Below are 226,895 nucleotides of genomic sequence, written 5' to 3'. Positions count from 1 at the left end.
TGCTCGCCGCGCACCCCGCGGGCATGGTCCTGGGCGCCGCCCTCCTCGGCCGGGCGGGCTTCGACGCCGAGCGCCGCCGCCGGCTGCTCGGGCCGCTGGCGGTGGGCGCGAACCTTCCGCTGGTCGTCTACTGGGCGGGCCCCGGCGTGGGCGTGGCCCTGGTGGTGCTGCTGGTCTCCGGCATCTGCTCCGTGTACCAGATCACCGCGGGGGCGACCTTCGTCCTGCTCACCCCGGCCGACCAGCGCGGTCAGGCCCTGGGGCTGGCCAGGTCCGGGCTGACCGCCATGCAGGGCATCGGAGTCGCGGCGGGCGGCCTGGCGGCGGAACTGTCCGGGTCCTCGGCCCAGACCATCGGCGGGGCGGGCCTCGTCGGAACGCTGTGCGCCGTCCTGGTCGGGGTTTCCTGGTCGCGTGCCAGGGGAACGAGCGCCGGGACGATTCCCCTCAGCGCGTAGAAGCGGGGGCAGGACTACTGGCCGTCATCGCGGCTAGGGTCGGAGCCAGGAAACCACGTGCGATCCACAGGAGTACCCAGCGATGTCTATCGACCCGTCCTCGATCCCCAACTTCGGGGGACAGCCCGAACCGCAGGCGGCAGGACCCGAGGGCCCCGTGGTCCCTGACCAGGACCTCGTCAAGCAGCTTCTCGAGCAGATGGAGCTGAAGTACGTCGTCGACGACGAGGGCGACCTCGCCGCACCGTGGGAAGAGTTCCGCACGTACTTCATGTTCCGCGGCGAGGACGAGCAGCAGGTCTTCTCGGTCCGGACGTTCTACGACCGCCCCCACGCCCTGGACCAGCGCGCCGTGCTCCTCGACGCGATCGACGACTGGAACCGCCGCACCCTGTGGCCCAAGGTCTACACGCACTCCCACGAGGGCGAGGAGGGCGCCGCGGCGTCCGTGCGGCTGATCGGTGAGGCGCAGATGCTCATCGGCACCGGCGTCAGCCTGGAGCACTTCGTCTCCTCGACGGTCAGCTGGGTGCGGGCCTCGATCGAGTTCGACAAGTGGCTCGTGGAGCGCCTGGGCCTGGAGCCGGCGGACAAGAAGCCCGAGGGCGAGGCCGCGGGCGAGGAGTCCACGGAGGCCTGATCCGGCTCACGGGCGAAGGCCCGGCCCGGGGCGTGGTCCATGCGGCCACCGCCCCGGGCCGGGCCTTCGTCGTGCCGCGGGTCAGGACGCCTGGAGGCTCTTCAGCCGGGTGACCGCGTCGGCGAGCACGTCGGTGCGCTTGCAGAACGCGAAGCGGACGAAGTGCGCGCCCTGCTCGCGGTGGTCGTAGAAGACGGCGTTCGGGATGGCCACGACCCCGCACCGCTCGGGCAGCGCCCGGCAGAAGGCGAAGCCGTCGCCGGACCCCAGCGGGCGGATGTCGGTGGTGACGAAATAGGTGCCCGCCGGCTTGTAGACGTCGAAGCCCGCCTCGGCCAGGCCCGTGCTCAGCAGGTCGCGCTTGGCGCGCAGATCCGCGCGCAGCTCGTCGAAGTAGCTGTCGGGCAGCCGCAGGGCCTCCGCTACGGCGTACTGGAAGGGGCCCCCGGAGACGTACGTCAGGAACTGCTTCGCGGAGCGCACCGCCGCGACCAGTTCGGGGCTCGCGGTGATCCAGCCGATCTTCCAGCCCGTCACCGAGAACGTCTTCCCCGCACTGCTGATCGTGACCGTGCGCCCGCGCATGCCGGGGAAGGACGCGAGGGGGATGTGCTCGCCCTCGAAGACGAGGTGCTCGTAGACCTCGTCGGTGATGACGAGGAGGTCCCGCTCGCACGCCAGCTCGGCGATCGCGGAGAGCTCGTCGCGGGTCAGGACGGTGCCGGTCGGGTTGTGCGGGGTGTTGAGCAGGATGAGCCGGGTGCGGGGGGTGACGGCGGCGCGCAGCTCGTCGAGATCGAGCCGGTAGGCGCCGTCGTGGGGGCGGAGCGTCACGGGGACCCGGGTGCCGCCCGCCATGGCGATGCAGGCGGCGTACGAGTCGTAGTAGGGCTCCAGGGCGATGACCTCGTCGCCGGGCTCCAGGAGTGCCAGCAGGGAGGCGGCGATGGCCTCGGTCGCGCCCGTGGTGACGAGGACCTCGGCGTCGGGGTCGTACTCCAGCCCGTAGCGCCGGCGCTGGTGCTCCGTGATCGCGGTGCGCAGTTCGGGGACCCCGGGGCCGGGCGGGTACTGGTTGCCGTGGCCGGCGCGCACGGCGCGGACCGCGGCCTCGCGGATCGCCTCGGGCCCGTCGGAGTCGGGGAAACCCTGGCCGAGGTTGATCGATCCGGTCCGCACGGCCAGCGCCGACATCTCCGCGAAGATGGTCGTCCCGAACTCGGCGAGGCGGCGGTTGAGCAGCGGTCGTTCCTGTGTCATGACGCCATCCTGGGCCGAAGCTCTGGAGTTGCTCAAGTCTGCTTTCGCCGCGGAGGGGCGCGGGAATCCAAGGGGCACGTGAGAAGCGGGGACCTCGCTTCGGGGGAAGAGAAGGATGTGAGGTCGATGGAGTTGTTCGTCTTCATCGTGTTCCTGGTGATCGTGGTGGTCGGGATCGCCGCGCTCGCCTCGGGTTCGGGCGGCAGGAAGAGGTCGCTCGCGGGTCGCTCCGGTCGCCGGGGCTCGGGGGACAGCGGCGGTGGTGGTGCCGCCGACACGGGGAGCTGGTGGTCCGGTGACAGCGGCGGCCACTCGGACGGCGGTGGGCACTCCGGCGGGCACTCCTGCGGTGGCGGGGGTGGCTGCGGGGGCGGCGGGGGCGACTGACCCGGCGCGGCCGGCCGTGCGCCGCGGACGGGGAAGGGCGCGAGGTGTCCGGCGGGAGGTGAACTCCCGCCGGACATCTTTTGGTTGGAGGCGCCTGGAACACGTGAACCGTGCTGCCCCCTGACGGATGGAAACCACGGCAAGTTGGGTAAAAACGCTGTGAGTGCCGCGTACTTCGTGATTGCATCGATGTAGAGAACATTCAGCCCTCGGAGCCCAGTTGGGCCGGATCGGGCTTGCCTGCCCCCGACGTGCGCCGCGCGGGGGCACCTCCTGTCCATGTGTCCCTGTGTGTCCTGCGGAGCCGATCCATGCTCACGACCCTCCAGACCTCCTATTCCGATACCCGCGCCGCCGATCTGGCCTGGGCGCTCGGGTGTGAACCCCTGCCCGCGCTCGCCGTCCTCGACCTCGAACTGGACGGCGCCAAGGTGCAGATGCGGCTGCTCGGCGCCTCCCACCAGGTGCTGATGGAGGAGGAGCGGCGGTCGTGCTCGGAGACCGTCGCCTGTCTTCCGGGCAGCAGCACCCCACTGCCCCTCGGAGTCGCCGAACGTGTGGGCGACTGGGAGTACGAGTTCGCGGCGCGCGTCGAGACGCTCTCCGAGGGGTCCTTCGCCGGACGGGCGCAGGAGTTGCTCGCACTGGTGACCGACCACCCCCACGGGCTCGCCGGGACGTTCCCCGGCAGCCCCTACGCCTTCACCGCGATGCTGGCGCAGCGGACGGAGGGCCAGGTGCGCTGGCGCACCTGGCACGCGTACCCGCAGGAGGGCCAGCTCGTCGTGACCCGGACACGGGTGGGGACGCGTATCCGGGCGGGGGTCTCCTGAGCGGGGCGGGCGGGCCGGTCCGGGGTGGCGCGAAGGGGGCGGGGCGCATGCCCGATGCGCCTCACTTGCACCCGTGTGGGTGACAAGGGGCAACGGGTTCGTCACGTAGCGTTCGCCTCATGATCGACCAGCAGATGCCGCTGCGAGGGGGCGCGGCGCGACTTCCCGTGCGGCCGAGGACCGGAAGGTTCCTGGTGCTGGCCGCGGTGTTCATCTGCGCCGCGTGCGGTCTGGTGTACGAGCTGGAACTGGTGGCGCTGGCCTCGTATCTGATCGGCGACTCGGTCACCCAGGCCTCCGTGGTGCTCTCCGTGATGGTGTTCGCGATGGGCATCGGCTCGCTCCTCGCGAAACGTTTACGCGGCCGCGCGGCCGTCGGCTTCGGGCTGCTCGAGGCGGCGCTCGCGCTGATCGGGGGCACCTCGGCACTCGTCCTCTACGCCTCCTTCGCCTGGCTGGGCGAGTCCCGCCACGCCCTGGTGGGCTTCTCGCTCGCGATCGGCGTCCTGATCGGCGCGGAGATCCCGCTGCTGATGACGCTGATCCAGCGGGTCGACCGGCAGGACGCGGGCGGGGCCGTCGCGGACCTCTTCGCCGCCGACTACGTGGGCGCGCTGGTCGGCGGGCTCGCCTTCCCCTTCCTGCTGCTGCCGATGATGGGCCAGCTCACCGGGGCGCTGTTCACCGGCGCGGTCAACGCGGCGGCGGGCGGGGCGCTGGTGCTGTGGGTGTTCCGCCGGGACCTCGGCACCCGGGAGCGCTGGCTGCTGATCACCGTCAACGCCGCCGTCATCGCCCTGCTGGCGACGGCCACGGTCCTGGTCGACGACTTCGAGCGGGCGGCGCGGCGCGCGGTGTACGGGCCGCAGGTGCGGGTCGCCGTGCAGACGGGGGTGCAGGAGGTCGTCCTCACCGGGCCGGGGCGCGGCGGCCTCGACCTCTATCTGGACGGGCGGCTGCGGGTCAGCTCCCGCGACGAGTACCGCTTCCACGAGGCGCTCGTGCACCCGGCGATGAGGGGGACCCACCGGCGGGTGCTGATCCTGGGCGGCGGCGACGGACTGGCCGCCAGGGAGGTGCTGCGCTATCCGGACGTCGAGTCCGTGGTGGTGGTCGAGCTCGATCCGGGCGTCACCCGGTTGGCCCGTACGGACCCGGCGCTCTCCCGGCTGAACGGGCACGCGTTCGACGACCGGCGGCTGACGACGGTCTCGGCGGACGCCTTCAACTGGCTGCGGGCCACCCCCGGCCGGTACGACGTGGTGGTCGCGGACCTCCCCGACCCCGGGATCACGGCCAGCACGAAGCTCTACGCCGCCGAGTTCTACGGGCTGGTCGCCGAGGCGCTGGAACCGGGCGGCCGGCTGGTGGTGCACGCGGGGCCGGTGAGCGGCAGACCGGCGGTGTTCTGGACGGTGGACGCCTCGGTGCGGGCCGGCGGCCTCACGACCGTGCCGTACCGCGTCGACGGGCGCCTCACGGGCTTCGCGGCGGGTCCGGACCGGGCCACGGGCGGTTCGGGGGCGCCACGGGACTGGGGATTCGTGCTGGCCTCGCGGCACGCGACCGGCGCGCTCGGCCTCGACCCCGGGGCGCCCGAGCTGCGGACCCTGGACGCCCGGGAGCTGCGGGCGGCGCGGGACGCCGCGGAGCGGACGCGGCAGCCGGGGGTGGAGCCGTCGACCCTGGTGCACCCGCGCTACCGGGAGGACCGGTGAGCGGGTGCGGTACGCACGGTGTGCGGGGTGTGGAAGCGCTGACGGGACGGCCGGGGCTGAGTAGGCTCGGGCGGTATGGAGCATGAGGTGTTCGTTCCGGTTCCGGCCGCGTCCCTTCGGCGGACGCTGGGTGATCCCGCCCGTGTCGCGCGCTGTGTGCCCGGCCTCCAGCAGGACGCCGACGCGTCGGCGGGTCCGCTGGCCGGCCGGCTGAAATTCCGGGCCGACGGCCACACGATCACGTATCGCGGGGCCCTGACGCTGCGGCCCTCCGACGGAGGCGGCCCCGATTCCTTCTCGGTGACCGGGGAGGGTGTGGAGGCCAGAGGCACCGGCTCGGCGAAGCTGTCCCTGACCGTCGTGCTCACGGAGACGGACGGCGGCACGACGATCGCCTTCAGCGGGACGGCGGGCGGCGACGGCCGCATCGTGGACCTGGAGGCGAAGACGGCGCTCGGCGCCGCGCAACGGCTGCTGGACCGCTTCACGCAGCAGCTGGTGACGGAGACCCTGGCGGAACGGGACGGGGCGTCGGCGCCGGAGGCTTCCGCACCGCCGTCCGCCCCCGGTGCCGCCGGGGCGGCGGGGGCCTCCGATTCCGGCCCCGGGGAGCTGTCCGGAGAGTCGCCCGTGGAGCCGCCCTCGGCCGAGCAGCCGTCCACCGAGCCGTCGTCCTCCGGCGAGTCGTCCTCCGGCGGGACGTCCCACGAGGCGTCCGGCGGGCCGGCCTCCCCGGACCAGGAGTCCCTGTTCGACGCACCCGTACCGCCGTCCTCGCTCGACCCTTCCGCGGAGCTGGAGTTCACCGTGCCCGACGAGCCGCCCGCCGAGGCAGCCCACGCCCGCCGCACCATGATCGGCCGCAGCACGGAGGAGGTCGACCACGCCCCGCCGCGCGGCCGGTACGCCCCCGTCCCGTCGCCCGAGGCCGGTGCCGCAGGCCTCACCCTGCGCTGGGCCGCCCCTGCCGCCGCCCTCGCGATCGCCTCGGCCGTGGTGGTCGGCAGGGCTCTGCGGCGCCGGAGGCCATGAGAGGCGCCCCGCGCCAGTAGTGTCATGGCGTGAGCGATGTTGGGAAGAACGTCCGGCTGACCGCCGGCGATGCCGAGTTGACCGTTGACCCCGTCCATGGCTGCCGGATCAGCAGCCTGCGGATCGGAGGCACCGAACTGCTGCGCCAGGGCGAGCGGTACGGCAGCTTCCCGATGGTGCCGTGGTGCGGGCGCACCGAGAACGGCCTGTTCCGCAACGGCGGCGAGCCGCACCAGCTGCCGCTGAACTCCCCGCCGCACGCCATCCACGGCACCGGCCGCGACACCGCCTGGAAGCTCGCCCGGCAGGAGAAGGCGGAGGCGGCCTTCTACTACGACCTGGCCGACCCGTGGCCGTACGAGGGCCGGGTGACGCAGTCCTTCGAGCTGACCGAGGACTCTCTCACGCTGAGCCTCGGTGTCGAGACGTACGGGGACTCCTTCCCGGCGCAGGCCGGCTGGCACCCCTGGTTCCGGCGGAACCTCGGCGGGCAGGACGTGGGCATCGCCTTCGACGCCGCCTGGCAGGAGGAGCGGGGCGACAACCACCTGCCGACCGGCCGGCGGATCGATCCCCTGCCCGGCCCCTGGGACGACTGCTTCGGGATGCCCGACGGCGTCGACGTGAAGCTCACCTGGCCCGAGCAGCTGGAGCTGACGGTCAAGAGCCGGGACGCCTGGGTGGTGATCTACGACGAGCAGGCCGAGGCGGTCTGCGTGGAGCCGCAGTCCGGGCCGCCGAACGGGCTGAACACGGACCCCCGGCTCGTCACCCCGATCGACCCCCTGGAGATCGTGACGACCTGGAACTGGGTGCGGCTCTGAGCCCCGGCGGCAGCGCTTACCCTCGTTGACATGACTGACGTACGCGCTGAGCTGCTCCAGCAGATCAAGGACAAGGCCGTGGTGCACGGCAAGGTGACCCTCTCCTCGGGTCTGGAAGCCGACTGGTACATCGACCTGCGCCGGATCACGCTGGACGGCAAGGCCGCGCCGCTGGTCGGCCAGGTCATGCTCGACGCCACCGCCGAGCTGGACTACGACTGCGTCGGCGGTCTGACGCTGGGCGCCGACCCGGTGGCCACGTCGATGCTGCACGCCTCGGCGGCGCGCGGGACGAGCCTGGACGCGTTCGTTGTCCGCAAGGCGCAGAAGGCCCACGGGATGCAGCGCCGCATCGAGGGCACGGACGTCAAGGGCCGCCGCTGCCTGGTCGTCGAGGACACCTCGACGACCGGCGGTTCGCCGCTGACGGCGGTCGAGGCGGTGCGCGAGGCCGGCGGCGAGGTCGTCGCCGTGGCCGTGATCGTCGAGCGCGGCGCGGCTCCGGCCATCGCCGAGGCCGGTCTGCCGTACGTTCACGTCTACTCCGTGGCCGACCTAGACCTGGCCTGACCTGCGGCTTCATCGGGGCGCTCCCTGTTTCACGTGAAACAGGGAGCGTTACTGCGACGGGCAGCGTGGAGCCGGGACGAGAGTCTGGGAAGATAAGGGCGACGATGACGTCGCCCCCAGGTCAGGGACCAAGCACTGCACACCCGCACATCCCAAGGAGCGGACAGATGCCCATCGCAACCCCCGAGGTCTACGCCGAGATGCTCGACCGGGCGAAGGCAGGCAAGTTCGCCTACCCGGCCATCAATGTGACGTCGACCCAGACCCTGCACGCTGCACTGCGCGGCTTCGCGGAGGCGGAGAGCGACGGCATCGTCCAGATCTCCACCGGTGGTGCCGAATTCCTGGGCGGCCAGCACAACAAGGACATGGTGACGGGCGCCGTTGCCCTGGCCGAGTTCGCGCACATCGTCGCCGCCAAGTACGACATCACGGTCGCGCTGCACACCGACCACTGCCCCAAGGACAAGCTGGACGCCTACGTGCGCCCGCTGCTCGACGTGTCCGCGGAGCGTGTCGCCAAGGGTCTGAACCCGCTGTTCCAGTCGCACATGTGGGACGGCTCGGCCGAGACCCTCGCCGACAACCTGTCCATCGGCCAGGAGCTGCTGGCCAAGGCCGCCGCCGCCAAGATCATCCTCGAGGTCGAGATCACCCCGACCGGTGGCGAGGAGGACGGCGTCACGCACGAGATCAACGACGAGCTGTACACGACCGTCGACGACGCGCTGCGTACGGCCGAGGCGCTGGGTCTGGGCGAGAAGGGCCGCTACCTGCTGGCAGCGTCCTTCGGCAACGTCCACGGCGTCTACAAGCCGGGCAACGTCGTCCTGCGTCCCGAGCTCCTCAAGGACCTCCAGCAGGGCGTCTCCGAGAAGTACGGCAAGCCGGCCGGCAGCCAGCCGTTCGACTTCGTCTTCCACGGCGGCTCGGGCTCCACCGCCGAGGAGATCGCCACCGCGCTGGAGAACGGTGTCGTGAAGATGAACCTCGACACCGACACCCAGTACGCCTTCACCCGCCCGGTCGCGGACCACATGTTCCGCAACTACGACGGTGTCCTGAAGGTCGACGGCGAGGTCGGCAACAAGAAGACCTACGACCCGCGCACGTGGGGCAAGGCCGCCGAGGCGGGCATGGCCGTGCGTGTCACCGAGGCGTGCGCCAACCTGCGCTCCTCGGGCACCAAGCTGAAGTAAGTACGTCACGGACGTACGGGCGGGCCCGGTCACCCTTCGGGGGGCCGGGCCCGCTCCATGTCCGAGAACCCGAGGGATCCGCATTGAGCACGTCTGCGCGCTACGACTTCGACACCGTCATCGACCGCCGGGGGACCTGGTGTGTCCAGTGGGACGGGGTCGCCGAGCGCTTCGGGGTGGACGGGCTGCTGCCGTTCACCATCTCCGACATGGACTTCGAGACCGCGCCCGAGGTGCTGAGCGCACTGCGCGCACGCCTGGACCACGGTGTCCTCGGCTACACCACGTGGCAGCACGACGACTTCCTCTCGGCGATCGGGCACTGGTACGCGACGCGCTACGGCACCGGGATCGACACCGGGCGGGTGGTCTACGGGCCGTCCGTGCTCAGCCAGCTCTCCCAGCTGCTCCAGATGTGGACGGCAGAGGGCGAGGGCGTGGTCGCCCACACCCCTGTGTACGACGGTTTCCGCAAGGCGGTCACCGGGCTCGGGCGGGAGCTGCGGGGCGTACCGCTGGGGGACACGGCGGCCCTGGAACGGGAGCTGGCGCGGGACGACGCCAAGGTGCTGGTGCTCTGCTCGCCACACAATCCGACGGGGCGGGTGTGGACGGAGGCCGAGCTGCGGGAGATGGCCTCGCTCGCACGGCGGTACGGGGTGGCGGTGGTCTGCGACGAGATCCACGCGGACTTCGTGCACGACGGGTACACGCATGTTCCGTATGTCCGGGTGGCCGGTGACGGGCGGTGGGCCGTCATCACGTCCGCGTCGAAGTCCTTCAACTTTCCGGCGCTGACCGGGTCCTACGGAATCATCGGGGACCCGGCGGACCGGGCGGAGTATCTGCGCCGCATGGAGACGGCGGAAGGGCTCGCCTCGCCGGCGGTGCTGTCGCTGACCGCGCACATCGCGGCGTACCGGTCGGGCGGGGAGTGGCTGGACGCGGTGCGCGCGTACATCGCGGAGAACCTGGCGCTGGTGGCGGAGCGGCTGAACGGGGCGTTCCCCGCGCTGGCGTGGGAGCCGCCGCAGGCCGGGTATCTGGCGTGGATCGACCTGCGTCCCCTGGGGGTGGACGACGAGGCGCTGCAGCGGGTGCTGATCGAGCGGGAGAAGGTCGCGATCATGCCGGGCGAGGTGTACGGGGCGCCGGGGTTCGTACGGCTGAACGTCGGGTGCCCGCGGAGCAAGGTGCTGGCGGGGGTCTCCGCGCTGGTACGGGCACTGGAGGGGCAGGACGGGGGCGCGGGGCGGGCACTGGAGGGGTAGCGGGGCGCGCGGCGGGGTGCCGCTCCGCCGCGCGCGCCGGGCGGGCATGCGCGTGGCGTGAATGGCCTCTCCGGGCGGCAGCGGTGATGCTGCTCGTATGAGTGATGTGGACGGGGACGGGATCAGGGTCGCCTCGCCCGTCGGGCGGTGGGTCGTCCTGACCACCGTGCTCGGGTCGAGCATGGCCCTGCTCGACTCCACCGTCATCAACGTGGCCCTTCCCCGCATCGGCCAGGACCTCGGCACCGATCTCGCCGCCCTGCAGTGGACCGTCAACGCCTACATGCTCACCCTGGCGGGGCTGATCCTGCTCGGGGGCGCGCTCGGCGACCGGTTCGGGCGGCGGCGGGTGTTCGTGCTGGGGGTCGTCTGGTTCGCCGTGGCCTCGCTGCTGTGCGGGATCGCACCGAACGCCGAGGTGCTGATCGCCGCGCGGGCCCTCCAGGGGGTCGGGGGCGCGCTGCTCACGCCCGGCTCGCTGGCGATCATCCAGGCGAGCTTCCACCCCGACGACCGGGCCCGTGCCGTGGGGCTCTGGTCCGGGCTCGGCGGGGTCGGGGCGGCCGTCGGGCCGTTCCTCGGGGGCTGGCTGGTGGACGGGCCGGGCTGGCGGTGGGTGTTCCTGCTCAATCTGCCGCTCGCCGCCGTCTGTGTGCCCGTGGCCCTGCGCCACGTACCGGAGTCGCGGGACCCCGGCGCCCATGGCCGCTTCGACGTGCTCGGGGCCGCGCTCGCCGCGCTCGCGCTCGCCCTGGTCACCTATGCGCTGATCGAGGTGCCGGAGCAGGGCGCGTCCGTCCTGGTCGTCGGCGCGGCGCTCCTCGGCGTGGTGCTCGGGGTGGCGTTCGTCCAGGTGGAGCGGCGCAGGGCCGAGCCCATGGTGCCGCCCTCGATCTTCGCGTCCCGGCAGTTCACGTCCGTCAACATCGTCACCTTCTGCGTGTACGCCGCCCTCGGCGGGTTCTTCTTCCTGTCCGCGATCCAGCTCCAGGTGGTCGCCGGCTACTCCGCGCTCGGTGCGGGCACCGCGCTCCTGCCCACGACGGTGCTGATGCTGCTGTTCTCCGCGTCCGCAGGCGATCTCGGCCGGCGGATCGGGCCCCGTATCCCGCTGACCGTCGGCCCTCTGCTGGCGGCGGCCGGAATGCTCCTGATGCTGCGGGTCGGCCCGGACGCCTCGTACGTGGCCGACGTCCTGCCCGCCGTGCTGGTGCTGGGCCTCGGCATGGTCACCCTGGTGGCACCCCTCACCGCGACCGTCCTGGCGGCCGTGGACACCGGCCGGGCCGGGCTGGCCAGCGGCATCAACAACGCCGCCGCGCGGGCCGCGGGGCTGCTCGCGGTGGCCGCGTTGCCACTGCTGGCCGGGATGGGCCCGGAGGCGTACCGGGACGCGGGGGAGTTCGCCTCGACGTTCCGGCGGGCGATGCCGATGTGCGCCGGGCTGCTGGTGGCCGGATCGGTGATCGCCTGGTGGACCGTGCGGGGGCCCGAGGCGGCCAGGGAGGAGCCGCAGCCCGCGTGCACCATGCACTGCGGTGTCTCGGCCCCGCCCTTGGAGCCGGAGCCCGGACCCAGGCACACTTGAACCATGTCCATCCACGAGAACCTGCTCGGGGGCCCCGCCCCGACCCATCTGCCCGACGACCCGGAGCCGCGTGAGCTGCTCGCCGCAGGCACGGCGCCCGCCGATGTCGCGGCGAAGTACCCCACCTCCTCGCTGGCCTGGGCGCAGCTCGCCGACGAGGCGTACGAGGGCGGCCGGGTCATCGAGTCGTACGCGTACGCGCGCACCGGCTACCACCGGGGCCTGGACGCCCTGCGCCGCGCGGGCTGGAAGGGCCACGGCCCCGTCCCGTTCGAGCACGAGCCGAACCGCGGCTTCCTGCGTGCGCTGCACGCCCTCGCGCGCGCCGCGCAGGCCATCGGTGAGCAGGAGGAGTACGAGCGCTGCTCGACCTTCCTGCGCGACTCCTCGCAGACCGCCGCCGACACCCTGGGCTGAGAGACGCCCCCCGGCTTCCGGGCCCCGCGGGCAGCAGCCCCGCGGGGCCCGACGCGTTCCCGGGAAGGCCGTTAGGATGCCGATCAGGGGACCGGAGCTCCACCACCTCAGAGGAAGGGGCGGACCGCTACCCGGAAGCTCGTGTCGAGGAGACAGAAATGTCGGCCATCCACCCCGACCCCGAAGCCACCGGTGCGGACACTCCGCATCTGGACTTCGCGGGAACCACTCCGTACGAGGACTACGTCCAGGCGGACGTCCTGACCCATCTCCAGCACCTGCGCTCCGACGATCCCGGCGAGATGGTCTTCCTGGTCACCACCCAGGTCATGGAGCTGTGGTTCACGGTCATCGTCCATGAGTGGGAGACGGCGGCGCACGCCCTGCGCGAGGACCGCATCCCGGTCGCCCGCGACGCGCTGAAGCGCTCGCTGCGGGAGCTGGAGGCGCTCAACGCCTCCTGGAAGCCGCTCGCCGGCCTCACCCCCGCCCAGTTCAACTCCTACCGGGGCTCGCTCGGCGAGGGGTCCGGCTTCCAGTCCGCGATGTACCGGCGGATGGAGTTCCTGCTGGGCGACAAGTCCGCGTCCATGCTCGTGCCGCACCGGGGCGCGCCCCGTGTCCACGCCGAGCTGGAGAAGGCGCTGTACGAGCCCGGCCTGTACGACGAGACGCTGGCGTTGCTCGCCCGGCGCGGGTACGCCGTGCCGCAGTCGGTGCTGGAGCGGGACCTCTCGCGGAAGTACGAGCCGTCCCCCGCGGTCGAGGCCGTCTGGGCGGAGATATACGCGGCCCCGGACCAGAACGACGAGCTCGTGCGGCTCGGCGAGGTGCTCACCGATGTCGGCGAGCTGGTGTGGCGCTGGCGCAACGACCATCTGACCGCCACCCGGCGGGCGATGGGCTCGAAGACCGGGACCGGCGGATCGGCCGGGGTCGCCTGGCTGGAGAAGCGGGCCACCAAGAGCGTGTTCCCCGAGCTGTGGACGGCGCGTAGCCATGTCTGACTTCCGTGAGCGCGCGGAGGCGCTCGACTCCGCCGACGGACTGGCCGCCCTGCGCGAGCTGTTCCTCCTCGACGACACCGTCTACCTCGACGGCAACTCGCTGGGCGCGCTGCCCGCCCATGTCCCCGCGCGCATGCAGGACGTCCTCACCCGGGAGTGGGGCTCGCTGCGCATCCGCTCGTGGGACGAGAGCGGCTGGTGGACGGCGCCCGAGCGGATCGGCGACCGGATCGCCCCGCTGGTCGGCGCCGCCGAGGGGCAGATCGTGGTGGGCGACTCCACCAGCGTGAACGTCTTCAAGGCCGTCGTCGCCGCGACCCGGCTCGCCGGTGAGGGCCGGGACGAGATCCTCGTCGACGCGACGACGTTCCCCACCGACGGGTACATCGCCTCGTCGGCGGCCCGGATGACGGGCCACCGCGTCGTGCCGGTCGCCCCGTCCGACGTGCCGGACGCGCTCGGGCCGCGCACGGCGGCGGTCCTCCTGAACCACGTCGACTACCGCACGGGCAGGCTGCACGACCTGCCCGGTCTCACCGCCGCGGTCCACGACGCGGGCGCGCTCGCCGTCTGGGACCTGTGCCACAGCGCGGGCGCCCTGCCGGTCGGCCTCGACGCCCACGGTGTGGACCTGGCCGTCGGCTGCACGTACAAGTACCTCAACGGCGGCCCCGGTTCGCCCGCCTACCTGTACGTCGCCGAGCGCCACCAGGCGGCCTTCGACTCGCCCCTGCCCGGGTGGACCTCGCACGCGGACCCGTTCGGGATGACTCCCGGCTACGTCCCGGCGGACGGTTCCGTACGGGGCCGGGTCGGCACCCCCGACATCCTGTCCATGCTGGCGCTGGAGGCGTCGCTCGACGTCTGGGACGGCGTACCGGTCGAAGCCGTGCGGGCCAAGTCCCTCGCCCTGACGGACTTCTTCCTTGAGTGCGTCGCCGCCTACGTCCCCGAGGGCAGGGTCACCCCGGTCACCCCGGTCCCGCACGGGGAGCGCGGCAGCCAGGTCTCCCTGCGCTGCGAGGTGCCCGGGGAGACCGAGGCGGTGATGCGCGCGCTCGTCGAGCGCGGAGTGGTCGGCGACCTGCGGCGCCCGGACATCCTGAGGTTCGGTTTCACCCCGCTGTACGTGGGCTTCGCGGACGCGGAGCGCGCGGCGCGGATCCTGGCGGAGGTGCTGGGGGTCTGAGCCGCCCGCCGCCGTACGCGTCCGCTCCCCGGGCCCGTACGGCGGCGGTCCGCCGTACTGGTACCGTCCCCGCAGGTCAGTCCAGTTGGGCACAGGCGTAGGACGGTTGGAGCAGCATGTCGGATTCTGCCGCGCGTGATCGGGACGCCGCCGAGACCGAGTCGGCGTTCGCGCATCCGGTGGTCGCCCCCGACGGGTCCGCGGCCTACGGAAGCCACCCCGACCAGGTGATCGACTTCTTCGCGCCCCGGGACGGCCGTGAGGGCGCCCCGCTCGTGGTGCTGCTGCACGGCGGGGCCTGGCGCGCCCCGTACGACCGTCAGCACGTGTCGCCCTTCGCGGACTTCCTGGCGCGGCGCGGCTTTGCCGTGGCCAGTGTCGAGTACCGGCGCGGCGGCGAGATCCCGCGGCAGGGAGGGGAGGGACCGGTCGCCGGGCGGTGGCCCGAGACCTTCGACGACGTGGCCGCGGCGATGGACGCCCTGCCGGCGCTGGCCGCCAGGGAGCTCCCCGGCGCCGATCCGCGCAAGACCGTGGTCACCGGGCACTCGGCCGGCGGGCAGCTCGCCCTGTGGGCCGCGGCCCGGCACGTACTCCCCGAGGGCTCGCCGTGGCGGCTGCCCGCTCCACCGCCGCTGCGCGGGGTCGTCGCGCTGGCGCCGATCGGGGACTTCGCGAGCGCGGTGGAGCTGGACGTCTGCTCCGGTGCGCTGCACCAGCTGCTCGGCGGCGCCGACGACTTCGAGGCGCGCAGCGCGCACGTCGATCCGGCCCTGCTGCTGCCGACCGGGATCGCGACGGCCGTCGTCCAGGGGGTGGAGGACACCACCGTGCCGCAGGCCGTGACCGAGGCGTTCGTGGACGCCGCGGCGAAGGCCGGGGAGATGGTGGGGCTGACCCTGCTGGACGGTGTCGGGCACTTCCCGCTGATCGACCCGTCGGCGGACGCCTGCGCGGTGGTGGCCGAGGAGATCGCCCAGCTGGCCTGGTAGTACTTGCGATGGACGGCTGGGAATCCGCTTCACTGCTGACGACCGGGGCCCCGGTCGGCACCTACCGTGTCAACGTGACCGAGACCAAGACCAGAAGCCCGGAATTCCGGCTGGCCGCAGGGGCGATAGGCGGCCTGCGGCAGGACCTCCTCCACGACGTGTTCGCCTACCGCCCGCTCGGCCCGCTCGGCACGGACGGACCGGTGATCCGCCGGCTGCCGAGGGCCGTGAGGGCCCGGGCCGTCTGGTTCCCGCACGCGGTGGTCGGCGCGGTCGCGCTGATCGCGCTGCTGGACGGTGTCTTCACGGCGAACGACTACTCGCCGTTCGGCATCGCCACCCTCATCACCGCGTTCCTGCCGGTCGCCACGCTGCTGATGACACTGATCCGCCCCGTCCTCGCGTTCTGGGTCTCGCTCGTGTCGACCCCGGTGGTGGCCGTGGTGGGCAGTGGCGACTGGCCCTGGCAGGTGAGCGCCTTCATCTGCCACCTGGGGGTGCTGGTCGTCGTCGCGGCGAGGACCCGGCCGCGTACCGCCGCCTGGATGTGGCTGGGCACTCTCGTTGTCGGGAGCCTCCTCGGGAACATCGGCCCCGGCTTCTCCAACACCGCGCCGATGGCCGTCACCTCCGCTTTCGCCCTGCTCGTCGTCGCCATGGTGCAGGTGCGCCGGGAGGCCGAGCGGGAGGTGACCGTGCAGCGCACCGTCACCGCCGTCGAACGCGACCGGCGCACGCTCCTGGAGGAGCGCACCACCATCGCCCGGGAGCTGCACGACGTCGTCGCGCACCACATGTCCGTCGTCGCCATCCAGGCCGAGGCCGCCCCGTACCGGGTGGAGAACCCGCCGCCCGAGCTGGAGCAGGCGTTCGCCACGATCCGGGAGAACGCCGTGGCCGCCCTCACCGAGCTGCGCCGGGTGCTCGGCGTCGTACGGGCGGAGGACTACGAGGCGCCGGACGCCCCGCAGCCCACCCTCGCCGAGCTCGACCGGCTGCTGGACAACGTCCGGGAGACGGGCCTGCAGACCGAGAAGACCGTCACGGGCGCGGTGCGGGAGCTTCCGCAGGGCGTCGAGCTGTCCGCCTACCGGATCGTCCAGGAGGCGCTGAGCAACACGCTCCGGCACGCGCCGGGAGCCTCGGCGCGGGTGGAGATCGGCTATGTGCTCGGCGGGCTGGGCGTACGTGTCGTCAACGGCCCCGCGCGGGGGCTGGTCAAGCCGTCGCCGGGGGCCGGCCACGGGATCACGGGGATGCGGGAGCGGATCGCGATGCTGAACGGGGAGATGACCGCGGGCGGGACCGAGGACGGCGGATACGAGGTCGCCGTGTTCATTCCCGTGCAGGCCGACCGTGAGCGCACCGAGGACGGTGGGGGCGCATGAGCGAGTCGCCCATCCGGGTACTGATCGTCGACGACCAGATGATGGTCCGCGAGGGCTTCTCCGTCCTGCTCAACGCGATGCCCGGCATCGAGGTCGTCGGCGAGGCCGTCGACGGGCGCCAGGCCGTGTCACAGGTCGCCGCCCTGCGGCCCGACGTGGTGCTGATGGACATCCGGATGCCGGAACTCAACGGCATCGAGGCCACCCGCGAGATCGTCGCGGCCGACGCCGACGCCAAGGTGCTGGTCCTGACCACGTTCGATCTCGACGAGTACGTGTACCAGGCGCTGCGGGCCGGTGCCTCCGGCTTCCTGCTCAAGGACGCCTCCGCCCGGCAGCTCGCCGACGGCGTGCGGGTGGTGGCCTCCGGCGAGGCGCTGCTCGCGCCGACGGTGACCCGGCGGCTGATCACCGAGTTCTCGAGGATCGCCGAGGCGCCCCGGCCGCCCGCCATGGCCAGGATCGGCGACCTCACCGAGCGGGAGACGGAGGTGCTCGTGCTGATCGCCCAGGGGCTGTCGAACCTGGAGATCGCCTCGCACCTCGTGGTCGCCGAATCGACGATCAAGACGCACGTCAGCCGCGTCCTGGTGAAGCTGGGACTGCGGGACCGCACCCAGGCGGCCGTGTTCGCCTACGAGGCACGGCTGGTCACGCCCGGATAGCGTCGGCCCATGCACGTCTCCTTCGACCCCTGGTCCCCGGCGTTCGTGGCCGACCCGTACCCCGCCTACGCCGCGCTGCGCGCCACCGGCCGGGCGCACTACTTCGAGCCGACGCGGCAGTGGCTCGTCCCGCACTACTCCGACGTGTCCGGTCTGCTGCGCGACCGGCGGCTCGGGCGGACGTATCTGCACCGCTTCAGCCACGACGAGTTCGGGGTCGCGGCCCCGCCCGAGGCGCACGAGCCGTTCCACACGCTCAACGGGAACGGGATCCTCGATCTGGAGGCCCCCGACCACACCCGTATCCGGCGGCTCGTCGCCAAGGCGTTCACACCCCGCAGGGTCGAGGCGCTCGCCCCGACCGTGGAGCGGCTGGCCGCCGCCCTCGTCGACGACTTCGTCGGCGCGGGCGGCGGCGACCTGCTGAGCGCGGTCGCCGAGCCGCTGCCGGTGGCCGTCATCGGCGAGATGCTCGGTGTGCCGGAGGCCGACCGGGGGCTGCTGCGGCCCTGGTCGGCGGCGATCTGCGGGATGTTCGAGCTGAACCCGCCGGAGGAGACCGCGCGGGCCGCCGTGCAGGCGTCGGTCGAGTTCTCCGCCTATCTGCGGGAACTGATCACCGCGCGGCGCGCGGACCCGGGGACCGACCTGATCTCCGGGCTCATCGCCGCCCATGACGACGAGGACCGGCTGAGCGAGCAGGAGATCATCTCCACCTGTGTGCTGCTGCTCAACGCGGGCCACGAGGCGACGGTCAACGCCACCGTCAACGGCTGGTGGATGCTCTTCAGACACCCCGAGCAGCTGGCCTCGCTGCGCGCCGACCACGGCATGCTGCCGACGGCAGTCGAGGAACTCCTGCGCTACGACACCCCGGTGCCCATGTTCGCCCGGTGGGTCCTGGACGACATCGAGATCGACGGCACCGTCATCCCGCGCGGTGCGCAGGTCGCTCTGCTCTTCGCGTCGGCCAACCGGGACCCGGAGCGCTTCGCCGACGCGGAGACGCTGGACCTGACCCGGCAGGACAACCCGCACATCTCGTTCGGCGCGGGCATCCACTACTGCCTGGGCGCGCCGCTCGCTCGACTCGAACTCGGCGCCTCGTTCGGTGAACTGCTGCGCAGGGCGCCCGGGATGAGGCTGGTGGCGGAGCCCGAGTGGAATCCTGGCTATGTGATCCGGGGGCTGCGGGAGCTACTGGTCGAGATCTGAGACGAGGGCGCCGGACAGCCGTATGTGGTCCGGGTTGTGCGGGTTCGCCCAGGTGTGCAGTCCCCATGTGGACGCGGCGAACACGCCCGCCGTGCACACGGCCGCGATCAGGACCCGGGACCGCAGGGCGCCGCGCCCGCGCAGCAGACGGAAGGTGAGCACCCAGACGGCCGGTGGGATCAGGATCCCGGCGAGGAGGATGAGGGGCAGCTCCGTCCACAGGACGGAGAGGTCCCTGCCGTGCCCCTCGAAGCCGGCACCCAGGTGCCGCTGGGTGCGGCCCGACGCGCCCCAGACGTACAGGGCGGTCGCCGCCCCGAGCGCCGCCGCCGCACATCCGCCGTACCCTGCCGCGTCACGTTGCTCCATGATCCTCAGGACGTGCGTACCCCCTGGCCGGTTCCCTACTTCGTCAGGAGGTCCCGGCGCCGGAAGCCCTCCAGGCCGAGCCACAGCAGGGCGGCGGCGACCAGGGTGAGGACCACCAGGGGCGTCCACTCCATGGGCGCCGCGGGCAGCTGCGGGACATGGCCGAAGGGGGACAGGCCGTTCATCCAGTCCGGGAACCGCAGCAGTTGGCCCAGATAGCCGGTCACGAACGCGTACACCGGGACCGCCCAGGCCGCCTGAGCCGCCCTGGGCAGCCAGCCGAACAGGACGGCGGCGACCGCGGTGGTGACCCAGAGCGCCGGCGCGTAGGCGAGCGCCGCGCCCGTCAGGGAGAGCACGAGCCCCGGGTCGCCGGCCGAGGCCGCTCCCGCGAGCCCGATGCCGAGTCCGGCCGCCAGCAGCATCGCCGTACCGCCGGCGAGAGCGACCGCGAGATGGCTGCCCGCCCAGCGGGCGCGGGACAGGCCTGTGGCCAGCAGGGGTTCGGCACGGCCCGCGTTCTCCTCGGCGCGGGGCCGCAGGGCCGCCATCACGACGTGGACGGAGGCGACGACGGCCAGGATCACCATGATCATCGAGGCGAACGACTCGGCCATGGTCGCGCCGCCGATCCTGCGGAGCGCCTCCTGGACCTGGTCGATGTTCTTCAGCATGTCGTCGGCCTGGCCGAGGACCGACCCGTACATCGCTCCCATCAGGAACAGCCCGGCGCCGAATCCGGCCAGCACGGAGCGGTGCAGCCGCAGCGCGAACCCCAGCGGCCGGAGCAGCGCGCCGGAGGCCTCGGGGCTGCCCGGCCGGGTGGCGCGGAGCCCCGCGCCCACGTCACGCCGGGTCGACAGGACGAAGCCCGCACCGGCGCAGAGGGCGGCGAACACCAGGCAGAGCAGCAGCGGCCACCCGTTGTCGTCGACGTACGGGTAGGTGCGCTGGACCCAGCCGATCGGGGAGAGCCAGGAGAGCGCGTCGTCGCCGCCCGCGTCACCGGCGGCCCGCAGGGCGTAGGCGAGGCCGATCACGGCCAGCGCCATGCCGGACGCGCCCCGGGTGTGGGCGGTGATCTGCGTGGTGACCGCGGCGACGCAGGCGAAGACGATGCCGACGGCCGCGTGGGCGAGGCCGTAGAGCAGCGGGCCGGTGGCGCCGCCGGGGGCCAGGTCCATGGCCCCGAGCGTGACGGCGAGCAGGGCGGCGAGGGCGAGGTTGGCGATCACCGCGGTCCAGAGCGCGGCGGCCAGGTGCGCGTGACGGCCCACGACGGTGGAGCGGACCAGCTCGGCGCGGTTGGTCTCCTCCTCGTCGCGGGTGTGGCGGGTGACGACCAGGACGCTCATGAGGCCCGTCAGGACGGCCGTGAAGCCGAGCATCTGATGGCCCAGCATCGCGCCGAAGGTGTAGTCGTCCAGATAGTGCCGGGGCCCTGACATGGCGAGTCCGGCCGGTCCGCCCATGGTCTTCATGACGGAGGCACGGGCCTCCGGGTCGGCGTACAGCGTCGTGAACTTGTCCGCGGTGGAGAGCGTGCCGAGGTACAGGGCGAGGATCCACACGGGGAGCCGGACGCGGTCCCTGCGCAGGTCGAACCGGAGCAGGGTGCGGGTTCCCGTCAGCGCTCCGGGGCCCGCGAGGGGCCGGGCCTGCGCCGGTGTCCTGGTGGCGGTGGCGGTGTTCATCGCGCGCTCCGCCGGGCCTCGGCGGTGCCCTGGCCCACGGGAGTGCCCCGGCCGTCGTGGCCGTTGGCGGCGAGCTCGTCGCCGTAGTGGCGGAGCATCAGCTCCTCCAGGGTCGGCGGGTGGCTGATCAGGCTGCGTACGCCGAAGGAGGCGAGCCTGCTCACGGCGCCGTCGAGATGGCCGCCGTCCACGGTGAACCGCACCCGGCCCCCGCCCCCGGACCCGTCGTCCACGACCTCCACGGAGTGCACGCCGGGCAGCCGGTCGAGCCCTTCGGCGGGCCGGTCGGTCTCCGCCTCGATCGTCGTGCGCGTCAGATGCCGCATCTCGCTCAGCGACCCGGACTGCACGGTCCTGCCGAGCCGGATGATGCTGACCCGGTCGGCCAGCTTCTCGACCTGGGCCAGGACGTGGCTGGAGAGCAGCACGGTCCTGCCCGCCTCCTTGGCCTGGAGGATCACGTCCTGGAAGACGACCTCCATGAGGGGGTCGAGTCCGGCGGTCGGCTCGTCCAGGAGCAGCAGCTCCGCGTCCGAGGCCAGGGCCGCGACGATGGCCACCTTCTGGCGGTTGCCCTTGGAGTAGGCCCGGCCCTTCTTCGTCGGATCGAGGCCGAAGCGCTCGATCAGCTCGTCGCGCCGCCGCTTGTCGGCCCCGCCGCGCAGCCGCGCGAGCAGATCGATGGCCTCGCCGCCCGTGAGCCCCGGCCAGAGCTCCACATCGCCGGGCACATAGGCCAGGCGGCGGTGCAGCTCGACCGCGTCGTGCCAGGGGTCCTTGCCGAGGAGCCGCGCCGCTCCCGAATCGGCGCGCAACAGCCCCAGCAGGACGCGGATGGTGGTCGACTTCCCGGCGCCGTTGGGACCCAGGAAGCCGTGCACCTCACCGGTCTCGACGGTGAGGTCGAGGCCGTCCAGCGCGTGTGTCCGCCCGAACGACTTGTGCAGTCCGGCCACGGTGATTGCCTTCGTCATGATTTTGAACGTACGCGGATTTCACAATCTTGTGAAGTTAAGGAACCGTATAAAGTTGGCGCCATGGACAGGGCAGGGGAGACGGTGGAGGTCATGACCAGCCGAACCGAGGACACCGGCACGGGCAGCGGCGTCGAGACCGGCACCGCCGCCGGCTCCGGCGTGGACGCCGCCGGCTCCGGCGGACGTGACGAGGACGCGGTGTCGCGGTTCGTCGAGCGCTTCGCGGCCGACATGACGGAGGCGGGGATGCAGCGGATGGCCTCGCGCGTCTTCGCGGCGCTCCTCGCGGACGACGACGGCTCCATGACCTCGGCGGAGCTGGGCGAGCGGCTGCGGATCAGCCCGGCCGCCGTCTCCGGCGCGATCAACTACCTCACCCAGGTCAGCATGGTCGGCCGCGAACGCGACCCGGGCTCCCGCCGTGACCGGTACCGGCTGCACGACGAGGTCTGGTACGACAGCTTCGCCAACCGCGACCAGGTGCTGACCCGCTGGGAGCGCACGTTGAGGGACGGCGCGCGCACCCTCGGCGAGGACACCCCGGCGGGCGCGCGGCTCCTGGAGACGGCGGAGTTCTTCGCGTTCGTGCAGAGCGAGCTGGTCGGCGTCCTGGCCAGGTGGCGCGAGAGCCGCAAGGCCACCGGCTGAGGTCACGGGGAGGGGGCCGGGGGCGGGCGGGGGCTGCTCCTCCCGCCGCACCGCCGCTCCCCGTCCCCGCGCCCGGTCATCCCCCGGTTTCCGCCGGGAGCACCAGGCCCCAGGCCCCCGCCCGGACCGTCCACGTCCGGGTTCTGACCGGTCCCGCCACGTGTATGTCCGCGCGGTAGCGGAAGTCCGGGCCCGCGACCGTGACCGCCTTGGCCTCCGCGGCGAGGGTGTCGCCCGCGGTCGTGTGGATCACCACGTCCGCGAGGCCGCCGTCGCCCTGGGCGGTCACCGACACGTCTTCGACCGGGCGGTCCAGGTCGTTCAGCAGGACCCCGTCCGCCTCGACCCGCAGCCGGTGGGCGCGGGCGGGGCCGGACGGCGAGGGAGGGGCGGGGCGGACCAGGGCGGCCATCAGGGAGCGGCAGGCGTCCCAGACCGTGTGGGGCTGGTCGGTCCGGCTGCTCATGGCCGGGATGCGCAGATCGCCGAGCACGACCCCGTCGCTGTCGTCGACGAGCAGGTCCAGCCGGCGCGCGGTCCCGTCGAGCGCCGTGCGGGCGGCCGCCACCGCGCCCCGGGGCACGCCGAGCGCGTGCGCCAGTTCCAGCGAGTGCGCGGCGCCGACCGGGATCAGGGAGAGCGCGCCGTAGGAGAGCTCCCGCTCCCGGTGGAGCTGGGACACCGCGCGCAGCAGCGCGTGGTCGTCGCCGACGACCACCGGCCGTCTGGCACCCCGCCGCGACAGGGCCCTGGCGAACTCGTCGGGGCCGTCGGGAAGGCAGATCTTGGCGTGCGAACCGGCGCTCAGCACGTCCTTCGCGATGCGCACGGACTCGCCGTCGTAGCGACGGGCAAGGGGGTCGATGAGCACGAGTAGCTGGTGGTCGCCGTCGCCGGGGGGCTCTGCAGCCGACACCTCGGTCCTTCCTCGGGTAGCATCTTGGTGCAAGAGCCCCTTGCGCTATTGCGCCAGGGGCTTCGTCTATTCCGGGGCACCCGGTTCGACGGCTCAGGCTTTGCCGTACATCGTCGTACGGCAGGTACGACCTTTACGTACGCCCCCTGACCTTGGACATGCCCCGCCCGGAAGGGGTGTACGCCTGTGCCCGCACTTGTGCTGCTCGGTGCTCAGTGGGGTGACGAGGGCAAGGGGAAGGCCACCGACCTGCTCGGTGGATCCGTTGACTATGTGGTGCGCTACCAGGGCGGCAACAACGCCGGCCACACGGTTGTCGTAGGCGACCAGAAGTACGCACTGCATCTCCTCCCCTCCGGAATCCTGTCGCCGGGGTGTACTCCGGTCATCGGTAACGGTGTCGTCGTCGACCCGGCGGTCCTGCTCTCCGAGCTGAGCGGTCTGAACGAGCGAGGCGTCGACACGTCCAAGCTCCTGATCAGCGGCAACGCTCATTTGATCACTCCGTACAACGTCACCGTCGACAAGGTGACCGAACGCTTCCTCGGCAAGCGGAAGATCGGCACGACCGGGCGCGGTATCGGCCCGACCTACGCCGACAAGATCAACCGCGTGGGCATCCGCGTCCAGGACCTCTACGACGAGTCGATCCTGGAGCAGAAGGTCGAAGCGGCGCTGGAGCAGAAGAACCAGCTCCTGGCGAAGGTCTTCAACCGGCGCGCGATCGACGCCGGGAAGATCGTCGAGGAGATGCTCCAGTACGCGGAGCAGATCAAGCCGTTCGTCGCCGACACGACGCTGATCCTGAACAACGCCATCGACGAGGGCAAGGTCGTCCTCTTCGAGGGCGGCCAGGGCACGCTGCTGGACGTCGACCACGGCACGTACCCCTTCGTCACCTCGTCGAACCCGACCGCGGGCGGCGCCTGCACCGGGGCCGGCGTGGGCCCGACGAAGATCAGCCGGGTCATCGGCATCCTCAAGGCCTACACCACGCGCGTCGGTGCCGGCCCCTTCCCGACCGAACTTCTCGACGAGGACGGCGAGGCGCTGCGCAGGATCGGTGGCGAGCGCGGTGTCACCACCGGCCGTGACCGCCGCTGCGGCTGGTTCGACGCCCCGATCGCGCGGTACGCGACCCGGGTCAACGGCCTCACCGACTTCTTCCTCACCAAGCTGGACGTGCTGACCGGCTGGGAGCAGATCCCGGTGTGCGTGGCGTACGAGATCGACGGCAAGCGCGTCGAGGAGCTCCCGTACAGCCAGACCGACTTCCACCACGCGAAGCCGGTCTACGAGATGCTGCCGGGCTGGTCCGAGGACATCACGAAGGCCAAGACCTTCTCCGACCTGCCGAAGAACGCGCAGGGTTACGTGAAGGCGCTGGAGGAGATGTCCGGCGCCCCGATCTCCGCGATCGGTGTCGGCCCCGGCCGTACCGAGACGATCGAGATCAACTCCTTCCTCTAGGAGACGTGTGACGGCGGCCGGTCCCTCCTCGCGGAGGGGCCGGCCGCCGTCGTGCTGTGCGTCGGGTTCCGGGGTGTCGCCGTCAGGGCAGCTGCCGGACGAACGCCCATGCGAACAGGGCCCCGGCCAGGCAGCAGAGCAGCGCCGTCGGCAGCACCCAGCCGGGCCTGCGCCGCCCGAGCAACGGCGCGAGGAGCCGGTCGTGCAGCCCGACCAGGCCGTACAGCGCGGTCAGTGCCGCGAGGCAGCAGGGGACGGAGACGGCGAAGTGGGCGAGCCAGGCCCCCGCCTTGCCGGGTCCGCCCCAGGAGTCGTCGTACGGGCCCCGGTCGACGAATCCGTAGAACGGGCCCCGGGCCAGCGCGAGCAGGGTCACGCCCGCGAGGGCGAGGGAGAGCGCGCCCAGGAGCACGGACGCGACGGCGTGGCCCGCCACCCGGACCGGCGCGGGGCGCGGGGCGCCGGAGGGCGGGGCGGCCCGCAGCAGGGAGCAGGCGGAGCGGGCGCGGCCCGTGACGGTCAGGGCGAGAGCGGCGGCGCCCCGGGGGAGCAGGGTGACCGCGTCCATCGCGCGCAGCACGGGGCGCAGGGCCGCGCGAGACCGGGTGCGGAGCGGCGGCGTCAGGGGAACCGGTGGGGTGTCCATGGCGGGACCGTAGGTGCGGGGCCGCGCCCCGGACGGCATACCGGAGTGCTGTCCCGACCCCCTACCCAGGTAGGGGGCGGCTCAGTACGCGCCGCAGATCCGCATGCCCTCCGGAGTCGCGCAGGGCAGGTGGCCGTTGGTCCGCATGATCTCCTCGCCGTAGTTGTCCAGGTAGTTCAGGAAGCTGGACACCAGGGAGTTCGCGGGCGGCGAGCCGTAGGTGTACGCGTACTCGATCTCCTGGTACGGGTAGTCGCTGGTGTCGATCGTCTCGACGGACGGGGTGGTGCCGTCGATGGACAGCTGGTGCACGCCCTCGGGTACGGCTCCGGTGCGCAGCTCGGTGTAGCCGATCGCGCCGGGGAGCTCGGCGACCTTGGGCAGGACCTGGTCCGTGCCGTCGAGTTCGCAGCGGATGACCGGGGCCCGGCGGTCGTCCTTGGTGGTGCAGTCGCGCGAGGACGCGGCGAGCTCGTTGCTGTCGAGGACGCGGCGCTGGAAGACTTCGCGGGTGCCGGAGTTGGCGTCCCGGCTCACCAGCAGGATCTCCAGGTCGGGACCGCCCCCGATCTGCTTCCAGTTGCGGATCTCGCCGCTGTAGATCCGCCTGATCTGGTCGAGGGTGAGGTCGCGCACGGGGACGGTGTCGTTGACGACGAGCGAGAAGAGCGAGACGGCGACCCGCTTCTCCCGCAGCTTGGCGAGACCGGCCGGTTTCGGGCCGTCGGACAGGGCGATCAGCGAGGGGGAGCCGGAGGAACCGGCCTTCGCGCCCCGCGCGTCGAGCTCCCGCACCCCGGCGTTGCTGCCGTGCGTGTCCACGACGATCGTGGAGCCCTCGCACTCCTTCTCGTACTTCTTCTTGAGCTCCTCCACGACCGGGCGGAACGCGGTGGAGCCCGTGACGGTCAGGGTTCCCGTGGCGCAGTCCAGTGGGGGCGGGGTGTCGTCCCGTACGACGATGATGCCGGCCAGCGTGAGCACGCAGACGGTGAGCGCCACGGTGATGATCCTGGCCGCACGGCCGAACATCGGCGGCTTCTCGTCGGGGCGGGCGGCCTTGTTCGGGGCGACCACGCCGTCACGGATGCCGCCGGTGACCTTGATCGGGGCGCCCACGTGCGAACCGGTCAGCAGGACCAGCAGCTTGAAGTGCTCGTTGCGGTTGAGCGGGACGCGCGGCAGCTGGATGAGGGAGCCGTTGTGGCGCACGGCAGACGAGGTGAAGTGGTCCATCAGATGGTCGGCGCCCGGTGAGTGGGTCACGGCGATCCCGCGGACGGTGCGGTCGGTGAACTCGGCTGTGAGGCCGTGGAGTTCGCCGCGCCCTGTGTAGTCCTCGTCGGCGATCGACTGCGAGCCGTCGTTCTCGATGCGGAGCAGGACGAGGGTGGCGTCGGCCATGTCCGGGGTCTCGCTGAAGAGTCCGAGCCGCACGTTGGCCCGGCCCTGGCTGACTTCGCTGCCGATCGGGGTGTCCATCTGGACGCGGTAGCCGATGCGCTTGCGGCGCGGCACCCGGCGTTCGTACCAGAGCACGCCCGCCGAGGTCAGGACGCCCAGCACGGCGGTGAGGACGGCGATGACGTTCTCGGGGCTGAACCACTCCATGGTCCGGGGGCTCCCTCATGGCTCCGGTGTGCCGGTGGGTCGGCGTCACCGTACGGTCTGGATACCCGGGGGAGGCGACTGGCCGGAATCCTTCCGGTGAAGTTCGTCTTTCGTTCAACAAGCCTGTGGAGGGGACGAGTTGGGGCCGTCCGCGCGCGTGGTCACTTCTGGTCTAGACCTTGACAGGTCCAGACCATCGACGCTTGAGTGGATGCAACCCCCCCATGGCGGCGCACGCTCGGCGCGGGCGCCGCGCCGAAGGAGTGATCGCGTGATCAAACGTGTCATGAGCCTGATCGCCGCGCTGGGCGCGGTCGTCGCGACGTTCGTCATCCTCCCCGCCTCCACGGCCTCGGCCGCCGCCTGCGCCCCGGCCTGGAGCGCCTCCGCCGTCTACTGGGGCGGCGGCTCCGCCTCGTACAACGGGCACAACTGGTCCGCGAAGTGGTGGACCCAGAACGAGCGGCCCGGCACGGCCGACGTCTGGGCCGACCAGGGCACCTGCGGCGGCGGCACGGACCCGGGCCAGCCGAACCCCTCGGGCTTCGTGGTCAGCGAGGCCCAGTTCAACCAGATGTTCCCGAGCCGGAACTCGTTCTACACGTACAGCGGTCTCACGGCGGCCCTGAGCGCCTACCCCGGCTTCGCCAACACCGGCAGCGACACGGTCAAGAAGCAGGAGGCGGCGGCCTTCCTCGCCAACGTCAGCCACGAGACCGGCGGCCTGGTGCACATCGTGGAGCAGAACACCGCCAACTACCCGCACTACTGCGACACCAGCCAGTCCTACGGCTGCCCGGCCGGCCAGGCCGCCTACTACGGGCGCGGCCCGATCCAGCTCAGCTGGAACTTCAACTACAAGGCCGCCGGTGACGCGCTCGGCATCGACCTGCTCGGCAACCCCTGGCAGGTGGAGCAGAACGCGTCCGTGGCGTGGAAGACCGGGCTCTGGTACTGGAACACCCAGTCCGGCCCCGGCACCATGACGCCCCACAACGCCATGGTGAACGGCGCGGGCTTCGGCGAGACCATCCGGTCCATCAACGGCAGCCTGGAGTGCAACGGCGGCAACCCCGGCCAGGTCCAGAGCCGCATCGCCAAGTACCAGGCGTTCGTGCAGATCCTCGGCACCACGCCCGGCTCGAACCTGAGCTGCTGAGCCCGGCCCCACCCCGGGGAAGGGGCGCGCCCGGCAGCCGCCGGGTGCGCCCCGATTCGCGTGCCGGGCCAGGTGGTTGGCAGGATCACGCACCATGGACACGGACAGCGACAGCACCCCGCCCGCGACGACCGAGGCCCGCCTCGCCCTGATCGACTCCGTCCTCGCCCTGCCCTTCCCCGCAGGTGACGAGAGCGAGGACAGCGGCGCGCACAGCAGCGGCCCCGGGCACCATCTGCTGATCCTGCGGGCCAGCCAGGACTTCTGGGACGACCGGTCGCCCGAGGTCGTCGAGCCGGCCGAGCAGGAGATCGAGGCCGAGTTCAGCGTCCTGGCGACCGCGTTGAGCGAGCGGTGGGGCGAGCCGGAGACCATCGACCTCTGGCCCTACCTGGAGGGCGACGAGGGGGACGAGGCACCTCCGGAGCCCATGGGCCAGCTCTGCAACCTGGCGGGCAGCATGCAGGCCTGGCGCGTCCCCGGGAGCACGCGGTGGCTCGGTCTCGCCGTGGGCCAGGCCGATCCGGAGTTCCCCATCTGGCTGCTGGCGGCAGTCGGCGAGACGGCGGCACTGCCGGAGTGAGACCCGGCCGCCGCCCGACCACCCCGCCGCGCCCCCGGACCGGCCGCCCCGGCTCTCAGAGAAGCGCCGGTTTCACGGACATCAGCAGATGCTGGTGGCCCGGAGCCTCCGTGTCCTCCCCGCCGGTGATCATCGCGCGCTGTCCCGGGCCCAGCAGCCTCATCCGGACCGAGGCGTCCTCGAAAGAGGAGAGGGCGTCCATGAGATAGGACGGGTTGAAGGCCACCGTCATCCCGTCGGCGCCCTCCAGGGCGGCGGGCAGCCGCTGCGAGGCCACGTCGTCCTCGAATCCCGCCTGCAGCAGCACGGAACCCTCCGGCCCGGCGGAGAAGGTCATCTGCAGCGGGCTTCCGCCGTCCGCGACCACCGAGACCCGTCTGACCGCCTCCACCAGCCCGGCCCGGTCCAGCACGGCGACGGCGGGGTCCGCCATCGCGAACAGCTTCTCGTGGCGCGGCAGTCGGCCGTCCAGGAGGCGCACCGTCGTGCGCGTACCGGCGTGCTCGAAGCCGACCGAACCGCTGTCCACGGCGACGTCGACCAGCCCGGACCTGCCCAGCGACCGGGCGATCTCGGTCAGCCGCCGGGCCGACACCAGGACATCGGCGGGCACCGCACCGGCCGCGCCTTCGGCCGCCGCCTTGAACGGCAGGGTGCGCACCGCGAAGCGGTACCGGTCGGTCGCCGCCAGCGTCATCGTGGAACCGTCGAGCGCGAGGCGTATCCCCGTGAGTGTCGGCAGGGAGTCGTCCCGGCCCGCGGCCGGCGCCACCTGCGCGACCGCCGTGGCGAACTCCCCGGCGTCCACCGCCCCTCGGACCTCCGGCAGCGGCGGCAGCGCGGGGTAGTCGTCGAGCGGCAGGACCGACAGGCCGAAGCGGGAGCCGCCACCCGAGACCGTGAAGCGCGAGCCCTCCACCGCGCACTCCACGGGCCCCTCGGGCAGCACCTTGCAGATGTCGAGCAGCCGGCGCCCCATCACCAGCACCTTCCCGGCCCGCACCGTCAGCGCCTCGGTCTCGACGCGGGCGGATGCCTCGAAGTCCAGCGCGGACACCCGGAGCAGTCCGGCGTCCACGTCGAGGAGGAGCCCGCCGAGGACGGGGACGGGCGAACGGGCCGGCAGCACCCGGGCCGCTCCGGACACGGCGTCGGTCAGTGCGCCTCGCTCGATGCGGAACTCCACGGCAGGGGCCTCTCGTCCGGAATGCGGCACGGTCGAGATCCACGCTAGGCGGCGCCACTGACAATCACCGGCGGCCGACGACAGCGACCACCCCCGTGAGTCGCTGCCGTCGTGCCGGAGGGCGCCCCCCGGCGCCCTCGTCCTGCTACGCATCCGGGACGTTGCCGACGTCCCCCGACGTCCCCCGGACGTCCCGGAACACTCTGCGGACTCTAGGGGGGCGGGGCGGTGGACGGGGAGATTCAATTCGCACTGTGTGGCGTGCGACGGGTATCAAACCGCACAGCCGTACCGGTACTCTGCACTCCGGTTTTCAGGGAGGACGGGGGACACGTGCGCGCGCGGGAACGGGCCGACGACGTACTGCTCATGTACCGGCTGGCACGGACCGGCGGATCGCCGGAGCTGCTGCGCAGACTGGCCCGGCGTGCGACGGGGTGGGCCGGGATCCTCGACGGCGACGGCACGGTGCTCCAGGCCGTCGCCGGGAACACCCGGTGGCCGGGGCACGAGGCGGCGGCGCTCGCCGCGCGTGCCGCACGGGAACTGACGGCCCGTGGGACCGGCTCGTACTCCCTGGACACCGATGACTGCGCCGCTCTGCTGCTTCCCCTCGACCGGGCCTCCGACGACCGGGGCCAGGTCCTCGCCCTCGTCGCGCCCAAGCCGCTGCCCGACGGGCTGGCCACGCTGATGGCCGACGCGGTGATGCCGCTGGCCCTGTCCTGGGCCACGGAGAGCGTCGAACGCAAACGCCGCCGGGTGGACCTCGCGGAGTCCCGGGGCCGCGAGGCCGTGCTGCACCTGCTGATGACCGGTCAGCTCTCCATAGCCCACCAGGTCGCGGGCGCCCTGCGGCCCAAGCTCCCCGATCCCCTGCGCGTCTGCGTCGTGGAGTGCTCCGGCGGACAGCGGGACGAGGTGGCCCGGATCTGCGCGGACGCCTCGGGCGGCCGGACCTGGATCGTCCGCTGCCCCGTCTACGCCCGCCATCTGATCCTGATCACGCCGGCCGGCGAGGAAGCGGACCCGGAGGGCCAGGACGGCGGCCGTACGCTCGACCGGACCGTCGCCGGGCTCGTGGACGACTGCGTGGTGGGCGTCAGCGAGGAGGTGCGGCTGCCCGACACCGCGACCGCCTACCAGCAGGCCTTCCACGCCCTGGCCGTCGCCCGTGGACTCCCCGGTCGCCACTCCCGGTTCGGTGCCGCCCCGGAACCCGCGCTGCTCGTCGGGGCAGCCGGAGCCCGCTGGGCCGACGGACTGCTCGCCCCGCTCCTCGCCTACCGGCCGCGCCGCTCGCAGGACCCCGGCAGCCAGGAGCTGGCGGCGACCGTCGCGTCCTGGCTGGCCTTCTCCTCGCACGCCACCCAGCACCTGAAGATCCACCGGAACACCCTGGCCGCCCGTATCAAGCTCGTCGGCGACCTCCTCGGCCTCGACCTCAACCGGGTCGCCGACCAGGCCGCCGTCGATCTGGCCCTGCGCGTCAGGGCCACCCCCGCGCTGCACCGCACCGGGGCACCGGGGCCCGGGTCCGAGGACCTCGACGCGGTCCTGCGCACCTCCGGGGTCCAGGACTGGGCCGTCCAGCAACTGCGCCTGCTCGCCCGGGCGGGCCCCATGGGAGAGGAGACGCTGCGGACCTGGCTGCGCTGCGAGGCCCAGCTCAGCCCGGCGGCGGCCGAACTGGGCATCTCCGTACCGGGTGCGCGCAAGCGGCTGACCCGGCTGGAGGCCCTGCTGTGCCGGTCGCTGCTCCAGACGCCGAGCGCGCGGTACGACCTGTGGCTCGCGTTCCGGGCGGTGGACCTCGCGTCGTGAGCCGCTCAGCCGGTCCTGGTGTACGTCAGGCTGTCGCCGGTGGCCGTGGTCTCCCGGCGGAGTTCGTCGTCGGACAGCAGCGTGAGGACGGTCGGCCGGCCCGGCGTGCAGGAGGACATCGGTTCGCCCGAGGTGACCCGGGAGGGCCCGATGGAGACGGACTCGCCGGATGCCGGGGCCGTCACCAGATCGGCCTCGAACTCGCAGTGGTAGGTGGCGCCGTTGTCGAGGGGGCCCTCGACGGTGAGGGACAGGACGGGGTCGCCGGTGCCGCCCTGCCGGATGACGAGTTGACGGGTCGACGCTCCCGCACCGTCGCCGACGCTCCCGGACCAGGTGCCCAGATAGCCGGAGGGGACCGAGCCCTTCGCGCTCTTCCCGTCCTGGCCGGTGCCGTCGGCCTCCGTCCCGTCGGCCGACGAGGCGGTACCGGTGGGAACCGCCGTGCGGTCGGAGGCCGTTCCGCCCTTGTCCCCGCCCACCATGAGGGCGTAGACGCCCCAGGCCGCCCCCACCGCCACGAGCACCGCGACGGCGAACAGCAGCAGGACGGCGCCCGCGCCCCGGTTGCGCTCGGGAGCGGGCACGGGCGCGGGTGCCGCCGTGGGGAAGCCGCCCGGCGGAGCGCCGTACGGCGGGGTGGGCCCGTAGCCGTATCCGTAGGCAGGGACGGGCTGGTGCGGATAGCCGTACGAGGGCGGCGGGGTCCCCTGCGGTCCGACCAGCGTCGGGCCCCCCTGAGCGGCGCCGGGCGGTCCCACGGGCGCGTACGGGACGGGCTGCACGGGGGCGGCGGGCGCGGTCTGGACGGGCGGCGCGTGGGGTGCGGACCGGGGCGGCGTGTGCGGAGCGGGAGGCGCCGGCTGTACGGCCGCTGCCCCGGCGGGTGGCGCCTGGCCGGGCGGGATGCCCTCCTCCGGGTCCTCGGAGTCCAGCAGTTCCACCGCGTGCCGCCCCAGCTGGGCGAGCAGTGCCCCGGGCAGCCACGGCTCCGCCGAGTCCGTGTCGCCGAGCCGCTCCAGGACGGCGTCGGTGGTGGGCCGCGCGGCCGGATCCTTCGTCAGGCAGTCCTGGATCAGCTCCACGAGGTCCACCGGTACGCCCGTGAGGTCCGGGTCCTCCTGCGCGATCCGGAAGAGCATCGCGTGGACCTGACTGTCCGCCATGCCGAAGGGCTGCCGGCCGGTCGCGGCGTACGCGAGCACGGAGCCGAGGCAGAAGACGTCGCAGGCGGGCGTCACGCGCTCGCCCCGCACCTGCTCGGGCGACATGAATCCGGGGGAGCCGACCATCGCCCCCGTGCGGGTGAGGCCGCCGTCGGAGACGGTGTCCAGGACGCGTGCGATGCCGAAGTCGATGACCCGGGGGCCGTCGATCGTCAGCAGGATGTTGGACGGCTTCAGGTCACGGTGGATCAGCCCGGCACGGTGGATGTCCTGCAGCGCCCCCGCGAGCCCCGCGCCCAGGGCACGGACCGAGCGTTCGGGAAGCGGGCCGTACGCCCCCGACTCGGCCGCGGGCACGCCCCGGAGCCCCGACACGACGCGCTGCAGCGAAGGCCCTGCGACGTAACCCGTGGCCACCCAGGGCACTCTGTCGTCCACGTCGGCGTCGAGCACCGGCGCGGTCCAGGCGCCGCCGACCTTCCGGGCGGCCTGCACCTCCGCGCGGAAGCGGTCGCGGAAGTGCTGCTGTTCGGCGAGATCGGGGCGGATCAGCTTGATGGCGACGGTGCGGCCCCGCTCCGAGCGGGCCAGGAAGACCTGGCCCATCCCGCCCGCGCCGAGACGCCCCAGCAACCGGTAGGTGCCGATGCGTTGCGGGTCGCCGGAGCTGAGCTTCTCCATGTGCGCTTCCTCCCCCGTTCGGTCATGGAAGACCGTGGTCGAGAATAGCGGCGCCCGGCGCGGCTGCCCCCCTCAGTCCCCGGTGCCTTCCGGCGTCCGCCCGGCCGCCGAGGTGACGGTGTCCATCGCCTCCGCCAGCCGCTCCAGCACCCGGACGGTCCGCGCGAACTCCTCCTCGCCCAGCTCCTCGGCCAGCCGCTCCGCGAAGTCCGCGTGCGCGGGGCCTATCCGGCTCACCGCCGCCCGGCCCTCCCCGGTGGGGCGGAGCAGTTTGGCCCGCCGGTGGGCCGGGTTCGCGACGTACTCGGCGAGCCCCTGGGCCACCAGCAGATCGGCGATCCGCTGGACGCTCTGGCGGGTGATCCCCATCGCGCGGGCGATCCCCGACACCGGGAGCGGCTCGGTCAGCACAGCGCCGAGCACCTGCCACCGGGCCGCCGTGAGCCCGGCGGGACCGGCCAGTTCCTCGGCGACGGACAGGAAGCGGCCGTTGAGCCGGAACACCCCGATCGCGGTACGGCTGAAGTGGTCCTGGTTCCCGGAGCTCATCCCTGGAGCACCTCGTAGGCGCTCGGGTCCGAGTCGTGGAAGAGGCGGTACCAGGCGTCCAGCTTCTTCGGCTCGTACACCCCGAGCAGTCCGAGGATCTCGCGGGCGAAGGCGACCGGCTCGGTCGGCCCCGCCGTGACGAGGGCGCCGCGGGACACCCCGCCGGTGTCCGTCACCGCGTCGGCCTCGATGTAGTGCGCGCCGCCCGTGTACCCCGTGGCCGCGAGGTAGAAGGACACCGCGCTCGTGTGGCGCCGGTCGTCGAGCAGCCCTTCGCGGGCCAGCCCAGCCGTCGCCCCGCAGATGGCCGCGACCGGCACACCCGCGTCCAGGAAGGTCCGCGCGGCGCGGGCGAAGGGGGCGAGGTCGTCGCCGTTGTCCCAGAGGGAGGCACCGGTGAGGAGGAGCAGCGAACTCCCGCGGGGGTCCAGCTCGTCCAGCGCGAGGTCGGGCTGGACGCGGAGCCCGCCCATGGTGGTGACCGGCGCGGTGGTGGGGCCGACGGTCCGCACCGTGTGGCCGTGCTGGGTGAGATGCGCCGTGGCGAAGCCCGGCTCCCAGTCGGCGAAGGTGTCGTAGACGGCCAGGTGAACGGTCGTGCTGGTCATGGTGACCTCCGGTGAACGGAACGCTGACCTCGTTGGAAGGCTTATGACAGAAGGCTGTCATGATGGCAGCATGCTGTCAATGGGGGAGTCCCCGGCACCGTGCGGAGGGCCGCCGGCCCGGACCCGACACCCTGCCGAGCCGAGCGGCCCACGCCATACACAGTGGTCATGGAAGGCGGGCCGCCCCGCCGCCTACGCTCGCCGCATGACCCTCGATGCCTCTCGCGCCCCGTACGCCGACTCCGCGGCCGGCGCGGCCGTGAAAGCGGCCGACCGCGCGCACGTGTTCCACTCCTGGTCCGCCCAGGGCCTGATCGACCCGCTCGCCGTCGCCGGCGCCGAGGGGGCGTACTTCTGGGACTACGACGGCAACCGCTACCTGGACTTCACCAGCGGTCTCGTCTTCACCAACATCGGCTACCAGCACCCCGCGGTCGTCGCCGCGATCCAGGAACAGGCGGGCAGGCTGGCCACGTTCGCACCCGCCTTCGCCGTCGAGGCTCGCTCCGAGGCCGCACGCCTCATCGCCGAACGGACCCCCGGCGACCTGGACAAGATCTTCTTCACCAACGGCGGCGCCGAGGCCGTCGAGAACGCCGTCCGCATGGCCCGGCTGCACACCGGACGCCCGAAGGCGCTCTCCGCCTACCGCTCGTACCACGGTGCCACCGCCGCGGCGATCAACCTCACCGGCGACCCGCGCCGCTGGGCGTCGGACAGCGGCTCGGCGGGTGTCGTCCGTTTCTGGGCGCCGTTCCTCTACCGCTCCCCGTTCTACGCGCAGACCGAGGCCGAGGAGTGCGCCCGCGCCCTCCAGCACCTTGAGGACACGATCGCCTTCGAAGGTCCGGCGACCGTCGCGGCCGTCGTCCTGGAGTCCATCCCCGGCACGGCGGGCATCATGACACCGCCGCCCGGCTATCTCGCGGGCGTCCGCGAGATCTGCGACCGGTACGGGATCGTCCTCGTGCTGGACGAGGTGATGGCCGGCTTCGGGCGCACCGGGAAGTGGTTCGCCGCCGACCACGACGGGGTCGTACCGGACCTGCTGACGTTCGCGAAGGGCGTCAACTCCGGTTACGTGCCGCTCGGTGGCGTCGCCATCAGCGCCGAGATCGCCGCCACCTTCGAGACCCGCCCGTACCCCGGCGGACTCACCTACTCCGGGCACCCGCTCGCCTGCGCCGCCGCCGTCGCCACGATCAAGGTCATGGAGGAGGAGCGGATCGTCGAGAGCGCCGCACACCTCGGGGAGCACGTGCTCGGCCCCGGTCTGCGCGAGATCGCCGAGCGCCACCCGTCCGTCGGCGAGGTCCGCGGGCTCGGTGCGTTCTGGGCGCTGGAGCTCGTCCGGGACCGGGAGACCCGCGAGCCGCTGGTGCCGTACAACGCGACCGGCGAGGCGAACGCGCCGATGGCGGCCTTCGGCGCGGCCTGCAAGCGGAACGGCCTCTGGCCCTTCATCAACATGAACCGCACCCATGTCGTGCCCGCCTGCAACATCTCGGAGGCGGAGGCGAAGGAGGGGCTCGCCGCCCTGGACGCCGCCCTCTCGGTCGCCGACGAACACACCGTGTAGGCCACACGGGACATGACCCCCTCCCCGTGCCCGGAACCGGGCACACCCCTGGCTTAAGGTGACCCGGAGCCGACAAGGGGAGGGGCGTCATGGGTGCGAGCGGAGGTGTGACCCGCAGCACGCTGCGGCAGCAGATCGCCGACGCACTGCGTGACGAGGTGCTCGCGGGGCGTCTGCAGCCGCGGGTGGAGTTCACCGTCAAGCAGATCGCCGAGCAGTACGGGGTGTCGGCGACGCCCGTCAGGGAAGCGCTCTTCGACCTCTCCGCGCAGGGGCTGCTCGAATCGGACCAGCACCGCGGCTTCCGGGTCCGCGAATTCACCGTCGCCGACTACCGGTCGATGGTGGAGGCGCGCGCCCTGGTCATAGACGGGGTGTTCCGGGGGATCTTCGACGGGACCGGATCGGCGCCCGTCCTGCTCGGGGCGCACCACGCGGCCCTCGTCTCCGTACGCCGCAGGGCCGAGGAGGCCGCGCGGGCGGCGCGCGGCGGTGACCTCGACATCCTCATCGGCTACGACCTGCGGTTCTGGCGCGAGCTCGGGGCGGTCGTCGGCAACGTCTACATCACCGACTTCCTGCAACGGCTGCGGATGCAGGCATGGGTCTTCGCGGTGCCGTACCTGCGCGGGGACGCCGATGTGCGCGACTGGCTGTGGAACGGCCACCAGGAGCTGGTGGAGGCGATCACGGCCGCCGACGGCCCCGCCGTGCGCGCGGTGCTGGACGACTACTACGCGCACGGGCTGAACTGGGCGGACCGGCTGGCGGCCGGAAACCCCCCGCACCCGGGCCACGGGAGCTGACCGCACGTTCCGGCCGCACGTCCTGGCCAGGAGCGGGCGGCGGTGCGTCCCGGCCGCGGCGGCCGGCCGCACGTCCCGGCCAGGGGGACCGCACGTCCTGCCCGTGGCCTGTGCGCGGGGTCCCGGTCGCATTACGCTGTCCCGACCACCGCACGAACCCGTTGGAGAGCGAGACTTCGTGGCCTGTGACCTGTGGCTGGTCCCCCTCGTCGATGTGCTGTGCCACAGCCCCGACAATCCGTTCGCCGAAGAGATCGCCGTCTACGACAAGGCGTTGACCGAGGCGGGGCTGCCGCCCGTACCCGTCTACGCCTACATGCCGGGCCTCACCGGGGACGTCGCCCCGGTCGCCGGCTTCGACTACGACGCGCTGCACTTCCTGCGCCGCGCCTATCTGCTCCAGCTGAGCGGACTCGCCGTCACCCCCGTCGACGAACTCGGCGGGGACTACGAGCAGTTGCTGGAGATGTTCGAGCAGAGCGCGCAGGAGTCGCACCTGGTCTGGCACTACGACCACGCCGGGGCGTACGTCCCGCTGGACTTCCCCCATCCACTCTCCGACGACCAACTGCTGGAGGGCGGCGGGCCGCTGGGCTCCTCGCACGGTCTGCTGCGGGAGCTGGAGTTCGTCGCGCCGTCCATCGGCATCGACCCGGCCAACCCGCCGGCCGCGCCGCTCCCGCCCGCCGGGCCGACCGACCTGGAGGAACCGGCCGCCCCGGTTCCGTACGACGACAATCCGTTCGCCCGGGAGCGGCACGTCTGGCTGGGTCTGCACGCGGCGGCCACGCGCAGCCTCGCGCAGGGCTCGATGATCATCTTCAGCTGACCGGCGGCCCTCCGGGCCCGGGAGGACGGCCGGCTCCCTCGCGGACCGGCCGCCGACCGGACCGGTGGCCCCCCGGACCCGCCCCGTTCACCGGGGCGGCTCCGGGGGCCGCTGGCGCGGCATGTTCGGCCGGGTCAGCGAGGGCATCGTGAGCCGGCCGGGTGCGGAACCCTGCTCGGGGCGGCCGCCCGTCCCGCCGGACACCAGTGACTGCATCCCCATGGGCGCGGGTCCGGCGCGGAACTCCACCATCCAGTCCGCCGTCTCCATGCGGACCAGCTCGGTGATGTCCTCCGAGAAGCGGCGCAGCACTCCCAGGCACCGTTCCGCGGCCTCGCTGGCCGTGCCCTCCGTCGGGCCGAGCATCTCCCGCACGCACTCGGAGGCCCAGTCGAACTGGAGCACCTGGAGGCGCCGCTGCACGGCCTGCGCCGTCGCGAGATTCCTTATCCAGCCCGAGGTCAGCCCGAAGTACCGGTCGCAGGCCATGCAGGCGGCGCCCAGCAGCAGCGAGAGATAGCCCAGGCCCGCCGACCCGTGCAGTTCCCCGGTCAGGTCGAGCAGCGGGAGGGCCGCGCCCGCGACCACCCCGGCCGCGGTGCCGAAGCGGAGCAGCCTGGCCGTGCGCCGCTTGCGGACGCGGTCGCGGAGATACCAGTCGGCGGTCTCCAGGGCGCCGGCCTCGACCCAGCGGTAGAGCTCGTCGAGCCGTTCCGCGGGTTCGCCCCAGTCGCCGAGGGGGAAGGCGCGGCCGGTCAGGTCCCGGGGGCCCGAACCGTAGCGCGAAGCGGACCGTTCGGTTCCGGTGCCGGCACCGGGTCCCGCGCCGGACTCCTTGCGGGGCGGCCCTTCGGGCTGCATCTCCGGCTGACTCACCGGGGCACTCCTCTGCACTCTGCGTTCGGCGCGTATCGACGCGGGACCGGCACGGGTTCTCTGTCACGGAAGGGACGGATCTCCGGCATATGACCGGGGCCCCACCCGTGTAACTCTGCGTTACCTTTGATGTGCGTATGGGTACGGCTACGCATGCTCTTCCTACCGCCGAATGGTGGGCCATGGGGTCGAAATCGCGGGATTCCCGGGTGTGCACGGCCTCTGGTCAGGTATAGGAGCACGCCAGGCGCCTTTCAGAACTCACCCGAAAGAGTTGGTCCCCTGCGGGTGGGGCGAGGCGTCCGGCGAGCACGTAGGCTCGGCATACCGAAACAATCCGTTGTCGAAATGCCAGGAGTGACCGTGATTCCCGGTGGTGGCCAGCCCAACATGCAGCAGCTGCTCCAGCAGGCCCAGAAGATGCAGCAGGATCTTGCCGCGGCCCAGGAGGAACTGGCCAGGACCGAGGTCGAGGGACAGGCGGGCGGTGGCCTCGTGAAGGCGACCGTGACCGGGTCCGGCGAGCTCCGTGCCCTGGTCATCGACCCGAGCGCCGTGGACCCGGAGGACACCGAGACGCTCGCCGATCTCGTGGTCGCGGCCGTCCAGGCGGCGAACGAGAACGCGCAGCAGCTCCAGCAGCAGAAGCTCGGCCCGCTGGCCCAGGGTCTGGGCGGCGGCGCCATGCCGGGCCTCCCGTTCTGACCCCTGTGGCTACCTGCTCGTACCGGCTACGGTACGAGCAGGAAAAAGGAAAGGCGTTCCGTTGTACGAAGGCGTGGTTCAGGAGCTCATCGACGAGCTGGGCAGGCTGCCGGGCGTCGGTCCCAAGAGCGCGCAGCGGATCGCCTTCCACGTCCTCCAGGCCGAGCCCACCGATGTGCGCCGTCTGGCCCACGCCCTCCTCGAGGTGAAGGACAAGGTCCGCTTCTGCGAGGTCTGCGGCAACGTTGCGCAGCAGGAGCAGTGCGGCATCTGCCGGGACGCCCGCCGCGACCGCACGGTCATCTGCGTGGTCGAGGAGCCGAAGGACGTCGTCGCGATCGAGCGGACCCGTGAGTTCCGGGGCCGCTACCACGTGCTCGGCGGCGCGATCAGCCCGATCGAGGGCGTCGGCCCCGACGACCTGCGCATCAGGGAGCTGCTGGCCCGGCTCGCGGACGGCTCCATCACGGAGCTGATCCTCGCGACGGACCCCAACCTGGAGGGCGAGGCCACCGCGACGTACCTCGCCAGGATGGTCAAGCCGATGGGCCTGCGGGTCACGCGCCTGGCCAGCGGACTCCCGGTGGGCGGCGACCTCGAGTACGCGGACGAGGTCACCCTCGGCCGCGCCTTCGAGGGGAGGCGGCTGCTCGATGTCTGACCGGGCGTCCGACTGTGGCTTCACGGTCGGCGGCGCTATGTTCTACCCACCGTTCGCGACCGTGCCCACGGGAGGTCCCCTCGATGTCTGACGCCACGCTGAACTCCGTCACGCAGGACCCGGACGACTTCGCCGTCCAGATCGCGGACCAGATCAAGACGTTCATCGTCGCGGTCGGCGAGGTCTCCAAGGCCGAGGAGCCCGAAGAGGCGGTCCCGGTCCTGCTCCTCCAGGTCTCCCAGCTGCTGCTGGCCGGCGGCAGACTCGGCGCGTACGAGGACATCCTCCCGGACGAGCGCTACGAGCCGGACCTGGGTCCCGAGCCGGACGCCGACGGGCTGCGCGAGCGCTTCGCGGAGCTCCTGGAGCCGATCGACGTCTACTCCGAGGTCTTCGACCCGTACGAGCCCCGCAAGCCCCCCGTGCCGCACCGCATCTCCGACGACCTGGCCGACCTGGTCACGGACCTCGGGCACGGTCTCGCGCACTACGAGGCGGACCGCACGGCCGAGGCCATGTGGTGGTGGCAGTTCTCGTACTTCTCCAACTGGGGCTCCACCGCCTCGGCGGCGCTGCGCGCCCTTCAGTCCCTGATCGCCCACATCCGGCTGAACCAGCCGCTCCAGGAGCTCGACGGCCTGGACACCGACCAGGACCCGGGCGACGGGGACCTGGCGGAGGAGGCGGGCCGTGTGATGGCGGAGGAGATCGCGGGTCCGCTGGGCCTGCGGCCGGTTCTGTAGCCGCTCCCGGCGCTCCCGCCGGCCCTGGTTGGCGGCCGTGGGTCCCCAGGGCCGCCACGCCGCTCCTGGGGGCCCTGGGGACCCCGTGGCCGCTGTGTCCTGGGACACAAACAGGCGTGCGGCTGAGGAGAGTGGGGCAGCAGCCCGGTACGAGCAGTTCGGAGCGACACGCCGTACCGGGTGGTGGGCGGGACATCTCACCATATGGTATCGACGGGTCGATTCCGGGCTGCTCGTTAAACTGAGCCGACCGCACCATTATTGAGCGAGGAGCGCACGTGGGCCTTGTCGTGCAGAAGTACGGAGGCTCCTCCGTAGCCGATGCCGAAGGCATCAAGCGTGTTGCCAAGCGAGTCGTCGACGCCAAGAAGAACGGCAACCAGGTGGTTGTCGTGGTGTCCGCGATGGGCGACACGACGGACGAGTTGATCGATCTCGCCGAGCAGGTATCCCCGATGCCTGCCGGGCGTGAGTTCGACATGCTGCTGACCGCCGGAGAGCGGATCTCCATGGCCCTGCTGGCGATGGCGATCAAAAACCTGGGCCACGAGGCCCAGTCGTTCACGGGTAGCCAGGCCGGTGTCATAACCGACTCGGTCCACAACAAAGCGCGCATCATCGATGTCACGCCGGGCCGCATCCGGACCTCGATCGACGAGGGCAACATCGCCATCGTCGCCGGGTTCCAGGGCGTGAGCCAGGAGGGCAAGAACATCACCACCCTCGGCCGCGGCGGGTCGGACACGACTGCCGTCGCGCTGGCCGCGGCGCTGGACGCCGAGGTCTGTGAGATCTACACCGATGTGGACGGTGTCTTCACCGCCGACCCCCGGGTCGTGAAGAAGGCCCGGAAGATCGACTGGATCTCCTTCGAGGACATGCTGGAGCTGGCGGCGTCCGGCTCCAAGGTGCTGCTGCACCGCTGCGTCGAGTACGCACGCCGTTACAACATCCCGATCCACGTCCGCTCGTCCTTCTCGGGACTCCGCGGAACCTGGGTCAGCAACGAGCCGCAAGGGGACCAGCAGGTGGAGCACGCCATCATCTCCGGAGTCGCCCACGACGTCTCCGAGGCCAAGGTCACGGTCGTCGGCGTGCCCGACAAGCCGGGCGAGGCCGCGGCGATCTTCCGCACCATCGCGGACGCCGAGATCAACATGGACATGGTGGTGCAGAACGTCTCCGCCGCCTCGACCGGGCTGACGGACATCACGTTCACCCTGCCCAAGTCGGAGGGCCGCAAGGCCATCGACGCCCTGGAGCGGAACCGCGCCGGCATCGGCTTCGAGTCCCTGCGCTACGACGATCAGATCGCGAAGATCTCGCTCGTCGGCGCGGGCATGAAGACCAACCCCGGTGTCACGGCGGGCTTCTTCGAGGCGCTGTCCGACGTCGGCGTGAACATCGAGCTCATCTCGACGTCCGAGATCCGCATCTCCGTGGTCACCCGTGTCGACGACGTCAACGAGGCCGTGCGCGCCGTGCACACCGCCTTCGGTCTCGACAGCGACTCCGACGAGGCGGTCGTCTACGGGGGCACCGGCCGATGACCGCGCGCCGCCCTTCGCTCGCGGTCGTCGGCGCGACCGGGGCGATCGGCGGCGTCATGCTCCAGATCCTTTCGCAGCACGCGGACGTCTGGGGCGAGGTCAGACTGATCGCCTCCCCGCGTGCGGCCGGCACGAAGCTGGTCGTACGCGGTGAGGAGGCGGAGGTCCTCGCGCTCACCGAGGACGTTTTCGACGGGGTGGACGTGGCCCTGTTCCTGGTGCCGGACGAGGTGTCCGCCCGGTGGGGTCCCGTCGCCGCCGCCCGTGGCGCCGTGGTCGTGGACGACTCGGCGACCTTCCGGCTGGACGACGACGTTCCCCTGGTCGTCCCCGAGATCAACCCGCATGCCGCGCGGCTGAGGCCGCGCGGCATCGTCGCGTCCCCGAACTGCACGACGCTCTCGCTGATCGTCGCGGTCGGCGCGCTGCACGCCGAATTCGGGCTGCGGGAGCTGATCGTCTCGTCCTACCAGGCGGTGAGCGGTGCGGGCCGGGACGGCGTCGCCGCGCTCCGCGAACAGCTCGCCCTGGTCGCGGGCACGGAGCTGGGCACACGCCCCGGAGACGTACGGCGGGCCCTGGGCGACGGGGACGAGAACCCTTTCGCCGCCCCGGTGGCGCTGAACGTGGTGCCTTGGGCCGGCACCGACGCCGGGGACGGCTGGTCCTCCGAGGAACTCGCGATCCGCCAGGAGTGCCGGAAAGTCCTGGGACTGCCGGACCTCAAGGTGACGGCGACCTGTGTGTACGTACCCGTCGTCGCGACGCACTCCATGTCCGTGCACGCCCGCTTCGAGAACGAGGTGGCCGTGGACCGGGCGCACGAGATCCTGGCGACCGCGCCCGGCGTGGTGCTCTTCGACAATCCGGCGGCCGGTGACTTCCCCACGCCGTCCGATGTCGTGGGCACCGATCCCACCTGGGTGGGGCGCGTGAGACGTTCGATGGACGACGCGCACGCCATCGAGATGTTCATCTGCGGAGATAATCTCCGAAAAGGCGCGGCTCTGAACGTGGCCCAGATCGCCGAATCCGTGGCCGGGGAATTCACTCGGGTCTGATCGAATCTTCTTTGTAGAATCTGTGTGCGCCCTGTGGGCAATCAGCTGGTCTGAACCTCTTGAGCTGGGGCGTTGTCTTGTCCGACGATGATCTCCTGGCCCCCTGCAACCGCCGACGGTGCGCGGCGCGTCTATGCCGTCACTTCTTGCGTGGCTGGATGGGTTTTCGGGGCATTTGGGGAAGAGCAGGTACGAATGAGGGCATGTCGCACAGCATCGAACGCGGTGCCGTACGCGTACAACCCTGACGGGGGGCAGCGTGTCCAACTGGCGTGGCAGAGGTTCTCGACATCACAGTGGTGGGCCCGTTGCGAGGCGCTTCGGTGCGTCCGCTCCGGCGGCCCCGCGCACCCGGCGGTATGCCGGTGATTGCGCCCATGCCCGCTGCGCGACCCACCCGGCTGCCGTCGCAGCGCGAGGGCGCTGAGGAGACCGTGGCGGCAGGAACCACGGTCGACCATCTCACCGAGACCTATCGCGCCCACTACCGTTCGCTGCTGGGCCTGGCGGCCCTTCTGCTGGACGACACCGCGTCCTGCGAGGACGTGGTGCAGGAGGCGTTCATCCGGGTCCACTCGGCGCGCAACCGGGTGCGCGATCCGGAGAAGACCCTCGCGTACCTCCGCCAGACGGTGGTCAACCTCTCCCGCTCCGCGCTGCGTCGGCGCATTCTCGGGCTGAAGCTGCTCTCCAAGCCGATGCCCGACATGGCGAGCGCGGAGGAGGGGGCGTACGACCAGCTGGAGCGGGACGCGCTGATCAAGGCGATGAAGGGGCTGCAGCGCCGCCAGCGTGAGGTGCTGGTGCTGCGCTACTTCTCGGACATGACGGAAGCCCAGGTCGCCGAGACGCTGGGCATATCGCTCGGTTCGGTGAAGGCGTACGGCTCCCGGGGCATCGCGGCACTGCGCGTCGTGATGGAGGCGCAGACATGAGCGGGCCCGAGCACAGGCACGACGATGACCGGACTGGAAACGGAATTGTGAACCACGGGCCGGAAGACATGCCGAACACCGATCCGGAGCAGGACGGTGAACGGAAGCAGGGCGAGGACGCGCTCGACGGCGCGGAAGCGGCCTCAGCGACCGGCGCCACGGAGGAGGGCGCCGGCGGAGGGGCCGATGGCGGGGTCGGCGGAGGGGCCGGTGAGGGCTCCGGCAGTGGCTCCGGCGCCGGTGGCACGCTGACCGAACTCTTCGGCGGCGGGGGCGCCTCGAAGGGCCGTGGCCCCGCGGGGCGCGTCTCCGGTGGAGAATCCGGCGGCGGGTTCCCGGGTGGGGGCTTCCCCGGGGGCTTTCCCGGCGGCGGCTTCCCCGGCGGGGGTGACGGCGACGGCCTGGACGAGGCCGCGCTGCGCCGCATGCTGCACGGTGCGGTCGAGGACCTCGAACCCTCGGACGGCACCCTGGACCATCTGCACCGGGCCGTGCCCGCCAGGCGGGCCAGGCGGCGCCAGGGTGTGGTGGGCGCGGCGGCAGCCGCGCTGCTGATCGGTACGGCGGTCCCCGCCTTCGTCCACGTGGCCAACTCGGACGGCTCGGCCACCGCCAACCCCGCGATCGCGGGCCACGGCGAGCAGGCCCAGGGCGGCAGCGGCGAAGACGCGGGCGCCGAGGCCGACGGTGGCAGGACGTCGGGCCCCTCGGACGGCCGCGACACCGGCGGCAAGGGCACCGAGGGAAGCTCCGTGGCTCCCTCGGAGGGTTCGGACCCGGACGCCGGGGGCAGCGGGACGGACGCGGGCGGTGACGCCCAGGACTCCGCGGCGGCGACCACCGCGACCTGCGACCCCGGCCAGCTGAGGGTCGCCTCCGCCGAGACGGGGGCGGCGGGTGCGGACGGCACGGTCTACGGGACCTTCCGGATCTCCAACGCGTCCGGCGACCTCTGCTCGGTGACCAGCAACGGCACGGTCGGCTTCCAGGCCGCCGGCGCCGCGGACCCGCTGAAGATCTCGGTGGTCCAGCACACGGCGGGCGACCCCGCGAGCGCGTTGCCCGATCCGTCGCTCGAACCGGGGACCGTGCTGCTGAAGCCGTCGATGGCGTACGAGGTGCGCTTCGCCTGGGTGCCTTCGGACACCTGCCCGACCACCGGCGGTTCACCCAGCCCGACGCCCACGGACGGCGACGGGGGCGGCGGTGAGGGCACGGGCAGCGACACCGGAACGACGGACGCCGCACCGCAGTTCGGCAGCGCCGACGGCGGCACGGCGGACGGCAGCGTCGCGGTCACGCACACCCCGGAGGCGGGGGCGCCGACAGCGGAGACCACGATCTCCAACGCCTGTGCCGGAACCATCTACCGCACAGGCGTGCTGGACGCCTCGTAGCCGGTACGAGAATCGGTGCCCAGCCGCCCGAAGAGGGCTGCTCGGTGGCCTGTCGAAGAGCGCGAAGGGGCTCGTCCCCAGGAACTCCCACGTTCCTGGGGACGAGCCCCTTCTGTGTACGAGTGACCGCTTCCGGGCGCGGCGCCCCACCGAGCCGCAGGGGGACCGGGCGCCGCGGGGTCCCGGCGCGGCGGCGGGGAGGGCACGCGGCGGGGCTCCGAGCGCCCGGCCCGGTCCCGCCGTCGCCGGTCCGTCAGTCCGCGTCGGCCGCGAGCCCCAGCTGTACGTCGCGTGCGGCTTCCGCCTCGCGGCGCATCAGGCGGAACCACATGAAGAGCACGAAGCCGGCGAAGACGAACCACTCGCCGGTGTAGCCGAGGTTCTGGAAGGCCTTCAGGTCGAGCCCGCTGCCCTGTGCCGCCGCGGCGGGCACCGGCCGCATGCCGTCCTCGTCAGTGGCTCCGGCCTCCGCCCCGGGCAGGGTGACCCAGGCGTCGTAGATGTCGTACGGGACGAGGTTGACCAGGGAGGCGGCGCTGATCATGCCGAGCTGGCCGTCGGGGAGCCCGCCGCTGAGGTCGACGCCGGTGGTGCCGGTGTTCTCGGAGGCCTGCAGATCTCCGGTCACGGTGACCTCGCCGGCCGGAGCGGGGGGAACCTCGGCGTCCCCCGGGGTGCCGGGGAGCCAGCCCCGGACGACGGGCAGCGCCTTGCCGCTTTCGGTACGCAGCAGGTCCAGCACGTAGAAGCCGCTGCGGTCCTCCAGCTTGCGCCCGGGGACCAGGAACTGGTCCGCGTACGTCCCGGTCGCCACCGCCGGTCGGCCGGAGGTCTCCGTGCTCACCGGCAGCAGCTCGTCGAGCGGCTTCGCGGGGCGGGTGCCCGGATCGGGGCGGGCCTCTGCCTCCTCGTGCGTCTGCACGCGGTCCTCGAAGCGGCCGAGCTGCCAGGTGCCCATGAACACGCAGAACGGGATGGCCAGCACGACGAAGAGGTTGATCCCCCACCACCGCGGGGTCAGCAGGAACCGGTACACCCCTCCACGGTACGGTTCCCCGCTCCCGGCCCTGGGAGCGGGGTGCACCATTTATCCGCTCCTTATGCCGTCGGCGCCGTCTCCTCCCCGGCCGGACCGCCCTGTGCCGTCCCCAGGTGACGCAGCACGAAGTCCAGCTCCAGACGGACCTGTTTGATCCGCTCCTCCACGACGAGCGAGCCGTGCCCCGCGTCGTAGCGGTAGACCTCGTGGACGGCGCCGCGGGCCGCGAGGCGGTCCACGTAGTTCTCCACCTGGCGGATCGGGCAGCGCGGGTCGTTGACGCCGGCCGAGATGTAGACCGGGGCGCGCACGGCGTCCACGTACGTCAGGGGGGAGGAGGCCTCGAAGCGCTCGGGCACCTCCTCCGGTGTGCCTCCCAGCAGCGTGCGGTCCAGCGCCTTCAACGCCTCCATCTCGTCGTGGTAGGCCGTGACGTAGTCGGCGACCGGGACGGCCGCCAGCCCGAGCGCCCAGGCGTCCGGCTGTGTGCCGAGGCCGAGCAGGGTCAGATAGCCGCCCCACGAACCACCGGCCAGCACCAGGCGTTCCGGGTCGGCGAGCCCCGACTCCACCGCCCACTCCCGGACCGCCGCGACGTCCTCCAGCTCGATCAGCCCGACCCGGTGCTTGAGCGCGTCCGTCCAGGCGCGGCCGTAACCCGTCGAACCGCGGTAGTTGACCCGCACGACGGCGAAACCGTGGTCCACCCACGCGGCGGGACCCGAGGCGAAGGCGTCGCTGTCGTGCCAGGTGGGCCCACCGTGTATCTCGAAGACCGTGGGGAACGGACCCTCACCCGTGGCCGGTGTCTGCACCAGGGCGTGGATACGGCCGCCGGGGCCCTCCACCCACGCGTCCCGCACCGGCACCGACACGGGGGCCTTCGCGCCCGGCGGATCGAGGACGACCGCGCCGGACGTGGAGCGGACGGCCGGCGGCAGCGCCGCCGACGACCAGAGATACTCCACCGTGCCGTCGGGCCGGGCCGTGGCTCCCGAGACCGTCCCGGCCGGGGTGTCGACCCTGACCGGCTCCGCCGCACCCGGCTCGTACCGCCAGAGCTCGCTGCGGGCCTCGAAGCTGTGCTCGATGAGCAGCGCGGATCCGTCCGGATACCACTCGGCGCCAGCGTCTCCGGGCAGATCGACCGGCAGGTCCGTCTGCGTCCCCGCCACCGGGTCCCAGATCATCGGCTCCCACCGGCCGCGCCGCTGGTGCCCGACCAGCAGCCGGGTGTCTCCGGCCACCGGGGCGAAGCCCAGCACCGAGAGGCCCAGCTCCTTCGTGCCGCCCTCGGTGTCGTCCAGCTCGGCGACCGTCGAACCGTCGGGGCGCACCACCCGCAGCGCGGAGTGCATCGCGTCTCCGTGCTCCGTGTGCTCCAGGGCGATCAGGGCCCCGTCGTGCGAGAGATCTCCGACCCCGGCGGACTCCCGGTGCCGGTAGATCTCGACCGGCTCCGCCCCCGCGCGCACCAGGTGGACCGTCGTGCCGTCCTCGTCCGTCGACCGGCCGACCACCGCCGTGCCGTCCCGGCCGATCGCGAGCCCGGCCGGGTAGGAGGGATCGAGACCGGGGGTGGCCGGCTCGTCCGCACCGCCTTCGAACGGCTGCCGCATCCACACGCCGAACTCGTCGCCGTCGGTGTCGGAGAACCACCAGACCGCCTCGCCGTCCGGGGTGAGCACCCCGTCGGTCGTCCCGTTGGGCCGGTCCGTCACCTGGCGCTGCTTCCCGGTCCCGCGGTCCCACGCGTACAACTCGTACGTGCCGGTGGCGTTCGAGACGAAGAGCGCGCGGTCCGGAGCGTCCTCGGCCCAGTCCGGCAGGGAGACCCGGGCGGCGCGGAAACGCTGCTCCCACCGCGGCGGCTCCTGCTCCCGGTCGGGTACAAACGCGTCGTTCTGTGTGTCGCTCATGACCCCATCCAACCCGATGTGGCCACAGCGCCGGGCGGCCTGTGGATAACTGTTCGCACGGACCCCCAGCCTGTGGGTAACTTTCCCGCATGTACGCATCGACGCCCGACGACTGGCACGGGATCAACCGCGCACGCTGGGACGAGCGCGTGCCCATCCACGCGGCCGGCGACTTCTACGGTCTGGACGCCTTCCTGGCCGGCCAGGACGCCCTGCGCGATTTCGAGCTCGCCGAGGTCGGCGACGTCACCGGCCGCACGCTGCTGCACCTGCAGTGCCACATCGGCGTCGACACCCTCTCCTGGGCCCGCCACGGCGCCGCACACGTCGTGGGCCTCGACTTCTCCGAGCCGGCCGTCGAGACGGCCCGCGGGCTGGCCGCGTCGCTGGGGCTGGGGCCGGATCGGGCGGCGTTCGTCGCTGCCGATGTGTACGACGCGGCCCAGGCCGTGCCGGATTCCGCGTACGACATCGTCTACACCGGGCTCGGAGCTCTGAACTGGCTTCCGGACATAGGCCGTTGGGCGGAGACCGTGGCCTCGCTGGTGGCCCCCGGAGGATTCCTCTACCTCGCGGAGTTCCATCCGCTGACCGACTGCTTCGACGACGAGACCGGCTCGACGGTCACCTACGACTACTTCAGCCGCGACGCCTGGGTGGAGGAGTCGCCGGGCACCTACGCCGACCTGGACGCCGTGACCGTCCACAACCGCAGCGTCGAATGGCAGCATCCGGTGGGAGAGGTGGTCTCGGCGCTCGCGGCGGCCGGGCTGCGGATCGAGTTCCTGCACGAGCACGACGCCTCGCTCTTCCCGCGCTACCCGGCGCTGGAGCGGCACAAGGACGGGTACTACCGCTTCCCGGCGGACCGTCCACGCATCCCGATGATGTATTCGGTCAAGGCATCGCGGCCGGTCGGCGGCTGATCGGGCCGAGACCCCGGCCGATTGTCAGTGGCAGCGGTCACACTCGGGCGTATGACGGAGACGAGCGGCAGGGACGGTACGACATGGGGAGCCGCCGAGGTGCGGGCGGCGGTGCGGAGCTACTGGGCAGCCGCCAACGCCCGTGACTGGGGCGCCTTCGCCGCGACGCTCGCCGACGACGTGGTGTACGACCTGCCGCAGACCCGCGAGCGCATCCTCGGCAAGGAGAGGTACACACGGTTCAACCAGGAGTACCCCGGGGACTGGCAGGTCCGGATCGAGCGGATCGTCGCCGACGCGGAGGGCCGGCAGGCCGCAGCCAGGACCCTGGTCACCGTCGGGCCGGAGGAGCTGGACGCCATCCACTTCTTCACGTTCGACGAGCGAGGCCGGATCGCCGGGGTGACCGACTTCTGGCCGGAGACCTACGAGCCCCCGGCCGGCCGGGAGCACCTCACCGAGCGGTATTGAGCCCCATGAGGGCGACAGGCAGCAGGGACCCCAGGGCCGGCCGGAGCCCCGAGGCGCCCGTGAGCCCGCCGCGCGGGACGCGGCGGGCTCACGCACTGCTCTACGCGCGTTACACCGCAGAGCGGAAGGCGGGCAGATATCCGCCCGACTGACCCGCGGCCTTGGGGTGGTACGAGTTGGAGACCGGGATGGACACGCTGTGGATCCAGGCGTCGCCCGAGCAGAGCTCATGACCGGTGAACTCGTCCACCACGCTGGAGTAGGTGAACCCGGCGTTCGCGGCCCGCTTGGCGAGCACCCCGTTCAGCACGTCCGACGCGTTGTTGATCGCCCCCCGCTCGGTCTCCGTGAGTCCGGCGATGCACGTACCCGCCAGCTTGTAGAAGCGCGGGTAGCCCAGCACCACCACATCGGCCTGCGGGGCACGTGAGTTGATGCCCGCGTAGAGGGAGTCGAGGCGGCCCGGCAGCGTGTTCTGGATCTGCGAGATCGCCGTGTTCACCCGGCTCACGCACGTGGCCTCGCTCTGCAGGACGCAGGTCTGCATGACATCCGCGAAGCCGACGTCATTGCCGCCCGCCGTGACGCTGACGAGCGTGGTCGACGAACTGAGCGCGCTCAGCTGGCCGCTGGACACGGTCGACGTCGTCGCGCCCGAACAGGCGACGAACTTGAACGACGCCGGCGCGTTCGCGTTGCTCCAGAGGTACGGGTAGGCGTTGGTGCTGCGCTTGCAGTCACCGCTCTCGGAGGTGTAGCTCCCGGCGCCCACTCCGGAGGAGTAGGAGTCACCGAGAGCGACGTAGTTGGCGCCCGCGGCGGATGCCGGCTGCGCGAGGCCGATCGCGGCCACGGCGGCGATCGCCAGGGTGCAGATGGATGCCCGGAACGTTCGTACTGACACGGCTGCCAGCCCTTCGAAATGTGGGGGACGAGTGGGGAGTTCGTGGGGCGAGCACGTTTGTAGCAGCTTCCGGTACTCGGCGGTAATGGCCCCGGGGAAAGTCGTCTGATATGCCCGAAGGATCGTTCGGTAGACGATGCTCCGCGCGTAGATAAACCTTCAATGGGCCCTCAGAATGGTGAAGTTACGGAGCTCTCCGACACCCTCCGTGACGTCTCCGGGCCACCTTGGGCGGGTGCCGGCTGTTCGAATCGGCAGCCGTTTCCCCGTCTTCACAACCGCCGCCGCACGGCACGAGAACGCCCGCGCCCTCGGCCGTGCCTGCGCGTGACCGCACCGCGCCCGCCCGCGCCCGCACAGGCGGCTGCCCCCGCCCGCACGCGATCGCGCCGCCCCCGCGTGCCGTCCACCCACGGATCCCCCCGCACACGACTGCGGCCGCCAGGAGCCCTGGCGGCCGCAGTCGTACGCGGAAGCGTGTCCGTCTAGAGCGTGCGCTCCAGACGGTCCGCCATCAGCCTGCTGAACCGCGACGGATCGCTCAGCTCGCCGCCGTCGGAGAGAAGGGCCAGACCGTGGACCAGCTCCGCGGTCTCGGCCAGCTCGGTGGTGTCCTTCTGCTCGCCGCTCCCGGCGGCGTGCGCCTTCTTCAGGCCGCTGATGAGCGCGTGCGAGGGGTTGAGTTCGAGGATGCGCTTGATGTGCGGCACCTCCTGCCCCATCGCGCGGTACATGTTCTCCAGCGCCGGGGTGACATCGTGCGTGTCGGAGACGATGCAGGCCGGCGAGACGGTCAGCCGCGAGGAGAGCCGTACCTCCTTCACGTGCTCACCGAGCTGCTCGGTCATCCAGGTCAGCAGACCGGCGTAGTCCTGCTGCTGCTTCTCGCGCTCGGCCTCGACCTCCTTCTTCTCCTCGTCGGTGTCGAGGTCGACCTCGCCCTTGGCGATCGACTGCAGCTGCTTGCCGTCGAACTCCGGCACCGACTGGACCCAGACCTCGTCGACCGGGTCGGTCAGCAGGAGGACCTCGAAGCCCTTGGCCCGGAAGGCCTCCATGTGGGGCGAGCTCTCCATGGCGGCCCGCGACTCGCCCGTCATGAAGTAGATCTGCTCCTGGCCCTCCTTCATCCGCTCCACGTACGAGCGAAGGGTGGTCAGTCCCTCCTCGTCCTGCGTCGAAGCGAACGAGGAGATCTCCAGGATCGCGTCGCGGTTCTCGAAGTCCTGGAGCAGCCCCTCCTTCAGGACCCGGCCGAATTCCTTCCAGAACGTCCCGTACTTCTCGGCGTCGGCGGACCTCATGTCCTTCACCGTCGAGAGGACCTTCTTGACCAGGCGGCGCCGCATCATCTCGATCTGGCGGTCCTGCTGAAGGATCTCGCGCGACACGTTGAGCGACAGATCCTGGGCGTCGACGACACCCTTCACGAAGCGCAGATACGTCGGCATGAGCGCTTCGCAGTCATCCATGATGAATACGCGCTTCACATAGAGCTGGACCCCGCGCTTGTGGTCCTGCATGAAAAGATCCTGCGGCGCGTGGGACGGCAGGAAGAGCAGAGCCTGGTATTCGAAGGTGCCTTCCGCCTGCATGCGGATGGTTTCGAGCGGATCGGTCCAGTCGTGGCTGATGTGCTTGTAGAGCTCGCTGTACTCCTCGTCGGTCACCGAGTCCTTCGACCGGGCCCACAGCGCCTTCATCGAGTTGACCGTCTCGGTCCCGGGCTCGGCGCCCTCCTCGCCGGATGCCGCCGCCATGCGGATGGGCCAGGTGATGAAGTCCGAGTAGCGCTTGACGATTTCCCTGAGCTTCCACGGCGAGGTGTAGTCGAAGAGCTTGTCCTCGGTGTCCTCGGGCTTGAGCCGCAGCGTGACCGATGTGCCCTGCGGGGCGTCGTCGACGGTCTCGACGGTGTACGTGCCCTCGCCGCCGGACTGCCAGCGCGTGCCCGTGTCCTCGCCCGCGCGGCGGGTCAGCAGGGTGACCTCGTCGGCGACCATGAAGCTCGAATAGAAACCGACGCCGAACTGCCCGATGAGCTCCTCGGAAGCCGCGGAGTCCTTGGCCTCCTTCAATTCCTGGACGAACTTCGCCGTACCGGAATTCGCGATCGTACCGATCAGCTGCACGACCTCGTCGTGATTCATTCCGATGCCGTTGTCGCGCACGGTCAGCGTGCGCTTCTCCTGGTCGGCCTCGATCGAGATGTGGAGGTCGGACGCATCCGCCTGGAGCTGGTCGTCGCGGAGAGTTTCCAGTCGCAGCTTGTCCAGCGCGTCCGAAGAGTTGGAAATGAGCTCCCGCAGGAATACATCCTTGTTCGAGTAGATCGAATGGATCATCATCTGCAGGAGCTGACGCGCTTCTACCTGGAACTCGAATGTCTCGGCCGGCATAGGTGCGGATTCCCTTTCCTGGGTAAGTCGTCTGAGCCGAGACATATCGTAACCAGGCGCCGCGCCGCCCATGTGCCGTTCCGGACGGGGCCGTTGGCAGGTGGCCGCCCGGGGATCACGTCGTGCCGGGGCGCCTCCGGGGCGCGCAGGGCCCGGAGCCGGGCAGACTGGTGCGCATGGGCGAGACGCGAGCGGACGCAGGACGTACGGGCGACCCGGGGGCACCGGTGATCACGGGCCGGGAGCCGGGCAGCTTCGCCCGGGGCGTCCTGGCCGAGCGCCACCCCGCGCTGATCAAGCAGGTGCGCGAGGCGTTCCCGTACGGTCCCCGGCAGCAGGAGGCGCTGGACGCCCTGCTCCACGAGATCATCCACGGCGTCGTCGAACCGCTCACCCGTGCGAGCCCGGACCGCGAGCTCTGGCTCGCGGGCGGACGGGAGCACTTCGGGCGCCCGTGGTTCGACGCCCCGTTCCTCTGGTCCGAGAGCTACTTCTACCGCCGGCTCCTCGGTGCCGTCGGTTACTTCGACGAGGGGGCCTGGCAGGGCGTCGACCCCTTCGCCCCCTTCAAGCGGGCCGAACTCCGGGGCGCCACGGTGGAGCAGGAACTCCGCGCCCTGGACGACCTCGCCGGCGTACCCGCCCGTGAGCGTGCGACGGCTCTGCTGCTGGCCTCGCTCTGGGGCAACCGGGCCGATCTGGGCTTTCGCGGGCCGGAGGGCGGGACGGTCCCCGGTGAGGCCGATCCCCGGCTGGTCGCCGACGACAGCGCGGCGCTGTGGTCGCTCCTGGCGCCCGGGGCGCGGGCGACCGTCGCCGTCATCGCGGACAACACCGGCCGCGAGCTGATCCCCGACCTGGTCCTCGCCGACCACCTGCTGGAGCACGGCCACGCCGAGCGGATCGTGCTGTACGTCAAACCCACCCCCTACTACGTCTCCGACGCGATGACGGCCGATGTCGTCGACTGCCTGCGTCGGCTGTGCGAGGCCCCCGGCGAGGCGGGCCGGATCGGCGGGCGGATCTGGGAAGGCATGGGCGCGGGCCGCTTCGAGGTGCGTACCCATGCCTTCTTCTGCGCGCCGTTCCCGTACGAGCGGATGCCCGACGACCTGCGGTCCGAGCTGGCCGCCGCGACGCTGACGATCCTGAAGGGCGATCTCAACTACCGCCGTCTGGTGGGGGACCGGCTCTGGCCGGCGACGACGGCGTTCGACGCCCTCACGGCGTACTTCCCGGGATCCGTGGCCGCGCTGCGCACGCTGAAGTCGGACGTGGCCGTCGGCCTGGGCCCGGGGACCCTGGAACGGCTGGAGGGATCGGGCCGCGCGTGGCGTACCAGCGGTACGCACGCACTCATCCAGGTGCGCACCGGCCGACCCGCCTGATTCCGGGTGCCCACGAGGCGCGACGGGGCGGCGGCGGTGCGCGTTCCACCCGGGCCGGGTGGAGTCAGTGCGCCCGTGCCACGCCGTGCCGGGTGAGGAGGTCGTGCCAGCCCTGCTCCAGGTGCTCGATGGGCATCCCGCGTCCGCACGTCAGGTGGTGCACGAGGGTGGCGTCGATCGAACCGAGCAGGGTGTGCGCGACGAGCTCCCGCTCGCCCTCCGCGTGGGCCTCGCGCAGCAGCATGCCGACATGGCTCAGCCGCAGCCGGTACGCGGGCACGGCGTAGGTGCGCATCGGGTCGGTGCGGGAGGCCAGGATCAGCTCGTGGTGGTCGAGCTCGTGGCGCATCACCGCGGGCCCGAAGGCGTGCAGCCGTTCCGCGGCGGGGGCGCCGGGGCCCATCGGCCGCGGTCCGGAGAGGAAGGCGGCCTGGAGCATCGCCTCGCGGTGGTCCAGGAGCGCGATGAGCAGACCGGTGCGGTCCTTGAAGCGCCGGAAGACGGTGCCCTTGCCGACCCCGGCCGCGGCGGCCACCGATTCCATCGTGAGGTCCGCCGCTCCGCAGTGGGCGAGGAGGCGGGAGGCCGCGTCCAGCAGGAGCGTCCGGTTGCGTGCCGCGTCCGCCCGAAGCTGCTCGGGTTCGCCGACGCCGGCGAGCGTCAGGTTCGTCCGCGCCTCACCGGGGCCGGGCGGCCTGGGGGGCGGGGTAGGGGAAGCGGTCATGGCTTCAGAGTAGCGCCGTGAGACGGTAAGTGGACCGCGGTCCGTTTAGGTGGTACAACTTTAAACGGACTATGGTCCACTTACTTCTGCAGTCTCCGTCTCCCGGGAGCTCCCTCATGTCTGTACGCATCCTCGCCCTCGTCGGCAGCCTTCGCGCCGGTTCCCACAACCGCCAGCTCGCCGAGGCCGCCGTCAAGCACGCGCCCGAGGGCGTCGACGTCGACCTGTTCGAGGGCCTGGCCGAGATCCCCTTCTACAACGAGGACATCGACGTCGAGGGCAGCGTTCCGGCCGCCGCCGCCGCGCTGCGTGAGGCGGCCGGCCAGGCTGACGCCTTCCTGCTGTTCTCGCCCGAGTACAACGGCACCATGCCGGCCGTCCTCAAGAACGCCATCGACTGGCTGTCCCGCCCGTACGGCGCCGGCGCCCTCACCGGCAAGCCGGTCGCCGCGGTCGGCACGGCCTTCGGCCAGTTCGGTGGCGTGTGGGCGCAGGACGAGGTCCGCAAGGCCGCCGGCATCGCCGGTGGAGCGGTCCTGGAGGACGCCAAGCTCTCCATCCCCGGCTCCGTGACCCGCTTCGCCGAGACCCACCCGGCGGACGACGACGAGGTCGTCGCCTCCCTGACCGAGGTCCTGCGCCAGGTCCGCGAGGGTGCTGTCGCGGCTGCTGCCTGACGCACCCCCTGACGGCGGCGCGCCGAGGATGCCGCGCCGCCGCGTGTGTGGCACCCGGCATCGTGTGGGCCCGGTCCGTTCCCCCAGTTCATGGGGAACGGACCGGGCCCACACGCGTTTCCGCATGCCCGGCCCGCCCTCCCCGTCGCACTCACAGCAATATGGCCAACAGAATCGTTGACAATTCTGTTGGCCTAGATTTAGGTTCGACAGGCACTCACTCAGGGGGCGACGATGCCGAAGCAAGCCGGTCCGACCAGCGGCGAGCAGGCGAAACAGCTGGCTCTGGCACAACTGCGGCAGGCGATTCTGCGCGGGGAGATGGCACCGGCCCAGCGGCTGGTGGAGAACGAACTCGCCGAGCAGTTCGGTGTGACACGGGCCAGCGTCAGGGCGGCGCTGATCGAGCTGGAGTCGGAAGGACTGGTCGAACGGATCCGTAACCGCGGATCGCGGGTGCGCCTGGTGAGCATCGACGAAGCCGTCGCGATCACCGAGTGCCGCATGGCCCTGGAAGGGCTCTGCGCCGCCAAGGCGGCCGTCGCGGCCAGCGACGAGCAGCTGGACCGACTCACCGTGGTCGGCGAGGCGATGACCAAGGCCGTCGCCGACGGCGAGCCCCTGCTCTACTCCGACCTGAACCATGAACTGCACGCCCTGGTGCGCGAGTTCTCGGGGCAGCAGACGGCCGTATCGCTCCTGGAGCGGCTCAACGGCCAGCTGGTGCGCCACAGGTTCCAGCTCGCGCTGAGGCCCGGACGCCCCCAGCAGTCCCTGAGTGAACACCTGGCCATGATCGAGACGATCAGGGCCAGGGAGCCGCAGGCGGCCGAGGCGGCCGTCCGCTCCCACCTTGCGAGCGTGATCGAAGCGCTGCGCGCCTGAGGCGCGGCGCCCGGTCGACGCATGCGCGCACGACGCGTCGCGCCGGTGGGGTCAGCCCTGTCCAGCAAGGAGAGTTCAGCCATGACAACCGAGACGGCGCGGAGCGCGGGGGAGCCGGCATGAGCGGCGTCATCGTCACCGGCCCGCCGAGGGCGGACGCGCGCGACATCGAGGCCCTCGCCGGATACGGCGTGGCCACCGTGAGCGAGGCGATGGGGCGCAAGGGCCTCGTCGGCCCCGAACTGCGGCCCATCCAGCAGGGCGTACGGATCGCGGGCAGCGCGGTCACCGTGCTCAGCTGGCCGGGCGACAACCTGATGATCCACGCGGCGGTGGAGCAGTGCGGCGAGGGTGACGTCCTCGTCGTCACCACCACGTCCCCCTCCACCGACGGGATGTTCGGCGAGCTGTTCGCCACCGCGCTCCAGCGGCGCGGAGTGCGCGGTCTCGTGATCGAAGCGGGCATCCGCGACACCCAGGAGCTGCGGGAGATGGGCTTCGCCGCCTGGGCGAAGGCGGTCTCCGCGCAGGGCACCGTGAAGGCCACCGGCGGGTCCGTCAACATCCCGGTCGTGGTCGGGGGACAGTCCGTGCGCCCCGGTGACGTCATCCTCGCCGACGACGACGGAGTGGTGGTCGTGCCCCGCGAGCGGGTGCGCGAGACCGCCGAGGCGTCCGGGGCCCGGGAGGCCAAGGAGGCCGCGGCGCGCGCCGAGTTCCAGGCGGGGGGGCTCGGCCTCGACCGCTACGGACTGCGCGGGAAGCTCGCCGATCTGGGCGTGCGCTACGCGTCGTACGAGGAGTACGCCGGGGAGGCCGGCGCATGACCGGGGAGCCGTCCGAGGTCCGCTGCCTCCTGATGCGCGGCGGCACGTCCAAGGGCGCCTACTTCCTGGCCGGCGACCTGCCGGCCGACCCTGCGGCCCGCGACGGTCTGCTGCTGCGGATCATGGGCAGCCCCGACCCGCGCCAGATCGACGGTCTGGGCGGCGCGCACCCGCTCACCAGCAAGGTCGCCGTCGTCTCCGTCTCGGACCATCCGGACGCCGATGTGGACTACCTCTTCCTCCAGGTCGCCGTCGAAGCACCGGATGTGTCGGACCGTCAGAACTGCGGCAACCTCCTCGCCGGTGTCGGCCCCTTCGCGGTGGAACGCGGTCTGGTCGCCGCCGAGGACGGGCACACCTCCGTACGCATCCGCATGGTCAACACCGACGACCTGGCCACCGCGGCCTTCCCCACCCCGGGCGGGCGCGTCGACTACACGGGGACGGCGCGGATCTCGGGGGTGCCCGGGACCGCCGCGCCGGTGCTGATCGAGTTCGCCCGGGGCGCGAACCCCCTGCTGCCCACGGGAAACGCCCGTGACGTCATCGCCGGTACGCCCGTGACCTGCGTCGACAACGGAATGCCGACGGTGCTCATCGAGGCGAAGGCCCTGGGCATCACGGGTTACGAGACGCCTCGGGAGCTGGAGGAGAACTCGGCCCTGCGTGACCGCGTCGAGAGGATCCGCCTCGAAGCGGGCCCCCTCATGGGCCTCGGCGACGTACGCGACACGACCGTGCCCAAGCTCAGCCTGCTGGCTCCGCCCGCCGAGGACGGCGCCGTGACGACCCGCACCTTCATCCCGCACCGCTGCCACACGTCCATCGGCGTACTCGGCGCCGCCGGTGTCGCGGCCGGGCTGCGGATCGCGGGCAGCGTCGCGCAGGGCATCGCCCGGCTCCCACCGGACGGCGACCGGCTGCGCATCGAGCACCCCACCGGCTTCCTGGACATCGAGGCCGCCGTGGGGACCGGTGCCGACGGCATTCCCACCGCCGAGCGGACCGCGGTGGTCCGTACCGCACGAAAGATCTTCGACGGCACCGTCTTCCCCCGGTCCGTGCGCACAGCCCCGTAGGGCCTCCCGTACGGAATCCGGCCGATCCGCACGGGGACGCCACGAGGCTTCCCGTCCGGACCGGGCCCGATCCACGGAAGACCCTGATCCGAACCCTCCTCCCAAGGAGCCGCAGATGACTCCCCCTCTCGGTGACATCGCCCATGTCGGCCACGCCGAACTGCTCACCCCGGACCTCGACGCCAGCGTCCGGTTCTTCACCGACTACCTCGGCCTGACCGTCAACGGGCAGGAAGGCGACTCCGTCTACCTGCGCACCTTCGACGACTACGAGCACCACAGCCTGGTGCTGACCGCCGCCGAGAAGCCCGGCCTGCGCCGCACCGCGCTGCGGACCTCCAGCGAGGAGGCCCTCGGGCGCAGGGTCGCGGAACTCGAAGCCGCGGGGCACGCGGGGCGCTGGGCGGAGGACGAGCCCGGCATCGGCAGGCTCTACCTCACGGCCGACCCGGACGGCCACGAGATCGCCCTGTACTGGGAGACCGAGTACTACCAGGCACCCCCGGAGCTCAGGCCCGCGCTGAAGAACCAGCCGCAGGCCAAGCCCAACCGGGGAGTCGGGGTGCGCCGCCTGGACCACATCAACTTCCTCGCCGCCGATGTCGCCGCCAACGCCGACTTCCACGAGCAGGTCCTCGGCGCCAGGCCCACCGAGCAGATCCAGCTGGACACCGGCGCCATCGGTGCCAAGTGGCTGACGTTCAACAACAAGTCGTACGACGTCGTCTACACCTCGGACTGGACCGGCTCCACGGGGCGGCTGCACCACATCGCCTTCGCCACCGACACCCGCGAGGACATCCTGCGGGCCGCCGATCTCGCCATCGACAGCGGCGTGTTCATCGAGACGGGCCCGCACAAGCACGCCATCCAGCAGACGTTCTTCCTGTACGTCTACGAGCCCGGCGGCAACCGCATCGAGCTCTGCAACCCCCTCACCCGCCTCGTACTCGCCCCCGACTGGCCGCTGGTCACCTGGACCGAGGCAGAGCGCGCCAAGGGGCAGGCCTGGGGCCTCCGGACGATCGAGTCCTTCCACACGCACGGCACTCCGCCGCTGGACTGAGGCGGGCGCCACGCGGACGGCGCGGCGGACGAGGGGCGGGTGGCACACGCATCAGGTGCCACCCGCCCAGACGCGTCCGTACCGAGGCTGTGCATCCGCTGTGTCCACGGGGTCCGGGCCTGGAACGGGCGCAGCCAGATTGTTTCTTAGATTGTTGACAAAAGCGTTGACGTTAAATGCCGGGGTCCTTAACGTCATCGGCACCCTCGGGTCCGCCGCTGTCGAGCCGCACCGACCCACTCCTGCCGAAGCTCCTTCAGGGACAGAGCTGTCCCGGACGAGAGGAAAACCCCGATGTCCTCCCCATCCCCCGCAACCGGTGCCCGCAGCAACCGGCTCGCCCTGCTGGCCGTCGGCCTGTGCTGGCTGGTCGTCCTCTTCGACGGCCTCGACATGTTCATCTACGGCTCCGTCCTGCCGCACATGCTGGAGTCGAAGGCTCTCGGCATCGACCCGGGCAAGGCGGGCGACATCGGCTCGTACGCCACCTTCGGGATGCTGATCGGTGCCCTCTCCTCCGGCACCGTCAGCGACTGGGCCGGCCGCAAGAAGACGATCGTCGTCTCCACCGCCGTCTTCTCGCTGGCCTCCGCGATCTGCGCCATGGCAGGCAGCCTCGAAGTGTTCGGCCTCGGCCGCTTCCTGGCGGGCCTCGGCCTCGGCGGCCTCCTGCCGAGCGCGATCACCCTGGTCAGCGAGTACGCCCCGCGCGGCCGCGGCGCGCTGATCGTCGGCTCCCTCATGACGGCGCACCAGGCCGGCGGCATCGTGGCCGGCTTCGTGGCGCTGTGGACCGGCGACTGGCGCGTGTCCTTCTGGATCTGCGTGATCCCGCTCTTCATCGGCGTCCCGCTGGCCGTCAGGTACCTGCCCGAGTCGCTGACCTTCCTCCAGGCCAAGGGGCGCACCGAGGAGGCCGCGGCGCTCGCCGCCCGCTACGGCGTCGCGGCACCCGAATCCACTCTCCCCGAGCAGCGCCCGGCCGCCACCGAACGCTGGAGCGCGCTCGCCGCCCTCTTCCGCGGCGGCCTGTGGGTGCAGACCCTCTTCTTCTGGCTCGCCTCCTTCGGTGGACTCCTGCTGGTCTACGGCGTCTCCCAGTGGCTGCCCTCGATGATGCGCGCCGCGGGCTACGACCTCGGTTCCTCGCTCGGCTTCGTGATCGTCATCAACCTCGGCGGCATCGTCGGCATGCTCATCGGCGGCAGGCTCACCGACCGGTTCGGCGGCTCGCGCATCGGCGCGATCTGGTTCGGCGCCACCGCCATCGGCGTCTACCTGCTCAGCGTCCACATGCCGCTGGCCCTGACCTACGCCGTCGTCTTCCTGACCGGCCTGTTCCTCTTCAGCGCCCAGGCGATGATCTACGCTACGGTCGCCGCCCGCTCCGACGACGACAACCGCGCCACGGCGGTCGGCTGGACCTCGGGCATGGGCCGCTTCGGCGCGGTCTTCGGCCCCTGGCTCGGCGGCCAGCTCCTCGCCACCGGCTCGACGACCACGGGCTTCACGGTCTTCGCGTCCGCGGGCGTCTTCTCGCTGATCTTCATAGCCCTGACCGGGCTGCCGTCCCTGAAGGGCGCGGCGGACAGGAACGCCACCCGCCCTGTCTCCGCAGCCGGCTGACGATGTCCTTACGGCTCCGGGCGACGGCGGCACAGGGCGGGTACCGAACTCGGCACCCGCCCTGTGCCGTTCGCCCCTCCCGGTGTCAGCCCGGGTGCCGGACGGCGGCGGTCGGCCGGTCGGCGGCGAGGTCTGCGGGGAGCAGTGGGCGCAGGGCCCCCACCGCGGCCCCGACGCAGGTGTCGCGCAGCTCGGTGCGGGTGCAGGTCTCACGGGTGAGCCAGTCCACGCACAGCACCTGCACGAACACCAGCCATGCCTTCAACGCCGCGGATGCGGCGTCGCGCAGGCGCTCGTCGGCGAGCGGGAGCACACCGAGCAGGCGTGAGCGCAGGGCGTCGAGTTCATCCGTCATGATCGTCTGGATGACCGGGTCCCCCGCGAGTACCCGGTTCGCGGCCAGGACGGCGTGACGGTTCGCGATGAAGTAGTCGAGGTGGGCGTCCAGGCCCTGGGCCAGCTGTTCGTCGAGCGTGGCTTCCGGATCGAACAGGGTCGCCGCCAACAGCCGGTCGGCCGCCTCCTGGTACACGGCCGCGAAGAGCGCGCGCTTGCCGGGGAAGTGCTGGTAGAGCAGGGCGCGGGACACCCCGGCCTCCTTGGCCACGTCCTCCATCAGCACGTCCTCGTACGGAGCGGCGGCGAAGAGCCGTGCGCCGACGACGAGCAGACGGGCGCGGCGGTCGGCGGGGGTCAGACGTCGGCGGGGCGGCACACGTGCAGCTTACTTGACATGTGTCTACCAGTGGCGCCTACGCTGGCCCTTACTGGACGCATGTCAACTAAAGACCAGGGGGAGTCATGAGCAGAGCGCTGCGGGTGTTCGCTCGGGTGACGGGTGTCGCGTGCGTGGCGATCGGCCTGTTCCATGTGATCGGCGGCAATGCCGCGATCCCCGGCGAGGCCGACGCGGGCGCGACCCTCGACAGCCTGGGCCGTTTCTTCGGCGCGATCTTCGCCGGGTACGGGCTGGTCTGGCTGTGGGCAGCCCGGCAGGATCCCGTCCCCGCGCGCGTGGTGCGATGGCTCGCCGCGGTGTTCCTGCTGGGTGGCGTGGGGCGGCTGCTGTCCCTGGCCGTGCACGGGTGGCCGCACTCGTTCCAGGTGGGACTGGCCGTGATCGAGCTGGTCCTCCCGCCGGTCTGGTTCTGGCTGGCGGATGCCGACGAGCGCGCTTCCCGGGAGCGGGGCCAAGGCGTCGGGGTGGTCGCCCACTGACGTCCGACGGATCGATGGGAGCGGCGGGTTCCCCGCTCCGCGTCCGAGCCCTGAAGCGGTCGAGGCCTCACCGGCCCGCTCCCCGGGGTCCTCGCGCAACGGGTCAGGGCCGGTTCCCTGTGAAGGAAAACCGGCCCTGACCTGGTGTTTCAGCTGTCGGGGTGGCGGGATTTGAACCCACGACCTCTTCGTCCCGAACGAAGCGCGCTGCCAAGCTGCGCTACACCCCGATGTCCACCGATTGTCCCGGCGACATCGATTACTTTAGCCCACCGGCGCCCGGAGGCGAAATCCGGTTTGTGGGCGCGGGCGGGGGCCTCAGTCCCGGGGGGTCAGCGTCAGCAGCGTCGCCTCGGGCGGGCAGGCGAAGCGGACCGGGGTGTAGCGGTTCGTGCCGCAGCCCGCCGAGACGTGGAGGTAGGAGCGCTGGTCGCCGACGGTGTGGCCGGAGAGGCCCTTCACCCGGTCCGTGTCCAGGTCGCAGTTGGTGACGAGGGCGCCGTAGAAGGGGATGCACAGCTGGCCGCCGTGGGTGTGGCCCGCCAGGATCAGCGGGTAGCCGTCCGCCGTGAAGGCGTCCAGAGAGCGCAGGTACGGGGCGTGGACCACGCCGATCGAGAGGTCCGCGCCCGTCTCGGGGCCGCCCGCGACCTCGGCGTAACGGTCGCGCTTGATGTGCGGGTCGTCCAGGCCGGTGAAGGCGATCTCCAGCCCGTCCGCCTTGATCCGGCCCCGGGTGTTGGAGAGGTTCTGCCAGCCGGCCAGGTCGAAGGCGTCCCGCATCGGCTCCCACGGGTTGTGGACGACGTCGACCGCCGGCGCGTTCCCGTTGAGCCCGTGCTTGCCCTGGGCCTTCTCCAGGAGGTAGCGCACAGGGTTGCGGAGCTTCGGACCGTAGTAGTCGTTGGAGCCGAAGACATAGACCCCGGGGAACTCCATCAGCGGGCCGAGCGCGTCGAGCAGTTCCGGCACGGCTTCGGGGTCGGAGAGGTTGTCGCCGGTGTTCACGACGAAGTCCGGCCGCAGGCCCGCGAGCGACTGGAGCCAGGCGCGCTTCTTGCGCTGGCCGCTCACCATGTGGATGTCGGAGACCTGGAGTACGCGCAACGGGCGTGCTCCGTGCGGGAGTACGGGGATCGCGATCCGGCGGAGGCGGAACGAGCGTGCCTCGAACCCGGCCGCGTACACGAGGCCGGCGGCACCGACCGCTGCGCCGACTGCCGTGACTTTCAGGGGTACTCCGTAGCGTGCGCGCATGTGCCCATCGTCGCAGACACAGGGCGGCCGGACGAAAACAGGCGGGCGGCGAGTGCTCCGTACCTGTCACAATCGCCGCATGACCACGCTCAAGTCCAAGCTCAAGGAAGACCTCACCACGGCCATGAAGGCGCGTGACGAGCTCACCTCGTCCACCCTCCGGCTCACCCTCACCGCGATCACGAAGGAAGAGGTCAGCGGCAAGACGTCGCGCGAGCTCTCCGACGACGAGGTGCAGAAGGTGATCGCCAAGGAGGCGAAGAAGCGCCGCGAGGCGGCCGAGGCCTTCGCGCAGGGTGGCCGGACCGAGCAGGCCGAGCGGGAGAAGGCGGAGGGCGAACTGCTCGACGCGTACCTCCCCAAGCAGCTCTCCGACGACGAGCTGAACGCGATCGTCGCGCAGGCGGTCGAGGAGGCGAAGGCCTCCGGCGCCGAGGGGCCGCGGGCCATGGGCGCCGTCATGAAGATCGTCAGCCCGAAGGTGGCGGGGCTGGCCGAGGGCGGCCGGGTGGCCGCCACGGTGAAGAAGCTGCTCGCGGGCTGAGGCACCGGCCCGCACACATGAAGGAGGGGCGCCCCGGCCGGGGCGCCCCTCCTTCACACCTCATGACGTGTCGCGGGGCCGTCAGGGACCGTTGCCGCCGCCGCGCGCCCCGCCGTCGTTCCCGCCGATGATGCCGGGCGGCAGGGTGATCCCGCCGATGGGGTCGGCGCCGGGCTTGTCGCTGTCGCCCTCGTCACCGGCGTCCTCGCCGCGGCCCTCGTCGCGCCCCTTGTCCTTCTCCTTCTCCTTGGCGCGCGGCACCGCGATCGGGTTGAAGGACGGGGTCTCCGAAGCGTTCAGTGCTCCGGTCATCGCGGTCTTCCAGATGGGACCGGGCAGGCAGCCACCGCAGACCTTGTCGTAGTACTGGCCACCGATGTTGATGTTGTACATCTTGGTGGTCTTCTCGCCGATGTCGTCGCCGACCCAGACAGCGGTGGAGAGGTTCGGGGTGTAGCCGACGAACCAGGCGTCGAGACGGTCGTTCGTCGTACCCGTCTTGCCGGCGTTGTCGCGGTCGGTGAGACCGGCCAGGGTTCCTGTGCCGTCCTCGACGACGCCCTTGAGCATCTGGCTGATCGTGTCCGCCGTCGACTCGCTCATGGCGCGGGAGCACTCGGTCTTCGGCACGCCGAGCTTCTTGCCGTTGGCGTCCGTGATCGACTCTATGGCGATGGGCGAGCAGTAGGTGCCCCGGTTGGCGAACGTGGCGTACGCGGAGGCCATGGAGAGCGGGGTGCTCACCTCACCGCCGAGGGTGATCGAGGCGTTCTCCTCGATCTCCTTGCCGTCACCTCGCTCGTAGCCGACCTTCTTCGCCATCTCGACCGTCTCGCAGAGCCCGGTCTTCTGCTCCAGCTTGGCGAAGTAGGTGTTGATGGACTTGCCGAGCGCGCTGGTCATGTCCCAGCTGCCCTTCTCGGACTCCAACTCGTTCTGCAGGTCCCAGTTGGAGCTGCCGGTCGGAGATCCCGCACAGGTGCGGAAGGAGTTCAGGGGAAGCGAGATCTTCCAGTCGGTGGCGTAGCTCTGGGCCGGGCTGATGCCCTTCTCCAGGGCGGCGGCGGCGGTGATCGGCTTGAAGGTCGAGCCGACCTGGAAGCCGTAGGTGCTGCCGCCCATCTTGTTGCTGACGGCGAGGTTGATCACCGTCTCGTGCTTCTTCAGGTCCAGTCCGTACGGCCTGGACTGGCCCATCGACAGGATCTTGCCGGTGCCGGGCTCGACCTGGACGACCGAGGCGGCGACTTTGTCGTCCTTGTAGACCTTCGAGGTCGCGGCCTCGTCGGCGGCCTGCTGGGCGCGCGGCGAGAGCGTCGTCCTGATGGTCAGACCGCCGAGGTTCCAGAGCTTGGAACGCTCCTCGTCGGTCTTCCCGAAGGCCGGGTCGGTCAGGATGGTCTTGCGTACGTAGTCGCAGAAGAACCCCGCGCCGCTGACGGCCGTGATGCAGCCGTTCTTCGGCTTGCTGACCTTCAGCTTGAGGGGCGAGGCGATGGCCTTGTCGGCCTCGTCCTGCGAGATGCTGCCGACGGCCGCCATACGCTGGAGGACGGTGTTGCGGCGCTTGGTCGCCTCTTCCGCGTCGTTGACCGGGTCGTAGCGGGTCGGCGACTGGACGAGGCCGGCCAGCATCGCGGCCTCCTCGACCTTCAGGTCCTTGGCGTGCTTGGAGAAGTAGCGCTGCGAGGCCGCTTCGATGCCGTAGGCCTGCTGCCCGAAGAACGTGATGTTGAGGTAGTTCTCCAGGATCTTCTTCTTGCCGAGCTCCTCCTCGACCTGGATCGCGTACTTCAGCTCACGGACCTTGCGGCCCAGCGTCTGCTGAGTGGCCTCGGCGACCTTGTCGGGGTCGTCGCCCGCCTCCTCGACGAAGACGTTCTTCACGTACTGCTGGGTGAGGGTGGACGCACCCTGTGCGGCGCCGCCCTCCTGCACGTTGCGGTTCATCGCGCGCAGGATGCCCTTGAGGTCCACCGCGCCGTGCTCGTAGAAGCGCGAGTCCTCGATCGCGATGATCGCGTCCTGCATGTACGGGGAGATGTCCTTGAGCGGGACGACGGTGCGGTCACGCGAGTACACCGTGGCGATCGCGCCGCCCTCGCTGTCCAGGATCGTGGTCCGCTGGCTCAGCGGTGGGGTCTTGAGGTTGGAAGGGATCTCGTCGAACCCCTCGACCGTCCCCTTGGCCGCGAGCCCCAGCGCGCCGGCGGCCGGCAGTGCGATGCCTGCCAGAACAGCTCCGGAGAGCGCGGCGACACCGAGGAACTTGGCGGCCTGCTGGGTCGTCGTCAGACCCCCGCCTGAGCGCTTCTTTGGCATGGGGGCAGCCTACGTTCTCATTCGCCGGACACGCGTATAGGCCTTGGCCTAAGCTGCTCTCAACTGTCACAGCAGTCCGATTTTGTAGCAACCCCCATGCACGGTCTCAACGGAATTCAGCCAGGCGCCGAGGCGTTCCCGAATTCGCCTCATGTGTCGCTTAATGTCCGTTACGACTTGAGCATCCTGTCCCGATTCTCTCGGGATAGTCGCGCATGTCCTCTCGTCACTCCCCTGGGTGATCTCCCGCGCACGCATAGTCCGTTCGGGCCATTCAAGATTGGGCCCGAAGGGGGTGTTGTGCTGTCGCCACCTTCCGTAACGTCCTCAACTGGCAGCGGTGAATATGCCGCTTCCGCCGTGGGGGAGCCTCGATTCGGGAGAGGACGGCGCCGGGATGGGCTGGGTAACCGACTGGAGTGCGCAGGCAGCCTGCCGCACTACCGATCCGGATGAACTGTTCGTACAAGGGGCAGCGCAGAACAGGGCCAAGGCGGTGTGCACCGGATGCCCGGTGCGGACCGAGTGTCTGGCCGATGCGCTGGACAATCGCGTCGAGTTCGGCGTGTGGGGCGGAATGACGGAGCGGGAGCGTCGTGCACTGCTGCGCCGCCGGCCGACCGTCACGTCCTGGCGCCGCCTGCTGGAGACCGCGCGCAGTGAGTACGAGCGGTCCACGGGCATGCTGCCCGCAGCAGTGGGCCTGGACGACGATCTGCATGACGACGCACTGCACGAGACGTACGCCGCCGTGGGGTGAGACCAGGGGTGTGACGCCGGTGGGGCCGCCCGAGAGGGAAGCCCGGCGGTCGTCCTGCGCAGCTCAGGCCGAGGTGGAACCGGTCGCGAGCCGTTCCGCGACGGCCCTGAGGCCCGAGAGGTCGTGCACGTCACCGGGCAGCGCGGCCACCTCCGTCACCGGGACCTCCGGGTGGAGCGCGGTGAAGCGGTCGCGGGTGTCCTGCTCACGCGCGACGACCTGCATCCGCTCGGCATGCAGCCGCAGCAGACCGGCGGTCAGCTGCTCGACGGTCAGGGTGTCGGTCGCGGGTGTGGCGTGGCTGTCTGCTTCCGTGTGCGTGGACGGCTCGGGGTGCGCGGATGACTCGGACGGGTCAGACGACTTCCGGCCACGCGGCTCGTGGGCATGCGCTTCCTGCTGGGGCGGCTCGGTGCTGTGCTCGGGGGAGAGCGGCGACTCCGGGGCTTCGGGAGAGGTGGCGGCCACCGCGTCCGCCGGGTCACCAAGGCCAGCCTTCCCGGCCGCCTGATCCACAATGCCGACGCCTTCAAGATTTTCTGCGGCTGCCAGCGCACGCTCCGCGGAGAGCCGCGAGGCCTCGCTGCCGTGCACCCGGTTGAGGACCAGGCCCGCCAGCGGCATCTCCTCCGCGGCCAGGCGTTCCACGAAGTACGCGGCCTCGCGCAGCGCGTCCCGCTCCGGCGTCGCCACCACGAGGAACGCCGTGCCGGGAGCCTGGAGCAGCTTGTACGTCGCGTCGGCCCGCGTACGGAATCCGCCGAACATGGAGTCCATCGCCGCGACGAAGGTCTGTACGTCGCGCAGGAACTGTCCGCCGAGCAGTTTGCCCAGGGTGCCGGTCATCATCGACATGCCCACGTTGAGGAACTTCATCCCGGCCCGGCCGCCGATCTTCGCCGGGGCGATCAGCAGCCGGATGAACTTCCCGTCCAGGAAGGAGCCGAGACGTTTCGGCGCGTCCAGGAAGTCCAGCGCGGAACGCGAGGGCGGGGTGTCGACGATGATCAGGTCCCACTCGTCGCGCGCCCTCAGCTGCCCGAGTTTCTCCATCGCCATGTATTCCTGCGTGCCCGCGAACCCGGCCGACAGCGACTGGTAGAAGGGGTTCTCCAGGATCGCGCGGGCCCGCTCGGCGTCCGTGTGCGCCTCGACCGTCTCGTCGAAGGTGCGCTTCATGTCGAGCATCATGGCGTGGAGCTCGCCGTCGCCCGCGATGTCCTCGACCCTGCGGGGGATGTTGTCGAGCTGGTCGATGCCCATGGACTGGGCGAGCCGGCGGGCCGGGTCGATGGTGAGCACGACGACCTTCCGCCCGCGCTCGGCCGCCCGCACGCCGAGCGCCGCAGCGGTGGTGGTCTTGCCCACGCCGCCGGAGCCGCAGCACACGACGATACGGATCTCCGGGTCGTCCAGGAGCGCGTCGGTGTCCAGCCCCGGCGCCGTCTCCGGGCCCGGCGCGGCCTCCGTGTCCAGTGTCATGAACCCACCCCTCGTCCGGAGCCGCGTCGCTCCTCGCCCCCGGGCTTCTGCTCCGCCGCGTCCGCGGTCTCGTCGCCCACACCCTGCTTGCGGAACTCCTCCGCCAGCTCGTACAGAGCGGACAGGCTCACCCCCTCGCCCATCAGCGGGAGCTCGGCCGTGGGCAGTCCCAGCCCGGCCAGCACCGCGCGCTGCTCACGCTCCAGGCCGACCCGCTGGGCGTGCTCGGCGGCCTGCTCGACCAGCGGGCGCACGAGTCCCGCGGAACCGGTCACCCCGGCCCGGGTGAGCGTCTTCGCGATCTCCTTGCGACGCCCCCCCGAGGCCGTGCGCAGCGCGTCCTCGTCCAGCAGGTGGGGCCGCACCATGTTGACCACGACCCGTCCCACGGGCAGTTCGGCTGCCCGCAGCTCGGCGATGCCGTCGGCCGTCTCCTGGACGGGCATCTCCTCCAGGAGCGTGACCAGGTGGACGGCGGTCTCCGGGGACTTCAGGACCCGCATGACGGCCTGCGCCTGATTGTGTATCGGGCCGATCCGTGCCAGCCCCGCCACCTCGTCGTTCACATTGAGGAAGCGGGTGATGCGGCCGGTGGGGGGCGCGTCCATGATCACGTAGTCGTAGACGAACCTGCCCTGCTTGTCCTTGCGGCGTACCGCCTCGCAGGCCTTGCCGGTGAGCAGGACGTCCCGGACGCCCGGCGCGATGGTCGTCGCGAAGTCGATGGCGCCGAGCTTCTTGAGGGCCCGGCCCGCGCTGCCCAGTTTGTAGAACATCTGGAGGTAGTCCAGGAGCGCCCGTTCGGCGTCGATCGCCAGGGCGTGGACCTCGCCGCCGCCCGGTGCGACGGCGATCCTGCGCTCCTCGTAGGGGAGGGCCTCCGACTCGAAGAGCTGGGCGATGCCCTGTCTGCCCTCGACCTCGACGAGGAGGGTGCGCCTGCCCTCGGTCGCGAGGGCGAGCGCGAGTGCGGCGGCGACCGTGGTCTTACCGGTCCCGCCCTTGCCGCTGACGACCTGGAACCTGCTCACGCCTTCGAGCCTAACCAGTCGGCAGGCAGGCTACGCACGAGGCCGCCTGTGCCAGGCATTACAGTCGGCTCATGACCAAGTGGGAATACGCGACCGTGCCCCTTCTCGTGCACGCGACCAAGCAGATTCTGGACACCTGGGGCGAGGACGGCTGGGAGCTGGTCCAGGTCGTTCCCGGCCCGAACAACCCCGAGCAGCTCGTGGCCTACCTGAAGCGGGAGAAGCCGTAGTGGCGGGCGCCGTCGAGGCGAAGCTCGCCGAACTCGGCCTGGCGCTCCCGGACGTCGTACCGCCGCTGGCCTCCTACCAGCCGGCCGTGCGGTCCGGGGTGTACGTCTACACCTCCGGGCAGCTCCCGATGGTGGACGGCAAGCTCGCGGTGACCGGCAAGGTCGGCGCCGAGGTGACGCCGGACGAGGCCAGGGAACTGGCGAAGACCTGCGCGCTCAACGCCCTGGCGGCCGTGAAGTCGGTCGCGGGTGACCTGGACCGGATCGCCCGCGTCGTGAAGGTCGTGGGCTTCGTCGCCTCGGCCGCCGACTTCACCGGGCAGCCCGGTGTGATCAACGGCGCCAGCGAACTGCTGGGCGCGGTCCTCGGCGACAAGGGCGTGCACGCCCGCAGCGCCGTGGGTGTCGCGGTGCTGCCGCTGGACGCGCCGGTGGAGGTCGAGGTCCAGGTCGAGCTCGTCGACGCCTGATCCCGCACGCTTCCGATCCCGCCCGGTCGCACGACCGGGCGGGATCACGTGCGTCCGGGCCCGGTGGCCTCGTACGGGCGGGCCGGGCGGGCTCACGCGTGTACGGGGCAGGTACCGGCGCCGGGAGCCCTCGAACATCGGCGCGGTTCCGGATAGCCTCCGGCCATGCCCAACGGTCAGTGGTACCCACCGGAATGGCCCGCCCGGATCAGGGCCCTCGCCAGCGGCGAGCTGACGGCCGTGGTCCCCAGGAGAGCGGCCACGGTGATGCTGCTCAGGGACGATCCCCCGGGTCCTGACACGGCGGGTCCCGCCGTCCACATGCTGCGCCGGCGCACCTCCATGGCTTTTGCCGGGGGCGCGTACGCCTATCCGGGTGGCGGGGTCGACCCGCGCGACGACGACCACCTCGTGGGGTGGGCCGGCCCGTCCCTGGAGAGCTGGGCCGGGCGCCTCGGCGTGGACACGGTGACCGAGGCCCAGGCCCTGGTCTGCGCGGCGGTCCGTGAGACGTACGAGGAGGCGGGCGTCCTGCTCGCCGGGCCCACTCCGGACACCGTCGTGAGCGACACCACGGGAGCGGACTGGGAGGCCGACCGCGAGGCACTCGTCGCCCGCGAGCTGTCCTTCGCCGCCTTCCTGGACCGCCGGGGCCTGGTGCTGCGCTCCGACCTGCTGGCGGCCTGGGCGCGCTGGATCACCCCGGCGTTCGAACCGCGCCGGTACGACACCTGGTTCTTCGTGGCCGCGCTCCCCGAGGGCCAGCGCACCCGCAACGCCTCCACCGAGGCCGACACGACCGTCTGGATCCGGCCCGGCGAGGCCGCGGACGGCTACGACAAGGGCGAGATGCTCATGATGCCGCCCACCGTGGCCACCCTGCGGGCGCTGAGGCCGTACGGGACGGCCGCGGACGCCCTGGAGGCAGCGGATTCCCAGAACCTCGCTCCTGTGCTGGCAGAGGCCCGTATGGAGGGTGACGAGCTGGTTCTGAGCTGGCCGGGGCACGAGGAGTTCACGAAGCACGTGCCGACGGGCGGTCCCGCCACCTCCGGCCGCGGCACGGAGGGGGACCGGGCATGAGCGACGCCGCCGCACTGCCCGGACAGCCCCGGGGCGGGGTCCTCTCCGGGCCCGCCACCGCCCGTACGGTCAACGTCCTGGCCCCCAACGCCTCGGCGATGACCCTGGACGGCACGAACACCTGGATCGTCGCGGAGCCGGATTCCGACCTCGCCGTCGTGATCGACCCGGGGCCGCTCGACGACGCCCACCTCAGGGCCGTCACCGACACCGTGGAGCGTGCGGGCAGGCGCGTCGGGCTGACGCTGCTGACGCACGGCCACCCCGACCACGCGGAGGGCGCCGCCCGTTTCGCCGAGCTCACACGGACGAAGGTGCGTGCCCTGGACGCCGCGCTGCGTCTGGGCGACGAGGGGCTGTCCGCGGGCGATGTGATCACCACCGGAGGCCTCGAACTCCGTGTCGTGCCCACACCGGGGCACACCGCGGACTCGCTCTCCTTCCATCTGCCCGCCGACCGTGCGGTCCTGACGGGTGACACGATCCTGGGGCGCGGCACGACCGTCGTCGCCCACCCCGACGGGCGGCTCGGCGACTACCTGGACACGCTGCGGAGGCTGCGCTCGCTGACGGTCGACGACGGGGTGCACACGGTGCTCCCGGGGCACGGACCGGTGCTGGAGGACGCGCAGGGCGCCGTCGAGTTCTACCTCGCCCACCGGGCCCACCGGCTGGCGCAGGTCGAGACGGCTGTGGAGGCGGGGCACCGGACGCCCTCCGAGGTCGTGGCGGCGGTGTACGCGGATGTGGACCGCTCCCTGTGGCCGGCGGCGGAGCTGTCCGTGCGCGCGCAGCTGGAGTACCTGACCGAGCACGGCCTGATCTGAGCCGCGGCGGGTACGGCCCGATCTCGTGCGGCGGGAGACCTGAGCCGGAGCGGGCACGGCCCGATCCGGCGTGGCACCCGCTCGGGTACGGCCCGATCCGGCGCGGCACGCGAAAGGCCCCACCGGTCGGTGGGGCCTTTTCGGTGAACACGTACCGCCGGGGCGGTCCGCCGTGCGGCGACGCCCGTACGCGGCGGAGGCGTCAGCGGGACCGCTTCGCCAGCCGCTCCACGTCCAGCAGGATCACGGCGCGCGCCTCGAGGCGCAGCCAGCCGCGGCCCGCGAAGTCCGCGAGCGCCTTGTTGACCGTCTCGCGGGAGGCGCCGACCAGCTGGGCCAGTTCTTCCTGGGTCAGGTCGTGCACCACGTGGATGCCCTCCTCCGACTGCACGCCGAAGCGGCGCGAGAGGTCGAGGAGCGCACGGGCGACACGGCCCGGCACGTCGGAGAAGACCAGGTCGGACATCTGGTCGTTGGTCTTGCGCAGCCGGCGTGCGACGGCCCGCAGCAGCGCGGTGGCCACCTCGGGGCGGGCGTTCAGCCAGGGCTGGAGGTCTCCGTGGCCGAGGCCGAGGAGCTTGACCTCGGTGAGCGCCGTCGCCGTGGCGGTGCGCGGGCCCGGGTCGAAGAGCGACAGCTCGCCGATCAGCTCGCCGGGGCCGAGGACGGCCAGCATGTTCTCCCGCCCGTCGGGGGAGGTGCGGTGGAGCTTCACCTTGCCCTCGGTGACCACGTACAGGCGGTCGCCCGGGTCGCCCTCGTGGAACAGCGCGTCGCCGCGTGCGAGGGTCACCTCACTCATCGAGGCGCGGAGCTCCGCGGCCTGCTCATCATCGAGCGCCGCGAAAAGCGGGGCGCGCCGCAGAACGTCGTCCACGAGTTCTCTCCTTGTCGGCCTGTTCAGGGAAGCGTGGTTTCCATGATGCCGGACGGTAAAACAGTGCGATCGATCACAAACCAGTTTGACGCACGAGCGTGCCGGACCCTACGGCAGGGGGCCGATTGGGCGTGGACGCGCGGTGACCGGGGCGGATGTCAGCCCCTGGCTCTAGGCTGGCCGAGTGTCCGGTGAGCCGGTGACAGCACAGGCCAAGGGGGCTGATGGGGTGTCGGGAGACAAGAATTCCGCTGTGGGCGAACAGGGTGTACGAAGGAGTAAAAAGGCCGCACAACGCCCGGCGGGAGCGGCGGGCAAGCCCGTGAAGCAGGAGTCGCATCTCGCGATGGTCCGCCGTGCCCGACGGATCAACCGCGAGCTCGCCGAGGTCTATCCCTATGCCCACCCCGAGCTGGATTTCCGCAATCCCTTCGAACTGCTGGTCGCCACGGTCCTCTCCGCCCAGACCACCGACCTGAGGGTCAACCAGACCACCCCCGCCCTCTTCGCCGCGTACCCGACGCCCGAGGACATGGCCGCAGCCGTCCCCGAGAAGCTGGAGGAGATCATCCGGCCGACCGGCTTCTTCCGGGCCAAGGCGCGTTCCCTGATGGGCCTGTCGGCCGCCCTGAGGGACGACTTCGGCGGTGAGGTCCCGGGGCGTCTCGAGGACCTGGTCAAGCTGCCCGGAGTGGGGCGCAAGACGGCCAATGTCGTCCTCGGCAATGCCTTCGGAGTGCCCGGCATCACGGTGGACACCCACTTCGGCCGCCTCGTCCGCCGCTGGAAGTGGACGGAGCAGGAGGACCCGGAGAAGGTCGAGACGGAGATCGCCGCGATCTTCCCGAAGAGCGAGTGGACGATGCTGTCTCACCGCGTGGTCTTCCACGGCCGCCGCATCTGCCACTCCCGCAGGCCCGCCTGCGGCGCCTGCCCCATCGCCTCGCTCTGTCCGGCGTACGGGGAGGGCGAGACGGACCCGGAGAAGGCCAGGAAGCTCCTGAAGTACGAGATGGGCGGTCATCCGGGACAACGCCTCAGCCCGCCCCCGGACTACCCGGGCCGCCCGGCTCCGCCCCTGGGAGCCGGGTGAGCGGTGTCTGCCCCGGGCGCGCCCCGTGGGGCACCGGTCCTCCGGCCGGGGCGTTCGGTCCGCCCCGCGGGGCATCCGGTCCGTTCGGCGGTGTCCCGGTCCGCCGTCCGCCGGGCCGTGCGGAACGAATTTGCCGACCACAGGCGTTGCAACGACGGGGGTGCCCATGACGCACGCACAGAGCAGCACACGGGCCGCGGCCGACGCGGTCACCACGGAGACGGGCGCGCCCCACGACAGCGCGCTCACGGTCTCGGCCGAGGGGCTGCCCTCCTGGCTGGAGCCCGTCGCAAGGGCGGCGGAGACCGTCCAGGCCCGGCAGCTCAGCCGCTTCCTGCCGCCGGAGAGCGGCGCGGGGCGCCAGTCCGCCGTTCTGATCCTCTTCGGCGAGGGTGAGCGCGGCCCCGAGCTGCTCCTGATGGAGCGTGCCGGTTCCCTGCGCTCGCATCCGGGCCAGCCGGCCTTCCCGGGAGGTTCCCTCGACCCCGAGGACGGCGACCACGCCACCACGGGCCCGCTCAGGGCCGCGCTGAGGGAGGCCGAGGAGGAGACAGGCCTCGATCCGAGCGGCGTCCAGCTCTTCGGCGTGCTGCCCCGGCTCTACATCCCGGTGAGCGGTTTCGTCGTCACGCCCGTACTCGGCTGGTGGCGGACGCCCAGCCCGGTGGGAGTCGTCGATCCGGCCGAGACCGCCAGGGTCTTCACCGCCCCCGTGGCGGATCTCACGGATCCGGCCAACCGGGCCACGGCGGTCCATCCCAGCGGCCACCAGGGCCCCGCATTCCTGGTCGAATCCGCACTGGTGTGGGGATTCACGGCCGGTGTGATCGACAGGATTGTGCACTACGCCGGATGGGAACGCCCCTGGGACAGGACCAGGCAGGTGCCGCTCGACTGGCGCGCATGACAGGCTGACTCCCGTGCTGCGCTGTTCCGGGCCTGGCCCGGACCCCGTCGAACCGGACGGGCCAGGTGACGAATCTGCGAGGCTATAGACGGTGAATGTGCTGGACATCCTGCTGCTCGTCGGCGCCGTGTGGTTCGCGGTCATCGGCTACCGCCAGGGTTTCGTCGTCGGCATCCTGTCCGTGATCGGTTTCCTGGGCGGCGGTCTCGTGGCCGTCTACCTGCTGCCGATCATCTGGGACCAGCTGACCGACGGATCGGAAGTCTCCTCCACCGCTGCCATCGTCGCGGTCGTGATCGTGATCGTGTGCGCCTCGGTCGGGCAGGCCTTCACCACCCACCTGGGCAACAGACTCCGCCGCCACATCACCTGGTCGCCCGCGCGCGCACTGGACGCCACGGGCGGCTCCCTGGTCAACGTGGTGGCCATGCTCCTGGTCGCCTGGCTCATCGGCTCCGCGCTGGCGGGCACGTCGCTGCCGACACTGGGCAAGGAGGTCCGCAACTCGTCGGTGCTGCTCGGGGTCTCCCGGGTGATGCCCGATCAGGCCTCCACCTGGTTCACGGACTTCTCGTCCGTCCTCGCGCAGAACGGCTTCCCGCAGGTCTTCAGCCCGTTCGCCAACGAGCCCATCACCGAGGTCGAGCCTCCGGACCCGGCCCTGGTCGGCAGTCCCGTCGCGGCCCGCGCCAAGAAGTCCATCGTCAAGGTGGTGGGCATGGCGCCGGGCTGCGGCAAGGTCCTCGAAGGCACCGGCTTCGTCTTCTCCGACCGCCGTGTGATGACCAACGCCCACGTGGTCGGCGGCGTCGACGAGCCCACCGTCCAGATCGGCGGCGAGGGCCGGCTGTACGACGCCAAGGTCGTCCTCTACGACTGGCAGCGGGACATCGCCGTCCTGGACGTCCCGGACCTCGACGCCGAGCCGCTGCGCTTCACCGACACGGACAGCGACGCGGAGAGCGGTGACAGCGCCATCGTCGCCGGTTTCCCGGAGAACGGCGCCTACGACGTACGCTCCGCGCGCATCCGCGGCCGTATCGACGCCAACGGCCCGGACATCTACCACCGGGGCACCGTGCGGCGCGATGTGTACTCGCTGTACGCGACCGTCCGCCAGGGCAACTCCGGCGGCCCGCTGCTCACCACGGACGGAAAGGTCTACGGCGTGGTGTTCGCCAAGTCCCTCGACGACCCGGACACGGGGTACGCGCTGACGGCCGACGAGATCCGCGAGGACATCGAGCTCGGCAAGTCCACCGCCCAGCAGGTCGACAGCCAGGGCTGCGCGCTCTGAGGGAGTTCCACGGAGCCGGGCCCCGGTGCCTCGGGGCCCGGGGCCTCTCGTGTGGTGTCCCGGGCCCGTGCGGTGTGCGGTGCGGGAGCCCGGACGGCCGGACCGCCCGTGGTGGGCGGCCCGGCCGTCGGCGGTCCGGTGGCAGGACGTCCGACGGCGGGCCCCGGGTGGCGAGGCGGTCCGCCGGCGGATCGTCCGGTGGTCAGGCGGTCCCCACGTCAGCTGCGGGGATGGCGCAGCCTCGCCGACACCCAGCGGGCCCGGCGGTGGAGGATGCGCGGAATACCCAGCCGCAGATCATGGAAATCGTTCACATCGTGCACCCGGCTCGGAGAGCCGCCCCCCTCATGAATGCTCTGACCAGCAGGAGCGGTCGAGCGGCGGTTGCGTGCTGCGTCATTGAAGTCGCGCGTCCAGCCCATACCCCGACGTCTGCCCCTGACCCATGGTCGGTAATCGCGTGCGAGTCAGCCAATTGGCTTATGCGGCAGGCAATTGGCTGTTCGTCGGACACCTGTGCCCGTCGGCTACCGGTCGGGCTCCGGATCCTTGAGCCAGTTGACGAGTTCGGTCGAGAACCCGACCGGATCCTCCTCGTGCGGGAAGTGCCCGAGACCGTCGAAAAGTCGCCACCGGTACGGCGCTTCGACGTACTCGCCGGAGCCCGCGGAACTGCGCGTCCGGATCGCCGGGTCGAGCGATCCGTGCAGATGCAGCGTCGGTACGCGCACCGGCCGCTTCATCCGCCTGTTGAACTGGACGCCGTCCGGCCGGGCCAGGGAACGGACCATCCAGCGGTACGGCTCGATCGAGCAGTGCGCCGTCGACGGGATGCACATCGCGCGCCGGTAGACGTCCACCGTCTCGTCGTCGGGGAAGTCCGAGGTGCGGGGCCCCGACCAGTCACGGATCAGCCGGGCGACCAAGGCCGCGTCGTCCGCGACGAGCTGGCGCTCCGGCACCCACGGCCGCTGGAACCCCCAGATGTGCGAGCCGGCCCGGGACTGCGCGAAGTCGGAGAGCATCGAGGAACGCCAGCGGCGCGGATGCGGCATCGACGACACCACGAGTCGGCGCACCAGCTTCGGCCGCATCACCGCCGCGGTCCAGGCGAGATAGCCACCCATGTCGTGGCCCACCAGCGCCGCGTCGGGCTCGCCGAGCGAGCGGATCACGCCGGTGACGTCGAGCGCCAGGTTGGCGGGGTCGTAGCCGCGGGGCGTACGGTCACTGCCGCCGACCCCGCGGAGGTCCATCGCGACCGCGCGGTACCCGGCGTCGGCCAGGGCCGTCATCTGGTGGCGCCAGGTCCACCAGAACTGCGGGAAGCCGTGGAGCAGCAGGACCAGAGGCCCGTCGCCGAGCTCCGCGATGTGGAAGCGCGCGCCGTTGGCCGCCACATCGCGGTGGGTCCAGGGGCCGTCCAGACGGACAGGACCGCCGGACGGGGCTGCCGGTCCCAACGGCCCCACGGGACCGGATGCGCTGAAATCGGGGTCGGTCATGTGGACGAGCGTGCCACAGCGGCCGCCTTGTCCTGGACAGGACGGTTCTCGATGGCCTTGTCCGCGAGTGTGCTGCCCTGGGCCCGCTCGATGGCCGCCGCGGTGACGACGGGACGGGGGTGCGGCTTGACGCCCTGGAGCACCGCGGCGGTCTGCTTGGCCGAAGCGATGGACTTCTCCGGCGGCTTGACCTTCTTGAACTTGGCGAGCCCGAAGAGGGCGAGCAGGATGCCCAGCAGGATGAACGCGCCACCCACGATCAGGAACGACCAGGCGAGACCGAGTCCGAGATTGTGGATCCCGTAGGCCGCGGCGAAGCTCAGCACGGGGATCGCGAACAGGATCAGCACACCCGTGACGATGAACGCCACGCTGCCGATCACGCCGCGCTTGACGTCCTGCCGTACCTCGGCCTTGGCCAGGGCGATCTCGTCATGCACCAGCGCGGACATCTCGGCGGTCGCCGAAGCGAACAGCTGTCCGAGACTACGGTCGGTGCTGCCCGCGTAGTTGCCGGGGTCGCTCATCCCTGACTCCCTCTCCTCTTCCGTACATCCGATGTCAGATCATGCCGGACTGTCCGGCTTGCTGCTCGCTGCCCCCGCCTGTTCGGCAAGGCGGCGGTGCTCGGCGGCCTTCCTCTCGTGGATCGCTGCCATCCGCAGGTGGTACTCCGGGTCGTCCTGCTCGTAGATGTCGGGAATCCCCGATGCGTCGGCGTCGATCTCCTCTTCCGCGTACAGCGCCCTGTATCTGCGTACCCGCAGTTTGAGCAGTACACCGGAGAGTACGGCGGCAATCAGGGAACCGAGGAGGACCGCCGCCTTGACTTCATTGATCATGTCCTCGTCGCCGGCGAAGGCGAGCTCCCCGATGAGGAGTGAGACGGTGAAGCCGATACCGGCCAGCGTGGCCACGGCGAAGACATCCGCCCAGGCCAGGTCCTTGTTCAGCTCGGCCTTGGTGAAGCGGGCGACGAGCCAGGTGCCGCCGAAGATGCCGATGGTCTTGCCGACGACCAGACCGAGTACCACCCCGAGTGTTTCGGGCCGGGTGAAAACACCGGCCAGGGCATCGCCCTTGAGAGTGACACCGGCCGCGAAGAGCGCGAACAGCGGAACCGCCACGCCCGCCGACAGGGGGCGCACCAAGTGCTCGATGTGCTCGCCCGGGGAATGCTCCTCCCCCTCGCGCCTGGTGCAGCGCAGCATCAGGCCCATGGCGACACCGGCGATCGTCGCGTGGACGCCGCTGTTGTACATCAGCCCCCAGATGACCAGGGCGAGCGGGACGTAGACGTACCAGCCCTTCACAGCGGTGCGCAGCAGCACGTAGAACACCGCCAGACCGGCGAAGGCTCCGCCGAGCGCCAGGAAGTCGATGTTCTCGGTGAAGAAGATCGCGATGATGAGGATGGCGAAGAGGTCGTCGACGACGGCGAGTGTCAGCAGGAAGGCGCGCAGCGCCGCCGGGAGCGACGTGCCGATCACTGCCAGGACGGCGAGTGCGAAGGCGATGTCGGTGGCGGTGGGGACGGCCCAGCCTGCGGTCGTCCCCCCGCCGACCACCGCTGCCAGCGTGTAGACGACGGCGGGTACGGCCATGCCGCAGAGTGCGGCGGCGACGGGCAGGGCCGCCGCACGGGGGTTGCGCAGCTCCCCGGCCACCAGTTCACGCTTGAGTTCGACGCCCGCGACGAAGAAGAAGACGGCCAGCAGTCCGTCGGCCGCCCAGTGGGCCACCGAGAGGTGGAGCCCCAGCGTTTCGGGACCGAAGTGGAACCCGCTGACGGCCTCATAGCTTGCGTCGAAGGTGTTCGCCCAGATCAGCGCGGCTATGGCGGCGACCAGCAGGATGACGCCGCCGATCGTCTCCGTGCGCAGAGCCTCGGCGACGTAGTTCCGCTCGGGCAGGGGCAGTCGGCCCAACAAGGTGCTGCGGCGGTCGGAGGAGGGGGCGGGCGTAGCCAAGAGGAGGACCTCCGGTCGGGTTACGGCAGTAACGGCATGGCGGAATCACATGCCGACCAGACTTCCCGGCGCCCCTGTGGAGATGTCCTGTGTGGTTGTCCGTGCTGACGGAATCGGCCTGCTGGCCTGTGCTCGAACGCTCCGTCGACGAATCACCACTCTACCCGGGTGTAGAAACGGTATCCGGATCCAGTGCCGACCGCCCGACGACGCACGCGTCCAGGCGGTCGACGGTGCGCGGTGCCAGCCGCCCGGCGGTGCGCGGGCCAGCCGCCCGGCGGTGCGCGGTGCGGGGCAGCCGGTCAGTGGGGCGGCGGGGTGGCCGGGCAGCAGTGCGGTGCCCGGGCGGCGTACATCTGACCAGGTAGCTCGATTACGCCGAAGAGGCACCCGGGGACGCCCGAAGGGGCACCCGGTGGTGCCGGGTGCCCCTTCGGATCCGTGCCGTGACCGTGGCCCGTCCTGGTCCAGTGGACCTGGTCCCGGGAGGTCAGTCCTCGGAGGACGTGGCGGGGAGCTGCGTCTGGATGAGGGCCATGACCGAGGAGTCGGTGAGCGTCGTGACGTCACCCAGCTCACGGTTCTCGGCGACATCGCGGAGCAGACGGCGCATGATCTTGCCGGACCGGGTCTTCGGCAGCTCGGCCACCGGGAGGACCCGCTTGGGCTTCGCGATCGGCCCGAGCGTGCTGCCGACGTGATTGCGCAGCTCGGCGACGAGCTCCTCGGATGCGGTGGCGGTGCCGCGCAGTATCACGAAGGCGACGATGGCCTGACCGGTCGTCTCGTCGTTCGCCCCGACCACGGCCGCCTCTGCTACCGCGGGGTGCGAGACGAGGGCCGACTCCACCTCGGTCGTCGAGATGTTGTGCCCGGACACGAGCATGACGTCGTCGACCCGGCCGAGCAGCCAGACGTCGCCGTCCTCGTCCTTCTTGGCGCCGTCACCCGCGAAGTACTTGCCCTCGAAGCGCGACCAGTAGGTGTCGAGGAAGCGCTGGTCATCGCCCCAGATGGTGCGGAGCATCGACGGCCACGGCTCGGTGAGGACGAGATAGCCGCCCCCGCCGTCCGGAACCTCACGGGCCTCGTCGTCGACGACGGTGGCGGAGATGCCGGGCAGTGCACGCTGGGCCGAACCGGGCTTGGTCTCGGTGACACCGGGGAGCGGCGAGATCATCATCGCGCCGGTCTCGGTCTGCCACCAGGTGTCCACGATCGGGCACTTGTCGGCGCCGATGTGCTTCCGGTACCACATCCACGCCTCGGGGTTGATCGGCTCACCGACCGAACCGAGGACACGCAGCGACGAGAGGTCGAACTTGGCGGGGATGTCGTCCCCCCACTTCATGAACGTCCGGATCGCCGTCGGCGCGGTGTACAGGATCGTGACCCCGTACTTCTGGACGATCTCCCAGAAGCGCCCCTGGTGGGGTGTGTCGGGTGTCCCCTCGTACATCACCTGGGTCGCGCCGTTGGCCAGAGGCCCGTAGACGATGTACGAGTGCCCGGTCACCCAGCCGATGTCGGCGGTGCACCAGTACACATCGGTCTCGGGCTTCAGGTCGAAGACCGCGTGATGGGTGTAGGCCGCCTGGGTCAGGTAACCACCGGAGGTGTGCAGGATGCCCTTCGGCTTCCCCGTGGTCCCCGAGGTGTAGAGGATGAAGAGCGGCTGCTCCGCATCGAAGGCCTCGGGCGTGTGCTCGGTGGACTGCCTGCCGGTGATCTCGTGCCACCAGACGTCCCGGCCCTCGGTCCACGCGGTGTCCTGGCCGGTACGCCGGACCACGAGGACATGCTCGACCGTGTCGATACGGGAGACGGCATCGTCCACCGCGGGCTTGAGCGCGGAGGGCTTGCCCCGCCGGTAGCCACCGTCGGAGGTGATGACGACCTTGGCGTCGGCGTCCTGGATGCGGGTCGCGATGGCGTCCGCGGAGAAGCCTCCGAACACCACGGAGTGGGCGGCGCCGATGCGGGCGCACGCCAGTATCGCCACGGCGGCCTCCGGGATCATCGGCAGATAGACGGCCACCCGGTCGCCCTTGCCGACACCGAGTTCGGTGAGGGCGTTGGCCGCCCGGGAGACCTCGTCCTTGAGCTCGGCGTAGGTGATCGCGCGGCTGTCGCCGGGCTCGCCCTCGAAGTGGATGGCGACCCGGTCGCCGTTGCCGGCCTCGACGTGCCGGTCGACGCAGTTGTACGCGACGTTGAGCTTGCCGTCCGCGAACCACTTGGCGAAGGGAGGGTTGCTCCAGTCCAGCGTCTCGGTCGGCTCCGTGGCCCAGGTCAGGCGGCGGGCCTGCTCGGCCCAGAAGCCCAGCCGGTCCGCCTCGGCCTGCTCGTACGCCTCCACCGTCACGTTGGCGTTCGCGGCCAGATCGGCAGGCGGTGCGAACCGCCGCTCCTCCTTGAGCAGGTTGGAGAGGGAGGAAGGCTCGCTCATGCTGCGGTCTCCTCCTTGAGCGGATTGGCCAGGCTTGCGTTGCTCACGACATCTCCCATTCCCAGGGTGTCCGTTGTGTCCCGGGGGACAGCTCATCAGGCCACGGGCCAGGTGACAAGTGTCTGCCGGAAATTGGTTTAGACCTGTGCCCCGTGCTACGGAGTCACACGTCCCGCTTCCGCAAGCAGCGCTGTGCGATGCGAAAGCGGGACCACAAGGTCTCACGGACCGGGTGTGCGAGCGGTTCAGGCGCCGACCACGGTGTCGGGTGCGGGGAGCAGCGATTCCGCGTCGTCGGAGGCACTCCATACGGCCCCGGGGGCGACGCGTGCGAAGACCTCGTCGGGGCCGGTCCCGGAACTGGCGCCCTCGGTCAGCAGATAGGCCTGAGCCTCGCCCACGTGGAAGTACATGCCGTGCAGTTGCAGAGTGCCCGCTGCGAGCCGGCGAGCCACCGATTCGTGCGCACGCAGATGCTCCAACTGCTGCACCACATTGGTCAGACAGAGCTGTTCCACCGCGTCGGTGGGCAGCCGTCCCGCGATCCGCGCCCAGGAATGGTGTCGGGAACGCATGCGCTTCAAGCTCGGCAGCCCATGCCGCAGCCACCGCCACAGCGGCGTCGTGGGAGTCTCCGGCGCTGCCCCCAGCAGGGCCTGCATGGCCCCGCATCCTGAGTGGCCGCATACGGTGATGGACTCGACCTCGAGCACATCCACCGCGTATTCGATGGCGGCGGCCACCGAATCGTCGGTCCCTGTCTCGTCCCCTGTGCCCGGCGGCGGAACGAGATTGCCGACGTTCCGTACGGTGAAGAGGTCGCCCGGCCCACTGGCCGTGATCATGCTCGTGACCAGGCGGGAGTCTGCGCAGGTGAGGAACAGCTGGGAAGGCCGCTGCCCTTCGGTGGCCAGCCGGTTCAGCTCCTCACGGACCAGCGGAGCGGTGGTGCGCTGGAACGAGCTGAGACCGCTGAGCAGCCGATGGGCCCCCGTCCGGTCACCGGTCGAAGCCGCCACCGTGAGAGGGACGGTCTTCGCGGGAGCGGGCGCAGCGGGGTCGGCAGTGGTGGGAGCGGCGTCCTGCACGCGGTCGTGGCAGTGATGGTTGCGCCACGGCGTCCATGGGCGGCAGCAGGAATGCGCTGCGGACGCGGGCTCGGCGATCCGGCCTCCGGACCGCCCCGTGAATTCGATCCGCCCGCCCATCGCGGTCTGCGCGGCGTACCAGTCCTGGATCGTCTCGTAGGCCGCGTGGTCCATGAAGAACCCGTCCAACTCGACCACGGCGTCCACTCCGTGGGGAAGTCTTCCGAGCATCCGGCTGAGCCGGGGGACGGCCAGGAAGGTCAGCTGTCCGCGAGCGGTCACCAGATACCGGCCGTCCCGCTCCGTCACGGTGATCCTCGTCCGTGCCAGCCGGTGCAGGGCGACGGCCACCGCCACGACGATGCCGATTGCCACGCCCTCGAGAACCCCGGCGAGAAGCACGCCGCTGATGGTCGCGCCGTACACCAGGAATTCGCGGTGTCTGTGGACCTTGCGGATGTGGGCGAAGTTGACCATCTGGATGCCGACGACCATGACCAGAGCGGCGAGCGCTGCCAGGGGGATCCATTCGAGGGCGGTGACCAGCAGTACGGCCGCGAGCAGCACCCAGACACCGTGCAGCACCGTGGCGGCCCGGGTTTGGGCGCCGGCGCGCACATTCGCGGAGCTGCGCACCGCGCCGCCGGACACGGCCAGGCCCCCGGCCAGCCCCGACAGTGTGTTGGCGACACCCTGGGCGCGCAGTTCCCGGTCGAGGTCGGAGCGCTTGACGGGTGCCGACGGCGTGGACCCGTCCTTGGGTGGGGTGGCGGCCCGATCGGCTGCCAGCTTGTCGACGGAGACGGCGGCGAGCAGGGATTCGAGACTGGCCACCAGCATGACCGTGAACACCGCCGCGGCCAGCGCCGCGACCGGGCCCTGCGGCGCCTCGGGCAGCGCGTGGGACCGCCACGACGGAAGGTCCACCCGGGCGATTCCTGGCGTGGCCGCAGCGGCAACAGCCGTCGCGACGACCACCGCGGCGAGGGCGGCAGGAATTCTCCTCAGTGCCTTTCCGGCCTGCCCGGGCAGGCGTGGCCACACCATGAGCAGGACGATCGTCAGCGCTCCGATGAGGGGCGCGGCCGGGCTGAAGTGCTGCAGGCGGGCGGGCAGCGACAGGGCGTTGTCCAGAGCCGTGCTCTGTGGGGACCCGCCGAGCACGATGTGCATCTGGGCGAGCGCGATGGCCACGCCGATGCCCGCGAGTGTGCCGTGCACGATGGCGGGGCTGACGGCGAGAGCGCTGCGGGCGGCTCTCAGTGAGCCCAGGAGGATCTGCAGGAGTCCCGCGCCGACGGTGATGGCGCAGGTGGTGCGCCAGCCGTAGATCTGGATCAACTCGGCGGTGACCACGGTCAGTCCGGCGGACGGGCCGCTGACCTGGAGGGGTGTGCCGCCGAGCAGACCGGCGACGATTCCACCGATCGCTGCCGAGACGAGGCCGGCTGCGAGTGGGGCGTCCATGGCGACGGCGAGGCCGAGGGACATGGGGACGGCGATGAGGAAGACGGTGATCGATGCGGACAGGTCGGCGCCCGAGACGCGGAAGCGTCCTCGGCGGGGCGAGGGCGGCGGACCGTGCGGCCGCTTGAACCCCGAGGCGTGGGATGGGCGTGAACTGCGGGATGAGTGGTCGTTGCGGGTAGGGACGCAGGCAGACATGTTCCCGTCTCCTCCGGGGCAGCGCGGTCGCGGTATGTGAGTGACGGCGGCCGTGGATCACGGCGTGCAGCGGTGGGGTAATACGGCGGGATTTCTCAACTCTCCGTAAATGAATCGTAATGGAGAGTAAAGAAGAGTGTCCATGTTTTCGAGCAAATAGCGTAGCGAGTCACTCATTCAAGTGAATAAGCATCTTTTCATCCGGCTTGTCGTACTGATTCCAGCGGAGCCGCGTGTGACGTTGACCGCGCCGTGTCGGCACTTCAACGCACGACTCCTGCAAGGAAGAGGGTGGACGGATGATGGCCGCCACGAAGCGGATCGCCCTGGGCGCCGTGGTCACGGCGCTGGTCGCCGGCCTGGCCGGATGCTCGGGCCCGGGTGCGGGGTCCGCAGGTCCTGGGTCCGGAAGCGGAAAGAAGTCGGAGCCCGGCGCGGAGGGAAACTCTCCGGCCGCGGCGCCGAAGGGCGCTGTGAAGCTGATCGGTGACGGCTCCACCGCGTTCACGGGAGCCCAGCCGAAACTTCCTGTGGCCAAGCGCCTGAAGCCCGGTCAGAAGCCTCCGCAGTTCGTGGTCTTCTCCTGGGACGGCGCGGGGGAGGACAGCCAGAAACTGTTCTCGCATTTCCGCGCCGTCGCGAAGAAGTACGACGCCAAGATGACGTACTTCCTCAGCGGCGTGTACCTCCTGCCGGAGGAGAAGAAGGCCCTCTACAACCCTCCCCAGCATTCGGCGGGCCGCTCCGACATCGGGTTCAACGACACCGAGGGGATCCGCGACACCCTGAAGGAGCTGCGTGCCGCGTGGCAGGACGGCAATGAGATCGGCACGCACTTCAACGGGCACTTCTGCGGGCCCGACGGAGGTGTCGGCACCTGGTCCGTCGAGGAGTGGAAGAGCGAGATCAGCCAGGCGAAGTCCTTCGTGAAGGGCTGGAAGACCAACGCCCCGGCCCTCAAGGCCGAAGCCCCGCTGCCCTTCGACTACGACAAGGAACTGATCGGCGCCCGCACCCCGTGCCTGGAGGGCCAGAAGAACATGGTCGCGGCCGCGCGGACCATGGGCTTCCGCTACGACTCCAGTGGAGTCGGCAACCAGGTCTGGCCCGCGAAGAAGGACGGGCTCTGGGACCTCCCTCTCCAGCTCGTCCCCGTGCCGGGCCGCGCGTTCGAGACGCTCTCGATGGACTACAACTTCATGTTCAACCAGTCCGGCACGAAGACGCAGGGCGACCCCGACCAGCACGCGTACTGGGGCAACCAGATGAGGGACGGCCTGCTCCAGGCCTTCGGCCGCGCCTACAACGGGAACCGGGCGCCACTGATCATCGGCAACCACTTCGAATCCTGGAACGGCGGCACGTACATGCGTGCTGTCGAGGAGACGATCAAGACCGTGTGCACCCAGCAGGACGTGCGGTGCGTCACCTTCCGGCAGCTTGCCGACTGGCTGGACGCGCAGGACCCGGAGACGCTCGCGAAGCTCGGGACGCTGAAGGTGGGCGAGAAGCCCAAGCCGGGCTGGCCGGCGTTCCTCGCGGGCACGGTTCCGGGGAAGCCCGCGACCAGCCCCGTGCCTGCCAGGCCGGCTGACCAGCCGGCAGGCCAGGCAGCCGGCAGCGGCGCGGAATAGGCAACACCCGTGGCGCCGCTCCGTCGGGTTCATGCCGGCTGGGCGGCGCCCGTCGCGGGAGAGTGCTCATGCAGGACGAAGGCGGGGTCGACCTGGGCGGCCAGGTCGGCACCCGTCTTCTCGTTGCCCCAGCTCTCGGCGTTCTTCAGGTGGAAGTGCACCATCTGGCGTGTGTAGCGCTCCCAGTCCCTCAGCTCGTACGAGTCCTCCGCGGCGTCCTGCAACGACTGCAGCGCCATCCGGTTGTCCGCCTCCAGCAGGTCGAACGGCGCGGGCCGGCCCTTTTCCATCGTCCGTACCCAGTCGGACTGGCCGATTCCGACCAGCAGGTCGTCGCCGACCTCGGCGCGCAGGAAGTCGAGGTCGTCCTGCCCCTGCACCTTGTTGCCCACGACCTTCAGTGCGACGCCGAAGTCCCGCGCGTACTCCTTGTACTGGCGGTACACGGAGACCCCCTTCCGGGTCGGCTCGGCCACCAGGAAGGTCATGTCGAAGCGGGTGAACATTCCCGAGGCGAACGAATCCGAGCCCGCCGTCATGTCCACCACCACGTACTCGTCCGGACCGTCGACCAGGTGGTTGAGGCAGAGCTCCACCGCCCCGACCTTGGAGTGGTAGCAGGCCACGCCCAGATCGGACTCGGTGAACGGGCCGGTCGCCATCAGCCGGATGTCACCGTGGTCGAGCCGGACCGTGCGTGCGCAGGCGTCGTAGACCGGGTTCTCCTCGCGGACACGCAGCAGCCGCGATCCCTCCCCGGGCGGGGTCGTCTTGATCATCGTTGCCGCGGATGCGATGCGGGGGTTGCTTCCGCGGAGGTAGTCCTTGATGAGGGGCAGCTGGGCGCCCATCGCGGGCAGCGCGGCTGCCTGCTCCTCGTCGAGACCGAGTGCGGCCCCGAGGTGCTGGTTGATGTCGGCGTCCACCGCGACGACATGGGCTTCATTGGCGGCAAGGTGGCGGATGAAGAGCGAGGACAGCGTCGTCTTGCCGCTGCCGCCCTTCCCTACGAAAGCGATCTTCATGTTCACCTAGGGTAGCTGGTTCATTGCACACCGTTGTCGCTATCCGTGAAGAAGGCCACTCCTGGGCGGTATCCGTGCAGGGGGCGCGTAGCCTCCCTACTTATGAGTACGACTTCCTCGGACCCGCTTGCCGCTCTGGGTGCCCTGCCGGGGGTCACCGACGCGGTGGACTCCGTACGCAAGGCCGTGGACCGGGTCTACGGCCATCGGGTCATGCGGCGTCGCAGCAATGAGGTCACCGCGGAGGCGGCCCTGCGTGGAGCCCGGGGGTCGGCGGCGCTCTCCGGTGCCGACTGGAATCTCGAAGAGGTGCGCCGCCGTACGGACTTCAGTGGTGACGACGAGGCCCGCACCATCGGCGCGGCTCTGCGGCTCACAGCCGAAGCGGGGCAACTGCTGTCCATCTGGCGTCAGTCACCACTCCGCGTCCTGGCCCGTCTGCACCTGGTCGCGGCGGGCGGGGCGGCACCGGATGATGCCGTGGGCCGGCCGCGGCTGGCAGGTGAGCCGGTCGAGGAGCCGTTGATCGAAACGCCGCTTCCGGACGCGCGCGAGGTGTCCGGAAGGCTCGAAGGGCTGTCGCAGCTGATCATCGCGGGCAGCTCGGCGCCCGCGCTGGTGATGGCTTCCGTCGTGCACGGTGAGCTGCTGGCGCTGCGGCCCTTCGGCTCGCACAACGGACTGGTCGCCCGGACCGCCGAGCGGATCGTGCTGATCGGCAGTGGCCTGGACCCCAAGTCGATCTGCCCGGCGGAGGTCGGGCACGCGGAGCAGGGGCGTGCGGCGTACGTGGCGGCCTTCGAGGGGTATCTGTCGGGGAGCCCGGAGGGCATGGCGTCCTGGATCGCGCATTGCGGGCGCTCGGTGGAGCTCGGCGTCAGGGAGTCCACTGCGGTGTGCGAGGCGTTGCAGCGCGGCGCGGCGTAGGGTGCGGGGTGGTCCGGCGGCGGCTTGTGGCGTCGCCCGGCGCGGGCTCCTGAAAGGGTTGCGGCGGTACCGTTTCCGGTACCGCCGCTGGCACGTCTGCCGAGTTACCAAGCGTCCTCGATGTATGCCCATCAGGCCGGGATCGTTGCCCGTCACCTGGTGCGGCTGGCCCGTAATCGACGGGTCGACGTCGCGTGGGTACTCGGCGTTCGTGCTCGGTCCGTGGGGCCATCTGTGCGTGAAAAGGTGATCCTCTCGGATGTCCTTGGTCTCGCGGGCCGTTGAGTCCTTTGTACTCCTGGTCCGGGGAGAGCGGAAGCCCTCGCCCCACTTCTTTACTTTTAGCTTCAAATAGTGCTGATCCGGACATCTCCGGGCGGGGTCGGTTCACGGCGCGCCGTCGTCCGGCCGGGAGGTGAGGCGGTGGCCGCACCGGGAGGTGGGGCGGTGACCGCCGCCCCCTCTCAGGCGGTGCGTGCGGCGGAGCGGCGGCGGTTGGCGTACCAGACGAGTCCGGCTGTCACGGCCGCGGCGCCCAGAGCCGCTGTGGCCACGAGGGCCGGCCGGGGTGGCATGGAGAACGCGGGCAGGCGCTGCTTGAGTCGCACCGGCCGGTCGAAGACGAGAATCGGCCATTCGCGCAGGGTGGCCTCGCGTCGCAGGGCCCGGTCCGGGTTGACGGCGTGCGGATGGCCGACCGACTCCAGCATCGGCACGTCGGTGGCCGAGTCGCTGTATGCGTAGCAGCGGGAGAGGTCGTAGCCCTCCGATTCGGCGAGGGCCTTGATCGCTTCCGCCTTGGTCGGCCCGTAGGCGTAGTACTCGACCTCGCCGGTGAAGCACCCGTCGTCGCCGACGACCATCCTGGTCGCGACGACCCGGTCGGCGCCGAGGAGCTCCCCGATCGGTTCGACGACCTCGGCGCCGGAGGTCGACACGATGACCACGTCGCGCCCAGCCGTGTGATGCTCCTCGATGAGCGTGGCCGCCTCGTCGTAGATGATGGGGTCGATCAGGTCGTGCAGGGTCTCGGCGACGAGCTCCTTGACCTGCTGGACGTTCCACCCCTTGCAGAGTGCCGAGAGGTATTCGCGCATCCGCTCCATCTGGTCGTGATCGGCGCCCCCGGCGAGGAACACGAACTGTGCGTACGCGGTGCGCAGTACAGCGCGGCGGTTGATCAGCCCGCCTTGGTAGAAGGACTTGCTGAAGGTCAGCGTCGATGACTTCGCAATGACCGTCTTGTCCAGGTCAAAGAAGGCTGCTGTGCGCGGCGAGAAGCAGTTTTCCACAAAGGTGAGCATAAGGGCCCGCCATTCGGCGTAAAGTCCGGTAGGCGGGTTTGCCTGAGAAGGTGCTCGGGTACACCATGGAAGTCACGGATCGTTCGCGACCGTGCTAACCCGGTCCGACTCCTCCCCCCCCCGAGTCGGCCGTGGGGACGACCCCCGCTCTCCCCCCCGGCGGGGGTCGTCGCATGTCCGGACGCGTTTTTCGGTGTTCGTCCGCGCCTCCTGCACCTCCTCGCGTGTCTCTGGCCTTCGCTCTCGCGTGCTCTCTCGATCATTGCTCGTCACGGTGCGTAGTGGAAGGGCTGCTCTCCGAAAGTCCCCTGTACGAGCTACCGAGATATTCACAATGCTGTGGGTGTCCACAGTTTTTGAGCAAGATCCACATGTTTTTCCGGGTCGTTGCATGTTGATTCCACCCGTGAAGTCCACGGGTTCCGGAATCGCGCATCTCGGAACGGTCCGAGGCCGCCGCGAAACCGCACTGAAGGGACAGGGAGAAGGGGGCGGAGATCGTGGCTGGATCTTTCGTGGACGTGGGTCTGCCGAGCGCCGAACGGCTGGGCGGCGGACCGATGATTGTGACCGAGGACGCGGATTTGCTGGACGATCTGCTCAGGCTCTGCGCAGCGGCCGGGGCGGTGCCCGAGGTGCGTCACGGACCACCTCAGGAGCGGGGCTGCTGGGAGCGGGCCCCACTGATTCTGGTGGGGGACGACGCGGCTTCGCGGTGCCGCGGGGTGCCGCGAAGGCGCGGGGTCATGCTGGTCGGGCGGGATCAGGACGATCCGGAGGTGTGACGGAGCGCCGTGGAGGTCGGGGCCGAATACGTGCTGCGGCTGCCTGATTCCGAAGGCTGGCTCGTCGACCAGATCGCCAATGCGGCGGAGGGTGTGGGCCGGTCGGCGCTCACCGTGGGGGTGCTGGGAGGACGCGGTGGTTCCGGCGCATCGACGCTGGCCTGTGCCCTGGCGGTGACGGCGGCCAGGTCGGGCAGGCGGACCATGCTGATCGACGGGGACCCGCTGGGTGGCGGTATCGACGTCCTGCTGGGAGGAGAGGAATCCGAAGGTCTGCGGTGGCCGGATTTCGCCCGTTCCAAAGGGCGGCTGGGAGGCGGGGCACTGGAAGAGTCCCTGCCCGCGCTCCATGGCCTGCGCGTGCTCAGCTGGGGCAGGGGCGAGGCGACGACCGTTCCTCCGCAGGCCATGCAATCGGTGCTGGCCGCCGCGCGTCGGCTCGGCGGAGTGGTCGTCGTGGATCTGCCGCGCCGGGTCGACGAAGGCGTGGCGGAGGCGCTGGCCCAGCTGGACGTCGGACTGCTGGTCGTGCCCGGTGAGCTGAGGGCTGTGGCGGCGGCCCAGCGGATGGCTGCTGCGGCCGGTGCGGTTCTGGACGATCTGAGGGTCGTCGCCCGCGGTCCTTATGCGGCGGGCCTGGACGAGGAGTGGGTGGCCTATGCGCTGGGGCTCCCCCTCGTCGGGGACCTGCCCATGGAGCCGGGGCTGTCCGCGGCCCAGGACAGTGGGCTGCCCCCGGGCGGCAACTCCCGCGGAGCGCTGGCCCGGTTCTGCAAGGAGTTCTGGGACAGGGCGGACGCGCCGGGCCGCCTCGAGGGCGTTCCCGCCCTGCACGCCGGCGGAGGGACGCCATGACCGACGCGCTTCTCGACGCGGTACGGCAGCGGCTGGCCCGGAGCGGCGCGGCGCCGACTCCGGCCGGAGTGGCTGCCGCGCTCCGGGAGCAGGGCCGCCTCCTGGGGGACGCGGAAGTCCTCGGTGCTGCCGAGGAATTGCGCGGCGAGCTGGTCGGCACGGGAGTGCTGGAACGGCTGTTGGCCGATCCGGCGGTGACCGATGTTCTGGTGTCCGCTCCGGACCGTGTGTGGGTGGACCGGGGCGGAGGCCTGGAGCTGACCCGGGTCACGTTCCCGGACGCGGCGGCCGTCCGGAGGCTGGCGCAGAGGCTCGCCGCGGTAGCGGGGCGCCGACTCGACGACGCACGGCCGTGGGTGGACGCGCGGCTTCCCGACGGAACGCGCATGCACGCGGTCCTGCCGCCGGTGTCCGTCGGCTCGACGTGTCTCTCGCTGCGGGTGGTGCGGCCCAGGGCGTTCACCCTGGCGGAGCTCGTGGAGGCCGGGACGCTCCCGCCCGGCGGTGACCGGCTGCTCGGGGCGCTGGTGCGGGCCCGGGTCTCGTATCTGATCAGTGGAGGGACCGGAGCGGGGAAGACGACCCTCCTGTCGAGTCTGCTGGGTGCGGTCGGCGAGCGCGAGCGCATCGTGCTGGCCGAGGATTCGGCCGAACTGCGCCCCGATCATCCACATGTGGTGCGCCTGGAGTCGCGTCCCGCCAACCAGGAAGGGGCGGGCAGAGTGACGCTCAGGGACCTGGTGCGTCAGGCGTTGCGCATGCGTCCGGACCGGCTGGTGGTGGGCGAGGTCCGGGGCGCCGAGGTGACCGATCTCCTGGCGGCGTTGAACACCGGACATGAGGGCGGCTGCGGCACGGTCCATGCCAACGCCGCAGAGCATGTCCCGGCACGGCTGGAGGCCCTGGGGACGGCCGCGGGGCTCGACAGGGCAGCCCTGCACAGCCAGTTGGCCGCGGCGCTCTCCGTGGTGGTCCATCTCGTGAGGGACCGGGGAGGGCAGAGGCGTCTCTCCGAGGTGCATGTGCTCGAGCGGGACCCGGCGGGCCTGGTGATCACCGTGCCCGCGCTGCGATGGGACGCGGAGGGGTTCGTGCCGGAGCGCGGCTGGGAGCGGCTCGGGGCACTGATCGGGCTGCACTCATGACGGCGGTGGCCTCCGGCGCGCTGACCCAGGTGCCGGTGTGGGTGATGGCGGGCTGCGCCGGAGTGGCCGGCTGTATCGCTGCCGCGCGGGACCCGGGGGTGCGGAGGGCACGGGCGCTGATGGCGCGGGACCAAAAGGAGTTGCCGGTCGGCGCGGCGGGATGGGCGAGGCTCCGCAGGATTCTCGATGGGCATCGGGAATGGCTGTGTGCCCCTGTGGCGGCCCTTCTCGCGCTGCTGGGTGAATCGGTGCTGCCGCTGCTCGCTGGGGCTGTGGCGGTTCCGCTGGCGCGTCGCTGGATGCGGCGCAGAGCGCGGCGGCGCGAACGTGAACAGGCCGCCGACGCGGTCACGGCTCTCTGCGGGGCGGTGGTGGGCGAGCTCCGGGCCGGGCGTGAGCCGGGCCATGCGTTGCTCCTCGCGGGGCGGAGCGCCGGCGCATTGGGCGCCGCCGAGTCCGCGGTGCTGGCAGCCGCAAGGTTCGGTGGAGATGTGCCGGGGGCTCTGCGTCAGGCGGCGGCAGGTCCGGGCCTCGAAGGGCTCGCGGGGATGGCCGCCTGCTGGCGGGTGGCAGTCGACGGCGGGGCCGGCCTCGCGGCGGGCCTGGATCGTCTGGAGGGCACTCTGCGGGCTGAGCGACGTCGAAGGGAAGAGCTCCGCGCCCAGTTGGCCGGTGCTTGGTCGACAGTCGTCGTGCTGGCTCTGCTGCCGGTGGTGGGGCTGGGGCTGGGAGCAGCGCTCGGGGCGGATCCGCTGGGGGTGCTGCTGCACAGTCCCGGAGGTCTGGTCTGCCTGGTGGCGGGCGGTCTGCTGGAGGCTGCCGGGCTGTTCTGGGCGTCGCGGATCGTGGGCGCGGGGGAGACGGCATGAGCTCGGGGCCCGACGCGGGGGGACAGCTGGGCGCGGTAGGGGTGGCGGGGGCTCTGCTCGGGACCGCCGCGTATCTCGCTCTCGTGCTGACCGCGCGGCGGCAAGAGCGGGCGATACGGCGGCGGGGGGTGTTGCTGACAGGTGCCTGCTCGGACCGGCCTCGGCCGGGGTGGCGGGGCTTGCGGGCGGCGGGGCTGGAAGGTGCCGGTCGTGCCCGGCGGTGGGCGGCGCCCTTGGGCGCCTGGGCGGTCTGCTGGATCCTCGTCGGTGGAATGACCGGCTGCGGTGCGGGTCTTGCCGCGGCGTACGGGGTGGGGAGATGGCAGCGCACTCGGAGGGTGCCTGGGGCTGCCGTGCGGGAGGCCGAGGCCGCACTGGTTGCCCGGCAGTTGCCGCTTGCCGCGGATCTGCTGGCCGCCTGCATCTCGGCGGGCGCCGGGCCTCGGGACGCGGCGGAGGCGGTCGGGGAGTCCATGGGCGGCCCGGTCGGTGACGTGCTGGCTCGGACGGCGGCAGAGATCCGGCTCGGGAGCGAACCCGCCGAAGCGTGGGGCCGGTTCGGTGAGATACCGGGTGCCGCGTCACTGGCTCGCTGCCTGGAGAGGGCCGGAACCACGGGCGCCCCGGCGGCGGAGCCTGTGTCCCGGCTGGCCGACGAGATGCGCGCCGAGCGGGCGAGTGCGGCCGTAGCGCGTGCCCAGCGTGCCGGTGTGCTGATCACCGCACCGGTCGGGCTCTGCTTTCTGCCCGCGTTCCTGGCGGTCGGGGTGGCACCGGTGGTGATCGGGCTGGCCGACGGTCTGCTGCACCACAGATGAACGGCCTCGTGCCGGCGGTCGGTGGTTGGTGATCGGCGTCCGGCAGCCGCCACCGAACCATGCCTCCGATCCGAGGGCGCGGTCCGTGCCTCCGGGGGCGGGCCGAAGTTCCGAACCGAAGTTCCGAACCGAAGTTCCTGATCAAGTTCCTGATCAATTTCTGAACGACACGACACGGGGGTTGCGATGGGTAAGAAAGTCATGCGCCGGACGGCAGAAGCGGTACGTCTCGCGTGGGAGAGCAGGTTCGGCGCGCGCGGCCGGTGCGGGGGCCTCGACCGGGGGATGACGACGTCCGAGTACGCCGTCGGCACGATCGCCGCCTGCGCGTTCGCGGCGGTGCTCTACAAGGTGGTGACCAGCGGTGCCGTGCTGTCGGCCTTGCAGTCGCTGATCAAGAATGCGCTCGATGCGAAGTTCTGAGGCGTCACAGGGGGGCCGGGCCGGCGACCGGGGAGCTGTGACCGCTGAGGCCGCCATGGTCCTCCCCGTGCTGGTGGCGTTCGTCCTGGCCCTCGTCTGGGCGCTGGTGGCCGCGTCGGACCAGATCCGCTGTGTGGACGCGGCGAGGGCCGGGGCACGGGCCGCGGCTCGCTCGGAACCGGAGGCCGAGGTCAGGTCCGCTGCACGGCAGGCGGCACCGAGCAGGGCGCAGGTCTCGGTGGAGCGTGCGGGGGAGCTGTGGCGAGTCCGGGTCGAGGCGCCGACGCCCGGGCCCGGGCCGCTGGCCCTGACTCTCGGAGCCGAGGCGGTCGCGCTGGCCGAGGACATGGTGGGGGTGGGCCCGTGAGGTTGAGGAGGCGCGGAACAGGGGCCGGGGACCAGGGCCTGGCGTCGGTCTGGGTGGCGGTCACCACGGCGACGCTCTGCGCGGTGTTCGCGATGGTGCTCGCTCTCGGCCAGGCCGTGGCCGCCCGCCACAAGGCCGGTGGTGCGGCGGACCTGGCAGCGCTCGCGGCAGCCGACCGGGCACTCCTGGGCGCGGAGACCGCGTGCGATGCGGCCACCGAGGTCGCCGTGGCCCAGGGCGCGGAAGTCGTGCGGTGCGCGGTCCAAGGCGAGATCGCCGATGTGACCGCTCGCGCGCGCTTCGGCCCCTACGCACCGGAGGTCAGGTCGAGAGCGGGGCCTCCGGAGGCCGAAGGGCCGCCACCGGCGCGTTCGGCGACGCCGATATCCACTGGTACACCGGCTGAGACGGCTGGACTCAGCCTTCGTCCGTATCCGGTTGCCCGCTCTCCTGGGCACCGCCCTCCGTGGGGTCGCCGGCCTCCGGGGCACCCTCCTCGGGGTCCGGTGGTGCGGTCCTGAGGAGTTCGGTCAGGAGGCGTACGGCGCCTCGTTTGTGCAGAGGGTCGTTGCCGTTGCCGCACTTGGGGGACTGGATGCAGGACGGGCAGCCCGCGTCGCACTCGCAGGACGCGATGGCCTGACGTGTTGCTGTCAGCCACGTACGGGCCGTGTGGAACGCGCGTTCGGCGAATCCGGCACCGCCGGGGTGGCCGTCGTAGACGAACACCGTCGGAAGGAGCGTGTCGGGGTGCAGCGGGACGGAGACGCCGCCGATGTCCCAGCGGTCGCAGGTGGCGAAGAGAGGCAGCAGCCCGATGGAGGCGTGCTCCGCGGCATGCAGGGCTCCACCGAGGATCTCGGGACCGATCCGGGCGGCGTCGAGCTGGTCCTCGGTGACCGTCCACCACACGGCGCGGGTGCGCAGGGTGCGGGGCGGCAGATCGAGTTTGGTCTCGCCCAGCACCTCTCCGGTGATGAGCCTGCGCCGAAGGAAGGAGACGACCTGGTTGGTCACCTCCACGGAACCGAAGCAGAGCCGGCCGTCGCCCCACGGGATCTCGGTGTCGGTCTCGAGGACGGTGATCGCGGTCGTGTCGCGGGCATTGGTCGAATAGGGAGGCACGGCTTCCTCGACCAGGGCCACCGAATCCTCCAGATCCAGCTTCCTGACCAGATAGGTCCGGCCCTGGTGAAGGTGCACGGCACCCTCGTGAACGGCGGTGTGCGCGGCTGATTCGTCGACGGTTCCCAGCAGTCGGCCGGTGCCTTCCTCGACGATCTGCACAGGGCGGCCGCCTCCGCCGCGGATGTCAGTGAGATCGGCGGCGCGTTCGCGGCGGGTCCAGTGCCAGCCGGTCGTGCGCCGACGCAGCAGTTTCGCGGCCTCCAGCTGCGGCAGCAGCTCGGGCACGGCGGGGCCGAAGAGCGCGATGTCGGTTTCGGTGAGCGGGAGTTCCGCGGCGGCGGCGCACAGGTGCGGCGCGAGCACGTACGGGTTGTCGGGGTCCAGGACCGTGGATTCCACAGGCTGCTGGAACAGCGCATCGGGATGGTGGACGAGGAAGGTGTCGAGCGGGTCGTCCCGGGCCACCAGGACGGCCAGAGCGCCCTGCCCCCCGCGTCCGGCGCGGCCGGCCTGCTGCCAGAGGGAGGCACGGGTGCCCGGATAGCCGGAGATGATCACGGCGTCCAGGCCCGAGACGTCGATACCGAGCTCCAGGGCGGTCGTAGCGGCGAGGCCGAGCAGGTCGCCGGAGTGCAGGGCGCGCTCCAGGGCCCGGCGCTCCTCCGGCAGATAACCACCACGGTAGGCGGCGACCCGCGCGGGCAGCGAGCGGTCCACCTCGGCGAGCCGCTCCTTGGCGATGACGGAGATGAGCTCGGCGCCGCGCCGGGAGCGTACGAAGGCGACCGAGCGGACGCCTTGGACGGTCAGATCGGTGAGGAGGTCGGCGGTCTCGGCCGTGGCGGTACGGCGTACGGGAGCCCCCTTCTCACCGTGCAGCTCGGTCAGCGGCGGCTCCCAGAGGGCGAAGACCATCTCGCCCCGGGGTGAGGCGTCGTCTGCGACCTCCTGGACGGGCAGGCCCGTGAGGCGGCCCGCGGCGACCGAGGGCTGGGCCGAGGTGGCGGAGGCCAGGAGGAAGACCGGATCGGAGCCGTACCGCGCGCACAGGCGGCGCAGACGGCGCAGCACCTGGGCGACGTGGGAGCCGAAGACACCCCGGTAGGTGTGGCACTCGTCGATCACCACGAAGCGGAGGGCGCGCAGGAAGGACGCCCAGCGGGGATGGGACGGGAGTATGCCCCGGTGCAGCATGTCGGGGTTCGTCAGGACGTAGTTGGCGTACTGGCGCACCCATTCGCGTTCTTCGACCGGCGTGTCACCGTCGTAGACCGCGGGGCGGACCGCGGAGCCCAGGGGCGCCGCAAGGGCCTTCACGGCGCGACGCTGGTCGGCCGCCAGCGCCTTGGTGGGGGCGAGGTAGAGCGCGGTCGCGCCACGGCCGTTCGGGGCCTCCGAGCCGTCCAGGAGGGTGCTCAGGACCGGTGCGAGGTAGGCGAGCGACTTGCCGGACGCCGTTCCGGTGGCGATCACGACCGACTCGCCGTCCAGCGCGTGCTCGGCGGCTGTGGCCTGGTGCGTCCACGGATGGTCGATTCCGGCCCGGGAGATTGCCGAGATCACTTCCGGCCGGATGCGGTCCGGCCAGATGGCATGGGTTCCCGCACGCGGGGGCAAGTGCTCCGTATGAGTGATGCGCGCTGCCCGGCCCGCCGAAGCGGCGAGCCGGTCGAGAACCACCGTGGGAGAGGGGCGCGAGCCCGGGTTCTCAGGTGGTCGGCTGGGGCGGTGATTCTTGGCCATCGGCACCGAGTGTGTCACTGGCATGACGGACAATGGTCCCAAGGCGTCGTGCATGGCTGCTGGTAAGTGATTGAATGCCATCGCGGCTGGCGATCCGTCCCCTGGCCTCCGTCGGGGAGACCGAGGGGCGACCGCTCGATAGCAAGGTGCTGGAGGATCCGTGGACCTGTCCCTGTCGACTCGCAATGTGTCCGGCCCTGGTGGCGACCGTACGGTCGTCGAGGTCGGTGGCGAGATTGATGTGTATACCGCGCCCAAGCTGCGCGAGCAGTTGGTCGAGTTGGTGAATGACGGCAGCTACCACCTGGTTGTCGACATGGAAGGCGTCGACTTCCTCGACTCCACCGGCCTCGGCGTGCTCGTGGGCGGCTTGAAGCGTGTCCGGGCCCATGAGGGCTCGCTGCGCCTGGTGTGCAACCAGGAGCGCATTCTCAAGATCTTCCGGATCACAGGTCTGACCAAGGTGTTTCCCATTCACACCACGGTCGACGAGGCTGTCGCCGCCACCGACTGACGGTGGGCGCAGGCCGGCCCTCTCCAGGGTCGGCAGGCAGACGGTGACAGACCGGCAGGCGGCAGCAGACGGCCGTCATGAGCAGGTGGTCGGCCCATGGGGTCGGCTGCCGGCTTCGTCGGTTCCCGGAGAAGAATGAGAGCAGGGGTGCCGGGCGCCACGCCCGGGCCCCTGAGATGCACGTCCGTACGTTTGAGGGGGATGGCATGCCAACCGTTGAACTCCGCTTCAGCGCACAGCCCGAACATGTCAGGACGGCCCGCCTCGTGGCAGCCGCCGTGGCACGCCGGGCAGGCGTCGATGAGGCGGTGCTCGACGAGGTCAGACTCGCCGTCGGCGAGGCGTGCAGCCGTGCTGTCGGCCTGCATCGCAGCCATGACATCACCGCCCCGGTCACGGTCGTTCTGACCGAGGAGGAGAAAGCGTTCTCCATCGAGGTCGGCGACGGGATTCCCGCTCCGGGAAGCGACGCCTCGCAGCCGGGTACGCCCGGTGGCAGAGGGCTTGACGAGCCGGAGACCGATGCCGACAGCGAGGACGAGATGGGCCTCGCGGTCATCAGCGGCCTGGTCGACGACGTCGAGGTCCGGTCCGGCACCGACGGTGGCGTGATCCGCATGACCTGGCCGACGACCTCGGCCGTGGTGCTTCCCTGAGCCGAACGGCTCCGCCCGCCCCACCCGGCCCTTACGTTCCCGCTTCTGCGCGCTCCACTCCGGTCCGTACGCCTCCCGGCTGTACCTGCTCCAGTCCGGTCCGTACGTCTCGCGGTTCTGCGCGCCCCGCCCCGTTCCGTACGTCGCTCTCCCCCGCCCAGCCCCGTGGGCCGGCCCTGTCCTGCGGGTTTTCCGGCACGGCCATGGAAGCGATCACGATGTCGTGGACGCGATCACGGTTTCCGGCCCTGCTGAGCAGGGCCTTTTTCTTTTCCCTTGATCAATGACCTCCTGCAATTCAGTGCATGCCATGCGTCTGCCCCATTACTGCATTCGGGTTCAATCGCATCCGAGATCATTTGCCATTGGGCGGACGAAAGTCGATTTCATTGACCACCCACTGTTTTGATCAGGTTCTGCTCCCTACAATCCGTCCACGTCTTGAGCGCTCAGCGTCAAGGAGGACGTATGGCGGAGTTCCTCAACACCCCACTGGCAGAACTGGCGCACGTTCCCGTACCTTCCGGCCGGTCCACCGCACTCGCGGCCGCAGCACTCACCGATGGCAACCGGCTGATCGTCGTCGTCATCGCGGTCGTCGCCCTTGCCGCGCTGGTCGTCGCCCAGCTGCTCGTACGCCAGGTGCTGGCGGCCGGTGAAGGCACCGATCGCATGAAAGAGATCGCGGCCGCCGTCCAGGAAGGCGCGAATGCCTATCTGGCCCGGCAACTGCGAACCGTCGGCATCTTCGCCGGCGTCGTGTTCTTCCTGCTTCTGCTGCTTCCGGCCGACAACTGGTCGCAGCGCGTCGGGCGCTCGCTGTTCTTCCTGGTGGGTGCGCTTTTCTCGGCGGCCACCGGATACATCGGTATGCGGCTCGCTGTCCGCAGTAATGTGCGCGTCGCCGCTGCCGCGCGTGAGGCGACCCCCGCCGAGGGGGAACCGGAAAAGGATCTCACCGCCGTCTCGCACAAAGCGATGAAGATCGCTTTCCGTACCGGGGGCGTGGTCGGGATGATCACGGTGGGCCTCGGCCTGCTCGGTGCCTCCTGCGTAGTGCTCGTCTACGCCGCCGACGCGCCCAAGGTGCTGGAGGGATTCGGCCTCGGCGCCGCCCTGATCGCGATGTTCATGAGGGTCGGCGGCGGCATCTTCACCAAGGCCGCCGACGTGGGTGCCGACCTCGTGGGCAAGGTGGAGCAGGGCATCCCCGAGGACGACCCGCGCAACGCCGCCACGATCGCCGACAATGTGGGCGACAACGTCGGTGACTGCGCCGGCATGGCAGCCGACCTCTTCGAGTCGTACGCCGTGACGCTCGTGGCCGCGCTCATCCTGGGCAAGGCCGCCTTCGGGGACGCGGGGCTGGCCTTTCCGCTGATCGTCCCGGCGATCGGGGTCGTCACCGCGATGATCGGGATCTTCGCGGTCGCTCCCAGGCGTGCCGACCGCAGCGGGATGAGTGCCATCAACCGCGGCTTCTTCGTGTCCGCGGTGATCTCGCTGGTCCTGGTGGCCGTGGCCGTCTTCGTCTATCTGCCGTCCTCGTACGCGGAGCTGGACGGGGTCACCGACGGCGCCATCACCTCGCACGGCGGCGACCCCCGCGTCTTCGCCCTGGTCGCGGTCGCCATCGGGATCGTGCTGGCCGCCCTGATCCAGCAGCTCACCGGCTACTTCACGGAGACCACCCGCCGCCCCGTCCGGGACATCGGGAAGTCCTCGCTCACCGGTCCCGCGACCGTCGTCCTCGCCGGCATCTCCATCGGGCTGGAGTCCGCCGTCTACACCGCGCTCCTGATCGGGCTCGGCGTCTACGGGGCGTTCCTGCTCGGCGGTACGTCGATCATGCTGGCGCTCTTCGCGGTGGCCCTGGCCGGTACCGGTCTGCTCACCACGGTGGGTGTCATCGTCGCGATGGACACCTTCGGACCGGTCTCCGACAACGCCCAGGGCATCGCCGAGATGTCCGGGGACGTCACGGGTGCGGGCGCGCAGGTCCTCACGGACCTGGACGCCGTCGGGAACACCACCAAGGCCATCACCAAGGGCATCGCGATCGCCACGGCGGTCCTGGCCGCGGCCGCGCTCTTCGGCTCGTACCGGGACGCCATCGCCACGGCCGTCGACGACGTGGGCGCCCGGGCGGGGGAGCTCGGGCTGAGCCTGGACATTTCGCAGCCGAACAACCTGGTCGGCCTGATCCTCGGCGCCGCGGTCGTCTTCCTCTTCTCCGGGCTGGCCATCAACGCGGTCTCCCGTTCGGCCGGGGCCGTGGTCTACGAGGTGCGGCGGCAGTTCCGGGAGCACCCCGGGATCATGGACCACACGGAGAAACCGGAGTACGGGCGCGTCGTCGACATCTGCACCAAGGACGCGCTGCGCGAGCTCGCCACGCCCGGTCTGCTCGCGGTTCTGGCGCCGATCGCCGTCGGGTTCACCCTGGGGGTCGGGGCCCTGGGCTCCTATCTCGCCGGGGCGATCGCGACCGGCACCCTGATGGCCGTCTTCCTGGCCAATTCGGGCGGCGCCTGGGACAACGCCAAGAAGCTCGTCGAGGACGGGCACCACGGGGGCAAGGGCAGCGAGGCCCACGCCGCGACGGTGATCGGCGACACGGTCGGCGACCCGTTCAAGGACACGGCCGGGCCGGCCATCAACCCGCTCCTCAAGGTGATGAACCTCGTGGCGCTGCTCATCGCGCCGGCGGTGGTGCAGTTCAGCTACGGCGACGACGCCAGCGCGGTCGTACGGGCGGTGGTGGCCGTGATCGCCGTCGTCGTCGTCATCGCCGCTGTCCATGTGTCCAAGCGGCGGGGAATCGCGGTGGGCGACGACGACGGTCCGGGCGGTGACGGTGGTGACGGAGGTAACCCCGTCAAGTCCACCGACCCCGCGGCTGTTTCGTGACGCCCATGGCTCGCGACCTGCGGTCGCGTGGGTGACACCTGCTCAGCGAGGCGGCGGGCGGCGCGTTCTGACGCGTCGTCCGCCGTTTTCCCGTGGCCGCCGCGTCTCGGTCGGCAGACCTGGGCCCGTACGGGTGTCCGAGGGCATGGGTGAGTGGTATCTCCCTCATTTCCCTTGGTGCAAATGGCTTCAAAAGAATACATATCGGATGCCCGGCACCTGGATGTCGCCCACTTGGCGTGTAAGTTCCGGGGCCGAGAGCCTTGGAAGGGACCCCATCCGGTGAACAAGAAGCTTGCAGCCGCACTGTCCGGCGGTGCGGTACTCGTACTGACGCTGTCGGGCTGCAGCGACGACAGCGACAACAAGGTGAACGACTGGGCGAAGAAGGTCTGCGACCAGGTTCAGCCGCAGCTGCAGAAGATCGCGAACGCCAACGCGTCGATCCAGCAGCAGACGGCCGACAACAGCAAGCCCGCCGACGTCCAGGCCACCGACTCGGCAGCCTTCCAGCAGATCTCGCAGGCGTACAAGGCGCTGGGCACGGCCGTGAACTCGGCGGGGCCGCCGCCCGTGGACGGTGGCGAGACCACGCAGAAGGAGGCGGTGAAGGAGCTGAACGCCTCCTCCGCGGCCTACGCCGAGCTGAAGACGAAGGTCGACGACCTCGACACGAAGGACCAGGCGGCGTTCGCCGACGGCCTCAAGGGGATCGCCGACGAGCTGAACAAGATCAGCACCAACGGCGACCAGGCCCTGAAGAAGCTTCAGTCCGGCGAGGTCGGTTCCGCGATGGCCAAGCAGAAGGGCTGCCAGAAGCCGACGGCCTCGGCTTCGCCCGCGGCCGCACCGTCCGGCTCCGCCGAGAAGTCCGCCTCGCCCTCGGCGAGCGAGAAGTCCTGACGGCATCGGTACATCGTGACGGCCATCGGCAAGTCCTGACGTTCGTCGGCATGTCCCGGTGTCCATCGGGGCGCTTTCGACGGTCGTAGGGACGTCCTCGACCGTTGTCGGGGCGCCCTGAGGCCGCCGGCCGGTCCTTGACGGTCCGACGGTGCCCACAAGGCCGGAAAGACGGCCCGCAGGCCGTGACGGCGAGCGGGAAGCCGCTGCGAAGGCGGTCCGGCCCGCCGGAAGCCGTGCCGCAGGCACCTCCGCAGCAGCCCGGCCGCCCTCGTGGGCGCCGGGCCGCTGCCGTTGTCGGTGGGAGCGGCCACAATGGGCGGGTGAGTAAGAGCAGCCTCCCCGCATCCGACCGCAGCCCCCGGCTCCGCGAAGCCCTGATCGCCGCCGCTTTCACCGCCGACGGCCTCCTCGACCGGCTCGGCGCGCCCGCGTATGCCGCGCTCGCCCGCAGTGAGACCGTCCCCGCTCTCCGGGCCACACGTGGGGACGCGCCGCTCGACACGCTGGTGCGGCTGTTCCTTCTCCAGCACCCCGTCCCGGCGGACGCCGCCGCCCTCGCCCTCCCGCTGGAGGAGTGCGTGGAGGACGGCTGGGTGATCCGCGACGGCGACACGGTCCGGGCCACCGTCGACGTGCGGCCCTACGGCGGGCCGGAGGGTGAGGACTGGTTCATCGCCTCCGACCTCGGGTGCGCGGTCGGCGGTGCCGGCGGCATCGGCTCGCACGAGGAGGGCGTCGTGCTCGGTGTCGGCGGGGCGTCCACCACGCTCGCAGGGATCACCGTGCGCAAGCCCGTGGACTCCGCTCTCGATCTCGGTACGGGCTCCGGGATCCAGGCGCTCCACGCCGCCCAGCACGCCACCCGGGTCACGGCCACGGACGTCAACCCGCGTGCGCTGGAATTCACCCGCCTCACCCTCGCCCTGTCCGGCGCCGCCCCCGCCGACCTGCGGGAAGGGTCGCTGTTCGAGCCGGTCGGCACGGAGACGTACGACCTGATCGTGTCCAACCCGCCCTTCGTCATCTCGCCCGGTGCCCGGCTGACGTACCGCGACGGCGGCATGGGCGGCGACGATCTGTGCGCGACCCTCGTGCGGCAGGCGGGGGACCGGCTCAACGAGGGCGGATACGCGCAGTTCCTGGCCAACTGGCAGCACGTGGACGGCGAGGAGTGGCAGGACCGGGTGCGCTCCTGGGTTCCCGGCGGCTGTGACGCCTGGATCGTGCAGCGCGAGGTGCAGGACATCACGCAGTACGCCGAGCTGTGGCTCCGGGACAGCGGGGACCACCGCAGCGACCCCGCTCTCTACGCCGAGCGGTACGGCGCCTGGATGGACGAGTTCGAGGCCCGCGGCACCAAGTCCGTCGGCTTCGGATGGATCACGCTCCGCAGGTCCGCCGCAGCCGCCGCAGGAAGCCCCTCGGTCGTCGTGGAGGAGTGGCCGCACGCGGTGGAACAGCCCCTCGGGGACGCCGTCGAGGCCCATTTCGCGCGGCAGGACTATCTGCGCGAGCACGATGACGCGGCGCTGCTGGCCGCGCACTTCACTCTTGCCGAGGAGGTCGTCCAGGAGCAGGTCGGTCTGCCGGGTGCCGAGGATCCTGAGCATGTGGTGCTGCGTCAGCACCGCGGGATGCGGCGGGCGACCAAGGTCGACGCGGTCGGCGCCGGCTTCGCGGGCGTGTGCGACGGTTCGCTGCCCGCGGGCAGGATTCTGGACGCCATCGCCCAGTTGATGGCCGAGGACCCGGTGCTGCTGCGTGACCGCACCCCGCAGGCGATCCGGGTTCTGGTGGAGGAAGGCTTCCTCGATCCCGTGCGGTGAACGCGGGGCACCCGTCAGCGGGCTCCGTTCCCGGCACCGGAGCTGCGTGCTCCGGTGCCCGGAACCCTTCTGAACAGCGCGTACGTATCGGCTCGGTGTGTACGCCCGGGCGGTCCACGGGTTCCGCTCAGGGCCGTTCCCCGGGTGGCTGCGCGGTGTTCACCCGGGGTTCGCGCCGACGACGCTCCGGAGTGGCAGCCTCCCGTGTGCCGAGCGGCACCGGCGGGCCGAGGGCCCCGGGCCCTGCCGGCAGCCGATGGCCGGAATGTGAGGGGTACGGACATGGAGAGCGTCACCGCGGCCTTCGCCGGTACGGCATTCAGCCTGTTCGGCGCGGCCCTCCTCGTCTGGACGGGGGCGCGCACCATCCAGCGTGCGCCGGTGGCACTCGGCGTGAGCCCCGTCGCCTCCACCGCTCTCGCCACGCTCTTCGGCGTACTCTTCCTCGTCCTCGGCGTGTGGTGCTTCACCCGCATCTGATCCACTTCTCCGGAGGGGCCTGAAGGCCGCCGGGCATCGGGCCGCAGGGTCCCCCCGACACCGCGGTGAAACCCGCAGGCGGCGGCTCCGCGGGGGGCGGACCGGGCAGTCCGGGCGGCAGGAATGGCGGAAGTCGGGTTACCGTTCGAGTGGCCGTTGCGGGCTTTTGCCGTTTGACACGGGGGCGGGTTGTACCGTCACACTCCGCAGCGACAGCACCGCAGGCAGCGCCAGAGCGCTGCCCGGATGCCCACGAGTGCCGACCGGAGAGAAGAGCGAAGTTGTCCCCGACCAGCGAGACCGCAGGCCGCCGACTCGTCATTGTCGAGTCGCCTGCCAAGGCGAAGACGATCAAGGGCTACCTCGGCCCCGGATACGTCGTCGAGGCGAGCGTCGGGCACATCCGCGACCTGCCGAACGGCGCCGCCGAGGTGCCGGACGAGTACACCGGTGAGGTACGCCGCCTCGGCGTGGACGTCGAAAACGACTTCCAGCCGATCTACGTCGTCAACGCAGACAAGAAAGCCCAGGTCAGGAAGCTCAAGCAGCTCCTCGCCGAATCCGACGAACTCTTCCTCGCCACCGATGAGGACCGCGAGGGCGAAGCCATCGCGTGGCACCTGCAGGAAGTCCTCAGGCCCAAGGTCCCGGTCCACCGGATGGTCTTCCACGAGATCACCAAGGACGCGATCCGGGCCGCCGTCGCCAATCCGCGCGAGCTCAACCAGCGCATGGTCGACGCCCAGGAGACCCGCCGCATCCTCGACCGTCTCTACGGCTACGAGGTCTCGCCGGTCCTGTGGAAGAAGGTCATGCCGCGGCTCTCCGCGGGCCGTGTCCAGTCCGTGGCGACCCGTCTCGTCGTCGAGCGGGAGCGCGAGCGCATCGCCTTCCGCTCCGCCGAGTACTGGGACCTGACCGGCACCTTCGCCACCGGCCGCACCGGTGACGCCTCCGACCCCTCGACGCTCACCGCCCGCCTCAGCGCGGTCGACGGGCGCCGTATCGCGCAGGGCCGTGACTTCGGTCCCGACGGACAGCTCAAGCAGGGCTCGGCCCAGACGCTGCACCTGGACGAGGCGAACGCCCGCGCCCTGGCCGCCGCGCTCGCCGACTCCGCGTTCGCGGTCCGCTCGGTCGAGTCGAAGCCGTACCGCCGCTCGCCGTACGCCCCCTTCCGCACGACGACCCTCCAGCAGGAGGCGAGCCGCAAGCTGGGCTTCGGGGCCAAGGCCACGATGCAGGTGGCGCAGAAGCTGTACGAGAACGGCTTCATCACCTACATGCGTACGGACTCCACGACCCTCTCGGACACCGCGGTCTCCGCGGCCCGGGCGCAGGTCACGCAGCTGTACGGGGCGAACTACCTGCCCGACAAGCCGCGCACCTACGCCGGGAAGGTCAAGAACGCGCAGGAGGCGCACGAGGCGATCCGCCCCTCCGGCGACCGCTTCCGCACCCCGGCGGAGACGGGCCTCACCGGCGACCAGTTCCGCCTGTACGAGCTGATCTGGAAGCGGACCGTCGCCTCCCAGATGAAGGACGCCACGGGTAACTCCGTCACCGTGAAGATCGGTGGCCGGGCGAGCGACGGCCGCGACGCAGAGTTCTCCGCGTCCGGCAAGACGATCACCTTCCACGGCTTCATGAAGGCGTACGTCGAAGGCGCCGACGACCCGAACGCCGAGCTGGACGACCGCGAGCGCCGGCTGCCGCAGGTCGCCGAGGGCGACGCGCTGACCGCCGACGAGGTCACGGTCGACGGCCACGCCACCAAGCCTCCGGCCCGCTACACCGAGGCCTCGCTGGTCAAGGAGCTCGAAGAGCGCGAGATCGGCCGCCCGTCGACGTACGCCTCGATCATCGGGACCATCCTGGACCGCGGCTACGTGTTCAAGAAGGGCACGGCCCTGGTGCCGTCGTTCCTCTCGTTCGCCGTGGTCAACCTGCTGGAGAAGCACTTCGGCCGGCTCGTCGACTACGACTTCACCGCCCGCATGGAGGACGACCTCGACCGCATCGCGCGGGGCGAGGCCCAGTCCGTGCCGTGGCTGCGGCGCTTCTACTTCGGTGCCGGTGACGACACGACCGGCGCGGGCGCGGCCTCCGACGCGGGCAACGGCGACGGGGACCACCTCGGCGGCCTGAAGGAACTGGTCACGGACCTCGGCGCGATCGACGCCCGGGAGATCTCGTCGTTCCCCGTCGGCAACGACATCAAGCTCCGTGTCGGCCGCTACGGCCCGTACATCGAGCGGGGCGAGAAGGACTCCGAGGGCCACCAGCGCGCGGACGTGCCGGAGGACCTGGCGCCCGACGAGCTGTCCGTGGAGCTCGCGGAGGAGTTGCTGGCCAAGCCGAGCGGCGACTTCGAGCTCGGCACGGACCCGGTCAGCGGCAACCAGATCATCGCCAAGGACGGCCGCTACGGCCCGTACGTCACCGAGGTCCTGCCCGAGGGCACCCCGAAGACGGGCAAGAACGCGGTCAAGCCGCGGACGGCCTCGCTCTTCAAGTCCATGTCGCTCGATACGGTGACTCTGGCCGACGCGCTCAAGCTGATGTCCCTGCCCAGGGTCGTCGGTGAGGACGCCGAGGGTGTCGAGATCACCGCGCAGAACGGCCGGTACGGCCCGTACCTCAAGAAGGGCACTGACTCGCGTTCGCTGACCTCCGAGGACCAGCTCTTCGACATCACGCTCGACGAGGCGCTGGCGATCTACGCCCAGCCGAAGCAGCGCGGGCGGGCCGCCGCCAAGCCGCCGCTCAAGGAGCTCGGCACGGACCCGGTGAGCGGTGCCCCGGTGGTCGTGAAGGACGGTCGCTTCGGCGCCTACGTCACGGACGGCGAGACGAACGCGACGCTGCGGACCGACGACAGCGTCGAGGACATCACGCCGGAGCGCGGCTACGAGTTGCTCGCCGAGAAGCGGGCCAAGGGGCCGGCCAAGAAGAAGACGGCCAAGAAGGCTCCGGCCAAGAAGGCGCCCGCGAAGAAGGCGACGGCCACGAAGAAGACGACGACCGCCAAGAAGGCGACCGCCACCAAGACGGCGGCCGCGAAGAAGACGGCCACCGCCAAGAAGGCTCCCGCGAAGAAGACGACCACGACGGCCAGGAAGACGGCCTCGTCCTCGTCCGACGAGAGCTGACCGCCTCAGGGCGGCTGTGCGTGTGGACCGAAGGGGCCGGATCATCCGGCCCCTTCGGCGCGCGTGCCCCGGGTGGCCGGATTCCAGCGGCCATATGTTCGGACGCGGCCCCCGGGCACCGCACCGCTCCCGATAGGCTGGGCGGATGACGCGAGCCGAGCAGCCACCGGTCGTGAGCCCCACCTCCGACACACTTGCCGCAGACTCACGCGAGCGCGCCGTACGAGCCCTGTTGCGTGTTCCCCCGCTCAGGCGGTTGTGGAGCGCACAGCTCGTCGGAAGTATCGGCGATTCACTCGCCCTTCTCGTGCTGGTGTTGTTGTCGCTGCAGGCGGCGGTCCTGGAGGGCTCCTTCGGGGCCGGATACCGCGGGGCGGCCTTTGCCGTCGCCGCCGTGTTCGGTGCCCGGATTCTTTCCACCGTGCTCTTCGGAGCCGTGCTCCTGGGGCCCCTGACGGCGCTCACGGCGCCCGCCGGTCCGGTGGACCGGCGCTGGCTGATGATCGGGGCGGACGGGCTGCGGCTCGCTCTGCTGGTCGTCGCGCCCCTGTGGATCGACTGGATGCCGGACAAGGCACTCATGATGATCCTGATCACCGTCTTCGTGACCGGTGTCGGCGAGCGGCTGTGGACGGTGGCCAAGGAGAGCGCGGCGCCCGCGCTGCTCCCGCCCCCGCCCCCGGAGGGCGCCGCCGTGCGCCCCCTGCCCGACCACCTCGACGCCCTGCGCAGGCTCTCGCTGCGCACCGATTTCCTGGCGGTGCCGGTCGCCGCCGCCGTACTCGTGGTCGCCGCACTGATCGGTGAGCTGCTCGGTACGGGCTTCGACTGGTTCTCCGTGCACCAGGCCGCCCTCGGCTCGTACGTCGCGGCGGGACTCTTCTCCGCCTCGATCTCCACCCTGTACTTCCTCGAACTGCCGGACACCCGCACGCCCCGCCCGCGCTCCCCGCTGGAGGGCCTGCGCAGGCCCTCCACCGGAACGGGTCCCGACAAGGGCCGCACCGGCAGCATCCGGCTGGTCGTCGCCGCGTGCGCCCTGGTCGCCGGGGCCATCGCCGCGGCGGCGGGCGTCTCCGTACTGCACGCCTCCGACCTCGGGGGCGGGCCCGCCACCTTCGCGCTGCTGATCCTGGTCCTGACCGGGGGCACCGCACTCGGCATCCGTACGGCGCCCAAGGTGCTGCCCGCCCTGTCGCGGCGCCGGCTGCTCGCCCTGGCCATCGCCGTCACCGGGGTGGCGCTCCTCGCGCTCGGCCTGGTGCCGGACACGGCCACCGGGCTGCTGATCGCCCTGGTCGCCGGTTACGCGGCCGGGGTCGCCGCCAACATCGGGCATACGGTCATCGACCAGGAGACGGAGGCGTTCCGGCAGGCCAGGTCCACCGAGCACCTCCAGGCCGTCGTCCGGGTGCTGGTCGCGCTCGGCGCGGTGGGCGGGCCGCTGGTCGCCGCAGCCATCGGCCGTCACCGTCTCGGATCGGGCGACTTCGTCTTCGCGCACGGTGGGGCGGCGTTCACGCTGATGCTCGTCGGCGCCCTGCTGCTGCCCGTCGCGGTGATCGTCCTCGCCAAGACCGACGACCGGGCCGGAGTGCCCCTCCGCCGTGATCTGCGCGAGGCGCTGCGCGGTGGTGACCCCGCCGTGGCGCCCGCCGCGAACGGCTTCTTCCTCGTCCTGGAGGGCGGCGACGGAGCCGGCAAGTCCACCCAGGTCGAGGCACTCGCCGACTGGATCCGAGCCAAGGGGCACGAGGTCGTCGTGACCCGCGAGCCGGGAGCGACCCCGGTCGGCAAGCGGTTGCGCTCGATCCTGCTCGACGTGTCGTCGGCCGGGCTTTCCAACCGCGCCGAGGCACTGCTGTACGCAGCCGACCGGGCCGAGCACGTCGACTCCGTCGTCCGCCCGGCGCTGGAGCGCGGTGCGATCGTCATCTCGGACCGTTACATCGACTCGTCCGTCGCCTACCAGGGCGCGGGCCGAGACCTCGCCCCGACCGAGATCGCCCGTATCTCGCGCTGGGCGACGACCGGGCTCGTACCGCATCTGACGGTCCTCCTGGACGTCGACCCGGAGACCGCGCGGGAACGCTTCACCGAGGCCCCCGACCGGCTGGAGTCCGAGCCGGCCGAGTTCCACAACCGGGTGCGGTCCGGCTTCCTGACCCTGGCCGCGGCCGACCCGGCCCGCTACCTGGTGGTGGACGCGGGACAGGAGCCCGAAGCGATCACCACGGTCGTACGCCACCGGCTCGACCAGCTCCTGCCGCTCTCCGAGGCCGAGATCCAGGCCATGGAGGAGGCGCGCAGGGCCGCCGAGGAGGAGGCCAGGCGCAAGGCCGAGGAAGAGGCCGCGCGCAAGGCCGAGGAGGAGCGGCTGGAGCGTGAGCGGGAGGCCCAGCTCGCCAAGCTCCGCGCCGAGGAGGAGGAGCGCAGGCGCCGCGAGGAGGAAGAGGCGCGGCAGCGCGAGGCCGAGCGGCAGGCGGAGGAGGCCAGGCAGCGCGCCGAGGAGGCCCGCCGCCGTGCGGAGGAGGAGCGCGCCCGGATCGAGGCCGAGGAGCGGGTGCGCGAGGCCGAGCAGGAGCGGCTGCGCCAGCAGGCCCAGGAGGAGGCACGGCTGCGCAAGGAGGCGGAGGAACTGCGCCTGGAGAAGCAGCGCAAGGCCGAGGAGGCGCTGGTCCGGGCCGAGGAGGCCCGCAGCCGCGCCGAGGCCGAGGCCGCTGCCCGGGCGGAGGCCGAGGCCGCGAGGCGTTCCCGTGAGGCCGGGCACCACGAGTCGGGGCCGTCGGGCCGTTCGGGGCCGTCCGTGCCCGACAACGAGCTGACCGTGCCCACCCCGGTCGTGAATCCGAACGAGATCACGCAGCCGGTGCCGGTCGCGCGCCCGGACCGGCCGGTGCGGGACGCGGAGGAGACGACCGTGCTGCCGCCCGTGCGCGACGAGAACCCGTCGGACCGGGTGCCGCCGGGCATCTTCCGGGACGAGCGCGGTGCCTCCCGCCCCGAGGGCGAGAACGAGCGCACGCGGGAGCTGCCCCAGGTCAGCGACGACCCGCAGGCCGGGCGCGGCGCTCAGGACGGTTCCGGCAGGCAGAAGCGGCCGCGTCCCGACTGGGCCGAGGAGACCCCGCTCGACGATCTGCCGTCCCTGGCCGACGAACTGCTCGGGGGTTCCGACGACGACCAGGACGGCTCCGGCCGGGGCGGTCGCCGGCCGCGCCGCTGACGGGCGGGTGGTGACGGGCACGCCGCTCCAGGGCGGTGGGCCCGAGGACGGAAAGCCGGGATTGTCAGACCCTTCCCGCACAATGGGGAAGCGCTGGGAACGGGGCTTCCCCGCTCGACACCACCGGAAGGGCGGTGACCATGACCGTATGGGACGACCTGGTCGGACAGGACCGGGTGCAGGAGCAGCTCGGTGCCGCCGCCCGGGACGCCGATGCGCTGGTCACCGCCGACTCCGAGGGCGAGCCGGTGGCTCCCGGCTCGAAGATGACGCACGCCTGGCTCTTCACCGGCCCGCCCGGATCCGGCCGGTCCACGGCCGCCCGTGCCTTCGCCGCGGCGCTCCAGTGCGTCAGCCCGGACCGCGCCCTGGGCGGGGCGCCGGGCTGCGGCTTCTGCGACGGCTGCCACACGGCGCTGATCGGGACCCACGCGGACGTCGAGGTGATCCGCACGGATCTGCTCTCCATCGGCGTGAAGGAGACCCGCGAGCTGGTCCGCCGCGCCCAGCTGTCCCCGGCCGTGGGCCGCTGGCAGGTCATCGTCATGGAGGACGCCGACCGTCTTACCGAGGGCGCGGGCAACGTCCTGCTGAAGGCCGTGGAGGAGCCCGCGCCGCGCACGGTGTGGCTGCTCTGCGCCCCCTCCCTCGAAGACGTGCTGCCGACGATCCGCTCCCGCTGCCGCCATCTCTCGCTGCGTACGCCGCCGGTGGACGCCGTGGCCGATGTGCTGATCAGGCGTGACGGCATCGACCCGGAGCGGGCCGCGTCCGCCGCCCGCGCCACCCAGGGGCACATCGGCAGGGCACGCCGCCTCGCCACGGACGAGCGGGCGCGCGCCCGGCGGGCCGCGGTGCTCAAGCTCCCTCTGCGCGTCCATGACGTCGGGGGCTGCCTCAAGGCGGCCCAGGAGCTGATCGACACGGCCACGGACGACGCCAAGCAGGTCGCCGAGGAGGTCGACGTCAAGGAGACGGAGGACCTCAAGGCGGCGCTCGGCGGCGTGGCCGGAGGCCGGATGCCGCGCGGCACGGCCGGTGCGATGAAGGAGCTGGAGGACAGGCAGAAGCGCCGGAGGACGCGAACCCAGCGCGACAGCCTCGATCTCGCGCTCAGCGAGCTCACCGGGTTCTACCGCGATGTGCTGGCGCTCCAGCTCGGCTCCCGGCTGGCCCTCGCCAACACCGATGTACGGGACGCCCTCGACCGGATCGCCGAGTCGTCCACCCCCGAGGGCACCCTGCGCCGGATCGAGGCCGTGATCGCCTGTCGCCGTGCCCTCGACCGCAACGTCGCGCCGCTGCTCGCCGTCGAGGCGATGACGATGGCACTCCGGGCCGGCTGACACCCGGGGGCCGGCCGGCTCGTCTGCTCCGCGTGTTCCCGCCTGTCCGGGGCGAGGACCTCTGGGCCGCTGGTGCGAGCGAATTCACCCGTACGAGCAGGGAATCGGCCGAGTCGTCCCTCGGCGGCTACGCTCCGGGGATGGACACCAGGCGCCTGCTCCGTACGTTCGCCACCGCGCTCGGCACTGCCGGCCTTCTCGTCTCCGGCTGCAGCAGCGGCAGTTCGGCGCCCAGCGCGTCGGCGACGGGTTCGGCCGCCGCCGAGGAGCTCGAACCGTATTACGGGCAGAAGCTGCGTTGGCGGGACTGCGGCGTCGAGGACTTCCAGTGCGCCACGATGAAGGCCCCCCTGGACTACGCGAAGCCCGACGACGGTGACGTGGAGCTGGCCGTCTCCCGCAAGAAGGCCACCGGGCCCGGCAAGCGGATCGGCTCGCTCCTGGTGAACCCCGGCGGCCCCGGCGGTTCGGCCATCGGCTACCTCCAGGGGTACGCGGCCATCGGCTACCCGGCCGCCGTCCGCGCCCGGTACGACATGGTGGCCATCGACCCGCGCGGTGTGGCCCGCAGCGAGCCGGTCGAGTGTCTGACCGGCAAGGAGATGGACGCCTACACGCAGGTCGACCAGACCCCGGACGACCGGAGCGAGATCTCCGAACTCGACAAGGCCTTCGACACGTTCGCGAACGGCTGCGAGAAGCGCTCCGGCACGATCCTCCCGCATGTCTCCACGGTCGAGACCGCGCGTGACATGGACATCCTGCGCTCCCTGCTCGGCGACGAGAAGCTGCACTACGTCGGCGCCTCGTACGGCACGTTCCTCGGCGCGACGTACGCCGATCTCTTCCCCGCCCGCGTGGGCCGTCTGGTCCTGGACGGGGCGATGGACCCCTCGCTCCCGGCGATCGACATCAACCGCGACCAGACCGCCGGCTTCGAGGCGGCGTTCCAGTCCTTCGCGGCGGACTGCGTGAAGCAGGCGGACTGCCCGCTCGGCACCACGAACACGTCGGACGCCGCGACGGCGCTGAAGAAGCTCTTCAGCGATCTGGACTCCGCGCCGGTGAAGACCGGTGGGAGCAGGCAGCTGACCGAGTCCCTCGGGACCACGGGTGTGATCGCCGCCATGTACGACGAGGGCGCCTGGCCCCAGCTCCGCGAGGCCATCGCCGCCGCGCAGAACGGCGACGGCTCCGGTCTGCTCGCCCTGGCCGACAGCTACTACGAGCGGGATCCGAGCGGAAAGTACGCCAACCTGATGTTCGCCAACGCCGCGGTGAACTGCCTCGACCTGGAACCCGCCTTCGCCGACGCCTCCGCGGTGGAGAAGGCGCTCCCGGACTTCGAGAAGGCCTCCCCGGTCTTCGGCAGGGGCTTCGCCTGGGCGGCCCTGAACTGCGGCTCCTGGCCCGTCGAGGCCACGGGCACCCCGCACCGCACCGAGGCGGAGGGCGCCGCTCCGATCGTCGTGGTCGGCACCACCCGCGACCCGGCCACTCCCTACAAGTGGGCCGAGGCCCTCGCGGAGCAGCTCTCCTCCGGGACCCTCCTCACCTACGAGGGCGACGGGCACACGGCCTACGGCCGGGGCAGCGACTGCATCGACACGGCGATCAACACCTACCTTCTGGAGGGCACCCCGCCCAAGGACGGCAAGAAGTGCGGCTGACCTGCGGATACGGCCGCGAGGGCGGGCGGTACGGAGCACCCCCGGAAACTGTGTAGACTTGGCGTCGCTGCTGACCGCACCATGGTGCGACAGAGCGTGCCGCCTTAGCTCAGTTGGCCAGAGCAACGCACTCGTAATGCGTAGGTCTCGGGTTCGAATCCCGAAGGCGGCTCATCTGAAACCCCAGGTCACATAGCCCGTGACCTGGGGTTTTCTGTTGCTCGGGGCATGCGGCGTCACACGGCCCAGGTGCCGTGACTTTGCTTGCGTGAGCGGTGCCCGTGAGCGGAGCCGCTCGGGGACCTACTTCTTGGGCTTCTGGCGCTTCGCCTTCTTGGCGGCCTTGGCTTGGGCTTTCGTCTGGTCCTTCTTCGGCTTGCCGCCCTTGCCAGCGCCGGTCTCCTTGGCCGCAGCCTTCCTGGCCTTTTCCTTCTTCGCAGCTTTGCGCGCGGCCTTCTCGGCCTCGGCCTTGCGCTGGAGCGGTACGAGCTTCGCGGTCGCCTCGGCGGCGCTCTTGCCCACGTGGGGGAGCACGCTCTGGTAGATGTCACGCGTGATCCGGGTGTCGCTGTGCCCGAGGGTGTCCGACACGATCTTGATGTCGATGTCGGCGGCGAGCATGAGGGTGGCCGCGCCGTGCCGCAGGTCGTGGAGGCGGATGGGCGGTAGGCCGGAGGCGGCGACGAGGCGCTCGAAGAGGTCGGTGACCTTGCCCGGATGGAGCCAGGAGCCGTCCTCTTGGGTGAAGACGTGGCCTGTCTCGACCCAGGCTGTGCCCCATTCCTCGCGAGCCTTGCCCTGTCGATCGCGGTGTCGCTTCAGGACGTCGACGGTGTCGTCGTCGAGGGCGACCACGCGGGAGCCGCTGTCGGTCTTGGGGTCGGACGCTTCCACTTCCCAGCCGTCCTGGACGAGTTGGGAGGAGACGGTGAGAAAGTGAGTGTCGAGATTCGTCTCCGACCATGGCTGCCCGCACGCCTCGCCACGGCGCAGGCCCCGGAAGGCGATCAGGTGCCACATCGCGTAAAGCCGGTCCTCGGCGACGAAGTCGAGGAAGGCACCGGTCTGTTGAGGCGTCCAGACCATCACGGGGGACGGCTTCTCGCCGGTCTGCTCCCACTTGGCGACCCGTTCGTCCGTCCACGCGAGTGCCTTCGGTTTGCGCACGGGGTCGATCTCGACGTGGGCTGCCGGGTTGAACGTGATGATCTGCTGCCCGATCGCGTCGTTCAGGGCCGCGCGGAGGGTGGCTTTGACGTGCTGGCGCGTGGCAGGGCCGGTGATGCGGCGGAAGGGCGGCATTTCGTCGATCGCGGCCTTCATCGCCTTGCGGCGGGCGCGGTGTTCCGCGCCCTTCCATGGGATGGTCGCCAACTCGTCTATCGCGGAACGCCGTTGGGCGTTGTCCTCCAGGATCTCAGCGTTGGCGTCGCGGATGTTCGTGAACAACTCGCTGAGGTGGCTGACGCGTAGCCGGTCCAGACGCCGGTTGCCGATGCGCGGCTTCAGGTGGACGCGTATGTCGGTCTCGTAGCGGTTGAGGCCGGACTTGCGTATGCGCTTGCCGGCCAGCCACCGGTCGAGCCATTCGGTGACGGTCAGGCTGCCGATGAGGTCCTGACCGGAGTTGAGGCGCCGCCGAGTCTCCTCGACCTCGGGCAGAGAGGACCGTTCGCGGCTGACCTCGGCCAGCATCTCGGCGATCAGTTCGGTGCCCTCGGGGTCCCCGGCCAGCCTGGTGCCCACCTGCACTCAGCCCAGGCCGACGGTGCTATAGCGGACGGGTACGACGGTCCGGCCGACGCGGACCCGGCGAGGGGTCTGGAGACCATCCCCGATATGGAGCCGACGCCGGGCTCGGAGCTACTGGACGAACTGCGCTCCCAAATAGCCCAGTTCGTGATTCCGCCCTCTTCCGAGGCGCTGGACGCGACCACCCTGTGGGTGGCGGCGACGCAACTCCAGCCTGCGTGGCAGCACGCCCCACGGCTGGCAGTGGTGGGACCTGCGAAGCGGTGCGGGAAGTCGCGGCTGCTGGACGTGCTGACCGAGACGGTGCACGAGCCGATGCTCACCATCAACACCACGCCGGCGGCCATCTTCCGCTCGATCAACGAGGAGGAGCCGCCGACGCTGCTGGTGGACGAGGCCGACACCATCTTCGGCCCCAAGGTCGCGGAGAAGAACGAGGAGACGCGCGGCCTGCTGAACGCCGGTCATCAGCGCGGCCGGTACGTCACCCGGGTCGTTGGCAACGACCACACCCCGCACAAGTTCGCCACCTTCGCCATGGCAGCCATCGCGGGCATCGGAGATCTGCCGGACACCGTCATGGACCGGTCGGTCGTCATCCGCATGCGCCGCAGGGCCGAGGGCGAGAAGGTCAAACCCTTCCGCTCGCGACGCGACATCCCGGCCCTGCACGAGCTGCGCGTCCGCATCCGTACCTGGGCGCTCCCGCTACTGGAGGACGCCGCGAGCCTGGAGCCGGAGATGCCGGTCGAGGACCGAGCCGCCGACACCTGGGAGCCTCTGGTGATCGTCGCCGACCTGGCCGGTGGGCGCTGGCCGCGGCTCGCGCGGATCGCGTGCGCGCGGATGGTCGCCGCCGAGGTAGCGGCCGAAGAGGAGCACCCCAGCGGGGCGCGCATCCTCGCCGACATCCGGCGAGTCTTCTTCGCCCAGCGGGAGGTGGACAGCCTGTCCACCGAGGACCTCCTGCACTACCTGAACGCGGACGCTGAAGCGCCGTGGGGAGAGCGAGGACGCTACGGCCTGACCGCCCGGGAACTCAGCGCGATGCTGCGCGACTACGACATTCGGCCCGGCAACGTGCGCATGGCCGACCGGTCCCAGCGCAAGGGCTACATGCGCAGCAAGTTCCTCGACGCGTGGCGGCGGTACTGCCCGACCGTCCACCCAGTCGACGCTCGTCGAGGCGAAGGCTGACCCCCACCTCCCTGGTTGCCGTACTTGCCGTCCCTGCCGTGATCTCGCAGGTCAGGGCATACATCGGCAAGACGGCAGCCGAGGGCAAGACGGCACGCATGCGCCTCAACGCACGTAGCCAGCCAAGGGACAGCGTCCAGATCCGTCTTGCTCCGTCCCAGGCGTCCGCGCCGTATCGCCGCAGGTCACGGACCCGCTCATTGGGACGGCTGCCGCAGCGCAGCCGTCCCAGCAGGTGCAGGTACGCGGACAGAGGCCGAATCGGAAGGCGCGCGGTCCTTGTCCCGACTCGGGACAAGACGACAGCGCTTCCTGTCGAGACGGCGCGTTTGGCGCGCTGCCGTACCGCGCTGACCTGCACGTGCAACGCACAAGACGGCAAAGACGCCCCGGACCACTACCCCCAAGGAGCTTCCCGCTTGACCGCCCCGCCCCTCACCACGTCATCGCCGCAGATACGAGACGTCGCCCGCGCCGAAGGCCAGCGGCCGAAGCGTGTTGACGCAGAGCGGCTCGCACTCGGCGCTGCCGGCCTCGTGATTGTGGCCCTGACAGCCGGAGCGTTCTGGCTGTCCTACGCGCACCTCGCCGATGTCGCCGGCCAGCACGGGCTCGGCGCATCCCCCATCCGCCGCTGGGCCTGGCCCGCCACCCTGGACGCGTTCATCGTCACGGGCGAACTGCTGATGCTGAGGGCTGCATTGCGCCGCACAACCGACCTCTGGGCGATCGCCGTGACCGCTGCCGGATCGTTCGGCTCCATCGCGTTGAACGTCGCTGGGGTCAGCGGTACGGGCAGCGAACGCAGCGTCCCGTTCCTCAACTACGTGGTCGCTGCCGTTCCTCCGGCCGCCGCGATGGTCGCCTTCGGCGTCCTGATGCGACAGATCCACCAGCTCGTCGCACCGGCCGACGACTCCTCGGACACCGGTTCCGTATACGCACGGAACCGGCCGGTCGGTCACCTCGGCGACGGTCGATGGCACGACGCTGCTGCGGACGATCCGCAAGTCTCTGGCGAGGAGCGGACGGAATCTACGCCCCAGGCGCCAGAAGCGAAGTCGACTGGCGGCCGTCCGCCCAAGGCGACCATCGCGGAACTGGCGGAGATCGGCCGGGCCACCGGTTATCAGCACGGCAAGCTCACGCGCGACCTGCTCCGAGCTGCCGTGAAGGACCGGAACCTGACGATCGGTAGCGCGCGGCAGACCGAAGTCATGGAGTTGCTCCGGCCGGAACTCGAGGCTGCCGGCATCAAGGTCTCCGGCGGCTGACGCCCGGCGTGCTCGGGCGACCGGAACCCTTCCGGTCACCCGAGCACCCGCCGGTCGCCCCGCATACTTCCACACCCGTGGACAGCGCGATGGCCCACGCCAGCGGGTCGCCGTGATCCTGTTCACCGAGCCGTATCTGGAGCATCGTCCATGCAGCACAGCCAGCACCTACCTGACGAAACTCCCGCTGAGCCGCTCACCTCGACACAGTCCCCTACGCTGCTGTCACGTCTGCGGCGGGCGTTCGGACGGACGGCTCCTGGCGGAGCCAGTAGTACCCCGAGTCCGACTCAAGGCCGGTCTTCGGGGATCTCCGCCCCGGGGGTGGCGGAGACGGCCCAGCGCCAGGGGGCGCCGGAGCGGGAGGTCGGGGCCGAGGGCGGCCCCGACCCGGACACGCTCCACGCCGTACAGCACGAGATTCTGCGTCCCGTCCGTGCCGCCGAGCCTCCCGCGCACAGTGTCCAGCCGACCATCCGCCGATTCACCGGAGACAAACGCACGGAGCGTATCGGCCCTCTGCGTTTCACCACCGGTCAGCTCGCTCAGCTTGAGGAGGCCACCGCCGAGCATGGCTACAAGGGCGCGGGCGGCTTCGCCGCCGATGTCGTCGTCGCCTTCATCACCGGCCGGTTCACCGCCAACCTGCCGTTGTCAGAGGACCGCCGCCGTACCCACATGTTCCGCGCCCAAGTGCTGCGCGAACTTAACCGCATTGGCGTCAACGTCAACCAGATCGCCCGTGCTCTCAACAGCGACCTCACCCCGCCCGACGTACGCCAGTGCCTTGAAGAACTACACGAGCTGCTGGAGCTGATCGCCGACGCCCTGCGCGAACCCGCCGACAGGATGGAGGTCTGACCGGAATGATCGCCGCCATCAAGCCCGCCGGGTCCAGGACCCGCGGACTGCTCGCCTACCTTTACGGTCCCGGCCGGCACGACGAGCACTTCGACCCGCACATCGTGGCCGCCTTCGCGATGCTCGGTATGCCCGACCCCGGCCGCGACGAGAACGCGACGCTCACCGAACTCGCCCGCCACCTTGATGAGCCGGTACAGCTGCGCAACAGCGAATTCGGCAAGCCTGTCACCGACCATGTATGGCACTGCGCCGTCCGTGCGGCACCCGAGGACCGGCAGCTCTCGGATGCCGAGTGGGGCGAGATCGCAGGTCGCATCGTGCACGCGGCCGGCATCGCACCCGAAGGCGACGACCTGGCCTGTCGCTGGGTCGCCGTCCGCCACGCGGACGATCACATCCACATCCTCGCCACCACCGTCCGCGAAGACGGCCGCCGCCCCAAACTTCACAACAACGGCATCCGCGTCGGCAACGCGTGCCGCGAGATCGAAAAGGACTACGGACTACGCCAGTTGAAGAAGGGTGATGGAACCGGCAGCCGCCGCCCCAACCAGGCCGAGATGCACAAGGCCGAACGCCTTGGCTGGGAGCAGACCAGCCAGCAGTGGCTGGAAGACCGTATCCGAGCCGCCATCCCGCACGTCACCGAAACCGAGGAGCTTCTCGCGTACCTCGAAGCCGACGGCGTCGCGATCAGGCCCCGCCGCGGCCCTTCCGGAGACCTCCTCGGCTACGCAGTCGGCCGCCCTGGTGACGAGAACGACAAGGGGGAGCAGATCTATCGAGCTGGCGGAAAGATCGCTCCCGACCTCAGCCTCCCCAAACTGCGGGCCCGCCTGGAGACAGCAACATTCGAGGAGCACCCCACCGCGCGGCGCACCCGGCACACCACCCCCTGGCACCAGGCCACCGACGCCCTCGACACCCTTCACGCCGAGATCGCTGGCGCCACCGGTGACGAATCCGGCAGGGATGAGCGAGCCCAGGCCCACCTCGCCGCGCTCGGCGAACTGATGGAGGCCACCGCACAGCACGCCCCCGCGAACCTGCGCATCGAACTCAAATCAGCATCACGGGAGTTCGCCCGCGCCCAGCGCTCCCAGATCCGTGCCGAAGGCCGAGCCGCCGACACCGTACGCATCGCAGCCCGCGACATCATCCACACCGCCACCGGAGCGGACGGCAGCGCGCTCGCGGCCGTGCTCGCCGCCATGGTCTGGGCGGCGGTCCTCGCGCAGCGCTGGCACGAGGCAAAGAATCACGCCCACCAGTCCGACGCCGCCCGCCGGGCCCTCGACCACCTCCAGACCGCCGCCGACCAGGCCCTCGCCCCCGTGCTCGCCGATCTGGATCGCCGTCTGCCGCGCGAACAGGCCCGCCGCACTCTGGCCCGCGACGTCCGCGCCGCCGTCCCCGACCATGCCGAACGCATCCTCGCCGACGAGAACTGGTCTGCTCTTGCCGCCGTCCTCGCGGATGCGGAGGCCGGTGGCCACAAACCGCACCAGCTCCTCAAGGAGGCCGCCGAGCAACGCGAACTCGACACGGCCCGCCGCCCGGCGCGGGTTTTGATCACGCGCATCCAGCACACCGGCCGCAACCCCGTGCGTATCAGCCGGGCCGAAGCCGCACGCATCCGCTCGACGCGGTCGATATCAGCGGCCAGCACTACAGCCTCGGTCCAGCAGCGTCCACTGGAGCCAGTTGCCGCTCCGGAGCGAGGGAGCCGCCCTCGGCGGTAGCGATTGCAGGGGGCAGCCATTCGGCACTCCGGACTGCTGTCACTTCAGATAGACGTTGCCGGTGATCGCAGGTCAGGCACGGTGGCCCCGAGTGCGGCATGGTCGTCGGCAACGGCACGGAGACGAGAAGCCAGGGCGTCCGGGCCGAGCGACGCCAGTGCCCACAGGGAACTGAGTTGGCGTGCGGTCGACCAGATGCCGGTAGCCGGGGGCCGGAAGGCAGCCACGGTGATGTTCCTGGCAGCGAACGGGACGGGGTCGAGATACGTCATGCCGCCGGTCCCGCACAGGTACGCGTGGGCACCCGTCGCGGCGGCCAGGTCGGCGAGCCGAAGGGAGCGGCCTGGCCTGGCGGACAGGAGGCTGCTCCTGAGGATCTGTCCCCGCCAGCCGAGCAGGTCGAGCAGCACGCGGGTGGAGGTCTCCGCGACCACCACGGTCCGCCCGGTGGCGAAGGCGTCCAATACCGGGTCCAGGGCCTGGGCGAGAGAAGGCCAGTGCGGGCTGGCTCCGAAGTTCTGCCGCAGCATTCCCGCGGTCCTTCGACGGGCGAGTTCAGCGTCGTCGATCAGCGCGTCTCGGATGAGAGTGGATCGCCCGCTCGGGAGGTGGGTGGGAATGGAGAGCCACTGCTGGCGGTCTGGTGCGTCGATGGCGGCGAGGCGCGCTCGGTGCTGGTAGTCGCGGCGGGTGAACTGCACATCGTCCAGGACGATCCAGTAGTCCGCCGCGAACAGCTTGGCCAGCGTCGTCAGCCTCGGGAACAGATTGGGCTGGTGGATCGCGCACAGCCCGCCGGGAGCAGGCTGCTCACGAGGAGATGAGGCGGCTGGTGAAGCCGGAGCGAATGAGAGATTCGTACGCTGCATGTACGTCCTCGGGGACTTCTTGCTCGATGGCGAATCCGAGCTTCGGATACTCGATGACCCGCTGGAGGTCGCCGGCGAGCATGTCCAGAACGAGCTTCTCGTCCCCGATGCTCTTCAGATAGTCGTCGAACTCCAGCGGCTCCGACGCGCAGAGAAACTCGATGTCGGGCCACAGCTTGCGGGCGGTCGCGAACGATCGCCGTTCCATGTACGGCTTGGAGACCAGCAGCACCGTCGTCGGATGGATGCCGGAGGCGGCGAGGACCTCACGGGAGAGGATGATGTTCTGTCCGGTGTTGGCCGCGTGGGGCTCCAGCAGAATGGCGTCGGCGGGGACACCGAGGTCGATGGCGTGCTCACGGAAGTGGACTGCCTCCCCGCGAGGGAAGACCTTGGCGGTGGTGGGGCTGTTGCCGCCGGTGAACACCAGGGTCTGGAACAGCCTGGCGCGGTACAGCTCGGCGGAGCGGGTTGCGACGCCGAGGTCGTGGCTGCCCAGTCCGATTGCCACGTCGACGGGGCGCAGCTCGTGCTGCATCTGGTGGTAGTCCCAGATCAGCTTGGCCTGGTGCCACTGGTCCTCGGTAATGCCCTGATGGTCGTTGCGCACGCGTTCTCCCTGGTCACCGTTGCCGGGGGCCGGTCGGCCCCTCGCTCATGGCCTTGACGCCCTCGATGCTGCGCAGTTGGTGCACGAGTCCGTACTGCGCGGCCACCTTGGCGGCCTGGTCGAGGACGACGATTCCATCATCCTGGGTCGCCGTATCGGAGAGCAGGATGTGGCCGTGAGCGGTGTCCAGACGTACGCGTTGCATTGGTGAGTCGGTCGTTCCGCTGCTCCGGGCGATGTCGATGAAGTGCAGGGCTTGAGAGAGATCGCCGGCGCCGCGGCGGGCCAGAGCGAGCTTCTGGTGGGCCACCGACCAGTCGTCCGGTTCGGTTAGATCTTCGAACTCGCGGGTCGCTGCCTGCATGACGCGGGTCGCGTAGTCATGCTCGCCGTCCTTGCTCAGCGCCGTCCCCACCCACAGCCTTGCGCGAGCCCGGTCGCGGCGAGAGAGCCGGTCGTCGACGGCGAGAGTCTCGTAGTTGCGGGCGGCGACTTCCAGCTTGCCGGACATCTCGGTGACGACTGCGAGCGACAGATCGAGCTGGGCGACGCGGCGAGGGATGTCGAGCTGGGTGAAGACCGTCCGGGCACCGGCGTAGGAATGCTGGGCCGAGAGCGGGCCCAGGACAACGCCTTGGTCGCGTTTGAGGTCACCAAGTAAGGCCGTGGAGCGGGCAAAGAGGTACAGGCCCTTCTCGTCCAGTTCATGGGCCTTGAACCGGCTCAGCCACCGAGTGAGAAGGCTGTCGGCAAAGGCGAAGTTCTGCCGGGACAGGGAGACCACGACCCGGTCGAGGTCATCGGCCCATGACTCGTACTCCCACGCCCTGGGGCCGGACGCGACGACACGTCTGCCGACAGTCGCGACGGCGTCGGCCATCTCCGACAGGAGTGTCTCGAAGCGCAGGTGGGCCGCGGCGTCCGCTCGTCCGAGGGCGGTGTCGAGGATGGCCTGGGTATCGGGCCTCGGCTCGGTGGCGGCGAGCTTGCTCTCCCACTTGGACACGGTCGCGACCGCCAGGCCCAGACGCTCGGCGTAGGCCCGCACGCTCAGCCGCAGGGCGAGCCGTAATGCCTTGGCCTCAAGCCCGGTCCAGCGGTGCACGGTGGCCACGCGTCACTCCCTTCCACCAGCCATCGAAGCAGACGCGACGATGCGGCGGGACGGAAGTGGAACGGAAGTAGAACAGGCGGTGATTTCCGGCGAGTTGGTCCGACGCCATGCTCGGAACGTCACCACGTGTCGAGCCTTTGGAGGGTCCCAAGCATGGAACCCCTCACGGAACATCGCCTGGTCAGCGGCCCGGTCGTCTACGGTTTCCTGCGACTGGTACGCGTACCCCGAGCACGGCAGGAAGCACTGGTCGCCTCGCTGATCGAGTACTGCCGTAGCCACGAGCTGCAGCTGTCCAGCCTCTTCACCGACCGCGACACTGCTGGACCAGCGTCAGCGGCGTTCACCGGCCTCCTCGACGTGCTGGCGCTGCCGGACGTCTACGGCGTCGTCGCCCCCGCCATGTCGCACCTGGGCCCGAAAGCCATAGCAGCCGAACGCGGGCGGCAGATCGAATCGGCCGGTGCCCGGCTGCTGCTGGTCCGGCGCCCGCGTCCCGCCCATTCGACCGCCCCTCGAAGCGGCCCCGTCCACCGTCCGCACTCCAGCACCACTCGCGTCGTGGATGCCGAGTCATGAGGACCATCGCGATGACCAAGACGATCCAGAGGTTCTTCGAGTCCCGGCCCGAATCGGTCGGCCAGGCGCGGACTTTCACCACCGAGGCCCTGACCGGCTGGGGTCTGCTGGACCGAGGCGAAGACGTCCGACTCTGCGTCTCCGAACTCGCCACCAACGCCATGCTCCACGGGACCGCCCCCGGCCACGGCTTTCTGGTCAGACTCGACGCCGACGACGAGGTCGTACGCCTGGAAGTGCACGACAGCCGCCGCCTACACCCCCACCCCCGTCGGCCTTGCGACACGGACACCGCCGGCCGCGGGCTGCTCCTGGTGACCGCGCTTGCCGACGGCTGGGGCGTGGAGGACCGCACCCCGTTCGGGAAGATCGTCTGGTCGTGCTTCAAAGCCCCCGGCGGGACGACGTCATGAACGTCACGCTCACCCCACCCGGCCCTGACCTGCGCCTCCTGGTGTCGCTCGCCGCCTGGACCTGGCAGGGTCCCGGACCAGACGGCCGCGAGATCGCACACATCCTGATCACGCACACCACGGCCCTGACTGACGGCAGCACCGCCGTGACGGCCGAGGACCGAATGCGGCGACTGTCCGCGTGCCTCGGCGGCCTGACCGGAGCACGTGAGGTCATCCCGGAGCTGGGGCCGTGCTTACGACTCGTCGGCGATCACGTGCTGCTGCACATCCCCGGGGCCTCTCGCCGGCTGCGGCTACCCACCCGCCGTCCCTGGACCGAACTGGTCACCCGCACCGGCGAGGCGATCCTCCTGCTCGGTCTCGATCCGCTGCCACAGTCCGCAGGTTCCGCTCGCCTCGACGCCTACCTGGACGCCGCGCTCGCAGTCGACCGATTGCTTTTCGGGCGCGTCCAACTCCCGCCGTCGGCCGCGCGCGCTGACGTCTGCTCGACCTGCGGCGGCAGCGGAACCGACCCGATCTCGGGGCGCGCATGCCCGGACTGCTCCCTCCACTGCCGACTCGAACCGTGAAAGGCACGCCATGCACCAGCTCATTGCCGCCCCGTTCCTCGACGGCCACCTTTTGCTGCACCCCGGAGCGCGATCCGGGGCCCGTATCCCGGCCACCCACTACGAGCAACTCCACGCCGCCGACGGCGCGCAGCCCTTGCCCGATTGGGCGGTCGACCTGGCGGCCGATGCCTGGGGCCTCGACGTTGCTGGCGCCCCGACGAAGGACACGGTCCTGATCCGCGAGCCGTCCGCGTATGGATACTGCCGCGCCTCCTGGGAGATCAACCTCGGATGCAACTTTGGCTGCAAGCACTGCTACCTCGGCGAACGCCCCTTCTCCGGCCTCACCTGGGAGAACAAGGTCAAGCTCCTGGACATCATGCGTGAGGCCGGTGTCATCTGGCTCCAGATCACCGGCGGCGAACCGACCATGGACCCGCACTTCCAGAACGCCTACCGGTACGCCTGGCTGGCCGGAATGATGCTCACGATCTCCACGAACGGCTCCCTGCTCTTCCGCCCCGACCTGCTCCAACTCTTCCGGGAATGCCCGCCGTATCGCCTCGTCGTCAGCATGTACGGCGCGAGCGAGGAGTCCTTCGACGCACTCACCCAGCGGCGCGGAGCCTGGAAGGCGTTCCGGCGCGGCATGGACGCCGCCCGTGCCGCCGGGCTGCCGCTGCGCATCAACATCGTGGTCACCGAGGACAACGCGAGCGAAGCCGACGAGATGGCCGCGCTCGCACGGGAGTGGGGCGTGGAGCACCACGCGTACACCAACATGACCCCGACGATCTACGGCGGCGGCGAACCGCTCCTCGCGCAGTCCGCGGACCACCTCCGCCAGCGCAAGCCGTTCGCCGGATGCAACGCCGGCCACACCTTCTTCCACGCCGACCCGCACGCCAAGATCTCGATCTGCAAGGTCGGCCGCGACGACCAGATCGACCTCATGGCCGAAGGCATCGAAGGACTGCGACGGCTCGGCACGTTCGCCGACCGTCTGATGCTTCGCACCGGAGGGTGCGAGGGCTGCGCCCTGTCCGGCACATGCCGGGTCTGCCGCCCCCTGGCCAAGCACTACCAGGAGGCGAAGGCGCCGCTGCACAGCTACTGCCAGCACGGAGACACAGAGAAAGAGAAGGTGACCCCATGACGCCCGGACCCGTACCGGTGCAGATGCTGACAAGCCCGCCCCGCAATGCCCGCCGCTCGGCGCCCCCGGTGGCCTCGGCCGCCGTGACGCTCGTCGCGGACCTGGACGACGTCGTCGAGAGCGCCGAGTGCTCCTGCGACGCCGGCGACGACAACCCCCACTAATCCCGGACCGCCCGATGCGCTCCGGCCCGTCCCACCGACGGGCCGGAGCACCCTCACGTACAGCGCTAAGGTGCCCGCATGCTCTTCCGCTGGGACTGGCTCCGCCCCGTGCTCACCGCACCGGTCGTGCCCACCCTCGGACCCGTCCACCCGCACGCCCTGACCGTGGACCTTTTCGAAGCCACCCTCGTCGCGGCCGCAACTGAGCGCCACTTCCTGCCGTACGACAAGGATCGCCGCTGGGGCACGGAGAAGCAGGAGGCCGTCCTCCTCAATGACGTGGTGCACCACCCCAACCACACGCTCATTCCCACCTTGTTGACCCGTGGCCGGGGAGCGGTGAAGGTCTTCGCCTATGGTCACCGGGGCGACATCCTGGACCAGGCCACCGAACTCGCAGCCAAACTCGCGACCGTCCACGGATCAGCCTCTGCCCGGGTCGTTCGGCCGCTGGGTCCGGAGACACCGCATCCTCGTGGTGTCCGGATCCAGCTTCAGGACTTCACAGTGCGGCACTGTCCCGCCTCTGTCGGCCCCGTTCGCCACCTCGACGACTGGTCCGCCCAGATCCGTGGCACCTTCACCACCTTCGCCCAGACCATGGCGGCCGACGGCTTCGTCTTCCTTGACCGTCAGATGAAGGCCAAGAGATGCGGGCCGGTCCTTGTCGCCGTGCTCGAGGGCCGTGTTGTCGGTGCCATCGGCCCCTTGGAGATCCGTTCCGATCCCACGGGAGTCGCCCAGCTCATGCCGCAGTACTTCGCCGTGTGCCCTGAGGCTCGCGGGCAGGGTCTCGGTCGGCATTTGTGGCGTGCCGCCATGCATTGGGGTGAGACGCACGGCGCGGCCTACCAGCTCCTCCAGACAAAGGTCGGCGGCGCCTCGGACCACCTATGCCGTGCTGAAGGGCTCACCACGCTGGGCTTCGTGCACACGAGCGCGGTGTGAATCTGCTTGGCTCAGTCCCCATGCGTTGCAGGTCTGGCGAGGCTACCGCCTACCTCGGAGACCTCTGCTCCGCGCAGTATGGATCTCCACGAGGCGGACCTCCATCTCGACGAGACGGGCATCAACATGTACAGGAGTGGGACCATGGCGGGTCATTTTCTGGGAAGATGACGCAGCCATTGTGAGCGCCGCACCCTGCTGAGTCCTGCAGGGTGCATGTAGTCCGAGGAGCACGAGCGTGACAGACCAGCTTGAAGCTGTCGAAGCAGAGACCGCTTTGGTATCGGCAGACTCGGACCGGCTAGTCGATTACATCTCCGGCCGAGATATTGCAGCTACTCCCGAGGAGCGGGAGGCGGTTCAGCCGTTTGCCAAGGCACTCGTGGAGGACTACGGATATCCGAAGAGTCACATTCGTACCCGGCCACAGTGGCATGTGAAGTCTAGCCCCTCGGATACCCGGCGCTCCTATCCGGTAGATATCGCGGTATTTGATTCTGCAACACACGCAGATGAAGCGCTGAAAATTGTTGTCGAGTGCAAGAAGAAGAAGCGCAAAGACGGCAGGGATCAGCTTGAAGATTACATGCGCCTGTCGCGCGCAGAGCTAGGGGTTTGGTTCAACGGGGATGAGCGTCTCTTTCTTCGAAAGATCGAACGTCGAGGCACTGTAAGTTTCGAGAGGATTCCGAACCTCCCCCGCTATGGGGAGCGGGTTGAAGACATTGGTCTTTATGCGCGGGAATCATTGAGGCCAACCCATAATCTCCGTTCTACATTCCGCGCCGTTCGCAACTATCTGGCGGCTAATGCTGTTGGCATGACGCGCGATGAGGCTCTTGCGCAGCAGATCATCAATGTGATCTTTTGTAAGATCTACGATGAGCGCTTCACTGCTCCCAAGGAAAAAGTTCGTCTGCGTGCTGGCATTGACGAGAATGACGCTGACGTAGCGCAGCGAGTTCGAGATCTATTTACCGAGGTTGTTCAGCGTTACGATGACGTTTTTGATGAGGGAGATTCCATCTCTCTCGATGATGCGTCTCTCGCGTATGTCATAGGAGAGCTTCAGCCGTACTCACTCATGGATTCTGACCGCGACGCTGTGGCAGATGCCTTTGAAACGTTCATCGGCCCCTCGCTAAAGGGCGCTCAAGGGCAGTTCTTCACACCACGGAATGTCGTGCAGTTGGTCGCCGAAATGGTCCAACTCACAAAGAAAGATAAGGTCGTCGACCCTGCGTGCGGCTCTGGCGGCTTCCTCGTTGAGTCACTTCGCCGAATGTGGGTAGAGGTCGAGAACGAGGCTAAGCGCCTCCACTGGCCGTCTCGTGAACTCGACGCCGATAAGCAAAACGTCGCGATCCGCAACATTCGCGGAATCGATAAGGACTCATTCCTCGCCAAAGTTGCAAAGGCTTATATGGCGGTACTTGGGGACGGGCGTGGCGGTGTCTTCTGTGAGAACTCGCTAGCGCCTTCTGATCAGTGGCATGCAAAATGCGCTGAGGAAGTGCGGGATGGATATTTTGACGCCATTCTAACTAATCCACCGTTTGGTAAGAAGCTTAAGGTTTCTGACGCTGGCACCCTGCGTAACTACAGCCTGGCGCACAAGTGGAAGCTGGAAGCCGGTGAGTATCAGCAGACTGCAAAGCTGAGCGATGGACAGGCTCCGCAGATCCTATTCATCGAGAAGTGTCTCAACCTGCTTAAGCCTGGCGGACGTATGGGAATCGTCATCCCAGAGTCTATGCTCTGCAACCCTTCGCATCGTTTCATCGTGTCTTATATCCTTTCTCGCGCAATGATTCGCGCAGTCATTACGATGCCGGAAGAGCTTTTCCAGCCTTATACGCACGCCAAGACGGCCGTGGTTCTCATTGAAAAGAATCCTCAAGTAGGCTCGCGACCCGAGGACTATCCGGTCTTTATGGCGCTGGCGAAGTGGTGCGGTCATGACTCGCGAGGTCACGAGATCCCGCACGATGATCTTCCTGAAATCACCTCTCGGCTTAGGCGATTTAATGAAGAAGAGCCTCTCGAGTTCGACCACCTAGGCTTCACCGTAAACGCAAGCGAGATTCAGGAGAATATTTACCTCCCCAAGTACTACAACCCCGAGCTCAAGCAACGGCTGGATGCGCTGTCTGACACTCATGAGCTGATCACACTCGGCGATTTGGCCGACGAGGGCGTGATTGAGGTCGGTACTGGTCACGAGGTGGGCAAGCTGGCTTATGGCACCGGTACCATTCCTTTTATTCGCACGTCGGATATTGCGAATTGGGAAATCAAGGGTGACCCCAAGCATGGCGTAAGCGAAGGAATCTATAAAACCTATAACGACCGGCAGAACGTAGAGGTCGACGATATTCTCATGGTGCGCGATGGTACTTACCTCGTAGGTACGTGCGCTATCGTCACGAAATTGGATTCCAAGATCCTCTATCAGAGTCACATCCTGAAGTTCAAGTCGCGTGATCACGAGCGAATGAATCCGAAGCTGCTTCTCGCTCTGTTCTCTTCGCCCATTGTCAAGGAACAGATCTGGGCAAAGAGATTTACTCAGGACATCATCGACACTCTGGGTGGTCGCTGGCGAGAGTTGGTTCTCCCTATCCCCAATAAATCCAGTGACAGGGAAGATATTGTCAACTCCGTCACCAGCGCCGTCGATGGGCGAACGCAGGCAAAGCTTGCCGCTCGGAAGGCCGTCATGATGGTCGCCCCGCACGGTTCACTGGACCCGGATGTAGATTACGATTTTCTCGTCATCGGCCGGTCCTGAGGTAGAGAGGAGCGGAGGTTTTTAGTCGTTGACACTATCTGCAATAGTGTCAATTCGCGCGCTATCTCTTCCGCTAAAAGCTGGCGTGTCATCTCAGTTTCATCTGGTGGTCCGCCGATGACTTCGGCGGACCACCGTGTCGCCCTATCTTGTGGCGGCCAGGCCACCACGTCGGCAGCGGTCGGCACAGCTCGGTTGGTTGTTGCTTCCAGAGGCACTCCGACCACAGCTCACCCCGGAGCCGGGCCAAGGGGGCGATGCCTTCTACGGGGCGCGCTTCTGGCGGCAATGGAGACTGGCGGGTCTGCGGTCGTCAGGTGGTCTGATTGCGTGAGCGCTGCGTGAGCGGACTGGGTGGTACGGGCGCGGGCCAGGCGGCATATTGGTTACGGCCTCAAGCCTCTGATCAGCCGAAAGGGGATCCGGTGGCGCTGTCCAGCACCGCCCGTCACGATCATGCAGGCCCTCGTAATGCGTAGGTCTCGGGTTCGAATCCCGAAGGCGGCTCCGCTTAAGCCTCAGGACTCACTCGCCGTGACCTGGGGCTTTTGCTTTTTCCGCGGCCGGTGACGGGCCTTCGGCAACGGGCCCCGTCCGTCGCGACAGGCCCGCCCGCCGCCTCCGCCTCATTCGCGGGCGCCCACCAGCTCCACCGGTCGTGTGCGCAGGGCCGCGAGGGCGGGCAGTACGGCGGCGACGGTGGCCAGTGCCGCGCAGGCGGTCAGTACCGTGCCGAGGGCCGGCCAGGGGACGGCGAGCGGGGAACTCACCGAGAGCAGGGACAGGGCGGCCTTCACACCCAGCAGGTTCAGGCCCGCCACCGCCGCTCCCAGGAGCGCGCCCACGGTGACCACCAGCAGGGTCTCGGCCGCCACCAGTCGCAGGACCTGGGGCTTCGTGGCTCCGGTGAGGCGGAGTGCCGCCAGGTCCCTTGCCCGGTCCGAGGTGGCCATGACCAGGGTGTTCGCGAGGGCGATGCCCGTGTACAGCAGGGCGATGCCCAGGATGAGCAGCAGGCCCGCGCGGGTGTTGCCGCCGGTGTGCGGGTGGTGCGCCGCGACCCAGGCGTCCGCCGTCAGGACCCGGGTGTCCGTGTCGCGTCCGGCCTTCTCCAGGAGGGTGCGTACGGCCGAGGCGTCCGCGTCGTCCCGGAGGGTGATTCCGACGCGGTCGACGGGGGCGCCGGACGCGTTCGCCGGGGTCACGTACACCCCGTTGCTTCCGGTTCCGGTCCGCAGCACGGCCGCGATCCTGAGGGAGGCCTCGCGGCCGTCGCCCAGCCAGACGTGGACGCGTTCGCCGACCGTGTGTGTCTCCCATTCCTCGTTGACGACGATGGAGTCGTCGTCCAGACGGTCCAGGCTCCCGGCCACGAGGGGCAGGTGCGTGGTCGCGGCGAGTGCGGCCGGTTCCGCCGCCCTCGCCTCCGAGGAGATGAGCGCGGTGCCCTCCTCCAGGACGGTGATCCCGGTGGTGCTGGAGGCGCCGGTCACCGTGCCGGGGATGTTCCTCACGCGCTGGAGGAAGCGCGGGTCGAGCGGGCCGTCGCCGCCCGCGATGTAGTCGGCGCCGGACGAAACCGCCGCCACCTCGCTGGACTTGGCCTCGGCGAGCGTGGCCACGGTGCCCAGGAGCGAGCCCGCCAGAGCGACGGTGATCAGGACGGGTGCGGCGACGGCCGAGGTGCGCCGGATGGCGGCCGACGCGTTCTCCCGGGCCAACAGGCCGATGGCGCCCGGAAGCCGGGCGGGCAGCCGGCCGAGCAGGCGGGTGAGCGGGCGGGCGAGCAGAGGCGCGAGCAGCGCGAAGCCGACGATGAGCCACATCGGCTGAAGGATGTACGTCTTCCGCTTGAGTACGTCCCCGGGGTCGGTCAGCAGGGACCAGCCGAGCAGCCCGAGACCGGTCAGCAGGACGGCGGCTCCCAGCAGGACACGGCTCAAGGGCATCCGGCCCTCGTCCACGGCCGCGTCGCGGAGCGCCTCCACGGGCCGGATGCCGCCCGCCCGGTGGGAGGCCGCCGCCACGCCGGCGAGTGCCACGACCAGGCCCGTCCAGAAGGCGGTGTGCAGGGGCCAGGTCGCGTCGCCGACGGCGAACCACGCGGGGGCGAAGCCCTGGTCGACGAGCTCTGCCGCCAGCAGGGGCGCGGCTGCCCGGCCCAGCAGACAGCCGGCGGCGGAGGCAAGTACGCCGATCACGAGCGCCTCGGCGACGACCGTGCGCCGCACCTGGCCCGGGGTGGCGCCCGCCGTGCGGAGCAGGCCGAACTCCCTTCTGCGCTGGGCGACGGCGTAGGAGAACGTCGAGGCGACGACGAAGACCGAGACGAAGCCGGTGATGCCCGCCGCCGTGCCGAGCATGGCGTTGACCGCGGTCAGCGCCTCGCTGTCCCGGTCGGGATCGGGGTCGGCCCGGTGCCGGCTGTCGCCGGTCAGGACGCTCATCCCGGGGACCGGCGAGGTCAGGGCCCGTACGGCGTCGGCGTCGGCGTGCACGGCCACCGCGTCGACGGCCGGGTGGATACGGGCCGCCTCCGCGTCGCTGAAGAACACCGCCGTCTCGAAGCCCGCGTCCGCCACGGTGCCGACGACCGTCCGGGTCCCCGTCCCCGAGGGAGTGCCGGGGGTCGTGATCCGGACCCGGTCGCCGGTGCGCAACCGCGAGCCGGTGCTGCCCGTTTCCCTGCCGTCGCCGGCGGTCGTGCCCGCCGTCACCACGATCTCGTCGGACGCGCCCGGAGCGCGGCCCGATACGAGGCGGTACGGGGTGGCGGAAGAGATCGACCAGGGGTGCCCGACGGCCGTCCCGCCGGGCAGGTCCACGCGGAACGCACGGTCCTCGGCGGTACGCCCCAGGGCCGCGAGCCGGGCGGCGAGGTCCGCCGGGACGGGACGGGGATCGGTGAGCCGGGCCGTACGCTCCCCGACGGGCGTGGCGACCCGCAGGGTGTCAGACGGTGCCACCACGACGGGCGCGGCGGCGAAGCGTTCCGGCGTGCGCTCCGGCGCGTCGAACGTGGCCGCCAGAGCCAGACCCGTCATGGCGATCAGCCCGACGCCCAGGGCGAGCGCGACGAACGAGCCGATGAAGGTGACCCAGCGGGTCCGCATCGAGGACAGGGCGGACGTCAGCACGGGACCACCGCCAGGGCGGTCATGCGCGCCGCGATCTGCTCGGCGGCCGGGTCGCGCAGCTCGTCCCGTATCGATCCGTCGGCCAGGAACACCACCCGGTCCGCGTAGGAGGCCGCCACCGGGTCGTGCGTCACCATGATCACGGTCTGGCCGCCGTCGGCCATCGACCGCAGCAGCTCCAGCACCTCCCGGCCCGTACGGGAGTCGAGTGCTCCGGTCGGCTCGTCACCGAAGAGCACCTCGGGCCGGGTGACCAACGCGCGGGCCAGGGCCACGCGTTGCTGCTGGCCCCCGGACAGCTCGGTGGGCCGGTGACCGGCCCGGGACCCCAGGCCGACCCGCTCCAGCACCTCGCGCACCTCCGCGCGCCGGGGGCCGCGTCCCGCCAGGCGGAGCGGCAGCGCCACGTTCTGCTCGGCGGTGAGGGCGGGCAGCAGATTGAAGGCCTGGAAGACGAATCCGATCCGCTCGCGGCGCAGCAGTGTCAGCCTGCGCTCGCTGAGGCGTGTGAGGTCGGTGTCGCCGAGGAACACCCGGCCGGAGGTGGGCCGGTCGAGCCCGGCCGTGCACTGGAGGAGCGTCGACTTCCCCGAGCCGGACGGCCCCATGATCGCGGTGAAGGAGCCCTGGGGGATGGCAAGGCTGACGCCGTCGAGGGCGGTGACCGCTTCCGGGCCCTTGCCGAAGGACCTGGTGACGGTGGAGAGGCGTACGGCTGAGGGTGGCTGATTCATGGCCACCACTCAACCGGCGGCGCCCCGCGCCCACATCGCAGCGAGGAGGAGTCCTCAGGGTGGAGCTACCTCCACCCCCGTCCCCCCGCCCACTGGGTGGTGGTCCCCGGCCCGGGCTGTCTACCGTGCGGGCCATGAGCCCTCTCACCCTGCGGCAGGCCCTCGTGCGCCGCCGATATCTCCTCGGCGGCTGGCCGTGGCGCGCGGCGCTGTACCTGCTGAGCAGCGTCCCGGCCGGGCTGGCCGTCCTCGTGGCCGTGCTGCTGCTGGCGACTGTCGGCGGCGCCCTCACCCTCGTACTCGTCGGTCTGCCGCTCCTGTTGACGCTCGCTCTGATCGGCGTCCCGGTGGCGGCCGTGGAGCGGCGCAGGCTGCGGCTGATCGACCCCGGGCCCCTCGGCGATCCGCACAGGGCCCCGGAGCGCGCGGGGCTGACGGCGTGGCTGCGGACCCGGCTGCGGGAGCAGGCCACCTGGCGGGAGTTCGGTTACGCGCTGCTGTTCGCCGTGGTGCTCTGGCCCCTGGAAGGGCTCCTCGCCGGAGGCGTACTGGCCCTCTGCGGCGGGCTGTTGGCCACGCCGCTGGTCATGGCGGCCGTGACCGGAGGGGAGGAGGTGCGGGTGCTGAAGCTCTATCTGGCCGAGTCGTATCCGGGGGCCTTCGCCGCCGCGCTGCTCGGGCTCGCGCTGCTGCCGCTGTCCGCCTATCCGCTCGGATGGGCCGCGGTGGCGCGCGCGGCGCTGACCAGGGCGCTGCTGTCGCCCGACACCGGTGGAGTCGACGCCCGTATCCAGGAGTTGGGACGCTCCCGGATGAGGCTGGTGGACGCCTTCGAGGCGGAGCGCCGCCGGATCGAACGCGATCTGCACGACGGGGCGCAGCAGCGGCTCGTCGCCCTCTCCATGACGCTCGGTCTGGCCCGGCTGGAGAGCCCGGCCGAGCCGCTGGGCGGCCTCCTGGCCAAGGCGCACGAGGAGGCGGGCGAGGCCCTCGTGGAGATCAGGGAACTCATCCGGGGCATCCACCCCCAGGTGCTCACCGACCGCGGCCTGGCCGCGGCGGTCGAGGACATAGCCGACCGCTCCGCCGTGCCGGTCGACGTGGAGCTGGACCTGCCGGAACGGCTTCCGCAACCGGTCGAGACCGCCGTGTACTTCGCCGTCTGCGAGGCGCTCGCCAATGTGGCGAAGCACAGCGGGGCGGGCCGGGCGCGGGTCACGGGCCGGGTGGACGGTGCGCGGCTGACCGTCGAGGTACGGGACGACGGGGACGGCGGTGCGGCGACGGCCGGAGGCACCGGGCTCCAGGGGGTCGCCGACCGGCTCTCCGTGCTGGACGGCCGGCTGCTACTGTCCAGCCCGCCCGGCGGGCCGACCGTGCTCCGGCTCGACGTGCCCAGGGTCCCTGCTCATCTGGTCGAATGAGGGATTGATGCTGCGCATCGTGCTGGCCGAGGACAGCGTGCTCCTGAGGGAGGGCCTCGTCGGCCTGCTGGAGAGGTTCGGTCACCAGGTGGTCGCGGGTGTCGGCAGCGCCGAGGAGCTCACCGCCGCCGTGGCCGAACACGGCCCGGACATCGTGGTGACGGACGTACGGATGCCGCCCGGCTTCTCCGACGAGGGGCTACGGGCGGCCGTCGCCCTGCGCGAGGCCCGGCCAGGGCTGCCCGTCCTGGTCCTCAGCCAGTACGTCCAGCGGGCGTACGCCGAGGAGTTGCTCGACTCCTGCGACGGTACGGGCGTGGGCTATCTGCTCAAGGAACGCGTCGGGAAGGTCGAGGAGTTCGTCGACGCGCTCCGGCGGGTCGCCGAAGGGGGCACCGTCGTCGACCCGGAGGTGGTGCGCCAGCTGCTCAGGCATCGCCGCGATCCGCTGTCGCGGCTGACGGCGCGCGAGCAGGAGGTGCTGGCCCTGATGGCGGAGGGCCGGTCGAACGCCTCCGTCGCCGAGGCGCTGACGGTCAGCGAGGGCACGGTCAGCAAGCACTTCGGCTCGATCCTCACCAAGCTCGACCTCTCGCTGACGGACGCGACGAACCGCCGGGTGCTCGCCGTGCTGGCGTATCTGCGGAAGTGAACGGGCCGGGCTGCCGGGCCGGCCGCACCAGGTGTGCTCCCCGGGTGCGGGCCGCCGGGCCGCCCGTATCCGGGAGCGGACCCACCGGGTGCGGGCCGCCCGTATCCGGGAGTGGACCCACCACCGGACCGGACGCCGGAGCGGCAGTCAGCCCGCCAGTGACGCGACCAGCTCCGCCGCCTCCTCCAGCACCGCCCTCTCCCGTTCCGTGAGCCCGGGATCGGCCGCCCGCAGGGCGGTGACCCGGTCGAGGGAGGCCGCGGGTACACCGCCGTCGTCGGCGAACTCCGAGAGCAGCGCCGCCAGGAGGTCCCGCACCTGAGCCCCGGAGGCGGACGAGAGGGCGAGGGACACCTGCGCCAGGATCAGCGAGGACATGGCCCGGTCCAGCGCCGGCGGTCCCTCGGAGGCCGTCAGCCAGTCGATCACCATGGCGCCCTCCGCAGCCAGGATCACGTTCTCCGGGTGCAGGTCCAGGTGCACGATCCGGTCGTCGGGGTCCTGGGAGAGCCGCGCGGGGATCGCGTGCAGCTCCCGCAGCAGCCGTGCCAGCAGGTCCGCCCCCTCGGCCACGGTGACCGTGCCCTCCGTCAGCGCGTCCGCCAGGGTCGGCCCGGTCAGCCGCTGCATCACCAGGTCCGTGCGCCGCGCCGCCTTCACGGGCGGTCCGATGCGGGGGACCGGGAAGCCCGAGGCCGAGAGGTACGACATGACCGCCAGTTCCCCGGTGGTGTCGATGTCGTCGCGGTAGCGGCGAAGGACCCAGGTGCCGTCGACCGCGTACACGTCGGCGGTGCGTCCCGAGCCCAGGAGTGGGCCTATATGCATGGAGGGAAACCTACCCGCGCGGTTCCGCGCGGGGGAGTCACCAGCGCATGTGGACGTCCTCGGCCCAGCCCAGGAGCTGGTCCACGGCGATCTCGTCGCCCTCGTCGGTGCGGATCCGGCCGATGTAGTGGCCGAAGCACTGGTCGGTCCGGTTGGCGATCAGCCCGGCGTCCGTGTGGACGGACCGGTTGTGGAAGGGGGTGAACGTCAGGTCCACCTGGCCGGAGGAGGGCGCCCGGATGGTCCACGGGGCCAGCGGGTCCGAGGTGGACCACCGCCAGTCGAGCTCCTCGCCGATCTTGGTGAGCCGGCCGTCGACGCAGAGGGCGTTCTCGGTGGACCCGGTGCCCTCGGTCCAGCGCCCGCCGAACTGGAGGCCGACCGTGTGCCCGCCCGTACGCCCCGACGCGGCGCCCCAGTTCCAGTCGACGCTCCGCGGCCAGCGTCCCCGGCCGTGGTCCAGCACCGCCCAGGCGTCCTGCGCCTTGCCGCCGAACGTCAGGATCTCGCGGCCGATCCGCACCCGGCCGGTGGCGGGGAGCGCGGTGTGCTTGGAGGTGTACTGGAAGCGCTGGTCGCTCCAGGGCACGACCACCGACAGCGACTCGTGGTCCTCCGGCCGTGCCACCAGGATGTCGACCTCCAACGGCAGCCGGTCCGGGGTCAGGCAGCGGGCCCGCAGCCTCGTACCGGCGTTCTCGTCGCGGATCTCCAGGCGGACCTTGCCGCCCGTCGGCCGTGCGGGGCCGACCACCACGTCCTCGGAGCCCGGCGCCCCGGCGACGGTGTCGGGGAGATGCACGCCCCGGGCGGCGGGGACGATCGACGAGCACTCGAACTCGCGTCCTCCGGGGCCGAATTCGAGAACGTAGACCGAGTTCAGTGCCAGGAAGTCGAGGTCGCTCACGGTCAGCGCCACCAGATGCGTGGGAGTGGTCACGCACCAGTACTCCCACCGCTTGGTCCGCCCCCAGCCGCGCAGGTTCGAGCGGTGCAGCGGCTGCCTGGACCAGCCGACCGCCGCCGGATTCAGGGTGCCGTCCGGCAGGCAGAGGTCGACAGGCTCGGTGATCTCGTGCTCGTGCGTCGCCATGGCCGGAGCCTATAGCCGTGCGGTGCCCGGCCGGGGGACGGCCCGGGGCGTGCCGGGTGAGCCTCCCTGACCTGGGCGGAAGCGGCTCCGGACGGCCTCATGGGACCTCCCATAACGCGGCGGTAGGGGACGGACGGGATCTCCTGCGCCGGGGCCGGGCGCGGCTACGTTCTCGGCAGTTCCCCACCCCCGCCGGGCCTCGCTCCCAGCGAGCCCGCGCAGTTCGACGCCCCCCGAACACAAGGAGAGTGACGTGGAGACCACCATGCTGCGCAGACGCGCCTTCGCCGCGGGAGCAGCCGCCGTGGCGGTGGGCGCGCTGGCCCTCGCAGGACTGACCGGTGTCGCATCGGCCGGCCAGGCGGCCGGCACCGCACCTGCCGCCGAACAGCTCTCACCGGGGCTGATCGAGGCCATGCGGCGCGACCTCGGCCTCGACCCCGGCGAGGCCCGCGCCCGGATAGCCGGCGAGTACCGTGCGGCGGCCGTCGCGGCGGCGCTGGAGAAGTCGCTCGGTGCGGACTTCGCCGGAGCCCGGGTGAGCGGCGACTCGGCGGTGCTCACCGTCGCCACCACCGACCGGGCCGACATCGCCCGGATCACCGGCGCCGGAGCCCGCGCCGAGGTCGTCGGTCACAGCCTGGACCGCCTCGAAGCCGCCAAGGCGTCCCTGGACGCGGTGGCACGGAAGAAGGCCCCGGAGGACGTGCCCTCCTGGTACGTCGACATCAGCGCCAACCGCCTCGTGGTGAACGCCTCCCGCACCGGCGCCGCCGACGGCCTCCTCGCCGCCGCCGGTGTTCCCCGTGAACTGGTACGGGTCGACCGCTCGGCCGAACAGCCCCGCGCCTACGCCGATCTGCGCGGCGGCGACGCGTACTACATGAACGGATCGGGCCGCTGCTCCATCGGGTTCCCCGTCAAGCGCGGCACGCAGAACGGCTTCGTCACCGCCGGGCACTGCGGGACCCCGGGTGTCACCACGACCGGCGTCAACCAGCAGGCGCAGGGCTCCTTCCAGGGCTCCACCTTCCCCGGCCGGGACTACGCCTGGGTCGCCACCAATGCCAACTGGACGCCGAGGGCCCTGGTCAACGGGTACGGCAACGGCGATGTGACGGTCGCCGGTTCGACCCAGGCGGTGGTCGGGTCCTCGGTCTGCCGCTCCGGTTCCACGACGGGCTGGCACTGCGGCACGATCCAGCAGCACGGCAGCAGCGTCACCTACCCCGAGGGCACCATCACCGGCGTGACCCGCACCAGCGTCTGCGCCGAACCCGGGGACTCCGGAGGCTCGTTCATCTCGGGCAGCCAGGCGCAGGGCGTCACCTCGGGCGGCTCCGGGAACTGCTCCCAGGGCGGTACGACGTACTACCAGCCGGTCAACCCGGCGCTGGCCGCCTACGGACTGACCCTCGTCACCAGCGGTACCCCGACCGACCCGCCCACCGATCCGACGGACCCGCCGACCGAGCCGGGCGGGACCTGGGCCGCGGGGACCACGTACGCCGCGGGTGCGGTGGTGACGTACGGCGGCGCGAGCTACCGCTGCCTCCAGGGCCACCAGGCACAGGCCGGCTGGCAGCCGCCGAACGTGCCGGCGCTCTGGCAGCGGATCTGACGCGCCTCCCCGCGCCCGGCAGTCCCAGGAGACGGCAGCAGTCCCCAGCAGACCGAGGAACCCCCAGCAGACCGAGGAATCAGCCATGACCGAGAGTTCAGCCGTGCCCCCGGAGCCCTCCGCCGGCACCCCGCCCCGTACCTCCGAGGCCAGTGCGCCCGGCCGTCCCGTCAGCCGTAAGAACCTTCTGCGGGCCGCGGTCGCGGCGAGTGCCGTGCCCCTGATCGCGGGCGGGGGCATCGCCCTGGCCCGCGACACCGGTCACGGCGGTGCGCCCCTGGCCCTCACACCGGCCTGCGACGACGGGGACGACCCGACGCCGGAGCAGATGGAGGGCCCGTACTTCAAACCGGCCTCACCGCTCAGGACCAGCCTGGTGACCCCGGGCACCCCCGGCACACCGCTGACCGTCAGCGGCTATGTGTTCGGCAGGGCCTGCAAGCCCCTGCCGGGGGTGCTGCTCGACTTCTGGCAGGCGGACGCCTCGGGGGCGTACGACATGAGCGGGTTCGCCTTCCGCGGCCACCAGTTCACCGACGCGGGCGGTGCCTTCACGCTCACCACGGTGGTGGCGGGGCTGTACCCCGGGCGGACGCGCCACATCCATGTGAAGGCGCAGGCGCCCGGACACCCCGTGCTGACCACACAGCTCTACTTCCCCGGCGAACCGCGCAACGCGACCGACGCCCTCTACGATCCGGCGCTGCTGATGAACGTCCGTACCGCCGGGTCCGGGCGGCAGGGCACCTTCGACTTCGTGCTCGACGTCGCCCAGCAGCCGGACCCCACCGACCCCACCACTCCGCCGGCCGGAGGTACCTGGGCGGCGGGCACGTCCTACCGGGCCGGTGACCGGGTGACCTACCAAGGTGCCTCCTACCGCTGTCTCCAGGCGCACTCGGCGATCGCCGGGTGGGAACCGCCGCTGGTCCCCGCGCTGTGGGAGCGCGGGTAGACGCGGGCACGCGGCGGCGCCCGGACCGGGAGGCCCTCCCGGTCCGGGCATCCGGCCGCCGGCCCGGGGACGCCCGGACCGGCGGCCGGCCTACTTGGCGTCCGAATAGCGCTCCACGACCGCCGTGCTGAACGGAAACCGCACCGGCGTCTCCCCGAACGCGACCCGCCCCGCCAGCTCACCCGCCTCCCGGATCGCCTCCACCACCGAAGGCGCCTCCTCGGCCGGGCAGTGCACGATCACCTCGTCGTGCTGGAAGAACACCAGCTCCGCCCGCATCCCCCCGGCCGCCAGCGTCCGCCGCAGTGCCGCGAGCAGCAGCAGCGCCCAGTCCGCCGCGCTGCCCTGGACCACGAAATTGCGGGTGAACCGGCCCCGCGCCCGGGCGTTCGACGAGGCGTAGCCCGGGGTGAATCCGGAGGTGTCGGCGCCCTCCCCGGCGGCGGGCTCCTCGCTCTCCTGGGGGATGCCCGCCTCGCCCGCCTCCTCCGCGCCGACGGCGGGCGGGCTCGTCCGGCCCAGCCAGGTGCGGACGAGCCGGCCCTCCTCGCCGGCCTTCGCCGCGTCGTCGACGTACGCCACGGCATGCGGGAATCTCCGGCGCAGCGCCGCCAGGTTCTTCAGGCCGTCGCCGGAGGTCTGCCCGTAGATCGCGCCGAGGAGCGCGAGCTTGGCGTGGTCGCGGTCGCCGTGGAACGCCCGGTCGGACAGGGCCTTGTAGAGGTCGCCGTCGTGTCCGGCCACCTCCATCAGCCCCCGGTCGCGGGAGATCGCGGCCAGCACACGCGGCTCCATCTGGTCGGCATCCGCCACGACCAGCCGCCAGCCCTGGTCGGCGACGACCGCCTGGCGTATCACCTTGGGGATCTGGAGCGCCCCGCCGCCATTGGTCGTCCAGCGCCCGCTGACCGTGCCTCCCGGCTGGTACTCGGGGCGGAAGCGGCCCTCGCGCACCCAGTCCTGGAGCCAGCTCCAGCCGTGGGCCGTCCACACGCGGTACAGCTTCTTGTAGCGGACGAGGGGCTCCACCGCCGGGTGGTCGAGCTCCTCCAGCTCCCAGCGGCGGGTCGACTTCACCCTGATCCCGGCCTGCGCGAACGCCTTGATGACGTCCGCCGGCAGATCCGGCCGGACCCGTCTGCCGAAGGCCGCCGAGACCTCGTCGGCGGCCTCGGCGAGCCGGCGGGGCTCGCCGCCACCGGCGTAACGCTCGCCGAGCAGGTCGCTGAGCACCTCGCGGTGCACATCGGCCCGCCAGGGCAGGCCCGCTCCGTTCATCTCGGCGGCGACCAGCATGCCGGCCGATTCGGCGGCCGTGAGCAGCAGCATCCGGTCCGGGTGCTCCGCCAGGCCGTGGCGGCGCAGCTGCTCCGCGTACACCTCGAGGAGCGCGTCGAACGGCAGGTCGGTGCCGGAGCGGGGCTCGAAGAGGGAGGACTGGGAGCCGGGCTCGGCCGCGCGGGCCGGCGGATCGGGCGGCACCGGGGCGTTGCGCAGGCGGGCCCAGGCCGCAGCGGCCGAGCGGGGCTCCCCGAGCCGTCCCTCGTGGCCGAGGAGCAGCAGCTCGGCGCACTCGATGTCGTAGCACCGCTCGACGCGGACGCCCGCCGCGAGCAGCCGGGGATAGATCCCGGAGGTCGAGCGCCAGACCCAGCGGAACACCTCGGGGCGGGAGCGGACGGACTCCACCAGGTCGGGCTCGGACAGGACGGGACCGGCGGGCAGGCCGTCGCGGGTCAGCGGCACGAGGAGCGCGCCGCCGGCCTCCGCACTGGCCAGAGCCCAACGTTCGGTCATGGGCCGAGTCTCGCACCCGGCACTGACAGCGGCCCCGCTCACCGGGCGGGCGCGCCCGGCTGCCGCGAGGATCGGAGTGCGGGGCGCGCGGCGCGCACCGGAACGCGGCGAGGACGACGCGGAGGAGACGGTGATGGAAGCGATCGTGTACGAGGAGTTCGGCGGCCCCGGTGTGCTGCACCGGGCCCAGGTCGACGACGTCCACGCCGGACCCGGGCAGATCCGGGTGGCGGTCAGGGCGGCCGGGGTCAATCCGGTCGACTACAAGATCCGCAACGGCTGGATGGAGGCGGCGTTCCCCACGCCGCTGCCCGCCACACCCGGCAGCGAGTTCGCGGGGGTCGTCGACGAGACGGGCGAGGGCGTCACGGAGTTCGCGGTCGGCGACGAGGTCCTCGGCCGGAGTACGACCGGCGCCTACGCGGAGTACGTCCTCGCCGACGTGGGCTCCGTGGCGCCCAAGCCGGAGGCCCTGGGCTGGGCCGAGGCCGCCGCGCTGCCGGTCGCGACGGCGACCGCCGCCCGGGTGCTCGACGAACTGGCGGTGGCCGAGGGCGAGACGCTCCTGCTGCACGGGGCGTCCGGAGCCGTCGGTTCCGCCGCCGTCCAGCTGGCCACGGCCAGGGGCGCGACCGTCGTCGGGACCGCGTCACCGGCCAACCACGACTATCTGCGGGTGCTCGGCGCGGTGCCCGTGGCCTACGGGCACGGGCTGGTGGCACGGGTGCGGGAAGCCGCGCCGCAGGGCGTGGACGCGGTGTTCGACGCCGCGGGAAAGGGCGCCCTGGAGGACTCCGTGGAGCTGCGCGGCGGTACCCCCGACCGGATCTCCACCATCGCCGACCCGGACGCGGCCCGCTACGGCGTGGCGTTCTCGGCGGGCGGCGGGGAGAGCCCCGACGAGGGCGGACGGCTCGCGGAGTACGCGGACCTGGCGGCCGTGGGCGGCCTGCGCATCCCGGTGGAACGGACGTTCGCACTCCGCGAGGCGGCGAAGGCCCAGGAGCTGAGCGAGGCCGGACACGTGCGCGGCAAGCTCGTCCTGCTCCCCGGGGAGCACTGACCCGCCGGCGGCCGCCTACCCTGGCCCGATGGAATCGGTGACCGACCGGGCGTGTGCCGCGGCCCTGTACTCGGAAGGCGACGCGGGCCTGGACGCCGGTGCCTCCCTCCTCGCGGCCGACCCGTCCGCCGACGCGGAGCTGCACCGCAGGGGCGAGGAGTTCGTCCGGCGGGCCTGGGCGCGAGGCTGGCAGCCCGCCGATGTCGTGCGGACCGTCCGGCGCGAGCTGGACGAGCCCGCGTCCGCGCTCGCCGCCGCGCTGATCACGGCGGAGACCGCGGGCTACGCGACCCTCCCTCCGCGCTGGGCGGATCAGCTGGCCGCGCTGCCCGCGCCGGCCCCGCGCAACCGGCCCGACCGCTTCACGTACGCCTCCGCACTCCTGGAGCTGTACCGGCTGCTGCTGCGGCTCCCCGTGATCGAACCGGTCGGGCCGCCGCCCGGCACGGCCGCCGACGCCCCGCACCGGCCGCCCGCCCCCGGCGAACCCCGCATGCTCACCAGGATCCGGGCGCTGCTCGCCAAGGCGGAGGCGACCGGTTTCCCCGAGGAGGCCGAGGCGCTCACCACCAAGGCCCAGGAGCTGATGGCCCGGCACAGCATCGACGAGGCGCTCATCGCCGCCCGTACGCACGGCGCCGGCACGCCGGGTGCCGTCAGGATCGGGGTGGAGGCGCCCTACGAGAGCGCGAAGGCGGTCCTGCTCGACTCCGTGGCCTCGGCCAACCGGTGCCGCGCCGTGTGGAACAGCGATCTCGGTTTCACCACGGTCGTGGGCTTCGAGCCCGACCTGGAGGCCGTCGAGCTGCTCTTCACCTCCCTGCTGGTGCAGGGCACGGCCGCGATGACGAAGGCGGAGGCCGGACAGAGGGCGGGCGGGCGCAAGCGGACCAAGACCTTCAGGCAGTCCTTCCTGATGGCGTACGCCCAGCGCCTGGGCAGCCGTCTCGCGGCGGACACCGCCCGGGTCACCGCCGAGGCGGGAGCGGAGGGCCCGTCCGGAGGCAGCGGCTCCGGAGCCCTGCTGCCGGTCCTGGCGGCCCGGGACGTGGCGGTGACCGACACGGCGGAGCGGATGTTCCCGCGGACCACCACGACCCGGCTGCGCGGGGCCACGGACGCCGAGGGCTGGACCCATGGCACCGCCGCGGCGGACCGGGCCAGGATGGGCGACGGAAAGCCGGGAATCAGCCGTTAGATTCAGCGGTGCGGCACAAGTCGGACTTGTCGGAGAATCCGGCTAGGCTCGCTCCATGAGCTGGCTCCGGGCGCTTAAGGAGACCGCCCGCTCGGGGCTGACGATCGAGCGGCGGCGTCTCGAACCGCTCATCGCGGTGCGCGGGGCCGCGGGCCTCGCCCTCGTCGTCGGGATCAGCCTGGCGCTCTTCGGCCCGGTCATCGCCGCAGGCTCCGCCTTCGGAGCCTTCCAGGCGGCCATCGCCACCTTCCAGCGCAGCTGGCGCCCCCGGCCCGTGCTCGCCCTGGTCTCCGGCGCCAGCCTGGCCGTGTCGACGTTCGTCGGCTACGTCACCGTGTCCCACACCCTGCTGTTCCTCGCCCTGCTGATCCTGTGGACGTTCGTCGCCGGGATGACCTGGGCGGCGGGCCCGACGGGCGGCATCATCGCGGGCTCCAACGTCGCGATCATGCTCGTCACCATCACCCTGCCCACCTCGGTCGCCGACGCCGCCGCGCACGCCGCGATGATGGCCTTCGGCGGGCTGGTCCAGGCGGCGCTGATCGTGCTGTTCCCCGTCCGCAGATGGGGCGCCCAGCGCGACGCGCTCGCCGACGCCCTGGCGGGGGAGGCCGACTACGCGCGCAGGCTGCGCCACGACCCGGTAGCGCCCTTCGACCCCGTCCCGCTGATGACCGCGCGCAACGCCGCCGCCGTCACGCCCTGGCAGGCCCGGAGCCGGCCCGCCGACCTGCACGGCGTGCGCGGGGTCGCCGAACGGCTCAGGCCGGTCCTCGCCTCGCTGGCGGACCCGGCCCTGGGCGTCCCCGCCGAGGGCCCGGAACGCTACTGGGCGCGGGAGATCCTCGGCGCCGCCGGCTCCCTCCTCGACTCCGCCGCACGGGCGGTGCGCCACGGCGACCCGGTGAGCCTGGACGAGACGGCGCTCTCCGTGCTCAAGTCCCCCGACACCGAGGTCATCCTCACCGGGCCGCCCCGCCGCGCCGCCGACCGGCTCACCGCGCTGCTCGCGGACGTCATCGAGATCGCCGAGGGCACCGGCACGGACGACCGGACGCCCGGCGAGCCGCTCGTCCCGCACCGCCGCCGGCCCAGCCTGCTGGGGCTGGTCCCGCTCGTCTACCGCTCCATGCGCCGCGAACTGCGCCGGGGATCGACGATCCTGCGCCACGCGGAACGGGTGTCGGCGGTGACCGCTGCGGGCTACCTCATGGGTGCGGTGCTGCCGTTCGGCCACGGCTACTGGGCTCCGATGACCGCCGTGATGGTGATGCGCCCGGAGTTCACCCAGACCTACTCCCGCTCCGTGGCCCGCTTCATGGGCACGGTGATCGGCGTCGCCGTCGCCACCGGCATCGTGCAGGCCGCACACCCCAACGCGGAGCTCTCCGCCCTGCTCGCCGTCATCAGCGCCGGGCTGATGTATCTGCTGATGCGCACCGGATACGCGGTCGGCCAGGTCTGCGTCTCCGCCTACGTCGTCTTCCTGCTCGGCATGGCGGGCGACGACTGGTCGCAGACCGTGCCCGAGCGGGTGGTGCTGACGCTCATCGGGGGGCTGCTCGCGATGGTGTCGTACGCCGTCTACCCGGCGTGGGAGACCCCGCGGCTGCGCGACCGGCTCGCCGCCTGGGTGATCACGGACGGGCGCTACGCGGCCACGGTCCTCGACCGGTACGCCGATCCCGGGTCCAGGAGCCTCGACGAGGTGCGTACCGCCCTGCTCACGACCAGGGAGGCCCGCCTCGTCTGGCAGGAGGCGCTGGAGACGGCCCAGCACGAGCCCGTGCGCCACCGGGGCATCTCCCGGGTCTCCGCGGCGGACGCGCAGGACGCGCTCGCCCAGTTCGGCAGGGTCGCGATGCTCATGGAGGCCCACCTGCCGGCCGCCTCCGCCACTCCCGTGCCCGAGGCGGCGGCCCTGGCCGACGCGTTCCGGCAAGCCACCGAGCAGGGCGCGAAGGCGGTACGGGAGCGACGCGTTCCGGACTGGGAGCCGGTCAGGGAGGCGCTGGCGCGCCGGGACGCCGCCGAGGGACCGCCGCCCGACTCCTTCGTGCGCAACGGGGCCACCCTGCTGCTCCACGCCCTGGAGGACTTCTCGCAGGCGCTGGAGATCAGCAGCGGGCGGGCGTAGGCCGGGGCGTCAGGGGCTGGGGGGCTCCGGCAGGCCCGGCGGCAACGTGCCCGAGGGCGCTTTGGTCAGGGTGTCCTCGCCTCCGGCCTCCCAGGAGACGACGAGCTTCTTGCCGTCGTTGGACTTCACGGTCCCCATGGCACGGTCGGTGTTCCCGTCGATGCACTTCAGCACGAGCGTCACCTCGCCCATGTCCTTCACCTCGCCCCCGCAGACGTGCTGGTCGGCGACGAGGCCCACCTTGCCGGAACTGACCGAAAGGGCGATGGGGTTGCCGTCGGACTCACCCGCCCAGGTGCCTTCCAGCGCCGTGGCCTCCGCACGGCCGGCACCCTCGTCCGCGCCGTCGTGGGAGGGAGTGGTGCTCCGCGAGGCGCCGGACCCGGCGGAGGACGGGGCGTCGTCGGATTCGTCACCACTGCCGCATGCGGTCAGCGTGACCGCGGCGACGAGAGCGGCGGAGATCAGGGCGCCGGTGCGCGGAAGCCGGTCCATGTGGCCCGAGTGGCCCATGTGGAGTTCCCCTTACTGATTCACGGCCGAAAGACGGCGCCAAGCTATCAGGGGGTACAAGAGCAACTCCGTTGAACGGGAGCCAAATTGGCGTGCCGTTCGTCTCTTCCTCAGAGAAGCGGGGGAACGGGGAACACGGTGAGCGGATCCGGGGGAAAACTGTAATCGCGTGCGCACCCCGCGTGCACGTGCATCTGCTCATGCATTGGCATATGAACACAGCTATGATCCGAGCTAGTTGACACTTGCACCTTGCAACTCGGGGAGCGTCCTGTGCACCACGTGTACAACGGCATGGCGGCCACAGAGCTTCGCGGAGTCGTCTGGCAGAAGAGCAGACACAGCAACTCCCAGGGGTCCTGCGTGGAGTTCGCGAAACTGCCCGGCGGAAATGTGGCGATGCGGAACTCGCGCCACCCGGACGGGCCCGCGCTCGTCTATACGCCGGCCGAGATAGAGGCGCTCCTGCTGGGCGTCAAGGACGGGGAGTTCGACCACCTCGTCGCGGGCGGCTGAACGCCGCACACCGGTCCGGGGTGCGGCGTCCTACAGGTGCTCGGTGTACGCGTCGGCCGGAACCGGACGCTCCGGTGCCGGATGGTCCGTCAGCCGGAAGAGTGCCCAGACCACCTTGCCGAGTCCACCGTCGGGTGGAGTGTCCCCGGCGGGCACGGGGGAGGGGTACCAGCCCCAGCCGTCGCTGAACGACTCGACCAGGAACAGCCCCCGGCCGGACTCGGCCGAATCGGCCGCCTCGCCCGCGACAGGGCTCTTCTCACTGGGGTCGCGCACCGCACACACCAGCCGGGAGGTCCAGCGCATGAGGTGCAGCCGTACGGAGGAGTCGTGCCGCTCCCTCGGGCAGTCGGCCGGAAGGGCGTGCCGCAGCGCGTTGGTGACCAGCTCGGACACGACCAGCGCGACATCGTCGAAGCGGTCGCCGAGGTCCCACGAGTTCAGCGTCGTACGGGTGAACTTCCGTGCCCCGCCCACCGCTTCGTACCGGGCCGGCAGCGTGCAGGAGGCCGAGCCGGCGACCGCCGAGAGGTCGGCGGGGGGAAGCCCCTGCCGTAACGGCTCGAGCATCGTCGATCCATTCGTCCCCATGCGAGGCACTCCCGGGATTCGCGGCTGTAGCGGCACTGCTTCTGGCGGGCACTGCGGTCACAGCGGCACAACACGAACGAGAACGCAGGTGCGCGAGGACCATGGTTCCGAATGCGTACGGCAGATGCAAGGGCAGATGCACGTGCACGCGCCGGACCTGCCCGGTAGCGTGCCGGTTCGGACTCATTTCTTCCGCTTCATAGTTTTGGAGCTTTCGGAAAGTCTTGCCATCTCTGTAATCGAATGAGTACGGGCTGAAGCGTTTTGGTGGCAGAATCCGCCTCCGGGGTTCGGGGGAGCTCCGAGGTACGGGAAGCGATGGGGAGGGTCGGAAGCCAGTGTCGGCAGGCGAGTCGAGTGGTTCTGTGGTGCGGCGCATCCTGCTGGGCTCACAGCTCAGGCGCCTGCGCGAATCGCGCGGCATCACCCGTGAGGCGGCCGGCTACTCCATCCGCGCCTCCGAATCGAAGATCAGCCGCATGGAGTTGGGACGGGTGAGCTTCAAGGCCAGGGACGTCGAGGACCTGCTCACGCTGTACGGCGTCACGGACGAGGCGGAGCGCGGCTCCCTCCTCGGCCTGGCCCGTGAGGCCAACGTGGCGGGCTGGTGGCACAGTTACGGCGATGTGCTGCCCGGCTGGTTCCAGACATACATCGGTCTGGAGGGGGCGGCCTCGCTCATCCGGATCTACGAGGTGCAGTTCGTCCACGGGCTGCTGCAGACCGAGGCCTACGCCCATGCCGTGGTCGCGCGCGGCATGCCCGGAGCTCCGGCGGCCGAGATCGACCGCAGGGTCGCGCTGCGGCTGGCGCGCCAGAAGGCGCTGGTCTCCGAGCAGGCCCCCCGCTTCCACGCCGTGCTCGACGAGGCCGCGCTGCGCCGTCCCTACGGCGGACGCGATGTGATGCGGGCACAACTGCGGCATCTGATCGACATGTCGGAGCAGCCGAACATCACCCTTCAGGTGATGCCCTTCAGTTTCGGTGGTCATGCCGGAGAGAGCGGGGCATTCACGATGCTGCGTTTTCCGGAATCCGATCTGTCGGACATCGTCTATCTGGAGCAGCTGACAAGTGCGCTCTATCTGGACAAGGCCGAGGAAGTCGCCCAGTACGAAAAGGCCATGGTGCGGCTCCACGAGGACAGTCCGGGGCCGGAGGAGAGCCGGGATCTTCTCCGCGGACTCCTTCAACTCACCTGATTCCCCAGTACGATGACGTACCCACAGGAGTCTGCGCCTGCAGTAAGGGATTGAATGTCCTTCCCCAGTGAACTGGCCCACCAGTACATCGACGGCGAGTGGCTGACCGGTAGCGGTTCGTGGGACATCATTGATTTCAATCCCTACAACGGCGAGAAACTCTGCTCGATCACCGTCGCCACCGCGGCCGAGGCGGACCTCGCCTACCGCGCGGCCGAGCGAGCCCAGCCGGAATGGGCGGCGGTCAGTCCCTATGAGCGCCGGGCCGTTCTGGAGAACGCCGCGCGGCTCGTCGAGGAACGCTCCGGCGAAATCGTCGAGCTGATCATCGACGAGCTCGGCGGCACCCGCTTCAGGGCCGAGTACGAGGTGAATGCGGCGCTGCGTTTCCTGCGCGAGGCGGCCGGACAGGCACTCGGTGTCATGGGACGGCTGCTGCCCTCGCTCGCGGACGGCAAGGAGAACCGCGTCTACCGCCTTCCCGTCGGGGTGGTGGGCGTGATCAGTGCCTTCAACTTCCCCTTCCTGGTGACGATGAAGACCGTCGCCCCGGCCCTGGCCCTCGGGAACGCGGTCGTGGTCAAGCCCCATCAGAACGCCCCGATAGCGGGCGGCGGGCTGGTCGCCCGGATCTTCGAGGACGCGGGGCTGCCCGCCGGGCTGCTGAACGTCCTGATCACCGACAGCGCCGAGATCGGTGACACCTTCATCGACCACCCCGTGCCCAAGGTGATCTCGTTCACCGGCTCCGACCGGGTCGGCCGTCATGTCGCGGCGATCGCGGCCGGGCTCTTCAAGAGGACCATCCTCGAACTGAGCGGCAACAGCGCCCTGGTGGTGCTGGAGGACGCCGACCTCGACCACGCCGTCCGGGCGGCCGTCCACAGCCGTTTCCTGTTCCAGGGCCAGGTCAGCATGGCCGCCAACCGCATCCTGGTGGACCGGTCCGTGGAGGCGGAGTTCACCGAGCGCTTCACCGCGGAGGTGGCCGGCCTCCGGACGGGCGATCCGCGCGACCCGGAGACCCGCATCGGCCCGGTCATCAGCGAGTTCCAGGCGGAGGCGCTCACCGCGCTGGTCGACGGGGCGATCGCCGACGGAGCCACCGCGCTCGTACGGGGCCGTGCGCGCGGCAATCTCGTGGAACCGACCGTGCTGACCGGGCTGCCCGAGGACTCACCGCTGCTGAAGCAGGAGATCTTCGGCCCCGTGGCGCTGCTGATGCCCTTCGACGGCGAGGACGAGGCCGTCCGGATCGTCAACGACAGTCCCTACGGCCTGAGCGGCGCCGTGCACACGGCGGATGCCGAGCGCGGTGTGCGGTTCGCCCGGCGCATCACCGGCGGGATGTTCCACGTCAACGGCGGGACCGTGCAGGACGACCCGCTCGTCGCGTTCGGCGGCGAGAAGAGGTCGGGCCTGGGCCGGATGAACGGGGAGTCCGCCGTCGAGGCGTTCACCACCTGGAAGTGGATCTCGGTGCAGCACGGACGGACGGTCTTCCCCTTCTGAGGCGCCGGCCGCTCGGCGTCAGGGCGGCCGGGCGCCGCTGAGTCGGGGGCCCGCGATACAGGTCACGATCCGTCCTGATGGGTTCGTACGTTGGCGTTCGGCACACACGACGTACGGATGAAGGCGGACACCATGGTCACTCACGTTCCCGCAGAGGCTCCCGGAGACGAGCGCGGCGCGCTCCTCGCGTTCGTCGAGGCCCAGCGCGGGGCGATCCGGCGCTCGGTGCTCGGCCTCACGGAGGAGCAGGCGGCGAGCCGTCCCAGCGCGAGCGGGTGCTCCCTGTCCGGGCTGCTCAAGCACACCGCCGAGATGGAGCTCAACTGGCTGCGCCTGGCGCAGCAGCGTCCGAACGAGAAGCAGCGGACCCAGGAGACCTGGGGCGACGGCTTCCGGCTGGTCGGCGACGAGACGGTGCCGCGGATGCTGGAGTTCTGGGCGAAGACCGCCGCCGAGACCGAGGCATTCGTCCGCCACGAGGTCGACAGCATGGACGACACCTTCCCGCTGCCCCCGGCTCCCTGGTTCCCCGAGGACGGGCGCTGCTCCATGCGCTGGATGCTGCTGCATCTCGTCGAGGAATTCGGCCGCCACGCGGGGCACGCCGACATCGTCCGCGAGTCGCTGGACGGCAGGTCGGCCCTCGATCTGGTCGCCGAGGAGGCGGGCTACGCTGGCGTGAGTTGAGTACATAGGGTGGGTGGTATGTCCGCGATCCGACTCCTGGTTCTGGGCGCCGTCCGGCAGCACGGCCGCGCGCACGGCTACCAAGTGCGCAACGACCTGGAGTTCTGGGGCGCCCACGAGTGGTCCAACGCCAAGCCGGGGTCGATCTATCACGCGCTCAAGCAGATGGCGAAGCAGGGACTGCTCCTCGCGCACGAGACCGCCCCGTCCACGGCGGGCGGCCCGCCCCGCACCGAGTACGAGATCACCGAGCAGGGCACCCGGGAGTTCTTCGCCCTGCTGCGGGACTCGTTGACCTCGTACGACCGGAGCGTGGACGTCCTGTCCGCCGGTATCGGCTTCATCGTCGACCTCGAACGGTCCGAGGCGGTGGCGCTCCTGCGCGAGCGAGTCACCGCCATCGAGGGCTGGCGCGCCTCGGCCACGGAGAACTACACCCCCGCCGAGGGCCCCGAGTCGCTCGGGCACATCGGCGAGATCATGAACATGTGGGTCCACTCGGCGGACGCGGGTGCCGAGTGGACCCGCGGCCTGATCGCACGGATCGAGGCCGGGGCGTACACCTTCGCCGGCGAGGGCGAGCCCTTCGTCGGGGTGCTCACCTAGGGCCCCGGGCCCCAGGGTCTTCGCGCCGGTGGTCAGTGGTGGAAGGCCGTCGCGCTGCTCCGGTCCCTGTCCAACGGGTGCGCCTGGGCCCGCAGTTCCGGCAGGAGCCCGCGCAGGTCGTCGAGCAGCAGCTCCGCGAGGTCCGAGGAGAAGCCGTTGCGGCAGACGACGCGCAGCACCGAGAGGTCCTGGCGGTTGGCGGGGAAGGTGTACGCGGGCACCAGCCAGCCGCGCTCGCGCAGCCTCCTCGACACGTCGAAGACGTCGTACGCCCTCACCTCCGGCTTCGTGGTCACCGCGAACACCGGGAGTTCGTCGCCCCGGGTCAGCAGCCTGAAGTCCTCCAGGGACTCGAATCCCGCGGCGAGCCGCATCGCGATGTCCCGGGCCGCCTGCTGCACGGCCCGGTAGCCCTCCCGGCCCAGCCGCAGGAACGTGTAGTACTGCGCCACCACCTGGGCGCCGGGCCGGGAGAAGTTCAGCGCGAAGGTCGGCATGTCGCCGCCCAGGTAGTTGACCCGGAAGACCAGCTCCTCGGGCAGCTCGGCGGGTGAGCGCCACAGGGCCCAGCCCACGCCGGGGTAGACCAGGCCGTACTTGTGCCCCGAGGTGTTGATCGAGGAGACCCTCGGGAGCCGGAAGTCCCACACCAGGTCCTCGTCGAGGAACGGTGCCACCATCGCCCCGGACGCCCCGTCCACATGGACCGGGATGTCGAGGCCCGTGCGCTCCTGGAGGTCGTCGAGCGCGGCGCACAGCTCCGCGACGGGCTCGTAGGAACCGTCGAAGGTCGAGCCGAGGATGCCGACCACACCGATGGTGTTCTCGTCGCAGAGCTCGGCCGCCGCCTGCGGGTCCAGATGGAAGCGCTCGCCCTCCATCGGCACCAGGCGCGGCTCGACCTCCCAGAAGGTGCAGAACTTCTCCCAGCAGACCTGCACATTGACGCCCATCACCAGATTGGGCCGAGCCGTCCCCGGGTAGTGGTCGGCGTTCCTGGCCGACCAGCGCCGCTTCAGCGCCATCCCGGCCAGCATGCAGGCCTCGCTCGACCCCGTGGTCGAGCAGCCCACCGCGGCCCCCGGATCCGGGGCGTTCCAGAGATCGGCGAGCATCGCCACACAGCGCCGCTCCAGCTCGGCGGTGCGCGGGTACTCGTCCTTGTCGATCATGTTCTTGTCCCGGCACTCGGCCATCAGCACACCGGCCTGGGGTTCCATCCAGGTGGTGACGAAGGTCGCGAGGTTGAGCCGGGAGTTCCCGTCGAGCATCAGCTCGTCGTGGACGAGCCGGTAGGCGGTCGCCGGCGGCAGCGGGCCGTCCGGGAGCTGGTGCGTCGGCGGCGCGGCGATCATCGGCGCCGTGGGGTCGGCCTCCCCGAAGAACGGGTTGAGGGCGAGCCGGCGGTGCTCGTCGGAGGGGATGCCCTTGCCGTGTGAACCCTGGTGGAGTGGCATGAGCGCGCCCTCAGCTCTCAGCCGCGAGGCCGGCCTTGATGGCCCGGGTGAACTTGACGACGCGCTCGGCCTGGACCCGTGCCGCGGTCAGGGTCTGCTCGCCGACGGGGATGTCTCCCTGCCCCGAGACGTGGGAGGTGCCGTACGGGTTGCCGTCCACGAACTTCGAGGCGTCGGTGTAGCCGGGAGGGACCAGGATGCCGCCGAAGTGGTGGATCGTGTTGTAGAGCGCCAGCAGGGTGGACTCCTGGCCTCCGTGGGCCGTGCTGCTCGCGGTGAAGCCGCTGTAGACCTTGTCGGCGAGCTGCCCCGCCTGCCAGAGGCCTCCCAGGGTGTCCAGGAACTGCTTGAGCTGGGCGGTGACGTTGCCGTACCGGGTGGGCGTACCGAAGATCACCGCGTCGGCCCAGACCATGTCGTCGGGCGAGACCTCGGTGATGCCCGCGGTCTCCTTCGCATGGGCGGCCCAGGCCGGATTGGAGTCGATGGCCGCCTGCGGGGCGAGCTCGGCGGCCTTGCGCAGGCGCACCTGCGCACCGGCGTTCTCGGCGTCCTTCGCGATGGCCTTGGCGATCGTGGAGATGGTGCCGGTGGAGGAGTAGTAGATGACGGCGACGTTCACGGACGTGGGCATGCGAGGGCCTCCGGGGAGAGGGGGAAGGAGGGGACGGGTGCGGTCAGGAGTTGCTGATCACGGCCGCTGTTCCGTAGGCGCAGACCTCGGTGCCGACGTCGGCGGCCTCGCTCACGTCGAACCGCATCATCAGCACGGCGTTGGCGCCGCGCGCCCTGGCCTGGTCGACGAGCCGCTCCATGGCCTGGTTGCGGGTCTCGACGAGGGTCTTGGTCAGGCCCTTCAGCTCGCCGCCGATCATCGACTTCAACCCGGCGCCGATCTGGCTGCCGAGGTGACGTGAGCGCACCGTGAGTCCGAACACCTCGCCGATGACCTGTGTCACCTGATAGCCGGGTACGTCGTTCGTCGTGACGACCAGCACGTCCGCCCGGGGCGTCTGTCCGCCGCCGTAGTCCTCAATGCCCATGATGTGGCACCTCCTGCGGAAAGCTTTGCCCCGGTTCGTCCCGCGCGCATCCTTGCTTACGCCAGTGGAACCCAGGCGTCCCCCCCGGCGTTGATAGCTTGGGGCGGCCACGCAGCCGCCGCCGTACCTCGACCAACCCTGGAGCCCGGACCCTTGAATACGCTTGCGCTCGGCCCGAGCTGGCTGGACCCGGATTACCTGCTCAACACCTTCGGGCTGCCCGGCCTCCTGCTCATCGTGTTCGCCGAGTCCGGGCTGCTGATCGGCTTCTTCCTTCCGGGCGACTCGCTGCTGTTCACCACGGGCCTCCTGGTGACCACGGGCGACCTGAAGTACCCCCTGTGGCTGGTCTGCCTGCTCGTCGCCCTGGCGGCGATCATCGGTGACCAGGTCGGCTATCTCTTCGGCCGCAAGGTGGGGCCGGCGCTGTTCAAGCGCCCGGACTCCCGTCTCTTCAAGCAGGAGAACGTCGAGAAGGCCCACGAGTTCTTCGAGAAGTACGGCCCGAAGTCGCTGGTGCTGGCCCGCTTCGTGCCCATCGTCCGCACCTTCACGCCGATCATCGCCGGTGTGAGCCGTATGGACTACCGCTCCTTCATCACGTTCAACATCATCGGCGGCATCCTCTGGGGTGTCGGGGTGACGCTGCTCGGCGCGGCCCTCGGCAAGGTCGACTTCGTGCACGAGAACATCGAGATGATCCTCATCCTGATCGTGCTGATCTCCGTGGTGCCGATCCTGATCGAGTTCCTGCGCGCCCGCAGCAAGTCGAAGAAGGAGCAGTCCGCGCACCGCGAGGACGACAACGGCCCCGCGGACGGCGGCCCGGGCACCGGCAACGCCGGCAACGGCCAGGGCCCCGCGGCCGGCGCGTTCGACGAGGACCCGGCCGCCTCGTACGGCACGGGCCAGTACGGCAACGGCCGGCCCGGCGGATACGGCACCGGCCAGGACAGCCGGTACGGCCAGGCGGGCCAGTACGACGACCAGGGCGGCCGGCAGTACGGCAACACCCAGGCGGCCGGGCAGTACGGCGGCGGTCAGTACGCCGACCAGGGCGGCCAGCAGTACGGCGGCGCTCAGCAGGGCCAGCAGTACGGCGGCCAGTACGGGAACGCCCAGCAGGGCCAGCAGTACGGTGGTGCCCAGCCCGGCCAGTACGGCAACCAGCCCAGCCAGTACGGCGGCGCCCAGCAGGGCCAGCAGTACGGCGGCGGTCAGTACGCCGACCAGGGTGGCCAGCAGTACGGCGGCCCCCAGCAGGGTCAGCAGTACGGCCAGCAGTACGGCGGTGCCCAGCCCGGCCAGTACGGCAACGCGCAGCCCGGCCAGTACGGCGGCGCCCAGCAGGGCCAGCAGTACGGCGGCGGTCAGTACGCCGACCAGGGCAACCAGTACGGCAACGCCCAGGGCGCCCCGTACAACGGCGGTCACGACGGCCGGTACGGCGCCGGTCAGGGGCAGCCTCCGGCCCAGCAGCAGCCCGGTCCGTACGACCAGGGCGACCAGGACGGCGACCAGGACCAGTACGGATGGCAGAACAGGCGCTGATCCCCGCGCCCGCGCCGACGGCGCCCCGGTCCCCGGCGGGACCGGGGCGCCGTCCGTGTGTCAGAAGCCGCGGGTCCGCTTGGCGGCCCGGCGGGAGGCGCCCCCGACCGCGCCGGGCACCCGCATGAACAGCCGGGAGATCTCGCTCCCCAGATTGACCCCGATGGCGATCGCCAGCGCCGTGGCGACAGCGGTGAAGAGCGAGGCGAGCCCGGCGTCCACCTCGTTCTGCGCGACGCCCAGCAGACCGAAGTAGGTCGCCGAACCGGGCAGCAGCGGTCCGATCGCCGCCGTGATGTACGGCAGCGACGAGGTGTACCGGTAGCGCGAGAACAGCTGGCCGAACAGCCCCACGAGGCCCGCCGCGACCGCCGTCGCCGCCACCGGGGAGATGCCGCCCGTGCGGGCCATCGCCCCGTAGATGACCCAGGCCACACCCCCGTTGAGGGTCACCGCGAGCACGGTGGAGCGCTCCTGCTGGAGCAGCACGGCGAAGGCCAGTGTGAGCAGCATGGAAGCCAGGATCTGGACGACCGGCCGGTCGTTGGGCACGAACCGGGCCTCGGGGTTCAGCTGGGCGCCGAGCTGGACGCCCAGGTAGAGCATCAGCAGCACCCCCGCCACGATGCCGATGAAGAAGTACATGACCTCCAGGAGCCGGGCTCCCGCGGTGATGTAGTAGCCGGTCAGACCGTCCTGCACCCCGGCGACCAGGGCCCGCCCGGGAAGCAGCGCGAAGAGACCACCCGTGATCACCGCGGACGGCCGGATGTCCGTCGAGTGCGTGAGGGTCAGCGCGATGCCCATCGCCGCCGGAGGCATGGCCGCGGCCGTGAACTGGTAGAACTCGGGCAGCCCGCGCCCTGCGCAGAGCCAGGCCAGACGGTCGCCGAGCATCGCGCCCGCCGCCGCCACGATGAAGACCAGGGCGCCACCGCCGACCAGCACCGACGCCGAGCCGGCGAGCAGACCGGCGGCGGCCGTGAGCACCCAGCCCGAGTACGGGTGCCGGTTACGGCGGATCTCCGCGAGGCGCCGGTAGGCCTCCTCCAGCGACACCTCGACGTGCTCGGCCGTCGTGATGTCGTCGATCAGCCGGAACACCGCGGCCAGCCGGGTGTAGTCGGTACCCCGGCGGCGCACGGTCCGGCTCGCCGTCACGGGGTCCTCGACCAGCGACGGCTGGTGCGAGATGGAGAGCAGTGTGAAGGTGACCGTCGGTTCGCAGCGGTCGAGCCCGTACGAGCGCGTCACCGCGAACATGGCCGCCTCGACGTCCTCGGCGCCCTCGCCGCCCGCGAGCAGCAGCTCCCCGATACGCAGGGTCAGGTCGAGCACACGCGGTACGGCCGGACCCGAGTCGTCGGTCTTCTGGACGCTCTCGGGGGCCGGGCGCTCGGTCACCGGCATGCGCAGCATCGTGCGCATCCGGTCCTGCCAGGGCGCCTCCTTGGTCAGCCGGACCATCGGAATGCCGTGCGCGGGAGTGAAGGCGGGCGGCTGATGCTGCGCGTTGTACCCGCTCGGCGGTACGAAGGCGGAGGACAGCGTGTCGGATCCGGAACCGCCGCCCGGACCGGAACCGGAACCGGGGGCCGAGCCGGGCGCCGACGACGGCTCGGTGTGCAGCCCGGCCGGAAGGGCGAATTCCGAGCTGGGGTGGTCGTCCTCGAGCGGTGGTGGCTGCTCCACACCGGCCGGTGGGACGAAGGCGCTGCGTGCCTCGTCGGACTGGGGCTTCTGGTCCTCGGGACCGCCCTGTTCCGCCACCACTCGACCTCGTTCCTCCTCGACCGCCCGTCCTGGGAGCGCTTCTGCCCAGTATGGACACGGACATGGGGGGCCACGCACGACGGGCGGCGCACCGTGAAGGTGCGCCGCCCGTCGTACGTACGGTCAGCGGGACCGGAGGGCCCCATGCGCCGTGATCCGCGCCGTCCCGCCCGTAAGCGGAACCGGAGGGATCACGTCAGTGCGCGCCGCCCTGCGCCTCGAGGCGCTTGTAGGAGGCCTCGATCTCGGCCTCGGCCTCGGCGCGGCCGACCCAGTCGGCGCCCTCGACGGACTTGCCGGGCTCCAGGTCCTTGTAGACCTCGAAGAAGTGCTGGATCTCCAGGCGGTCGAACTCCGACACGTGGTGGATGTCGCGCAGGTGCTCCACCCGCGGGTCGGACGCCGGGACGCACAGCAGCTTGTCGTCGCCGCCGGCCTCGTCGGTCATCCGGAACATGCCGATGGCGCGGCACTTGATGAGGCAGCCCGGGAAGGTCGGCTCGTCCAGGATGACCAGCGCGTCCAGCGGGTCGCCGTCCTCGCCGAGGGTGTTCTCGACGAAGCCGTAGTCGGCCGGGTAGCTGGTCGAGGTGAAGAGTCGACGGTCCAGGCGGATCCGACCGGTCTCGTGGTCCACCTCGTACTTGTTCCGCGAACCCTTCGGGATCTCGATGGTGACGTCGAACTCCACGGGTGGCTCCTCCATGATCAACACATACGACTGGTGGTTAAGTGTCCCTCACGCAGATGAGTGCTCGCGAAAGGGGCTGGTCAACGGTGGCCGAGCCGGTGGACGGACCGACGCACGAACCGTTGAACAGATGGGGCAGGTGGAAAGCCCCGACGTACCTGAAGCGTGGGAGCGGGGCGCGGGACCTCCGGCTCGTCGCAGGCTCCGCGGTGCTCGGCCTGGCGGTCGCCGTCGGTGCCGCCCTGGCCGCCGGTCCGTGGGACTCCGGTCAGCGTAAGGCCGAGCGGGGCCGGGCGGCCGTTCAGGAGCGCGCAGGTGGCGCACATCACCAAGGGGAGGCTACCGACGGGCCGGCGCCCGCCCCCAGCGCGCCCCCCGTCCTGAGGGCCCTGGGCAACACGGCGGGGCTCTCGGCCCAGGCGGGCGCGACCGCCCTGGGGGCCGCCCTCGATCCGCTGCTGGACTCGCCCGCCCTCGGTGCCGTGCGCACGGCCGTGGTCGTCGACGTGGCCACCGGCAAGCAGGTGTACGCCGATGGCGCGGCGACCCCCATGACGCCCGCCTCCACGGTGAAGATCGCCACCGCCGCCGCCGCGCTCTCCGCGCTCGGGCCCGGCCACCGCATCGCCACGACGGTCCGGCTCTCCCCTGACTCCCGCACACTCACCCTGGTCGGCGGCGGCGACCCCACCCTGGACGAGGCGGCCCTGCGCTCCCTGGCCGCCGACACCGCGCGCTCCCTGCGCGACGGCGGGGCCGGGACGGTCCGGCTCAGGTACGACACGTCGGGCTACTCCGGCCCGGCCGTCCACCCCATCGGCCCCAACGAGAACATCGCGTCCGTCAGCGCGCTCATGGCCGACGAGGGCCGCCTCGACGGCAGCGTCCGGGGGCCCGCTCCCCGTACGGCCGACCCGGCGGGCGACGCCGCGCGCGCCTTCGCGGACCTCCTGGACGACGCCGGAGTGGACACCCGGTCCGCGCCCGAGGCCGGGCGCGCCGTGGGCGGGTCCCGGACGGTGGCGACGCATCTGTCGAAGCCGCTCTCCGCCCTCGTGGAGCGCACGCTGACCAACAGCGACAACGACCTCGCCGAGGCGCTCGCGCGCCAGACCGCGATCGAGGCGGGGGAGCCGGCCTCCTTCGCGGGCGCCCGGCGCGCGGTGACCGCCCGGCTGAAGGCGCTCGGCCTGCCGCTGAAGGGCGCCCACCTCGCCGACGGCAGCGGCCTCGACCGCGCCGACAAGGTGACGGCGGCCCTGCTGGCGCAGCTCCTGGCGCTGGCCGCCGGTCCGGACCACCCCGAGCTCCGCCCGGTCCTCACGGGCCTCCCGGTGGCGGGCTTCAGTGGCACGCTCGGCGACCGCTACACCGCCACATCCCGGGGAACCGGCCTGATCAGGGCCAAGACGGGCACCCTCACCGGCGTGAACAGCCTCGCCGGGACCGCGGTCGACGCCAGGGGGCGGCTGCTCGCCTTCGCCTTCCTGGCCTCGGGCACCACATCCCCCGGCGAGGCGGAGGCCTCACTCGACGCCCTGGCCACAGCGCTCACCAAAGGCGGCCGGTGAGCGCCTGACACCCCACCACGGGGCGACCACCTCACGTACGGTTGACGCATGACGAGCATCGGTGGTGCCGAGATGGTCGACTGGAATCTCGCGGTCGCGACCGCGACCCGGTTCGTGCGGCCGGGTCCCGAGATCAGCCGTGAGGAGGCCCGCGCCGTCGTCGCGGAGCTCCGTCGGCACGCCAAGGCCTCGGAGGAGCACGTCCGTTCGTTCACCCGGATGATCCCGGACGGGCACGAACCCGAGGACACCCCCGTCCTGGTCGTCGACCGCGCCGGCTGGATCAGGGCCAACGTCGCGGGCTTCCGTGAGCTGCTGCGTCCCCTGCTGGGGAAGATGCAGGACCGGCGCGGCACCGGCCCGGGCAACGCCGTGCTCGGCGCCGTGGGCGGGAAGGTCACCGGCGTCGAACTGGGCATGCTGCTGTCGTTCCTCGCCTCCCGGGTCCTCGGCCAGTACGAGACCTTCGCCCCCGCCACCCGCGAGCTCCCGGCCTCCGCCAACGGCGGCGGCAGGCTGCTGCTGGTCGCCCCCAACATCGTCCACGTCGAACGCGAACTCGAGGTGGACCCGCACGACTTCAGGCTCTGGGTGGCCCTTCACGAGGAGACGCACCGCACCCAGTTCACCGGTGTCCCGTGGCTCCGCGACCACCTCCAGGGCGAAATCCAGTCGTTTCTCGACGAGACCGACGTCGACCCGATGACCTTCCTCGAACGGCTCCGCGAGGCCGCGCAGACCTTCTCGGGCGGCAGCCGTCCCGAGGGCGAGCGCGGCGAGGAGGGCGACGACGGCGGGCGCAGCCTCGTCGAGATCGTCCAGACGCCCGCCCAGCGCGAGATCCTGGGCCGCCTCACCGCCGTGATGTCCCTGCTCGAAGGACACGCGGACTTCGTGATGGACGGGGTGGGCCCCGATGTGGTGGCCTCCGTCGCCGAGATCCGGGAGAAGTTCCAGCAGCGCAGGGCGCGCGGGGCGAGCCGGCTGGACCTGGCGCTGCGCAAGCTCCTGGGGCTCGACGCCAAGCTGCGGCAGTACCGCGACGGCGAGAAGTTCGTCCGCGCCGTGGTCGGCGAGGTCGGCATGGACGGCTTCAACAGGGTGTGGACCTCCCCCAACACCCTGCCCACCAAGGCCGAGATCGCCTCTCCCGAGGACTGGGTGGCGCGGGTGCACCGTAAGGCAGACTCGTGATCATGGCGTGCCCGGCGGCAGAAGATTGCCTCCCCAATCACCCATCCGAGGGACCATAAGGGCATGGGAAGGCGTGCAATGCTCGATGAACAGCTTGGCTCTGTCACCATCGACGCACTCTGAGTGACGGGACTCCGTCCCGGCCCGCTCGGAGGCACCCCCCAAAACTTCACCCGAAGGGCACCGGACATGGGTCCCCATCCTGCGGTCGCGGCGATACGCCTGGCGGTCCGCCGCGTACTCCACGACGTCGTCACCGAATACAGCCGTCACAGCGAACAGGCCGGACACGCCGAGTTCGCCGAAGCCGGGGCGGGCGGCCGGCGTCCCGGGCTTCCGGAACGCCCCGACACCCCGCTCGTCCTGGTCGCGTGCTCCGGCGGCGCCGACTCCATGGCGCTCGCGTCCGCGCTCGCCTTCGAGTCGCGCAAGCTCCCCGTCCGCGCCGGCGGCATCACCGTCGACCACAACCTCCAGCCCGGCTCCGACCTCCGCGCCGGCGAGGTCGTCACGCGCCTCGCCGAGATGCGGCTCGACCCGGTCGAGGCCGTCGCCGTCCATGTCGGCCGTGACGGCGGGCCCGAGGCCGCGGCCCGCGACGCCCGCTACGCGGCCCTGGACGCCGCGGCGGAGCGCCTCGGTGCCGCAGCGGTCCTCCTCGGTCACACCCGCGACGACCAGGCCGAGACCGTCCTGCTGGGCCTCGCCAGGGGCTCGGGCATCCGTTCGCTCTCCGGGATGGCCGCCGCCTCCGGACCCTCCGGCCGCTACCGCCGCCCCTTCCTCCAGCTCGACCGGCAGACCGCCCGCAAGGCCTGCCTGGTGCAGTCGATCCCCGTCTGGGACGACCCCCACAACATCGACCCCGCCTACACCCGCTCCCGGCTGCGCCACGAGGGCCTGCCCGCCCTGGAGAAGGCGCTGGGCAAAGGAGTGGTGGAAGCCCTCGCCCGTACGGCTCAGCTCTCCCGCGACGACGCCGACGCACTCGACACCTGGGCCGCCGAGGCCGCCCGCTCGGTCCGCGACGACGACGGACGGCTGGAGTGCGCCAAGCTCTCCGTCCTGCCGCCCGCGGTACGCCGCCGGGTGCTGCGCCGCGCCGTGATCGACGCCGGTTCGCCCGCGGGTTCGCTCTTCGCCCGTCATATCGAGGAAGTCGACCGGCTCATCACCGGCTGGCGCGGCCAGGGCGCCATCAACCTGCCCGGCCGCGTCGAGGTGCGGCGCCAGGGTGGCAGACTGGTGATTCGGCAGAGCTGAAGCGCAAGCGGCTGAAGTGCAGGCGAAACGCCGGTCCGGCCCGGGGAACAGTCCGGTCCGGCAGGGCAGAGAAAGAGACGCGGGTGAACGAGAAGGACATGGGTACCGACCTTCAGTCGGTGCTCCTCACCAAGGAAGAGATCGACGCGAAGCTCGTCGAGCTGGCAGCGAAGATCGACGCGGAGTACGCGGGCAAGGACCTGCTCATCGTCGGCGTGCTCAAGGGCGCGGTGATGGTGATGGCGGACCTGGCACGCGCGCTGTCCACCCCCGTCACCATGGACTGGATGGCCGTCTCCTCGTACGGCGCGGGCACCCAGTCCTCGGGCGTCGTCCGGATCCTCAAGGACCTCGACACCGACATCAAGGGCAAGCACGTCCTGATCGTCGAGGACATCATCGACTCCGGCCTGACGCTGTCCTGGCTGCTGACCAACCTCGGCTCCCGCGAACCCGCGAGCCTGGAGGTCTGCACGCTGCTCCGCAAGCCGGACGCCGCGAAGGTCGCGATCGACGTGAAGTGGGTCGGCTTCGACATCCCCAACGAGTTCGTCGTCGGCTACGGCCTGGACTACGCGGAGAAGTACCGCAACCTCCCCTTCGTCGGAACGCTCGCCCCTCACGTCTACGGCGGCTGAGTCACCCGGCCCCGCCGGACCCGGAAGTACCCGGCCGAACCGGGCCGGACCGCCGGGAACCCTTGTGGCGTTCGGGCCGTTGGAGCCTTCGAAGACGGGTTTGTCGTACGTCCCCTGCGGTCACGGGTGACAATGCTGGGGTACCGTCCGAAGAACAGTCTTTTCTCACAGCAGCATTTACCTACGGGCAGGAGGGACGGGGCGACTTCGCTCCGTATGGATGGACGTGAAGCGATACTTCCGTGGGCCGGTCATGTGGATCGTGCTGGCCGTCCTCGCCGTGGTCGTGTTGATGCAGGTCGTCGGCTCGTCCGGCGGCTACAAGACGGTGGACACCGGCAAGGTGATCCAGGCGATCAGCAAGAACCAGGTGAAACAGGCCAAGCTGACCACCGGTGACGAACAGATCCTGAAGATCGAGCTGAAGGACAAGGAAAAGCTCCAGGGCGAGTCCGGCAGCAAGTTCCAGGCGAGCTACATCGGCAACCAGGGTGTCGAGCTGGCCGACACGCTGCAGCAGAAGTTCGAGAGCGGTGACATCGAGAAGGGTTACACCGTCTCGCCGTCGAAGCAGTCCCCGTTCGTCTCGATCCTTCTCTCCCTGCTGCCCTTCGTCCTGATCGTCGTCGTGTTCCTGTTCCTGATGAATCAGATGCAGGGCGGCGGCTCCAAGGTCATGCAGTTCGGCAAGTCCAAGGCCAAGCTGATCACCAAGGACACGCCGAAGACGACGTTCGCCGATGTGGCGGGGTCGGACGAGGCCGTCGAGGAACTGTACGAGATCAAGGAATTCCTCCAGGAGCCGGCGAAGTTCCAGGCCGTCGGCGCCAAGATCCCCAAGGGCGTCCTGCTGTACGGGCCGCCCGGAACGGGCAAGACGCTGCTCGCTCGCGCGGTCGCGGGCGAGGCGGGCGTGCCGTTCTACTCGATCTCCGGGTCCGACTTCGTCGAGATGTTCGTCGGTGTCGGTGCCTCCCGAGTCCGTGACCTCTTCGAGCAGGCCAAGGCGAACGCTCCGGCGATCGTCTTCGTCGACGAGATCGACGCCGTCGGCCGGCACCGCGGTGCCGGTATGGGCGGCGGTCACGACGAGCGCGAGCAGACGCTCAACCAGCTGCTCGTCGAGATGGACGGCTTCGACGTGAAGGGCGGCGTCATCCTGATCGCCGCCACGAACCGGCCGGACATCCTGGACCCGGCGCTGCTGCGTCCCGGACGTTTCGACCGGCAGATCGCGGTCGACCGCCCGGACATGCAGGGGCGCCTGGAGATCCTCAAGGTGCACCAGAAGGGCAAGCCCGTCGCGGAGGACGTCGACCTCAACGCGGTCGCCCGTCGTACGCCCGGCTTCACCGGTGCCGACCTGTCGAACGTGCTGAACGAGGCCGCGCTCCTGACGGCGCGCAGCAACCAGAAGCTGATCGACAACCACATGCTCGACGAGGCCATCGACCGCGTCGTGGCGGGCCCGCAGAAGCGGACCCGGATCATGTCCGAGAAGGAGAAGAAGATCACCGCGTACCACGAGGGCGGACACGCCCTGGTCGCGGCGGCTTCCCCCCAGTCGGACCCGGTCCACAAGATCACGATTCTCTCCCGCGGCCGTGCCCTCGGTTACACGATGGTGCTCCCGGAAGAGGACAAGTACTCCACGACGCGCAACGAGATGCTCGACCAGCTGGCATACATGCTGGGCGGGCGCGCGGCCGAGGAGCTGGTCTTCCACGACCCGACGACCGGCGCTGCGAACGACATCGAGAAGGCCACTGCCACGGCCCGCGCGATGGTCACGCAGTACGGCATGACCGAGCGTCTGGGCGCGATCAAGTTCGGCGGCGACAACACCGAGCCCTTCGTGGGCCGGGAGATGGGCCACCAGCGCGACTACTCGGAAGAGGTCGCGGCGCTCGTCGACGAGGAGGTCAAGAAGCTCATCGAGACCGCGCACAACGACGCGTGGGAAATTCTCGTGGAGAACCGCGACATCCTCGACGCCCTGGTCCTGGAGCTTCTCGAGAAGGAGACGCTCGGCAAGGAGCAGATCGCCGAGATCTTCGCCCCGATCGTGAAGCGCCCGGCCCGTCCGGCGTGGACCGGTTCCGCCCGGCGTACTCCGTCGACGCGTCCGCCCGTGCTTTCTCCCAAGGAGCTGGCCCTGACCAACGGCGCTGCCAATGGTTCGGCCACCCCGGAGATCGCTCCGACGGACATCACGAAGAACACCGGCACCTCCACGGAGGCGCTTCCGGAGGACCGCCCCGAGAGCTAGCCCCCTGCCCGACCAGGTGTGTCCCCTGTCACGGGGGCTCCGCCAGGCCCGGAATGGATGCCGCGCCCCCCAGGTTCTAGCCTGTGGGGGCGCGGCTTTTTCGTACGCCTGCGCCATGCCTGCCGCATCGTGTGAGGTCCCGGCGGGCTGCGCGTGTGACTGCACAGAGGAACGAGGCACAGATGACCGACCCGGTGACGTTCGACGGGCAGGGTTCGATCGGCGTATTCGACGAGAAGCGGGCCGAGGCCGCCGTGCGGGAACTCCTCATCGCGGTCGGTGAGGACCCGGACCGCGAGGGCCTGCTGGAGACCCCGGGCCGGGTGGCACGCGCGTACAAGGAGATATTCGCCGGCCTCCACCAGGAGCCCGAGGACGTCCTGACGACGACGTTCGACCTCGGTCACGACGAGATGGTGCTGGTCAAGGACATCGAGGTGTTCAGCACCTGCGAGCACCACCTGGTGCCGTTCCACGGTGTCGCGCACGTCGGCTACATCCCGGCGACCTCGGGCAAGATCACGGGGCTGTCGAAGCTGGCACGGCTGGTCGACGTCTACGCCCGCCGGCCGCAGGTGCAGGAACGGCTCACCACGCAGATCGCCGAGTCCCTGATGGCGATCCTGGAGCCGCGCGGGGTCATCGTGGTCGTGGAGTGCGAGCACATGTGCATGTCGATGCGCGGCATCCGCAAGCCCGGAGCCAAGACGATCACCTCTGCGGTCCGCGGACAGCTGCGCGATCCGGCCACGCGCGCCGAGGCCATGAGCCTCATCATGGCGCGCTGAGCGCGGAGGAGAAGCCTTTAGGCGGCCTGGGCCTTCACAGGTGGTCCGGGCCTCCAGGCGGTCCGGGCCTCCAGGCGGTCCGGGCCGCTAGGCGGCCTGGGCCGTGTTCCGGTCGTTGTCGCCGTCCTCGGGTAGCTTGCAGACGCGCTCCAGGAAGAAGGCGGCGGCGACGACCGCGACGCCCGCCAGCACCGCGAAGCCCGCGTAGATGGCCTGATCCCGGCGGGGCGGGACATCGAGGGAGCCGAGCAGGAAGACACCCGTGCCGCCGTACATCCCGGCGACCAGTGCGGCGACGAGCGCGCTCGCCTGGCCGAAGACCAGGGCCCGGGCGGCCATCAGCGGCTCGACTCCCTTCGCGCCCGGGCGCCGCTCCCGCTGGGCGCGCAGCCGTGCCCTGATGGACAGGGCCGTGGCCAGCAGGACGACGGCGATCGCGGCCAGCACGATGGGAGCGGCGAGCGGCACGCTCGGCAGGGTCCCCAGGGCGTCCCAGAGGCGCGCCGCGCCCCAGGACAGCACGCCGGCTCCGGCGAAGATTCCGGCCAGGAGACCGAGCCGTAGTTGCTTCACCGAGAGTGCCGCCCTTCGCCGCCGTGGCCGTGCCGTCCGGCGCGGGTCGTCCACCCGTGCCGTCGCCGTTTCGTTCGCCCCCGAGCCTAACGACTACTCGGGCAGACGGAGTTCCAGGTCGGGCCGGGGAAGCACTCCTTCGCGGCCGACTCCGGTCAGCAGATCGGAGACCGGTCCCGCGCCGGGCAGCTGGGCCTCCGGGTCCACGTCGTGCCAGGGGGCGAGCACAAAGGCGCGCTCGTGGGCGCGCGGGTGCGGAAGGGTGAGCAGCGGGTCGTCGGAGACCACGTCGGCGTACGACACGATGTCGACGTCGATCGTGCGCGGGCCCCAGCGCTCCTCGCGGACCCGGTCGAAGGCCTCCTCGATGGCCTGGCCGCGCTCCAGCAGGGAAGAGGGGGGCAGGGTCGTCTTCACGACGATCACCGCGTTGAAGTACGACGGCTGGGAGCCGGGAGTGACGCCCCAGGGCTCCGTCTCGTAGACCGGGGAGACGGCCTTGACCCGCAGCCCGGGGGTGTCCTCCAGGGCGTCGATGGCGCCCTGGAGCGTCTCCAGCCGGTTGCCGAGGTTCGAGCCGAGGGAGATCACGGCGCGTTTGGGGTTGGAGAGGGTGACGTCCGCGGCGTCGACCTGCTCGACCACGGCGGCGGGAACCGGCTGTACGGTCGGGTCGCTCTGCCCTTCGGTGGAAAATGCAGTCATGCTCGGCTCCGGGTGATGGTGATGGTCACGTCGTCGAAGGGGACGGTGATCGGGGCGTCCGGCTTGTGGACGACGACCTCGACCTCCTCGACCCCCTCGTGCTTGAGGCACTGCTGCGCGATGCGTTCCGCGAGGGTCTCGATCAGGTCGACCGGCTCACCCTGGACGACGTCGACCACCTCTTCCGCGACCACGCCGTAGTGAACGGTCTTCGTCAGGTCGTCGGCGGCTGCCGCGGGGCGGGTGTCGAGGCCGAGCACCAGGTCCACGATGAAGGTCTGGCCCTCTTCCCGTTCCTTGGGGAAGACACCGTGGTGCCCACGGGCCTTGAGGCCGCGCAGCGCGACACGATCCACGCGAATCACTCCTGCTGTTCGTCGTCTCTGGAGGCACCCGTCCGCGTGCGGGCGGAAAGGTGCCGTCTTTCGAATCTACCCGCGAGCACCGACAGTGCCTGCCCGCGGGGGATGCGGGCCGGCACGGCATGGGGTTGGTAGCGGCGTATACCCCGTGATCGCCCGGACCAATCCCCGCGACGCGTCCGGGCCGTTCAGGAGGACGGTTCTTCGTCCTCTTCCTCGCCGGTTTCGGCCAGTACGGGGGAGCCGTGGTGGGACCACAGCTTCCAGCCCTCCGGTGTGCGCCGGAACACATTGGTGGCGACGACGAGCTGGCCGACCAGCGGGCCGAGCGCGTTGCCGTCCTCCGCCGGGCCGCCGCTGAGGATGTTCTCGGTGCAGGTCACCAGCGCGGTGTCACCGGTCATCGAGACGCCGACATCGGTCAGGAAGAACTGGATGTACTCCGTGTTCGCCATGATCAGCGCGTAGCTCCGCAGCACCTCACCGCGGCCCGTGAGCACCGGCCAGCCCGGATGGACACAGGAGACGGTGAGGTCCTCGCCCGGCAGCCAGAGGCCGGAGAGCGCGTCGAAGTCGCCGCGCTCCATCGCCTCGTAGAAGTCGGTGTTGGCCTGCTCGACGGCCGCGATGTCGGCGGCGGCCTCCTCGTGCTCGTCGCGCGCGGCGCTCACGCGGCTCCTTCGACGGCGCGGGCGACCCGCACCGCGTCGGCCGTGGGCCGCACAGCGTGGACCCGGACCGCCCAGGCGCCCGCGTTCGCGGAGAGGGCGGAGATCGCGGCCGTCGCGGCGTCCCGCTCACGGGCCGGCGGCGGGGTGGCGTCCCCGCCCGCCAGGACATGGCCGAGGAAACGCTTGCGGGAGGCGGCGACGAGCAGCGGCCTGCCCAGATCGCGCAGCCGGTCCAGGTGCGCGACGAGCGCCAGGTCCTGCGACGCGTCCTTGGCGAAGCCCAGACCGGGGTCGATCACCAGCTTCTCGGGGTCCACCCCGCCCTCGATCACGGCGTCCATCCGTTCGCGGAGCTCCGCCACGACCTCCCCCACGACGTCCTCGTAGACCGCCCGGCTGTTCATCGACTCGCTGAATCCGCGCCAGTGCATGACGACGAACGGCACTCCGGCCGCGGCTACCACCCGGATCATGTCCCGGTCGGCCAGGCCGCCGCTCACGTCGTTGACCAGGGCCGCACCGGCGGCCACGGACTGTTCGGCGACGCTGGCGCGCATGGTGTCCACGGAGATGGTCACGCCCTCGGAGGCCAGACCCCGCACGACGGGGATCACCCGCCGGAGCTCCTCCGCCTCGTCCACCCTGCTCGCGCCGGGGCGCGTCGACTCACCGCCGACGTCGACGAGATCCGCCCCTTCGGCCACCAGTTCGAGGCCGTGCTTGATCGCAGCCGTGGTGTCGAACCAGTGGCCTCCGTCGGAGAAGGAGTCGGGCGTCACATTGACGACCCCCATGACCGCGCAGCGGTCCCACTCCGGCAGACCCCGTACTGTGCCCCGTCCTCGCAACGTACTCATGCGACCAGCCTAGGCCCGGTGAGGGGCCGTCCCCTGCCGGACCCGTCCCGCACCCCAAGGATCCGCCCGCTCCGGGACCGGCCGCACCCGAAGAATCCGCCCGCTCCGGGACCGGCCGCGCCCGGAGGATCCCGCCCGCCCCGGGGTCGGTCGGACGGCCCCCCGATTGGCCGTGCGCCAGGTCCTCAGGCGCCGACGCCCGCCACGGTCTCCACGGCGACCTCGGCGCGCGGCACGTCCTGCGCGTCGGCGTCGATCGAGCGGCGCAGTGCCTCGTGGAGCCGGGCCGGGGTGAGCACGCCGAGGAAGCGGCCGGTGCCCTCCTCGTCGATGACGGCGATCCAGCCCGCGTCGTGCTGGAGCATCGTGGCGAAGGCCTGCTTGAGCGGCGCGCCGAGCGGAAGCCACGCCTCCATGCGCCGGGCGTGCTCGCGGACCGTGCCCTTCGCGGTCGCCGCGTCGCCCGCCGGGATCCAGCCGTGCAGGTTGTCCTGGCCGTCCAGGACGACCGCCCAGCGCGCGCCGTCCGCCCGCAGCCGCTCGGTCGCCGTCGCCAGCGGGTCGTCGAGGTGGACGACCGGCGGCTGGTCCAGGTCGCTCTCCTCGACCGGAGTGACCGAGAGCCGCTTCAGGCCGCGGTCGGCCCCGACGAAGTCGGCGACGTACGGGGTCGCCGGAGCGCCGAGCACGGTGGCGGGGGTGTCGAACTGCTCGATGCGGCCCTGCCCGTAGACGGCGATGCGATCGCCGAGCCGGACGGCCTCCTCGATGTCGTGGGTGACGAACAGGACGGTCTTGCGGACCTGTGCCTGGAGTTTCAGGAATTCGTTCTGCAGCCTCTCCCGCACGACGGGGTCGACCGCGCCGAAAGGCTCGTCCATCAGCAGGACGGGCGGATCTGCCGCCAGGGCCCTTGCCACGCCCACGCGTTGGCGCTGGCCGCCGGAAAGCTGCTCGGGATAGCGGCCGCCGTAGACGGAAGGATCCAGTCCGACCAGATCGAGCAGTTCGGCGGCGCGCTCCTTTCCCTTTCCCCGCTTCCAGCCCAGGAGATGGGGCACGGTCGCCGTGTTCTCCAGGACCGTTTTGTGCGGGAAAAGGCCGACCTGCTGAATCACATAGCCGATGCGGCGCCGGAGTTGCACGGGGTCGATGGCGGATATGTCGTCCCCGTCGAGGAATATCCGGCCCTCGGTCGGTTCGATCAGACGGTTCACCATCTTCATGGTGGTCGTCTTGCCGCAGCCGGAAGGTCCGACGAGCGTGACCAGTTCACCGTCGGCGACCTCGAAGGAAAGGTCGTCGACGGCGGTGGTGCCGTCCTCGTACCGCTTGGTGACGTGCTCGAAACGGATCATGATTCCCCATTGTGACGCGGGTTCTGTGAAGGCCATGTTGCCGGAATACGACAGCCTCGGCGATTGTCGGTGCTCGGGGATAGGGTCGCCGGAGAAGAAGCCGTGACGGCGCCGCGAGGGCAAACGGGAGGTGGGGGACGGATGGCCGAGCAGAACTGCCTGGTGGCGAACGACTGGATCTGCGGGGAGTATCTGCGTTCCCGCAGCCACGAGTTGACCGAGGCGACCGTCCAGCACATCTGGATCACGGGGGTCTCCGTGCTGATAGGGCTCGCGGTGGCATTTCCGCTCGCCCTGCTCGCGCGCCGCGGAAGGCGTTTCGCGGGACCGGTGCTGGGGCTGACCACCGTGCTCTACACCGTGCCCTCGCTGGCGATGTTCTCGCTGCTGCTGCCGCTCTTCGGGCTGTCGGCGGCGCTCGTCGTCACGGGTCTGGTGCTCTATTCGCTGACCATCCTCGTGCGCAACATCCTGGCCGGCCTCGAAGCGGTGCCCCAGGAGGCCAGGGAAGCCGCGAAGGGTATGGGCTACGGCCCCGCCCGGCTCCTCTGGGAGGTCGAACTCCCCCTGGCGCTCCCCGCGCTGATGGCCGGGCTGCGCATCGCCACGGTGTCGACGGTCGCGCTGACCACGGTCGGCTCGCTCGTCGGCAAGGGCGGCCTCGGCAACCTCATCGAGGACGCCCTGCCCAGCTTCTTCAAGGCCCAGGTGCTCACAGCATCCGTGCTCTGCGTGCTGCTCGCGGTGGCCGCGGACCTGCTGCTGCTCGGCGTGCAGCGTCTGCTCACGCCGTGGACCCGGATACGGACGCCGTCCGCGGGGCCGGGCATCGCGAAGACGGAGGCGGCCTGACCCATGGGAGTCATCCAAGACGCGTGGACCTGGCTGACCACCGGCTCCAACTGGTCGGGGGACGGCGGGGCGGCCCAGCGCCTGGCGGAGCATCTCTACGTCAGCGGGATCGCCCTCGCGGTGGCCTGTGCCCTCGCCCTGCCGGTCGCCCTCTGGCTGGGCCACGTCGGCAAGGGCGGCGCGCTGGCGGTCAACGTCTCCAACGTGGGGCGGGCGGTCCCGGTGTTCGCGGTGCTGGCCCTCTTCATGATGACGCCCCTGCGTAACTCCGGCTATCTGCCCACGGTCATCGCGCTGGTGCTCTTCGCGGTGCCCCCGCTGCTGACGAACGCCTACGTCGGGATGAGGGAGGTCGACCGGTCGGTGCTGGAGGCGGCTCGGGGGATGGGGATGTCCGGCGGGCAGCTGTTCGTGCGCGTCGAGCTCCCCCTCGCCTACCCGATGATCATGACCGGTCTCCGGTCCGCCGCCGTACAGGTGGTCGCGACCGCCTCCATCGCCGCGATGGTCGGGCTCGGCGGCCTCGGCCGGATCATCACCGCCGGATTCAACACCTACGACACGGCGCAGGTCTTCGCGGGCGCCGTGCTGGTCGCCCTGCTGGCCCTGGTCGTGGAGGGCGCGCTCGTGGTGCTGGACCGGCTGCTGTCGCCCCTGCGCCGCCGCAGGACCGTATGAACGGCCGCCGCGGGACCGTAGGAACGCGCGGACTCTTTCGCACTGTGCACACCATTTTTCCCGGACGGAGAACACCATGAGCAGGACCTCGCGCATAGCGGGTGCGGTCATCGGCGTGGTCGCGCTGGCAGGGTCGCTCGCGGCCTGCGGCGGCGACAGCCTGGAGAACGAGAAGGGCGGCTCGGACGCGGGTTCGGGCGCCGGCTCCAAGAAGGGCTCGCTCGTCGTGGGCGCCGCCGCCTTCACCGAGTCGAAGGTGCTGGCCGAGCTGTACGCGCAGATTCTGGGCGACGCCGGATACGACGCCTCGATCACCACGGTGAAGAACCGCGAACTCTACGAACCCTCCCTGGAGAAGGGCGAGATCGACGTCGTACCGGAATACGCGGCGACCCTCGCGGAATTCCTCAACGCCAAGGTCAACGGCGCGGACGAGGCGGGCAAGAACCCGGTCGCCTCGGGTGACGTGGCGGCCACGGTGGCGGCCCTGGAGAAGCTCGCCACCCCGCTCGGGCTGAAGGTCCTTCCGGCGGGCGAGGCGGTCGACCAGAACGCCTTCGCGGTGACGAAGGAATTCGCCGACAAGAACAGCCTGAAGACGCTTTCCGATCTCGGCGCCTCGAAGATCAAGGTGAAGATCGCCGCGGGTGACGAGTGCGAGGTGCGCCCGTTCTGCGCTCCCGGACTGAAGAAGACGTACGGCATCGACGTCACCGGCATCGATCCCAAGGGTGTCGGCACGCCGCAGTCCAAGCAGGCCGTCAAGGACGGCAAGGACCAGCTGGTCCTCACGACCACCACGGACGCGGTGCTCGACCCTTACGGGCTGGTGTTCCTGGAGGACGACAAGAAGCTCCAGAATGCGGACAACGTCCTTCCGGTTGTCAATGCCAAGGACGCGGGCGCCCCGGAGATCGCGGAGACGCTGGCGAAGCTCACCGGCGTACTCACCACGAAGGACCTCGCGGAACTCAACCGCAAGGTCGACGCAGAGCGCGCCAAGCCCGCCGATGCGGCCGCGGACTATCTCCGGTCGAAGGGCTTGATCAAGAAGTAAAAGGGCGTATCGAAGGGCCACTTGAGAGGCCGCAAGGTAACCGGCGGGGAACAGATTGCCGGGCGGCCTCCCAAGTGGCTCGTACGCACGGTAAATTTCGGGCCATGCCACGAGGACGCCACCGCCATTCGCCGCCCCTTCACAGAATCCTGCCGCCCGCCGTGCTGGCCGGAGTGCCGGTCGTCTGTGCCGCCGGCGCCTGGCTCCTCGCGGAACCGCAGGCTTTGCGCGCCCTGGTGGCCGTGACGGCGGCCGCCGCCGTCACCGGTGCCTGGTTGATGCGCAGCTGGGACCGGGCCGCCGGGCTGCGTGTGGCGGAGCTGACCCGGGCGCGGGCCAGCGACGAGTGGAAGACCGAGGAGCGCATAGCCGAGGTCGAGGCCGACCTCGAGGAATCACGGGAACTGCGCGTCCGGCTGGAGACCAAGCTGCGCCGCAAGCGCGTGGAGCTCGCCGGGCTGCGGAACGAGCACGCGGCGCTGCTGCGCCGGTACGCCAACGCCGAGACCGAGCGGGCCAGCGCGCTGGAGGGCCGCAGGCAGCTCGCCATCGAGGCGTCCGCTCCGCGCGAGCTGCTTCCCGCGAGCTCCACACCGACCCCCGGGGCCTATCTGAGGGCCGCCCAGGCACTCCAGGACCTCTCGCGGAACGCGGCGCTCCAGGAGGCCCGCCGCACCGCCGAGCTGGCCAGGAAGCGCGATCTCGCCGAGCGCGCCGCGGAACGGGACACGGAGGGAAACGGCCCGAAGGGGAAGCACGCGGCGGTCGCCGGAGCGGGTGACCTCCAGCACCGCCGTACCCAGGCCGCCCTGCCCGCCCCGAAGCTGTCGCCCGCCCCCGTGCGCCCGCCCCGCGCCGTGCCCGCGGCTTCCGCGGTCGTCCCGTACGCCGCGGCCCGCCGCCACCTCGTCCCGCAGGGAAGCTTCGACTTCTTCGGGACGCAGAAGGCGAACGCCGCCATCGAGTCCGTGCAGAACGAGGACCTCGCGGACGTGGTGGGCGAGGAGGCGCTGGCGGCGCACCGCACAGGCACGGCCGAGAACCGCGCGGTCGGCAAGGTCATCGACCTGACGGCACACGACGACACCGAGCAGCTGGATGTCGTCGGGCTGCGGAGAGCGATCTCCTCGTAGCGACCGCGGCTCCGCCGGAGCGAGGCGGAGCGGGACGGGGCTACTTGTCGATGTCCCCGACGACGAAGAAGAGCGATCCGAGGATCGCCACCATGTCGGCGACCAGCGTGCCCGGCAGCAGCTCGGTCAGCGCCTGGATGTTGTTGTACGAGGCGGAGCGCAGCTTCAGCCGGTACGGGGTCTTCTCGCCCGTGGAGACCAGGTAGTAGCCGTTGATGCCGAGCGGGTTCTCGGTCCAGGCGTAGGTGTGCCCCTCCGGAGCCTTCAGCACCTTGGGCAGCCGCTGGTTGATGGGCCCGGGAGCCAGGTCCGCCATCCGGTCCAGGCAGGCGTCGGCCAGGTCCAGCGCGTTGTGCGTCTGCTCCAGCAGGCATTCGAAGCGGGCCAGGCAGTCGCCCTCGGTCCGGGTGACGACCTTGAGCGTGTCCCGCAGCTCCCCGTACGCGAGATACGGCTCGTCCCGGCGCAGGTCGAAGTCGACCCCCGAGGCCCGGGCGATCGGCCCGGAGACCCCGTAGGCGTGCACGGCCTCGGCGGACAGCACGCCCACCCCGCGGGTGCGGCCCCGGAAGATCTCGTTGCCGAGCACCAGCCGGTCGTACACGTCCATCCGTGAACGCACCGACGCCACGGCGTCCCTGGCCCGGCCGAGCCAGCCCGCGGGCAGGTCCTCCTTGAGGCCGCCGACCCGGTTGAACATGTAGTGCATCCGGCCGCCGGAGACCTCCTCCATCACGGCCTGGAGCTCCTCGCGCTCCCGGAACGCGTGGAACATCGGTGTGATCCCGCCGAGTTCGAGGGGGTAGGAGCCGAGGAACATCAGATGGTTCAGGACCCGGTTCAGCTCCGCGAGCAGCGTCCTCGTCCAGACGGCGCGCTCCGGGACCTCCATGCCGAGCATGCGCTCGACGGCCATGACGACCCCGAGCTCGTTGGAGAACGCCGACAGCCAGTCGTGGCGGTTGGCGAGCATGATGATCTGGCGGTAGTCCCGGGCCTCGAAGAGCTTCTCCGCGCCGCGGTGCATGTAGCCGATGACCGGCTCCGCCTGCTGGATCCGCTCGCCGTCCAGCACGAGCCGCAGCCGGAGCACACCGTGCGTGGAGGGGTGCTGGGGACCGATGTTCAGCACCATGTCGGTGCTCTCCGCCGCGCCGCCGATGCCGATCGTCGTCTCCGTCATGCGGGACAGTATCCCCCCTCGCCATCCGGGCCCCGCTATCCCTCCTCGCGGTCCGTGAACCGCCGTCCCTGTCCCTCGTCCGGGCCCGGGGCCTGCCGCCGCCGGCCCTCCTCGCGGTCGGTGACCCGTTGCCGCAGCCAGCCGAAGTCGCCCAGACCGCCCCGCGCCGTGAGCTCCGCGGCCTCGCCCGCCGCCGCGAGCGCCCGCACGTAGCCGGCGGGGTCCGCCGACGCCCTCGCCAGCGGCGGCCGTTCACCGCTGACGCCCAGTTCGCGCAGTGCCGTCCGCTGGTCCAGCAGTTCGGCGGTGCCCCCGGCCGCCGCCGCGCACGCGTCCAGGGCGACGTGGGAGGTCAGGTCGCAGCCGCCGTCGGGTACCGGCTTCACCTCGCGGCCCTCCCGGAAACCCGTGAGCGTCCCGAACGGCGGCCGTGCCGCACGGACATGCGCGTAGTCCACCGCCACGGCGGTCCCGGAGTCCAGGGAGGCGACGGCCCCGGCCCAGGCCTCGTCGCGCGGCCTGCCGATCTCCGCGCGGTCACCGGGCCGGGACAGCGGCCACCAGCGGCTCAGCCACCGGGCGTCGGCCCCGGTCACCGGATCGCCCAGCCGCTCGGCGCCGTCGCTCCGCACGAGGACGTAGCGGGCCACCCCGTCGGCGTCGGCCTCGGCGACATCGGTCGGGACGTTGTCCAGCCACTCGTTGGCGAACAGCAGCCCCCGTGCGCCCCGGGGGAGTTCGGCGCACCACTCGACGGCGGGATCCAGGCCCGGCGGGCGCGGGGCGATCTCCACGGCGTACGCCCGCACGGTGAGCCCCGGAGCGAGGGAGCCGTCCCGCAGCGCCGCCAGCACCCCGGACACCAGCTCGCCGCGGCCCGCCCCCACATCCACCAGGTCGACGGAGTCCGTGCCCAGCTCCCCGGCCGTGGCGGCCAGCAGCCGGGCGACGGCGGTCGCGAACAGCGGGGAGGCGTGCACCGATGTGCGGAAATGGCCCGCAGGGCCCTCCGGGCGCCGGTAGAAGCCCTCGGCACCGTACAAAGCGGACTCCGCGGCTTCCCGCCATCGGCACCAGTCATACGTCACGTAGGCAAGTCTCCACCTTGGGGAGTACGGTCCCAGGATCCGGATCGGCCCTCCGGCTGACCCTGGTACCGATCAGCTGTCCCTACGCTGGGTAACGTGCAGCGCTTCTACGATTTCATCCGCAGACACCCGACGGGCGTCGACATCCTCTGGGCTGTCGTCCTCCTCGGGTTCTCCGGCGTGTCCATCGTGGCCGGCCAGGTCGGTGGCGGCCCGGAGCGCGTCGCCGCCGTGCCGATCGCCGTCGGACTCTGCGTCGTGGTCGCGCTGCGCCGCCGGGCACCGGAGAGGATGCTGCTGCTCGCGATCCTGATGGGCGTCGCCCAGCTGCTGTTCGGCGTGCGGCCGGATGTGGCGGACTTCGCCATGCTGGTGATCACCTACACCGTCGCCACGGGTGGCGAGCGGTGGGCGTCCCGGCTCGCCCTCGGATGCAGCCTGGCCGCGGCGGGGATCTCGCGGCTGCGCTGGCCCGACGACGCACCGTACGGCGGCTGGGCCCAGTCGCTCGGCTACGTCGTCATCATGACCGTGCCGTTCGTCTTGGCCTGGGTGCTCGGTGACTCGATACGCACCAGGCGGGCCTACTTCAGCCAGCTGGAGGAGCGCGCCGCCAGGCTGGAGCGCGAGCGCGAGGCTCAGTCGAAGGTGGCCGTGGCCGCCGAACGCGCCCGTATCGCCCGTGAACTGCACGATGTCGTCGCGCACAACGTCTCGGTGATGGTGGTCCAGGCCGACGGCGCCGCGTATGTCATGGACGCGTCCCCGGATCAGGCCCGCCAGGCACTGGAGACCATCTCCAGCACCGGGCGCCAGGCACTCGCGGAGATGCGGCGGCTGCTCGGCGTGCTGAGGACCGGGGACGCCGAGGAGAGCGGGGAGTACGTCCCCCAGCCCGATGTCGAGCAGATCGAGGAACTCGTGGGCAAGGTCAGGGAGACCGGCCTCGCCGTGGACTTCAGGATCGAGGGCACTCCGCGTCCGCTGCCGAGCGGGGTCGAGCTGACCGCGTACCGCATCGTCCAGGAAGCCCTCACTAACACCCGCAAGCACGGCGGCCCGGACGCCGGGGCGAGCGTGCGGCTCGTCTACTTCGACGACGGGCTCGGCCTCCTCGTCGAGGACGACGGCCGGGGGGCGCCGCACGAGCTGTACCAGGACGGCGGGATCGACGGCGCGGGTCAGGGAATGATCGGCATGCGCGAGCGGGTCGGCATGGTCGGCGGCACGCTGGACGCGGGCCCCCGCCAGGGCGGCGGCTTCCGGATCAGCGCACTGCTCCCGCTCAAGCCGGCCAACCAGTGAAGGAAGGACAGGACACCTCATGGCGATCCGCGTGATGCTCGTCGACGACCAGGTGCTGCTGCGCACCGGGTTCCGGATGGTGCTCGCCGCACAGCCGGACATGGAGGTCGTCGCGGAGGCGGGCGACGGGGCCGAGGCGATCGAGGTGCTCGACTCCACGGCGGTCGACGTGGTGCTGATGGACGTGCGCATGCCGCGGCTGGACGGCGTCGAGGCGACCCGGCGCATCTGCGCGCGGACCGATCCGCCCAAGGTGCTGATCCTGACCACGTTCGATCTGGACGAGTACGCCTTCTCCGGCCTGAAGGCGGGCGCCAGCGGGTTCATGCTCAAGGACGTGCCGCCCGGCGAGCTGCTCTCCGCGATCCGCTCGGTGCACAGCGGCGACGCCGTCGTGGCCCCGTCCACGACCCGCCGGCTGCTCGACCGCTTCTCGCCGATGCTGCCGAGCAGCACGGAGGAACCGCGGAACAAGCATGTGGGGAAGCTGACGGAGCGCGAGCGCGAAGTGATGCTGCTGGTCGCCCAGGGACTGTCGAACGGCGAGATCGCGGCCCGGCTGGTGCTCTCCGAGGCGACCGTGAAGACGCACGTCGGCCGCATCCTCACCAAGCTGGGGCTGCGCGACCGCGTCCAGGTCGTCGTCCTCGCCTACGAGACGGGACTGGTCAGGGCCGGTGGCGGGGCGGGCTGACGCTCACCCGCGCACGCGTAGGCCGCGGCTCACCGCAGCACGCCCTCCAGGAAGTCGCTGCCCAGCCGGGCCACCACGGTCAGGTCCAGCGCGTGCAGGACGTACCGGCCGCGCCTGCGGGTGGTGACGAGCCCGGCCTTCTTGAGCACGGCCAGATGGCGGGAGACCTCGGGCGGTGTGATGCCGTGCGACGCGGCGAGTTCGCCCGTGGTGTACGGGGAACGGGCCAGGTTGCGACAGATCCGCATCCGCATCGGGTGGGCCAGCGCCTCCATCCGGAGCTGGAGCAGCTCGACGGACGCGGGGGAGGGCAGCTCGGGGCGGTGCACCGGGTACTGGATCACCGGGCGCCAGCCGGGGGCGTGCAGCACCATCAGATGCGGCCAGCCGAAGCTGGTCGGGATGAGGGTGAGACCGGTGCCGGCGGCGGACCCCGTGGCCTCGGTGCGGCCCGTGGTCAGCTTGTCGACGCTGATCCTGCCGGCCTGCTCGTCCAGTGACAGGGCCGCGGAGACCGCGTCCAGTGCCGCGGCGAGGCCCTTGCGGCGCAGCACCTCCGTCTTGTGCCGGGCATCGGTCGCCAGCTGGACCTGGGCGCGCTGCCAGGTGTCGGAGAAGAAGGCCTGGTCGCAGTCCTCGAAGAGCCGCCGGACCCAGCCGCGCACGGAGACGGGGTCGGCCAGCAGCTGGCGGGTGAAGGCCAGCGGCTTGGGTCCCCTGGCCGCCGCCATGTCCAGCGCGCGGGTCCGCATCGGTGCGTCGCCGAGCGGTGAGGGCGCGCCCGTCCCGTAGAGGCTGGTGCAGGTGAACTCCAGGGCGGCCGAGACGAACCGCTCGTCGTCCAGCTTGTCGAGGATGTCCAGGTCCTCGGCGAGGGTCGCGCCGGTCCTGCCGTCGCCGCCCGGGACGCCGGCGAACGGCATGAAGATGTCGGAGAACGTGTTCCGCCACAGGAACTCCGCCTCGGTCAGCCGGTCCGCGAGGTCCGGCTCCAGGGCGGCGGAGGTCGCGGTCGCCCAGCCGTGCAGACCGGGGTGGTGCCCGGGCTCGGAGAGCGCGTGCAGGGCCAGCCCCAGCTCTGCCAGAGGGGAGGTCGCGAAAACGATGCGTTCGGGAGGCAGACCCGCGATGTCGATGTGCACGCTCACCCCTCCATAGTGCGGGGTGCCGGAGCGGGGTCCCCGCCACTTGACCGCAGCCGTCAATCCACGGGCGGAGCCGGCGGGGCGGGGTCAGGCTGGATCCATGGACATCGTTCAGCAGCACATGCTCGACAGCTATCGGGCCGCGCAGCACGGCGAGGTGCCGCCACCGCTGCCCGGCAGGCACGACCGGGACGTCCTGCGCGGCATCCGCAGGCGCATCCGCGCCTGGGCGGCCGCCCACAGGCCGCCCCTCGCGTGATCCGCGGCACCCCCCCTACGCGAGCCGTGCGGTGAACTCCGCCACCGCCTCCTTCACGTCGCCGGCCGTCCACTCCAGCCCTGGAGCCGCCACCGTGACCTCGGTGAACGAGAGCCCGGGCGGACCGGACGGCGCAGCGAACCAGCGGCGGAAGAGCGTCACGCCCGTCTCCTCGGCCTGCCGCACCGACGCCTCGTCCAGTACCTCCGCGGCGTACGGCAGCCAGACCTGGAACTGGTGGGTGTGCGGCGGTTCCGGGTGCACCCGGAACCACGGCACCGACGACGCGGCCAGGCCCTCCGAGAGCGCCCCGGCGACCACCTTGGCGTGGGCCACGTACGACGGCAGCCTCGGCAGTTCCCGCTCCAGGCCCAGCAGGGCGGAGAGGGCGGCCGGATACTGCTGGAAGACCTGCCCGCCGTAGCGGTGGCGCCAGGTCCTGGCCTCCTCGATCAGCGACTCGGGCCCGGCGAGCACCGCACCGGACATGCCGTCCAGGGACTTGTAGAACGACACGTACACGCTGTCGGCGAGCGCGGCGATCTCCGGCAGCCCGCGCCCGAAGTGCGACGCGCACTCCCAGAGCCGCGCCCCGTCCAGATGCACCACGGCGTCCCGCTCCCGCGCGGCGGCCACGGAGGCCTCCAGCTCCTCCCAGGAGGGCAGGACGAAACCGGCGTCGCGCAGGGGCAGCTCCACCATGAGCGTGCCGAACGGCTCGGGGAAGTCCCGGATCTCCTCCGCCGTCGCCTGGCGGGGAGCGCTCGTGGGATGCACCGTGCGCAGTCCGCTCAGCGAGGTGAGGGCGGAGCGCTCGTGCACCTCGGGGTGGGCCAGCGGATGCAGCGCGACGACCGGACTGCCCGTACGCCCCGCCCAGCACCGTAGGGCGATCTGCTGGGCCATCGTCCCGGTCGGGAAGAACGCCGCGGCCTCCATGCCCAGCAGATCGGCGGTGCGCCGCTCGACCTCGGCGACGACCCCGTCCCCGTACACATCGGTCCACTCGTCCAGGTCGTGGACGGTGCCGGCTCCGGCGGCGAGCGTGGTCAGCCGCTCGGCCAGCGTGTGGTCGGCGGAGGCCCGCGCCAGGACCTTCCCGGACCGCTGCCACGCGGTCAGCCTGCGGTTGCGCTGCTTCTGCTCATCGGTGACTGCCATGGGACGATCATCACCCGGACAACCGGCACCGCCCACCGCGGGTCCCCTCGCCGCCGGAAGTTATCCACAGGGTGTGGACGATCGGTGGGTGTACGGAAACGCTGGCGTAGCATGCAGAGGAATCGTCCGGTACCCCCCGCGGACTGGAACGGAAGGCCATCGCCGCGTGAACGCATCAGTTTCCAAGGACCCCCTCGACGCGAGGGACCGCCCCGCCCGCCTCGCCGTCGGAGTCGTCGGCGCGGGCCGTGTCGGCCCCGCCCTCGCCGCCTCGCTGCAGCTCGCCGGACACCGCCCGGTCGCGGTGTCGGGCGTCTCCGACGCATCCGTGCGCAGGGCCGCCGCCCTGCTCCCCGACGTGCCCCTGGTGACCCCCGCCGAGGTCCTCGCACGGGCCGATCTCGTGCTGCTGACCGTCCCCGACGACGCGCTGCCCGGCCTGGTCGAAGGCCTCGCCGAGACCGGCGCCGTGCGTCCGGGCCAGCTGATCGTCCACACCTCCGGGCGTTACGGGACGAAGGTGCTCGACCCCGCGCTGAGGGCCGGAGCCCTCCCGCTCGCGCTGCATCCGGCGATGACCTTCACCGGCACCTCCGTCGACGTCCAGCGGCTGGCCGGCTGCTCCTTCGGGGTCACCGCCCCCGAGGAGCTCAGGCTCGCCGCGGAGGCGCTCGTCATCGAGATGGGCGGCGAGCCCGAATGGGTCGCCGAGGAGTCCAGGCCGCTCTACCACGCCGCGCTCGCCCTCGGCGCGAACCACCTGGTCACCCTGGTCGCGCAGTCCATGGAGCTGCTCCGGAAGGCCGGTGTGGGCGCCCCCGACCGGATGCTCGGCCCGCTGCTCGGCGCCGCCCTCGACAACGCCCTGCGCTCCGGCGACGCCGCGCTGACCGGGCCCGTCGCCCGGGGAGACGCGGGGACGGTGTCCGCGCACATCCGCGAGCTGCGCCGGCACGCCCCGCAGACGGTGGCCGGATATGTCGCCATGGCCCGCGCCACGGCCGACCGGGCGCTGGACCACGGGCTGCTCAAGGCGGAGCTCGCGGAGGACCTCCTCGGCGTCCTCTCCGACAGCAACGCCGTGCACGGAACGAACGGAACACACGGCCCGGACGAGTCCGGACCGGGGGAGAGCCGATGAACAGCGCACCCGAGCCGATGAACGCCCGCCCCGCCATCCTGCTGAACACCGCGGCCGAGCTGGACGCCCTCGGCCGCGCCCCCGGGGCACGCCGTTGCGTCGCCATGACGATGGGCGCGCTCCACGAGGGCCACGCCACCCTGATCCGCGCCGCGCGGACCGCGGCGGGACCCGACGGCCAGGTCGTCGTCACCGTCTTCGTCAACCCGCTCCAGTTCGGCGAGGCGGCCGACCTCGACCGCTACCCCCGCACCCTGGAGGCCGACCTCGCCCTCGCCTCGGAGGCCGGGGCCGACGCGGTCTTCGCCCCCTCCGTCGACGAGGTCTACCCCGGTGGCGACCCCCAGGTCAGGATCACCTCGGGCCCCATGGGAGAGCGGCTGGAAGGTGCCCACCGCCCCGGGCACTTCGACGGCATGCTCACCGTCGTCGCCAAGCTCCTGCACCTCACCCGGCCGGACGCGGCGTTCTTCGGACAGAAGGACGCCCAGCAGCTCGCACTGGTCCGCCGCATGGTGCGCGACCTCAACTTCGGCATCGACATCGTCGCCGTACCGACCGTCCGCGACCCGGACGGCCTCGCGCTCTCCAGCCGCAATCGCTTCCTCACCCCCGAGGAGCGCCACACCGCGCTGGCGCTGCCCAGGGCGCTGTTCGCAGCACGCGACCGGCTGGCCGCCCAGCAGGCGCTGCACGCCCGCGCCCGGACGGTCCCGGAGCGCGAGGGCAGGGCCGCAGCCCTCAACCGGCTCGGCGAGGCCCGTGCGGCGGCCGACACCCAGGCGGTGGCGTTGGCCCGGCCGACCGTCGCCCCCGCGGCGGTGCGGTCCGCCGCCCGTGCCGTGCTGGACGAGGCGGCCGAGGCGGACGTGCCGCTGGTCCTGGACTACGTGGCGCTCGTGGACCCGGCCGACTTCACCGAGATCCCGGACGACCGCGTCAGCGGCGAGGCGATCCTCGCCGTCGCCGCGCGGGTGGGCGCCACCCGCCTGATCGACAACATCCCGCTGACCCTCGGAGCCCTCTCGTGACCGGAATACGGCTGACCGCCCCCGCCCCCGGCTGGGCCATCGACGCGGACGTCGTCGTGGTCGGCTCGGGCGTGGCCGGTCTCACCACCGCGCTGCGCTGCGCAGCGGCGGGCCTCGCGACCGTGGTCGTGACGAAGGCCCGCCTCGACGACGGTTCCACCCGCTGGGCGCAGGGCGGCATCGCTGCGGCCCTCGGCGAGGGCGACACCCCGGAGCAGCACCTCGACGACACCCTGGTCGCCGGGGCGGGGCTCTGCGACGAGGCGGCGGTGCGCGCCCTGGTCACCGAGGGCCCCGACGCCGTACGCCGGCTGATCGGCACGGGCGCCCACTTCGACACCACGGAGACGGGTGCCATCGCCCTGACGCGCGAGGGCGGGCACCACCGCCGTCGCATCGCGCACGCCGGGGGCGACGCGACGGGGGCCGAAATCTCCCGTGCCCTGGTCGGCGCGGTCCGCTCCGCAGCCCTGCGCACCATCGAGAACGCCCTGGTCCTGGACCTGCTCACGGACGCCGAAGGCCGTACCGAAGGCGTCACCCTGCACGTCATGGGCGAGGGCCAGCACGACGGGGTCGGCGCCGTCCGCGCTCCCGCGGTGGTGCTCGCCACCGGCGGCATGGGCCAGGTCTTCTCCGCCACCACCAATCCGCCGGTCTCCACGGGCGATGGGGTGGCGCTCGCGCTGCGGGCCGGGGCCGAGATCTCCGACCTCGAATTCGTCCAGTTCCATCCGACCGTCCTGTTTCTCGGCGCCGGTGCCGAGGGTCAGCAGCCGCTGGTGTCCGAGGCGGTGCGCGGCGAGGGCGCGCACCTCGTCGACGCGTCCGGGACCCGCTTCATGCTCGGGCAGCACGAGCTGGCCGAGCTGGCGCCCCGCGACATCGTCGCCAAGGCGATCACCCGCCAGATGCAGCTCCAGGGCACCGAGCACATGTATCTCGACGCTCGCCACTTCGGTGCCGAGATGTGGGAGAAGCGCTTCCCGACGATCCTGGCGGCCTGCCGCACCCACGGCATCGACCCGGTGACGGAGCCGATCCCGGTGGCCCCCGCCGCGCACTACGCCTCGGGTGGCGTGCGTACGGACCTCACGGGCCGTACGACCGTTCCCGGCCTGTACGCCTGCGGAGAGGCCGCCTGCACCGGTGTCCACGGCGCGAACCGGCTGGCGTCCAACTCGCTTCTGGAGGGCCTGGTCTTCGCCGAGCGCATCGCGGCCGACATCGCGAGCAGCGCGGAGGCCGCCGACCGCCCGCGGGCCGCGGCCCCGGGCATACCGATGGTGGACTTCTCCCGCGAGCGCACCGTCCCGCTGCTCACCGCCGAGTCCCGCGGCACCATTCAGCGGATCATGACCAGGGGCGCCGGAGTGATCCGCTCCGCCGCCAGTCTCGCCACCGCGGCCGAGGAGCTGGAGGCGCTCCGGCGCGCGGCCGCCGACGCCGAGAACGACGGCCCCAAGGACGCCGTGCCCGGCGTGGAGGCGTGGGAGGCGACCAACCTGCTGCTCGTCTCGCGGGTGCTCGTCGCCGCCGCCGGGGAGCGTGAGGAGACCCGCGGCTGCCACTGGCGCGAGGACTTCCCGGACCGCGACGACGACGCCTGGCGCCGCCACCTCGTCGTACGCGTCACCCCGGACCGCCGGCCCGTCGTCCGCACGACGGACAGTGCCGCGTTCCCGCCCGTACGCGCCGGAGAACCGGCAGACTCCGCACTGCCCACCAGCCTCCGCAACCAGCCCGCCGACGCCCCCGAGGAGCCGTAACCGTGAGCACGCCCGAAGAGAATCCGCGCCCGACGCCCGTGGACGTACCGCTGATCCACATCGGCGCACCCGCCGAGTCCGGGGGCGGCTGCGGCGACGGCTGCGGCTGCGGTGACGGCTACGACCCCGACGGCCTGGAGTGCGGCCTCGACCCCGCGCTGGCCCAGCTCCTGGCCGAGGCCGGGCTGGACCCGGTCCAGGTCGAGGACATCGCCCATGTGGCGATCGAGGAGGACCTCGACGGCGGCGAGGACGTCACCACCGTCGCGACCGTCCCCGAGGACGCCGTCGCCACCGGGGACTTCACCGCGCGTGAGCCGGGCGTGGTCGCCGGTCTGCGCGTCGCCGAGGCCGTCCTCTCCATCGTCTGTACCGACGAGTTCGAGGTCGAGCGCCACGTCGAGGACGGCGACCGCGTCGTGGCGGGCCAGAAGCTGCTCACGGTCACCACCCGCACCCGTGACCTGCTCACCGGCGAGCGCAGCGCGCTCAACCTGCTCTGCCGGCTCTCGGGGATCGCGACCGCGACCCGCGCCTGGGCCGATGTGCTCGAAGGCACCAAGGCCAGGGTCCGCGACACCCGCAAGACGACCCCGGGACTGCGCGCGCTGGAGAAGTACGCCGTGCGCTGCGGCGGCGGCGTCAACCACCGCATGTCGCTCGTGGACGCCGCGCTGGTCAAGGACAACCACGTGATCGCCGCGGGCGGTGTCGCCGAGGCGTTCACCCGGGTCAGGAAGGCGTTCCCCGAGCTCGCGATCGAGGTCGAGGTCGACACCCTGGAGCAGGTCCGCGAGGTGCTCGACGCGGGCGCCGACCTGATCCTCCTGGACAACTTCACCCCCTCCGCGACCGCCGAGGCGGTCGCCCTCGTCGGCGGCCGTGCCGTGCTGGAGTCCTCGGGCCGGCTCTCCCTCGACTCCGCGCGGGCCTACGCCGACGCCGGGGTCGACTACCTGGCCGTCGGAGCGCTCACGCACTCCTCGCCGATCCTCGACATCGGCCTGGACTTCCGCGACGCGGCACCGACCGACGGGGCCGTCGCCTGATGCTGCTCACCATCGACGTCGGAAACTCCCACACGGTCCTCGGCCTGTTCGACGGCGAGGAGATCGTCGAGCACTGGAGGATCTCCACCGACGCCCGCCGCACCGCCGACGAGCTGGCCGTCCTGCTCCAGGGCCTGATGGGCATGCACCCGCTGCTCGGCATGGAACTCGGCGACGGCATCGAGGGCATCGCGATCTGCTCGACCGTCCCCGCCGTGCTGCACGAGCTCCGCGAGGTCACCCGCCGCTACTACGGCGACGTCCCCGCGGTCCTGGTGGAGCCGGGCGTCAAGACGGGCGTGCCGGTCCTGATGGACAACCCGAAGGAGGTCGGCGCGGACCGCATCGTCAACGCGGTCGCCGCCGTCGAGCTCTACGGGGGCCCGGCGATCGTCGTGGACCTCGGCACCGCCACCACCTTCGACGCGGTGTCGGCGCGCGGCGAGTACGCGGGCGGTGTGATCGCGCCCGGCATCGAGATCTCGGTGGAGGCGCTCGGGGCGAAGGGGGCCCAGCTCCGCAAGATCGAGCTGGCCAGGCCCCGCAGCGTGATCGGCAAGAACACGGTCGAGGCCATGCAGTCCGGCATCGTGTACGGCTTCGCGGGCCAGATCGACGGGGTCGTCGAGCGCATGAAGAAGGAGCTGGCGGCCGACCCCGACGAGGTCACCGTCATCGCGACCGGCGGCCTTGCTCCGATGGTGTTGAAGGACTCCTCCGTCATCGACGAGCACGAACCGTGGCTGACGCTGATCGGGCTGCGCCTCGTGTACGAGCGCAACCTCGCCCGGATGTAGGGCGCGCCCGCGGTCACCTGCGGGAACGGTCCGGCGGTGCGGCGCTCGACGGCGCGCCGCCGGGCGACCAGTTAAGCGGATTTTGTCCATTTAGCACGTATTGTCGCTTCATGCCCACGCCCTACGGATCACGCGGCGGCATGGCGTTCAGCGCGGACGAGCTCCGAGTGCTCCGACGCGCTCTCGCCAACGCCCTCCACCCCACGCCCCTGCCGGAAGATGACGTCCAGGACTGCCTGCGGCTCGCGGGTGCGGTGGACGAGGCGGTGAGCGAGGCCGGCAGGCTGCGCGCCTTCCTCCTCGCCGATCTCGCCCGCTACCGCGAAGCGCTCCCCGGCTCGCTCAGCGGCTACCTGGAGCTCCTCCAGGACGCCCTCGCGGCGGGTTACGACCCCCGCCCCGACGATCTGGCGGCCTTGCGCGCCCTGCGGGGCGGACCGGTCGCGGCGGCCCTCCTGGAGCGCTGCCAGGTGCTCGCCGAGCGTTCCGTGCGGGCCCGCCTCGCCGGGCGGGCGATCCCCGTCACCGCACCCGCGCCGCGCAGCCGGCTGCTGGCCCTCCCCGGGGGCCTGTCGGCGGCCAAGGAGCCCGAGCGGCCCCGGACCCCTTCGGGGCCTCCCGTACCGGCCCGCCCCGCCGCTCCCGGTGAGCGCCCGATGCCCAAGCCCTCCGAGGTCTTCCCGCCCCGCCGCAGGCCCGTACCGGCGCCTGAGCCGGAGGAGCGCGCGGTGTCCTGAGCCGCCGGGAAGGGCCGCCGCGCCCGAGGGGTGCCCGGGAGTGGCCGGAATGCCGGGCTCGCTACCCTGGAGGGCATGGACTACGTATCCGCGCTCGTTCCCCCCGTGGTGATGGCCGTCTTCTTCGTCGGTCTCGTCATGACGATCATCAAGAGCCAGGGCGGCCCCAACAAGGCCAAGGAGGACGCCGCGGTGGACGCGGCGATCGCCCGTGCCGAGTCGGCCGAGCAGGCTCCCCGGGCCGGGAGCGTCTGACCCGGACCTGAGCACGAAGGGCGCACGGCTCCTCCGGAGCCGTGCGCCCTTTTGCGGTCCCAGAAATATCCCATTCCAGACATTTAGCACTAAGGTGACGCTGTGCCTCGCCAATTGGGAGAGCTGGAAGACGCCGTGATGACACGGGTCTGGCAATGGAACCGCCCGGTCACGGTGCGGGAAGTTCTGGAGGACCTTCAACAGGAACGGTCCATCGCGTACACGACCGTCATGACGGTAATGGACAATCTCCATCAGAAGGGCTGGGTGCGCCGGGAAGTCGACGGCCGGGCATATCGATATACAGCCGTCTCCACCCGCGCCGCATACGCGGCCGCGCTCATGAACGAAGCCTGGTCGCAGAGCGACAACCCGGCCGCCGCGCTGGTCGCCTTCTTCGGCATGATGTCCGCCGAGCAGCGCGAGGCTCTCCGGGATGCGATGCGGGTCGTCGTGCCCACCTTCCCGGAACCGTCCGAGAGCCGGCCGGATGACGGGGCCGCGGCCGATGAAGCGCCCCAGGAGGGCGGGCGATAGCGTCGGGGGATGTCCTCAGAGCAACCGCAAACCGAACACCGCAGCGAGTCGCAAACCGGAGCTCATACCCTCCCGGAAACCGGGTCTCGCGCAGAACTTCATACCGGCCCGTCGGTAAATAAGCCGGCCATCACCGTCCGCAGGGCCAGGACGAGCGATGTCGTCTCCGTCCGGGGACTCCTTGACGGCTACGTCTCCGAAGGCATCCTGCTCGACAAAGCGACGGTGACGCTTTACGAGGACATCCAGGAGTTCTGGGTCGCCGAACGCGACGAGGACGCCCGTGTCATCGGCTGCGGCGCACTGCATGTGATGTGGGAAGACCTCGCCGAAGTCCGTACTCTCGCCGTCGATCCGGGCATCAAGGGCGCCGGAGTCGGACACCAGGTGCTGGACAAGCTCTTGCAGACCGCGCGCTGGCTCGGTGTACGCAGGGTTTTCTGTCTCACCTTCGAAGTGGACTTCTTCGCGGCACACGGCTTCACCGAGATCGGAGAGACACCGGTCGACGGAGATGTCTACAGCGAGCTGCTGCGTTCCTATGACGAGGGTGTCGCCGAGTTCCTGGGTCTCGAACGAGTGAAGCCGAACACCTTGGGCAACAGCCGGATGCTTCTGCACCTGTGAACGGCGGAAGAGACCGGAACCCCTATGTCCGAATCGCGCATGTTTCCCGTCTTCTTGCACTCCTGAACCTCTCCCAGGGGTTTGTGTTTTCCCGGGAAAAGCGGTTTCCTTTCCGCGTACTGCATTTTCGATGAAAGGAAATCCGGTGGCACAGAAGGTTCAGGTCCTTCTTGTTGACGACCTCGACGGCGGCGAGGCGGACGAGACCGTGACGTTCGCTCTTGACGGCAAGACGTACGAGATCGACCTCACCACGACGAACGCGGACAAGCTCCGTGGTCTTCTTGAGCCGTACACCAAGAGTGGCCGTCGCACGGGTGGTCGCGCCGCGACCGGCCGCGGCAAGGGCCGCGCCGTTACGGGTGGCAACAAGGACACCGCCGAGATCCGTAGGTGGGCGCGCGAGAACGGCCACAATGTGAATGACCGCGGTCGTGTTCCGGCCGAGATCCGCGAGGCTTACGAGAAGGCCAACGGCTGACCTGTCGGCCGATGGGCCCACAGGTGCGTCCGGGCGTGCGTGAGCCGGGCCCGGTGGCATTCCGTCGCCGCCGCGTCCACGAGTCGTACGAGATCGGGAGCATCCCCACCCCTGCTCCCGAGGCCGCCGAGGGCCGGGAGCGACAGCTCCACCTCCTGGCGCGTCCCAGGGGGCCGCAGCCAGAACGCGGCCCCCGGCGAGCCCTTCGCCGCCCCGCCGGGCGGCGGTGGAGCCGTGATGTGCCCGCCGAGCCCGACGGCGGACAGGTCGAGGGTGATTCCGCCCCACTCCAGCCAGTCCAGCAGGCCGGGAAGTTCCTCCGCGCTGCCCGCGGCCACCAGCAGCCGCATCCGTTGCCCCGCCATCGCCACCGGACCGGTGCACCGGACCCGGCGCAGCGCCGCGTGGCCCGCCGCGGCCGGCATCTCCAGCACGTCGAAGCGCAGCCCCGTCGGCAGCCGCACCGGCGACGTGCCCGTCGTGACCCAGCCGAGCTCGCGGGCGTACCACTGCGCGCAGTCGTCGGATTCCGGCGACGGGCGGGGAGGCGGGACGAGGGAAGCCATGTCCGATGAACCGCCGAACCGGTCCCCGGGTTACGCGCTGTTCGTGATCCACTGCTCTCTGTGCCCGCGCCAGGGTGGTGCGGGAGCATCCGGCGGCGCGAAGTTGTTCGCCCGTAGCGGAGGAAACGGGGGTGCGCCGCATGGACTGTCGGTGGGTGCGGGTAAGACATCCCTAGTGGGAAGGGGCGACACGCGGGCAAAAACGTCTCACGTTCGCCATCGGCGTACTGGCGAAAGGGCTATCTGCCTGGCCTGCGGGAACATCGTCTCGCACCATCGGGTTGGAGCAGTTGTCGGCGTTCGTGGCGGGGCATCCGCCAGGTAGCAAGGCCGGGTGTCGGCAGTTGAAATGAGCGGTCCCCGCTTGCGGGACTAAGCTGCGGAAGGACAGGGAGGGGACCGACCCCTTACTGCCTGACCGCTCTGAGGAGCGATTAACGATGTTCGAGAGGTTCACCGACCGCGCGCGGCGGGTTGTCGTCCTGGCTCAGGAAGAAGCCCGGATGCTCAACCACAACTACATCGGCACCGAGCACATCCTCCTGGGCCTGATCCACGAGGGTGAGGGTGTCGCCGCTAAGGCCCTGGAGAGCCTCGGGATTTCGCTCGAGGCGGTCCGCCAGCAGGTGGAGGAGATCATCGGCCAGGGCCAGCAGGCCCCGTCCGGGCACATCCCCTTCACACCCCGGGCCAAGAAGGTTCTGGAGCTGTCGCTCCGCGAAGCCCTTCAGCTCGGCCACAACTACATCGGCACGGAGCACATCCTGCTCGGCCTGATCCGCGAGGGCGAGGGCGTCGCGGCCCAGGTCCTCGTGAAGCTGGGCGCCGACCTGAACCGGGTGCGGCAGCAGGTCATCCAGCTGCTCTCCGGGTACTCGGGAGGCAAGGAGGCCGCCACAGCGGGCGGCCCCGCCGAGGGCACGCCCTCGACGTCCCTGGTGCTCGACCAGTTCGGCCGGAATCTCACCCAGGCCGCTCGCGAATCCAAGCTCGACCCGGTCATCGGGCGCGAGAAGGAGATCGAGCGGGTCATGCAGGTGCTCTCCCGCCGTACGAAGAACAACCCGGTCCTCATCGGCGAGCCCGGCGTCGGCAAGACGGCGGTCGTCGAGGGTCTGGCGCAGGCCATCGTCAAGGGCGAGGTGCCCGAGACCCTCAAGGACAAGCACCTCTACACCCTGGACCTCGGTGCCCTGGTGGCGGGTTCCCGCTACCGAGGCGACTTCGAGGAGCGCCTGAAGAAGGTCCTCAAGGAGATCCGCACCCGCGGCGACATCATCCTGTTCATCGACGAGCTCCACACCCTGGTGGGTGCGGGCGCCGCCGAGGGCGCGATCGACGCGGCGAGCATCCTCAAGCCCATGCTGGCCCGGGGCGAGCTCCAGACCATCGGTGCCACGACGCTCGACGAGTACCGCAAGCACCTGGAGAAGGACGCCGCGCTCGAGCGCCGCTTCCAGCCCATCCAGGTCGCGGAGCCGTCGCTGCCGCACACCATCGAGATCCTCAAGGGTCTGCGCGACCGTTACGAGGCCCACCACAGGGTCTCCATCACGGACGAGGCGCTGGTCCAGGCCGCCACCCTGGCCGACCGCTACATCTCGGACCGCTTCCTCCCGGACAAGGCGATCGACCTGATCGACGAGGCCGGTTCCCGGATGCGCATCCGCCGGATGACCGCGCCGCCGGACCTCCGCGAGTTCGACGAGAAGATCGCGGGTGTCCGCCGCGACAAGGAGTCGGCCATCGACTCCCAGGACTTCGAGAAGGCAGCTTCGCTCCGCGACAAGGAGAAGCAGCTGCTGGCGGCGAAGGCCAAGCGGGAGAAGGAGTGGAAGGCCGGCGACATGGACGTCGTCGCCGAGGTCGACGGCGAGCTCATCGCCGAGGTCCTGGCCACCGCCACCGGTATCCCGGTCTTCAAGCTGACCGAGGAGGAGTCCTCGCGTCTGCTGCGCATGGAGGACGAGCTCCACAAGCGCGTCATCGGGCAGAAGGACGCCATCAAGGCCCTCTCGCAGGCGATCCGCCGTACGCGAGCCGGTCTGAAGGACCCGAAGCGCCCCGGTGGCTCGTTCATCTTCGCCGGCCCGTCCGGTGTCGGTAAGACGGAGCTCTCCAAGACGCTCGCCGAATTCCTCTTCGGCGACGAGGACGCGCTGATCTCCCTCGACATGTCGGAGTTCAGCGAGAAGCACACGGTTTCCCGCCTCTTCGGTTCGCCCCCCGGTTACGTGGGTTACGAAGAGGGTGGCCAGCTCACCGAGAAGGTGCGCCGCAAGCCGTTCTCCGTCGTTCTCTTCGACGAGGTCGAGAAGGCCCACCCCGATATCTTCAATTCCCTGCTCCAGATTCTGGAGGACGGTCGTCTGACCGACTCCCAGGGCCGGGTCGTGGACTTCAAGAACACGGTCATCATCATGACGACCAACCTCGGGACCCGGGACATCTCCAAGGGCTTCAACCTGGGCTTCGCCGCCCAGGGCGACGTCAAGACGAACTACGAGCGGATGAAGGTCAAGGTCAACGAAGAGCTCAAGCAGCACTTCCGGCCCGAGTTCCTCAACCGTGTCGACGACACGGTCGTCTTCCACCAGCTCACCGAGGAAGACATCATCCAGATCGTCGACCTGATGATCGCCAAGGTGGACGAGCGCCTCAAGGACCGCGACATGGGCATCGAGCTCAGTGCCGAGGCCAAGTCGCTCCTGGCGAAGAAGGGCTATGACCCCGTGATGGGCGCCCGGCCGCTGCGCCGGACGATCCAGCGCGAGATCGAGGACATCCTCTCCGAGAAGATCCTCTTCGGTGAGCTGCGTCCCGGTCACATCGTGGTCGTGGGCACCGAGGGCGAAGGGGACGAGAAGAAGTTCTCGTTCCGCGGCGAGGAGAAGTCGGCGCTGCCCGACGTCCCGCCGATCGAGCAGGCTGCGGGCGGCGGCCCGAACCTGTCGAAGGAAGCGTGAGGCGCGCGTAGCGCCTGAGCGTCGAAGGGGCTGCCCCGGACCGGTTTCGGTCCGGGGCAGCCCCTTTTCCGTGCGCTCGTCACCGGTCGATGGTGATCCGGTCTCCCAGTTCCTCGGCGCCGACCAGCAGGGGATCGTGGCGCTCCCGTCCCGACACCGCCACCTGAAGGTCGGGCCAGGAGTGCAGCGGTGTGAGGTCAAGGGTGCCGGAGTACGCGGAGGCTTTGAGGGCGAGCCGGGTGAGTGAGGGGAACAGGGGCCGCAGGAGTGCCAGGCCCCTGTCCGGCGGCGGGACGTGGACAGTCAGGTCCGTGATGGAGGGCACGGGCTCCTGCCCGCTTGGCCAGGGGAAAGCGTTGAACGTGACCCTCTGGACGTGAGGGTGGGCCCGGAGCGCGGCGAGTGCCTCCTCGAAGGCGGCGATTTCCGAGACTTCGAGTTTGTCGAGTGATGGCCACCCGTCCAGACCGTCGAGGGCGAGAGGCCGCCGGCACTCGATGGTGAGAGAGGTGATCGACGGGAGATCCGGCAGTTCGCTCAGCCGGTCGATGGCGAGCCCCGTCAAGGTCAGGTGGGTCAGGCCGGTCAGGTGTGCCAGTGGGGCGAGGCGCTCGGGCGGCAGATGCGAGGCGTCCAGTTCCAGGAGTATCAGAGCTGAGAGCTCCGTGAGGGGAGCGAGGTCCTGCACCGCCGGACATCCGTCGAGGCGCAGATACGACAGGGACGAGGCCGAGCCGCCCAGCCAGGAAAGATCCGAGGCCGAGGGATTGCCCTGCAAGGTGAGGAACGTCAGTGGCCGGTTCCCCAGGGCCTTCTGGAATTCCGCATCGGGTGCGTCACCCGTCAGTAGTAGGCCGGTGACGGATGGCACGTGCCGCAGCGCACGCAGATACTCCGAGTCGTCCACCGTGACCAGGGCAACCAGCAGGTCGCAGTGGGCCAGCACATCCTTCGCATAGGGCTGGGCGGGGAAGTTCTGCCAGTGGATGACGAAACTCGCGCCAAGGCTGGGGTGCTCAAGGGCCCAGGCCCGAGCGTGGGGAAGGGCCTCGGCCCCACCGATGGAACCGATCAGGGCCCCCGTTGCGGCGGTGGCCGGGGCGTTGGACGTCACGCTCTGCGGGTTGGGGAGGAACGCCAGGGCAGCTGTCCCGAGGCGGGCCAAAGCGGACACCTTCTCGTTGTCGGCTGGCGGGAACAATGCCGCCGTGCTCTCCCGCACCCGCTCCCGTACCGCCTCGTCGAGCCAGGTGGCGTGCTGTTCGCACAGCGCCGCGAGCACATGGATGTCCGTTCGCGCCTGGGAACCCTTCTCGTGCGTGAGCCCCGCGTCCAGCAGCCCCTCCACCAGCACGGGAAGCTCCCTGCGCCCGCAGTGCCCGGCCGCCAGCAGGATCACGTCCTGCCACTGTTCCTCGCCCGTGTGCCTGAGCAGTTCCCCGAGGTGGTCGTCCTCGACGAGCTCCTTCGCGGCGAGGAAGTCCTGGAAGGTGCGGTGGGCGAACTGGTAGGTGTCGTCGGTGTGCTCCTGGAGGAGGCCGCTGCGGTTGAGGAGATGCGTGAGGATCTTGTCGGCCGAGCCCTGTGCGCTGACCCGTCCCATCCCGGGAAGGGCCCGGTCCAGCTGCCGCAGCGCCTGCTCGCGGGTGAACTCCGACTGGCCCTCGCGCACCAGCCACACGGCGATGCGCTGGAGGAGCTGAGTGTGCTCCTCGATGTCCATCACGATGCCCTCGGGGCGCTCGATCCGGCGCCGGCGGTCGCGGTTGCCCAGCAGCATCTCCAGCGCCGAGCGGTACAGCTGCCAGCGGGTCTCCGGCAGGAAGCCCTCGCGGCGGCGGTGCAGGGCGCAGATCACCGCACAGAGCAGGGGGGTCCTAGCGAGGTCACGGAGGGTTGAGTTCTGGGCGAACTGGCGGGAGAGGTCCTGTTCCAGCTCGCCCAGCCTCTCGTGGTCCTCTTCGTCCTCGACCAGCCGCGCCGCCCGGTGCCACGACGCCACGAAGGACTGGATGTCCTCGTTCCGCATCGGCAGCAGCCGCAGCTCCTCGAAGCCCTCGGAGCCGAGCCAGTCCGGCTCGACCGCCAGGGGGCGGACGGTGGCGACGCAGCGGGTGTCCGGATAGCGCAGCAGGAACTGGGACAGCCAGGCGTGGGCCTGTTCGCGTTCCTCGGGCGGCACCTCGTCGAGGCCGTCGACCAGGAGCAGCGCCCTGCCCGACTCCAGCACCCGGCCCGCCCAGCCGTCGGGGGCCCGGTCGACCACCAGTCCGGCCGCCCCGGACAGCTGGGCGGGCCCAGGGAACTCGCTGCCCCGGGCCCGCAGGGTCCGCAGCGGGACGACGAAGGGGACCAGGCCGTTCAGCGGCTCCAGCGCGTCGCTCAGGGTGCGGGCCGAGGTGTGGGCGGCCAGCCACCACAGCAGTGTGGTCTTCCCCGCGCCCGCGTCGCCCCGGAGCAGGACCCGGCGCCGGTCGGCCAGGAGCGCGTCCACACGCTGGGGCCCCGAGGGCGGGAGCAAGGGGGAGTGGGACCGGGGCTGGGCCTCCAGGCTCAGATAGGCCGTGTCCAGGTCCCATTCCGAGTCGTGCCGTCCCAGCTCGTCGAGGCCGAAGATCTTCGTACGCCGGTACGCGGCACCGACGGAGGTCGCGTAGCCCTCCTCGTACCGCAGATCCTCGGGGAAGTGGCCCCGGACGCTCTCGTGGCGGAGCCGGGGGCCGGTCTGCTCGTAGACGAGGCGGAACGCCGTCGCGCTCAGTACGGGGCCGAGCGGGACGCACTCGACCCGTCTGCCGCCGCGCTGCATCGGCGCCTGACGGGCTATGCCGAGCAGGACGTCTCCCGCGAACACCGGACCGCCTGAGAGGCCGGAGAGTACGGAGGGCTCCTCGTCGGGCCGTACGGGGGGCGGCTGGTCGAGGTCGCAGACCAGCAGTCGGCGCAGCCGCCCCGCCATGGGCAGGACGGTCGCGGTGTACTGGTCGGCTTCCGCGCGCTTCTCGGCGCCGTAACGCTGGATGCGCGGGAAGCCGGTGATCTCGCAGCCGTAGATGGCCTGCCGGGTGTCCACCAGGCCGAGCCGCACGGGATCCGCCTCGATCACCGGCACTCCGGTCTGGAGCAGGGCGGCGTCGAGGTCGTGGTCGATCCAGACGACGGACGCCGCGAGACGGGAGCTCAGTGCGGGGTGGGCGAGGTAGCACCGGCTGCCCCTCTTGACCACATGGGCGCAGGTCAGCACCAGCCGGTCGGTGAGCAGGACCCCGCTGCCCTGAAGGGCGCCGGAGACCACCACCGTGCGGTCGGCCGGCTGGAGGAGGCTCACCACCCGCCGGTCGTGCCGTCGCCGTCACCGAAGTGGCCGGTGCTGCCGGCCTCCTCGTCGCCGATCTCCCAGGCCTCCCCGGTCACGGCGTTGCGGGGGGTCAGGGTGAAGCCGACCTTGTGCGTGCGGCCGGTGGACCGCGAGGTGTCGCCGCCCGCCTCGACGACCCAGGCCTTCACCTTGCCGCCCGCCTTGAGCTCCCTGCGGAGTTCGAGGGTGAACTCCATCTGGATGTCCCCGACGGAGAAGGCCACGGGCCTGCCGGTGGCGCGGGTCGCCGCGTCGATGAGCTGGTTGCGGATCGACTCGACGGCGTCGGCGAGCTCGATTCCGTCCAGGCCGTGGGTGTTGTCGTCAGCCATCTCTTCCCCCGGGGTGCTGAGCAGGTGCCCGACAGCGTAGTCAGCCCCGGGGGCCGAAGGTCCCGAAACGGACAGGCTTCCGGCCCACCGGCGGTGACAAGGCGCACAGGCCGTTTCGGGCCTACTAGGCGCCATAGGAGAAGAGGCGGTGAGGGGCGGAGGGACCTTCGGCCCCCCGGCCATGAGGCTTTCGGCGTTTGAGCTGAAATGCCCGTCTTGATGGCCTGTGTCCGGGAAGGATGCCTTTGGAACTGGGGTTAAACCCGGTTCGCGAAAATAATCGGGAAGATCGTCCGCCGCCGCCCGGCCGGTGGCTGCGGCGAATTCCCGGCCCCTCGACTACGGCTTTTGATCGTAGATGGGGGGTTTGAGTGTTGTTGGGGGTGCGGGTTACCAAGGTGGAGCAAGCCCGGTCCGAGCGCCGGGTCCATTCACCCCGGAGGTTCTCCCCGTATGTCGAAGCGCGTTACGTTCCAGCACTCCCGCCGCCCGTCCATGCCCCGCGTCACCGGCGCCGTCGTGGCCGCAGGCCTGGGTGCGTCGATGGTGTTCGGTGCGGGCGCGGCGTTCGCGTCCGGCACGTCGGACACCGCCGCCCTCGCCGGTGCGACCACCGCGGGCTCCGTCGCCCAGCAGGCGACCGCCCAGGGCAAGGCCGCCGAGAAGGCGAAGGCGGACAAGGCCGAGGCGAAGAAGAAGGCCGCTGCCAAGAAGAAGGCCGCTGCGAAGAAGAAGGCCGCCTGGGAGGCCCCGGTCAACAAGTACGTCCTGAGTGCCACCTACGGCACCGGCGGCGACCGCTGGGCCAGCAAGCACTCCGGCCAGGACTTCGCGGTGCCGATCGGCACCAAGGTCGAGGCCGCCCACACCGGCCGGGTCGTCAAGGCCGGCCCGAACGGCGGCGGCGACGGTCCCGCGTACGGCAACGCCATCGTGATCAAGCACGCCAACGGCAAGTACTCGCAGTACGCGCACCTGTCGAAGATCGACGTGAAGATCGGCGACCGTGTGAAGACGGGCGAGAAGATCGGCCTGTCCGGCAACACCGGTAACTCCAGCGGCCCGCACCTGCACTTCGAGATCCGGACGACCCCGAACTACGGCTCGGCGATCAACCCGGTCTCGTACCTGAACTCCGTGCACGTCCACATCTGACGGACACCGTCCGGCCGCTAAGCGGCGGGCCCGTGGTCATGGGCCCTGGTCACCAGCTCGATGGCGACCTCGAGAGCAGCCTTGCGCTTCTCCTCGGGGTCGCCTTCGGCGTCTCTGAGGGCCATCATCCCGGCGTGCATCGTGAAGAGCGCGCTGAAGCACCGCACCTGGTCGGTCAGCGCGGCGTCGGGGTCCTTGATCAGGTCGACCAGTGAGATGGCCCGGTGCTTGATGGTGCGGCCGATGCTCAGCTCGCGCACCGCCGCCTGGTTCTCCTGCATGAAGACGAAGAGCGGCTGGGCGGCCTTGAGCGCCTCGCTGTAGCGGATCAGGATCTGCTTCTTCGTCTCCAGGGTGCGCGGCTGCCCCCTGCCCCACTCCAGGAGCTCCTCGATCGGCCGGTTCAGGTCCTCGAAGATGCTGACGAGGATGTCTTCCTTCGTCTTGAAGTGGTAGTACAGCGCGGCCTTGGTGACCTGCAGCTGTTCGGCGATCTCGCGGAGCGAGGTCTTCTCGTATCCCTGCTCGGCGAAGAGCTCCAGGGCCACGTCCTGAATGCGCTGGCGGGTGTTGCCCCGACGAGGCTGAGACGTGCTGCCCATGCGACTCTCCCACAAACTTACTTGACGACCGGCTAGTTACAGGTCTAGCTTCCCTCAGTGTAGTCAACTAGCCGGGCGGCAAGTAAGTGTCGGGTCGGTGGCAGATGGCGCGATCAGGGGATCAGGGGAGAAGGACATGGCAGAGCTCAAGAAGGCGGCGGACCAGCCGGCCGAACCGCCGGCACGCAGCGTCAGGGTGGTGGTTCTCGCCCTGATGATCACGATGCTGCTGGCCATGCTCGACAACCTGATCGTCGGCACCGCGATGCCGACGATCGTGGGTGACCTGGGCGGCATGGAACACCTGTCCTGGGTGGTCACCGCCTACACCCTGGCCACCGCGGCCTCCACCCCCATCTGGGGCAAGCTCGGCGACCTCTACGGACGCAAGGGCGTGTTCCTCACGTCCATCGTGATCTTCCTGGTCGGCTCCGTGCTGAGCGGCATGGCCCAGGACATGAGCCAGCTGATCGGCTTCCGCGCCGTCCAGGGCCTCGGCGCCGGCGGTCTGATGGTCGGCGTGATGTCGATCATCGGCGCCCTGGTTCCGCCCCGGGAGCGCGGCAGGTACCAGGGCATGATGGCCGGCGTCATGGCGATCGCCATGATCGGCGGACCTCTGGTCGGCGGCGTCATCACCGACCACCTGGGCTGGCGCTGGAGCTTCTACATCAACCTCCCGCTCGGCGTGATCGCGCTCGCCATGGTCACCGCCGTGCTGCACCTGCCCCCCACGGAGCGGTCGAAGGCCAAGGTCGACTACCTGGGCGCCGCGCTCCTCACCGTGGGCATCACCGCGATCGTCCTGGTCACTACCTGGGGCGGTACGGAGTACGCCTGGAGCTCCGCCGTGATCATGGAGCTGATCGCCCTCGGCGTCGCCTCCCTCGTCGGCTTCCTCTTCGTCGAGACGAAGGCCGCCGAACCGATCATGCCGCTGCACATCTTCCGCAGCCGCAACTTCACCCTCATGTCGGTGATCGGCTTCATGGCCGGCTTCGTGATGTTCGGAGCGGTGCTCTTCCTCCCGCTCTACCAGCAGTCGGTCCAGGGGGCGTCCGCGACCAACTCCGGGCTGCTGCTCCTGCCGATGCTGCTCTCGATGATGGTCGTATCGCTGATCGCGGGCCGGGTCACCACCAGCACCGGCAAGTACCGGATCTTCCCGATCGTCGGCAGCGCCCTGATGGTCACCGGGCTGTTCCTGCTCTCCACCATGGACACCGGCACCACGCGCCTCACCTCCGGTGTCCACATGGCGGTGCTCGGCGCGGGCATGGGCTTCCTGATGCAGATCACGATGCTCGTCGCGCAGAACAGCGTCGAACTCAAGGACATGGGTGTCGCCTCGTCCGCCACCACTCTCTTCCGCACGCTCGGCAGCTCCTTCGGTGTCGCGATCATGGGCGCCCTGTTCAACGGACGGGTGCAGGACGAGATGACGGCGCGCGGCGGCGGCGGGGCGACGGACCGGTCCGCGCAGCTGGACGCGTCGAGCCTGGCGAAGCTCCCGGACGCGGTGCGTGAGGCGTACGAGTACGCCGTAGCCTCCGGGACGCACATCGCCTTCCTGGTCGGCGGCGCGGTCGCGGTGACCGCCCTGATCGCGTCGGTGTTCGTCAAGGAGGTCCCGCTGCGGGGCGCGGGGAAGCCGGAGGCGTCCTCGGACGGACCCGCAGGTCCCGCCGACGCCGTTCCCGCCGTGGGGACCGAGCCGGCCAAGGCGTCGCAGAACGCCTGAGCAGACCGCACGCGAGCGGGCCGCACCACACGCGTCGGGGCCCCGGAGGCGACTCGCCTCCGGGGCCCCGACGCGTGCGCAGGCTCAGCCCAGGTCCGCCTGTCGCAGCACCGGGAAGCTTCCGGTGCTCGTCGGCGCGTGCTCGGGCAGCCACAGCACGGCGACCGCCCCGCCCTCGGCGCCCCCGGCCGGCCCCGCGTTGCGGAAGGTCAGCCGGGCGCCCAGGACCCGCGCCTGCCCTGTGGCGATGGTGAGCCCCAGACCGTGCCCCCGCACCGAGCGGTCACTGCTGCCGGTACGGAATCTGCTCGGCCCTTCTCGCAGCAGCGCCTCGGGGAAGCCCGGCCCGTGATCGCGGACCCGTACCACCCGGCCTTCGACCGTGACCTCGACCGGCCCCGCCCCGTGCTTGGCGGCGTTGCCCAGCAGATTGCCCAGGATGCGTTCCAGCCGCCGCGGATCGGTGGACACCCAGGACTCGTGAGCCACCCGCACCGTGATCTCCGGATCCAGCAGCCTGACCCGGCGGCCGACGAACTCGCCGAGGGCCAGCTCCTGGAGCTCGGCCCGCTCCGACGCGCTGTCCAGCCTGGCCACCTCCAGGACGTCCTCGACCAGGGTCCGCATCGCCTGGGCCCGGTCCCTGACGAGCTCCGTCGGCCGCCCCGGCGGCAGCAGCTCGGCCGCCGTGAGCAGCCCGGTCACCGGGGTGCGCAGCTCGTGCGCGATGTCGGCCGTGACCCGGCGCTCCGCCTCGATCCGCTCGTTCAGCGCGTCGGTCAGCGCGTCCACGGCCCGCGCCAGCTCATCGGTCTCGTCCCGTACGACACCGCCGACGGCCTCGCGCACGCGCACCTCCGTGTTGCCCTGCGCGACCTTGCCGGCCGCCGCCGCGGCCTTGCGCAGCCTCCGGGAGAGCTGGCCGCCGATCAGGACGCCCAGCGCGCAGCCGCCGAAGACGACCGAGACCGAGCCGATGACCAGCGCCCGGTCGAGGTCGCCCATGATCGTGGCGCTGCGGTCGGCGAAGCGGGTGTGGAGGGAGAGGATGTCGCCGTTGGCCAGCGGTACGGCCGCCCAGACATCGGGCACCCCGTCGTCGTACTCGTCGACGTGGGTCGCCCGCCGGTTGTCCCGTATCTGCTCGCGCAGGCTCCTCGGCAGCGAAGGGTCGTTGATCTTGGAGCCGAACTTCGGCGACGGCTTCTGGGTGCTCGTCGCCTCGTACAGCCGCTGGGCGAAGAGCAGCCGCTCCAGCTGCACCTCGCGGGCGTTCTCCAGCATCGAGACCCGGGCGGCGTTGTGGACGACGAGGCTCAGCGCCAGCGCGATGAGCGCGCCGACCGCGGCGATCGCGATGCTGATCTTCCAGCGGACCCCGGTCCGCAGCGCCAGCCGCCTCATGCGCGCAGCTTGTAGCCGAAGCCGCGGACCGTCTCGATCCGGTCCTGCCCGATCTTGGTCCGCAGACGCTGCACATGGACGTCGACGACACGGGTGTCCCCGCCCCAGCCGTAGTCCCAGACCCGCTCCAGGAGCCGGTCCCGGGAGAGCACGGTGCCGGGCGCCGCGGAGAACTCCAGCAGCAGCCGCATCTCCGTGGGCGTAAGGCCCACGTGCGCGCCGCTCCTGCGCACCTCCATGCCCTCGGTGTCGATCTCGACGTCGCCGAACACCAGCACCCCGTCCGCGCCGGCCCCCGCCCCGGCGCCCCCGTCTCTCTGACCGCCGGCCCCGGCCGCGTGGCCGAAGCGCCGCAGCACGGCGCGGATACGGGCGACGAGCACGGCCCCGTCGAACGGCTTGGTCACGTAGTCGTCGGCCCCCGCCTCCAGGCCGAGCACCACGTCGATCGCGTCGGCCCGCGCCGACAGCATGATCACCGGCACCGTGGACTCGTCCCGGATGCGCCGGCACAGACTGACGCCGTCGAGCCCGGGCACCATCACGTCCAGCAGCGCGATGTCCGGGCGGTCCGCCCGGAAGGCCTCCAGGCCCAGCAGGCCGTCGGGCACCGCGGTGACCGTGAAGCCGACCCGCTCCAGTGCGAGCTGGGTGGCCTCGCGGATGACGTCGTCGTCCTCGACGAAGAGGACATGGGTCTCGGCCATGCGAACGGCTCTCAGTTCTGTGTCGTCTGCGGTGCGGGGAGTGCGCCCTCCCCGCTGCCGACGGCCCGGTTGAATTCGTTGTGCACCCGGTCGGTCTCGCTGAAGCGGCCGGAGGCCCAGTGGTAGGTGACGACGTCCTCGCCCGAGGGGTACGCCACCGAGTCCTTCGAGCCGTACACCTGGGTCGTCACCACCAGGTCGCCCCGGTCGATCGTCCCGTAGACCGCGGGCACCTCGGCGGCGAAGACGTTCGCGTACGAGCCGTCGGCGTCCCGCCGGTAGACATAGGTGCCGACCCCCACCGAATCACCGCAGGTCATCACGTTGACCACGACATCGGCCGAGGGGCCGCCCGTGAGCGTGCCGTACGAGGTGTCGACCGGGTACTCGTCGCCCGCGCAGGGCTTCAGACCGGCCTTGAGGGCTCGGTCCGCCTTCGGATCGGACTTCACGAGCGCCACGGCGTCCACCCGGGGGGCCGGTCGCGCGGTGCCGGTGGCCGCGGCGCTCGACGGCGTCGCCCGCACCACCTGCTGGGTCCCCGCGGGCCCCTCGTCGCGCGTGCCCGTGCCTCCCGTGGAACAGCCGGAGCAGAACAGCCCGAAGGCGGCGAGCCCGGCCAGTGCCGTGCTCCCCGCCGCCAGACCGGCCCCGAGTCTCCCGTGACCGGCCGCCGTGCCGCCCCCACCGCCTGTCAGGCCGCGCACCGCTCCCGCCCCCGCTCGTCATGACGCCCGTCCGGCTGTGCGGGTATCCGCGCCGGTGCCCCCTCGGCCGCACGGCTCCGGGCCGCACGGTCCTCCAGCTCCTGGCGCAGTCGTGCCAGGGCGCGGTGCAGCGTGCTCTTCACCGTACCGGCCGACATCCCGAGCGCCGCGGCCGTCTCCTCCGTGCTCATCTGCTCCCAGTGTCGCAGCACGACGACGCTGCGCTGCTTCGGAGCCAGCACGCCGAGGACGTCCATGAGCAGGGCGCGGTCGGCGCGCTGCTCGGCACCGTCGTCGACGCTCGCGTCGGGGAGCTGGTCGGTGGGGACCTCGTCGAGCTTGCGGGCCCGCCACCACTCCGTGCGCGTGTTGATCATGACGCGGCGCAGATAGGCGTCGGCGAGCGACTTGTCCTCGATGCCGTCCCAGCGGCCGAGGGTGCGGACCAGCGCGGTCTGCAGCAGGTCCTGCGCGTCCACGGGGTCGGGAACCAGCCGGCGTGCGCTGCGCAGCAGCGCGTCCTGCCTGGTACGCACGTACTCCTCGAATGCGAGCACCTCGCCCTGCGCCATCACAACCGCCTCCGCCCCCGTGGATCCCCGTCGTGCCGCTGCCGGCGGGTGGTCCCTTCGCCGACGTCCGATGACGTTACGGAGGCGTTGTCACGAGGCTGTGCGGAGCAGCCGTACGCGGACGCACGGCTGTCCATCGGTTGTGTAACAGCCGCTGGACAGCCGGTCCGTCGTGCGAGGTCAGGTCAGCGGCAGCCGGTACCGGCCGTTCGCCAGAGGCTCGACGAGTCCGTCGGCGACGAGCCCGTCCAGGGCGCGGGCCCGCTGCACGGGCTCCTCCCACACCGCGTCCAGCGCGGACTGCGGCACCGGGGTGACCGCGTCGCGCAGCACCGCCAGCAGCCGGCCCCGGACCTGCCGGTCCGTTCCGGCGTAGGCCTGGCCGCGGCGCGGCGGGCCTTGGTGGGCGGGCTTCCCCGCCAGCCGCCAGGCGCACTGTCCGGCGATCGGGCAGCGCGTGCAGTCCTCGTTCTTCGCGGTGCACACCAGTGCGCCGAGTTCCATCGTGGCCGCCGCCCAGCGGGCGGCCGTCCCGTCCTCCTCGGGGAGCAGCGCGCGGGCGAGCTTGCGCTCGGCCGCGGTCGTCGCGTTCGGCGGGTACTGGATGCCGGTCGCCGCCCGGGCGAACACCCTGCGGACGTTCGTGTCGAGCACGGCATGACGCTGCCCGTAGGCGAACGAGGCCACGGCCGCGGCCGTGTACTCCCCGATCCCGGGCAGTGCGAGCAACTGGCCGTGCTCGCTCGGCACATCGCCGCCGTGGCGTTCCGTTATCGCCTGCGCGGCCCCGTGCAGCCGGAGCGCACGGCGGGGGTAGCCGAGCCGGCCCCAGGCGCGGACGGCTTCGCCGGGTGCGTCGGCGGCCAGGTCCGCGGGGCGCGGCCAGCGGGCCATCCACTGCTCGTAGACCGGGAGGACCCGGTTCACCGGGGTCTGCTGCAGCATGAACTCGCTCACCATCACACCCCAGGCACCCGCTTCGGGGCGGCGCCAGGGCAGATCGCGGGCGTGCTGCTCGAACCACCCGATGACGGGGGTATGGAGGGAGGCGGGGGGCGTCTGTGTCGAAGTCGTGGCAGTCATCGCACCTACGATCCTGGCACGGAAGACGGGGACGTTGCGCACGCTACGGGGGTGTCGCCCCGGCTGAGGGCTCACGGGGTGATAACGCCACCCGTTCTGTCCCTTCGTACGGGGCGGACGAGTTCCGAGCCGGTGCAAAGCGGCTGTTAGCGCCCGGGAACGGCCCGGCCGTGATGATGATCCGGAAAACTTGTCGATCAGAGCGGGGGTTGGGGGCCGGAGTTGGCCTGGATCTCTCGTACAGTTCGGTCCGTGGGATCTATGCGCAATCCGGTCGGTCCGCTTCCCTCCAGCATCTACTGGCGTAGGAGAGCAGTAGCGGTGCTGGTGGTCGCGCTGCTCGCGGCGCTGGTCGCATGGGTACTCACCTCCGGCGGCGGCAACGGCGGCGGCGGACAGGACGACGGGAAGCCGGGGGACTCGGAACCCGCGCCGTCCATCACACCCGGACCGTCGAGCTCGGGCCCGGTCGTCGGCCAACCCCCGGGCGGGCGCGACGAGTCGGGGGACACCGGAACCGGTGGCACCGGAGGAACCGGCGGCACCTCGGGCTCCGGCGAGGCCGAGGGCTCGGACACCGCCGGGTCCGGCGGCTCCGGATCGACGGGTGCGGGCGCGGAGACGAGCGGCGGTACGAGCGGTGGGCAGCAGGTGCCGGCCGGCTCCTCCCTCCCCAACTGCACCCCGGGCGCACTCCAGTTGACCCTGAAGACGGATCTCCGCTTCGGCCCCGACGACAAGCCGCGCTTCCGGCTGACCGCCAGGAACACCTCGGCCGCCGACTGCAAGGCCGATCTGGGTCCGAAGAGCGCGGTGCTCACGATCACCGAAGCCGGTGAGGACGACGAGCAGCTGTGGTCCTCCGCGGACTGCCCGAAGGCCGGCTCCCTCTTCCTGAAGATCCCGGCGAACTCGGCCGTGGTCCACACCGTGGACTGGGACCGGAAGAAGAGCGCGCCCAAGTGCGCGACGCCCTCGGCGGGTACCGCGGGGCCGGGGACGTATCTGCTGGAGGCCGAGGTCCCGGGCGAGAGCGTTCAGCGCGCGTCGTTCGTCCTGGCCAAGGACTGACGCCGGCGGCTCCGTGCCGGGGGTCGCCCCGTGCGGTGGGCCGGGCGCCGGTGCCGGGGTCCGGCCTCGCAGCGGGCCGGGCGTCGTCCCGGCATGATCCGGGCCGGCCTCAGACGTACCGTTCGAGGATCGAGGACTCCGCCAGCCGCGAGAGGCCCTCCCGCACGCTCCGGGCCCGCGCCTCGCCGACGCCGTCCACCGCCTGGAGGTCGTCCACGCTGGCGGCGAGCAGCTTCTGCAGGCCGCCGAAGTGCTCCACCAGGCGCTCGATGATCGCCCCGGGCAGCCGAGGCACCTTCGCCAGCAGCCGGAAGCCACGGGGGGAGACGGCCGAGTCCAGAGTCTCGGGCGAGCCGCTGTAGCCCAGAGCCCGCGCCACCACCGGAAGTTCGAGCAGCTCGGTGTGGGTGAGCGTGTCCAGCTCGGACAGCGCCTCCGCGACCGTACGGGACCGCTTCGCGGTGGGCTCGGGGACGTAGTCGCGCACGACCAGCTCCCGCTCCGGCTCCACGCCCGCGATCAACTCGTCCAGCTGGAGTGCCAGAAGGCGGCCGTCGGTGCCCAGTTCCACCACGTACTCGGCGATCTCGGTGGCGATCCTGCGCACCATCTCCAGGCGCTGCGAGACCGCCGTCACGTCCCGCACGGTCACCAGGTCCTCGATCTCCAGCGCGGAGAGCGTCCCGGCGACCTCGTCCAGCCGGAGCTTGTACCGCTCCAGGGTGGCGAGCGCCTGATTGGCGCGGGACAGGATCGCGGAGGACTCCTCCAGGACCCGCCGCTCCCCGTCGACGTACAGCGCGATCAGCCGCATCGACTGGGAGACCGAGACCACGGGGAAGCCGCAGGCCTTGGAGACCCGGTCCGCCGTGCGGTGACGGGTGCCCGTCTCCTCGGTGGGGATGGAGGCGTCCGGGACCAGCTGGACGCCGGCCCGCAGGATCTTGGTCATGTCCTTGTCGAGGATCATCGCGCCGTCGAGCTTGCACAGCTCGCGCAGGCGGGTCGCGGTGAATTCGACGTCCAGCACGAAGCCGCCGGTACACATCGACTCGACGGTTCTGTCCATGCCGAGAACGATGAGCCCGCCGGTGTTGCCGCGGAGGATGCGCTCCAGTCCGTCGCGGAGGGCCGTTCCGGGCGCGACCGCGCTCAACGAGGCGCGCATGAGCGCCTCGTTACCCGTGCCTTGGCCGGACTTTCCGGGCGTTGCTGCCCGGTCGTTGGCTGCCACTGCACTCCTCCGGTCACAGGTTTGCGGTGCCCTTGCGTCCCTCATACCGTTCGTACGGGCGGGCGAGACCAGGGCAAAGTCTACCGGCGTGCGCCGTCCTCCTGTGGTCCGTCCTGACGAGACCGGCGGGGGAGGACTCTGAGAGCGTCACCCATGTCGGCGACTTCCGTGACCTTCATACCGGCGGGGACCTTCCCCGGGTCCCTCGGGACCAGGGCGTGCTTGAACCCCAGACGGTACGCCTCGGCCAGTCTGCGCTGGACCCCGGTCACCCTTCTGACCTCCCCGGCGAGACCCACCTCACCGATCGCGACCAGGTTCTTCGGGAGCGGTGTGTCGCTGGCCGCGCTGGCCAGGGCCAGGGCGATCGCGAGGTCCGCCGCGGGCTCGGTGAGCTTCACTCCGCCCACCGTCGCGCTGTAGATGTCCCGCTTGCCGAGCGCGCTGATCCTGCCCCGCTGCTCCAGGACGGCCAGCATCATCGAGACCCGGGAGGTCTCGAGGCCCGAGGTGGTGCGCCGGGGTGAAGGGATCTGCGAATCGACCGTCAGCGCCTGCACCTCGGCGACGAGGGGGCGCTTGCCCTCCAGGGTGACCGTCAGGCAGGTGCCCGGCACCGGCTCGTCACGGCGGGTGAGGAAGAGGCCCGAGGGGTCGGCGAGGCCGGTGATGCCCTCGTCGTGCAGCTCGAAGCAGCCGACCTCGTCCGTCGCGCCGTACCTGTTCTTGACGCCGCGCACGAGCCGGAGGCGGGCGTGCCGGTCACCCTCGAAGGAGAGCACCACGTCGACGAGGTGCTCCAGGAGGCGCGGCCCCGCGATCGCTCCGTCCTTGGTGACGTGGCCGACGAGGAGCGTGGCCATGCCGCGCTCCTTCGACGCCCTGATGAGCGCGCCCGCGACCTCGCGGACCTGCGCCATGCCGCCGGGCGCTCCGTCGATCTCCGGGGAGGCGACGGTCTGCACGGAGTCGAGGACGAGGAGGGACGGCTTCACCGCGTCCAGGTGTCCCAGGACCGCGGAGAGGTCCGTCTCCGCGGCCAGGTACAGATGGTCGTTGATCGCCCTGATCCGGTCGGCCCGCAGGCGCACCTGGCTCGCGGACTCCTCGGCGGTGACATACAGCGTGCGGTGGTCGTCGCTCGCCGCCTTGGCGGCCACGTCCAGCAGCAGCGTCGACTTGCCGACGCCCGGCTCGCCCGCGAGCAGCACGACGGCACCCGGCACCAGCCCGCCGCCGAGCACGCGGTCCAGCTCCCCGACCCCGGTCGAGCGCGCGGTGGCCTGCCGGCTGTCGACCTGGCCGATCGGCAGGGCGGCGGTGGAGACCCGGCCCGCGGCGGTCGTGCGCACCGCGGGGGCGCCGCCGAACTCCTCGACCGTCCCCCAGGCCTGGCACTCCGGGCAGCGGCCGAGCCATTTGGCCGTCGTCCAGCCGCATTCGGTGCAGCGGTAGGACGGCCGGTCCTTCGCGGTTTTCGTACGGGCAGCCATGGCGTCACCGTATAGGTGGGGTCCGACAGCGCCGTCCGTGGGCGGGGGAAGCGAACATGCGCCCGATGCGGTACTTCCGGAGGAATACGGGATTCCTGTCCTCTTTCGAGGGAGACCGTCACCCGTAAGGGGTAAATGTAGGAAAGTGCTGTCAGAGTCGGGGCTCCTTCTGCCTACGGTCGCCCCGTGACGAGCAGCAGGCTGGAGACCCCCACACACCCCACCGGCGCACACCGGGCGCACCGCCGCGCGGCCCGCCCGTCGGCGCAGCGAACGCCCGCACGTTACGAGCCGTACCTCGACGGCCTGTTCACCTACTGCCTCTCCGTGCTCTGCGACCACGAGGCCGCCACCGAGGCGCTCGGCTCGGTCCTCGCGATCGCGGAACGGCAGGACGGCCGGTGCCCCGCGGCCGAGGAGGAACGTAAATCCTGGCTGTACGCCCTGGCCAGGTGGACGTGCCTCCGGGCGCTCACCGAGCAGCGGCGCGGCCGTCAGGCGCACCGCAGGCAGACCGCCCCGGCGCACGGGAGCCGCGCCACCCCGGACACCGCCACCGTTCCCGGCGGCCCCACCGAGTCACCGGCGGCCGAAGCGCGCCGGCGCGAACTCGCGCAGCTGGCCTGGCCCGAGGCCGCGGGCACCACGCCCGAGCAGCGCGAGGCGCTGGAGCTCGCCGTGCGCCACAAGCTCACCCCGCGCGCCGTCGCCGCGGTCCTCGGTCTCGATCCCGCCGACGCACGGGAGCTGCTGGCCGGAGCGGCCTGCGAGGTGGAGCGCACGCGCGCCGCCCTCGCCGTCGTGGAGAAGGGTGACTGTCCGGCCGTCGCCCGGCTCACCGGCGCCCACCAGGTCCTGCTCTCCGCCGCGCTGCGCAGGGAGCTCGTCCGGCACGTCGACGACTGCCCGCGCTGCCGCCGCGCCGCCGAGCGGGCCGGCGCGACGGGGCCGTGGCCGGGGGCGGCGGTCACCCCGGCCGCCGCGCTGCCGGTCGTCGAGGCACCCCTGCCCTCCGTGCGCGTCGCACTGACCCACGCCAGGCGGTCCCGGTCCGGCGCGCCCCGCTTCGGCCGCACCGGTTTCCCGCTGGACCCCAAGGACCATGCCGCGCGCCGGGACAGGGTCCGCGCCAGGGTCGTGACGACGACGGTCGTGGCGACCGTCGTCGCCGCCCCGGTGATCGCCCTGTGGGCCGCCTACCGGGGCGCGCCGCTGACCGGCGAGGCCCGCGACACCTCGGTCAGCGCCGCGGACAGCGACGGGGAGTCCGGCCTCGACGGCGACGCGTACGACCACTACGAGAACGCGGGCAACGCCCGCCCCGACGCGAACGGCCGCTTCACGGAGGACCCCCGGACCCCCGACGTCTCGGCCGAGGTCATCAGCGTGGGAGCGGACGGGCGGGGCGCGGGCACCCTCGCGGTCTCGGCCCGCTCCTCCGGCAGCCGTACGGCGGTCACCCTCACCGCGACCGGCACCGAGGCCGTCGCCTGGTCCGCCCGCGCGGACGCCCCGTGGCTCCGCCTGAGCCGTACATCGGGCACGGTCGCCCCCGGGCGCAGCGTCACCTTCTACGTCTTCGTGAACAGCGCGGCACAACCGCGCGGCGCCTGGAGCGCCCGTGTGCTGCTCTCCCCCTCGGGGTCCGCGGTCGCGATCACGGGCCGCGGCGCCGCGACGACGCGCCCCGGGAGCCCGGGCCCGTCCCCGGACCCGTCGTCGGAGTCCCCGAGCCCCACACCGTCCACCCCGCCGCCGCCGACCACCGGTCCGACCCCGGACCCGCCGTCCTCGCCGGAGCCGACGCCCACGCCCACCCCGACGGAACAGCCGTCGGGGCAGCCGACGGACCCGCCCGCACCCTCACCGTCCGACGGTACGGGCGAGCCCGCCCCCTCCTCCGGCCCGACGAGCGGCCCGGGCTCCCCGTCCGAGCCGGCCGGATGACCGGAACGGCGGCCCGGGAGCCCGTCGGAACGTTCGTCCGCCGCGCCCCGGGCCGCCGTACGCGAAGCGGCGGCGGTCCCGTCTCAGGCGGGGTCCGCCGGATGCGGTGCCATCGGCAGCAGCGAGGCCAGCCGCTGCTCGCACAGCTCGGCCAGCCGGTCGTAGGCCTCCTTGCCCATCATCTCGGTGAGCTCGGGACGGTAGGACACGTAGACCGGCTCCCCGGCCCCGTGCGCCGAGGTCGCGGAGGTGCACCACCAGTGCAGGTCGTGCCCGCCCGGTCCCCAGCCCCGCCGGTCGTACTCCCCGATCGAGATCTGGAGCACCCGGGTGTCGTCGGGCCGGTCGATCCAGTCGTACGTGCGGCGGACCGGCAGCTGCCAGCAGACGTCCGGCTTGGTCTCCAGCGGCTCCTTGCCCTCCCGCAGGGCCAGGATGTGCAGGGAACAGCCCGCGCCGCCCTCGAAGCCGGGACGGTTCTGGAAGATGCAGGAGCCGTCCCAACGCCGTGTCTGGCGTTCGCCGTCCTCGTCGACGCCGACCCAGCCCGTCTCCGTACCGACGTCGTGGAACTGCCAGATCTCCGGTGTGAGCCGCGCCACGTGCCCGGCCACCCGCTTCTCGTCGTCCTTGTCGGAGAAGTGCGCGCCCAGCGTGCAGCACCCGTCGTCCGCGCGGCCCGCCTGGATGCCCTGGCAGCCGCTGCCGAAGATGCAGGACCACCGGGACGTCAGCCAGGTCAGATCGCAGCGGTAGACCTGCTCGTCGTCGGAGGGGTCGGGGAACTCGACCCAGGCCCGCGCGAAGTCGAGCCCCTTCTCGTCGGGCCCGTCCGGCCCCGTTGCTTCCGGCTGCTGCATCTCCTGCTTCGCATTCCGCTGCTTCTTCGTGGCTTTGTCCGGCTTCGCCTTTTTCGTCTTTGGCACGCGCCCAGAGTAAGCCGCAGTAGCGTTCCCGTATGAGACTCGGAGTCCTCGACGTGGGGTCGAACACGGTGCATCTGCTGGTGGTGGACGCCCACCCCGGCGCCCGCCCGCTGCCCGCACACTCGCACAAGGCGGAATTGCGGCTCGCCGAACTCCTCGACAGGGACGGCGCCATCGGCCCCGAGGGCGTGGACCGCCTCGTGGCGACGGTCACCGGCGCCCTGCAGGCGGCCGAGGACAAGGGCTGCGAGGACGTGCTGGCCTTCGCCACCTCGGCGGTGCGCGAGGCGAGCAACGCGGACGAGGTGCTGACCCGGGTGCGGGAGGAGACCGGCGTCGCCCTCGCCGTCCTCAGCGGCGAGGAGGAGGCCCGGCTGACCTTCCTGGCGGCCCGCCGCTGGTTCGGCTGGTCCGCGGGGAAGCTGCTGGTCCTGGACATCGGCGGCGGCTCGCTGGAGGTCGGGTACGGCATGGACGAGGAGCCCGACGCCGCCGTCTCGCTGCCGTTCGGCGCCGGACGCCTGACGGCCGGCTGGCTGCCGGGCGACCCGCCGGACCCGGCCGACGTACGGGCGCTGCGCCGCCATGTCCGCGCCGGTATCGCGCGTACGGTCGGCGAGTTCACCAGGCTGGGCCCGCCCGACCACGTCGTCGGGACCTCCAAGACGTTCCGCCAGCTCGCCAGGATCTCGGGCGCCGCCCGCTCGGCCGAGGGCCTGTACGTCCAGCGCGTCCTCACCCGCAAGTCCCTGGAGGAGTGGGTGCCGAAGCTGTCGGCGATGACCGTCGAGCAGCGCGGCGGCCTCCCCGGGGTCACCGAGGGGCGGGCCGCGCAGCTGCTCGCCGGGGCGCTGGTGGCGGAGGGGGCGATGGACCTGTTCGGGGTCGAGGAGCTGGAGATCTGCCCCTGGGCCCTGCGCGAGGGCGTCATCCTGCGTCGCCTCGACCACCTGCCGGCGCAGCAGGCCGTACTCGCCTGACCGGCGGGGGCGCCCCCCCCCGGCCCTCCGCCGGACGGAGGGGGCCGCCCCCGCGGATCGGGCCATGGTCCTTCTCACTTTCAGCCATGGTCCCTCGGTGAGGCGCACCGCTGCCCGTACCCTGTCCACGTGGCAGAACCAGTGGTGCGCATCCCGGATGCGAAGGTCGCCCTGTCGACGGCCTCGGTCTATCCGGAGTCGACGGCGACGGCCTTCGAGATCGCCGCGCGCCTGGGCTACGACGGTGTGGAGGTCATGGTCTGGACCGACCCCGTCAGCCAGGACATCGAGGCCCTCCAGCGGCTCTCGGACTACCACCAGGTGCCGATCCTCGCCGTGCACGCGCCCTGTCTGCTGATCACCCAGCGGGTGTGGTCCACCGACCCGTGGGTGAAGCTCCAGCGGGCCAGGGCCGCGGCGGAGAAGCTCGGGGCGTCCACGGTGGTCGTCCACCCCCCCTTCCGTTGGCAGCGCAACTACGCCCGGGACTTCGTCACCGGCATCTGGCGCATGGCCGACGAGACCGATGTGCGCTTCGCCGTCGAGAACATGTACCCGTGGCGCTACAAGGACCGCGAGATGCTGGCGTACGCCCCAGCCTGGGACGTCAGCAACGACGACTACCGGCACTTCACCGTGGACCTCTCGCACACCTCGACCGCGCGGACCGACAGCCTGGCCATGGTGGACCGGATGGGCGACCGGCTCGCCCACGTCCACCTCGCCGACGGCAAGGGGTCCGGCAAGGACGAGCACCTGGTGCCCGGCCGCGGCGACCAGCCGTGCGCGGAGCTGCTGGAGCGGCTGGCCCGCGGTTCGTTCGACGGCCATGTGGTCATCGAGGTCAACACCCGCCGCGCCATGTCGTCGGCCGAACGCGAGGCCGACCTCGCGGAAGCCCTCGCCTTCACCCGGCTCCATCTGGCCTCGTCGGCGCGGGCGCCCCGCCAGTGACTGCGGGCAGCGACGGCCCCGCCCCCCGGCGCAGGGGCCGCCCCTCCCGTACGGAGCGTGCCGCGGGCCCCGACACCAGGACCCGCATCCTCGAAGCGGCCCGCACGGAGTTCGCCGAGCGGGGCTACGACAAGGCGTCGGTCCGGGGCATCGCCAAGGCCGCGGAGGTCGACGCGGCCCTGGTCCACCACTACTTCGGCACGAAGGACGAGGTCTTCGCCGCCGCCGTCGAGCTCTCCTTCGAGCCGGCGCTCGTCATCCCCTCGATCCTGGAGGGCCCCGAGCAGGACCTGGGGGAGCGGCTGGCCCGCTTCTTCTTCGGCGTGTGGGAGAACCCGGTGTCCCGGGCGCCCCTGGTGGCGGTCCTCCGCTCCGCGCTCACCCACGATGCGGCGGCGAAGGTGCTGCGCGGCTTCGTGCTGCGGCGGCTGCTGGAGCGGGTCGCGGTGGACCTGGACGTCCCCGACCCGACCTTCCGCGCCGAACTGGCGGCCTCCCACATGATCGGTATCGCGCTCCTGCGGTACGTGGTCGGGGCGGAGCCGCTGGCCTCGGCGGACCCGGAGAAGATCATCGGGATGGTCGCGCCCACGCTCCAGCGTTATCTGACGGAATAGTCTCCGCCCGCCGAGCGTCACTACGGATCGGCGTACCGCCCACCCAGCGGTCGCCTCGTCCCGTTATCCGGACAGAGTGTCCAAATCGTGGAGTCGAGGCGTACGCTCGTAAGCAGTCTTTTCTGTCGAAGGAGCGAGAGACGATGCCCCAGCTGAGGTCCCGCACTGTCACACACGGCCGCAACATGGCGGGCGCGCGCGCCCTTATGCGTGCGTCCGGGGTAGCGAGCGAGGACATCGGCAAGCCGATCATCGCGGTGGCCAACTCCTTCACGGAGTTCGTGCCGGGCCACACCCACCTCGCCCCCGTCGGCCGGATCGTCTCCGAGGCCATCAAGGCGGCGGGCGCGGTGCCCCGCGAGTTCAACACCATCGCGGTGGACGACGGCATCGCCATGGGCCACGGCGGCATGCTCTACAGCCTGCCCTCCCGCGACCTCATCGCGGACAGCGTCGAGTACATGGTCGAGGCCCACTGCGCCGACGCCCTGATCTGCATCTCCAACTGCGACAAGATCACCCCCGGCATGCTGATGGCCGCGATGCGCCTCAACATCCCCGTGGTGTTCGTCTCCGGCGGGCCGATGGAGGCCGGCAAGACCACCCTCGTCGACGGTACGGTCCGCACCCTCGACCTCGTCGACGCGATCTCGGACGCGGTCAACGACAAGATCTCCGACGAGGACATCCTCCGTATCGAGGAGAACGCCTGCCCCACCTGCGGCAGCTGTTCGGGCATGTTCACCGCCAACTCGATGAACTGTCTCGCCGAGGCGATCGGCCTGGCCCTTCCCGGCAACGGCTCGGTCCTCGCCACCCACACCGCCCGCAAGGCGCTGTACGAGAACGCCGGCCGCACGATCGTCGAGATCACCAAGCGCCACTACGAGGAGGACGACCACTCCGTCCTGCCCCGCAGCATCGCCACCCGCGAGGCCTTCGAGAACGCCATGGCCCTCGACATCGCGATGGGCGGCTCCACCAACACGATCCTCCACCTGCTGGCCGCCGCCCAGGAGGCCGAGCTCGACTTCGGCCTCCCGGAGATGGACGAGATCTCCCGGCGCGTCCCCTGCCTCGCGAAGGTCGCCCCCAACGTGGCGCCCGGCGGGACGTACTACATGGAGGACGTCCACCGGGCCGGCGGCATCCCCGCCCTCCTCGGTGAGCTCCACCGCGGCGGTCTGCTCAACGAAGGCGTGCACGCGGTCCACTCCGGCAGCCTCGACGAGTGGCTGAAGAACTGGGACGTCCGTGGCGGCTCCCCGTCCCCCGAGGCCGTCGAGCTCTGGTACGCCGCCCCGGGCTGCGTCCGCAGCGCGACCGCCTTCTCGCAGTCCGAGCGCTGGGACACCCTGGACACGGACGCGGCCGGAGGCTGCATCCGCGACATGGAGCACGCCTACTCCAAGGACGGCGGCCTCGCCGTCCTCAAGGGCAACCTGGCCGTGGACGGCTGTGTCGTGAAGACGGCGGGCGTCGACGAGTCGATCTGGACCTTCGAGGGACCGGCCGTCGTCTGCGAGTCGCAGGAGGACGCCGTCGACAAGATCCTCCGCAAGGAGATCACGCACGGCGACGTCATCGTCATCCGCTACGAGGGCCCCAAGGGCGGCCCCGGCATGCAGGAGATGCTCTACCCGACGTCGTTCCTCAAGGGCCGCGGCCTCGGCAAGACCTGCGCACTCGTCACGGACGGCCGCTTCTCCGGCGGCACGTCGGGCCTCTCCATCGGACACGCCTCGCCCGAGGCGGCGTCCGGCGGCACCATCGCGCTCGTCGAGGACGGCGACCGGATCAGGATCGACATCCCGAACCGCTCCATCGAGCTCCTCGTCGACGACGCCGAGCTCGACACCCGCCGCGAGGCGCTGAACGGCGTGTACGCGCCGAAGAACCGCGACCGAAAGGTCTCCCAGGCGCTGCGGGCCTACGCGGCGATGGCGACCAGCGCGGACAAGGGCGCGGTCCGCGACGTCTCCAAGCTCGGCTGACCCGCTCCGCCCGGAGCGATCCCGTCCGGCCCCGTCCCTGGTCTCACCAGTGGGCGGGGTCGTCCGCGTCCACGGCGAAGACGGACCCGTCCGGGGCGGTGCCGACGACGCTGCGGCCGAGCACCACCGGGGCGGGCAGCGACGAGGCGGCGCCGAGCTTCCCCGCCCTCAGCCTGGGCCGCGTCTGGCCGAGCAGCGTCCCGTGCTCCGTGTCGACGGCGAGCAGCCGCCCGTCCGCCGCCGAGAAGTACAGCCGGCCGCCCGCTCCCAGTACCGGCGCCGACGTCGTGCTGACGGCCGTCTCCAGCCGCCACCGCTCGGCCGGGCCCGTGCCCGGACGGACGTCGACGGCCAGCAGCGTCCCGCCGCGTTCCAGCAGCAGGGCGGTGTCGCCGTCCATCACGAGCTCCGGGCCGTTCATCCGGAAGGGCAGCGGCACCCGGGCCGTCCCGCGCCGCGCCGGGTCGTAACGGACGAGCCCGGTCGTCTGGGCCTTCTCGTTCATGACCGTCAGCAGGAGTACGCCGTCCGACGCCCCGGCCGGGGTGAGCATGCCGTCCAGCCTGCGCTGCCAGACCGTGTCTCCGGTCCCCGCCTCGATCGCCGTGACGAGGGTGGTGGTGCCCTGCGCGGAGTTCTCGAAGACGTACGCGGTCCCGGTCCCGTCCTCGTACAGCGCGTAGGCCGGTGCCCGGTGCCCCGGGACGGCGTGCCGCCAGCGCGACGCGCCGGTACCCGCGTCGAGCGCCTGGAGCGTGCCGTCCTGGCGGGACATCAGCAGGACGTCCCCGGCGGGGAAGGGCGCGTCGAGGTACTCGGAGAGATCCGTGTGCCAGAGCTCGGTGCCCGTATCGGGGGCGTACGCCCGGAGCACTCCGCCCGACGCGACGGCGTACGCCTCCTCGGACACCGTGCTCCCGGGCCGCGTGACCCCGGACGCCGGGCCGGAGCCCTTCGACGACGTGTCCCTGTGCGACCAGATCACCCGGCCGTCCGACGGATCGAGCCGCGCGGTGCCGTACCCCGCGGAGATGCAGTGGAGCGCGGAGCCTGCCGGGGCGCACGCCGGTGTGGAGCCTCCCTCGGCCCCCAGCGGTGTCCGCCAGGGCGCGAACGCCGCGGGACGCTTGGCCTCCCCGCCGCGCGCCTCCTCCTCCGGCGCCCCGGAACCGCCCCACGCGCCGGCGGCCCAGATCCCTCCGGCCACCAGCGCGGACACCGCGGCGACGGCAGCGATCCGCAGCCGGGTGCGCCTGCCCTTCCCCGCCCCGCCCGGCCGCCCGTCCCCGGCCCGCACATGCGTGGTCTCCTCGGGGGCGTCCGCCGACTCCACGGGGAGCGGCTTGCGCTGTACGGGGATGAAGGCGGCGGCCTCGTAGGACGGCGGGTGCAGCGCCTTCATGATCTCGTCGGGAGTGGGGCGCTCGGCGGGGTCCTTCGCCAGGCAGCGCCCGACGAGCGGCGCGAGGTCCGCGGGCACTCCGGCGAGATCGGCCTCGTCGTGCACCACCTGGTAGGCGACGATGTAGGGGCTGTCCGAGTCGAAGGGCCCCCGGCCCGTCGCCGCGTGGATCAGCACCGCTCCGAGCGCGAACACGTCCGCGGCGGGCCCGACCTCGCGGGGCCGCTGGAACTGCTCGGGCGCCATGTAGGGCGGCGAACCGATCAGCTTGCCCGTCTCCGTGCGCAGATCACTGTCGTACGGCCGGGAGATCCCGAAGTCGATGACCTTGGGCCCGGAGTCGGGCAGCAGCACGTTGCTCGGCTTGAGATCCCGGTGGATGACCCCGGCCCGGTGGATGTCGCGCAGGGCCTCGGCGAGTCCCGCGGTGAGCCTGCGCAGCTCGGCCGGGCTCATCGGCCCGTTCCGCTTGACCTGCTCGGAGAGCGTCGGGCCGGGCACGTACAGTGTGGCCATCCAGGGCAGCGCGGCCGTCGGATCGGCGTCCACGACCGGTGCGGTGAACGCCCCGCTGACCCGCCGGGCCGCCTCGACCTCCTGCCGGAACCGCGCCCTGAACTCCGGGTCCGCCGCGTGCTGGCGGTGCACGACCTTCACCGCGAGCTGCAGACCGGAGGGGGAGCGCGCCAGGTGCACGACACCCATGCCACCCGCTCCGAGACATGCCTCGAGACGGTACTGCCCGGCGTACTCAGGATGCTCCGCTTCCGGATGTGATCCGGCCCCTCGCAGCGGCGGCATCGCCCACCCCCGTGTGTTCGTGCGCATGCGCGACGCACGGAGCCTAGTCGATGGTGCGTGCGATGAGAGGGGGGCTTGTTAGCCTGCGCGTCACACGCATCGCTTTCAACGGGGGAGGCCCTCATGGGTGTTGAAGAGAACGCTGCCGGCACGGCGACGACGGACACGGACGCGGTCGCCGCGGCCGGGGAGGTGACGGCGCTCGCCGCGAGCACCGTCGTCTACCCGATCGCGCCCGGCTACCGCGTCAACGTCCGCCGGGGACCGGGCACGCAGTACGGGATCGTCCGGACCCTGCCGTACGGGATGAGCGTCCCGGTCTACTGCCAGAGCCGGGGGGAGTGGGTCTCCGGGCCGTACGGCACGTCGAACCTCTGGGACAACATCGCCAACGGGCAGTTCGTCTCCGACGCCTACGTCAAGACGGGCAGTGACGGCTTCATCGCTCCGCGCTGCGACTGACGGCGCCTGCGCTCGCCCTGGGACAATCGATCCCGTGAGCGAGAACAGCGAAGCATCCGGCACACCTTCCAGCGGCACGGCACCCGGTGGCTCCGCACCGGGGCCGCAGCCCGAACCCCTCCGATTCTTCGGCACGACCTGGGTCGGCCACGACGGCGGATACGGGCTGCGGCGCGTCGCGGTCACCGTGGGTTCACTCGTGGCCGCCGTCGTCTCCTGCTTCGTCCTGCGCTTCGCCTACCAGGGGCTGGAGATCGCCGAGGTCGGCAGCTTCGTCGGCATGCTCGTGGTGCTGATGTTCGCGGTCTGCAGCGCCATCGCCTTCCGCAAGACCTGGGAGGGCTTCACCCGGCGTCCCGTCGACCCCGCAGGCGACGACCGGCTGCGCGGCCTGAAGTCGATCGGCTTCATCGGCTCGCTCCTCGCCTACTTCCTGCGCTCCTTCGCGGAGGCACCCGGCGAGAAGCTCCGGCGTACGGAGTACGAGACGGCGCTCGCCCAGTACGCGAAGCGCCGCTCGTCCCGCACCGGGAACCCGGCCGCCCGCAAGGGAGCCAAGGGCAAGCGCCCCGGACGCCGGTAACACCCCGGGGCCCGCTCCGGCGGAACTGCCCCGCCTTCGACGCGGCCCCCACCCGGCGGAACTGCCGCGTTTCCCGCTCGCACGGGCCGATTTGGATGCAGCATGAACCCATGTCTGCCACCACACCCCGCGCCCTGTCGTTCGACAGCGCCGCAGCCCAGTACGCCGCGAACCGCCCCGGCTATCCGCCCGCGCTCCTGGACGCCGTCGAGGAGCTGTCCGGCCGCCCCCTGCGCGGCGCCCGTGTCGCGGACGTCGGCGCGGGGACGGGCATCGCCACCCGGCTGCTGCACGAGCGCGGCGCCCTCGTCACCGCCGTCGAGCCGGGCCCCGGCATGGCGGCGGAGCTGCACGGGGCGCTGCCCTCCCTCCCCGTGGTCCGGGGCGACGGCAACCTCCTTCCCCTGGCCACCGCGTCGGCCGACCTGATCACCTACGCCCAGTCCTGGCACTGGACCGACCCGGACCGCGCGCTCCCCGAGGCACTCCGCGTCCTGCGCCCCGGCGGAGCGCTGGCGCTCTGGTGGAACGTCTCCGACGAGTCCGTCCCCTGGATCGCCGAGCAGGACGCCCGGCTGCGCCGCCATCTCGGCGCGGGGGAGAGCGTCCACGGCACCGGCTCGCGGAACCTCGCCGCGCTGCGGGGTGGTGATTTCGCCCGGCGGCCGGTGCCCTGGTCGCGGACCGTCCCGGCCGGCACGCACCTCGCGAACCTCGCCACCCACTCCGCCTTCCTCGTGCGCGGGGGTGCCGACGGCGAGCCCACCCGCCGGTTCCTGGACGAGGAGCGCGGACACCTGGCCGCCGTGTTCCCGGACGGCATGGTCGAGGAGCGCTACGTGGTCGAACTCGCCGTGCTCGTCCGCTGACGCACCCCGCACTCCTTGACGTGATCCCTCGGCGGCATCCATATTCATCGCATGATGAATTTCTCGCGCACCACGGACGCGAGCGCCGTCGAGGCCCGCGCCCTCACCGTCGTACGAGGCGACCGCACGGTCCTGCGCGACCTCGGCTTCACCGTCGAGCCGGGCAGGATCACCGGACTCCTCGGCCCGTCCGGCTGCGGGAAGTCCACGCTCATGCGCGCCGTCGTCGGCAGCCAGGCCCAGGTCACGGGCACGCTGAACGTCCTCGGCCGCCCCGCCGGACACCCCGCCCTGCGGAGCCGCGTCGGTTACGTCACCCAGGCACCCTCGGTGTACACCGACCTGACCGTCCGGCAGAACCTGGAGTACTTCGCGTCCGTGCTCCTGCCGGGCCGCGGGCACCGCGCCGCACGCGAGGAAGCCGTCACCCGCGCCATCCGCGACGTCGACCTCACCAGCCACGCCGACGCCCTCGCCGGGAACCTCTCCGGCGGACAGCGCAGCCGTGTCTCGCTCGCGGTCGCCCTGCTCGGCACCCCCGAGCTCCTGGTCCTCGACGAGCCGACCGTCGGACTCGACCCCGTACTCCGCCGCGACCTGTGGAAGCTCTTCCACGCACTCGCCGCCGACCGGGGCACCACCATCCTCGTCTCCTCGCACGTCATGGACGAGGCCGAACGCTGCCACCGGCTGCTGCTCATGCGCGAGGGCGAGATCCTCGCCGACGACACCCCCGACGCCCTCCGCACCCGGACGGGCTCCGCCACCGTCGAAGAGGCCTTCCTCCACCTCGTGGACCAGGCCGCGGCCACCCGCCAGGAGACGACCCGATGAGCACCGACGCCCCCGCACTCAGCCCGGCGCGCACCCTCGCCACCGCCGCCCGCGTCCTGCGCCAGCTCCGCCACGACCCCCGCACCATCGCGCTGCTGCTGATCCTTCCCCTCCTGCTGATCACGCTGCTGCGCTACGTCTTCGACGCCGGACCCGGGACCTTCGACTCCATCGGCGCCTCCCTGCTCGGCATCTTCCCGCTGATCACGATGTTCCTGGTGACCTCGATCGCCACCCTCCGCGAACGCACTTCGGGCACCCTCGAACGCCTGCTCGCCATGCCCCTGGGCAAGGGCGACCTCATCGCCGGATACGCCCTGGCCTTCGGCGCCATCGCGGTCGCCCAGTCCCTCCTGGCCACCGCCGTCTCCGTCTGGGCGCTGGGCCTGGACGTCGTCGGCTCCCCCTGGCTGCTGCTCCTGGTCGCACTCCTCGACGCGATCCTCGGCACGGCGCTCGGCCTGTTCGTCTCGGCCTTCGCCACCTCCGAGTTCCAGGCGGTCCAGTTCATGCCGGCCGTGATCTTCCCGCAGCTGCTCCTGTGCGGACTGTTCACCCCGCGCGACCAGATGCACCCCGTCCTGGAGACCGTCTCCGACGTCCTGCCGATGTCGTACGCCGTCGACGGGATGAACCAGGTCCTCACCCACACCGACATCACCGCCGACTTCTACCGCGACATCGTGATCGTCGCGGGCTGCGCCCTGCTCGTCCTCTGCCTGGGAGCAGCCACCCTCCGACGCCGCACCACCTGAGGGCGCGGTGCGAGGATGGCGGCCACGACACGTACCGAGTACCGCGTACCGCCACCCGGAGGATGAACCGCATGACCCAGACAGTCGCAGTCCTCGGCACCGGAAAGATCGGCGAGGCCCTGCTCAGCGGCATGATCCGGGCCGGCTGGCGAGCCCCCGACCTGCTGGTCACCACCCGGCGGCCCGAGCGGGCCGAGGAACTCCGCACCCGTTACGGCGTCCAGACGGTCACCAACGCCGAGGCCGCCAAGAACGCCGACATCCTCATCCTCGCGGTCAAGCCCCAGGACATGGGCACGCTCCTCGACGAACTCGCCCCGCACATCGCCGCGGACCGCCTCGTCATCAGCGCCGCCGCCGGCATCACGACCGGCTTCATCGAGGACAGGCTCGCCGAGGGCATCCCGGTCGTCCGCGTCATGCCGAACACCCCCGTCCTGGTGGACGAGGGCATGTCCGTCATCTCGGCCGGCGGCCACGCCACCCCCGAGCACCTCGACCACGCCGAGGCGATCTTCGGAGGCGTCGGCAAGACCGCCCGCGTCCCCGAGTCCCAGCAGGACGCGGCCACCGCCCTGTCCGGCTCGGGACCCGCGTACTTCTACTTCCTCGTCGAGGCCATGACCGACGCGGGCATCCTGCTCGGCCTGCCCCGCGCCCAGGCCCACGACCTGATCGTCCAGGCCGCCATCGGAGCCGCCGTCATGCTCCGGGACAGCGGCGAGCACCCGGTCAAGCTCCGCGAGGCCGTCACCAGCCCGGCCGGCACCACCATCAGCGCCATCCGGGAACTGGAGAACCACGGCGTACGCGCGGCCCTCATCGCCGCGCTCGAAGCGGCCCGCGACCGCAGCCGCGAGCTCGCCACCGGCAACGGCTGACCGGCTACTTCGCCGCGGCCACCAGCTCCTCGGTGCGCACCACGCTCGCGAAGCCACCGCCGTGCAGGGTCACGGCGGTGGCCCGCGCCACCTCGTCGGCGCTCAGCTTCCAGCCCCAGGGCCCCACCGCGTCGAAGGTGTACGTCGCGTCGAACGCGAAGAAGACCTCGTAACCGAGATTGCCGCCCATGCGCGCCGTCGTCTCCGCGCACATGTTGGTCTGGATCCCCGCCACCACGATCTGCCGCACCCCGGCCCCCCGCAGCCAGGCGTCCAGATCGGGTGCGCCGTAGAAGGCGGAGTTCACCGACTTCGTCAGGAACAGCCCGGGCCCCGCGCCCTTTCCGCGCCGCTCCTCGACGTACTCCTTGAAGGCGTTCCCCGGATACCCCGCCCGCAGCGGCGAATCCGGCTCGGGCGAGTCGTGCCGTACGAACACGACGGGCCGGCCGCTCGCCTGCCAGACATCGATCAGCTCCGCGATGTTCCGGTCGGCCTCCGGGTTGTTACGCGGCCCCCAGTGCGCCTCCTCCTCGAATCCCTGCTGCACGTCGACGACAACCAGCGCTGCGTTCTCCCTGATCTCCATGTCCGCCACTCTCCTCGTCGCGCGGGCCTGCTCCCAGAGGCGTGAAAGTCATCGATCGATGCTTTACTGCCACTATGACCGCGTCACCCGGCAGCACCGCCCGCATCGCCCTGGTCGCGTTCCCCGGGGTCCGCGCGTTCGACGTCTCCGTCATCACGGAGGTCTGGGGGGTCGACCGCACCGACCGGGGCGTACCCGCCTTCGACCTGCGCCGCGCGGCCGTCGGCCCGGAGGCCGTACCGCTCCGCGGAGGCCTGTCCCTGGCGCCCGACCGCACCCTGGCCTGGCTCGACCGCGCGGACCTCGTCGTGGTCCCGGGGCTGGACGACCACGTGACACCCGCGCCCGCCCCCGTGCTCGACGCCCTGCGCCGCGCCCACGGCAGGGGCACGCCCATCGCCGCGCTCTGCGGCGGCGCCTTCACCCTCGCCCAGGCCGGACTGCTGGACGGCCGAAGGGCCGTCACCCACTGGAACCTCACCGAGCTGCTCACGGCACGGCATCCACGGGTGAGCGTGGTGCGGGACGCCCTCTTCGTGCAGGAGGACAACATCTGGACCTCGGCAGGCACCGCGGCGGGCATCGACCTCTGCCTGCACCTCGTACGAACGACCCATGGAGCGGAGGCTGCTGCGACGATCGCGCGTTCGATGGTGACGGCACCGTTCCGTACCGGCACCCAGGCACAGTTCATCGAGCACCCCACGCCCCGGGCCGACCGGGACGCGGACGCGCTCGCCGAGATCCGGGCCCACGCGCTGGCCCATCTGGCGGAGCCCCACACGGTGGCCGGTCTCGCCGCCCGGGCCGGCATGTCATCCCGTACCTTCGCCCGGCACTTCCAGGCGACCACGGGTACGACGCCGATGCGCTGGCTGATCGCGCAACGCATCGCCGCAGCCCAGAAGCTTCTGGAGAGAACCGACCTGGCCCTCCCGGAGGTGGCCCGCCGCGCGGGGTTCGGCAGCGAGGTCACCATGCGCCAGCACTTCGCGACCCACCTGGCCACCAGCCCGCGCGACTACAGGCTGGCCTTCCATGACGGAGGCGGAAGGGGCGGGAGTTGACACGCCCTCCCCCGATCCGTAGTGTGCTCCGAGTTGTCCGACGTGAGCGCCGACTCCGGTCGGTCCCCGGGCAGCGATTCCGCAGTGACCACTCGAAACGAGCGACGTCTGTCGTGCGTTTTTATGTGTGCACGTGCGAAATGAGGAATGAGCGTTCGAAGGTGACCCGATTAGCGTCGGGGCCGGGGATTCCGCTAAAGTCTCACTCGTCGGAACGGCCCAACGGCCGGGAAGACAAGCCCCACTGACTGGGAATCAGGCCCGAAAGGATCTGATAGAGTCGGACTCGCCGGAAAGGGAAACGCGAAAGCGAAGAACTGGAAAGCGAAACAAGCAGTAACCCGCTTCGGCCGGGAATCGGACACGAAAGAGTCTGATAGAGTCGGAAACGCAAGAACGAAGGGAAGCGCCCGGAGGGCCCCGGTGAAACGGGACCGAAGGAAGCGTCCGTTCCTTGAGAACTCAACAGCGTGCCAAAAGTCAACGCCAGATATGTTGATACCCCGGCCTGCATCGCAGGTTGGTGGTTCCTTTGAAAAGTCCTGCTGGTCCTTCGGGTCCGGTGGGCAACAACAGCGAGGACGCTGTGAACGACCGGTCATATTCCG

Annotated in this window: 205 protein-coding genes, 2 tRNA genes and 1 pseudogene (1 of these 208 running past the window's edge); 135 read left to right on the top strand and 73 right to left on the bottom strand. The window is 71.1% G+C overall.

Going from position 1 to position 226,895, the window contains the following annotated elements; translation table 11 throughout:
* Together AMK10_RS25965 and AMK10_RS25960 are read left to right on the top strand one after the other, a co-directional pair.
* A protein-coding gene (locus AMK10_RS25965; RefSeq protein WP_073750380.1) for an MFS transporter crosses the window boundary here: on the top strand, positions 1-458 show its final stretch. Its footprint begins 811 nt before the window's first position; only the last 458 of its 1,269 coding nucleotides appear in the window; its start codon lies beyond the left edge, outside the window; it ends in the stop codon at positions 456-458.
* Positions 459-540: 82 nt separating this feature from the next.
* Complete coding sequence (locus tag AMK10_RS25960) at positions 541-1,098, top strand: YbjN domain-containing protein (RefSeq protein ID WP_073750379.1); 558 nt, start codon at positions 541-543, stop codon at positions 1,096-1,098.
* 81 nt (positions 1,099-1,179) lie between these two features.
* On the opposite strand, the gene AMK10_RS25955 is transcribed toward AMK10_RS25960, so the two are convergent.
* Entirely contained in the window at positions 1,180-2,358 is a 1,179-nt protein-coding gene (locus AMK10_RS25955; RefSeq protein WP_073750378.1) for a pyridoxal phosphate-dependent aminotransferase, read from the bottom strand.
* Between the two features lie 126 nt (positions 2,359-2,484).
* Between AMK10_RS25955 and AMK10_RS25950 the strand changes: the two genes are divergently transcribed.
* The 16 genes from AMK10_RS25950 to AMK10_RS25875 all read left to right on the top strand — a co-directional run bounded on the left by AMK10_RS25950 (position 2,485) and on the right by AMK10_RS25875 (position 18,653).
* A complete protein-coding gene (locus AMK10_RS25950) occupies positions 2,485-2,745 on the top strand; it encodes a hypothetical protein (protein ID WP_073750377.1) in 261 nt (86 codons plus the stop codon).
* A 311-nt stretch (positions 2,746-3,056) separates the two neighbouring features.
* Positions 3,057-3,578, top strand: a complete 522-nt coding sequence (locus AMK10_RS25945; RefSeq protein ID WP_073750376.1) for a DUF2617 family protein — start codon at positions 3,057-3,059, stop codon at positions 3,576-3,578.
* A 119-nt stretch (positions 3,579-3,697) separates the two neighbouring features.
* The gene (locus AMK10_RS25940) at positions 3,698-5,296 is read left to right on the top strand and encodes a polyamine aminopropyltransferase (RefSeq protein WP_073750375.1); all 1,599 of its coding nucleotides are present in this window, start codon (positions 3,698-3,700) and stop codon (positions 5,294-5,296) included.
* A 75-nt stretch (positions 5,297-5,371) separates the two neighbouring features.
* Complete coding sequence (locus tag AMK10_RS25935; protein ID WP_073750374.1) at positions 5,372-6,328, top strand: SRPBCC domain-containing protein; 957 nt, start codon at positions 5,372-5,374, stop codon at positions 6,326-6,328.
* Between the two features lie 29 nt (positions 6,329-6,357).
* Positions 6,358-7,152, top strand: coding sequence for an aldose epimerase family protein (locus AMK10_RS25930; RefSeq protein WP_073750373.1), 795 nt, complete (start codon positions 6,358-6,360; stop codon positions 7,150-7,152).
* A gap of 30 nt (positions 7,153-7,182) precedes the next feature.
* Complete coding sequence (gene pyrE, locus AMK10_RS25925) at positions 7,183-7,722, top strand: orotate phosphoribosyltransferase (protein ID WP_073750372.1); 540 nt, start codon at positions 7,183-7,185, stop codon at positions 7,720-7,722.
* Between the two features lie 167 nt (positions 7,723-7,889).
* A complete protein-coding gene (fbaA, locus tag AMK10_RS25920; protein ID WP_073750371.1) occupies positions 7,890-8,921 on the top strand; it encodes a class II fructose-bisphosphate aldolase in 1,032 nt (343 codons plus the stop codon).
* A gap of 83 nt (positions 8,922-9,004) precedes the next feature.
* The gene (locus tag AMK10_RS25915; protein ID WP_073750370.1) at positions 9,005-10,192 is read left to right on the top strand and encodes a MalY/PatB family protein; all 1,188 of its coding nucleotides are present in this window, start codon (positions 9,005-9,007) and stop codon (positions 10,190-10,192) included.
* A 97-nt stretch (positions 10,193-10,289) separates the two neighbouring features.
* The gene (locus tag AMK10_RS25910; protein WP_073750369.1) at positions 10,290-11,780 is read left to right on the top strand and encodes a DHA2 family efflux MFS transporter permease subunit; all 1,491 of its coding nucleotides are present in this window, start codon (positions 10,290-10,292) and stop codon (positions 11,778-11,780) included.
* A 3-nt stretch (positions 11,781-11,783) separates the two neighbouring features.
* The gene (locus AMK10_RS25905; protein ID WP_073750368.1) at positions 11,784-12,197 is read left to right on the top strand and encodes a DUF3151 domain-containing protein; all 414 of its coding nucleotides are present in this window, start codon (positions 11,784-11,786) and stop codon (positions 12,195-12,197) included.
* Between the two features lie 158 nt (positions 12,198-12,355).
* Complete coding sequence (locus AMK10_RS25900) at positions 12,356-13,204, top strand: tryptophan 2,3-dioxygenase family protein (protein WP_073750367.1); 849 nt, start codon at positions 12,356-12,358, stop codon at positions 13,202-13,204.
* On the top strand, positions 13,197-14,393 hold the full coding sequence (gene kynU, locus AMK10_RS25895; protein ID WP_073750366.1) for a kynureninase: 1,197 nt from the start codon (positions 13,197-13,199) through the stop codon (positions 14,391-14,393). The genes AMK10_RS25900 and kynU overlap by 8 nt, the downstream gene beginning before the upstream one ends.
* 116 nt (positions 14,394-14,509) lie before the next feature.
* Positions 14,510-15,385 (top strand): alpha/beta hydrolase family protein, encoded by an 876-nt coding sequence (locus AMK10_RS25890; protein WP_073750365.1) that lies wholly within the window; start codon positions 14,510-14,512, stop codon positions 15,383-15,385.
* A gap of 74 nt (positions 15,386-15,459) precedes the next feature.
* Positions 15,460-16,773: a histidine kinase gene (locus AMK10_RS25885; RefSeq protein WP_073751010.1), complete on the top strand. Its 1,314-nt coding sequence runs from the start codon at positions 15,460-15,462 to the stop codon at positions 16,771-16,773.
* A complete protein-coding gene (locus AMK10_RS25880; RefSeq protein WP_073750364.1) occupies positions 16,770-17,438 on the top strand; it encodes a response regulator in 669 nt (222 codons plus the stop codon). Before AMK10_RS25885 ends, AMK10_RS25880 begins: the two co-directional genes overlap by 4 nt.
* A 9-nt stretch (positions 17,439-17,447) precedes the next feature.
* Positions 17,448-18,653 (top strand): cytochrome P450, encoded by a 1,206-nt coding sequence (locus AMK10_RS25875; RefSeq protein ID WP_073750363.1) that lies wholly within the window; start codon positions 17,448-17,450, stop codon positions 18,651-18,653.
* Here the strand turns inward: AMK10_RS25875 and AMK10_RS37765 are convergent.
* The 3 genes from AMK10_RS37765 to AMK10_RS25860 are packed head-to-tail and all read right to left on the bottom strand — an operon-like array spanning position 18,636 to position 21,690.
* Positions 18,636-19,022, bottom strand: a complete 387-nt coding sequence (locus AMK10_RS37765; protein WP_073750362.1) for a hypothetical protein — start codon at positions 19,020-19,022, stop codon at positions 18,636-18,638. The two genes, AMK10_RS25875 and AMK10_RS37765, sit on opposite strands and share 18 nt — an antisense overlap.
* Positions 19,023-19,057: 35 nt before the next feature.
* On the bottom strand, positions 19,058-20,716 hold the full coding sequence (locus tag AMK10_RS25865; RefSeq protein ID WP_073750361.1) for an ABC transporter permease: 1,659 nt from the start codon (positions 20,714-20,716) through the stop codon (positions 19,058-19,060).
* Positions 20,713-21,690, bottom strand: a complete 978-nt coding sequence (locus AMK10_RS25860; protein WP_073750360.1) for an ABC transporter ATP-binding protein — start codon at positions 21,688-21,690, stop codon at positions 20,713-20,715. The genes AMK10_RS25865 and AMK10_RS25860 overlap by 4 nt, the downstream gene beginning before the upstream one ends.
* A gap of 234 nt (positions 21,691-21,924) precedes the next feature.
* On the opposite strand from AMK10_RS25860, the gene AMK10_RS25855 reads away from it, so the two are divergent.
* A complete protein-coding gene (locus AMK10_RS25855) occupies positions 21,925-22,341 on the top strand; it encodes a GbsR/MarR family transcriptional regulator (protein WP_241839694.1) in 417 nt (138 codons plus the stop codon).
* Between the two features lie 76 nt (positions 22,342-22,417).
* Here the strand turns inward: AMK10_RS25855 and AMK10_RS25850 are convergent, their stop codons facing one another.
* Positions 22,418-23,257 carry a diacylglycerol kinase gene (locus AMK10_RS25850; RefSeq protein WP_073750359.1) on the bottom strand — a complete coding sequence of 280 codons (840 nt, stop codon included), beginning with the start codon at positions 23,255-23,257 and terminating at the stop codon, positions 22,418-22,420.
* A 186-nt stretch (positions 23,258-23,443) separates the two neighbouring features.
* Between AMK10_RS25850 and AMK10_RS25845 the strand changes: the two genes are divergently transcribed.
* Entirely contained in the window at positions 23,444-24,727 is a 1,284-nt protein-coding gene (locus tag AMK10_RS25845) for an adenylosuccinate synthase (RefSeq protein WP_073750358.1), read from the top strand.
* An 82-nt stretch (positions 24,728-24,809) separates the two neighbouring features.
* On the opposite strand, the gene AMK10_RS25840 is transcribed toward AMK10_RS25845, so the two are convergent.
* Entirely contained in the window at positions 24,810-25,373 is a 564-nt protein-coding gene (locus tag AMK10_RS25840; protein ID WP_143194987.1) for a hypothetical protein, read from the bottom strand.
* Positions 25,374-25,454: 81 nt separating this feature from the next.
* Positions 25,455-26,984: a substrate-binding domain-containing protein gene (locus AMK10_RS25835; RefSeq protein WP_073750357.1), complete on the bottom strand. Its 1,530-nt coding sequence runs from the start codon at positions 26,982-26,984 to the stop codon at positions 25,455-25,457.
* 271 nt (positions 26,985-27,255) lie between these two features.
* Between AMK10_RS25835 and AMK10_RS25830 the strand changes: the two genes are divergently transcribed.
* Positions 27,256-28,143 (top strand): glycoside hydrolase family 19 protein, encoded by an 888-nt coding sequence (locus tag AMK10_RS25830; protein WP_073750356.1) that lies wholly within the window; start codon positions 27,256-27,258, stop codon positions 28,141-28,143.
* Positions 28,144-28,237: 94 nt separating this feature from the next.
* Positions 28,238-28,726, top strand: a complete 489-nt coding sequence (locus tag AMK10_RS25825) for a hypothetical protein (protein WP_073750355.1) — start codon at positions 28,238-28,240, stop codon at positions 28,724-28,726.
* Positions 28,727-28,781: 55 nt separating this feature from the next.
* Here AMK10_RS25825 and dnaN read toward each other — a convergent pair whose 3' ends face one another.
* Positions 28,782-29,912 carry a DNA polymerase III subunit beta gene (gene dnaN / locus AMK10_RS25820; RefSeq protein WP_073750354.1) on the bottom strand — a complete coding sequence of 377 codons (1,131 nt, stop codon included), beginning with the start codon at positions 29,910-29,912 and terminating at the stop codon, positions 28,782-28,784.
* A gap of 369 nt (positions 29,913-30,281) precedes the next feature.
* Between dnaN and AMK10_RS25815 the strand changes: the two genes are divergently transcribed.
* Positions 30,282-31,736, top strand: a complete 1,455-nt coding sequence (locus tag AMK10_RS25815; RefSeq protein WP_198959806.1) for a helix-turn-helix domain-containing protein — start codon at positions 30,282-30,284, stop codon at positions 31,734-31,736.
* 5 nt (positions 31,737-31,741) lie between these two features.
* Here AMK10_RS25815 and AMK10_RS25810 read toward each other — a convergent pair whose 3' ends face one another.
* The 3 genes from AMK10_RS25810 to AMK10_RS25800 all read right to left on the bottom strand — a co-directional run bounded on the left by AMK10_RS25810 (position 31,742) and on the right by AMK10_RS25800 (position 34,740).
* Positions 31,742-33,583, bottom strand: a complete 1,842-nt coding sequence (locus AMK10_RS25810; protein WP_073750352.1) for a serine/threonine-protein kinase — start codon at positions 33,581-33,583, stop codon at positions 31,742-31,744.
* A gap of 72 nt (positions 33,584-33,655) precedes the next feature.
* Positions 33,656-34,132 (bottom strand): MarR family winged helix-turn-helix transcriptional regulator, encoded by a 477-nt coding sequence (locus AMK10_RS25805; RefSeq protein WP_073750351.1) that lies wholly within the window; start codon positions 34,130-34,132, stop codon positions 33,656-33,658.
* Positions 34,129-34,740: a DJ-1/PfpI family protein gene (locus tag AMK10_RS25800; RefSeq protein WP_073750350.1), complete on the bottom strand. Its 612-nt coding sequence runs from the start codon at positions 34,738-34,740 to the stop codon at positions 34,129-34,131. Before AMK10_RS25800 ends, AMK10_RS25805 begins: the two co-directional genes overlap by 4 nt.
* A 205-nt stretch (positions 34,741-34,945) precedes the next feature.
* Here AMK10_RS25800 and AMK10_RS25795 point away from each other — a divergent pair, with 205 nt between their 5' ends.
* From AMK10_RS25795 to AMK10_RS25785, 3 genes are all read left to right on the top strand, one after another.
* On the top strand, positions 34,946-36,319 hold the full coding sequence (locus AMK10_RS25795; RefSeq protein ID WP_073750349.1) for an aspartate aminotransferase family protein: 1,374 nt from the start codon (positions 34,946-34,948) through the stop codon (positions 36,317-36,319).
* 89 nt (positions 36,320-36,408) lie between these two features.
* Complete coding sequence (locus AMK10_RS25790; RefSeq protein WP_073750348.1) at positions 36,409-37,125, top strand: GntR family transcriptional regulator; 717 nt, start codon at positions 36,409-36,411, stop codon at positions 37,123-37,125.
* 178 nt (positions 37,126-37,303) lie between these two features.
* Complete coding sequence (locus AMK10_RS25785; RefSeq protein ID WP_073750347.1) at positions 37,304-37,954, top strand: hypothetical protein; 651 nt, start codon at positions 37,304-37,306, stop codon at positions 37,952-37,954.
* Between the two features lie 87 nt (positions 37,955-38,041).
* Here the strand turns inward: AMK10_RS25785 and AMK10_RS25780 are convergent, their stop codons facing one another.
* A complete protein-coding gene (locus AMK10_RS25780; RefSeq protein ID WP_073750346.1) occupies positions 38,042-38,830 on the bottom strand; it encodes an SLATT domain-containing protein in 789 nt (262 codons plus the stop codon).
* A gap of 363 nt (positions 38,831-39,193) precedes the next feature.
* Between AMK10_RS25780 and AMK10_RS25775 the strand changes: the two genes are divergently transcribed.
* The 7 genes from AMK10_RS25775 to AMK10_RS25745 all read left to right on the top strand — a co-directional run bounded on the left by AMK10_RS25775 (position 39,194) and on the right by AMK10_RS25745 (position 45,882).
* The gene (locus AMK10_RS25775; RefSeq protein ID WP_073750345.1) at positions 39,194-39,535 is read left to right on the top strand and encodes a YbaB/EbfC family nucleoid-associated protein; all 342 of its coding nucleotides are present in this window, start codon (positions 39,194-39,196) and stop codon (positions 39,533-39,535) included.
* Positions 39,536-39,596: 61 nt separating this feature from the next.
* Positions 39,597-40,196 carry a recombination mediator RecR gene (recR, locus tag AMK10_RS25770; RefSeq protein WP_073750344.1) on the top strand — a complete coding sequence of 200 codons (600 nt, stop codon included), beginning with the start codon at positions 39,597-39,599 and terminating at the stop codon, positions 40,194-40,196.
* Positions 40,197-40,279: 83 nt separating this feature from the next.
* The gene (locus tag AMK10_RS25765) at positions 40,280-40,939 is read left to right on the top strand and encodes a DUF5063 domain-containing protein (protein WP_073750343.1); all 660 of its coding nucleotides are present in this window, start codon (positions 40,280-40,282) and stop codon (positions 40,937-40,939) included.
* Between the two features lie 278 nt (positions 40,940-41,217).
* Positions 41,218-42,489 (top strand): aspartate kinase, encoded by a 1,272-nt coding sequence (locus AMK10_RS25760; RefSeq protein WP_073750342.1) that lies wholly within the window; start codon positions 41,218-41,220, stop codon positions 42,487-42,489.
* On the top strand, positions 42,486-43,550 hold the full coding sequence (locus AMK10_RS25755; RefSeq protein WP_073750341.1) for an aspartate-semialdehyde dehydrogenase: 1,065 nt from the start codon (positions 42,486-42,488) through the stop codon (positions 43,548-43,550). Before AMK10_RS25760 ends, AMK10_RS25755 begins: the two co-directional genes overlap by 4 nt.
* Before the next feature lie 359 nt (positions 43,551-43,909).
* A complete protein-coding gene (locus tag AMK10_RS25750) occupies positions 43,910-44,485 on the top strand; it encodes a SigE family RNA polymerase sigma factor (RefSeq protein WP_073750340.1) in 576 nt (191 codons plus the stop codon).
* Positions 44,482-45,882 (top strand): hypothetical protein, encoded by a 1,401-nt coding sequence (locus AMK10_RS25745; RefSeq protein WP_073750339.1) that lies wholly within the window; start codon positions 44,482-44,484, stop codon positions 45,880-45,882. The genes AMK10_RS25750 and AMK10_RS25745 overlap by 4 nt, the downstream gene beginning before the upstream one ends.
* A 253-nt stretch (positions 45,883-46,135) precedes the next feature.
* Here AMK10_RS25745 and AMK10_RS25740 read toward each other — a convergent pair whose 3' ends face one another.
* Positions 46,136-46,918 carry an SURF1 family protein gene (locus AMK10_RS25740; protein ID WP_073750338.1) on the bottom strand — a complete coding sequence of 261 codons (783 nt, stop codon included), beginning with the start codon at positions 46,916-46,918 and terminating at the stop codon, positions 46,136-46,138.
* A 62-nt stretch (positions 46,919-46,980) separates the two neighbouring features.
* Complete coding sequence (locus AMK10_RS25735; protein ID WP_073750337.1) at positions 46,981-48,840, bottom strand: S9 family peptidase; 1,860 nt, start codon at positions 48,838-48,840, stop codon at positions 46,981-46,983.
* Positions 48,841-48,929: 89 nt separating this feature from the next.
* Between AMK10_RS25735 and AMK10_RS25730 the strand changes: the two genes are divergently transcribed.
* Positions 48,930-49,766 (top strand): class I SAM-dependent methyltransferase, encoded by an 837-nt coding sequence (locus AMK10_RS25730; RefSeq protein ID WP_073750336.1) that lies wholly within the window; start codon positions 48,930-48,932, stop codon positions 49,764-49,766.
* A 51-nt stretch (positions 49,767-49,817) separates the two neighbouring features.
* Positions 49,818-50,237, top strand: a complete 420-nt coding sequence (locus tag AMK10_RS25725) for a nuclear transport factor 2 family protein (protein ID WP_198959789.1) — start codon at positions 49,818-49,820, stop codon at positions 50,235-50,237.
* Positions 50,238-50,346: 109 nt separating this feature from the next.
* On the opposite strand, the gene AMK10_RS25720 is transcribed toward AMK10_RS25725, so the two are convergent.
* Together AMK10_RS25720 and htpG are read right to left on the bottom strand one after the other, a co-directional pair.
* The gene (locus AMK10_RS25720; RefSeq protein WP_073750335.1) at positions 50,347-51,141 is read right to left on the bottom strand and encodes an SGNH/GDSL hydrolase family protein; all 795 of its coding nucleotides are present in this window, start codon (positions 51,139-51,141) and stop codon (positions 50,347-50,349) included.
* Between the two features lie 485 nt (positions 51,142-51,626).
* The gene (htpG, locus tag AMK10_RS25715) at positions 51,627-53,540 is read right to left on the bottom strand and encodes a molecular chaperone HtpG (protein WP_073750334.1); all 1,914 of its coding nucleotides are present in this window, start codon (positions 53,538-53,540) and stop codon (positions 51,627-51,629) included.
* A gap of 176 nt (positions 53,541-53,716) precedes the next feature.
* Between htpG and AMK10_RS25710 the strand changes: the two genes are divergently transcribed.
* Positions 53,717-54,928 carry a damage-control phosphatase ARMT1 family protein gene (locus AMK10_RS25710; protein ID WP_073750333.1) on the top strand — a complete coding sequence of 404 codons (1,212 nt, stop codon included), beginning with the start codon at positions 53,717-53,719 and terminating at the stop codon, positions 54,926-54,928.
* A 64-nt stretch (positions 54,929-54,992) separates the two neighbouring features.
* Here AMK10_RS25710 and AMK10_RS25705 read toward each other — a convergent pair whose 3' ends face one another.
* Positions 54,993-55,652 (bottom strand): TetR/AcrR family transcriptional regulator, encoded by a 660-nt coding sequence (locus tag AMK10_RS25705; RefSeq protein ID WP_073750332.1) that lies wholly within the window; start codon positions 55,650-55,652, stop codon positions 54,993-54,995.
* A gap of 116 nt (positions 55,653-55,768) precedes the next feature.
* Here AMK10_RS25705 and AMK10_RS25700 point away from each other — a divergent pair, with 116 nt between their 5' ends.
* The 6 genes from AMK10_RS25700 (at position 55,769) to AMK10_RS25675 (ending at position 61,812) form a co-directional block, all read left to right on the top strand.
* Entirely contained in the window at positions 55,769-56,329 is a 561-nt protein-coding gene (locus AMK10_RS25700; RefSeq protein WP_073750331.1) for an NAD(P)H-dependent oxidoreductase, read from the top strand.
* Positions 56,330-56,563: 234 nt separating this feature from the next.
* Positions 56,564-57,214 (top strand): GntR family transcriptional regulator, encoded by a 651-nt coding sequence (locus AMK10_RS25695; protein WP_073750330.1) that lies wholly within the window; start codon positions 56,564-56,566, stop codon positions 57,212-57,214.
* Between the two features lie 119 nt (positions 57,215-57,333).
* Positions 57,334-58,041, top strand: coding sequence for a 4-carboxy-4-hydroxy-2-oxoadipate aldolase/oxaloacetate decarboxylase (locus AMK10_RS25690; RefSeq protein WP_073750329.1), 708 nt, complete (start codon positions 57,334-57,336; stop codon positions 58,039-58,041).
* Positions 58,038-59,120, top strand: a complete 1,083-nt coding sequence (locus AMK10_RS25685; RefSeq protein WP_073750328.1) for a 4-oxalomesaconate tautomerase — start codon at positions 58,038-58,040, stop codon at positions 59,118-59,120. The genes AMK10_RS25690 and AMK10_RS25685 overlap by 4 nt, the downstream gene beginning before the upstream one ends.
* A gap of 115 nt (positions 59,121-59,235) precedes the next feature.
* Complete coding sequence (locus AMK10_RS25680) at positions 59,236-60,186, top strand: catechol 2,3-dioxygenase (RefSeq protein ID WP_073750327.1); 951 nt, start codon at positions 59,236-59,238, stop codon at positions 60,184-60,186.
* Between the two features lie 294 nt (positions 60,187-60,480).
* A complete protein-coding gene (locus tag AMK10_RS25675) occupies positions 60,481-61,812 on the top strand; it encodes an MFS transporter (protein ID WP_073750326.1) in 1,332 nt (443 codons plus the stop codon).
* 85 nt (positions 61,813-61,897) lie between these two features.
* Here the strand turns inward: AMK10_RS25675 and AMK10_RS25670 are convergent, their stop codons facing one another.
* The gene (locus tag AMK10_RS25670; protein WP_073750325.1) at positions 61,898-62,527 is read right to left on the bottom strand and encodes a TetR/AcrR family transcriptional regulator; all 630 of its coding nucleotides are present in this window, start codon (positions 62,525-62,527) and stop codon (positions 61,898-61,900) included.
* Between the two features lie 86 nt (positions 62,528-62,613).
* Between AMK10_RS25670 and AMK10_RS25665 the strand changes: the two genes are divergently transcribed.
* The gene (locus tag AMK10_RS25665) at positions 62,614-63,030 is read left to right on the top strand and encodes a DUF4345 domain-containing protein (protein ID WP_073750324.1); all 417 of its coding nucleotides are present in this window, start codon (positions 62,614-62,616) and stop codon (positions 63,028-63,030) included.
* Positions 63,031-63,186: 156 nt separating this feature from the next.
* On the opposite strand, the gene AMK10_RS25660 is transcribed toward AMK10_RS25665, so the two are convergent.
* Together AMK10_RS25660 and AMK10_RS25655 are read right to left on the bottom strand one after the other, a co-directional pair.
* Positions 63,187-63,260, bottom strand: a tRNA-Pro gene (locus tag AMK10_RS25660).
* Positions 63,261-63,348: 88 nt separating this feature from the next.
* Complete coding sequence (locus AMK10_RS25655; RefSeq protein WP_073750323.1) at positions 63,349-64,287, bottom strand: metallophosphoesterase; 939 nt, start codon at positions 64,285-64,287, stop codon at positions 63,349-63,351.
* A 79-nt stretch (positions 64,288-64,366) separates the two neighbouring features.
* Between AMK10_RS25655 and AMK10_RS25650 the strand changes: the two genes are divergently transcribed.
* Positions 64,367-64,831 (top strand): GatB/YqeY domain-containing protein, encoded by a 465-nt coding sequence (locus tag AMK10_RS25650; RefSeq protein WP_073750322.1) that lies wholly within the window; start codon positions 64,367-64,369, stop codon positions 64,829-64,831.
* Positions 64,832-64,912: 81 nt separating this feature from the next.
* Here AMK10_RS25650 and AMK10_RS25645 read toward each other — a convergent pair whose 3' ends face one another.
* Positions 64,913-67,153 (bottom strand): transglycosylase domain-containing protein, encoded by a 2,241-nt coding sequence (locus AMK10_RS25645; RefSeq protein WP_073750321.1) that lies wholly within the window; start codon positions 67,151-67,153, stop codon positions 64,913-64,915.
* 397 nt (positions 67,154-67,550) lie between these two features.
* On the opposite strand from AMK10_RS25645, the gene AMK10_RS25635 reads away from it, so the two are divergent.
* Positions 67,551-67,913, top strand: a complete 363-nt coding sequence (locus AMK10_RS25635) for a WhiB family transcriptional regulator (RefSeq protein WP_198959805.1) — start codon at positions 67,551-67,553, stop codon at positions 67,911-67,913.
* A gap of 63 nt (positions 67,914-67,976) precedes the next feature.
* Here the strand turns inward: AMK10_RS25635 and AMK10_RS25630 are convergent, their stop codons facing one another.
* Together AMK10_RS25630 and AMK10_RS25625 are read right to left on the bottom strand one after the other, a co-directional pair.
* On the bottom strand, positions 67,977-69,395 hold the full coding sequence (locus AMK10_RS25630) for an ArsA family ATPase (RefSeq protein WP_073750319.1): 1,419 nt from the start codon (positions 69,393-69,395) through the stop codon (positions 67,977-67,979).
* Entirely contained in the window at positions 69,392-70,426 is a 1,035-nt protein-coding gene (locus tag AMK10_RS25625; RefSeq protein WP_073750318.1) for an ArsA family ATPase, read from the bottom strand. The genes AMK10_RS25630 and AMK10_RS25625 overlap by 4 nt, the downstream gene beginning before the upstream one ends.
* Before the next feature lie 71 nt (positions 70,427-70,497).
* On the opposite strand from AMK10_RS25625, the gene AMK10_RS37090 reads away from it, so the two are divergent.
* The 4 genes from AMK10_RS37090 to AMK10_RS25605 all read left to right on the top strand — a co-directional run bounded on the left by AMK10_RS37090 (position 70,498) and on the right by AMK10_RS25605 (position 73,036).
* A complete protein-coding gene (locus tag AMK10_RS37090) occupies positions 70,498-70,656 on the top strand; it encodes a DUF4177 domain-containing protein (protein WP_019992579.1) in 159 nt (52 codons plus the stop codon).
* The gene (locus AMK10_RS25615) at positions 70,656-71,126 is read left to right on the top strand and encodes a RidA family protein (protein ID WP_073750317.1); all 471 of its coding nucleotides are present in this window, start codon (positions 70,656-70,658) and stop codon (positions 71,124-71,126) included. The genes AMK10_RS37090 and AMK10_RS25615 overlap by 1 nt, the downstream gene beginning before the upstream one ends.
* Positions 71,127-71,291: 165 nt before the next feature.
* Positions 71,292-72,209, top strand: a complete 918-nt coding sequence (locus tag AMK10_RS25610) for an NUDIX hydrolase (RefSeq protein ID WP_073750316.1) — start codon at positions 71,292-71,294, stop codon at positions 72,207-72,209.
* The gene (locus tag AMK10_RS25605) at positions 72,206-73,036 is read left to right on the top strand and encodes an MBL fold metallo-hydrolase (protein WP_073750315.1); all 831 of its coding nucleotides are present in this window, start codon (positions 72,206-72,208) and stop codon (positions 73,034-73,036) included. The genes AMK10_RS25610 and AMK10_RS25605 overlap by 4 nt, the downstream gene beginning before the upstream one ends.
* A 202-nt stretch (positions 73,037-73,238) precedes the next feature.
* Here the strand turns inward: AMK10_RS25605 and AMK10_RS25600 are convergent, their stop codons facing one another.
* Positions 73,239-73,913, bottom strand: a complete 675-nt coding sequence (locus AMK10_RS25600) for a Crp/Fnr family transcriptional regulator (protein ID WP_014046869.1) — start codon at positions 73,911-73,913, stop codon at positions 73,239-73,241.
* Between the two features lie 253 nt (positions 73,914-74,166).
* Between AMK10_RS25600 and nth the strand changes: the two genes are divergently transcribed.
* The 3 genes from nth (at position 74,167) to AMK10_RS25585 (ending at position 77,210) form a co-directional block, all read left to right on the top strand.
* The gene (gene nth, locus AMK10_RS25595; RefSeq protein WP_073750314.1) at positions 74,167-75,006 is read left to right on the top strand and encodes an endonuclease III; all 840 of its coding nucleotides are present in this window, start codon (positions 74,167-74,169) and stop codon (positions 75,004-75,006) included.
* A 166-nt stretch (positions 75,007-75,172) separates the two neighbouring features.
* Positions 75,173-75,913: an NUDIX hydrolase gene (locus AMK10_RS25590; protein WP_073750313.1), complete on the top strand. Its 741-nt coding sequence runs from the start codon at positions 75,173-75,175 to the stop codon at positions 75,911-75,913.
* Positions 75,914-76,004: 91 nt separating this feature from the next.
* A complete protein-coding gene (locus AMK10_RS25585) occupies positions 76,005-77,210 on the top strand; it encodes a MarP family serine protease (protein WP_073750312.1) in 1,206 nt (401 codons plus the stop codon).
* A gap of 218 nt (positions 77,211-77,428) precedes the next feature.
* On the opposite strand, the gene AMK10_RS38235 is transcribed toward AMK10_RS25585, so the two are convergent.
* From AMK10_RS38235 to AMK10_RS25555, 6 genes are all read right to left on the bottom strand, one after another.
* Entirely contained in the window at positions 77,429-77,632 is a 204-nt protein-coding gene (locus AMK10_RS38235) for a hypothetical protein (RefSeq protein ID WP_073750311.1), read from the bottom strand.
* Between the two features lie 105 nt (positions 77,633-77,737).
* Positions 77,738-78,715, bottom strand: coding sequence for an alpha/beta fold hydrolase (locus AMK10_RS25575; protein WP_073750310.1), 978 nt, complete (start codon positions 78,713-78,715; stop codon positions 77,738-77,740).
* Positions 78,712-79,242 carry a phage holin family protein gene (locus tag AMK10_RS25570; RefSeq protein ID WP_073750309.1) on the bottom strand — a complete coding sequence of 177 codons (531 nt, stop codon included), beginning with the start codon at positions 79,240-79,242 and terminating at the stop codon, positions 78,712-78,714. The genes AMK10_RS25575 and AMK10_RS25570 overlap by 4 nt, the downstream gene beginning before the upstream one ends.
* A gap of 39 nt (positions 79,243-79,281) precedes the next feature.
* Complete coding sequence (nhaA, locus tag AMK10_RS25565; protein ID WP_073750308.1) at positions 79,282-80,685, bottom strand: Na+/H+ antiporter NhaA; 1,404 nt, start codon at positions 80,683-80,685, stop codon at positions 79,282-79,284.
* Positions 80,686-81,175: 490 nt separating this feature from the next.
* Positions 81,176-83,134: an acetate--CoA ligase gene (gene acs / locus AMK10_RS25560; protein ID WP_073750307.1), complete on the bottom strand. Its 1,959-nt coding sequence runs from the start codon at positions 83,132-83,134 to the stop codon at positions 81,176-81,178.
* A gap of 245 nt (positions 83,135-83,379) precedes the next feature.
* Complete coding sequence (locus AMK10_RS25555) at positions 83,380-85,887, bottom strand: SulP family inorganic anion transporter (protein ID WP_073750306.1); 2,508 nt, start codon at positions 85,885-85,887, stop codon at positions 83,380-83,382.
* Between the two features lie 299 nt (positions 85,888-86,186).
* Between AMK10_RS25555 and AMK10_RS25550 the strand changes: the two genes are divergently transcribed.
* Positions 86,187-87,521: a hypothetical protein gene (locus AMK10_RS25550; RefSeq protein WP_073750305.1), complete on the top strand. Its 1,335-nt coding sequence runs from the start codon at positions 86,187-86,189 to the stop codon at positions 87,519-87,521.
* A gap of 29 nt (positions 87,522-87,550) precedes the next feature.
* On the opposite strand, the gene AMK10_RS25545 is transcribed toward AMK10_RS25550, so the two are convergent.
* The gene (locus tag AMK10_RS25545; RefSeq protein ID WP_073751000.1) at positions 87,551-88,546 is read right to left on the bottom strand and encodes an ATP-binding protein; all 996 of its coding nucleotides are present in this window, start codon (positions 88,544-88,546) and stop codon (positions 87,551-87,553) included.
* 102 nt (positions 88,547-88,648) lie between these two features.
* Between AMK10_RS25545 and AMK10_RS25540 the strand changes: the two genes are divergently transcribed.
* Positions 88,649-89,473: an oxidoreductase gene (locus tag AMK10_RS25540; RefSeq protein WP_073750304.1), complete on the top strand. Its 825-nt coding sequence runs from the start codon at positions 88,649-88,651 to the stop codon at positions 89,471-89,473.
* Positions 89,474-89,937: 464 nt separating this feature from the next.
* Here the strand turns inward: AMK10_RS25540 and AMK10_RS25535 are convergent, their stop codons facing one another.
* Positions 89,938-90,777 carry an HAD family hydrolase gene (locus AMK10_RS25535; RefSeq protein WP_073750303.1) on the bottom strand — a complete coding sequence of 280 codons (840 nt, stop codon included), beginning with the start codon at positions 90,775-90,777 and terminating at the stop codon, positions 89,938-89,940.
* 560 nt (positions 90,778-91,337) lie between these two features.
* On the opposite strand from AMK10_RS25535, the pseudogene ssd reads away from it, so the two are divergent.
* The 7 genes and pseudogenes from ssd to AMK10_RS36710 all read left to right on the top strand — a co-directional run bounded on the left by ssd (position 91,338) and on the right by AMK10_RS36710 (position 96,560).
* Positions 91,338-92,417 (top strand): annotated as a pseudogene (ssd, locus tag AMK10_RS25530) (septum site-determining protein Ssd).
* Positions 92,414-93,562, top strand: a complete 1,149-nt coding sequence (locus tag AMK10_RS25525) for a TadA family conjugal transfer-associated ATPase (protein WP_073750302.1) — start codon at positions 92,414-92,416, stop codon at positions 93,560-93,562. The pseudogene ssd and the gene AMK10_RS25525 overlap by 4 nt, the downstream one beginning before the upstream one ends.
* Complete coding sequence (locus AMK10_RS25520; RefSeq protein WP_073750301.1) at positions 93,559-94,431, top strand: type II secretion system F family protein; 873 nt, start codon at positions 93,559-93,561, stop codon at positions 94,429-94,431. Before AMK10_RS25525 ends, AMK10_RS25520 begins: the two co-directional genes overlap by 4 nt.
* Complete coding sequence (locus tag AMK10_RS25515; protein ID WP_073750300.1) at positions 94,428-95,249, top strand: type II secretion system F family protein; 822 nt, start codon at positions 94,428-94,430, stop codon at positions 95,247-95,249. Before AMK10_RS25520 ends, AMK10_RS25515 begins: the two co-directional genes overlap by 4 nt.
* Before the next feature lie 201 nt (positions 95,250-95,450).
* Entirely contained in the window at positions 95,451-95,672 is a 222-nt protein-coding gene (locus AMK10_RS25510; RefSeq protein WP_382563322.1) for a DUF4244 domain-containing protein, read from the top strand.
* Positions 95,659-96,039, top strand: coding sequence for a TadE family type IV pilus minor pilin (locus AMK10_RS25505; RefSeq protein WP_073750298.1), 381 nt, complete (start codon positions 95,659-95,661; stop codon positions 96,037-96,039). The genes AMK10_RS25510 and AMK10_RS25505 overlap by 14 nt, the downstream gene beginning before the upstream one ends.
* Positions 95,931-96,560 carry an Rv3654c family TadE-like protein gene (locus tag AMK10_RS36710; protein WP_382563115.1) on the top strand — a complete coding sequence of 210 codons (630 nt, stop codon included), beginning with the start codon at positions 95,931-95,933 and terminating at the stop codon, positions 96,558-96,560. Before AMK10_RS25505 ends, AMK10_RS36710 begins: the two co-directional genes overlap by 109 nt.
* Here the strand turns inward: AMK10_RS36710 and AMK10_RS25495 are convergent.
* On the bottom strand, positions 96,457-98,991 hold the full coding sequence (locus AMK10_RS25495; RefSeq protein ID WP_073750297.1) for a DEAD/DEAH box helicase: 2,535 nt from the start codon (positions 98,989-98,991) through the stop codon (positions 96,457-96,459). The genes AMK10_RS36710 and AMK10_RS25495 overlap by 104 nt on opposite strands.
* A 79-nt stretch (positions 98,992-99,070) precedes the next feature.
* Between AMK10_RS25495 and AMK10_RS25490 the strand changes: the two genes are divergently transcribed.
* The 11 genes from AMK10_RS25490 (at position 99,071) to AMK10_RS25440 (ending at position 115,768) form a co-directional block, all read left to right on the top strand.
* Positions 99,071-99,424, top strand: coding sequence for an STAS domain-containing protein (locus tag AMK10_RS25490; protein WP_003967428.1), 354 nt, complete (start codon positions 99,071-99,073; stop codon positions 99,422-99,424).
* 206 nt (positions 99,425-99,630) lie between these two features.
* Positions 99,631-100,080 carry an ATP-binding protein gene (locus tag AMK10_RS25485; RefSeq protein WP_073750296.1) on the top strand — a complete coding sequence of 150 codons (450 nt, stop codon included), beginning with the start codon at positions 99,631-99,633 and terminating at the stop codon, positions 100,078-100,080.
* A 468-nt stretch (positions 100,081-100,548) separates the two neighbouring features.
* Entirely contained in the window at positions 100,549-102,990 is a 2,442-nt protein-coding gene (locus tag AMK10_RS25480; RefSeq protein WP_073750295.1) for a sodium-translocating pyrophosphatase, read from the top strand.
* 282 nt (positions 102,991-103,272) lie between these two features.
* Entirely contained in the window at positions 103,273-103,893 is a 621-nt protein-coding gene (locus AMK10_RS25475) for a small secreted protein (RefSeq protein ID WP_073750294.1), read from the top strand.
* A gap of 323 nt (positions 103,894-104,216) precedes the next feature.
* Complete coding sequence (locus AMK10_RS25470; RefSeq protein WP_073750293.1) at positions 104,217-105,722, top strand: DUF7059 domain-containing protein; 1,506 nt, start codon at positions 104,217-104,219, stop codon at positions 105,720-105,722.
* A 282-nt stretch (positions 105,723-106,004) separates the two neighbouring features.
* Positions 106,005-106,202, top strand: a complete 198-nt coding sequence (locus tag AMK10_RS25465; protein WP_073750292.1) for a hypothetical protein — start codon at positions 106,005-106,007, stop codon at positions 106,200-106,202.
* Positions 106,203-106,483: 281 nt separating this feature from the next.
* Entirely contained in the window at positions 106,484-109,354 is a 2,871-nt protein-coding gene (gene topA, locus AMK10_RS25460; RefSeq protein WP_073750291.1) for a type I DNA topoisomerase, read from the top strand.
* Positions 109,355-109,499: 145 nt separating this feature from the next.
* On the top strand, positions 109,500-112,580 hold the full coding sequence (gene tmk, locus AMK10_RS25455; protein ID WP_073750290.1) for a dTMP kinase: 3,081 nt from the start codon (positions 109,500-109,502) through the stop codon (positions 112,578-112,580).
* A gap of 140 nt (positions 112,581-112,720) precedes the next feature.
* A complete protein-coding gene (locus tag AMK10_RS25450; RefSeq protein WP_073750289.1) occupies positions 112,721-113,926 on the top strand; it encodes a DNA polymerase III subunit delta' in 1,206 nt (401 codons plus the stop codon).
* A gap of 140 nt (positions 113,927-114,066) precedes the next feature.
* The gene (locus AMK10_RS25445) at positions 114,067-115,596 is read left to right on the top strand and encodes an alpha/beta hydrolase (protein ID WP_073750288.1); all 1,530 of its coding nucleotides are present in this window, start codon (positions 114,067-114,069) and stop codon (positions 115,594-115,596) included.
* 98 nt (positions 115,597-115,694) lie between these two features.
* Positions 115,695-115,768 (top strand) — tRNA-Thr (locus AMK10_RS25440).
* Between the two features lie 131 nt (positions 115,769-115,899).
* Here AMK10_RS25440 and AMK10_RS38225 read toward each other — a convergent pair.
* Positions 115,900-117,291, bottom strand: a complete 1,392-nt coding sequence (locus AMK10_RS38225; RefSeq protein WP_073750996.1) for a tyrosine-type recombinase/integrase — start codon at positions 117,289-117,291, stop codon at positions 115,900-115,902.
* Positions 117,292-117,435: 144 nt separating this feature from the next.
* On the opposite strand from AMK10_RS38225, the gene AMK10_RS25430 reads away from it, so the two are divergent.
* The 4 genes from AMK10_RS25430 to AMK10_RS25415 all read left to right on the top strand — a co-directional run bounded on the left by AMK10_RS25430 (position 117,436) and on the right by AMK10_RS25415 (position 122,425).
* The gene (locus AMK10_RS25430; protein WP_241839682.1) at positions 117,436-118,545 is read left to right on the top strand and encodes a DUF3631 domain-containing protein; all 1,110 of its coding nucleotides are present in this window, start codon (positions 117,436-117,438) and stop codon (positions 118,543-118,545) included.
* A gap of 419 nt (positions 118,546-118,964) precedes the next feature.
* Positions 118,965-119,819: a DUF2637 domain-containing protein gene (locus AMK10_RS25425; RefSeq protein ID WP_073750287.1), complete on the top strand. Its 855-nt coding sequence runs from the start codon at positions 118,965-118,967 to the stop codon at positions 119,817-119,819.
* Between the two features lie 324 nt (positions 119,820-120,143).
* Positions 120,144-120,680 (top strand): MobC family plasmid mobilization relaxosome protein, encoded by a 537-nt coding sequence (locus AMK10_RS25420; protein ID WP_073750286.1) that lies wholly within the window; start codon positions 120,144-120,146, stop codon positions 120,678-120,680.
* Positions 120,681-120,685: 5 nt separating this feature from the next.
* Complete coding sequence (locus AMK10_RS25415) at positions 120,686-122,425, top strand: relaxase/mobilization nuclease domain-containing protein (protein WP_073750285.1); 1,740 nt, start codon at positions 120,686-120,688, stop codon at positions 122,423-122,425.
* A gap of 44 nt (positions 122,426-122,469) precedes the next feature.
* On the opposite strand, the gene AMK10_RS25410 is transcribed toward AMK10_RS25415, so the two are convergent.
* The 3 genes from AMK10_RS25410 to AMK10_RS25400 are packed head-to-tail and all read right to left on the bottom strand — an operon-like array spanning position 122,470 to position 125,018.
* Positions 122,470-123,294 carry a WbqC family protein gene (locus AMK10_RS25410; RefSeq protein WP_079180874.1) on the bottom strand — a complete coding sequence of 275 codons (825 nt, stop codon included), beginning with the start codon at positions 123,292-123,294 and terminating at the stop codon, positions 122,470-122,472.
* Entirely contained in the window at positions 123,236-123,904 is a 669-nt protein-coding gene (locus AMK10_RS25405) for a YdcF family protein (RefSeq protein ID WP_073750284.1), read from the bottom strand. The genes AMK10_RS25410 and AMK10_RS25405 overlap by 59 nt, the downstream gene beginning before the upstream one ends.
* A gap of 13 nt (positions 123,905-123,917) precedes the next feature.
* Positions 123,918-125,018 carry a helix-turn-helix domain-containing protein gene (locus AMK10_RS25400; protein WP_073750283.1) on the bottom strand — a complete coding sequence of 367 codons (1,101 nt, stop codon included), beginning with the start codon at positions 125,016-125,018 and terminating at the stop codon, positions 123,918-123,920.
* 153 nt (positions 125,019-125,171) lie between these two features.
* On the opposite strand from AMK10_RS25400, the gene AMK10_RS25395 reads away from it, so the two are divergent.
* The 7 genes from AMK10_RS25395 (at position 125,172) to AMK10_RS25370 (ending at position 131,626) form a co-directional block, all read left to right on the top strand.
* On the top strand, positions 125,172-125,597 hold the full coding sequence (locus AMK10_RS25395) for a hypothetical protein (protein WP_073750282.1): 426 nt from the start codon (positions 125,172-125,174) through the stop codon (positions 125,595-125,597).
* A gap of 11 nt (positions 125,598-125,608) precedes the next feature.
* Positions 125,609-126,010: an ATP-binding protein gene (locus tag AMK10_RS25390; protein WP_073750992.1), complete on the top strand. Its 402-nt coding sequence runs from the start codon at positions 125,609-125,611 to the stop codon at positions 126,008-126,010.
* Positions 126,007-126,585 carry a hypothetical protein gene (locus AMK10_RS25385; RefSeq protein ID WP_073750281.1) on the top strand — a complete coding sequence of 193 codons (579 nt, stop codon included), beginning with the start codon at positions 126,007-126,009 and terminating at the stop codon, positions 126,583-126,585. Before AMK10_RS25390 ends, AMK10_RS25385 begins: the two co-directional genes overlap by 4 nt.
* A gap of 10 nt (positions 126,586-126,595) precedes the next feature.
* Complete coding sequence (locus AMK10_RS25380; protein WP_073750280.1) at positions 126,596-127,723, top strand: radical SAM protein; 1,128 nt, start codon at positions 126,596-126,598, stop codon at positions 127,721-127,723.
* Positions 127,720-127,887, top strand: a complete 168-nt coding sequence (locus AMK10_RS37760) for a hypothetical protein (protein ID WP_198959788.1) — start codon at positions 127,720-127,722, stop codon at positions 127,885-127,887. The genes AMK10_RS25380 and AMK10_RS37760 overlap by 4 nt, the downstream gene beginning before the upstream one ends.
* A gap of 78 nt (positions 127,888-127,965) precedes the next feature.
* Complete coding sequence (locus AMK10_RS25375; RefSeq protein ID WP_073750279.1) at positions 127,966-128,835, top strand: GNAT family N-acetyltransferase; 870 nt, start codon at positions 127,966-127,968, stop codon at positions 128,833-128,835.
* A gap of 238 nt (positions 128,836-129,073) precedes the next feature.
* On the top strand, positions 129,074-131,626 hold the full coding sequence (locus AMK10_RS25370) for an N-6 DNA methylase (protein ID WP_073750278.1): 2,553 nt from the start codon (positions 129,074-129,076) through the stop codon (positions 131,624-131,626).
* A 626-nt stretch (positions 131,627-132,252) separates the two neighbouring features.
* Here the strand turns inward: AMK10_RS25370 and AMK10_RS25365 are convergent.
* Positions 132,253-134,763, bottom strand: a complete 2,511-nt coding sequence (locus AMK10_RS25365) for an ABC transporter permease (protein WP_073750277.1) — start codon at positions 134,761-134,763, stop codon at positions 132,253-132,255.
* The gene (locus AMK10_RS25360) at positions 134,757-135,497 is read right to left on the bottom strand and encodes an ABC transporter ATP-binding protein (RefSeq protein WP_073750276.1); all 741 of its coding nucleotides are present in this window, start codon (positions 135,495-135,497) and stop codon (positions 134,757-134,759) included. Before AMK10_RS25360 ends, AMK10_RS25365 begins: the two co-directional genes overlap by 7 nt.
* A gap of 134 nt (positions 135,498-135,631) precedes the next feature.
* On the opposite strand from AMK10_RS25360, the gene AMK10_RS25355 reads away from it, so the two are divergent.
* Positions 135,632-136,921, top strand: coding sequence for a sensor histidine kinase (locus AMK10_RS25355; protein WP_073750275.1), 1,290 nt, complete (start codon positions 135,632-135,634; stop codon positions 136,919-136,921).
* A gap of 7 nt (positions 136,922-136,928) precedes the next feature.
* A complete protein-coding gene (locus AMK10_RS25350; RefSeq protein WP_073750274.1) occupies positions 136,929-137,573 on the top strand; it encodes a response regulator transcription factor in 645 nt (214 codons plus the stop codon).
* A 147-nt stretch (positions 137,574-137,720) separates the two neighbouring features.
* Here the strand turns inward: AMK10_RS25350 and AMK10_RS25345 are convergent, their stop codons facing one another.
* Together AMK10_RS25345 and AMK10_RS25340 are read right to left on the bottom strand one after the other, a co-directional pair.
* Positions 137,721-138,401: a phosphotransferase gene (locus tag AMK10_RS25345; protein WP_073750273.1), complete on the bottom strand. Its 681-nt coding sequence runs from the start codon at positions 138,399-138,401 to the stop codon at positions 137,721-137,723.
* 37 nt (positions 138,402-138,438) lie between these two features.
* A complete protein-coding gene (locus tag AMK10_RS25340; protein ID WP_073750272.1) occupies positions 138,439-139,494 on the bottom strand; it encodes a DUF2804 domain-containing protein in 1,056 nt (351 codons plus the stop codon).
* A 253-nt stretch (positions 139,495-139,747) separates the two neighbouring features.
* On the opposite strand from AMK10_RS25340, the gene AMK10_RS25335 reads away from it, so the two are divergent.
* The gene (locus tag AMK10_RS25335) at positions 139,748-141,115 is read left to right on the top strand and encodes a carbohydrate-binding protein (protein WP_198959787.1); all 1,368 of its coding nucleotides are present in this window, start codon (positions 139,748-139,750) and stop codon (positions 141,113-141,115) included.
* Positions 141,116-141,200: 85 nt separating this feature from the next.
* Positions 141,201-142,070 carry a dioxygenase family protein gene (locus tag AMK10_RS25330; protein ID WP_073750271.1) on the top strand — a complete coding sequence of 290 codons (870 nt, stop codon included), beginning with the start codon at positions 141,201-141,203 and terminating at the stop codon, positions 142,068-142,070.
* Positions 142,071-142,160: 90 nt separating this feature from the next.
* Here AMK10_RS25330 and AMK10_RS25325 read toward each other — a convergent pair whose 3' ends face one another.
* Positions 142,161-143,867 carry a bifunctional 3'-5' exonuclease/DNA polymerase gene (locus AMK10_RS25325; protein WP_073750270.1) on the bottom strand — a complete coding sequence of 569 codons (1,707 nt, stop codon included), beginning with the start codon at positions 143,865-143,867 and terminating at the stop codon, positions 142,161-142,163.
* Positions 143,868-144,000: 133 nt separating this feature from the next.
* Between AMK10_RS25325 and AMK10_RS25320 the strand changes: the two genes are divergently transcribed.
* From AMK10_RS25320 to AMK10_RS25310, 3 genes are read left to right on the top strand one after another with little or no spacing between them, the layout of a single operon-like run.
* A complete protein-coding gene (locus tag AMK10_RS25320) occupies positions 144,001-144,930 on the top strand; it encodes an NADP-dependent oxidoreductase (RefSeq protein WP_073750988.1) in 930 nt (309 codons plus the stop codon).
* 28 nt (positions 144,931-144,958) lie between these two features.
* Complete coding sequence (locus tag AMK10_RS25315) at positions 144,959-146,128, top strand: DUF2786 domain-containing protein (protein ID WP_073750269.1); 1,170 nt, start codon at positions 144,959-144,961, stop codon at positions 146,126-146,128.
* A gap of 55 nt (positions 146,129-146,183) precedes the next feature.
* A complete protein-coding gene (locus AMK10_RS25310; protein ID WP_073750268.1) occupies positions 146,184-148,265 on the top strand; it encodes an FUSC family protein in 2,082 nt (693 codons plus the stop codon).
* 9 nt (positions 148,266-148,274) lie between these two features.
* On the opposite strand, the gene AMK10_RS25305 is transcribed toward AMK10_RS25310, so the two are convergent.
* The gene (locus AMK10_RS25305) at positions 148,275-148,778 is read right to left on the bottom strand and encodes a hypothetical protein (RefSeq protein ID WP_241839681.1); all 504 of its coding nucleotides are present in this window, start codon (positions 148,776-148,778) and stop codon (positions 148,275-148,277) included.
* A 273-nt stretch (positions 148,779-149,051) separates the two neighbouring features.
* Here AMK10_RS25305 and AMK10_RS25300 point away from each other — a divergent pair, with 273 nt between their 5' ends.
* The gene (locus AMK10_RS25300) at positions 149,052-149,294 is read left to right on the top strand and encodes a DUF397 domain-containing protein (protein ID WP_073750267.1); all 243 of its coding nucleotides are present in this window, start codon (positions 149,052-149,054) and stop codon (positions 149,292-149,294) included.
* A 30-nt stretch (positions 149,295-149,324) separates the two neighbouring features.
* Here AMK10_RS25300 and AMK10_RS25295 read toward each other — a convergent pair whose 3' ends face one another.
* A complete protein-coding gene (locus AMK10_RS25295) occupies positions 149,325-149,864 on the bottom strand; it encodes an ATP-binding protein (protein WP_073750266.1) in 540 nt (179 codons plus the stop codon).
* A 359-nt stretch (positions 149,865-150,223) separates the two neighbouring features.
* On the opposite strand from AMK10_RS25295, the gene AMK10_RS25290 reads away from it, so the two are divergent.
* From AMK10_RS25290 to AMK10_RS25275, 4 genes are all read left to right on the top strand, one after another.
* On the top strand, positions 150,224-151,087 hold the full coding sequence (locus AMK10_RS25290) for a helix-turn-helix domain-containing protein (protein ID WP_073750265.1): 864 nt from the start codon (positions 150,224-150,226) through the stop codon (positions 151,085-151,087).
* A gap of 54 nt (positions 151,088-151,141) precedes the next feature.
* A complete protein-coding gene (locus AMK10_RS25285) occupies positions 151,142-152,599 on the top strand; it encodes an aldehyde dehydrogenase family protein (protein ID WP_073750264.1) in 1,458 nt (485 codons plus the stop codon).
* A 132-nt stretch (positions 152,600-152,731) separates the two neighbouring features.
* The gene (locus AMK10_RS25280) at positions 152,732-153,286 is read left to right on the top strand and encodes a DinB family protein (protein WP_073750984.1); all 555 of its coding nucleotides are present in this window, start codon (positions 152,732-152,734) and stop codon (positions 153,284-153,286) included.
* A gap of 18 nt (positions 153,287-153,304) precedes the next feature.
* The gene (locus tag AMK10_RS25275; protein ID WP_073750263.1) at positions 153,305-153,892 is read left to right on the top strand and encodes a PadR family transcriptional regulator; all 588 of its coding nucleotides are present in this window, start codon (positions 153,305-153,307) and stop codon (positions 153,890-153,892) included.
* Between the two features lie 32 nt (positions 153,893-153,924).
* Here AMK10_RS25275 and AMK10_RS25270 read toward each other — a convergent pair whose 3' ends face one another.
* The 3 genes from AMK10_RS25270 to AMK10_RS25260 are packed head-to-tail and all read right to left on the bottom strand — an operon-like array spanning position 153,925 to position 156,392.
* Positions 153,925-155,349 (bottom strand): glutamate decarboxylase, encoded by a 1,425-nt coding sequence (locus AMK10_RS25270; protein ID WP_073750262.1) that lies wholly within the window; start codon positions 155,347-155,349, stop codon positions 153,925-153,927.
* A gap of 10 nt (positions 155,350-155,359) precedes the next feature.
* Entirely contained in the window at positions 155,360-155,983 is a 624-nt protein-coding gene (wrbA, locus tag AMK10_RS25265; protein WP_073750261.1) for an NAD(P)H:quinone oxidoreductase, read from the bottom strand.
* Between the two features lie 43 nt (positions 155,984-156,026).
* Positions 156,027-156,392, bottom strand: coding sequence for a YbjQ family protein (locus tag AMK10_RS25260; protein ID WP_073750260.1), 366 nt, complete (start codon positions 156,390-156,392; stop codon positions 156,027-156,029).
* A 153-nt stretch (positions 156,393-156,545) separates the two neighbouring features.
* Between AMK10_RS25260 and AMK10_RS25255 the strand changes: the two genes are divergently transcribed.
* Positions 156,546-157,943, top strand: a complete 1,398-nt coding sequence (locus AMK10_RS25255) for a DedA family protein (RefSeq protein WP_073750259.1) — start codon at positions 156,546-156,548, stop codon at positions 157,941-157,943.
* 60 nt (positions 157,944-158,003) lie between these two features.
* Here the strand turns inward: AMK10_RS25255 and AMK10_RS25250 are convergent, their stop codons facing one another.
* Positions 158,004-159,716, bottom strand: coding sequence for a threonine/serine ThrE exporter family protein (locus AMK10_RS25250; protein ID WP_073750258.1), 1,713 nt, complete (start codon positions 159,714-159,716; stop codon positions 158,004-158,006).
* A 196-nt stretch (positions 159,717-159,912) separates the two neighbouring features.
* The gene (locus AMK10_RS25245) at positions 159,913-160,407 is read right to left on the bottom strand and encodes an inorganic diphosphatase (protein ID WP_003968257.1); all 495 of its coding nucleotides are present in this window, start codon (positions 160,405-160,407) and stop codon (positions 159,913-159,915) included.
* A gap of 86 nt (positions 160,408-160,493) precedes the next feature.
* Here AMK10_RS25245 and dacB point away from each other — a divergent pair, with 86 nt between their 5' ends.
* The 6 genes from dacB (at position 160,494) to folE (ending at position 168,130) form a co-directional block, all read left to right on the top strand.
* Positions 160,494-161,978 (top strand): D-alanyl-D-alanine carboxypeptidase/D-alanyl-D-alanine endopeptidase, encoded by a 1,485-nt coding sequence (gene dacB / locus AMK10_RS25240; RefSeq protein ID WP_073750257.1) that lies wholly within the window; start codon positions 160,494-160,496, stop codon positions 161,976-161,978.
* A 48-nt stretch (positions 161,979-162,026) separates the two neighbouring features.
* Positions 162,027-163,172 carry a zinc-dependent metalloprotease gene (locus tag AMK10_RS25235; protein ID WP_073750256.1) on the top strand — a complete coding sequence of 382 codons (1,146 nt, stop codon included), beginning with the start codon at positions 162,027-162,029 and terminating at the stop codon, positions 163,170-163,172.
* 189 nt (positions 163,173-163,361) lie between these two features.
* Positions 163,362-164,435 (top strand): tRNA lysidine(34) synthetase TilS, encoded by a 1,074-nt coding sequence (gene tilS, locus AMK10_RS25230; protein WP_073750255.1) that lies wholly within the window; start codon positions 163,362-163,364, stop codon positions 164,433-164,435.
* A gap of 98 nt (positions 164,436-164,533) precedes the next feature.
* Positions 164,534-165,073 (top strand): hypoxanthine phosphoribosyltransferase, encoded by a 540-nt coding sequence (gene hpt / locus AMK10_RS25225; protein ID WP_014155504.1) that lies wholly within the window; start codon positions 164,534-164,536, stop codon positions 165,071-165,073.
* Between the two features lie 220 nt (positions 165,074-165,293).
* Positions 165,294-167,342 (top strand): ATP-dependent zinc metalloprotease FtsH, encoded by a 2,049-nt coding sequence (gene ftsH, locus AMK10_RS25220; RefSeq protein ID WP_073750254.1) that lies wholly within the window; start codon positions 165,294-165,296, stop codon positions 167,340-167,342.
* A gap of 182 nt (positions 167,343-167,524) precedes the next feature.
* Positions 167,525-168,130 carry a GTP cyclohydrolase I FolE gene (gene folE / locus AMK10_RS25215; RefSeq protein WP_073750253.1) on the top strand — a complete coding sequence of 202 codons (606 nt, stop codon included), beginning with the start codon at positions 167,525-167,527 and terminating at the stop codon, positions 168,128-168,130.
* A gap of 87 nt (positions 168,131-168,217) precedes the next feature.
* Here folE and AMK10_RS25210 read toward each other — a convergent pair whose 3' ends face one another.
* From AMK10_RS25210 to AMK10_RS25185, 6 genes are all read right to left on the bottom strand, one after another.
* Entirely contained in the window at positions 168,218-168,703 is a 486-nt protein-coding gene (locus AMK10_RS25210) for a DUF3180 domain-containing protein (protein WP_073750252.1), read from the bottom strand.
* A gap of 93 nt (positions 168,704-168,796) precedes the next feature.
* Positions 168,797-169,408, bottom strand: a complete 612-nt coding sequence (gene folK, locus AMK10_RS25205; RefSeq protein ID WP_073750251.1) for a 2-amino-4-hydroxy-6-hydroxymethyldihydropteridine diphosphokinase — start codon at positions 169,406-169,408, stop codon at positions 168,797-168,799.
* The gene (gene folB, locus AMK10_RS25200; protein WP_073750250.1) at positions 169,405-169,764 is read right to left on the bottom strand and encodes a dihydroneopterin aldolase; all 360 of its coding nucleotides are present in this window, start codon (positions 169,762-169,764) and stop codon (positions 169,405-169,407) included. Before folB ends, folK begins: the two co-directional genes overlap by 4 nt.
* A 194-nt stretch (positions 169,765-169,958) precedes the next feature.
* Positions 169,959-170,441, bottom strand: coding sequence for a nuclear transport factor 2 family protein (locus tag AMK10_RS25195; protein ID WP_073750249.1), 483 nt, complete (start codon positions 170,439-170,441; stop codon positions 169,959-169,961).
* Entirely contained in the window at positions 170,438-171,298 is an 861-nt protein-coding gene (gene folP / locus AMK10_RS25190; RefSeq protein ID WP_073750248.1) for a dihydropteroate synthase, read from the bottom strand. The genes AMK10_RS25195 and folP overlap by 4 nt, the downstream gene beginning before the upstream one ends.
* 185 nt (positions 171,299-171,483) lie before the next feature.
* Entirely contained in the window at positions 171,484-172,656 is a 1,173-nt protein-coding gene (locus AMK10_RS25185; protein ID WP_073750247.1) for a betaine/proline/choline family ABC transporter ATP-binding protein, read from the bottom strand.
* Positions 172,657-172,797: 141 nt separating this feature from the next.
* Here AMK10_RS25185 and AMK10_RS25180 point away from each other — a divergent pair, with 141 nt between their 5' ends.
* From AMK10_RS25180 to AMK10_RS25165, 4 genes are all read left to right on the top strand, one after another.
* Positions 172,798-173,508, top strand: coding sequence for an ABC transporter permease (locus AMK10_RS25180; protein ID WP_073750246.1), 711 nt, complete (start codon positions 172,798-172,800; stop codon positions 173,506-173,508).
* A gap of 3 nt (positions 173,509-173,511) precedes the next feature.
* Positions 173,512-174,186, top strand: coding sequence for an ABC transporter permease (locus tag AMK10_RS25175; protein WP_073750245.1), 675 nt, complete (start codon positions 173,512-173,514; stop codon positions 174,184-174,186).
* Positions 174,187-174,262: 76 nt separating this feature from the next.
* On the top strand, positions 174,263-175,243 hold the full coding sequence (locus tag AMK10_RS25170) for an ABC transporter substrate-binding protein (RefSeq protein ID WP_073750244.1): 981 nt from the start codon (positions 174,263-174,265) through the stop codon (positions 175,241-175,243).
* A gap of 104 nt (positions 175,244-175,347) precedes the next feature.
* Positions 175,348-176,376 (top strand): hypothetical protein, encoded by a 1,029-nt coding sequence (locus AMK10_RS25165; protein WP_073750243.1) that lies wholly within the window; start codon positions 175,348-175,350, stop codon positions 176,374-176,376.
* Positions 176,377-176,416: 40 nt separating this feature from the next.
* Here AMK10_RS25165 and AMK10_RS25160 read toward each other — a convergent pair whose 3' ends face one another.
* Positions 176,417-177,559 carry an NADH-quinone oxidoreductase subunit D gene (locus AMK10_RS25160; RefSeq protein WP_073750242.1) on the bottom strand — a complete coding sequence of 381 codons (1,143 nt, stop codon included), beginning with the start codon at positions 177,557-177,559 and terminating at the stop codon, positions 176,417-176,419.
* A 35-nt stretch (positions 177,560-177,594) separates the two neighbouring features.
* Positions 177,595-178,647, bottom strand: a complete 1,053-nt coding sequence (locus AMK10_RS25155; RefSeq protein ID WP_241839680.1) for an SAM-dependent methyltransferase — start codon at positions 178,645-178,647, stop codon at positions 177,595-177,597.
* 96 nt (positions 178,648-178,743) lie between these two features.
* On the opposite strand from AMK10_RS25155, the gene AMK10_RS25150 reads away from it, so the two are divergent.
* Positions 178,744-179,952, top strand: a complete 1,209-nt coding sequence (locus tag AMK10_RS25150) for a sensor histidine kinase (protein ID WP_073750241.1) — start codon at positions 178,744-178,746, stop codon at positions 179,950-179,952.
* A 19-nt stretch (positions 179,953-179,971) separates the two neighbouring features.
* On the top strand, positions 179,972-180,646 hold the full coding sequence (locus AMK10_RS25145) for a response regulator transcription factor (protein WP_073750240.1): 675 nt from the start codon (positions 179,972-179,974) through the stop codon (positions 180,644-180,646).
* Positions 180,647-180,675: 29 nt separating this feature from the next.
* Here AMK10_RS25145 and AMK10_RS25140 read toward each other — a convergent pair whose 3' ends face one another.
* Positions 180,676-181,788, bottom strand: coding sequence for a DUF5937 family protein (locus tag AMK10_RS25140; protein ID WP_073750239.1), 1,113 nt, complete (start codon positions 181,786-181,788; stop codon positions 180,676-180,678).
* Positions 181,789-181,891: 103 nt separating this feature from the next.
* Between AMK10_RS25140 and AMK10_RS37755 the strand changes: the two genes are divergently transcribed.
* Positions 181,892-182,050 carry a hypothetical protein gene (locus tag AMK10_RS37755; RefSeq protein WP_198959785.1) on the top strand — a complete coding sequence of 53 codons (159 nt, stop codon included), beginning with the start codon at positions 181,892-181,894 and terminating at the stop codon, positions 182,048-182,050.
* A 15-nt stretch (positions 182,051-182,065) separates the two neighbouring features.
* Here AMK10_RS37755 and AMK10_RS25135 read toward each other — a convergent pair whose 3' ends face one another.
* Positions 182,066-183,211: a threonine aldolase family protein gene (locus AMK10_RS25135; protein WP_073750238.1), complete on the bottom strand. Its 1,146-nt coding sequence runs from the start codon at positions 183,209-183,211 to the stop codon at positions 182,066-182,068.
* Between the two features lie 166 nt (positions 183,212-183,377).
* Between AMK10_RS25135 and AMK10_RS25130 the strand changes: the two genes are divergently transcribed.
* The 10 genes from AMK10_RS25130 to AMK10_RS25085 all read left to right on the top strand — a co-directional run bounded on the left by AMK10_RS25130 (position 183,378) and on the right by AMK10_RS25085 (position 191,635).
* Entirely contained in the window at positions 183,378-184,352 is a 975-nt protein-coding gene (locus AMK10_RS25130; RefSeq protein WP_073750237.1) for a Rossmann-like and DUF2520 domain-containing protein, read from the top strand.
* 17 nt (positions 184,353-184,369) lie between these two features.
* A complete protein-coding gene (panC, locus tag AMK10_RS25125; RefSeq protein ID WP_073750982.1) occupies positions 184,370-185,383 on the top strand; it encodes a pantoate--beta-alanine ligase in 1,014 nt (337 codons plus the stop codon).
* A complete protein-coding gene (locus AMK10_RS25120) occupies positions 185,380-187,152 on the top strand; it encodes an L-aspartate oxidase (protein ID WP_073750236.1) in 1,773 nt (590 codons plus the stop codon). The genes panC and AMK10_RS25120 overlap by 4 nt, the downstream gene beginning before the upstream one ends.
* Before the next feature lie 2 nt (positions 187,153-187,154).
* The gene (gene nadC, locus AMK10_RS25115) at positions 187,155-188,201 is read left to right on the top strand and encodes a carboxylating nicotinate-nucleotide diphosphorylase (RefSeq protein WP_073750235.1); all 1,047 of its coding nucleotides are present in this window, start codon (positions 187,155-187,157) and stop codon (positions 188,199-188,201) included.
* Positions 188,201-188,998 carry a type III pantothenate kinase gene (locus AMK10_RS25110; RefSeq protein WP_073750234.1) on the top strand — a complete coding sequence of 266 codons (798 nt, stop codon included), beginning with the start codon at positions 188,201-188,203 and terminating at the stop codon, positions 188,996-188,998. Before nadC ends, AMK10_RS25110 begins: the two co-directional genes overlap by 1 nt.
* Before the next feature lie 140 nt (positions 188,999-189,138).
* Positions 189,139-189,735: a hypothetical protein gene (locus tag AMK10_RS25105; RefSeq protein ID WP_073750233.1), complete on the top strand. Its 597-nt coding sequence runs from the start codon at positions 189,139-189,141 to the stop codon at positions 189,733-189,735.
* Between the two features lie 75 nt (positions 189,736-189,810).
* A complete protein-coding gene (locus AMK10_RS25100) occupies positions 189,811-189,990 on the top strand; it encodes a hypothetical protein (protein WP_073750232.1) in 180 nt (59 codons plus the stop codon).
* Positions 189,991-190,092: 102 nt separating this feature from the next.
* Complete coding sequence (locus AMK10_RS25095) at positions 190,093-190,527, top strand: BlaI/MecI/CopY family transcriptional regulator (RefSeq protein WP_073750231.1); 435 nt, start codon at positions 190,093-190,095, stop codon at positions 190,525-190,527.
* A gap of 9 nt (positions 190,528-190,536) precedes the next feature.
* Entirely contained in the window at positions 190,537-191,154 is a 618-nt protein-coding gene (locus AMK10_RS25090; protein ID WP_241839679.1) for an amino-acid N-acetyltransferase, read from the top strand.
* Between the two features lie 145 nt (positions 191,155-191,299).
* Positions 191,300-191,635: a histone-like nucleoid-structuring protein Lsr2 gene (locus tag AMK10_RS25085; RefSeq protein ID WP_073750230.1), complete on the top strand. Its 336-nt coding sequence runs from the start codon at positions 191,300-191,302 to the stop codon at positions 191,633-191,635.
* Here the strand turns inward: AMK10_RS25085 and AMK10_RS25080 are convergent.
* On the bottom strand, positions 191,614-192,201 hold the full coding sequence (locus AMK10_RS25080; RefSeq protein WP_073750229.1) for an SCO3374 family protein: 588 nt from the start codon (positions 192,199-192,201) through the stop codon (positions 191,614-191,616). The two genes, AMK10_RS25085 and AMK10_RS25080, sit on opposite strands and share 22 nt — an antisense overlap.
* Positions 192,202-192,641: 440 nt before the next feature.
* Between AMK10_RS25080 and AMK10_RS25070 the strand changes: the two genes are divergently transcribed.
* Positions 192,642-195,167 (top strand): ATP-dependent Clp protease ATP-binding subunit, encoded by a 2,526-nt coding sequence (locus tag AMK10_RS25070; protein WP_073750228.1) that lies wholly within the window; start codon positions 192,642-192,644, stop codon positions 195,165-195,167.
* 79 nt (positions 195,168-195,246) lie between these two features.
* On the opposite strand, the gene AMK10_RS25065 is transcribed toward AMK10_RS25070, so the two are convergent.
* Together AMK10_RS25065 and AMK10_RS25060 are read right to left on the bottom strand one after the other, a co-directional pair.
* Positions 195,247-198,498 (bottom strand): serine protease, encoded by a 3,252-nt coding sequence (locus AMK10_RS25065; RefSeq protein WP_073750227.1) that lies wholly within the window; start codon positions 198,496-198,498, stop codon positions 195,247-195,249.
* Positions 198,492-198,857: a trypco2 family protein gene (locus AMK10_RS25060; RefSeq protein WP_073750226.1), complete on the bottom strand. Its 366-nt coding sequence runs from the start codon at positions 198,855-198,857 to the stop codon at positions 198,492-198,494. Before AMK10_RS25060 ends, AMK10_RS25065 begins: the two co-directional genes overlap by 7 nt.
* A 453-nt stretch (positions 198,858-199,310) precedes the next feature.
* On the opposite strand from AMK10_RS25060, the gene AMK10_RS25055 reads away from it, so the two are divergent.
* A complete protein-coding gene (locus tag AMK10_RS25055) occupies positions 199,311-200,012 on the top strand; it encodes a M23 family metallopeptidase (RefSeq protein WP_073750225.1) in 702 nt (233 codons plus the stop codon).
* A gap of 17 nt (positions 200,013-200,029) precedes the next feature.
* On the opposite strand, the gene AMK10_RS25050 is transcribed toward AMK10_RS25055, so the two are convergent.
* Complete coding sequence (locus tag AMK10_RS25050) at positions 200,030-200,614, bottom strand: TetR/AcrR family transcriptional regulator (RefSeq protein ID WP_073750224.1); 585 nt, start codon at positions 200,612-200,614, stop codon at positions 200,030-200,032.
* Positions 200,615-200,750: 136 nt separating this feature from the next.
* Between AMK10_RS25050 and AMK10_RS25045 the strand changes: the two genes are divergently transcribed.
* Positions 200,751-202,355, top strand: coding sequence for an MDR family MFS transporter (locus AMK10_RS25045; protein WP_073750223.1), 1,605 nt, complete (start codon positions 200,751-200,753; stop codon positions 202,353-202,355).
* A gap of 84 nt (positions 202,356-202,439) precedes the next feature.
* On the opposite strand, the gene cseC is transcribed toward AMK10_RS25045, so the two are convergent.
* The 5 genes from cseC to AMK10_RS25020 all read right to left on the bottom strand — a co-directional run bounded on the left by cseC (position 202,440) and on the right by AMK10_RS25020 (position 206,828).
* On the bottom strand, positions 202,440-203,759 hold the full coding sequence (gene cseC / locus AMK10_RS25040) for a two-component system sensor histidine kinase CseC (protein WP_073750222.1): 1,320 nt from the start codon (positions 203,757-203,759) through the stop codon (positions 202,440-202,442).
* Entirely contained in the window at positions 203,756-204,466 is a 711-nt protein-coding gene (cseB, locus tag AMK10_RS25035) for a two-component system response regulator CseB (protein WP_073750221.1), read from the bottom strand. Before cseB ends, cseC begins: the two co-directional genes overlap by 4 nt.
* A gap of 11 nt (positions 204,467-204,477) precedes the next feature.
* A complete protein-coding gene (locus AMK10_RS25030) occupies positions 204,478-205,173 on the bottom strand; it encodes a hypothetical protein (protein ID WP_382567856.1) in 696 nt (231 codons plus the stop codon).
* Positions 205,161-205,745, bottom strand: coding sequence for a SigE family RNA polymerase sigma factor (locus tag AMK10_RS25025; protein ID WP_073750220.1), 585 nt, complete (start codon positions 205,743-205,745; stop codon positions 205,161-205,163). The genes AMK10_RS25030 and AMK10_RS25025 overlap by 13 nt, the downstream gene beginning before the upstream one ends.
* 180 nt (positions 205,746-205,925) lie before the next feature.
* The gene (locus AMK10_RS25020; RefSeq protein WP_073750219.1) at positions 205,926-206,828 is read right to left on the bottom strand and encodes an A/G-specific adenine glycosylase; all 903 of its coding nucleotides are present in this window, start codon (positions 206,826-206,828) and stop codon (positions 205,926-205,928) included.
* A gap of 261 nt (positions 206,829-207,089) precedes the next feature.
* Here AMK10_RS25020 and AMK10_RS25015 point away from each other — a divergent pair, with 261 nt between their 5' ends.
* Positions 207,090-207,899, top strand: coding sequence for a hypothetical protein (locus tag AMK10_RS25015; protein ID WP_198959802.1), 810 nt, complete (start codon positions 207,090-207,092; stop codon positions 207,897-207,899).
* Between the two features lie 109 nt (positions 207,900-208,008).
* Here AMK10_RS25015 and disA read toward each other — a convergent pair whose 3' ends face one another.
* Both disA and radA read right to left on the bottom strand, forming a co-directional pair.
* Positions 208,009-209,133, bottom strand: a complete 1,125-nt coding sequence (gene disA, locus AMK10_RS25010; protein ID WP_073750217.1) for a DNA integrity scanning diadenylate cyclase DisA — start codon at positions 209,131-209,133, stop codon at positions 208,009-208,011.
* Positions 209,134-209,213: 80 nt separating this feature from the next.
* A complete protein-coding gene (radA, locus tag AMK10_RS25005) occupies positions 209,214-210,626 on the bottom strand; it encodes a DNA repair protein RadA (protein WP_073750216.1) in 1,413 nt (470 codons plus the stop codon).
* A 186-nt stretch (positions 210,627-210,812) separates the two neighbouring features.
* Between radA and AMK10_RS25000 the strand changes: the two genes are divergently transcribed.
* Positions 210,813-212,573 carry a BACON domain-containing protein gene (locus tag AMK10_RS25000; RefSeq protein ID WP_073750215.1) on the top strand — a complete coding sequence of 587 codons (1,761 nt, stop codon included), beginning with the start codon at positions 210,813-210,815 and terminating at the stop codon, positions 212,571-212,573.
* Between the two features lie 83 nt (positions 212,574-212,656).
* Here the strand turns inward: AMK10_RS25000 and AMK10_RS24995 are convergent, their stop codons facing one another.
* Positions 212,657-213,499, bottom strand: a complete 843-nt coding sequence (locus AMK10_RS24995; RefSeq protein WP_073750214.1) for a hypothetical protein — start codon at positions 213,497-213,499, stop codon at positions 212,657-212,659.
* 32 nt (positions 213,500-213,531) lie between these two features.
* Between AMK10_RS24995 and AMK10_RS24990 the strand changes: the two genes are divergently transcribed.
* The 4 genes from AMK10_RS24990 (at position 213,532) to ilvD (ending at position 218,044) form a co-directional block, all read left to right on the top strand.
* The gene (locus AMK10_RS24990) at positions 213,532-214,479 is read left to right on the top strand and encodes a Ppx/GppA phosphatase family protein (RefSeq protein WP_073750213.1); all 948 of its coding nucleotides are present in this window, start codon (positions 213,532-213,534) and stop codon (positions 214,477-214,479) included.
* Positions 214,480-214,608: 129 nt separating this feature from the next.
* Positions 214,609-215,433, top strand: coding sequence for a sugar phosphate isomerase/epimerase family protein (locus AMK10_RS24985; RefSeq protein WP_073750212.1), 825 nt, complete (start codon positions 214,609-214,611; stop codon positions 215,431-215,433).
* Positions 215,430-216,050, top strand: a complete 621-nt coding sequence (locus AMK10_RS24980) for a TetR/AcrR family transcriptional regulator (RefSeq protein ID WP_073750211.1) — start codon at positions 215,430-215,432, stop codon at positions 216,048-216,050. The genes AMK10_RS24985 and AMK10_RS24980 overlap by 4 nt, the downstream gene beginning before the upstream one ends.
* Before the next feature lie 143 nt (positions 216,051-216,193).
* The gene (gene ilvD / locus AMK10_RS24975) at positions 216,194-218,044 is read left to right on the top strand and encodes a dihydroxy-acid dehydratase (protein ID WP_073750210.1); all 1,851 of its coding nucleotides are present in this window, start codon (positions 216,194-216,196) and stop codon (positions 218,042-218,044) included.
* Positions 218,045-218,087: 43 nt separating this feature from the next.
* Here the strand turns inward: ilvD and AMK10_RS24970 are convergent, their stop codons facing one another.
* On the bottom strand, positions 218,088-220,247 hold the full coding sequence (locus AMK10_RS24970) for a protein kinase domain-containing protein (protein ID WP_073750209.1): 2,160 nt from the start codon (positions 220,245-220,247) through the stop codon (positions 218,088-218,090).
* 123 nt (positions 220,248-220,370) lie between these two features.
* On the opposite strand from AMK10_RS24970, the gene AMK10_RS24965 reads away from it, so the two are divergent.
* From AMK10_RS24965 to proC, 6 genes are all read left to right on the top strand, one after another.
* Complete coding sequence (locus AMK10_RS24965; protein WP_073750208.1) at positions 220,371-220,709, top strand: SH3 domain-containing protein; 339 nt, start codon at positions 220,371-220,373, stop codon at positions 220,707-220,709.
* A gap of 34 nt (positions 220,710-220,743) precedes the next feature.
* The gene (locus AMK10_RS24960; RefSeq protein ID WP_073750207.1) at positions 220,744-221,292 is read left to right on the top strand and encodes a hypothetical protein; all 549 of its coding nucleotides are present in this window, start codon (positions 220,744-220,746) and stop codon (positions 221,290-221,292) included.
* Positions 221,293-221,402: 110 nt separating this feature from the next.
* Positions 221,403-222,161, top strand: coding sequence for a class I SAM-dependent methyltransferase (locus tag AMK10_RS24955; RefSeq protein ID WP_073750206.1), 759 nt, complete (start codon positions 221,403-221,405; stop codon positions 222,159-222,161).
* A gap of 51 nt (positions 222,162-222,212) precedes the next feature.
* Complete coding sequence (locus AMK10_RS24950) at positions 222,213-222,995, top strand: ABC transporter ATP-binding protein (protein ID WP_073750205.1); 783 nt, start codon at positions 222,213-222,215, stop codon at positions 222,993-222,995.
* The gene (locus AMK10_RS24945) at positions 222,992-223,750 is read left to right on the top strand and encodes an ABC transporter permease (protein ID WP_073750204.1); all 759 of its coding nucleotides are present in this window, start codon (positions 222,992-222,994) and stop codon (positions 223,748-223,750) included. The genes AMK10_RS24950 and AMK10_RS24945 overlap by 4 nt, the downstream gene beginning before the upstream one ends.
* A 71-nt stretch (positions 223,751-223,821) precedes the next feature.
* A complete protein-coding gene (gene proC / locus AMK10_RS24940) occupies positions 223,822-224,631 on the top strand; it encodes a pyrroline-5-carboxylate reductase (protein ID WP_073750203.1) in 810 nt (269 codons plus the stop codon).
* Between the two features lie 4 nt (positions 224,632-224,635).
* On the opposite strand, the gene AMK10_RS24935 is transcribed toward proC, so the two are convergent.
* Positions 224,636-225,220, bottom strand: coding sequence for a cysteine hydrolase family protein (locus AMK10_RS24935; protein WP_073750202.1), 585 nt, complete (start codon positions 225,218-225,220; stop codon positions 224,636-224,638).
* 74 nt (positions 225,221-225,294) lie between these two features.
* Here AMK10_RS24935 and AMK10_RS24930 point away from each other — a divergent pair, with 74 nt between their 5' ends.
* Positions 225,295-226,287, top strand: coding sequence for a GlxA family transcriptional regulator (locus AMK10_RS24930; protein ID WP_073750201.1), 993 nt, complete (start codon positions 225,295-225,297; stop codon positions 226,285-226,287).
* The last annotated feature ends 608 nt before the right edge of the window (positions 226,288-226,895 follow it).

The organism is Streptomyces sp. CB02058 (assembly GCF_001905505.1).
Classification (GTDB): Bacteria; Actinomycetota; Actinomycetes; order Streptomycetales; family Streptomycetaceae; genus Streptomyces.
The sequence above is the reverse complement of the archived record's forward strand: the minus strand, read 5'-3'. Positions and strand labels throughout refer to the sequence as shown.

What these genes read in the sequence shown, in the direction of transcription:
- AMK10_RS25935 (WP_073750374.1), top strand. Translation starts at nt 5,372, where the DNA reads ATGGAGCATGAGGTGTTCGTTCCGGTTCCGGCCGCGTCCCTTCGGCGG.
- AMK10_RS25185 (WP_073750247.1), bottom strand. Translation starts at nt 172,656, where the DNA reads ATGATCCGTTTCGAGCACGTCACCAAGCGGTACGAGGACGGCACCACC.
- kynU (WP_073750366.1), top strand. Translation starts at nt 13,197, where the DNA reads ATGTCTGACTTCCGTGAGCGCGCGGAGGCGCTCGACTCCGCCGACGGA.
- AMK10_RS25330 (WP_073750271.1), top strand. Translation starts at nt 141,201, where the DNA reads ATGACCGAGAGTTCAGCCGTGCCCCCGGAGCCCTCCGCCGGCACCCCG.
- AMK10_RS25610 (WP_073750316.1), top strand. Translation starts at nt 71,292, where the DNA reads ATGCCCAACGGTCAGTGGTACCCACCGGAATGGCCCGCCCGGATCAGG.
- AMK10_RS25510 (WP_382563322.1), top strand. Translation starts at nt 95,451, where the DNA reads ATGCGCCGGACGGCAGAAGCGGTACGTCTCGCGTGGGAGAGCAGGTTC.
- AMK10_RS25135 (WP_073750238.1), bottom strand. Translation starts at nt 183,211, where the DNA reads ATGGCAGTCACCGATGAGCAGAAGCAGCGCAACCGCAGGCTGACCGCG.
- AMK10_RS25685 (WP_073750328.1), top strand. Translation starts at nt 58,038, where the DNA reads ATGACCGGGGAGCCGTCCGAGGTCCGCTGCCTCCTGATGCGCGGCGGC.
- hpt (WP_014155504.1), top strand. Translation starts at nt 164,534, where the DNA reads ATGGGTACCGACCTTCAGTCGGTGCTCCTCACCAAGGAAGAGATCGAC.
- AMK10_RS25960 (WP_073750379.1), top strand. Translation starts at nt 541, where the DNA reads ATGTCTATCGACCCGTCCTCGATCCCCAACTTCGGGGGACAGCCCGAA.
- AMK10_RS25710 (WP_073750333.1), top strand. Translation starts at nt 53,717, where the DNA reads ATGGGCGAGACGCGAGCGGACGCAGGACGTACGGGCGACCCGGGGGCA.
- AMK10_RS25855 (WP_241839694.1), top strand. Translation starts at nt 21,925, where the DNA reads ATGACGGAGGCGGGGATGCAGCGGATGGCCTCGCGCGTCTTCGCGGCG.
- AMK10_RS25315 (WP_073750269.1), top strand. Translation starts at nt 144,959, where the DNA reads ATGGAATCGGTGACCGACCGGGCGTGTGCCGCGGCCCTGTACTCGGAA.
- AMK10_RS25070 (WP_073750228.1), top strand. Translation starts at nt 192,642, where the DNA reads ATGTTCGAGAGGTTCACCGACCGCGCGCGGCGGGTTGTCGTCCTGGCT.
- AMK10_RS25940 (WP_073750375.1), top strand. Translation starts at nt 3,698, where the DNA reads ATGATCGACCAGCAGATGCCGCTGCGAGGGGGCGCGGCGCGACTTCCC.
- AMK10_RS25355 (WP_073750275.1), top strand. Translation starts at nt 135,632, where the DNA reads ATGAGCCCTCTCACCCTGCGGCAGGCCCTCGTGCGCCGCCGATATCTC.
- AMK10_RS25570 (WP_073750309.1), bottom strand. Translation starts at nt 79,242, where the DNA reads ATGAGCGACCCCGGCAACTACGCGGGCAGCACCGACCGTAGTCTCGGA.
- AMK10_RS25750 (WP_073750340.1), top strand. Translation starts at nt 43,910, where the DNA reads ATGCCGGTGATTGCGCCCATGCCCGCTGCGCGACCCACCCGGCTGCCG.
- AMK10_RS25395 (WP_073750282.1), top strand. Translation starts at nt 125,172, where the DNA reads ATGGAACCCCTCACGGAACATCGCCTGGTCAGCGGCCCGGTCGTCTAC.
- AMK10_RS25555 (WP_073750306.1), bottom strand. Translation starts at nt 85,887, where the DNA reads ATGTCTGCCTGCGTCCCTACCCGCAACGACCACTCATCCCGCAGTTCA.
- AMK10_RS25635 (WP_198959805.1), top strand. Translation starts at nt 67,551, where the DNA reads ATGGGCTGGGTAACCGACTGGAGTGCGCAGGCAGCCTGCCGCACTACC.
- AMK10_RS25880 (WP_073750364.1), top strand. Translation starts at nt 16,770, where the DNA reads ATGAGCGAGTCGCCCATCCGGGTACTGATCGTCGACGACCAGATGATG.
- AMK10_RS25350 (WP_073750274.1), top strand. Translation starts at nt 136,929, where the DNA reads ATGCTGCGCATCGTGCTGGCCGAGGACAGCGTGCTCCTGAGGGAGGGC.
- AMK10_RS25285 (WP_073750264.1), top strand. Translation starts at nt 151,142, where the DNA reads ATGTCCTTCCCCAGTGAACTGGCCCACCAGTACATCGACGGCGAGTGG.
- AMK10_RS25160 (WP_073750242.1), bottom strand. Translation starts at nt 177,559, where the DNA reads ATGACGGAGACGACGATCGGCATCGGCGGCGCGGCGGAGAGCACCGAC.
- AMK10_RS25535 (WP_073750303.1), bottom strand. Translation starts at nt 90,777, where the DNA reads ATGCTCACCTTTGTGGAAAACTGCTTCTCGCCGCGCACAGCAGCCTTC.
- AMK10_RS25110 (WP_073750234.1), top strand. Translation starts at nt 188,201, where the DNA reads ATGCTGCTCACCATCGACGTCGGAAACTCCCACACGGTCCTCGGCCTG.
- AMK10_RS25695 (WP_073750330.1), top strand. Translation starts at nt 56,564, where the DNA reads ATGCCGAAGCAAGCCGGTCCGACCAGCGGCGAGCAGGCGAAACAGCTG.
- AMK10_RS25520 (WP_073750301.1), top strand. Translation starts at nt 93,559, where the DNA reads ATGACGGCGGTGGCCTCCGGCGCGCTGACCCAGGTGCCGGTGTGGGTG.
- AMK10_RS25650 (WP_073750322.1), top strand. Translation starts at nt 64,367, where the DNA reads ATGACCACGCTCAAGTCCAAGCTCAAGGAAGACCTCACCACGGCCATG.
- AMK10_RS25860 (WP_073750360.1), bottom strand. Translation starts at nt 21,690, where the DNA reads ATGACGAAGGCAATCACCGTGGCCGGACTGCACAAGTCGTTCGGGCGG.
- AMK10_RS37755 (WP_198959785.1), top strand. Translation starts at nt 181,892, where the DNA reads ATGGACATCGTTCAGCAGCACATGCTCGACAGCTATCGGGCCGCGCAG.
- AMK10_RS25905 (WP_073750368.1), top strand. Translation starts at nt 11,784, where the DNA reads ATGTCCATCCACGAGAACCTGCTCGGGGGCCCCGCCCCGACCCATCTG.
- tilS (WP_073750255.1), top strand. Translation starts at nt 163,362, where the DNA reads ATGGGTCCCCATCCTGCGGTCGCGGCGATACGCCTGGCGGTCCGCCGC.
- AMK10_RS25325 (WP_073750270.1), bottom strand. Translation starts at nt 143,867, where the DNA reads ATGACCGAACGTTGGGCTCTGGCCAGTGCGGAGGCCGGCGGCGCGCTC.
- AMK10_RS25390 (WP_073750992.1), top strand. Translation starts at nt 125,609, where the DNA reads ATGACCAAGACGATCCAGAGGTTCTTCGAGTCCCGGCCCGAATCGGTC.
- AMK10_RS25310 (WP_073750268.1), top strand. Translation starts at nt 146,184, where the DNA reads ATGAGCTGGCTCCGGGCGCTTAAGGAGACCGCCCGCTCGGGGCTGACG.
- AMK10_RS25385 (WP_073750281.1), top strand. Translation starts at nt 126,007, where the DNA reads ATGAACGTCACGCTCACCCCACCCGGCCCTGACCTGCGCCTCCTGGTG.
- AMK10_RS25165 (WP_073750243.1), top strand. Translation starts at nt 175,348, where the DNA reads ATGCCACGAGGACGCCACCGCCATTCGCCGCCCCTTCACAGAATCCTG.
- htpG (WP_073750334.1), bottom strand. Translation starts at nt 53,540, where the DNA reads ATGCCGGCCGAGACATTCGAGTTCCAGGTAGAAGCGCGTCAGCTCCTG.
- tmk (WP_073750290.1), top strand. Translation starts at nt 109,500, where the DNA reads ATGACGCGAGCCGAGCAGCCACCGGTCGTGAGCCCCACCTCCGACACA.
- AMK10_RS25100 (WP_073750232.1), top strand. Translation starts at nt 189,811, where the DNA reads ATGGACTACGTATCCGCGCTCGTTCCCCCCGTGGTGATGGCCGTCTTC.
- folE (WP_073750253.1), top strand. Translation starts at nt 167,525, where the DNA reads ATGACCGACCCGGTGACGTTCGACGGGCAGGGTTCGATCGGCGTATTC.
- AMK10_RS25180 (WP_073750246.1), top strand. Translation starts at nt 172,798, where the DNA reads ATGGCCGAGCAGAACTGCCTGGTGGCGAACGACTGGATCTGCGGGGAG.
- AMK10_RS25865 (WP_073750361.1), bottom strand. Translation starts at nt 20,716, where the DNA reads ATGAACACCGCCACCGCCACCAGGACACCGGCGCAGGCCCGGCCCCTC.
- AMK10_RS25320 (WP_073750988.1), top strand. Translation starts at nt 144,001, where the DNA reads ATGGAAGCGATCGTGTACGAGGAGTTCGGCGGCCCCGGTGTGCTGCAC.
- AMK10_RS25280 (WP_073750984.1), top strand. Translation starts at nt 152,732, where the DNA reads ATGGTCACTCACGTTCCCGCAGAGGCTCCCGGAGACGAGCGCGGCGCG.
- ftsH (WP_073750254.1), top strand. Translation starts at nt 165,294, where the DNA reads ATGGACGTGAAGCGATACTTCCGTGGGCCGGTCATGTGGATCGTGCTG.
- AMK10_RS38235 (WP_073750311.1), bottom strand. Translation starts at nt 77,632, where the DNA reads ATGGGCTGGACGCGCGACTTCAATGACGCAGCACGCAACCGCCGCTCG.
- AMK10_RS25055 (WP_073750225.1), top strand. Translation starts at nt 199,311, where the DNA reads ATGTCGAAGCGCGTTACGTTCCAGCACTCCCGCCGCCCGTCCATGCCC.
- AMK10_RS25060 (WP_073750226.1), bottom strand. Translation starts at nt 198,857, where the DNA reads ATGGCTGACGACAACACCCACGGCCTGGACGGAATCGAGCTCGCCGAC.
- AMK10_RS25480 (WP_073750295.1), top strand. Translation starts at nt 100,549, where the DNA reads ATGGCGGAGTTCCTCAACACCCCACTGGCAGAACTGGCGCACGTTCCC.
- AMK10_RS25495 (WP_073750297.1), bottom strand. Translation starts at nt 98,991, where the DNA reads ATGGCATTCAATCACTTACCAGCAGCCATGCACGACGCCTTGGGACCA.
- AMK10_RS25655 (WP_073750323.1), bottom strand. Translation starts at nt 64,287, where the DNA reads ATGCGCGCACGCTACGGAGTACCCCTGAAAGTCACGGCAGTCGGCGCA.
- AMK10_RS25170 (WP_073750244.1), top strand. Translation starts at nt 174,263, where the DNA reads ATGAGCAGGACCTCGCGCATAGCGGGTGCGGTCATCGGCGTGGTCGCG.
- AMK10_RS25260 (WP_073750260.1), bottom strand. Translation starts at nt 156,392, where the DNA reads ATGGGCATTGAGGACTACGGCGGCGGACAGACGCCCCGGGCGGACGTG.
- AMK10_RS25045 (WP_073750223.1), top strand. Translation starts at nt 200,751, where the DNA reads ATGGCAGAGCTCAAGAAGGCGGCGGACCAGCCGGCCGAACCGCCGGCA.
- AMK10_RS25540 (WP_073750304.1), top strand. Translation starts at nt 88,649, where the DNA reads ATGAGTACGACTTCCTCGGACCCGCTTGCCGCTCTGGGTGCCCTGCCG.
- AMK10_RS24990 (WP_073750213.1), top strand. Translation starts at nt 213,532, where the DNA reads ATGAGACTCGGAGTCCTCGACGTGGGGTCGAACACGGTGCATCTGCTG.
- AMK10_RS25900 (WP_073750367.1), top strand. Translation starts at nt 12,356, where the DNA reads ATGTCGGCCATCCACCCCGACCCCGAAGCCACCGGTGCGGACACTCCG.
- AMK10_RS25080 (WP_073750229.1), bottom strand. Translation starts at nt 192,201, where the DNA reads ATGGCTTCCCTCGTCCCGCCTCCCCGCCCGTCGCCGGAATCCGACGAC.
- fbaA (WP_073750371.1), top strand. Translation starts at nt 7,890, where the DNA reads ATGCCCATCGCAACCCCCGAGGTCTACGCCGAGATGCTCGACCGGGCG.
- AMK10_RS25805 (WP_073750351.1), bottom strand. Translation starts at nt 34,132, where the DNA reads ATGAGCTCCGGGAACCAGGACCACTTCAGCCGTACCGCGATCGGGGTG.
- wrbA (WP_073750261.1), bottom strand. Translation starts at nt 155,983, where the DNA reads ATGCCCACGTCCGTGAACGTCGCCGTCATCTACTACTCCTCCACCGGC.
- AMK10_RS25645 (WP_073750321.1), bottom strand. Translation starts at nt 67,153, where the DNA reads ATGCCAAAGAAGCGCTCAGGCGGGGGTCTGACGACGACCCAGCAGGCC.
- AMK10_RS24950 (WP_073750205.1), top strand. Translation starts at nt 222,213, where the DNA reads ATGATGAATTTCTCGCGCACCACGGACGCGAGCGCCGTCGAGGCCCGC.
- AMK10_RS25105 (WP_073750233.1), top strand. Translation starts at nt 189,139, where the DNA reads ATGGCGTTCAGCGCGGACGAGCTCCGAGTGCTCCGACGCGCTCTCGCC.
- AMK10_RS25545 (WP_073751000.1), bottom strand. Translation starts at nt 88,546, where the DNA reads ATGAAGATCGCTTTCGTAGGGAAGGGCGGCAGCGGCAAGACGACGCTG.
- AMK10_RS24965 (WP_073750208.1), top strand. Translation starts at nt 220,371, where the DNA reads ATGGGTGTTGAAGAGAACGCTGCCGGCACGGCGACGACGGACACGGAC.
- AMK10_RS25910 (WP_073750369.1), top strand. Translation starts at nt 10,290, where the DNA reads ATGAGTGATGTGGACGGGGACGGGATCAGGGTCGCCTCGCCCGTCGGG.
- folK (WP_073750251.1), bottom strand. Translation starts at nt 169,408, where the DNA reads ATGACTGCATTTTCCACCGAAGGGCAGAGCGACCCGACCGTACAGCCG.
- AMK10_RS25360 (WP_073750276.1), bottom strand. Translation starts at nt 135,497, where the DNA reads ATGAATCAGCCACCCTCAGCCGTACGCCTCTCCACCGTCACCAGGTCC.
- AMK10_RS25815 (WP_198959806.1), top strand. Translation starts at nt 30,282, where the DNA reads ATGTACCGGCTGGCACGGACCGGCGGATCGCCGGAGCTGCTGCGCAGA.
- AMK10_RS24930 (WP_073750201.1), top strand. Translation starts at nt 225,295, where the DNA reads ATGACCGCGTCACCCGGCAGCACCGCCCGCATCGCCCTGGTCGCGTTC.
- AMK10_RS25025 (WP_073750220.1), bottom strand. Translation starts at nt 205,745, where the DNA reads ATGGCGCAGGGCGAGGTGCTCGCATTCGAGGAGTACGTGCGTACCAGG.
- AMK10_RS25825 (WP_073750355.1), top strand. Translation starts at nt 28,238, where the DNA reads ATGGACACGGACAGCGACAGCACCCCGCCCGCGACGACCGAGGCCCGC.
- AMK10_RS25270 (WP_073750262.1), bottom strand. Translation starts at nt 155,349, where the DNA reads ATGCCACTCCACCAGGGTTCACACGGCAAGGGCATCCCCTCCGACGAG.
- AMK10_RS25515 (WP_073750300.1), top strand. Translation starts at nt 94,428, where the DNA reads ATGAGCTCGGGGCCCGACGCGGGGGGACAGCTGGGCGCGGTAGGGGTG.
- AMK10_RS25345 (WP_073750273.1), bottom strand. Translation starts at nt 138,401, where the DNA reads ATGCATATAGGCCCACTCCTGGGCTCGGGACGCACCGCCGACGTGTAC.
- AMK10_RS25485 (WP_073750296.1), top strand. Translation starts at nt 99,631, where the DNA reads ATGCCAACCGTTGAACTCCGCTTCAGCGCACAGCCCGAACATGTCAGG.
- AMK10_RS25665 (WP_073750324.1), top strand. Translation starts at nt 62,614, where the DNA reads ATGAGCAGAGCGCTGCGGGTGTTCGCTCGGGTGACGGGTGTCGCGTGC.
- AMK10_RS25525 (WP_073750302.1), top strand. Translation starts at nt 92,414, where the DNA reads ATGACCGACGCGCTTCTCGACGCGGTACGGCAGCGGCTGGCCCGGAGC.
- AMK10_RS25630 (WP_073750319.1), bottom strand. Translation starts at nt 69,395, where the DNA reads ATGACACTGGACACGGAGGCCGCGCCGGGCCCGGAGACGGCGCCGGGG.
- AMK10_RS25550 (WP_073750305.1), top strand. Translation starts at nt 86,187, where the DNA reads ATGATGGCCGCCACGAAGCGGATCGCCCTGGGCGCCGTGGTCACGGCG.
- AMK10_RS25680 (WP_073750327.1), top strand. Translation starts at nt 59,236, where the DNA reads ATGACTCCCCCTCTCGGTGACATCGCCCATGTCGGCCACGCCGAACTG.
- AMK10_RS37090 (WP_019992579.1), top strand. Translation starts at nt 70,498, where the DNA reads ATGACCAAGTGGGAATACGCGACCGTGCCCCTTCTCGTGCACGCGACC.
- AMK10_RS25810 (WP_073750352.1), bottom strand. Translation starts at nt 33,583, where the DNA reads ATGGAGAAGCTCAGCTCCGGCGACCCGCAACGCATCGGCACCTACCGG.
- AMK10_RS25755 (WP_073750341.1), top strand. Translation starts at nt 42,486, where the DNA reads ATGACCGCGCGCCGCCCTTCGCTCGCGGTCGTCGGCGCGACCGGGGCG.
- panC (WP_073750982.1), top strand. Translation starts at nt 184,370, where the DNA reads ATGAACGCCCGCCCCGCCATCCTGCTGAACACCGCGGCCGAGCTGGAC.
- AMK10_RS24955 (WP_073750206.1), top strand. Translation starts at nt 221,403, where the DNA reads ATGTCTGCCACCACACCCCGCGCCCTGTCGTTCGACAGCGCCGCAGCC.
- AMK10_RS25295 (WP_073750266.1), bottom strand. Translation starts at nt 149,864, where the DNA reads ATGCTCGAGCCGTTACGGCAGGGGCTTCCCCCCGCCGACCTCTCGGCG.
- AMK10_RS25790 (WP_073750348.1), top strand. Translation starts at nt 36,409, where the DNA reads ATGGGTGCGAGCGGAGGTGTGACCCGCAGCACGCTGCGGCAGCAGATC.
- AMK10_RS25795 (WP_073750349.1), top strand. Translation starts at nt 34,946, where the DNA reads ATGACCCTCGATGCCTCTCGCGCCCCGTACGCCGACTCCGCGGCCGGC.
- AMK10_RS25235 (WP_073750256.1), top strand. Translation starts at nt 162,027, where the DNA reads ATGACGAGCATCGGTGGTGCCGAGATGGTCGACTGGAATCTCGCGGTC.
- AMK10_RS24970 (WP_073750209.1), bottom strand. Translation starts at nt 220,247, where the DNA reads ATGCCGCCGCTGCGAGGGGCCGGATCACATCCGGAAGCGGAGCATCCT.
- AMK10_RS25675 (WP_073750326.1), top strand. Translation starts at nt 60,481, where the DNA reads ATGTCCTCCCCATCCCCCGCAACCGGTGCCCGCAGCAACCGGCTCGCC.
- AMK10_RS24945 (WP_073750204.1), top strand. Translation starts at nt 222,992, where the DNA reads ATGAGCACCGACGCCCCCGCACTCAGCCCGGCGCGCACCCTCGCCACC.
- AMK10_RS25465 (WP_073750292.1), top strand. Translation starts at nt 106,005, where the DNA reads ATGGAGAGCGTCACCGCGGCCTTCGCCGGTACGGCATTCAGCCTGTTC.
- AMK10_RS25875 (WP_073750363.1), top strand. Translation starts at nt 17,448, where the DNA reads ATGCACGTCTCCTTCGACCCCTGGTCCCCGGCGTTCGTGGCCGACCCG.
- cseC (WP_073750222.1), bottom strand. Translation starts at nt 203,759, where the DNA reads ATGAGGCGGCTGGCGCTGCGGACCGGGGTCCGCTGGAAGATCAGCATC.
- AMK10_RS25445 (WP_073750288.1), top strand. Translation starts at nt 114,067, where the DNA reads ATGGACACCAGGCGCCTGCTCCGTACGTTCGCCACCGCGCTCGGCACT.
- AMK10_RS24935 (WP_073750202.1), bottom strand. Translation starts at nt 225,220, where the DNA reads ATGGAGATCAGGGAGAACGCAGCGCTGGTTGTCGTCGACGTGCAGCAG.
- radA (WP_073750216.1), bottom strand. Translation starts at nt 210,626, where the DNA reads ATGGCTGCCCGTACGAAAACCGCGAAGGACCGGCCGTCCTACCGCTGC.
- AMK10_RS25800 (WP_073750350.1), bottom strand. Translation starts at nt 34,740, where the DNA reads ATGACCAGCACGACCGTTCACCTGGCCGTCTACGACACCTTCGCCGAC.
- AMK10_RS25450 (WP_073750289.1), top strand. Translation starts at nt 112,721, where the DNA reads ATGACCGTATGGGACGACCTGGTCGGACAGGACCGGGTGCAGGAGCAG.
- AMK10_RS25410 (WP_079180874.1), bottom strand. Translation starts at nt 123,294, where the DNA reads ATGCAGCGTACGAATCTCTCATTCGCTCCGGCTTCACCAGCCGCCTCA.
- ilvD (WP_073750210.1), top strand. Translation starts at nt 216,194, where the DNA reads ATGCCCCAGCTGAGGTCCCGCACTGTCACACACGGCCGCAACATGGCG.
- acs (WP_073750307.1), bottom strand. Translation starts at nt 83,134, where the DNA reads ATGAGCGAGCCTTCCTCCCTCTCCAACCTGCTCAAGGAGGAGCGGCGG.
- pyrE (WP_073750372.1), top strand. Translation starts at nt 7,183, where the DNA reads ATGACTGACGTACGCGCTGAGCTGCTCCAGCAGATCAAGGACAAGGCC.
- AMK10_RS25015 (WP_198959802.1), top strand. Translation starts at nt 207,090, where the DNA reads ATGCGCAATCCGGTCGGTCCGCTTCCCTCCAGCATCTACTGGCGTAGG.
- AMK10_RS25340 (WP_073750272.1), bottom strand. Translation starts at nt 139,494, where the DNA reads ATGGCGACGCACGAGCACGAGATCACCGAGCCTGTCGACCTCTGCCTG.
- AMK10_RS25145 (WP_073750240.1), top strand. Translation starts at nt 179,972, where the DNA reads ATGGCGATCCGCGTGATGCTCGTCGACGACCAGGTGCTGCTGCGCACC.
- AMK10_RS25380 (WP_073750280.1), top strand. Translation starts at nt 126,596, where the DNA reads ATGCACCAGCTCATTGCCGCCCCGTTCCTCGACGGCCACCTTTTGCTG.
- AMK10_RS37760 (WP_198959788.1), top strand. Translation starts at nt 127,720, where the DNA reads ATGACGCCCGGACCCGTACCGGTGCAGATGCTGACAAGCCCGCCCCGC.
- AMK10_RS25090 (WP_241839679.1), top strand. Translation starts at nt 190,537, where the DNA reads ATGTCCTCAGAGCAACCGCAAACCGAACACCGCAGCGAGTCGCAAACC.
- AMK10_RS25730 (WP_073750336.1), top strand. Translation starts at nt 48,930, where the DNA reads ATGTACGCATCGACGCCCGACGACTGGCACGGGATCAACCGCGCACGC.
- AMK10_RS25700 (WP_073750331.1), top strand. Translation starts at nt 55,769, where the DNA reads ATGTCTGTACGCATCCTCGCCCTCGTCGGCAGCCTTCGCGCCGGTTCC.
- AMK10_RS25835 (WP_073750357.1), bottom strand. Translation starts at nt 26,984, where the DNA reads ATGGAGTGGTTCAGCCCCGAGAACGTCATCGCCGTCCTCACCGCCGTG.
- AMK10_RS25690 (WP_073750329.1), top strand. Translation starts at nt 57,334, where the DNA reads ATGAGCGGCGTCATCGTCACCGGCCCGCCGAGGGCGGACGCGCGCGAC.
- AMK10_RS25955 (WP_073750378.1), bottom strand. Translation starts at nt 2,358, where the DNA reads ATGACACAGGAACGACCGCTGCTCAACCGCCGCCTCGCCGAGTTCGGG.
- AMK10_RS25415 (WP_073750285.1), top strand. Translation starts at nt 120,686, where the DNA reads ATGATCGCCGCCATCAAGCCCGCCGGGTCCAGGACCCGCGGACTGCTC.
- AMK10_RS25705 (WP_073750332.1), bottom strand. Translation starts at nt 55,652, where the DNA reads ATGACCGCTTCCCCTACCCCGCCCCCCAGGCCGCCCGGCCCCGGTGAG.
- AMK10_RS25505 (WP_073750298.1), top strand. Translation starts at nt 95,659, where the DNA reads ATGCGAAGTTCTGAGGCGTCACAGGGGGGCCGGGCCGGCGACCGGGGA.
- AMK10_RS25765 (WP_073750343.1), top strand. Translation starts at nt 40,280, where the DNA reads ATGTCTGACGCCACGCTGAACTCCGTCACGCAGGACCCGGACGACTTC.
- AMK10_RS25375 (WP_073750279.1), top strand. Translation starts at nt 127,966, where the DNA reads ATGCTCTTCCGCTGGGACTGGCTCCGCCCCGTGCTCACCGCACCGGTC.
- AMK10_RS25020 (WP_073750219.1), bottom strand. Translation starts at nt 206,828, where the DNA reads ATGACTGCCACGACTTCGACACAGACGCCCCCCGCCTCCCTCCATACC.
- AMK10_RS25275 (WP_073750263.1), top strand. Translation starts at nt 153,305, where the DNA reads ATGTCCGCGATCCGACTCCTGGTTCTGGGCGCCGTCCGGCAGCACGGC.
- AMK10_RS25735 (WP_073750337.1), bottom strand. Translation starts at nt 48,840, where the DNA reads ATGAGCGACACACAGAACGACGCGTTTGTACCCGACCGGGAGCAGGAG.
- AMK10_RS25605 (WP_073750315.1), top strand. Translation starts at nt 72,206, where the DNA reads ATGAGCGACGCCGCCGCACTGCCCGGACAGCCCCGGGGCGGGGTCCTC.
- AMK10_RS25430 (WP_241839682.1), top strand. Translation starts at nt 117,436, where the DNA reads ATGGAGCCGACGCCGGGCTCGGAGCTACTGGACGAACTGCGCTCCCAA.
- AMK10_RS25590 (WP_073750313.1), top strand. Translation starts at nt 75,173, where the DNA reads ATGACGCACGCACAGAGCAGCACACGGGCCGCGGCCGACGCGGTCACC.
- AMK10_RS25725 (WP_198959789.1), top strand. Translation starts at nt 49,818, where the DNA reads ATGACGGAGACGAGCGGCAGGGACGGTACGACATGGGGAGCCGCCGAG.
- AMK10_RS25050 (WP_073750224.1), bottom strand. Translation starts at nt 200,614, where the DNA reads ATGGGCAGCACGTCTCAGCCTCGTCGGGGCAACACCCGCCAGCGCATT.
- AMK10_RS25840 (WP_143194987.1), bottom strand. Translation starts at nt 25,373, where the DNA reads ATGGACACCCCACCGGTTCCCCTGACGCCGCCGCTCCGCACCCGGTCT.
- AMK10_RS38225 (WP_073750996.1), bottom strand. Translation starts at nt 117,291, where the DNA reads ATGCTGGCCGAGGTCAGCCGCGAACGGTCCTCTCTGCCCGAGGTCGAG.
- AMK10_RS25890 (WP_073750365.1), top strand. Translation starts at nt 14,510, where the DNA reads ATGTCGGATTCTGCCGCGCGTGATCGGGACGCCGCCGAGACCGAGTCG.
- AMK10_RS25575 (WP_073750310.1), bottom strand. Translation starts at nt 78,715, where the DNA reads ATGACCGACCCCGATTTCAGCGCATCCGGTCCCGTGGGGCCGTTGGGA.
- folP (WP_073750248.1), bottom strand. Translation starts at nt 171,298, where the DNA reads ATGAGTACGTTGCGAGGACGGGGCACAGTACGGGGTCTGCCGGAGTGG.
- proC (WP_073750203.1), top strand. Translation starts at nt 223,822, where the DNA reads ATGACCCAGACAGTCGCAGTCCTCGGCACCGGAAAGATCGGCGAGGCC.
- AMK10_RS25305 (WP_241839681.1), bottom strand. Translation starts at nt 148,778, where the DNA reads ATGGGCCACTCGGGCCACATGGACCGGCTTCCGCGCACCGGCGCCCTG.
- AMK10_RS25950 (WP_073750377.1), top strand. Translation starts at nt 2,485, where the DNA reads ATGGAGTTGTTCGTCTTCATCGTGTTCCTGGTGATCGTGGTGGTCGGG.
- AMK10_RS37765 (WP_073750362.1), bottom strand. Translation starts at nt 19,022, where the DNA reads ATGGAGCAACGTGACGCGGCAGGGTACGGCGGATGTGCGGCGGCGGCG.
- AMK10_RS25745 (WP_073750339.1), top strand. Translation starts at nt 44,482, where the DNA reads ATGAGCGGGCCCGAGCACAGGCACGACGATGACCGGACTGGAAACGGA.
- cseB (WP_073750221.1), bottom strand. Translation starts at nt 204,466, where the DNA reads ATGGCCGAGACCCATGTCCTCTTCGTCGAGGACGACGACGTCATCCGC.
- AMK10_RS25945 (WP_073750376.1), top strand. Translation starts at nt 3,057, where the DNA reads ATGCTCACGACCCTCCAGACCTCCTATTCCGATACCCGCGCCGCCGAT.
- AMK10_RS25175 (WP_073750245.1), top strand. Translation starts at nt 173,512, where the DNA reads ATGGGAGTCATCCAAGACGCGTGGACCTGGCTGACCACCGGCTCCAAC.